Here is a 230,686-nt window from a genome sequence, read left to right on the forward strand (position 1 = left end):
ACCATCAGCAGCCCGTTGTAATTGGCGTTCATGATGATGAGCGCCGTAAAAACGAAGAGCCCCCAGAGAAAAAGGGAGGAGAGCGTCACGAAGGTGGGGATGATGCCTACTTCATAATCTTCTCCATAGACTTCGTGCAGCGTATTTTTCCCCAGGAATATCAGGTAGTTGAGAACAATGGCAATCAGGATGACCGTGATGACGCTGCTCCAGCTGAAAGTGAACAGATCCTTGATTTCCGTGGCGGCGAAAATTTTATTGATGATGAGGTCCCCCATGTCGAAGGTGGCGGCGGGCCAGATGAGGCTGAACAGGATGAGGAAGATGGTCAGGCAGGGAAGCGCCAGCTTGGAGACGAAAGGGCGGAACCACAGGATGACCCGCTTGTTCCGTTCCTTCCGGCGTTTTTCATAGTGGTGGAGCAGATCCCACAGGCCCACCAGCAACAGGATGCTGGTCATCAGCATAATCCAGGTCATCAGGACCAGAAAGGCCATGAAACTGAATCCAGTCCAGCACAGAACGCTGCCCAGGATAGTAAACACCAAAGATACGGTGGAGAAGAAACGGTCCAGCCGGGGCAGCTTGTGCCGCTGCCGCACCCAGGTCAGCAGGGAGAAGAGGGAAACCAGCGTGAACAGGATGGGCATGGAAATATCCACGATAATGTTGGGGGCCATGAACATGCGCAGAAGCATGAAGAATCCGCCCAGAAGAAGGTAGGGCATGTAGATGCGGATGCCGGAGTTAATGGTTCCGTAGGGGAGGCGCGTGACCAGGGAGAACAGGATGGCGCTGACCAGCAGAAGGAATTCCGCGCCCAGGGAAGCCGCGCTCTCCAGCAGGTAGTTCGGCGTGCGCAGTGAGGCAATGACGAGGATCAGCGCCACGATAAGAATGGTGGTGACGTTGGTGAACGCATGACGCTTGTTGTAGTTGCCCGTCTTTTTCAGCGTTTTTTTGAAGCCCAGGAAGACAATGAAGCGGGCAAGGCAGTAGGAGCACAGGATGATGCCCAGCAGGATAAGGCCGTAGTGTTTGAGCGTTTCCGAGTCTGATGGAAGCTGGAGCTTGCTGTCCGCGGATGTTTCCCATACGCTCATGCATATTTCATACGTCTTGAGCGGCTTGAGAAAGATATACCTGGCCGCATGGGACGGGGTGTAAAATATCCTGTTGAACAGGGAGGTGAACATTTGGGCGCTTTCATAGTTCAGCGTGTCTATCTTCCTGTTCAGATTATTGAAAAGTTCCTTAAGGTAAATGAACTGCTCCTTTTCTTCCTGAAGGGATTTTTCCAGTTCCTGGCAGGCATACAGAGCTTCGTCCCTTTGCACCAGGGATGGTTCCGACAGGTTGGCCGTGTCGACTTCCTCCAGGGATTCCGCCAGTTTTTTAATGCGTTCTATTTCCTTGCCTAGCCGCTCCTCCTGTTCCTGGAAGTCCGGTTTTTGGGCGTAATACATTTCCACCAGCCTGGTGGCTGCCTTGCAGTAAAAAGCCAGCGTAAAGATTTTTTGATCGTCCAGGGCGTAAAGCACGGCGGACATTTCATATACCCTGGTGTCAAAATAATTGTAGGTGGCGTCCGCGTTCTTCACGAGCACTTCCCGGACGGCCATCCTTTTTTCCTCATTCTTTTTCAGGATGGTGATTTCATGGCACAGGGCCATGATAACCGCATCCATTTCCGATTGGTCCGGCTGCGCCTGGGGCTGTTCCGTCCTGGCTTCCTCCACCTGTTCCGGGGCGGCGGAAGGAGGTTCCGCCTGCTGTGCGGACACAGAACCTGAGGCCAGAAACCCCGCCAGAAAAAAGGCGGCGCAGAGGCGGAAAAAGATCCGGTAATCAGGGATGCTCATGAATGGTCCCTGTTCTAGGGGCTGCGGGCATTACGGTCAAGGTTATATATTCTCCTGCTGACGGAGGGGAGCTTCACAAGGAGAAGCCCGTTTTTTCAGAGCAAGCCGTATGGAAAGGGCGGGGCATTTTCCGAATTTCCGGGGAATGCCCCTTTGTAAACAGGAAACGCTCCGGAAATCCTCCGGAGCGTTTGAAGAGAAAGCTGATTCCTGCGGGAATCAGTTCAGAGAAAAGGAGCGGATTCTCTTTATGGTTTCCTCCCGGCCCAGCAGGGAAAAGACGGAGGAAAGATCCGGGCCACCGCTTAACCCGGTGAGAGCCACCCGGGCAGGGAACATCACGGCTCCCATTTTGACGCCGTTTTCCTTGGCAAAGGCTTTCAGCACGCCGATGAGTTCATGCCCGTCCCATTCCGGTTCCTGTTCCAGCCTGTCCGCCAGTTTGGAAAGCAGTTCCAGCGCTTCCGGCTGAACCTTGGAGACAGCTTCCGGATCCATGTCCAGGTCAAAAAAGAAGCGGATTTTGTCCGGAACTTCTGCCAGGGTCTGCACTTTCGTTTGCACGGTGGCGATGGCGGCGTCCAGAATCGGGGAATCCGGCAAACCGGATTTCAGACAGAAAGGCCGTGCCCGGAGAGCGAATTCTTCCGCAGGCAGGGCGATGATATGTTGCTGGTTGACCCAGCGGCATTTGGTGATGTCAAATTTGGCTGCTGAGTGGTTGACGGCTTCCAGAGAGAAGCGTTCGATCAGCTCCTGCGGGGAGAAGATTTCCGTATCGTCCTTGGGGGACCAGCCCAGCAGGGCCAGGAAGTTCATGACGCCTTCCGGCAGAAAGCCTTCTTCCGGGTAAGTTCCCAGGGCGGCGCCCACGTCGCGCTTGGACATTTTGGAGCCGTCCTGGTTCAAAATCAGCGGCATGTGGGCGAAAACCGGGGGGGTGACGCCGAAAGCCTCAAACAGCTGGATGTGCTTGGGCGTGTTCATGATGTGGTCTTCCCCGCGGATGACGTGGGTCATTTTCATCTCAATATCGTCCACCACGTTGACAAAGTGGAAGATGTAGGAACCGTCCGCACGGCGGATAGCCATGTCCGGCGTGTTGGAAGCGTCCCGGTAGTCGATGGTGATGTCTCCGCAAATCAGGTCATGGAAAGTGACGGGTTTGGAGCGGTCAAAGCGGAAACGCCAGGCTCCGCCATCTTCGTACACGCGGCCGGCGTCCTGAAGCTTCTTGAAGTAGGCGTCGTAAATGTCGTTGCGCTGGCTTTGGAAATAGGGGCCGCAATCGCCGCCTTTCATGGGGCCCTCATCCCAGTCCAGCCCCAGCCATTCCATCCCGGTGAAGATTGCGCGGGTAGCCTCCTCCGTGTTGCGGGCGTTGTCCGTATCTTCAATGCGGAGGATGAAGGTCCCCCCCATCTTGCGGGCGAACAGCCAGTTGAACAGGGCGGTGCGGGCGCCCCCAATGTGAAGGTAGCCCGTGGGGGAAGGTGCGAATCTTGTTCTGACGTGACTCATGATGGGTAAGAGAGTAAGGGCCTGTCTGCCCGCGTCAAGCAGATACAGGGGGTGCATGCCAAAAAACGGGGGTGCGGAGGCAGTGGATTTTTTAGGACGTTGTCGGCCTTGCGGCTTGCCTGGAGAGGGTTTTTAGGCTTCATTTAACGCCGTGTTCTTTTTAAAACACATATTCCGTCTGCGGGAGAAGTGGCAGATTAAGAGGGAAGATGAGGAAAAACCCTTTCTGGAGCATCTGGACGACCTGCGGACCATGCTGCTGAGGATGGCGCTGTGCCTGACCGTCAGCACGATTCTGTGTGCCGGGTTTGCGTCCAATCTGATGGATATCCTGAGACGCCCCGTCAACCAGGTGTGGGATATGTTTGAGGAATCCCATCTTCCGGCAGGGATTGGCCTGGAGGCCTGGGGCAAGGCCAAGGAAATGGCAACGGCCATGACGGGCCTGGGAGCTTCCCAGCGGGAATTGTTTCTCCGCCAGGTTTCCCCGTCCCAGGCAGATTTGACGGAGGCGGCCTTGGTGCTTCGCGGCGCGCAGCCGCTGCCGGAGGACAGGAAACAGATTTTCATCAGGGAAGGAAGTCCTTCCGCGTCCGTGCGGGATCTGGCGGAAGCCCTGTATGCCCAAGGAGCCGTTCTGGCGGACGGAACGGGGCGGGGGGCCCTCAAGATGATGAGCGCGTTCCAGCCAGGGGAGGCATTCATGCTGACCATCAAGCTTTCCCTGTATGCCGGGGTGGTGATTTCTTTCCCCCTTCTGCTGTACTTCCTGCTTCAATTCATCATTCCGGGATTGCTGGAACATGAACGCCACCTGTTGTATAAGTGCATGGCTGTCGGTTTCGGCCTGTTCCTGGCCGGGACGCTGTTTTGTTATTTCATTGTACTTCCGCGGGTACTGACGTTTTTCTACACTTATTCCCTGGAATTCGGCATTTCCAATGAATGGCGCATCGGTTATTATCTGTCCTTTGCCACGCAGATGATTTTGATGTTCGGCCTGGCTTTTGAACTGCCTGTGGTGGTGATGCCCTTCGTCAAGCTGGGAGTGCTGACCTATGACATGATGAAGTCCACGAGACGCTATGCCATTGTGGCTATCGCTATCCTGGCTGCGATCATCACTCCTACGCCGGACGTGGCCACCATGATGCTGATGGCCGTTCCCATGTATGCGCTGTATGAAATATGCATCATTCTCGCCTGGATGCATGAACGCAAGGAGGCCGCGCGCACCCGGGAGGAAATCGCCCGGTTTGAAGAAGATTTCAACAACAACAATTCTCCCTACAACCAGTAACTACATCCAACACGCATCAACATTATGAATCTTCTGGAAATTATTATTCTGGGTATTGTGGAAGGCCTGACCGAATACTTGCCGGTCAGCTCCACGGGGCATCTGCTCCTGACGGAATCCCTGTTGAACATGTCTCAGAGCAAGGAAGCCCTGGACGCCCTGGCCGTCTGCATCCAGGGGGGAGCCATCCTGGCGGTGCTGAGCCTGTATTTTCCCCGGGTAAAAACCATGGCGCAGGGCGTGCGCGGCAAGAACCCCGCCGGGCTGAAACTGCTGGTCAACATTATTCTGGCCTTTCTTCCGGCCGCCGTGGTGGGCCTGTGCTGCGCCTCCCTGATCAAGGAGTATCTGTTCAATACGTACACGGTGGCTTATTCATGGATCGTAGGGGGAGGCGTTATTCTGGCGTATTGCGCCTGGCGCGCCAGGGAGGGCCGTTCCAATGAAGGGAACTCCGGCGCCTCCATTGAAAGCCTGACGCCGGCCAAAGCGCTGACGGTGGGCGCGCTCCAGTGCGTGGCCATGATCCCCGGCACCAGCCGGAGCCTGATGACCATGCTGGGAGGCATGTTCGTGGGGTTGAGCGTGGAGGCGGCCGTGGAGTTCAGCTTTTTGCTGGGATTGATAACCCTGGGCGCAGCCACGGTCCATGATGCGTATAAGGACGGTGCGCTGATGCTTGAATCCTTCGGCTGGGAAGCTTTGGCCGTGGGAACGGCGGTCAGCTGGCTTTCCGCATGGCTGGCTGTAAAATGGATGGTATCCTATTTGCAAAGGCACAGTTTTGCCATATTCGGCTGGTACCGTATCGCCATTGGCATTGTGACCCTGGTCCTTCTGTCTATGGGGCTGGTGCATTGAAAAACATTTTCCGGCGCTTGAATGCCGGAAAACGCTTCTTCCCAGGCAAGGCGCCTCCCCCCGCAACAGGAAACGGGTCTGGGACAATCCCGGAGAAGGATGACCGCTGTCTGGACAAAACCATGACGCAGGGCTGTCTTGCATCCCCGGAGCAACACAGCCCTGCAATGAATGGCAGTTCAGAAAAGCTTATCTTCTGTGCGTTCCGTGGGAATGCCCGGGATTGGAAGGTTTAGGAGAAGGAGACGGACGGGATGGCGCAGATGAAGGGCGGGAGGACGGCCTGCCAGGTGCGTTGACGGAATGGGGCGGGGAAGAAGGCCTGGAAACGGAAGAGGGCCTGCCGGGACGGTTGACGCCGGAATGTCCCGGATTGTGGGAGGAAGGCCTTGAAGCCGGCGGGGAGGAAGGTCGGCTGGGACGTCCGAAATCCGGTCTGGAGGGATGATTGACTTCCGGGCGGCTGATGCCGGGGCGATTCGAGCCGCCGGGACGGGAAGGATGATTGGCGGAAGGGCGCGAAGGCCGTCCGGGCTGGTTGATTCCCGTATGGTGTATCGGAGGCCGATGAGAATTGCCGGGTTTTCCGACGTTCGGCCGTTGATTGGGCCGTACGGGGTGTGGGGCCGGCCTGTTGTTTCCCGGACGGAAGTGGTCGGGCCTGAACTGGGGTTTCATCGGCGGTCTTGCCATGGGCCGGCAATGGTGGGGACGGACATAATGCCCGCGGTAATAAGGAGCCGGCCCCCACGTGGGGATATAATAATTCGGACGAATCAGGTTGATGGAGTAAATGGGGCTTCCGAACGTGTCATAGGCATAGATGGGCCTTCCTCCATAATATCCGTAAATAGGATAGCCGGAGCTGTCATACATGTACGATACGCTGGAACCGCCGCTGCTGTAGGAGCCTGACACGCTGAAATGGTCATAATAAGGATCGTAGCAGCTGGACAAAGCACAGCCGATAGCGGCCGCCAGCAGTGAGTTTTTTAAGATAACGTATGCTTTCATGATGACGAAACGGGGTGAATTATATTTTCCCTTCGCCTGAAAAGCGGCAAGGAAAAAGTACATTTGTTTAAAATTATTTTGCTTGGAAACGTGCTTCCTGTTGTCTTAGACTGCAAAAACGCTCTACGTGATGGGAATTCTCTTTCAAGATAAAACAGTCGGCCTGGCCCTGCTGTGTGATAACGCCCCTTATACGCTGGCCATGACTCTGGCTTCCTACGGCAGGTCCGGGCTGCTTGGCTATTTTGACAAAGCTTGCGCCGTTTTTCCGGAAAGCGCCGCCAAGGTGCGGGAGACGGCCCTTTCCCATGGACTTTCCGCGGTGGCCTCTCCGGTGGAAGGCGGTTTTATAGGGGCTCTCCATACGGCGGTCAACGCTCTTGATACGGATTACGTGCTGCTGGCGGAGGATGATTGCATGATCTGGGAGCATCTGCGCGGGGAAAATCTGGAAAAGCAGTTGAAACGGGCCTTGGAGCTGCTGATTTCCGGCCAGGCGGATATGGTGCGCCTGCGCCATGCATGGCGCGGTTGCACGCGTTACAAGGCCGCCTATACATATTCCTATTTTTATCCCGTGGAGCAGCTGGCTACCATGTGGGTGCATGCGGAAGGTTTGTCGGAAGCGCCTGACTGGATTAAAAGCATCCGGCGCTTTTTCCATCCTTTCCGCTCCAAGCGTTCGATAGGCCGTTGCGTTTATGTGGAGCAGAACCCGCATCTTCGCTTTCCCCAGTACATTACCAGGATTGATGAAGGCTATATCATTGACAGCGAGGTTTTCCAGTGGACCAATCAGCCTACGCTCATCGCGCGTTCCAGAATCAGGCAGATTCTGGCGGGGCTGGAGCAGGCTCCCGGTTCCATCGGGAAATTGCCGCAGGATTTTGAACATGCCGTCAATAGCCCGCGATGGAGGGATGCCCATATGAACATAGGCGTCATCAGCGGAATTTTCACTTAAATGCGTATGGAGGACGGAGGAAAAGCGGTGCGGTATGAATGCACCAGATGCGGCGCATGCTGCCGCTGGGCCGGGGATGTGTGCATTGAAGCGGATGAAATCCGCGAGATTTCCCGTTTCCTGCACATGGACGAACAGGTTTTTATTGACACATGCTGCCGGTTGAGAGCCAACCGGCGCGGATTGTCCATCAGGGACGCGGAGGACGGAGCCTGCATGATGCTGACGAAAGACGGCTGCCGGATCAATCCCGTTAAACCCCGCCAGTGCCGGGATTTTCCCAACAAATGGAATTTTCCCGGCTGGCGGGATTTATGCCGCGCCAGAGAAGTGGGGGAGGAAGGGAAAGTATAACGCTGCCGGAATGCCTCAAGATTCTTTTCCTGTTCCGGCATTACTCCATGAACAGGGTAAAATCCGGCTGGAATGTTGCGTTTTTTACAGGAACTGAGCCAGATCCCGTTCAAAACCGGGATAGGACGTATTGATGCATTCCGTATCCGTCACCACGGTTTCTCCCTGTGCGCTGAGCCCGGCCACCAGGAAACTCATGGCGATGCGGTGGTCCCCATAACTGGATAATTCCGTTCCTTTCAGTGGGGTGCCGCCGTGAACAACCATACCGTCGTCAAATTCTTCCACATCCACGCCCATGAGCCGGAGATTGGCTGCCGTGGTGGCGATGCGGTCCGTTTCCTTGACGCGCAATTCGCGGGCGTTTCGGACGATGAAGTCTCCCCGGCCCAGGGCTCCCGCTACGGCCAGGATGGGTATCTCGTCAATGAGATTGGGGATTTCTTCCGGGAGGAGGCTGGTGCCGTGCAGGGAATCCGAGCCATACACGGTAATATCTCCGTACGGTTCGCCGGCATCTGCCGGAGAAGTGGTCACAATGTCCATTCGTGCGCCCATCCTTTGCAGCGCGCTGATGACGGCGTTCCGCGTCTTGTTCAGCCCCACCTGGCGCAACGTCAGGCGGGAGCCTGGCCGGCCGGCGGCGGCCACCATCCAGAAAGCTGCGGAGGAAATATCTGCCGGGACTGTCAAATCATGGGCGACGGGGAGAGCCGGCCCGCAGGTTCCGACGGTCAGGCCGTCCACGGTGCAGGGAATGCCGAAATGACGGAACAGGCGTTCCGTGTGGTCGCGGGTAACGGCCGGCTGGCGCACGGTGGTGGCGCCGTCCGCAAACATGCCCGCCAGTAGAATGGCGCTTTTTACCTGGGCGCTTGCCATGGGAAGCGTGTAGGAAATCGGGTGCACCCGCCCGCCGTGAATGCTCAGCGGCGCACAGCCCGGTTTGGTCCCCCTGGACTCAATCCTCGCACCCATTTGTTCCAGCGGCTGCATGATGCGGCCCATGGGGCGGGAACACAGGGAGGCGTCCCCAAACATTTCCGAATCAAAAGGGCAGGCGGCCAGCATCCCGGCCAGCAGTCTCATGCCCGTGCCGGAATTGCCGCAGTCAATGGGCCGTTCAGGGGCCTTGGGGCTCATGGCGACGCCCGTTATCCGGAAGCGTACTGGGCCATATCCCTGCCGTTTTTCCAGCACATCCACTTGGGCGCCCAGCTGCTCCATGGCGCGCAGGGTATTCAGGCAATCTTCACTGCATAGGAAATTATCCACTTCCGTCACTCCTTTCGCCAGGCCACCCAGAATGGCGGCGCGGTGGGAAATGCTTTTGTCTCCGGGTACGGTCAGTACCCCTTGCAGGGAGGGAATGGAATGGGAATGAAGGTTCATGAGCGTCCGGAAGAACTACCCTGTATCGGCTGCCGAATCAAGCCAATTACGAGGCGGATGGCCGCATCAGGGGGCTTCCCAGAATGGAGTTGATTTTCCGGAACGGTGGCGTATATTCATGTGCGTTATCGGCTGCATCCCCCTGAAAAGAAGGAGAGAGCTTTTCAGGATCAATGGATCAAGCTGGTTTTCATAGGTAGTAAGTTGGAGCGGCCACGGGAGCAGTCCTGTGGCCGCTTTACCTTGTTCAGGAAAGAGGGCGCCTGTTGGCTTGAAGAAGGAAGAAAGAAACAAAATGTTCGCCATGCTCGCTTTGGGCTTTACCGCAAGCCGATGAAAGCGTATGTAGTCCCTGCCGATCAGGTTCGGGTGGTCGCTGTTCCGATCTTCAGACCGGAGTAGAGGAAAGTCCGGACATCACAAGGCAGCGTGTCCCGTGAAAGCGGGAGACGGGAATCTCCCAAGGGTTCCCGGACGGAAAGTGCCACAGAAAACAAACCGCCCGGATGGGGTTCTCCCCCGTGCCGGGCAAGGGTGAAAAGGGGAGGTAAGAGCTCACCGCTCCGAGGGCGACCAAGGAGGCATGGTAAACCCCGCGCGATGCAAGACAAACAGGGGAAGGGTCGCCTGCCCGCCGGATCCCCGGGTATTAGTCGCATCCGTTTCGTGAAAACGAACGGGCGCGCGGAACGCCTGACCGCAGTCCGCGTGAGAAAAATGACCGCACAGCCGGCTCTGGCCGGCGGACAAAATCTGGCTTACAGAACCTGGTCGGCTCCTGTTTTATTTATCGTGCTGTTTTCGTCCTCTCTTTTCCGGGGAAGAGAACTACTTGGAAATTGTCCCGTTCCGGGGTCTCTTTGGGGTTGCATGGGCGTGTCAAATGTGTAGAATCCGTCACTTAATTGCCACCCACTATGGAGAAGCTTGTCGTACATGGAGGTTTTACGCTTAGGGGAGCCGTCAATATCAGCGGTTCCAAAAATGCTTCCCTGCCTATTTTGGCCGCATCCCTGCTGACGGATGAGCCTGTAGTGGTGCGCCGTGTGCCGGATGTTTCCGATACCAATTTCATGGTGCAGATCATGGGCCAGCTGGGAGCCTCCGTGGAGCGGTCCAGCGGCAATGTGCGCGTGGAGGCCAGGAACCTGCATTCCGAAGCCGCTTATGAACAGGTGCGCAAGATGCGCGCCTCCATCTGCCTGATGGGGCCTTTGATGGCCCGCATGCAGCGGTGCGTGATTCCCCTGCCGGGCGGCTGTGTGATTGGCGACCGTCCTGTGGATTTGCATATCAGGGCCATCCAGGCATTGGGAGCGCAGGTGCAGATTGAACGCGGCAACCTGATTATTGAAGCTCCCGGGGGATTGAAAGGAGCTACGGTGGATTTGCGCGGAGACCACGGCCCCACCGTTCTGGGAACGGACAATTTAATGATGGCCGCCGTATTGGCGAAAGGCACCACCGTTATTGAATCCGCCGCCTCCGAGCCGGAAGTGGTGGATCTGGCGAACTTCCTGATTAAGATGGGCGCCAATATTCAGGGTGCGGGAACGCGCCGGATCGTCATTGAGGGAGTGGAAAAGCTCCGCGGCTGCAACCATACCGTTATCCCGGACCGCATTGAGGCCGGCACCTTTATGGTGGCGGCGGCCATGATGGGAGATGGCGTGACCCTGCGGCGCGTCTGCGAGGAACATATGACCGTGGTGACGGATTTGCTCCGGAAATGCGGCCACCACGTGGAATTCAACGAACGGGGGGATACGGTCACCATCATTGCCGGGAAAACTCCCAAATGCGGAGAAATCAAGACAGCCCCGTATCCCGGCTACCCCACGGACATGCAGGCTCAGATGACGGCTCTCTTCGCCACGACGCCGGGCATTTCCGTGGTGAAGGACACCATTTTCCCGCAGCGTTTCATGCACTGCTCCGAACTCAAGCGCATGGGGGCGGACATCAAGGTGGACAACGGCACTGCCGTCATCTCCGGGGTGGAAACGCTCAGCGGCGCCCCCGTCATGGCCTCCGACCTGCGGGCTTCCGCCGCCCTGGTGCTGGCAGCCCTGAAGGCGGAAGGCACCACGGAGATCCACCGCCTGTATCATATTGACCGGGGCTATGAAATGATTGATGAAAAACTCCTGGCAATCGGCGCCGCTGTGGAAAGATTGCCGGATGATGACAATTAACGCTGTTTTAAGTCCGGATTTTTCATCACACCACATTTTTTCTTTACTGTCAGAGTTCCATATGCTATTCACCGAAGTCCTATGAACAAGGCTCAACTGATTGAACTGATTCAAAGCAAGCTGGGTGCCGATACGACCAAGAAGCACGCTGAAGAAGCTCTGGCCGCTGTGCTGGAATCCATTAAGGAAGGCGTGAAAGAATCCGGCAAGGTGCAGATCATCGGCTTTGGTACGTTTGCTACCAAGACCCGTGAGGCCCGTACCGGCCGTAACCCGAAGACCGGCAACACGATCAATATCCCCGCCTCCAAGACGGTTGCTTTCAAGGCCTCTTCCGCCTTGAAGGACTAAGACGGCAATTGCTTTCTAAAGGAGCACTTTTCTTTCAGCACCCCGTCCTTTGCGGACCGGGGTGTTTTTTATGTCCCGCTGCGGATGCCGGCGGCTTGACCGGATGAACGCCTCCGTCTAGAATGCCGCCATGTCCAGCAGCTTTGGTCAGGTGTTCAAGATTTCTACCTGGGGTGAATCCCATGGAACCGGGGTAGGCGTGGTGATTGACGGCTGTCCGTCTCTCGTTCCGGTGACGGAAGAAGACATTCAGCGGGAGCTGGACCGGCGCAGGCCGGGGCAGAGCGACATCGTAACCCCCCGCAAGGAAGAGGACCGCGCGGAAATCCTTTCCGGAGTGCTGGACGGCAAAACCCTGGGAACGCCTATAGCCGTCAGTGTCCGGAACAAGGACCACCGCTCCTCCGCCTATGACGAGATGGCCAGCACGTACCGGCCCTCCCATGCGGATTATACATACGACGCTAAATACGGTATTCGCGCCTGGGCGGGCGGCGGCCGGGCCTCCGCACGGGAAACTATCGGCCGCGTCGCAGCCGGAGCCGTGGCAAAAGCCGTCTTGAAGCAGGCTTTTCCCGATATGGAGGTTCTGGCCTGGGTGGACCAGGTTCACCATGTGAGAGCTTCCGTGGACTGGGGAGCCGTGACGGCTTCAGCCATTGAAAGCAATATCGTCCGTACGGCGGATCCCTCTGCGGCGGAAGCCATGATCGCCGCCATCAAGGAAGCCCGTGATTCCGGCAATTCCTTGGGCGGCGTGGTCAAATGCATGGTGCGCGGCTGTCCTCCCGGCCTGGGGGATCCCGTCTTTGACAAGCTGGACGCTACGCTTGCCCACGCCATGATGAGCATTCCCGCCACCAAGGCTTTCGCCGTGGGTTCCGGTTTTGAAGCGGCGGACATGACCGGCCTGGAACATAATGACCCTTTTTACATGCAGGGCGGCCGGGTGCGTACCGCCACCAACCACTCCGGCGGTATTCAGGGCGGCATCTCCAACGGAGAGGACATTCTGATGCGCATCGGCTTCAAGCCTACGGCCACCTTGATGATCGACCAGCAAACGGTCAACAGGGATGGGGAAGATGCCCGGCTCAAGGGCAGGGGACGGCATGACGCCTGCGTGCTGCCGCGCGCCGTGCCCATTGTGGAAGCCATGGCCTGGCTTTGCCTGTGCGACCACTACCTGCGCCAACGCTGCCAGCGGGCGCTGTAACAAACCGGGTTCACGGCTTCTTTCCCGTTACTCATGGATTCCTCCCTCACATTTTACCTGGTTCTGGGCGCATTGCTGCTGGGCTTCATTGTGCTCGGCATGCTGAAGGGGATGATCAAGATGCTCCTGTTCGGCGCGGCAGTGCTCTCTTCCGTAGCCGCTTACTTCTGGTTATCCAAATATGGTTTCACCTATCTCTCTTTCATCACCAGCGATCCGCGGGAATGGATGGTCACCGTGCTGTCCGTCGGAGGCGCGGCGGCGGTCTTCTTTGTCTTTATGCACGGTCTCTTCTGGTTCAGCGACGTCTTTTCCTGGGGGAGGCGCATGGGTTTCGGCGGTGCCAAGGGAATCGTCACAACGGTACTGATGGCGGCAGTCGTATGCTGGGTGGGAGTCATGTGCATCTTCTTTTACGGCTCCATGGCGGAAATGACCCGCGCCCGTGAACTGGCCCTGTACCACATGGACCCCAACCGCACCATTTCCCTCCCTGCCATTTATTCCGTCAAGAAGTCCATCATGGACAATCCCCGCCTGAGCTGGCTGGAAAAAATATCTCCGGAGCACGATCCGGAACGGCTTTCCCTGGCAAAAATGATCGCCTATCTGGTGACGCTCCAGCCGGAGCTTTCTGACCAGCGGCGCGCTCAGCTGGACTGCTACATGCCCCGCTCCCGCATTACCAGCCGCGTGCTAAGCCTGAAAAGCCTGAGCGAAGACCCCGCCATCCGCCTTCTGGTGCAGAAGGGGGATATGCAGGGCCTTTACAACGATGTCAAGCTGACCCGCTTTCTGGAAGATCATGATGTCCGCTCCGTCCTGTCCCAACTGGATGTGGACCGTGTGCTGGGCTTCGTCACGGAAATTCGCCGGACGGCCCCAGCCGGGAATGAATACATTCCCGAAGCCACGCCAATTGAGGAATAAGCGCGGATTTTCTGTTCCGCAGGAATGAGTTTGTTCCTTTTATCCTCTTTTAACCCAAAATACAGGGAATTATCTTCCCTCCCGTGTCCGAACCGGAAAAAGAGAGTTCCGGCTTGTTTCTAGGAAAAAGCGCCTGTTCTGATGATTGGTCTGATAACGAAGCTTGATTAAACTAACTGCTCCGTCAACGCAAAACAGCTGGACGACAGTTGAATTTTTCTTCCTTCAGGGCAGCTGGTTTTCCGGGATTTTTCCCGATATCTACACTAATTTTTTCTGATTATCAATGTGTTCGGATGCTGCGGAAAGGTGAAGCACCAGCCGAAAAGACGTGCAAAACGGTAGTACAGTCCCTTGCAGCGGGCATTTTGGCTGGTCATGATATCGTAAAAAGCCAGGTCAATCTGGCTTCTGGAAATGGGCGCTCCGTTCATTTTGGCGTGCAGCATGGCGTCGTGGAACAGGGAAGGGAGGAGCATATCCGGAGGGGTGGAACTACACGTAACGCCGTCCCAGCCATAGCCGGGAGTAATGCAGAAACGACCGCCCTCCGCCTGAATGCGTATGGATGAGTCATATGCGCTGACGGCCGTCCAGCGGCCAAAATCCGCCTTTTTTCTTCCGCTGGTCCAGCTGATGGCGTTTTTAGTGATGTAGAAAGGCTTGTCTTCATAGAGGGTTCCTTCATACCAGCCGGCCACGGGTACCGGAGCCGCAGCCGGAGTGGAGCAGGATTCCAGAAACATGGCTGCGCACATTGATGTGAACAATATGTAAATATTATGTGAATAAGAGATAAAGGGCATGAGGGGACGGCGCGTTATCCGGATAGTTGTTTCTTATTGAATTTCCAGCACGATGATTTCCGGAGGGCAGCAAAAGCGCAGGGGAAGAACGCTGCATCCCAGACCGCGGGTAATGAGGAAGGGGGTTCCGTTCAGCTGGGACCAGGGATAGGAAAATTGGACCTTCTCTCGTGAGATGTTTGCCAGGGGCCTGCCTCCGGGAAGGCATATCTGGCCTCCGTGGGTATGCGCGCTGATGACGGCGTCCGCCACGCCGGGAGCCAGCAGGGGGAAAATATCGGGTACATGTGAAAGAAGGATATGCGGAATATCCGGAGAAAAACGCAGTGGCAATTCCTCCTGCCTGATTCTCTGGTGATAGTCGTCCCTGACGGAGGAGAGCTGCAGCTCCCGACCTCCGGGAAGGTGCAGCAGCAGGGAATCATTCCACATGGGCAGGATGCCCAGCCCGGCAAACATGTTGCGCCATAAGTCCCAGCCGTAATACTGGTCATGGTTGCCCTGCACGGCAAAAATGCCGAGAGGCGCTTTCAACATCTTGAAATATTCCCGGGCCGTTTCCGGGGCCATGCTGCTCTCCCGCGTGTGGCCGTTGGCGTAATCCCCCAGCAGGAAAATCATATCCGGCCGGGCTTCCATGATTGTTTCCATGTACCTGCGGGCCAGATCCCCGCCGTTTGGACGCAGATGAAAATCTCCGGCAATCACGATGCGGAGAGGCTGGCCTTCTTTTCCCTTCCACTGAGGCATCTCCATCGCAGTCGTGATGGTTTCCACACGACTGGGTTCCGCCTGCCATGCCCACATGAATAAGGAGAAGCCGATCATCAATACTGGGACAAGGATGATCGCCAATTTGTTGAGAAAGGGGCAGCGTGGGCGTGACTTCATGCAGGGCAGGACTCCTTACTGATTATGAGGCCTTTTACCCGCTTTTCAATCATTCGTGTTTGCTAATCGGGAATTTTGCTGGTATGATCCGTCCCGCTCAAGGTAGAGGCTGTCCGACGACTGCGGCTCTACTTCATATTAACATCCTAATACCATGCAGTTTACACACGAAATCGAACAAATGTGTTGCGTCAAGAAAGGCTGCAACCATGGTCCGGCCCCTATCCCGCAGGAAGGCAACTGGACGCAATCCAGGGAAATCACGGATATCTCCGGCCTGACCCACGGCGTGGGCTGGTGCGCTCCCCAGCAGGGCACTTGCAAACTGACGCTGAATGTCAAAAACGGCATTATTGAAGAAGCACTTGTGGAAACCAGCGGTTGCTCCGGCATGACCCACTCCGCCGCTATGGCTGCGGAAATCCTGCCCGGCAAGACCTTACTGGAAGCAATGAACACGGACCTCGTGTGCGACGCCATCAACACCGCCATGCGCGAACTGTTCCTGCAGATCGTGTACGGCCGCACCCAGAGCGCCTTCTCTGAAGGAGGACTTCCCATCGGCGCCGGTCTTGAAGACCTCGGCAAGGGGCTCCGCTCCCAGATCGGCACTCTGTACGGCACCCGCGCCAAGGGGCCCCGTTATCTGGAAATGGCTGAAGGCTACATTACCAAGCTTGCCCTGGATGAAGACGGTGAAATCATCGGCTACGAATTTGTGCGCATGGGGCCGATGATGGAAATGATCAAGAAGGGCGTGGACGCCAACGAAGCCGTCGCCAAATGCACGGGCAACTACGGTCGTTTCGACGAGGCCGCCAAGTACATCGATCCTCGTCACGAATGAGATTGAATTAAAAAGAGTATCTTAACTTCAAGCACTATTACTATTATGCCTCTTTTCGAATCCTACGACCGCCGCATCAAGCAGATCAATGAAGCCCTGGCCAAATACGGCATCAGCTCCATTGAAGAAGCGGAACAACTCTGCCTTTCCAAGGGAATCAACCCCCGTGAAATTGTGAACGGCATTCAGCCCATCGCGTTTGAAAACGCCGGCTGGGCCTATGTGGTGGGAGCCGCCATCGCCATTAAGAAGGGCTGCACGAAAGCCGCCGACGCCGCTGAAGCCATCGGAGAAGGTCTTCAGTCCTTCTGCATTCCCGGCTCCGTTGCGGATGAACGCAAGGTGGGCCTGGGCCACGGCAACCTGGCCGCCATGCTCCTGCGCGATGAAACGGAATGCTTCTGTTTCCTGGCCGGGCACGAATCCTTTGCCGCCGCTGAAGGCGCCATCGGCATTGCCAAGTCCGCCAACCGCGTCCGCAAGCAGGATCTCCGCGTCTGCCTGAACGGCCTCGGCAAGGATGCCGCGTACATCATCTCCCGCATCAACGGGTTTACATATGTGCAAACCAAGTTCGACTACGCCACGGGCAAGCTGAACATCATCCAGGAGAAAGCTTTCTCCAAGGGCCCCAAGGCCGCCGTGCGCGTGTATGGCTGCGATGATGTGCGCGAAGGCGTGGCTGTCATGTGGAATGAAGGCGTGGACGTTTCCATTACCGGGAACTCCACCAACCCCACCCGCTTCCAGCACCCGGTAGCCGGCACCTACAAGAAGGAATGCAATGAGAAGGGCAAAAAATACTTCTCCGTGGCTTCCGGCGGCGGTACGGGCCGTACCCTGCACCCGGACAACATGGCTGCCGGTCCCGCTTCCTACGGCATGACTGACACCATGGGCCGCATGCACTCCGACGCCCAGTTCGCCGGTTCTTCCTCCGTGCCCGCCCATGTGGAAATGATGGGCCTCATCGGCATGGGCAACAACCCGATGGTCGGCGCTTCCGTAGCGGTGGCCGTGGCTGTTGAAGAAGCCGCCAAGCAGAACGCCTGAGCGCGCAGCTGATCAAAAATCGCAGAGCCGCTTTCCCAAACCGGGAAAGCGGCTCTTTTAGCAGTTGAAAAAAGGAGATAGGCCTATTCCTGCCTTTTTGTTTCCGCATCAGCTTCCGATACGGAATCTGCTGGCCCGGTCTGTTCGGGGAGGAAGCCCGCGCGAAGGAACGGATCTTCTGGAAATGGATTCCGGCCTGGAAGCTGCCGGCTTGACGGAGCGGATTTCCGGACGGGAAGAAGAAGCGGGAGCAACCGTTTTTTCCGGTTGCGTTCCGTGGGAAGACGGGAGAACAGGAACGGTTCCGACAACCGTTTTTTGCCGTTCATGGGCCTTATAGGCGCGTTGCAGGGTGAAATCCCTTTGTTCTCCCGGTCTCAGAGAATAATCCGCCTTTTGGGGAGTTCCGGCTTTTTGCGCCAGAGGTTCCACGCGTCGCTGCAGCTGCGCGGCGGCATCCAGTTTGCCGTCCACCCATTCCGGATTCCATTCAGGCTCGGATGCTTTCAGGGACTGGAGCAACTGAGCCGCTTTCTTGCCGCTTTCCAGGGCGGCCTTATAATCTCCCTCCTTCTCCTGCCGTGCCGCGCGCATCAGGGAAAGGTTGGCTTCGTAAAAAGCGTCTCCGGGATCGCCAAGGGCCGTTGCTGCCGCCAGGAACATGCAGAGCAGGGAACAGGATAGAAGATGTCTTTTCATGATTGTTGGCACGATAACATGATTCTCCGTTTTGGAAAGGCCTTTCTTCCGGCATGTTTTGCGCAGGGCAGAACCCCGTTTCCCTTGCGGAGAAGAGGAAATGTTCTCCATTCCGAACCCCGGCACAACTTGACGGAAAGGCGGGAGTGCCGTATGATGGTTTAGACCTGCTATATGACCCGGAACGCGCCATCATCCCTTCCAGCTCCGCAGATGGAGGAAGATCCCAGATTCCTGACGGAACAAATTGTAACGTATCTGGGCAATAAGCGTTCCCTGCTTCATTTCCTGGGAACGGGATTGGAACAGGTGAAAAAACGCCTGGGTAAGGAACGGCTGAAAGCAGGGGATCTTTTTTCCGGCAGCGGCATCGTGGCGCGTTTTCTGAAACAGCATTCGGAAGAGTTGATCGTCAATGATCTGGAGGAATACAGCCGGATCGTCAATACCTGTTACCTGAGCAATGCGGAGGAAGTGGAGAATCTGGAGCTGGACAGGCATTACAGACGCCTGCTGCGGTATATGGAAACGCATGAATCCCCTGGCTTCATCACGGAACTGTACGCCCCCAGAAATCCGGACTGCATCACGGCGGATGACCGCGTTTTTTATACGCGCCGCAACGCCGTGTACCTGGATACGGCGAGGCAGACCATCAATTTGCTTCCGGCAGAAGTCAGGCCCTATTTTATCGCGCCTCTTCTGGCGGAAGCTTCCATTCACACAAACACGTCCGGCGTATTCAAAGGCTTTTACAAAGACAGGAACGGAATCGGCAAATTCGGGGGAACGGGAGGCAACGCCCTTTCCCGCATTCTGGGAGACATTTCGCTGCCGTTTCCCGTGTTTTCCCGGTTTGACTGCCGGTATTCCATCCATTGCCGCGATGCCAATGAATTGGCTGCCGAGCTGCCGGAAATGGATGTGGTGTATCTGGACCCTCCCTATAACCAGCATCCGTACGGGTCCAATTATTTCATGCTGAATTTGCTGTCTTCTTATGAAAAGCCGGAGGAAACCAGCCGGGTTTCCGGCATTCCCGCAGATTGGAAACGCTCCACGTACAACAGCCGCCAGCATGCTCCGGAGGCCCTGTTCCGTCTGTTGGAGGATTGTCCGTCCAAATTTATTTTACTTTCCTACAGTTCTGAGGGGTTTATTAACTATGAGGAAATGACCGGTTTCCTCGGACGACTGGGCCGTACCGTTACGCTGGAAACGCCGTACGCCGCATTCCGGGGCAGCCGGAATTTCAGAAACCGTCCTCAGAACGTGACGGAATTCCTGTTCCTGGTGGAACGGTTCTAACAGATGACAGGAAAGGCAAGCCTCCATGCAGACCCATTTGGAACGCTTCATCCGTTTTCTGGCCGCGGAGAAAGGCTTGAGTACCGCCTACCAGCTTTCCGTGAGGCAGACGCTGGAGGAATTCGCCCGGTTTCTGGAAACGGAAGATACTGGTCTTGCCCAAGCGGGCATCGATACGCTTTCGGCATTTCTGCGGCATTTGCAGGACCGGGGGATGGCCCGCAGCTCCATGCGGGTGGAAATGGTGCATTTGCGTATTTTTTTCCGGTGGCTGGCCGGAACGGGAATATTGGAAAAAGATCCTTCCGCATTTCTGGAAATGCCCCGGCAGGGGCTGTCGCTTCCCCATGTACTGGATCAGAAAACCGTCTCAAATCTTCTTGAAAGCATTGATGTTCAAGATATTCCTCTAGGGTGTAGAGACAGGGCCCTCCTGGAAATGATCTACGCTTGCGGGATGCGTGTTAGCGAAATAATCAACTGCAAATTAGAGAGTTTTGATAAAGATGAAGCTTTTGTCCGCGTGCTGGGGAAGGGGGATAAAACCCGGCTGGTGCCCATAGGGAGGTCCGCCTTGGATGCTTTGCAAATGTATTTGGAAAAAGGAAGACCCAAACTGGTCAGGACGGGAACGAAAAACCATATCTTCCTGACGGTACGCGGCCGTCCGTTGACGAGGGAGCGGGTCCGCCAAATTCTCCGGGAACGCGCCAGAGCCGCAGGACTGGAACAGCATGTTTTCCCGCACATCCTGCGTCATTCCTTTGCCACGCATCTTCTGGAAAACGGAGCGGATCTGCGCATTATTCAGGAGATGCTGGGTCATGCCGATATTTCCACCACCCAGATCTATACGCATTTGGAGCAGCAGCGGCTGAATTCGATTCATCACCGTTTTCATCCCAGAGGATAGGAACGCTATTTCTTCCTTATTTCCATGCCACGTTTTTTCGCATTCTTCCAATCACCTCATAATCATTTAACTATTAATGGCCGGAGAATTATTTTACCGGCATTATATTTTGCATTACATATATTATGCGAAGTATAAATACAGAGAGAAATATATGTCCCACTTGCTCCGTTTATGTGTGAAAGAAGAATCCCGTCTCCGGAAACTCCGTTTGACGCATCCCAAAAAAGATGGCAGAAAATAAGATTCCCTGCTTATCAAGGATGTTACCAGAGATTCATATTCCGAGGACTTTTTTTACTCGTAAATCCGGGCGTGGAACGAATGACCCGCTGCCTGTTCTGTTCTGAATGGAAATCATTCATCCATTACTCATTTTTGTTCCACTTCGGCCTATCCTTTTTTCTACTGAGGCGAATCTTTCCCTCCGCTTCTCTCTTGCCAGATCACCTTTCATCCTTCATAATAAAAAAAGCATGAATACTTTCGTTTCTCTTTGCCTGGTCGGGGGCCTCAGCCTGGGTTCCTTTTGTTATGCTCAGTACATGGATAACGATGCCAAGAAGAAGGTAATCAAGGATTTGGATAATCTGCTCGCTCTGAACAGGTCTGCGGAAACCAAAGTGATCAATGCCGCTATCAGCAAACTGAATTCCGCCGGCAGGGATCCCGGCGCCGCATATGACCTGCTGATCCAGTCCAAGAAATTTCTGATGGAAACAGAAAAGGAAAAGGACAGGAGCCAAGGAAAGAGCGCCAAAATCGCCTCCAATTCCATGAAGGACTGGATGGACCGTGAAGCGAAGAAGTACCAGGATAAAAATGCCCGTAAAGGATTAATGATTCAATATCAATGGGGTGTTCTCGTCCTCAAGGCGCGCCTTAAGGAAAATTTAATGAACGCCACTTCCCATTCCTCCGGCGGAACAGCGGAGGAAATCCTGGATGTTACGGAGTTCCAGAAGCCGGCTATGGATTTGCTGAATGCCTACCTGTCCGCCTGCTCCGACCCTGATTTTGTCGAACCTTCCTCTTCCAAAAACAACAATGGAGCAACCGGAAGAGCCGGCGCCCGTATTGCGGAACAATCCGTCCTTAATACGGAAGTGGGTGAGGCCCTGGGCATCAGCAGCATGTCTTCCAAGGCTTTCCCGGATTCCATGAAGAACCGGGATGAGATTTTTGACAAACTGTTCTTTACCGGATACCGGAAGACCCGCAACCTCCCTGCCCTCAGGCAGGCATGGAACAAGAGAATTTCCATGGAAGTGGCTCTGGGAAAAATCAGCCACGCCATTTCCTCCGGCAAGAAGTCCGGCATGCAGGGCCGCATCGCCAATGCGTCCGAAGACGAATTTGACGAGCAGGGAGCCGCCGTTCTGGATCGGCTGCGCTGGCGCTGCGAACTTGATTGCTTCGACTTGGGAGACCAGGCAAACGCTACGCGGAATATGATGGCGCTCATCCGGACGACGGTGGATCCCGTGCGCCGGGAACAGGGTATCCGCACCCTCCGGGATAAACTGGTTCAGAGCATGAAGAGCATGATTGATTCTCCGGAAGAAGGGAGCATGGCTGACGGTTCCGCTTCATCCCCTGCTCCGCGCCCTGCCGTGCGCGCGCCCAAAAGGAAGACGCCCTCCACCACGATCACGACCAGTCGTGAAATGGATGATCCCGGCGCCATTGGAACGGATGTGCCGTCACCGCCCAAACCGGATCCAACTCGGAGCGACGATTTTTTTGAAGACGTTTAACGTTCTTCAGACAAAGATGCTGCCCGAACGGCGGTTTCCCTGTTCATGGAATGCACAGAGCATCCTTGACGTCCGGAACCGCCGTTTTATACAGTAAGGGCATGTATCAGCCATTTCAATTTTTCATGCCCGCGCAAATCTTCTTCGGCGCGGGTTCTTTGGACAATCTTGGTTCCGCTCCCCTGCCCGGCGCCAAGGCCCTGATCGTCATCGGCGGCACGTCCGTCAAACGCCTCGGATATCTGGACCGCGTGCAGGCTCTTTTGAAAAGCCAGGGAGTGGAAAGCGTCGTTTTCGACAAGGTGCAGCCCAACCCCGTGGTGGAGCACGTGATGGAAGCCGCCTCCCTGGCCAGGGAAACGGGGTGTGATTTCGTCATCGGCCTAGGCGGAGGCAGCAGCATGGATTCCGCCAAGAGCATCGCCGTGATGGCAGCCAATCCCGGGAACTACTGGGATTACATCCAGGGCGGTTCCGGCAAGGGGCTTCCCATTCCCAACAAACCTCTTCCCATCGTCTGCATCACCACTACGGCGGGAACCGGAACGGAGGCGGATCCGTGGACCGTCATTACAAAGGAGGACACGCAGGAAAAAATCGGTTTCGGCTTCAGGGGTACTTTCCCCACCATGTCTATCGTCGATCCGGAGTTGATGCTTTCCGTACCTCCCAAATTAACGGCATACCAGGGATTTGACGCCCTGTTCCATGCCGTGGAGGGATATATGGCCACAATCGCCTCCCCCATGGGGGACATGTTCGCGCTCCAGGCCATTGAATACATTGCCAAATATCTTCCGCGCGCCGTGAATAACGGGGATGACCTGGAGGCTCGCGCCTATGTGGCTCTGGCCAATACCTATTCCGGATTTGTGGAAACCATTTCCTGCTGTACGTCGGAACATTCCATTGAACATGCCCTCAGCGCCTTCCATCCTTCCCTGCCCCACGGCGCGGGGTTAATCATGATTTCCTGGGCCTACCATGAAGCCTACGCGCCCTCCTGCCCGGAACGTTACGCAAGAGTTGCCGCGGCCATGGGGCAGGAAGCCTCGGTGGACGGTTTCCTGAACGGCTTGAACAAACTGAAGGAAGCCTGCGGCGTGGACAAGCTGAAGATGTCCGAGTTCGGCATTACCCCGGATTTATTTGACGAATACGCTAAAACGGCTTTTTCCACCATGGGCAACCTGTTTGAGCTGGACCGTTGCAAATTGACTCCGGCGGACGTGGTCAGCATCCTGGAAAAATCCTATTCCTAGAAACAAGCCGTCGAGGAAACGCAGGCCGGGCGGGTAGCTTTCTTGTATGGCAGCCCGTCCGGCAAAAGATTGTTGTCGTTCTGATGCGTTCAGGAATGCCAGCCATTTCCGTCATGCCGGGGCATTCCCTATAGAGAAGGAGCATGGTTCGGTTGGCTGTCCATTTTCCATTTCAGCAGTTCCCCTGTAACACAGCGCGGCTGGACATGTGCCGCGCCGGGTTTGCCATATTGTTCTCTTATCGGGCGGCCAGATAGCCCAGGCCAATGGCCAGGAGCCCCCCGGCAAAACTGATGAGGGTGTAAAGGAAGAAGGCGGAGAAGTTCCCTTCCTTCAACAGCAGGAAGGATTCATTCATCAGCGTGGAAAAGGTGGTGAAACCGCCGCACAGGCCTGCGGTAAGAAAGAGCCGCGTTTCCGTATGCGGCAGGTTCCGGTCGAACAAACCGTAGAGGGCGCCCAGGATAAAACATCCCAGCAGGTTGACTGCCGCCGTACCCCAGGGGAACGAACTTGCCGAATTGACCTGGACGAAACGGGCCAGCAGGAAACGCAATATGCCGCCCGCAAAGCTTCCCAGACCCACCATCATCAGCATTTTTATCATAGCGGCTTTTTCTATGTTTGAACGGGAGTAAAGTTTTGGAGCAGATGACGAAAATCCGCCGGGAAAGACGGGCGGCGAAAAAGGGGACTTTCTTGTTGATGAAAGAGCAACTGGCTGCGTTCCCGAAAACTGGTTTGGAAACGTTCGTGCCGCCTGGTGACACCCTTTGCCGGAAACAAGACTTTCTGCGGAAGCTGTCGGTCTGTATGCCGGCAGAACCCATTTCCTTTAACGTGTGCGGATAAAATACCCTGTTTTTTCCATATCGCCAGCCTTTTTGTTCTTGATTGCAGGGTAAAACCGTATTTCCTTTTTTCCATGTCCCTGCCCCTTCTCGTTACCGGAACCATCGGAATTGATACCATCCTTACTCCCAGCGGTAGGGCGGACGGCGTTCTGGGCGGTTCCGTCTCTTTTGCGGCCGTAGCCGCCCTTTTGTTTGCCGACCGCGTGGATGCCGTCAGCATCATCGGGGAGGATTTCCCCGCCCATTATGAAGCGGCTCTTGAGGCCAAAGGGGTGTGCATGAACGGTGTAGAACGCAAGAAAGGGCCTTCTTTTTCCTGGACCGGGGAATATTTTGACAATATGAACAAACGGAGGACCGTTTGCGCCAATGATTCCGTGATGCTGGAATGGGATGTGCACGTTCCGGAGCCTTTGAGGAACCATCCGGTTCTGGTTTGCTGCTGCATGGTTCCGGCCCAGCAGCTCAAGTGCATGGAACAATGCCCGGACGCGGCGCTGGTGCTTTCCGATTCCATGGACAAGTGGCTGCGCCGCCAGCCGAATTTGCTGGATGCCGTGATCAGCCGTTCCCATATCACCATGATGAATGAGGATGAGGCGAAGGAATATGCCCAGGCGTCCACCGTCATGGAAGCCGGGGAATTCCTGCTTTCCAAAGGCGCCGCGTACGCAGTGGTGAAACAGGGGGAATACGGGGCCACGCTTCTGGGCCGGGATGCCGGCGGGAATCTCCGGATGTTCCGTTGTCCCGCCTATCCTCTGAAAACATTGGTGGACCCCACCGGCGCAGGGGATACGTTCCTGGGGGCTCTGGCCGGCTATTTGTCCACCCTGCCTCCCGGCCTTCCTCCGTTTGAGGAAGTGAAGAAGGGGATTGTGTACGGAACGGTGGCGGCCTCCTTCACCTGCGAGTCCTTTTCGGCAGACGCCCTTCTTTCCATGACCAAAGAGACTTTTCGCCGCCGTCTTGAAGAGTACGCGGAGATGTGCCGCCTGCCTGATATCCGCCTCTTTTCCGCAAGTGACTGTTAAGACGGGATCAGATCCCCTGAAAAGGAGGAAATGCCTCCCTTGATGGTTCGTTTTCCGGTCTCCGTTTTTGCGGGATGTCCGGAATGTTCAGGTAAAAAAGGCCCGGATGCGGAACATGAAAAACCCCGGCTGTGCATGCCACGCCGGGGTTTTCGTAAAAACAGGGGATGCTGTCGGCGGAATCAAGCATCCTGAAGGCCGAATTTAAGCTCGGCTTCCGAAACTACCTGGCCGTTCACCAGGCAGCGTGCCGTCGCCTGGCCGATGTTTCCGCGCATCTTGGTCAGTTCCGCTTCAATGATGAGCGTATCGCCGGGAACCACGACGCGGCGGAATTTTACCTTGTCCGCGCTCATGAAGTAGCCGAGCTTGCTGGCATTGCCGGGCTGGCGCAGCATGACGATGGAGGCCACCTGGGCCATGGCTTCCACCTGGAGGACGCCCGGCATGACCGGATGGCCCGGGAAGTGGCCCTGGAAAAAGAGTTCGTTCATGGTCAGGTTCTTCAGACCCCGGCACTTGGTTTCTCCTTCAAAACCGATAATGCGGTCCACCATCAGGAAAGGATAGCGGTGCGGCAGAAGGCTCATTACTTCGTTAATGTCCAGCACGGCGTCTCCGTACGGCACGTTGACGGGATTGGGGGCCATCTGCTGGTTGCGGTGGTGTTCCTTCTTGAGCTTGGCCGTGAGTTCGGTGTTCGGGCCGTGGCCCGGCTTGATGGCGATGACGTGGCCCAGAATGGGTTTGCCGCACAGGGTCAGGTCTCCAATAAGGTCCATGGCCTTGTGGCGGGCGAACTCATTGATGAAACGCATGGGTTCCTTGCTCATGAGCTCCTCTCCGCGGATGACCACGGCGTTTTCCAGGCTGCCGCCCTTGATGAGGCCCTTTTCCAGCAGGGGCTTGATGTCTTCGTAGAACGTAAAGGTGCGGGCCGGGGCCAGTTCCTTTTCATACGTTTCCGGCGTGATGACCGCGTCAAAGTACTGGGTGATGCGGTTTTCCGGTCCCACGCAGGTGACGGAAACGCGGAATTGCTTGGAGGGGAGAATGGTCAGGATGGAACCGCCCTTGGTTTCAATGGTGACGGCCTCGCGCACTTCCAGATAGCGGCGCGGCACATCCAGTTCCACGATGCCGGCGCGCTTGATCAGTTCTACGTAGGGGGCCGAAGATCCGTCCCCGATGGGAGGTTCGTTGGCGTCCATTTCAATGACGGCGTTGTCAATGCCCATGCCCGTGAGGGCGGAGAGGATGTGTTCCACGGTATGCACCTTGACGGAACCTTCAGCCAGGCTGGTGGCGCGTTCCACAGTCTGCACCTTTTCCACATCCGCGCTGATGAAAGGCTGGTCCGGAATGTCCACCCGGCGGAATTTAATGCCGAAGTCGGCGGGAGCCGGTTTCAGGGTCAGGGTAACGGGCTGCCCCGTATGCAAAGAGGTACCGGCCAGGGAGGCCGGAGAGCCGACAGTTCTTTGGTTTCCACATGCCATGCGGGGATGCTAGTGAATGAGCTTCCGTTTGGAAAGCACGAAATCACGGATTTTCCTTTAAATTCGGGGAAGAGGCGGTATTCCGGCGTGTCATCCCGGACAGAAGTGGATAAAGGGCGCTTGAAAAAACGCCGCTCACCCGGTAGTGATGTTCCATGCACATCACGGCAGGCCTCCGCATTTCCCGTGCGTTTATTCTCGGCGCCGGGCTGGGTACCCGCCTGCGCCCTCTCACCGGCATTCTGCCCAAGCCGCTGATTCCCTTTTTCCATGAACCCCTTATTCTGCATTCCATGCGCCGATGCTACGATTGCGGCATACGGGAGTTCATCATCAATACCCACCATCTGGCGGCGGCCTGGGATAAGGTGTTCCCTGAACGCTCATGGAACGGCTGCCCCGTTCATTTCAGCCATGAACCCGTGCTGCTGGATTCCGGCGGCGGCGTCAAAAAGATAGAGTCCCTGGCTTCCCCGGAAGAACCGCTGCTGGTGGTGAACGGAGACATGGCGGCCACATTTGACCTGGGCCGCCTTCTGGAGGAGCATTTGAGCCGCCGCCCTCCCGTGACGCTGGCCCTCCGCACCTCCGGAGATAAGAAGAACGTGGGATTTGATTTTTCTTCCGGACTGGTGACGGATATGAGGCACGCCCTGGGCCGCGACCCCGGATCCTGCCAATTTACCGGCGCGTACTGCATGGAGCCGGAAGTATTCGGGCGCATCCCTTCCGGGGAGGCCGTTTCCATCATTCCCCTGTTTCTGGATTACATCCGGGAAGGGCGCCTGCGCGGCATTCTGGCGGACGACGGGTTGTGGATGGACATGGGAACGCCGGAGGCCTACCTTCAGGCTCATCTGGATTTCCCCTCCCCCGCTCCGCGCATCCACCCCCGGGCCCGGGTGTCCCCCCGCGCCTTTGCGGACGGTAATTGCGTGATAGGTCCCGGCGCAACGGTAGAGGACGGCTGCCGCCTGCAAGGCTGCGTTGTCTGGCCGGGCGTACGCGTGCCTTCAGGCACCTGCGCGGAACGCCGGATTTTCTACTGTTCCCCCAACGGCCATTGACCATGCTTTTGCTGCGCCTTCTTTCTCTGATGTTGTGCTTTTCCGGCCTGGTTCACGCGGAACACCGCGTTTTCACCAGGAAGGACGGCTTTTTGTCCATGCGGGACAAGCTGAACGTGTATTTTTTCCGTTCTGATACGCACCGTCTGCTGGTGAGGGACGAAGGAAGCGTCAAAACGCCCCGGTACGGCTCCCTGGACAAGGCCATGAGGAAAAGTCCCTGCGTGGCCGGCGTCAACGGAGGATTTTTCAGTGCGGACGCGGAGGGAACGCCCCTGGGCCTGGTCATTCAGGACGGCAAACGGCTTTCTCCGCTGGCTACGGGGTCTTTCGCCGTTTCCGGGGTCGTTTATGAAGGAGGCAGAAGCGGATTGACCCTGGTCCGCAGTTCCGTGCTGAAACGCATGAAAAAGCTTCCGGCCACGCAGGCAGCCATTCAGGGAGGACCCTTTCTGGTGGAGAACGGCTCCGCCGTAAAAGGGCTTAACGCACAGAAGTCCACTTACCGCACCTTCATTGCCACGGACGGAGGAAAAAGGTGGTGCATCGGCGTTTCCTCTTCCCTGACTTTGAAGGAACTGGCAGCCTGGCTGGCGACTCCTGGAGCATTGGGGAATTTCCGGGTGGAAACGGCCCTGAATCTGGACGGCGGCTCGTCTTCCGCCTTCTGGTGCCATGAAACAGGCATTTCCTACCCTGCGTTCAAACAGGTCAGGAATTATCTGGGCGTAGCCCCCGTGGAACGCCGGTAAACGCCGTCCTCCACGGGGCCGTGAACACGTTTCCCGGCGCCTATCCTGCGCAGCAACAGAACCGCGAACGCCAGGAAACAAACCAGAACGGCCCAGTCGCCCAGCATGGCGTACAGGGTTATTTCCGTACAGCCCACAGGCAATGTGGCAGTCATCACCCCTCTGGTAAACGGCGAACCGGAGGAATCCCTCAAATCCGCAATAACCGCGCCATTGGGGGCCAGAGCCACGCTTACGCCGGTATTGGCGGCACGGACCATGGAACGGCGCAGTTCAATACAGCGGAACGCCGCATTGCGCCAATGCTGTTCATTGGCGCAGGAACGGTTGAACCACCCGTCATTGGTCACGTTCACCATCAACTGGGGTTCCTGCCGGACGAAGCGGCGCACCCAGCTTCCCACCACATCCTCAAAGCAGACCAGCGGAATAACGCCCACCGTAGAGGAGCTTCCGGGACGGATAGGCACGGGAACGGGATTGAAGGAACACCCGGGCGTATAGTTCAGGCCCATGGCAGTTCCGGCGGAAGCCTCAAAGGCTTTTTCCAGAAACGGGAATGTTTCCCGCATAGGGATGTATTCTCCGAAGGGAACCAGCATGGCCTTGGCGTGCGGACGGGCTGTGGAATAATCCCCTTCAAAGACGGTAAGGCAGTTGTAAGCCCGCGCCACACGCCCTTCATCAGACAGGTAAATATCATCCGTGCCCGTCAGCAGGATAAAATTGCATATCCCGCTCCGAAGGGCCTGGACGTAATCCTCTTCCGCGCTCAGAAAGTTGACATTGTCCTGATTGGGGAAGCGTTCCCCAGTGGAATCACGGTAAAACGTGGAAATGGGGAAGGAACTTTCCGGCCAGATGACCCAGGCCGGCATATCCAGGGAGGCTTCCGCTCCGTCTTTGACCGCCTGTTCCAGAGCGCGGTTTTGAAGATCCAGCATTCCCTGTTCCGTCATGTCCAGCAAAGCCTGGTAAATGCTTTCCCGATTGGCCGGATCCCATTTTTCCTTCTGGCTCAGATTCAGCTGCACGGCCATGACGGGAACGGTAAGCCTGCCGTTTCCCGTAACCGCGGCAGACTGGGAGGAGTAACGAGCCGTCCAGAACACGCCGACGACAAACATGGTTAAAAGGACCGCCACCAGGATGAAAAAGTCCCAGGGAACGGTCCGCCTGCCTTCATGGACAATCATGGTTCCGGCACGGCGGCAAACACGCCAGAGCCAGACGGAAAAGACGGCCGGAATAAAGGCCAGCGCCGTCACGCCAAGGTATTCCGCCCATTGGGCCAGCGGATTTCCGTACAGGGCCACGCCCAGATTGTTCCAGCCGAAACCCGGTATCAGCCAGCCCCGCCCCCATTCCAGGCATACCCATAAAGCGGCGCCCGCCAGAGCGGCGGAAGCGCTGGGCAATATGTCGCCCATGGCCCAGGCTTTCCAGGCGGCCCGGCGTTCCTTTGCCGCCAGCTTCGCATCAGGCAGCGGCCGGCCGGCCGGCCGGAAGAACACTCCCATGACCAGAGCCCATAAGCAGGGAAACAGGCCTCCGTAAAAAATCATCAGGGGAATATAGCCCAGCGTGCTGACCTCATTGACCCACCAGAAGGAGATGCCGTAAAATACCACGCCAAAAACCCAGCCATACAGGGCGTACGCCAGAATTCCCCTTTTCCCCTCCCGTCTGCGGCCGTGCCACAGGGCTGTCAGCAAAGGCAGGAATCCTATCCATACGCACCCGCTCCAGTCCACCGGAATAAAGGCGCAGGCCATCAGAATTCCGGAAAAAGCGGCCAGCAGCAGCCCTGCCCACACGGGCAGGAGACGAGGGAGGGAAGCAGGTGGGGTATTCATCATGAAAAGCCTTTTATTCCGGGAACGGGAATGCCGCCATTGTCCCCCATGCTGACTCATTCCTGCAACAAAAAAGATTGCAAAATTTATTCAAATGCGGAAATAGTGGGTTCAGTTCATACAACCCATCATACACAATGGCAGATATCGACGAAAAAACACCTCTAAACGTCCCCGGCAAGTTTTACGTGGACAGTTCCTGCATTGACTGCGACCTTTGCCGCGAAACCGCTCCGGAAAACTTTGGACGGGATGACGACGAAGGAGTATCCTATGTCAAGAAGCAGCCGGAAAACGACGAAGAGCTGAGCGCATGCGAGGAAGCCATGGAAGGCTGCCCCGTGGAAGCGATTGGCGACGACGGCGAATAATATTTCTCCATATATTATTTTAACCGCCCGGGGCTGTTGGCATTCAACGCTCCGGGCTTTTATTTTCCATCCATGTCCTCCCCCTGGTCTCCCTACACGCCGGACAGGGACCGTCCGGATCCCTACGCCTCCCCAGTCCGGTATGATTATCTTTCCCGTGATGAGCAGGAGGTGAGGCAGGCGTTGGCGGACTGGTTCCAGATATCCCCCGCCGCCAGTGAAACACGCAACCTCCATACGGCGGAGTCCCTGCTGGGGGATATCCTGTCCAGGCTTCCCCTGGACGGCGACGGCATGGACCCCGAATTGCTCCGGGAAGGATGGCTGAAAGCTGCGGGGCCATTCCTGGGCCAGCAATCCAACCTTCTTTCCATTGTCAAGGGAGTAGCCACCATCCAGGTGCTTCAACCGGCCATGCGCTACCATCTTCAGCAGTGGCAGGGAGCCCTGCTGGGAAAACTGAAGGACCAGTTCGGCAAGGATGCCGTCCATTCCATCCGCATACGGATAGGATAATTTTGCCGCCGCACGGCATTTCTTCAAAATGCCTGATCCTCATTTCATGCATTATAACGGATGCGGAAAACCTTTCAGAATTTCTGATCCGCCGTCAAATGGATTTTCCTTTTTCTTAGGATCGTAAATTTTCTATCCTTCCCCATAATTTTCCCCCATATGAAAAGGAGGAAAAAGAAAAATTGTCAGTTTTTTTGCGATAGCGTTTTTTAGAGGCTTGGAAATTCTGTAATTACTATTCCAGATAAAGCGGAATTCCCTTCGTGACGGCTTGATTTCTATTTTCCAACCGGAGCGGAAGTCTGGATCTCCAGAAGAAAGAAAAAGGTGAGGAGATAGAAAAACAGTGTGCCGCGACATTAAAAATTTGACGAAAGAGAGTTTTTTATTTAAGTGTAATAGTTATCACATGCGATTTACTCTCCCTGCCCTTCTGCTGACGTCAAGCCTGACTCTTTGTTTTCCTTCTTCCTACGGAGATTGGACTTCCCCCCACTCCCTCCAGCAGGAAAAAGACGCGCCGGTTCCTCTCATTCCCTTTCCGTCCCAGGTGGACTGGAAAAGAGGGACATGCCCCAAAAAAGCACCCGTTTCCGTTAACAAGGACCCTGCCCTGGCCCAATCGCTGGGAAAAGAAGGCTATGAACTCCAGATTCGCCCCGGAGGGATCCTGATCAAGGCAGCTACGGATTCGGGCGTTTTCTATGCCCGCAGGACGCTGGATCAGCTGGGAGCCAAGGGAAATTACCCGTGCTGCGACATCAAGGACAGCCCGGCATTCGCCATTCGCGGCTTCATGCACGACGTAGGCCGCAATTTCCGGCCTATTGAAACGCTCAAGTCGGATATTGACGAAATGGCGCGGCTGAAACTGAATGCTTTCCACTGGCACCTGACGGACTATCCCGCATGGCGCATCCAGAGCAAAAAATATCCTGTCTTGAATGATCCCTCCAAGCGGATCAAGAACCGGGATGTCAATGACACCTACACCTACGAGCAGATCCGGGACCTGTTCCGCTATGCCAGGGCGCGTCACGTCCAGATCATCCCGGAAATTGATATGCCTGGACACAGCACTTATTTCAGAAACTGCTTCGGCTTTCCGATGCACGACCCCAGGGGCATGAAGATTCTGGAAGAACTGCTGGAAGAATTTTGCAGGGAAATTCCTGTGGAAATGTCTCCTTACCTGCACATTGGAGCTGATGAAATCCACATCCCCAACGGGAAGCAGTTTGCGGACCGGATGGCGGCCAAGGTCAAATCCCTGGGACGCCAGCCCATCCAATGGGCGGGCAACAATGACCTGCCTGTGTCCGGAGACAGTTATGCCCAGCTGTGGAATGACGAAAATTCCGTAGGTCTGCCGGATCCAGCCAGGCAGAAGAATCCCTATTTCGATTCCACAGCAGGGTACGTCAATTCCTTTGACCCCGGCATTCTGGTGCGCAGGAATTTCTTCCGCCAACCCTGCGGAACGGTGAAGAGCGACGAACATTCTTTGGGAGTCATTCAGTGCCTGTGGCCGGATACCCGGGTGGGGGACAAAAAGAATATTCCCATTCAGAGCCCTCAGTGGCCGGCCATGTTCGCCATGGCGGAACGCAGCTGGAAGGGGTTGCCGGCGGATGGTTCCCGCTTTGCCGGAAAACTGCCTGAAAAAGATACGGAGGCCTATCAGGCCTTTTCCCTGTTCGAGAAGCGTATGGAAGCCCTGGCCGGAAACAGGCCCTTCCCCTATTGGCGGGATTCTTTTGTGGAATGGACCGTATTCGGTCCCGTTCCGAAGGACAGGCAGGAAGAAGTAAGGAACGGCCTGCTGGCAGGGAAATCTCCCGCAGGGCTGAACCCCATCCGAGCCCGGGGAGGCAACTTGTATTTCCGTACCCGTGCAGGGGCGGAAGGCCTATTTTCCAAGACCAAGCCGGGAAATACAGCCTGGGCGGAAACGACTTTTTATGCGGCCAGGCCCGGGACCATGTACGCCATGACAGGATTTGACGCGCCGGCCCGTTCCACGCGACGCTGTTCCGGGGTTCCGTCCGCCGGGGAATGGTCCCAATGCGAAACCAGAATATGGGTGAACGGAAAAGAAGTGAACAATCCCCAGACCTGCAGGCTGGCGGGACAGAGGCGTTATGAAAAGCACACCTGGAATTCCCCTGCCAATGAAATACCCTTTGACAATGAAGAATTCTGGTGGGCGCGTCCTCCCGTTTCCTTTCAGGTAAAGGCCGGAGAAAACAAAATCCTGATTGAACAGCCGTATACGGGAGAATTCCAGTCATGGGGAGTCAGCTTCATTCCGGTGAAAAAAGCCGGAGACCGCTGGATTGCCGACCCAAGCTGCTATGCCAAACCCGGGAGAGAGAAACAGGATGACGTCTCTCTGGTGCCATCAAAGTAAATATGGAACTCTCTCCCCGCGGACCTTTTCATGTTCCGTCCCATCATTCCAGAGGTCATTTTCCCCCGGTCATCAGGACGAGAGAGCGGGGAAAATATCGCTTGAGAAACACGTAAACGCTCCGCGCCATCATATAAACCGCAGGCACCAGGCACCACCACAACCAGGCAGGCCATGGGGAGGGAAAACAGTTCTCTACGCCTATCAGGACGATCAGCACGAAAATGTGGGAACAATACACGAAGAAGCTGCCGGACGCCCACAGGGACAGCCTTTCCGACCAGCCGGGGCTGACGGCTTTCACAATAATCCCGAAGCTGAGAAAGGCCAGAACAAGCAATCCGGAATAAGAGCCGTCCGGAATCAGGAAAGAGTCTGCACAGCTTGCCCATACAAGGGCCGCAGAAGCTAAAAGAATGGAAGTGTGCACGGCAAGGGGCATGTTGCCCCAGCGGTTCAGACAGCCTGGGGCGGCGGACGCCAGCATAACGCCGAGCGTAAAATCCCCGAACATGTACGGGCTGGGCCACGCCAGAGAGTCATCCCACCGGTGCAGAAACAGGCAGAACAGGCCAAGGGCGTAAAGAGCTGGACGGAAACGGGAGAACAAAAAAGCAGCCAGGGTAAAAATCATCAAGTCTCTCAGAAACCACATCGGGGTCAGCATGGGACATGCTCCCAGCCCAAACACGGAAATGAGCGCATTGGGGTCAAGAGGCATGCCGACCGCCAGCCAATAGGCCGCGCACCAGAAAAGATAGGGCCGCAGCAAAACCATCAGGCGGCGTGCCGTCCACGTTCCGGAGCCCTGATCCCCAAGGCCGGAGGCGGAAAAATAACCCGCCAGCAGGAAAAACGTCGCCAGCGCAGGACCAATCAGCCATTGGTTGGGAGGAAACGCCACGGAAGGAACGTGCTGCATGATGACCACAAGCGTCGCCAGCAACCGAGCAATCTCCACCCAGGGCAAACGGGGGTGAATTTCTTTACCGGACGTGGGGGAGACGGTCATGACTGCCTCATTCTGGATGATTGTTCTGAAAAAGCACTATTTTTATTGGTTTTGTAGACGGAATATTTCCGAAAAACAGCTTATTAACCTTCGCAAGCCTCACTTAGAGAAAATACTTGAGAATGAATTAAATTAAGCATTTTTCCCATATTTGCATTTATTGCTTACAGGCCAAACAGCATTTCTTTCTGCACACATTCCGAGCGGAGAGGCTGTATCAAATACGCTCCTGCGTTGATAAATGGGGAAATACGTCCCGTCCTGTTGACCTTCTTCATACAATTTATCCCATACATTCATGGCTTTATCTTCCATTTATCCGAACGGATCGCATTTCTTAACTGCCGCCCGAATACCCGTCATTTCCGGGAAATATCATCTGCCGCATGTTTACCGCCGTTCCCGTCAGCGTAAAAACCGTATTTTTTCCCATGTCTATCTATGGGAAGCCTCTTTCAGAAATAGCGAAAAAGGCTGGATTCCATAGAGAATCCAGCCTTTCGGAAAGGAAAGGATACACGGTTCAGGAATAAAAACCGATATCCGGTTCCCGGTCCCGCCGCCTGCGTTTCAAATACGGATTGCGGTATCGGTGAATGCATTTGCCGGAACTCCCGGGGGTATAATGAAGAGGATCCGCCTCCTTGGCGGCTTCACGGCTCAATATCTCCACAAAATCTTTCAAGGACATTTCCATATCCGCATCGTGGCATGCCAGCGCGGCGGACAGACGCACCTTACCGTTGCCATAGTCCACATACATGGCGAACAGCGTGGTCTGGTACAGATGCCATGATTCCCCGCCCATTTTTCCGGACCGGTGTTGGCTGATGGCCTCCAATAGCCACGTCAGCGCATGTTCCAGTTCCAGATTGTCCAGAACATCCCGTATGAGAGATGTTTCACGACCGAAAACGGCCACGCTTTCCTGTTGTTTTACCCTGTTGATTTTCATGTCCTGGTTCTCCTTTCCGGTTTCCCTTGTTAAGCAGGGCGGCGGATAATTATGCGGCCCCAATTACTTTGGACACTTTTTCCAACAGGTTGTTCAACCTGAATTCTCAACTGTGTCAGCCATGACCACTTTCCCAATGTACGGGAGTTCCCGATGATGCCCGTCCAGATCCATTCCAAAACCCACCAGGAAGTCGTTTCCCTGCGTAAAGGCCACGTAATCAGCCTCAAAAGGTACTTTCCGACAACAACGCTTGTCCACAGCCACGGCGGTGCGGACTTCCTTCACCCCTCTTCTTTTTAATTCCCTGCAAACTTCATCCAGCGTGGCGCCCGTATCCAGAACGTCATCTACCACCAGAACGGGCACATCGGGCTGGAAATCACCGCAATCTCCCTCCCACGCCACGGAGCCGGAATTTTTCATCCCGGCATAACTGGAAATTTTGACGGCTTTCACCACGGGCCGGGATTTCAAATGCTTCTCCAACATCGCAGCGAAAGGAAGAGCTCCGTTCAGCAGCAGCAATAAAATATAGGGTTTCCCTGCCATGGCCCTGTCAATGGATGCGGCCAGTTCCCTGACGCGCGCGCAGATGGCATCCTCTGCAATCAAAGGGGTGATGGTGTAAGTCATGGAAATGAGGTATGATAATGTTTCCTGTAAGGAAAATCAATCCTTGAAGAAGAACGAACGGAAATGGAAAATTTCCGGCCCGGATTCAGTGATTTTTTCAAAAACAGAATAAATCTCCACAGGCAGGAGGCATCAACAAGCGCTCTCAAGAGATGTTTTCCTTGCCCCGGCCGGCAGAGAATGCGGAGGCGCATTTAACGGTGGCTTCCCGCCGGACCGCATGGTAAAGTAAGGCAGAGATGACTGATTCCCCTTCCAAGCGCCTTTTTATTCTGGATGGAATGGCCCTGGCTTACAGAGCCCACTTCGCCTTTTTCTCCAATCCCATCCGCAATTCCAAGGGAGTCAATACTTCCGCCGTGTACGGCTTCGCCAATACGCTGCTGGGCATTCTGGAACATGAACTCCCCACGCATATCGCGGCCTGTTTCGACACTTCCGTTCCTACGGCGCGCCATAAGCTTTACCCTGCCTATAAAGCCAACCGGGAATCCATGCCGGAAGAGTTGAGCTTTCAAATGCCCCTGATTTTCAGATTGCTGGAGGCCATGAATATTCCCATTCTGCGTTATGAGGGTTATGAGGCGGACGATACGATAGGCACGCTGGCGCGCATTGCGGACGGTACGGAGGGGTTCCAGACCTACATGGTTTCCCAGGACAAGGATCTGGGCCAGCTTATTTCCTCCACCTGCTTTCTGTGGAAACCCGGCAAAAGGGGCAATGACCACGAAGTGATTGACCTGGAAAAACTCAAGGAGCAATGGGGCATTGAACGTGCGGACCAGGTAGTTGATATTCTGGCCCTGATGGGGGACAGCTCCGACAATATTCCGGGTCTTCCCGGCGTGGGGGAAAAGACGGCCAAACTGTTGATCGGAGAGTTCGGCTCCGTGGAAAACCTGCTGTCTAATACGGATAAGCTGAAAGGGAAGCGCAGGCAGATTGTGGAGGAAAACGGAGCCATGGCAACTCTTTCCAAACAACTGGCCACCATTGACCGGAACGTTCCCCTGACGGTGACCCTGCCTGGCCTGGTTAAAAAAGAGCCCAGCCCGGAGGAACTGCTGTCCCTTCTCCAGGAATTGGAGTTTCGCTCCATGCAGGCCAAGCTGTTCGGGAAAAAAGCGCCGGAGGCCAGAAAATCCCCCCTCCCTGCGGACGATTTGTTTGCTCCCGCCCCGCAGACGGAACAGCCTCCGTTGGAGGCGCTCTCCGCCCCCGTTTCGGGAGCACGGCAGAGCAGTTCCGGCCAAATGGACTTGTTTGAGGAACGCCATTTGAAAACAGTAGATGATTTCAGGCACGAGTATATTATTGCGGACACGGCGGAAGCCCGTTCCGCCATGGTTGCCGAGCTGGAAAAGCATGATTCCTGGTGCTTCGACACGGAAACGACGGGCCTGAATCCCCTTACGGACAATCTGCTGGGCGTCGCCTTCTGTGCGGAACCGCACAAGGCATGGTACATGCCTGTCTCCGGCCCGGAGGATCTGGAAGCGGTTAAACCGCTTCTGGAAGGCCCCGCAGAGAAGATAGGGCATCACCTGAAATTTGACCTGGAGGTTTTGAGAGCCAACGGCATTCACGTCAAAGGCCCCTTTTTCGACACGTTGCTGGCTCATGCCCTGATCGCTCCGGGCATGAAGCACGGAATGGACATTCTGGCGGAAAATCTGCTGCAATATTCCACGATTAAACTGAAGGACATTGCCGCGCCGGGAGCCAGGAAGCGCGAACTGGACACCAGCGGCATTCCCGTGGAGGTCATGGGCAAATATTCGGCGGAGGATGCGGATATCACCCTCCAGCTTTCCTCCATCCTGAAAAGACAGGTCAAGGAAAGCGGCATGGAGAAACTGTTCCGCACTGTGGAACTGCCCTTGCTTCCCGTGCTGGCGGACATGGAGTTCACCGGCATCCGCGTGCTTCCGGAATCCCTGGAAAAGGCTTCCGTCAAGGTAGGAGCCATCATTGACGGCCTGCGGGAAAGAATTGAAGAAGCCGCAGGCCATCCCCTGAACCTGAATTCCCCCAAGCAGCTCGGAGATTTCCTGTTCGGAGAACTGGAGCTGGTGAAGAAGCCCAAGAAGACGAAGACGGGCCAGTTCGTGACGGATGAAGACACCCTTTCCGCTCTGGCTCCCCAGCATCCCATTGTAGCGGATATCCTGGCCTACCGGGAGAATATGAAGCTGAAGAGCACGTATCTGGATGCGCTGCCCAAATATATCTGCCCGCGTGACGGACGCATCCATACCCAATTCCACCAGATGCTGACCGCTACCGGGAGGCTCGCCTCCCAGGATCCCAATCTTCAGAATATTCCGGTAAGGACGGAACAGGGGCGCCTGATCCGCACCGCTTTTGTCCCCGCCTCAGAGGAATACACCATGCTGTCCGCAGATTATTCCCAGATTGAACTGCGCATCATGGCGGCGCTTTCCGGAGACCCCGCCATGTGCGGAGCATTCAAGGAAGGGCGGGACATCCATACGGAAACGGCCGCCCGTGTGTACGGCATTCCCCGCGACCAGGTGGACGCCGTTATGCGCCGCGCGGCCAAAACGGTGAACTTCGGCATTATTTACGGCATTTCCGCCTTCGGTCTTTCCCAGAGGCTGGGCTGCCCCCGCGGAGAAGCCGCCACTCTGATTGAAAACTATTTCACCCAGTTCCCCGTAGTTAAATCCTTCATGGAAGACCTGGTTCACAAAGCGGAACAAGCCGGTTACGCGGAAACGCTGCTGGGGCGCCGGAGAATGATTCCGGAAATCAACTCCGCCAACAAGACCATTAAGTCCGCCGCGGAACGCACTGCCATCAACACCCCCATCCAGGGCACGGCGGCGGATATGATTAAAATAGCCATGATCCATGTGGACAAATTGCTGAAAGGCACCAGATCCCGGCTTATCCTCCAAATTCATGATGAATTGCTGGTGGACCTGCACAGGGATGAATTGGATCTTATTCCCAAGATAGAGGAAGCCATGATCAGCGCGCTGCCCCTGCCCAACGGCGTTCCCATTCTGGTGGAAGCCAGGACGGGCGGCAACTGGCTGGAAGCTCATTAAAAACATTCTTTCAGCAAGCTCCCATGCTCCCGCATACCGGGATTCCCGAGCTTTCCCGATGCCTTACTTTTTCTTCCAGCAGCACCGGTTCCCAGTCTGTGGACGTGCTGTCCCGCCAACGGAAAGTTTTTGAAAAAAGATTCCCCAGCGGCAGGAAAAATGAGTAGGAAAGGATATCCCTTTGAAAAAATGAGTTAAAGAATCAGAGCGTCCCCAGCCTGGAATTCCGGCACAGTCACCAGAGCGCTGCCGTCTTTCAACGTCACTACATGCACCTTGCGCTCCTGCATTCCTGACGGCGTTTTTACCTGGATGGAGCTGCCGTCCCTGACGGCGGAAGCGGGAATCCACGCGGAAACGGGAACCTGCACGTTGATGGCCACTTGAAGGGCCATGTTGACGGGAGCCACCTGCCACTCGGAGACATGGGAGGCATTCGGCTCCAGAGAGGCAATCAGCACGGCGGAATTGCTTTCGGAATCCAGCGCCGCATCCACCGCCGTAACGCGGCCCAGCCATTGCAGCCGTTTTCCATTATTCAGCACGCAGGAGGCGGTCAGAGCCGTATTCACTTTGCCCTGCTCATCCCTGGGCAACGCGGAAAATTCTTCCAGAGGAACGGGAATCCGTATCATCCGTTCCTGAAGAGGAATTACTTTCCCCACCGGCTGCCCGGCGACTACGCGGGCACCGGCGCCCACAGAGCATTCCACCACCTGGCAGGTATAGGGAGCTTCCAGCACCGTATCCCGGAGGGCCTGTTCCGCTTCCGCCACATACGCCTCCGCGGCGTTCAGCCTCGCGTTTACGGCTCTTCTCTGCGGCACCCGGAGCACCAGTTCGGATTCCTCACCGCTTTTGGAGACGGAGCTGTATGTCTTTTTGATGGCTTTCAGGGCTTCCGCCTGCTCCGTAGAAACATCCAGACGGGCCTGTTCCAGTTCCGCCTGGGCATTTGCAAGACGGGCGCGGTATTCAAATTTTTCCAATTCCATCAGGGGGGTTCCCTTCAGGACAATTTCCCCCACGTTAAACAGGGGATGCACTTTGTCCACCTTTCCGGAAACGCTGGGAGAAAGCATCGTCAGGTAGGAGGCCCTTACAATGCCGGGCGCGGAAATGGAAAGGGTGTTCGTCTGCAGCCGGAGGGGTTTCTCCGTTCCTGCGGACGCGCACCCCCTGTTCCCGGAAGAGGAAAATGAGACGGAAGGATCCGTTACAATAGCCGTGCCTGTCAAAAGCGCCACAATCCCCAGGCCGATGCCTATGGACCAGAATGTTCCCTTTTTTTGAGGGGCCTCGCTCATCGACAGTTCCGGGGGAAACGCGTCCCGTTATTTGGGATATTCCGTCTCCATGATGTGGGAATAGGCCTCCGCCGTTTCCACAGCCACGGTTTCAATATTCTTCATCAACTGGGCAAACTGGGCTTCCGAGAGGTCCATGCCTTCCAGAACGAAGGACTGGCGGTAATAAACGTACCCGCTGTTGGGGTCCAGCTGAAAGGCGCCGGCAGTCTGGTCCGCATTCAGTTCGCTGAGGATAATGCTGACTTCCACACGGCGGGCTTCAGGGACCTTGGCGGCAAAAAGCACGTCAATGACCAGCGTCTCCGGACGTTCAATCATGGTGTACAGGAGGCTCACCGGGGTGAACGTATCACAGGGAACGAATGCGATGCCCGTCTTAATGTTGTGGTCATCAGCAGAAGTGATCCATTCCGTTTCTTCCCCTCTCTTTCTGAGAACGGTGTACACACGGTCCAAAAGGCTGAGATGCTGGTTTTCCATATTGAAAATTGTTTAACAGGGGGTTGCTTGCAAAGGCGCATGCAACGTACGCGCCCGTTTACTGAATCCAAGCTTACTGGCATCCTTCTGATTCGTCAAGCTCTCCTGACGTAAAGAAATTGAAAAAACATGTATGCAGCCGGCATAAAAAATACAGACGCCGTCCGAAGGGGCGGCGTCTGGAAAAAACGCGTGCGCCGGAAGTTCCGGCTTCTTTCCGAGGTTCTTTTTACAGGATATCCCCGGGCTGATAACCCGCTCCGTCCGGGAATCTGTCCGTCACTTCCTTCACCATGGAGCGGAATGCTTCCACCTGGGCGTCAGCCATGCCCGTAGCGGAGGAATTGGAATCAAAGATGCGCTGAAGATCCGCCCGGTCTATTCCCAGGCGCCCGTCTTCCGCCAGACGGTCCAGCAAATTGTTTTCCGTGATTTTTCCGGCCCGCAGGTCATTGGAGACGGCCACGGCATGTTCCTTGATCACCTCATGGGCGGTTTCCCGGCCAATGCCGCGCTTGACGGCCTCCATCAGGATGGTGGTTGTCATCAGGAAAGGAAGATAGCGGCGCAATTCCGCAGCCACCACGGCTTCATACACGCCCATCTGGTTCAGAACGGTCAGGAAGGTTTCAAATAGGCCATCCGCAGCGTAAAAGGAATCAGGCATGACTACGCGGCGCACCACGGAGCAGGAAACGTCCCCCTCATTCCACTGATCCCCGGCCAGCCCGGAAATCATCATCAGGAAACCCTTCAAGATGACATGGAAGCCGTTGACGCGCTCGCAGGAGCGGGCGTTCATCTTGTGCGGCATGGCGCTGGAGCCAGTCTGTCCCTTGGCGAACCCCTCCGTGGCCAGTTCATGGCCGGCCATCAGGCGCAGGGTCTTGGCAAAGGAGGAGCAGCCGGAGGTGAGTTCCACCAGTCCGGAAACTACGGAAAAGTCCAGAGAACGCGGATATACCTGCCCCACATTCATCCACTTGGCGGGAATGCCCAGGTGGGCGCACACGCGGTTTTCCAATTCCAGCACGCGGCCGGCATCCTGTCCGAAGAGGGAAAGCTGGTCAAGCTGGGTTCCAACGGCGCCCTTCAGCCCGCGTACGCTGTAACGATCCATGAGGGAAATCCATGTCCCCAGGCCGTGCACGATGTCTTCCCCGAACATGGCGACGCGCTTGCCCATGGTCGTGGTCTGTGCGGCTACATTGTGCGTGCGTCCGGCAATGGTCACGTGCTTCCATTGTTCGGCCAGGGCGCTCATGCGGTTCAACACGGCCACGGCCTTGTCCCGGATGATCTGCATGGATTTCCAGATCTGGAGCTGTTCCACATTTTCCGTCAGGTCCCGGGAGGTCATGCCCTTGTGGATATGCTCGCATCCGGCCAGTTCGCAGAATTCTTCTATGCGCGCCTTCACATCGTGGCGCGTCACGCGTTCACGCGCGTCAATGGAAGGAAGGTTTACCTGGTCTTTCACCCGTTCATAGGCCTCAATGACTCCGTCCGGAATATCCAGCCCCAGATCCTTCTGGGCTTTCATCACGGCAATCCAGAATTCGCGTTCCAGAATGATGCGGCCCTCTGCGGACCAGATGGATTTCATGGCGGCGGAGGCGTACCTTTCAGCCAGGACATTGGGAATCACGCTCATATCAAAATATGTCTATGCGGGGGGTTATCAACAACGGTAAGCCGCCATGATCATGACGGAAGGAAAAAAAGCAAGCACTTTCCCACAGCTTCACGGATTAGGGGCGCCGGGGAATTCAAAGCCATTCCTTTTATGAACTTGATTCAGTATTGCGCCTCCCTCCCAATAAAAGTTTCAGGAACAGGCAAAGATTTTTATTGCCGAATGCCGGAATCGCAACATTTCCGCTTATCGCCATGTTCCCTCACTCCCCCGGCGGCGGCTCCAGGCCGTACCGGGCATAACCGGAAACGATTTCCTGAAGGATGGCGGAAATTTTTTCCAGAGAACGGACAGGGACGTATTCATACTTTCCATGGAAGTTGTGGCCTCCGGCGCACAGGTTGGGACACGGCAGCCCCATGAAAGAGAGGCGTGCTCCGTCCGTGCCACCGCGCACAGGGATGATTTCCGGCCTCACTCCCACGGCTTCCATGGCCCTGCGGGCATGTTCCACCAGGTGCATGTGCGGGAGTATCTTCTCCTTCATGTTGTAATAGGAATCCGTAATTTCCACCTTTATTGTCCCCTCTCCGTATTTACGGTTCAGCAGGGCCGCGCATTCCTGCATGAACCCCTTCTTGCGCTCAAACGCCGCCCTGTCATGATCCCTGACGAGGTACTCCGCAACCGCCTGTTCCACGTCTCCCCGGAGAGAATCCAGATGATAAAAGCCCTCGTATCCTTCCGTGAAAGCGGGATTCTGGAACGCGGGCAGCATGCCCTGGAATTCCATGAGAACCAGGCAGGCATTCAACATCCTGCCCTTGGCGCTTCCGGGATGAATGGAAGAGCCCTGCACCGTCACCACCGCGGAAGCCGCATTGAAATTTTCGTATTCAATTTCCCCCAGGGCGCCTCCGTCCACGGTATAGGCGAAATCCGCGCCAAACCGCGCCACGTCAAAGGCATCCGTCCCGCGCCCTATTTCCTCATCCGGCGTGAAGGCAATCCGTATCTCGCCGTGAGGCCGTTCAGGGTTCAGCAGGAAGGAGGCGGCCATATCCATGATTTCCGCCACACCGGCCTTGTCGTCCGCGCCAAGCAGGGTAGTTCCGTCCGTCACGACCAGGTCCTGACCCAAATAATCCGCCAGCTCGGGAAAAACGGCGGGGGAAAGCACTATTCCCTGCTCCGGGTTGAGCTGGATGTCCCCGCCGTCGTACGAGCGTATGATGCGGGGGTTTACGCCGCTGCCGGAGACTCCCGGAGCCGTATCCACATGGGCCACCCAGCCGATGACGGGAACATTCCCTTCCACGTTGGAAGGAATGGAGGCGTAAACAATGCCGGAATCCTCATCCAGTTCCTCCTGCGCTCCCATGTCCTTCAGCTCCCCGGCCAACAGACGGGCCAGCTCCGTCTGGCCGGGGGTGGACGGCACGGTGGAGGAATCCGCGTCCGACTGGGAACCCACGGAGACATACTTCAAAAAACGGTCTAAAACGGAGATGTTCATGGGAAAAATCAAGGATTGGCAAGAGTCTAGCACCCGCCCCCGCGAACACAAGCACAAGACACGGTTTATTCTTGCGATTCAGGACGGTGTGCCGTATGTAAACAAAGCCTCTCCCCATGATGACACCTCTCCCCCTTGGCATTACCCTTGCTTTGTCCCTGACCAGCGTCTCCATGCCTCTTCTGGCCCAGGGGGTGTATATGCCCGGCCCCATGCCCGTCACCGCCGGAGCGAGGCAGGACCCAACGGATATGTATCTGGAGGCGTTGAAGCTGGTGACCCAAGCCGCGGGGCTGGTGGAAAAACGGGATTATATAGGAGCCATCCGCCTGACGCAGCAAGCGGAAGACAAGTTCGGACGCCTGGCCAAATCTTATCCCCAATGGCGGCCCAAACTGCTGCAAACGCGCCGCCAGCTCAACAGGGAAAATCTGGACCAGTGGCAGAAGCTGGCCCAGCAGCAGGCCGCCGCCTCTTCATCCAGCTCCGGCCTGGAGCTGGAACGCCCTGCCTCCGTGCCGAAGCGCCCCAGGCCCAAACCCAACATAGCCCTTCCTCCCGGCTACAAGGGCGTGGAATTCCCTACCCGGCCCGGAGAATCCCTAGTCAATACCATCCCGTCCCCCTCCGTTTCTCCCGGGGCGGCTCCGGAAGTGGTGGAAAGCAATTACGAACGCATTCGAAGACTGCTGGATAAAACCACCATGGAGAACAAGGCCCTGATCCAGGCTCTCAAGCGTACCCGCCGGGAGCAGGAGGAGGTTCTGGCGAAACTGGCCGTGGCATCCGCCGGAGAATCCGTTTACCGGGATGAATTGCTCAAGGTCAAAAAGCAGATGGAGGATGAGAGAAAGACCAGCAACAAGCTCATCCAGACCCTCACCAGGAGAGTGGAGGAACTGGAACAACATGTCACTTCCCTCAGCCAGGACAAGGCCCGTTACCTGGAGCAGGTCGCCGATCTTCAGCTGCAGCTCAAGGAGTACAAGGACAAACTGGACAAAGTGACGGATGAGAAAAACGCCCTCCAGAAAGACCGCGACCAGTTGGCGGCCCTGGTGGAGCTCAACAGTCCGGACAAAACAAAAAACCTGTTGGACCGCAACCTGACGCTGGCGGCCCAGCTCAAGGATGCCCAGGACAAAATCGCCGCTCTGGAAACGGCCAAGTCCGATTCCGAAGAACAGCGGAAAGCCAATCTGAAAGCGTTGGAAGAGGCGCGGGGGGAATCCGCAGACCTGAAACAGAAACTGATTGCCATCCGGGATGAAAACATCGGCTACCGCAAACGCATTACAGAGCTGAATACCAAGCTCATTAATGCGGATGTGGAACTGTCCAAGCTGGAGGCCAATCCGGAAAAAAGCCCGCTTCTTCTGGAAGAAAACCAGCTGCTGCGCTCCACCATCGCCAAGCAGCTCCGCATCCTTTCCGTGCAGGACCAGAGCCGCTCCCTGCTCATCAGCACCTATAAGCGGCTGCATCAGGAAAACCCGGATACAGCGGAAATAGCCTCCCTGATGGATAATGAAGAAGCCATCAGGCTCACCCCCGCGGAAAAACAAATTGTCAATGCCATTGCCAAGGATAACAATATCAATGTTCCCCTGACGGCTCAGCAAAAGGAAAAAATCAATAAGCTGGCTCAAGCCCTCTCTGCGGAACGCGGCAAGGCCGCCCAGCTTGCCCGGGATTTGGAACTGGCGCGCAGCCAGATGAAAACCAAAGCGGACAAATCCGCCAAAAACGACAAAAAACAGGCGGAAGCCCTGGCGCGGGCCCAGAAGGCCCTGGAACAGAAAAACATTCAGGTGGAAGAACTCACCCGGCAGATGGAAGAACTGAAAAGACGTTCCGCCGAACAGGCCCGCCTGGCCGCCATCTCCGCCGGGGCCATTACTCCGGACCAGGAAAAGGCGCTGAACCGGGGCATGGAAGCCACAGTGCGCCGGAAGCTGGAGGCGGAAGCCCTGGGACAAGGCGCCGCAGAAGCCTTCGCCAAAAAACGCTATGCCGCCGCAGAACAGCTGTACCGGACGTTGCTGGACTTCCAGCCGGCCCACGTTCCGGCCCTGGTCAATCTGGGGACTATTCTGCTTCAGCGCAACAAGGCGGAGGAAGCGATCAAATTTCTAAAAAAAGCCACGGAACTGGACGCATCATCCTCCCCTGCATGGTTCATGATGGGGGTGGCCCAATACCGCGCCGGGGAAGACCAGCGCGCCATCGCCTCCCTGACGGAAACGGTCAGGCTGGATCCGGCCAACGCCCTTGCCCTGCTTTACCTGGGCAACCTGGAAACCAGCGCCGGAAACTATGAAAAAGCGGTTATCCACTTTGAAAACGCCCTGAAAATCCAACCGGAATCACCGGACGCGCATTTCAACTTGGCCTGGACCTATTCCCGGCTGGGCCGCACGGCGCAGGCCCGCAAGAGCTATGACGCAGCCATCCGCAGCGGAGGCCTGCCGGATTCCGACCTGGAACTTGCCATTACCGGAACCACCACCCTGCCCCGCAAAAAGCAGGCTCCGAACCAGAATCCCTCATCCGCCGCAAAAGAGGGAGAAACCCGGCTGGCCGCGGCAATAAGCGATCCGTCTGTCATTCCCCACGAAGCCAATGAAGTGCCTGCTCATGTGGCGGAGGATCCGAATGCGCGGGAAAAGCCTTCCGCCGGTCCCAAACAGGTTGTCGTCAGCCACCGTCCGGAATCCGGGCAAGCCTCTCTGGCCTCCCAAATGAAGGAAACCGCCCCCGCGGCTACATCCGCACAACCTCCGGCAGAAGCCGCGACTGCCGCAACGGAAACGCCCAAGCCGGAAAAACAGGAACCTCCGCGCAGGAAAAGCCGTTTCCGAATCGGTTCCTGACGTCATTATCCTTTTCCCCACTGAATAAAAGCCATGCATCACGTTTCCATTTTAGGACTGGGCCTCATTGGCTCACGGATTGCACGCCATATGGCCGGGATGGGCGACACGGTCACCGTCTGGAACAGAACTCCGCGGGAGGATTTTCCAGAAGCGGTTCCTACCCCGGCGGATGCGGCCCGCGCTTCCAAAATTATTCAGCTCTACCTGAAAGACAGGAATGCCTGTCTGGAAGTGTTTGAACAAATGAGGGAGGCCCTGACACCGGAGCATATCATTCTGAACCACTCGACTATTGACCTGGCGACTGTCGGAAAACTCTCCCTGATGAGTTCCTCCATCGGCTGCACGTATGTGGATTGCCCGTTCACCGGCTCCCGTTTGCCCGCAGAAAAAGGGGAACTGGTTTACTACGTTGGAACGGATTCCACCACTCTGGACCGCATACGCCCCGTGCTGGAGCACAGTTCCCGGGACATCCTGCATCTGGGAGGCATTGGAGCCGGCACCGTCGTCAAACTGGTCACCAACATGGTCTCCGCCACCATGGTGCAGAGTTTGAGCGAAGCCCTGGCCATCTCCCAGGCGTACGGCATTTCCCCGGAAATGCTGGGCCAGGCCATTTCCCGGAACGTCATCGCCTCCCCTCTGGCCGCATTGAAGCTGCCCCTGATGGCAAAGCGCGACTTTTCCACTCATTTCTCCCTGGACAACATGAGGAAAGATAGTATTTACGCTCAGGAACTTGCCGCAGAAAAAGGAATCCACCCTCCTGTTGCCTCCCTGGTTTCCTCCATCATGGGTAAGCTGTGCCGGGAAGGTCATGCGGAAGAGGATTTCAGCTGTCTGGCGGAACAATTCGACTAACTTTTTCCGCGGATGAAATTCAGGGGAACATGCGTCTTTCTGTTGACGGCTCTTCTTCTGCCCCCTGCTGTCCGGGGGCAGGAACAGAAAGGGGCTGGCGATGTTTCTTCCGCGGAAGTGCGGCCGCCGGAAGAAGAAGCAATATCCGTCCAGGATGCGGCTTTTATTGATGACGCCTCGGACCGTCCTGTATTGCAGGGCAATTCCAATGTGAGTCCCGTTGTCCCCCCTTCGCCTCCGGCAAAAGCCGCCGCCGGAACGGAGGAACAGCCTGCCAGACGGCAGCCGTTCACCAGCGTTTCCACTTCCAGGCAATTTCATGTCACCGGGATGGACTCCCTGCTGGCCGGGGCCATCGCCACCCGGGCGGATGCCATACGCACCGCGCTGCTCAAGGTCCTCAAGCAGCCTGACGAATGGAAAAACGGCATCAACATCCGCCTGGTAGGAGAACCGGGAAGCCCCGTTCCGGCCAACCCCGTCCGCATGCAAACCGTCATTGTGGGCAACACCCTCTCCTATAACATTTTCATTCACCTGGGCCACGGCATCAACCAAGACAGTCTGCGCCGCGCCATCGTCTCCACCCTGCTTTATGAAATGATGCTGCGCACGGTGGATCCGGAAGGCCTGCCGGATAACGTCACGCTGCCCCCCTGGCTGATTGCCGGGCTGGAACAGGCTGTTCTGTGGCACAATAATGAAGCTGACCGCGCCATGTATTCCACCCTGTTCCAGCAGTCCGGCATTATGACTCCGGAAGAAATTCTGAATTGCCGGGAACCGGAAAAGGAACTGGATGCGACCTCTTACGCGGCCTATCAAACTTCCTGCGGAGCCCTGGCGCTTTGCCTGCTGAACCAGGAAAACGGCCCGGAAGGCATGAAACAGCTTCTGGACCAGGCTATTCTGGGCAATGACGATCCCGGAAACCTCATCAAACGCCATTTTCCGCAGCTCAGCCTGACTCCCACTTCCCTCCATAAATGGTGGACGCTTCAGCTTTCCCGCATGGCGACGCCTCCCCTGACGGAAACTCTCACGATTACGGAAACGGAACGGCACCTTCAGGAAGCACTCACCCTGGTCAAGTATGATCCGGATACCCGCACCACCGTCACATTTCCCCTGGATGACCTGGAGCAGGCCCATTCCCTGCCGGATCTGAACAGGCAGCTTTCTAATGTGGCCGGCAGCCTGCTCAACCTCAGCAGGCGTTCCTTTCCTTCATACCGGCCCGTCATTGTAGAATATGCCAAGCTGGTGGCCCTGATGCAAACAGGGAAAGTCAACAGCCGGGAAGCCGGCCCCAAAATCAGCCAGCTCCGGGAAATCAGGAACCTTTCCATGAAAACCGCCCGCCGCGTCCGGGATTATATGGACTGGTATGAAATCAACACGCGGTCCGGAACCGGCAAGACATTCGCTTCCTACGCGGCAGCCGTGAAAATCCTCCGGGAACAGGAGCAGCCGGCCAATACACCTATTTCCCGCTATCTGGACGACATTGAAAAACTGTACACCCTCCCGGCCAGGACTCCTGTGCCCTCCCTGCATGGGAAGAATTGAGGGAAGGGAGTTTTGCCGTCCCCGGCAAAAGCACTGCACTTCCGGAAAAACGTTCTCCCATGCCGGCAATGTTACCTTCATGGCAACACAAAATGCCGATGGGTTCTCCCCGGAAACCGGAAGGAGCGGATATCTGGCGCTATGAAGCAAACTGGTTGCCGGGACAGGCCAAATCGCCGCATCACGTTATGAACCAATAGACCGTTCCCTCCAGCGTTTTGAAGAATTCTCTGCATCTGCGCTCACGCGCATTTTTTCATGTGGTCTTTTTTGATTCAGGAGGATTCAGGGATTGTCTTTCCCAAGATGATTTGCAATCATCGCCCCGAATTATTTTCATATCACTACACAATATGGACACGTCATTGAAACTCCACGGCCTGGTGGCCGCCGTACATACTCCGTTCAAGGCGGATGGTTCTCTGAATCCTTCCAGCGTTGACGCCCAGGCCAAGCTGCTTGCCTCCCAGGGCATCAAGCTTGCTTTCATTACCGGCAGTACCGGTGAATCCTCCTCCATGCAACTTGAAGAACGCAAGGAAATCTATTCCGCCTGGAAGGAAGCCTCCGCCAAGCATGGCGTGGAAGTTATCGCCCATACCGGTTCCAACAGCGTCTGGGACGCCCGGGAACTGGCCGCTTTTGCCCAGGAGTGCGGATTCGTGGCCACCAGTTCCCTTGCTCCCTCCTACTACAAGCCCGGCACTGTCCAGCGCCTGGTGGAATGCTGCGCTTTCGCCGCCTCCGGTGCACCCGACCTGCCCTATTATTACTATGATATCCCCGTGCTGACGGGCGTACGCTTCAACCCGGTGGAATTCATCAAGCTGGCCAAGGAACAGATTCCGAATTTCGCAGGCATCAAATTCACCAATCCGGATCTGGCCCTGTACCAGACCACGCTGAATTACGACGAAACCGTGGACATCCCCTGGGGTGTGGACGAATGGTTTACGGGCGCTCTTTCCGTAGGGGCCAAGGGCGCCGTGGGGAGCTCCTTCAACTTTGCTCCGGCCCTGTACCAGAAACTCATGAAAGCCTTTGCGGAAGGCGACGTGGAAACGGCGCGCGACTGCCAGTGGAAGTCCGTGCAGATGATCAATATCCTGGCCTCCAAAGGGTATATGGGCTGCGCCAAGGCTCTGATGGGCTGGCTGGGCGTTGATCTTGGACCCGCCCGACTTCCGCAGGGCAACCCGACCGCTGATCAGCTGAAGGAACTCCGTTCCGAACTGGAAGGCATCGGCTTCTTCCAGTGGGCTTTAAACTGAACCCCGGAATCTGACCGATATGGCTGCAACTCTTGATATGCCCTCCCTGGGCAAGTTCTACCGCCGCCAGCTTCTGGAAGACGTTCTGCCGTTCTGGTTCCCCCGTGCCTACGACGAAAAAAACGGTGGTCTTTACCACTGTTTTGACGCAGACGGCACACTGGTGGACTCCGACAAATCCGTCTGGGCCCAGGGCCGTATGGCATGGATGCTGCTGACGATGTACAACAGCATCGAAAAGAATCCGGACTGGCTCAAATGGGCGGAAAGCGCTCTGGAATTCCTGAAAACCAAGTGCGTTGACCCAACGGACGGCCGCATGTTCTTTCATGTAGCCGCCGACGGCACCCCCATCCGTAAACGCCGCTACGCCTACAGCGAATCTTTCGCCGCCATCGCCTTTGCAGCGCACGCCAGGGCGACCGGCAGCCGGGATTCCGCCCGTGAAGCCCGCCACTGGTTCGACATCTTCACGGACAACTGCTTCACTCCCGGCAAGATGGTTCCCAAGTTCACCGGGGAACGCCCCACGACCGGCCTCGGCACCCGCATGATTACGCTGAACACAGCTCAGGAAATGCGCAAGTACCTGGGAGATGACGACGGCTTCTATACCGGCTGGACAGACCGCTGCATCAACGATCTCCGCACCCTGTTCATGAAACCTGACATCCAGGCAGTCATGGAAGTGGTGGGAACGGACGGCTCCATCATCGACCACTTCGATGAACGCACCCTGAACCCCGGCCACACTACAGAGGGAGGATGGTTCGTGCTGGAAGAAGCCCGCCATCGCGGCAATGACCCCGAACTCATCAAGGTGGGCTGCGACATGATTGACTGGGCATTCGCCCGCGGCTGGGATAAGGAAAACGGCGGCATGCTGTACTACACGGACGTGTACAACAAGCCCGTCCAGGAATACTGGCACAACATGAAGTTCTGGTGGCCGCATGATGAAGCGCTCATCGCCATGACGCTCGCCTACAAGCTCACAGGGGAAGAACGCTATGCCATCCGCCACGACATGGTGCGCAACTGGGCTTTCTCCCACTTCCAGGACGCGCAGCACGGCGACTGGTTCGGCTATCTGAATAAGGACGGTTCCCGGGCCAACACCCTCAAGGGAAGCCTCTGGAAATCCTTCTTCCACCATCCCCGCGCCATGTGGTGCTGCGCCCACTACTGCGGAGCCATTTAAGAAGAAATCAAATGTTTCCTGCCGGGCGGCCATTCCGTATCTACGGAGTGGCCGCTTTTTATGCCCTCAACGCAGGATGATATCCTCCGTCCGCACCACCACATCTCCGGGATCCAGCATGGCGTTAATCAGGGAACAGAAACGGAATTTGCCTATATCTTCCGCTTTTACGGAACATTCCTGAATGTCTCCGCGGGACAACAGGAAGGCGCGCTTGGTTCCCGGAAGCAGAAAAGTTTCCGGAGTAACCCAGGAGGAACCGTCCCCGAACACCACGTTGCTGTACCGCGTATCCGCCACCATCCCGTTCCGGAGAATCAGAGCTTCTTCGTCACAGGCCAGTCCCGCCCCTGCCGCCAGAAGCTCTGTCCGATCCTCCCACTTGCATGAATAATCCAGGCCGGGCATTTCCACACACGTCAACGTCTTCACCTGCCGGGGACGGTAAGGTTCAAAAGAGGTGCGGATCACCTTTCCCCGCGTATCATACGTGATATGGCATTTGTAAACGCCGCGGCCCTCCGGGCCGGAACAGCCCGAAAGAACGGAGGCCAGATCGGGAACGGGGGCGCTTTTCGAGCCATGAACACTGATGGCGGCCTCCACCCTCCGCTGGTGCCAGGGAAGCAGGCAGGGAGCGCCATTCTCCCATTTGACGGTTTCAAAAATCAAACGGCACATAAACTTTGGCAACAGCTTCCCGGTATTCCTCTTCCATCCGGCTCATGACGGTAATTCCTCCACCGCTCTTGTATATCATTCCCCGTTCATCCTCCTCCATGAAGCGGATGGAGACGGCGGAATCCAAATCCCGCCCGTTGAAAAAGCCGAAAATTCCGGTATAAAACCCCCTTTCCATATTCTCCGCTTCCGCGATGGCCCGGCAGGTAGCTTCCTTGGGCGCGCCGGTCACGCTCCCGGCGGGAAGCAGCTTCAGAAGGATTTCCCCCAGGCGGGAACGCCAGTTTTCCGGCAACAGCCCTGAAATTTCGGAACTGCATTGAAGAATAGAACCTTTGGACGTTTCTACAGGGCTGATATAGCGGTAGCGTTTTACCCTCACGCCGGTTGCCACCATGGAAAGATCATTGCGCATCAGATCCACAATGGTGGCGGATTCCCTATTCTCCTTTTCATCCGTTTCCAGCCAGCGGCGCGCTTCCTGCGTAGCGGACGGCGCCGTTCCCTTCATGGGAAACGTGGAAATGGAGCACCCGCGCACCGTGACAAACGGTTCCGGAGAAAAGCAGACGCAGCCGCGGCCGTGCACTCCGGAAATCCGCGCGTCCGGCCCCAGCAGCATCCGGTAAGGCGCGCGGGCAAACCGGAACAGATGGCGCAACGTCAGGTTGGTTTCCACGGGGGTGGACACGCATAAATTCAGCAGGTAGGAATCCCCCCTCATCAGATGGTTCCGGACGGAAGCGAAGGATGCCGCATACCGGGACATGGGCTGGGGAGACGGAATGAACCGCAGCCGTTCCGGAAGCGGCGCTTCGCTGTCCTGACTTCCCATGGCGCCCAGCGGCAGGGAAAAAGCCGCCATGCGCTCCCTTTCCGTTTCCGAAGGTTCAAACAGCAGGTTATGGCCCATATCATGGGAGATGACAAAAAAGAACGGACATTCCGCACGGCCCAGGGCGTTCATGCGGCTGATGGTCTGCTCCCGTGTGTACATTGTCGGGAATTACTCTATCATGTGCGCGCCATGAGTCAACCGAACGTCTGGATCATCGACCACCGGGATTCCTTCACCTGGAACCTTGCAGAACTCGTCAGAAAGACGGGAATGGCCGTTCCGCGCGTGGTTTCCAATGAATCACCGGAACTGGAACAGGCGGTTCAGGCGGGGGAAAAGCTCATCCTGTCTCCCGGTCCGGGAACGGTGGAGGATGACTGCCACCGGGCCACCTTCCGCCTTCTGGAGCACCTGCCCCGTTTTACTCCGGTGCTGGGCGTATGCCTAGGGCATCAGATCCTGGGCGTGCGCTTCGGAGCCCGTCTGGAACACCTTTCCCGGCCCCTTCACGGAGCGCGGGAATTCATACGCAGAACGGAACAGTGTCCCATCCTGGAGGGATTGCCGGAACAATTTCCCGCCGCGCTTTACCATTCCTGGCGTCTTGCCTCCTTCCCCTGGCCGGCGGAGCTGATTGTCACGGCTAGGGATTCCGGAAAAAACGTGCAGGCCATCCGCCACAGGCATCTCCCTCTTTACGGCATTCAGTTCCATCCGGAATCCATCCTGACGCCGGACGGAGAAGCGCTGCTCCGGAACTTCCTGTCCCTTCCGGCAGGAAGCCGGGAAAAACGGCGCATCCAATGATTCCACCCCAGCCCCCGGCATCAGGAATGAACGGGACAAGACTGGAAGGTGTCTCACTCCCGTGCGGTTCCGGCTCCCATGCCCGGCCGCTTCAGAGATAACGTTTTTCCCCTTTATGAATGCACAGGACGAACTCAAGATCAGGGACATGGAAATCCTGTTCCAGCCTTTCCACTCACGCAAGCTCAACACTCCCACCCGCATCGTCCTCCCCGCCATGACCCGGGGATTTTCTCCCAACGGGGTTCCCACGGACCAGGTAGCCGCTTATTACAAAAGGCGGGCCGGGCATGAAGTAGGGCTCATCATCACGGAAGGCACGTTCATTGACGAGCCCAGCGCCTCACCTTCCTCCAACTATCCCAATTTCTTCGGGGGAGCCTCCCTGCGGGGATGGAAAAAGGTGCTGGAAGCCGTTCACGCTACGGATTGCAAAATAGCCCCGCAACTCTGGCATGTAGGCATGGCCCGGCCCTTCAAGGGAGAAGACCTGCCCCATCCGGAGCTGCCGCCCATCGGGCCTTCCGGAATTGACGTAAACACGCTGGAACAGACGGCTGAACCGATGAGCATCTCCAAAATTGAGGAGGTTATCAATGCTTTTGCGAAGGCGGCCGCAGACGCCAAACGGCTGGGTTTTGACGGTGTGGAACTGCACGGAGCGCACGGCTACCTGATTGACCAGTTTTTCTGGAAGGAGACCAACAGGCGCACGGACGAATACGGAGGCGACCTGACAGGCCGAACCCGTTTTGCCAGCCGCATCATCCATGCTGTCCGCAAGGCGGTGGGCAGCCGATTCCCCATCATCTTCCGCTTCTCCCAATGGAAAACGGGCCATTATGACGCCAAGCTGGCGTATACCCCCGAGGAATTGGAAGCTTTTCTGGCTCCGCTGACGGATGCGGGCGTGGATATCTTCGACTGTTCCACGCGCCGTTTTTGGGAACCGGAATTTGAAGGTTCCCGCCTCAACCTGGCCGGCTGGACCAGGAAACTTACCGGAAAACCCACGATTTCCGTCGGCTCTGTGGGGCTTAAGGGAGATTTTACTAATGCCTTTGACGGAGGGCCGGAAGCGGAGGCCGCCAGTGTGGAACCGCTGGTGGAACGGCTGAAAGCAGGGGAATTTGACCTGATTGCCGTAGGCCGCGCCCTGCTGGCGGATGCGGAATGGGCGGAAAAAATACGCCATGCGCGGGAAAAAGAAATCCACCTGTTTACGAAGGAAGACCTGAAAACGCTGAAATAACGGATCAGGCCTCTTCCCCCATTTCCGCAGTAATCATCATTCCCGCAGAAGAGACCTTTTTATTTCTTCCTGACGCGGACAGTCAGGTACAACAGCCGCAAAAGAACCAGGGCCGGAATCTGAAGCGTCAGCAAATACCACGGAACGGAACCGAAATATTCCAGAACAGTTCCAGCCGGGGCATACCGGGTAAAACCGTAATTCGTATCCAGCCAGATATTCACCGGAATAATCAAAACCAGGTAGGCGTCGCACAAACCCAGAGCCCGCATGTCGTCCCACGGCCGCGCGCGCCATTGCAGGACGGCGGGAAGGTAAAGGGCGGAAATCAATAAAAGCCCGTGCCCAACGAAAAAGGCGAAAAAGGCGGCGGAGGGAAAACCGTCATGAAGCATGGGTGTAATCAGTCCCTGGACGCTCGCCGTCAGCACGCCGAAATACGCCACGGCGCATGCCCAGGGCGTGCGGAACCACAGGGCAATAAAACAGACCAGCGTCATCAGACTGCAAAAATGCAGCGGAAGCCTGTCCTGCCAGGGTTCCCAATGTTCTCTGACGATGCGGCCGAATGTTTCCATCAGAAACGTCAACAGGAAAACCCCTCCCAGAATCTTTCCCACAAGCGAACGGCTCTCCATCCGGAGCCGCCGGCATCCCCACAGGAGCCCCCCTGCGGCCAGGGCCACGATGCCCAGGGCAGCCCAGTGCGGCAGGCTCCAACGGACAAACAGGGGCGCCATTTCTCCGGTCATAAAAAGATCCATCAACGGGAGGGAGGAGGTTCCGGGCACGCATGAAGTTTGGCGCTGATGGCCTCCACCTTAAGACGCAGAACACATACGGAACGGACCATGCCGGGGGTAAAATCCGCATCCCTGCCCGTCTGGTGCAGCATGATGCGGCGCAAGGCATGCATCTTTTCCTCATCCCCCCGGAGAAATTCGACGACGCCACGCCCCATGACGCAGCCGTAGGCGTAACTGTACCGGCACGGCATATCCCCCTCCAGCAACACATGATCCCCATCCATTTCAAAAGAAACCTCCGGACGGTTTTGCAGGATATCCAGCTTCCTTCCTTCCCTGGCGCAGTGGAAAAACAGGCTCAGGGAACCATTTTTTTCTTCATAACCGAAGTTGAGAGGAACTATATACACCTCCCTGCCGTCCCACAGCCCCAGGCGGCACACCTTAAACCGGGCGATCATTCCCAGCAAATCCCCATGCCGGGTTACTTCCCTGTCTTTTCTTCTCATAAGCCGGCGTCCTCCATCCGTTCATTCATCCAAAAAACGGCATGTTCGTCCGGCAGAAAGCCATTCCGCACGGAAGAACAGGGAGAACCTGCCTGAATGTGCAGCATTCGAAAGCCTCTGCCCCTGAAAAGAGACGCCGGCGTGCCGGAATCTTCCGAAATAGCATGGAGCGGAACCAGACAGGGAGGGAATGTAGAACGGCTACTCATGGCGACGGAAGATGAAACGCAGCAAAAAATACAGAGAAAAGACCTCCGGGAAAAGCTTTTTGCCCTCTTCTCTACGCATTTCCGGAACCGGGATGTCCATCATGAAACGGGAATATCCGCCACATCCGCAAAAATACCCTCCGCCGCGCGGCATAAATCCACAGGATTCAACTCAATCTGGCACCCCAGGCGTCCGCCGCTCACCACCATTTCCGGCAGGGCCTCCGCGCTGGCATCAATTACAGCAGGGTATTTCCTTTTCATCCCCAAAGCCGTGCAGCCGCCGCGCACATACCCCGTCACGGCAGTAATATCCTTCACCGGAAGCATGGAAAGAGCCTTCTCTCCCACGGTTCGGGCAGCCTTTTTCAAGGAAAGCTCCGCGCCTATGGGGATCACGAACACGTAATACTGCCGTGGAGCACCCTCCGTTACCAGCGTCTTGTACATCTTCTCCTCCGCCAGATTCAGTGCTTCCGCTGTATGCCGCGCATCCACAAACTCGCGGCATTCATAGGAATAATGCCTGTACGGGATATGCAGCGCATCCAGCAGGCGCATGGCATTTGTCTTTGCCTCCTTCTTTTTGGACATAAACTTGAAAAAGGAATGTCCCGGTAACATAGGGAAAAAGCCTTCCTTTGACAAGCCCGGGAGCCCCCGACGGCCTCTATGAAAAAGTGGAATGGAAAACGGGGCTTTCTCTGAAAGAACGGTAAGGACGGCAACGCCGTTCCTCCAGTGCCGCCTGTTCACAGCGGAAAATTTCAAAAACGGTGGACAGCGAAAAAGGAAAAACGCCTCATTTCCGCAGAACCCTTGACTTGACGCTGGCAGAAAAGATAACATCCGGCATCATGGAAGATTATCGTGTCCGGAGAAGCTTTGGAGAACATGTCCTGCGCTGCTCCGTCCTGATTGCAGCCCTCTTCATCATGTCTCTGGGCATCGCTCTGTCCGCCAAGGCAGACCTGGGGGTCTCCCCCATCTCCTGCACGCCCTATGTGCTCAGCCTGGCATTTCCGCTAACCATGGGAACCGTCACCATCCTCATGCATCTGAGTTTTGTAGCCGTGCAGGCGGCCCTGCTGAAAAGACAGTTCCGTCCGGCTCATCTGCTCCAGATTCCCATTGTTTTTATCTTCGGCATTCTGACGGATTTTTCCATGTGGCTCATGGCGCCTCTGGAACCGGACGGATACCTGTGGTCCGTTATTCTCTGCCTGTTCAGCTGCGTGGTCATCGGGTTCGGCGTCTTTCTTCAGGTTAAGGCGGATGCCGTTCTTCTGGCCGCGGAAGGAATGAGCCTGGCCTTCGTCAAACTCTTCAAATGGGAATTCGGCGCCGTAAAAACCGGGGTGGACTGCACGCTCGTCTGCATCGGCATGGCCTGTTCCCTCATCTTTCTGCCCGGATTGACGGGCATACGGGAAGGAACCGTGGTGGCCGCCGTCCTGGTGGGAATGATCGTCCGTTTTTTCAACAGACACGTCTTCTGGCCGGACAGGCTCCTGGAACGGCTGGCAAACCCTGGAGCCTCAGGCGAACTTCTTTCGCTGGCGCAAACAGCCGTTTATGCTCCGGACGCCCCTCTGGTCATTTCCATTGACCGGGAATACGGTTCCGGCGGCCATGCCATCGGGAAAATGCTGGCGGAAAAGCTGGGCATCCGATTTTACGACTCGGAACTGGTGTACCTCACGGCCTCCCAGAGCGGCCTCACTCCGGACTACATCCGCAAGCACGAACAACAGCTTTCCAGTCGCTTCCTGCATGAACTCTACGCCCAGAACTACGCCTACACAGCGGAGGAACTGCCTCCGGAAGACGCCGCCTTCCTGGCCCAGAGCAAAGTTATCCGGGACATTACGGTCGGTCAGGCGTGCGTCATCGTGGGCCGCTGCGCCAACTTCATCCTGAAAGGGAGGCCCAACCTGTTCAGTGTTTTCCTTCATGCGGACAGGAACACGCGCATGCAGCGCGTTATTGAAAACTACGGGGTAAAACCTGGCGGCGCAGCCCGGGCCATGGATATCATGGACGCCCGCCGCCGCACCCACTGCCTGCACTACACCGGGCAGGAACTGGGCAATGCACGCCTCTACAACTTGTGCGTCAACACGTCCGACTATGGCCTGGAGCGCACGGTGGAACTGATTCTGGAAGCCATCAACACCAGAACCGAACAATCTTCCTCTGTAGAAACGGTTCCCGTCCGCTCCGCATCTTTTCCCGAACCGGAGGCCGGCAGCATTCCCGGAGAAATATCCCTGGCCTGATCGGGGCAAATGTCTCAAACAGGCAATACTTATGTAAAAACTGCCTGACCGGTAAATAAAAAACCCGGCAGGAAAGCAGATGGCTCTTTCCCTATAAAAGCAGCCCCATCCCTCCAAACTTCCCCGGCTTTTTTCCGGCTGCGCAATTCAAAGCAACAAGATACGGCCTTTCTGAGTCCAAAAAGCATGAGACTCTGGTCACTCCACCCCTCTTACCTGGATGCTGTCGGCCTGGTTGCCCTGTGGAGAGAAGGCCTCCTGGCACGCAAAGTTTTGCAGGGGCAGACAAAAGGCTATATCCATCATCCCCAGCTCTTCCGCTTCCGGGAGACGGGAAACCCCATTCATGTCCTGGATTTCTACCTGAAAACCGTCCATGACGAATCCATCCGCAGAGGCTACCATTTTGATTTAAGCAAAATTTCTCCCTGTGAAGTCCGGCCTCCTTCCCTTCTACTTCCGGATAAACAGCTCGAATACGAATTCCTTCATCTTCTGGACAAGCTCAAGGAAAGGTCTCCGCGGCAATATTCCCTGTTGCGGCAAACGGCCTCCATTCTTCCTCACCCCATTTTCCAAGTAGAACCCGGAGATATTTGCTGCTGGGAGAAAAGGCTTTTTTATAATTAAAACGACCGCATTTCCCACTCCGACAACGGTTTTAGCCCTTTGTTTTTTTAAAGCCCATGCGGTGAGGGAAAAGGCTCATGGCCTCTGAAGGATCGGCAGCCTTAAAATTAATTTGAGAAAGAATAGCACGGGGCATACACACTGACAAAATGGTCTGTTGCACCATATGCCCAGTAGCCTGGTCCAATACATCCGTTTGAACATGCACTGCTACCCTTGAAAGCGGCAAGAATGAAAATAATTCACGGGCAATTCTTAAAGCACATCCACATACGTAGTCTTGATACAGCTCACAGAATCTGGTCCGGGACATATTTTTCACGCTTAACTTGCCCCTGACAGTAAGGGTCTTAATCTGTTTGGGAACAACAACCTCTCCATCTATCGTCAAATAAATAACAGCAGTATCAGAATCAGGAATTGCAAAATGAATCTCGCATCCTATTTCCTGAATTTCATTCAAAGGGTTAATTTCCAAAATAGCCTGCTGATAGGCTAAAGTATCTCCCCGATTAATAGATAACGCCAGTTCATGAAGCGCCGACCACTGGCTGAATTTAAGCTCATAACACTCAATGGACTTTTGATAATTATACTCATCCACTTGCTTCGCATGAACGACTTTTTGTTCAAGATCGGATCTGATTTTTTCAACTTTTCCGCACATGCGGTGGAAAAACTTAGGCCTGTACATTCTAAGTTTTTGCATAGCAATACGTTCTTCCTTATCGTTTTTTACTGGATACGCCGGAGGGGGCTGATTAACTATTTCCTCCCAGTCAAACGAATCGCCTACTTCATGATGAATTGTGGTTAATTGGCTGATACGCTCCTCAAATTTTTCGACTTCCATTTGCGCTCTCACTAATTCATCATGTTTTTGCTGAAGAGCCAATTCCCTTAGGGCCAGTTTTTCCTGCCTTGCGGCCTCACGGGCCGCTCTTCTGCTCGCTGCTTCGAGTTCTCTTAAAAGTCTGCTGATAGTTGCCATATTCTTAAAACAGGAACTGTTTTACCTAATTTGTACAGACTATAAAGATAATCTTTCCGGTATAGATCAATTCCTCATGAGCATGCACTTTAATCCATGCCTGGCAAAATGGAAAAGGCCTCAAAGCGTTTGTGCTTTAAGGCCTTTATTTGGTGGAGCATAGCGGGTTCGAACCGCTGACCTCTTCAATGCCATTGAAGCGCTCTACCAACTGAGCTAATACCCCTTTGACTTTCGTCTTGGTGCGTCCTGCAGAGGACGGGGAGAAATTATCATTTCCAAAGCGGGCATGCAAGCTTTTTCTACAAAAAAATTGTTCCGAGATGATTTTTCCGGAAAATACTGAATCTGGGAAGGGGTGCAAATCCCATGCAGACGAAAACACGGACAGTCTGAACAAATGTGTTTGAATAAGACTCATTCCTGTTTTACCATTCCATAAATGATGAAACGCCCTCTTTTTACTCATCGCATGATATTCGCCTGCGCTCTGGCAATTTTGTTTCTGGCCGGTTCCGTTCATGCCCAGGAGACTTCTGCTGCAGGAAGGCCGCCGGCCCAGACGGAGGACAGCGGCATCTCCACACCCCGCAGAGTCGCCGGACTGGGCGTTCTGGCGTTCCTGATCGGCTGGATGATTTGGAGAAGCAGTTCCAGCCGCCAAAAGGACAGAGACCATGAACAGGAGACTCCCCGGGAATGACACCGTTTTTGAAAGGTTGCCCTGCTTCCTGGCGTAGTCGTTGCAGGAAAGTGTCTCCGGCCATGAACATGATTCTACCCATCCTGAGCTTTCTGTGCGGCGTCATGCTGACGGAAGCGGCTTCCGGCTCTTCCGGGGAGGGAAAGCCTTCTCCCGGCGTAGTGCAGGAATTATGGTTCGGCATTCCGGGAGCATCCGTAAAGGATTTGACCCACAGGAAGATTTTTGAAACGGCGGCCCCGGATGTCCGCACGATCAGCAATCTGGATGTGGAAAACCAGGGGGACAGGTACGGGGCCCGTTACACAGCCCTTCTGAAAGTCCCGGCAAGCGGGAAGTACCGCCTTTACCTGTCTTCCGATGATTCCGCAGAATTATGGCTGGGCAAGGATGCTACCCAGAAGGACATGACCTGCATCGCCACCGTCAAAGGATATTCCGACATCCATAATTGGGGCAATCAGCCCAACCAGGCTTCCGAACCTATCCAACTGGAGGCGGACCGGTTTTATTTCCTTCAGGTGGTTCACAAGGAGGATGGAGGCCCGGACCACATGTCCGTAGCCTGGTCCGGGCCGGGCATCCCCTCTCCCGTCATCATCCCTGCCACGGCGCTGTTCATACCTCCCGGTATCCTGCCGGAAGAAAAAAAGCAATCCCCGGCCAAAGCGGACTGAAAAGCCCTTTGATTACCTTCCCTCCGGCCCTTCCCTGCTTTCAGGAGATAGTATCAATTTGCCGATGAAAAAATGAATATTTTTCATCAAACTCTATCCATCAATTATTTCCAATACGAAAAAACCGGACCTCCCCCCTATGGGAGAAGTCCGGTCTTTTCTCGTCATTTATCATGTAGTTAATTGAAGCGGCCTGACACAGAAAAATGCCAAAACACCTTCTGAATCCAAATCTAACGGATTTAGAATCCGCAGTCAAGTTCCTACCTTGAAAGGAAAAGATTTGAGAAAAATCCCGATGTTCTTCGAGGATATCCATCTTGGATACAAAAAACTCTCAGCTTTTCATGTGAAGGATAAAATTTCAAGAGAAGGAAGAAGGCATTTTTGTGATTCATATCTTTTTTTAAATCCAAGAATCATTTATTTTCAATAATCTATCTTTCTTGCCGTCCATAAGGAACGGACATTGCCGTTCAGAAAAAATGCTTCTCCCCTCCTGAAATTTTTTATCATTAATGAAACTGCGGATTCTAAATCCGTGTTACGAGGAGAATACCTGAATGAGTGATTTCGAATAAAACGCCACCTGTCCCAAAGAGCCAAGAGATAAGCGTTTTCACGTGAAAAGAGCCGCACGACAACTCCTTTTTTCAGAAGAAAGCAAGTTTGAAATCATTTTTCAGTACGATTAAAAAATAAGAAATGATGTAGAATAGTCCTGCCGCGAGATTCTCAAAAGATTCCATCTGTTGATATTCAGCAAATTCATTCTATAAAAAACATAGAAAATCAATAAAATATTCTGAAAGGAAGGGGGAATATATTCAGTATCTCGTAACCCTCTGACCGTATAAATGATGTTGAATATACGGAAAAAAATACGGGAACGCGGGAAAGTTTCAACAGACGGAAGAAGCAGCGCTTTTAATAGACTAGGGCTGCTGGAGAGAAGCAGCAGCGTTTGCCACCTTTCCAGATGTTGCCGGGGGAGGTAAAAACAAGCAGACATTAATGTCTGCGGCGCCTTGCCAGAAGGCCTCCCAGTCCCAGGAACGCCAGAGAGGATGTCGCCGGTTCCGGAATCTGGCTGATGGAAAGGGAACCGATGGTCATGGAACAGCCGTTGCCGGATGTGCTGGCCCAGCCTCCCAAGGTGAGACCGTTCAAATAGAGAACTGACTTTTCATAGTTGATTTCCGTTTTATTGACTAATGCCATGTCTCCAAGGAATGCCTCCACATAGGTAGAGCCGTCTTCCGCCAGGAAATTGACGGTGAGCGTGCCGGAATAGATGTCGGAAACGGAGCCGCTTTCCCCGGAAACATTCATGTTATTTCCATTATTGGAAAAAGCCCAGGTATTGGTGGTGGTGGAAAAACCGAAGGCCGTCGTTTGCGTGTTGTATGCTCCAAAGCCCAGGGAGAACACGGGGCCATTTCCAAGCTGGAGGCCGGAAACGTCCATTACAAAGGAATAGGAAGCCTTGGACAGGGAAATATATAAGGAAGATATATCAATCCATGCCCTTTGAGAGGAATCTGCCAGAATCAGGGACCCGTTTTCAATAGAGGGGCCTGTCCCGAATTTGTCAAGTTCTACGAAGAGTCCGCCTGTGGTGGAAGCGCCGCTTTCCGTGAATGCATCCCAAGAGGCAAGGAGCAGGGAAGCCTGCGAACAAGAAATTCCCCACAGCGCAAGAGCCAGAAATATAGTCTTTTTCATAAAAGAGATAATTTGATAATATTAAGAATATATGGATTTTTAATCAGACAGTCAAATCTAACATTATTTCACAGGTTGTTAGAAAAAAATAAGAATATTCCATTCGGAAGGGATGTCATAACCAAAGATTCTTCATCCGAAATTCAGAGGTCTGATATTCAGTCTGTTTTGATTTTTATCCATGATCTCCAATCTCAGGCGGATTGCACAATCCGTTCTTCATTTTTGAGGGGATTTTTATTCATCAAGTGTAGCTAAGAACGCCTGCCAACAAATCATTTTACTGGAAAAGTACACTTTCATCCCCTGCTCCGCTATCCGGCATGAATGACTTTCCCGTTATTGGAATAGCAACGGCCGTCCAGTTATACACCTGTTATTATCATTTTATTCACACCTCTTCCCTCTTTTTTCAGAACCCGCATTCTTTTTTCTCAGGAAAAACATGAAACAGGAAAGACTGCATGGAAGGGGAAGAAAACAGGGAATGCTCCTTATGCCATCGAAAAATCCAGAACGAAACATACGATTTTTCACAGGCGTTTTTTACTTTCCGTAAATCATCCCCATGTCTTTTCCACCCCCTTGAAACCATTTCCCCGGAACGGAACGAGGAAAACGTGACGACAATTGTCCTTGTTCCAATGACGGGCGGGCGGTAGATTTTCCGCGCCATATGAGCAGATCATCCAGAACAGAACGCCTTGATTACCTGAAAGACCAGTTACGTAAAAGGGTTGTCATCCTGGATGGCGCCATGGGCACCAATATCCAAAAATTCAGACTGGAAGAGAAGGATTACCGCGGAGAACGTTTCGCGGATGCGGCACGCTATCCCAACGATTTAAAGAATAATAACGACCTTCTGGTTCTGACCAGGCCGGATATTATTCTGGATATTCACCGCCGCTTTCTGGACACGGGACGGGCGGATATTCTGGAAACCTGCACATTCGGAGCCACCAGCATCGGCCAGCATGATTATTTCTGGCGCCGTCCGGAAGAAGGCAGCCACAAGAACCAGCAGTATTTCCAGGAGGTGGTGGACGCCCCTGAACTAAAAACCCTTGTCCGGGAATTGAACCTGTCTGCTGCCGCGCTCGCCCGGCAGGCGTGCGATGACGCGGAAGCCGCAGACGGCAACCCTCGTCTGGTGGCCGGCTCCATCGGTCCCATGCCCGTCACCTGTTCCCTGTCTCCCGATGTGAATGATCCCGGCTTCCGCGCCGTGAATTTCCGCCAGCTCAGGCAGGCGTACCGGGATCAGGCGTTGGCTTTGCTGGAAGGGGGAGTGGACATGCTGCTGGTGGAGACGATTTTCGACACGCTGAACGCCAAGGCTGCCCTGTTCGCCATTGAAGAAATTTTTGAGGAACAACCGGAAAGCTCTGTTCCGGTCATGGTGTCCGTCACGCTGACGGACAAAGCCGGACGCACGCTGTCCGGCCAGACGATTGAAGCATTCTGGAATTCCATCCGCCACGTGCGCCCCTTCTCCGTAGGCATCAATTGCGCCCTGGGGCCGGACCTGATGCGCCCCTTTGCGGAAGAACTGTCCGGACTGGCGGATTGCCACATGTCCGTTTACGCGAATGCCGGGCTTCCCAACCCGCTCAGCCCTACCGGCTACGACCTTCTGCCGGCGGACATGGCCCGGTTCATGAAGGAATACGCGGACCAGGGCCTGCTGAACATCGTGGGCGGCTGCTGCGGAACCACTCCGGAGCACATCGGCGCCATTGCGGCTGCCGTGGAAGGAATGCCTCCGCGCGTTCCGGTTCCCCAAACGCCTGCGCTTCGCCTGTCCGGATATGAAGCGTATAACCACACGCGGGAAAAAAACACCCTCTTTGTCGGGGAACGCTGCAACGTGGCGGGCTCTCCCAAATTCGCCCGCCTGATTCGTGAAGGAAACTACGAGGAAGCGGTATCCATTGCCCGGCAGCAGGTGGAAAATGGCGCGCTGGTTTTGGATTTCTGTTTTGACGACGGCCTGATCGACGGGCCTCAGGCCATGATCCGCTTCCTGAACCTTGTTTCCGCAGAGCCGGATATCGCCCGCGTTCCTTTCATGGTGGATTCCTCCAAATGGGAAGTGCTGGAAGCGGGGCTCCAATGCATGCAGGGCAAGGGAATCGTGAATTCCATCTCCCTGAAGGAGGGGGAAGCAGAATTCCTGAAGAAAGCGGCGCTGATTAAGAAGTACGGCGCGGCGGTCGTGGTCATGGCGTTTGACGAACATGGACAGGCCGCCAATTACGAGGACCGCGTCCGCATCTCCAGACGAGCCTATGACTTGCTGGTAAACCGGGTGCAGTTTCCTCCGGAAGACATCATTTTTGACCCGAACGTCCTGACCGTAGGCACTGGCATTGCGGAACACGCCGATTACGCTCTTGATTTCTTCAAGGCCGCAGGCTGGATTTCCCGGAACCTGCCGCATGCCCACATTTCCGGCGGCATTTCCAATGTCTCCTTTGCCTTCCGCGGCAACAACCCGGTGCGGGAAGCCATGCATTCCGCTTTCCTGTACCACGCTACGCAGCAGGGGCTGGACATGTGCATCGTGAACGCCGGGATGCTGGAGGTGTACGACAATATTCCCAAGGACAGGCTGGAGCTGATTGAAGACGTTCTGCTGAACCGGAGGACGGACGCCACGGAACGCCTGACGGACTACGCGGAAAAACTGGCTGCGGAAAAAACCGGAGACGGAAAGGAGAAAAAAACCGTACTGGCCTGGAGGGAGCAGGACGTCTCCAAACGCCTGGAATATTCTCTTATCAAGGGCATTACCGAATTTGTTGACGCGGATACGGAGGAGGCTTTTCAGGAGATGGGTTCCCCGCTGAACGTGATTGAAGGCCCTCTGATGGCCGGCATGAAGGTTGTGGGGCAACTGTTTGGGGACGGCAAAATGTTCCTTCCGCAGGTGGTAAAAAGCGCCCGCGTCATGAAACAGGCTGTAGCCTGGCTCACCCCCTATATAGAAGCGGACAGCAAAGGTGCCGCCAAGGCGGGAAAAGCCGTGATCGCAACCGTGAAGGGGGACGTGCATGACATCGGCAAGAATATCGTCGGCGTGGTGTTGGGCTGCAACGGTTTTGAAATGATTGACCTGGGCGTCATGGTGCATTGCGATACCATTCTGGACCGGGCGGAAGCGGAACAGGCGGACCTGGTGATGCTTTCCGGGCTGATCACCCCTTCCCTGGAGGAAATGTCCCATGTAGCCGCGGAAATGGAACGCCGGGGGATGACCATTCCCCTGATGGTGGGGGGAGCTACGACGTCAGCCCTGCACACGGCCCTGAAAATAGCCCCCCATTACCAAGGAGCCGTGGTGCATACGGAGGATGCCTCCCAGGTGGTGCCCGCAGCCGCCTCCCTGGTGGGAGAAAAAAAGGATTCCTACATTGCCGCCGTGAAAGCCCGGCAGGAGGAATTGCGCAACAATCATGAAAACAAACCAGTCCGAGACCTCCTGCCCCTGGAGAAAGCCAGGGAATTGCGGTGGAAGGGGGCGGAAGGCGGCTATCTCCCCCCCGTTCCCGCCCGTCTGGGCCCGGTTTCCATCGGCAGCCTGCACAGCTCCGTAAGCTGCGGCTGCTGCAGTGACGATCCGCGTTATTACGTAACTGTTCAGGAGCTTATCGAGCGCATGGACTGGACGCCTTTTTTCCACGCCTGGGAGCTGCACGGCACATGGGACCGCGTCCGCCGGGAGTTCCGCACCAAGGACCCGTCCAAGGCTGAGGCGGCCGCGGCTCTGTACCAGGACGCCCTCCGCCTGCTGGAACAGGCCGTGAAGGAAAACCGCTACCAGGCGCGCGGCGTCATAGGCATTTTCCCAGCCAATTCAACGGCCAGCCATGACGACATCACCGTCTGGGCGGATGAATCCAGAACCATTCCCCTGGCTACGCTGCTGACGCAGCGCCAGCAACTGGACAAACAGGAGAAACCCCGGCTGGCGCTGGCGGACTTCATCGCTCCCGAAGGCGTCAGGGATTACGTGGGGGCCATGGCGGTCAGCATCCACGGCTCCCGCCGCTGGGCAAAGGAATGGGAAGCCAGAAACGACTCCTACCGCGCCCTGCTGGTCAGTTCTCTGGCGGACCGCCTGGTGGAAGCTTTCGCGGCTATCGCCCATGACAAGCTGCGCCTTTTGTGGAATATTCCGGAAGGGTCCGGCGTGCGTCCCGCCTGCGGGTACCCCAGCCAACCGGACCACCAGGAAAAGGAAACCGTCTTCACCCTGCTCCACGCCCGGGAGGAAGCGGGCATGAGCCTGACGGAAACATGGATGATGCAGCCCGTTTCTTCCGTCTGCGCCCTCGTCTTCTCCCATCCGGAAAGCACTTATTTCTCCGTGGGCGTCACTGGGGAAGACCAGCAGGAGGATTACGCCTCCAGAAAGCGGGCCTCCCGGCCCTGACCTCCCCTTTCCCTTTGATGCAGCATACCGACCAGATACAGGCCCTTTCGGAATTCCTGCTGGAATACGCCACCACCCTCATGGGCGCGGGAGTGCATACCAACCGCGCCGTGCGCAATATTTCCCGCATTGCCGCCGCGTATGGATACAGCGCGGACATGACCATTTTCCAGCGCAATATCACCATGAGCCTGATCTGCAAGGATGACGAGACGCTGCGCCGCACCTCCGTCCGGAAACTGAAACCTCTGGCGTTCAACCTGAACCTGATCCAGCAGCTCAGTGAATTGAGCTGGCTCCCGGTGGACAACAACGTCAGCATTGCGGAAATGGAACAGGCATTCCGCTCCATGGTGCGCACCAAAAGATTTTCCCGCTGGACGGACCTGCTCCTGGTCAGCGTGGGCAACGCCGCCTTCTGCCGCCTGTTTAACGGAGACCTGTGGGCCATGCTGACCGTGTTCGCCGCCACCATGCTGGGCTTTCTGGCCAAGCAGCAGCTTACCCGGCTGAAATACAATCCGCTGGGGGTCATCATCCTTTCCGCCTTCACCGCTTCCATGGCGGCCGCGTGCGCCGTCCTTTTCCAGATAGGCTCCACACCGCAGATCGCCCTGGCAACCAGCGTCCTGTTCCTGGTGCCCGGCGTCCAGATGATCAACTCCATTATGGACCTGATGCACGGCCACATCCTGATGGGCATTTCCCGTGGCGTCCACTCCATCATGATGATCGTCTGCATCGCCATCGGCCTTTCCGCAACCATGCTCATCGTCGGGGTAAACAGCTTATGAATCCGGATTTTATTTCATCCATCCTTCTGGACGGGCTGATGGCCGCCATCGCCGCCACGGGATTTGCCGTCATCTCCAATCCGCCCAAGCGCGCCATTGCCGTTTCCGCCGTTCTGGCGGCCGTCGGCCACGCTTTCCGCTTTTACATGCAGCATTCCTGGACCATTGACATTTCCAACGCCACCTTCATTGCCGCCTTCACCATAGGCATGCTGGGCGTCATGACGGCCAAGCTGGTAAAATGCCCGGCGGAAATATTTGCTTTCCCTTCCCTGCTTCCCATGATTCCCGGCGTGTACGCCTATAAGACCATTCTGGCCCTGATGCAGTTCATGCAGGAGAACCAGGACGCGGCCGTCATGAACCGGCTGATCGTGGACATCTGCAAAAACGGCATCACCGCCTTCTTCATCATCTTTTCCCTGGTCATCGGCGTAGCCATACCCATGCTGATGTTCAAACGGTTGAGCTATACACGCGTCATCAAGCCGGGGCATTGACCTTCAAACAAGGGAGACAGGGCATTTTTCTCTTGCCAGACTGCGCCCCGTGTGGTTTACTACGCCCCGCAACGGCAGAAATGCCTGAGCAGACAGCCCCATAGTGTAATTGGTAACACACCTGATTTTGGTTCAGTATTTCTAGGTTCGAGTCCTGGTGGGGCTGCCAATCCAACCCTCCTTGAAGGAGGGTTTTTTGTTGCCTTTTTCAGGATTCATCCTCTCCCGGAGCGCGCTTGAACGCCATTTCCCATCATCTGCGCAAAATTCTTGAAAATCCAACAGCCGTACTGCCGCGCATGAAGCATGCGGTGGTGAAGGAGAAGGCCGAAAAGAGAGGTACTCCATGAACGGCTCGCATACGGCATTCCGGGACGGTAAAAGCTCTTGCGTTACAGGGATTTTTTTGCATAATCCCCCGGCAGGAATGACGGAAAAACCTATACAACTGGGGCTTGCCGGGCTGGGAACGGTCGGTTCCGGCGTTTATGAAACGCTGTGCCGCAATCACGCCCTTCTGGAAGCCCGGAGCAAGATTCCTTTCAGGCTCAAGCGCATCGCCGTGCGCAACCTGGAAAAGCCCAGGGAAACCGTCGTTCCCCGGGAACTTCTGACGGACGATTGGCAGGATTTGGTCAATGACCCGGAAATAGACATCATTATTGAGCTGATTGGAGGGACGCGCCAGGCTTACGACCTGGTGACGCTGGCCCTCCGGGCCGGCAAGCCCGTCGTTACGGGGAACAAAGCTCTTCTGGCCGAGTACGGAGCGGAGATTTTCAAGCTCTCCGCGGAAATGGGCACCCCCATTTATTTCGAAGCGTCTGCCGGCGGCGGCATCCCCATTATCCAGAGCTTGCAGAATTCCCTGATTTGCAACCACATCAATTCCATTGTGGGCATTATTAACGGAACGTCCAACTATATTCTTTCCGCCATGGGGGAACACGGGGCCGATTACGCGGACGCCCTGGCCCAGGCCCAGAAGCTGGGCTTCGCGGAAGAAGACCCCTCCTTGGACGTCAATGGCTGGGATGCCGCCCACAAGGCGCTCATCCTGACGATGCTGGCTTACGGGACAACCATTTCCCCGGATAAAATTTACGTCAGAGGCATTGAGAATATCACCAGCCGGGATTTCGAGTTTGCCAAAAAACTGGGCTATACCATCAAGCTCCTTGTCGTCATCCGGTATCATGAGGGGCAGGAAGACGCCCTGGAACTGCGCGTCCAGCCCTGTTTTGTCCATGACTGGCACATCCTGGCTTCCGTGAACGGCGTGTTCAACGCCATTTCCGTCAACGGGGATATTGTGGGGGAAACGCTGTTTTACGGCCGCGGAGCGGGCAAGAACCCCACAGCCTCCGCCGTCATCAGCGACGTCATCACCGCCATGCGGGAAAGCCGCTATCCGGAATACCATACGGGCTTCAATCCCTATGCCAAGGCCTGCGGGATCATGCACATTAATGATACGGTCACTCCGTATTACGTCCGCTTCCAGGTGGTGGACCAGCCGGGCGTCATTGCGGAAATAGCCCGCATTCTGGCCACCTTCGGCATCGGCATTTCCGCCACCTCTTCCCTCCCCAGCCATATTGATGAGGGCGGAGCCCCCTGGAACGACCTCGTTTTCATCCTCCACTCCTGCCCGTGGGGCCAGCTTCAGAAGGCGCTGGAGGAAATAACCCGCATTTCCTGCGTGGCGGCGGAACCCCGCGTCCTGCGCATAGAACATCTTCTTCCTCAATCCTAACCTACATATCATCCTGTTACATGGCTCTTATCGTTCAAAAATTCGGGGGCAGCTCCGTCGGCACCATTGACCGCATCCGCAATGTAGCGCGCCGCATCCATGAAACCGCCAGGGAAGGCAACCAGGTGGTCGCCGTCGTTTCCGCCATGAGCGGCGTGACGGACAAGCTGATTGGCCTTGCCAGGGAATTGTCTGAAACCCCTTGCGAACGCGAACTTGACGTGCTGATGGCCACCGGCGAACAGCAGTCCATCGCCCTGCTCTGCATGGCTCTGCATGAACTGGGGGAAAAAGCCGTGTCCTTCACGGGGGCGCAGGCCGGGATCACCACCTTCGGCAGCCACACGCGGGGGCGCATCCACAATATTGACCCAACGCTGATGAACAAGTACCTGCTGGAAGGCAACATCCTGATCTGCGCCGGCTTCCAGGGGGTTACGGAAGAAGGAATGGTCCAGACGCTGGGCCGCGGCGGTTCCGATCTCTCCGCCATCGCCATCGCGGCCGCCCTGAAAGCGGACGTGTGCCAGATTTTCACAGATGTGGACGGCGTCTATACCTGTGACCCCCGCGTGGTCAAGGACGCCAAGAAAATACAAACCCTTTCATATGACGAAATGCTGGAAATGGCTTCCAACGGGTCCAAGGTGATGCAGTCGCGTTCCGTGGAATTCGCCAAAAAATTCGGTGTCGTCTTTGAAGTTCGCAACTCCATGAACAACAACCCCGGTACAATCGTGCAAGAAGAAACCCCCTCCATGGAAGCCGTCGTCATCCGCGGCATTTCCATTGACCGCAACCAGGCCCGCGTTACCATTACCGGCATTCCGGACCAGATCGGCTACACGGCCCAGATACTGGGCGCCCTGGCAGAAGCGGAAATCAATCTGGATATGATTCTGGCCAATACTGCCCATGACGGCTATGTCCGCCAGTCCTTTACGATGCCCTCCAACGAACTGGGCCGCGCCCAGGCCGCCCTCAAACCGGTCATGGCCGCCCTCGGCTCCACCGTCAAGGTGGAAACGGAAGCTGGACTGGCCAAGCTTTCCCTAGTCGGCATCGGCATGCGTTCCCATTCCGGCGTAGGAGCCACCGCTTTCAAGGCCCTGGCGGACGCCAACATCAAGATCGGCATGATTTCCACCTCGGAAATCAAGATTGCCGTGATGGTGGACGAATCCGATATTGAGGAAGCGGCCCGGGTAGTGCATAAGGCGTTCAACCTGGGAGCCTGATTTTTTCAGTATTTATCAACTCTTTTTTCCGCGCCGGTTCACGTTCCCGTGAACCGGCTTTTTCATGCGGCAAGAAAAGCAGCCCTTTCCCGGAAGAGGAACGCCATTCCCCGTTTCCTTCCAAATTCCGAATGAAGGAAGGGCCGTCTCTCTTCACATACTGTGGCGGGCGGAACGGCCGTCATAGAAACACAGGAAAATGACGCCGTCCTTTCCCTGTTCCGGTTTTACCGGCTTGCCGCCCAGGTTTTTCAGCGTTCACCTAAAATCCATGCCTCCTGGCAACGGAATTCTCCGGGGGAAAGGGAAGTCTTTACAGGTACGGAGCAAAAAAGCACAACAAACAGAAGGTTCATCTACAGGGAATCCACCGTCCTCCGCACCGCGCAGAGGCTGCCGCAGTCAATCCCTGTTATTGCACCCGTATCGTCTGCTCAATCAGTTCGTTCAGGCGCGGCGCAGTAATGCCGCCAACCATATCCTTCAGCTTCATTCCTTCCAGATACAGAACCGTTAGAGGAACGGCTTCCAGGCCATATTTGCGGGCTATGTCCGGATAGGCGTCCGCATCAATCAGCACGGCAAACGCCTTGCCGTCCTGCGATTCGGCATAAGATTTTACCGCCTGGACGTAATCCATGGCCGGACGGCTCCATGAAGCGTAAAAAACAAGGAGTACCTTGCGGCCGGAAAGTTCCGTAAGCTGCCGCATGTCCTCTCCCTTGTAATCCATCCATACGGGGGCCTTTTTCTTGGGTTTTGCGGGCGGGAGGACTTTTTTGGGAGGGTCAAACGTCCTTTCCAGAGGACGCGGAGCGGGCTTTTTTTCCGCATAACGGGCGCGGCGTTCACTGGAATCGTCGCACCCGGTCAGACCGGCCGCCAGCAAACCGCAGACCAATATGAACAAGCCCTGTTTCATCCGCAGGCAAGTATGCCCGGAGAAGGCGAATTTGCAAGTCTGAAACCCATCCCGCTTTTCTGCGTTGCCCTCTCCCCCCTCTTTCTGTTATGGTGAAGGTTGCATGAATGGCGTCCCTCCACTGGAATTCGCAGGTGTTTCCCACTGGGCGGCCCTGGCCGCACTCCTGGCGGCGGGAACCTGCATCCTGGAGCTGGGGCAGTCCTACAAGAAAACCGTCAGAAACCGCACTACCTTCTGGCTGGGGGCGGCCTGCCTGTTCAGCCTGGTTCCCGACCTGGCCGCCATGCTGGCCGATGAACCGGAGAAGAACTGGACATGGATGCTTCCCCTGCATTTCTGCTCCGTCATGCAGGTGGTGTGCGCCCTGAGCCTGTGGATACCCTCCCGGCGGCTGCGCTCCGTGGCCTATTACTGCGTGCTGTGCGCCACCCTCCAGGGGCTGGTGACTCCTTCCGTGGCCCATGATTTCCCCTCATGGACGTATGTTGCCTTTTTCCTGTCCCACGGCGTGACAGTCATCACGGCGCTCTACCTGCCTCTGGCGCTGAAATGGAAACCGGCGCGATGGGACTTCCTGTGGGCTTTTTTGCTGGCGAACGCGTATCTGGCCGCTATCCATCCCGTCAACATGCTCCTGGGAACCAATTACGGGTTTACCGTGGCCACGCCCGCCGGAGGTTCCGTGCTGGACTTTCTCGGGCCATGGCCCTGGTACCTGCTGTGGATGCAGGTTCCTGCGCTGGCGCTGATGTACCTGCTCACGCTTCCCTTCCGCCGTTATCCCAGGGGCCGCACGGGCAGTTCCCTGCTCCGCCACTGAAATGGGATTTTTCCCCCTGTTCCGTCTGAATTCCCGCGAAAACGTCCCTCCCGTTTCCCAAAAAAGAGCCCGGACAGGCCTTTACTGTACAATCGGCTTAAGGATGCCGATGTAGGTGTCCGATGTCCCGGTTCCGCGATAAATGGAATTCATCCTGATTTTGATGGTGTGCACAGGCTGCCTGTAGTACGGAGGCACAACGATCTGCGGAGTCCAGTCATCCCGCAGCGTGGCGTCAAAAGTATAATTTCCATTCAGCGTCACCTGGATGCTTTTGGGGCGGCTGAACATGGAATAGGCAATATTCGGGTGCCTCCGGGCTTCCGAATCCTTTTCCGGGTTGGTTACCGGGGAAATGCCGGTCTCCAGCATGATGCCCAGCAGCCGGCCGGGTTTCCTGAGCCTGATTTCCAGTGTTTCCCCCTGGCCGTCTCCGGAAACGCTTTCCGCCCAATAGCCGGAACTTTTCTTCAGATTCTCCGGGGAACATAGTGCCCCGTAAGGATCCCTGTCCAGAGTGGAACTGGCCGTCACATCGTACTGGTCCGTCAAAACGCCTTTTTCTCCGCGGACGGTAATCCTCCCATCCTTGTCCAGCACCCAACCGGGGCCCGGAGTCAGCACCACGGATGGAGCATAGGGCCTGCCGTCTCCCCCCAGCAGAGACCAGGTATAAACGCCTTTGGGCGTCGTCACGATGGATTTGGCATCCGCAGAGGGATCCAGCTTGACGGACTGGTTGGTCATCTCCGAGCTGTACACATTGACCACCGCCCTTGGAGTGCCCCCTGTCCAGGTCATTACCGGAGAGGCAAGCAGCGTCAGGCGCGGTTCCCCCATGTGGACCTTTGGTTCCGGCGTAATGGTAACATCCTGCGTATAAGGAACGGCGAACTGGAAGGTAAGAACATGGATTCCTGCCTTATTGGGAACCTGGGCCACCAGCCAGTGAGTTATTCCGGCAATGGGGAACATGGAGGGAGCGTCCGCCTGAAAATGCCTCCCCTCCACCAGGGAATAATCACATTTCAAATCATCCACGGACGTCAAGACATCCTGAACCGCTTTCGTAAAAGGGATGCTGCGTATGGGTTCCTGACTGGCGGCATTGGCCTGTTCATCAGGCGGCTCATACTGGAACGGCACGCCTACGGAAATGGTCTTGCCCTTTACTCCCCTGGGGATATCCAGCGCGCAGGTGTAAATCAGGAAAGCCTGGTGCTGCTTCAGGGAAACAGTAACGTCCAGGGCGTTCAGCCGGATTCCGTCCGCCTGCGTCAAATCCATGGGAACGGGCAAGCCGGGGACCGGAGCAATGCATTGAAGGGATATCTCCTGCTGACGGGGCTGCGTGGCTTTTTCCGCGGCGGTCTGTTCCTTACGCTGGGGTTCGGCGGCCATGCCCGGCACGCAGCAAGCAATGCCGGCCAGCCAGATCAGGATAGCCAATCTCATGGCCGTTAGAGTAACGCGCTGCAGTCCGTTCATCAAGTCCATTTAGGGGAGGGAGGACAGGCCCTTTCCGTACCCGCCCTTTCCCCTGAACAACAAAGGGCAGCCTTCAGCCCTCCCTTTAACCAGCAACGTCCACGGCAGGAAACATTCGTTCCAAACTCCGAAACGCACGCCTCATGCCCTATGCAAACCGCCGAGTTGATGCCGGGACATCCTTCTACCGGAGAATCGTAAACATGGTTCCAGGTACAACCAGGTAAAAACACACCAAGGAGCATTGGAGGGTTTTCACGTCATAATACAACACAATTCACTCATTGGCAACAGTTAGACCCCATTGTTGCGTATTTGCAAGAAGACCGTATTTTTTCGCCCACCAGACGCTGTTAACGCGCTCTTATTACCAGCTTTTTATGAACCGCCCGCCTGCCGGAAGAGCCCCCAAACGCCCTGCGATATCATGCGCCAAACAAAAAAAGGAAGCGTGCAAAGAACAGAAAAAAATCACGCAAGACAGGAGAATTTTTTCTAGAAAACAGGACAAACAACACAATATATAGCGTATATAAAAAAATACTGTACAATATTTCCTTTTCATCAGGATTATTTTTCAGTAGATAATGCACACGCTACGCGCCGCCGCCCCACGACGAAGCGCAAGCCTTACGGGATTGTTCCCAAATCTTTCTACTTCGCAAGCCAATGACCACAGACAACTCGCAAACCATACTCAAACTGCGCACAGGCCAGGAAATCCTCCTCCCCCAGAGGAAAGACCTGCTGGGCGGTTTGAAATTCACCAGAAGATTTTCACACAATGAAGTCCACCCCTATGATGAAGTGGACTGGACGCGCCGCGACGTCCGCATTATGGATTGGAAAACCGGCAAGACCATTTACGAGCGTCTGGGTCTGGAAGCTCCGGCCCATTGGGATGACAACGCCGTCAAAATCACGGCGGACAAGTACCTTTTCGGCAGCGAACCCGGCTCCCTGGAATATGAAGACAGCTTCCGCAATATTTACGACCGCATTTCCAATACTTACACCGTATGGGGATGGGAGGAAGGCTACTTCGCCACGCTGGAAGACGCGGAAATTTTCAATGAGGAAATCAAGGCCATGCTGGTGCAGCAGGTATGGGCGCCCAATTCCCCCGTCTGGTTCAACATCGGTCACTGGGAGCAGTGGCGCTGGGGACGCCCGGACCTGAGGGAAAGCTATACAGGCCACGGCAACAAGGCCTACCATACCAAGGGGACCAAGAACAATCTGAAAACCTTCACGGTCCAGTCCACGTATGAATATCCCCAGTGTTCCGCCTGTTTCCTGACGGAAGTGGGAGACAGCATGGAGGATATTCTGGACCACCTGACGACGGAAGGCCGTATTTTCGCGTCCGGTTCCGGCGTGGGCATCAACCTGTCCACCCTCCGGTCCTCCAAGGAACCCATCAGCGGCAAGGGCCGGTCCTCCGGTCCCATCTCCTTCGACCGCGGCTGGGACCGCATGGCCGGAGCCATCAAATCCGGAGGAAAGACGCGCCGCGCCGCACGCATGGTCCTGATGTTCAGCGACCACCCGGATATTTTCGAATTCATCAATACGAAGAACCGCCAGGAAGACATCGCCAAGGTTATCCTGCGCGAACACAACGTGCATGTGGAGCTCAAGCAGATTGCGGAAACCAAGCTGGTTGCCGGCACTCCGGCGGAAAAGGCCGCCGCACGCGTCATTCTTTCCCTGCCCCTGGCTACGCGGAACAGTTTTGACCCGCACATGGACGCCCTGCTGTACGGGGAAACGCTCTCCCACCAGAACGCGAACCATTCCGTCTCCCTGAAGGGGGATTTCTGGCAGGCGCTCGCCAATAACGGCAACACCTATACGCGCTGGGTCACGAATCCGGCCCACATCGAACAGACGTTCCGCGCCCAGGAACTTCTGGAAGCCATGGCCCAGTCCATCTGGGACAACGGGGAACCCGGCGTGCACAATAACGATGTGATCAACCTGTGGAACCCCGTCAAGTCCATCGGCACCATCACTACGTCCAATCCCTGCTCGGAATACGTCTTCCTGAACAATACGAGCTGCAACCTTTCCTCCTTCAACGCCTACCGCTTCCTGACCAGGGGAGAGGACGGCAAGCCCGTTTTCGATGCGGACGCCCTGACCCACGCCGCCCGCCTGGCCATGGTCTGCGCGGACCTGAATGTGGAACGCGGCGGCTTCCCGATTGAAGAAATCGCGGAAGGCACTTACAAGTACCGCACCACGGGCATCGGATTCGCCAACGTGGGCGGCTCCCTGATGGCCCTGGGCGTGCCTTACGATTCCGACGAAGGCCGCTGGATTGCCTCCCAGCTTTGCAGCGCCCTGACGGCGGCCTGCTGGACGGCCTCCGCGGAAATGGGCGCGGAACTGGGTTCCTATGTGGAATACCCCGCCAGCAAGAAAGACCTGCTCGCCGTGCTGCGCCTGCACAACGCAGCCCAGAAACTGGCAAGCGCCCTGCCCTCCCAGAAGGATTCCAAGACGCTGGACGACCTGATTGAGAACATCATCGCCAATGCCGGAGGGATCCTGCCGGAAGCGCAGGGGCTCACCGCTTCCTATGCCCTGCATGCCTATCTCAAGAGCTTCAAGGCCCCCACCATGATGAACAGGGAGCGCATCGCCCCCGCGGCCAAGCTGGCGGAAGCCGCTTCCGACATGTGGGCGAAGGTGATCAAGGCCACGGCGCACCGCAACGCGTTTGTTTCCGTAATGGCCCCTACGGGCACCATTTCCGCCCCGCTGGGCTGCTATGACGAAGGCACCACTTCCATTGAACCGGACTACACGCTGGTGAAATGGAAGCAACTGGCGGGCGGCGGCTCCCTGAAGATGTTCAACCGCCTGGCCCTGGAAGGCCTCCGCGCCCTGGGTTACCCGGAAGACTTCGTCAATGAAGCCGCTCTGGAAGTGGCGGGTCTGGACGGCCTGATTTCCGCGTTCCAGGGGAATATGGATTCCGTCGTGAACCAGCTCATTGTGGACCCCTGCAATGACCAGGCCGGCCCCGTGCGCCTCGCTTGGCGCCGCCTGCTCTCCGGCACGGAATCCCGCAGTGAAATTCAGGAAAAAGTGGCCTATATCAGCAACCCTGCCAACATGGCCGTGCTGACGGTGGACGAACTCGCCGTAGTGAACGGGGCCGCCCATATTGAATCCATTCCGTGGCTGAATAAGAAGGACCTGCCGGTCTTTGACTGCGCCGCCACCAACGGCAACGGCATCCGCGCCATTTCCCCCGCCGGCCATGTGCTGATGCTGGGCGCCCTCCAGCCCTTCATCTCCGGCGCGTGCTCCAAGACGGTCAATATGCCCGTCTCCGCCGGCGTGCAGGATATTTACGACTCCCTCATCATGTCCCACGAATTGGGCGTGAAGTGCATCGCCATCTTCCGCGCCGGCTCCAAGGCGAATGCCGTTTACGTGGTGGATACCCCGGAAACGCGCATGTTCAAGGCCAACCACGTCTGGGAACAGCTGGTGAATGCCGGCTCAGACGCCATTGACGAAATCATCGCGGAGGCATCCAAGCCGCGCCAGCGCAAGCTGCCCGGCCGCCGCCTGGGCCAGACCGTCAAATTCTCCGTGGGAGGCCAGCTGACGGGCTACCTGACGGTAGGCGTCTATGCGGACGGCACCTGCGGGGAAGTTTTCGGACGCCTGGGACAAGTCGGTTCCTTCGCTTCCGGCATGTTTGAAGCTTACTGCAAGCTCCTCTCCACCGCCCTTCAGTTCGGCGTGCCTCTCAAGGAAGTGGTTAAGGGATTCCGCAATTACTCCTTCGAGCCCTCCGGGTTCTGCCGCGTGGGGGATGATACGGAGGCGGATACCTGTACGGAAATCCGCTCCTGCGCTTCCGTGGTGGATTTGATTGCCAAGATTCTGGCGTGGCTTTTCCCTGAAAGCAACGGCTACCGCCTGCGGGACGTGTTCTCCATCCCCAGCGTCAGCCTTCCGGGCCAGGCTCCGGATACGACGGTAAGCGTGCTGCCCCCCCGCATCATCACCGCTCCGGCGCATCCCGCTACTCCGGCCCTTCCGGAAATTCCCGTCGGAAAGGTTCCGGAAGGAACAATGCTCAACGGAGCCTCCCTCTGCCCGCAGTGCCACTCCCTGGCCTATGTCCAGGACGGCAAATGCAAATCCTGCCGCTCCTGCGGATACAAGGACGGCGGCTGCGGGGAATAAATCATTCCATACCCACTCTTTCCGGGCGGAATCCGGTTGCTGCCGGGTTCCGCCTGGTGAATTTACGGAAAAGGTATTTTTTCCGGGAGAGACGATTTTCCGGCCTTCCCGGCCCCCGTCCAGCATGGACTTTCCGGAAAAAGCGAACGGAAACCGCCGCGCGGGGAAAAGGAATGATAGGCGTTTGCCTTGAAATCCGGCAGCATTTCATTCATAGTCCGCCGCATACGCCTGAAGCCGCACCTTTATCTTCCATGAAACCCTACTATACCCTGGCTGACCTTCTGGATGAAGGACATCCGTTTGACGCCGGGGAATCCGTTCCCGCCAGGCTGGCCGTGATCGGGTTTCCCATTGCCCATTCCAAATCTCCCGCCATGCAGCAGGCTGCGCTGGACGCGGCGGGCATTCGCGCCCGTTATATCCGTATACAGGCTTCTCCGGAAGAATTCGGGGAGGTGGTGCGGCTCCTCAGGGAAAGGGGATTCACGGGGGCCAACGTGACGGTGCCCCACAAGCAGGCTGCCTGTTCCCTGTGCAGTGACACGGACGCTCTTTCCCGCGTCACTGGTTCCGTCAATACGCTCGTCTTTCAAAAGGACGGTTCCGTCTCCGGCTTCAACACGGACGGCCCGGGTTTCGCCCGCGCCATCCGGGAAGAATTTTCCGTGGATTTGCGCGATTTGAAAGTGGCCCTTCTGGGTTCCTGCGGCGGAGCCGGGCTAGCCTTGGCCTACACCTGCGCCATGCAGCGCTGTGAACGGCTGACGCTGGCCGGAAGATCGGAAGAAAAGCTTCAGGAGCTTAAAAACAGGCTGAGTTCCTTCTTCATTGACGAACACAGGCTGGAAGGAGCCTCCGACCGCCTGGCGGCCCACCAGAACAATACTCCCCGTTTCAATGCCGCTGTGGAGGATGCGGACCTGATCGTCAACGCCACCTCCCTCGGCCTGAAGCCTACGGACCCTTCCCCCGTGCCCCCCGCACTGCTTTCCGCCCACCATCTGGTTTACGATTTACAGACGCATGACGATGCCTTCCAGATGGAAGCCCGCTTTCAGGGCGCCAGAGTTTCCAACGGCCTTTCCATGCTGGTTCACCAGGGGGCCCTCTCCTTTGAACGCTGGTTCGGCGTCAAACCGGATATTTCCTCCATGCGCCGGGCCCTTGAACAAAAACATGACTGACGCCACCTCCCATTTTAACGTCCATGCTTTCCGGAACGCGCTGATAGAATGGTTCAGGCGCGAAGGGAAAGACTACCCGTGGAGGCGGACAACGGATCCGTGGCACATCCTGGTTTCCGAGCTGATGCTGCAGCAGACGACCATTCCCACCGTTCTGGGAAGATATGACAGGTGGATGCGCCAGTTCCCCACCCCGGGCCATCTGGCCGCCGTGGATGAGCAGACGGCCCTGCGCTCTTGGGAAGGACTGGGCTATTACCGCCGCGTGCGCTCCCTCCAGGCCATCGCCAGGGAAATCGTCAACAAGTTCGGAGGACGGTTCCCGGACAACGCGGAAGGGTTGAAACGCCTGCCGGGCATCGGCCCCTATACGTCGGGAGCGCTCCTCTCCTTCGCCTTCAACAAGGCGGCTCCCATCGTAGACGCCAATGTGGCGCGCGTCCTGGCCCGCATTGACAATTATTCCGTTCCCGTGGATTCCACGGAAGGCCAAAAATACCTGTGGAGCCGCGCGGAAAGCCTGGTGGACCCGGAACATGCCCGTGAATTCAATTCAGCCATCATGGAACTGGGGCAAACCTGCTGCAGCATCAGTTCCCCGAACTGCCTGCTGTGCCCCGTGCGCCCCTTCTGCTCCGCGGAACGGCCGGAAACGCTTCCCGTCAAAAATCCCAAGCCGCAAGTCACCCGGGTGGAGCATCACGACATTCTTTACATCCGCGGCAAATCCGTCCTGCTGGCCAAATGCCCGGAGGGCAAACGCCATGCCGGCATGTACCGCTTCCCCCAGAGGGAGGACGAGCACACCCTTTCCCTGCCCCATGTCCTGAAACAGACCTACAGCATTACCCGCTACAGGGTGACCCGCTACATCCACCATGTGACGGATACGCCTCTCCTCAGGGAAGGAGAGGAATTCGTGCCGCTGGATAAAATCCACGGTCTGCCTATGGCCTCTCCGGACCGCAAGGCGCTGAACTCCCCTGCCCTGGGCAAACTGCTGGACCACATCAGATGAATGACAGATTAACGCCGGAACTTGTCCTCTCCGCCTATTGCCAGGGATGTTTTCCCATGGCGGACCCGGAAACGGGAGAAATCTCCTTTTACGAACCGGACCCGCGCGCCCTGATTCCCCTGGACGACCGCTTTCACATCCCCCACGGCCTCAAACGGGCTTTGAATAAAAAACCTTTTGAACTCCGGATGGACACCGCTTTCCCGGAGGTGATCCATGCCTGCGCCCGGACGGACCAGCCGGAAGAACAATGGATAGACGGACAGATTGAAGAAGCATACGGCAAGCTTCACGAGATGGGCTTTGCCCACAGTGTGGAATGCTGGGACGAGGAAGGGCTGCAGGGAGGCCTGTACGGAGTAGCCCTGGGAAAAGCTTTTTTCGGGGAAAGCATGTTTCACCGGAAAACGGACGCCAGCAAGATTGCCCTGGTGGCCCTGGTGCAATACCTGCGGGCGCACCAGTTCCTTTTCCTGGATACCCAGTGGACAACGCCGCATCTGCTGAAATTCGGCGCCTATGAAGTGCCGGCGGAAGAATACCGGAAAATGCTGAAGCGAGCGTTGGCAGGATAATAAACCATGTTTTCATTATCCGGAATAAACTGTTGGTCATTTTTCTTCAGCCTTTACCATCAATACTTGAATCATCAAGCCGAACCCTATGCTCGAATATCCAGAAAGCATGGTTCCGGCATAAAAAACGCCGGAATTGAAATTGGCGGCCTCCGGGAAAGGCGAGAACTATGAAGGTATGTCCACCCGCGCGCATGAGACAATCGGCCCGCAGATTCAAGCCATATTCGCCAAGGCTATTCCATCCGCTAAAAAGCCCGTGGTTCCGGAGAACCACGGGCTTGTCTATTAACCCTTAACAAAAAGGTTTATTCCTGTTCCAGAGCCGCCTGGGCCGCGGCCAGACGGGCGGTCGGGACGCGGTAGGGAGAGCAGCTCACGTAAGTCAGGCCCAGCGTGTTGCAGAACTTGACGGAAGCGGGGTCGCCGCCGTGTTCGCCGCAGATGCCCAGCTTGATGTCCGGGCGGGTGGAGCGGCCGAGTTCCACGGCAATCTTCATCAGCTTGCCGACGCCGTTCTGGTCAATGGAAGCGAAGACGTTCTTCTTGATGATTTCCAGTTCCTGGTACTGCGGCAGGAAGGAGCCGGAGTCGTCGCGGCTCATGCCCAGGCCCGTCTGGGTCAGGTCATTGGTGCCGAAGGAGAAGAACTGGGCGGTTTCCGCGATTTCGTCAGCCGTGACGGCGGCGCGCGGGATTTCAATCATGGTGCCGACGAGGTAGTCCACTTTGGCGCCTTTTTCCTCAAATACCTGCTGGGCCACCTTGTCAATGATGGCTTTCTGGATGTCCAGCTCCTTCTTGAAGGCCACCAGGGGAACCATGATTTCAGGCACCACGGCAAAGCCTTCTTCCTGGGAGACTTCCACAGCGGCTTCAAAGATAGCGCGGGCCTGCATTTCCGTGATTTCCGGATAGGCGATGCCGAGACGGCAGCCGCGGTGGCCGAGCATCGGGTTGAACTCATGGAGTTCAGACACGCGGCGCATGATGACTTCCACAGGCATGCCGATTTTCTGGGCCAGGTCAAGCTGCTGTTCCTTCGTCTGGGGAAGGAATTCGTGCAGGGGCGGGTCCAGAAGGCGGATGGTGCCCGGCAGGCCCTTGAGCGCCTTGAAGATGCCCTTGAAGTCCCCCTTCTGATAGGGAAGGAGCTTGGAAACGGCGGCTACGCGGTCGCTCTTCTTGGTGGAGAGGATCATTTCACGGACGAAGTCGATCCGGTCCCCTTCAAAGAACATGTGTTCCGTGCGGCAGAGGCCGATGCCGGTGGCGCCGAAGGCGATAGCGGTTTCCGTCTGCTTGGGAGAGTCCGCGTTGGTGCGCACTTTCATTTTGGTGCAGTCGTCGCACCACTGCATGAGCTTGGCGAAGTTCTGGTAGGTGCGGCTGTCTTCCGGCTTCATGGTCTTGGAGATCAGAACCTGGATGATTTCAGAGGGGGAAGTTTCCACCTTGCCGGCGTATACCAGGCCGCTCGTTCCGTCAATGGAGAGGTAGTCACCTTCGCTGATGGTTACGTCGCCAACGGAAACGGTGCGGTTGTTGTAGTCCACAATGATTTCATCCGCGCCGCAAACGCAGACTTTGCCCATCTGGCGGGCAACGAGGGCGGCATGGGAGGAAACGCCGCCGCGGGCGGTCAGGATGCCTTCAGCGGCAATCATGCCGCGCAGGTCTTCCGGAGAGGTTTCCAGACGGACCAGCAGAACCTTTTCACCTCTGTCCGCGGCTTCCACGCAACGTTCCGCGTTCAGGTAGATGCGTCCGGTGGCGGCGCCGGGACCGGCGGGAAGACCGCGGGTCAGAACCTTGGCGCTCTTGATGGCTTCACGGTCAAAAATGGGGGTCAGCAGCTGGTCCACCTGATCCGCAGGAATGCGGCGCACGGCGGTCTTCCAGTCAATCAGGCCCTGTTCCACCATTTCGCAGGCAATGCGGAAAGCGGCCACGCCGGTACGCTTCCCGTTGCGGGTCTGGAGCATGTAAACGGTGCGGTCCTGAATGGTGAATTCGAAGTCCTGCATGTCGTGGAAGTGGTTTTCCAGCACTTCGCGAATGCGCACCAGTTCATTGAAGGCGGCGGGCATCACTTCATGAAGGGCAGCAACAGGGGCGGGCGTACGCACGCCGGCCACGACGTCTTCACCCTGGGCATTCATCAGGAATTCGCCATAGAATTCGTTTTCGCCGGAGGCGGGGTTACGGGTGAACGCCACGCCGGAACCGGATTCCTCGCCCGTGTTGCCGAAGACCATGGCCTGCACGTTGACGGCGGTGCCCCATTCGGACGGGATGCCGTATTTCTGGCGGTACACGATGGCGCGGTCATTGTTCCAGGAACCGAACACGGCGCCAATGGCTCCCTGAAGCTGTTCCCAGGGGCATTCCGGGAATTCATGGCCGGTGCGTTCCAGCACCAGCGCCTTGAAGCGGGAGACCAGTTCTTTCAGGTCGTCGGCGGAAAGCTTGGTGTCTTCCACGTCCTCGCTGCCGAAGCGTTCTTTCTTGATGGCGGCGATGGCGGTTTCAAAAGGTTCGTGGTCTTCATCCGGGGTTTTCTGCACGCCCAGCACCACGTCGCCGTACATCTGTACAAAACGGCGGTAGCAGTCCCAGGCGAAGCGGGGGTTGTTCGTAGCCTTCACCATGGCTTCCACGGATTTTTCATTCAGGCCGAGGTTCAAAATCGTGTCCATCATGCCGGGCATGGATTCACGGGCGCCGGAACGCACGGCCACCAGCAGGGGCATAGCTTCCGTATCGCCGAACTTGCGCCCCAGGATCTGCTCCATTTTGGCAATGCCTTCCTTGACCTGCGCGTCAAGCTGGGCGGGATAAGTGCAGCCGTGATCGTAGTAGTAAGTGCAAACCTCCGTCGTGATGGTGAATCCGGGAGGGACAGGAAGGCCGATGCGGGCCATTTCCGCAAGGTTGGCGCCCTTGCCGCCCAAAAGATTTTTCATGCTGCCATTACCGTCAGCGGACCCTCCGCCGAAAGAATAGACGAATTTGTCAGTAGATGCGCTGCACGCGCAGGAATTGGTGGACATATCGATTATTGTAGTCGAATTAATGATTCTGCCCAAACATCGACCAAAGGAGCCAACAGAAGACCCAATAGCGAGTTAGGGTCGAATGAGGATGCCTTCAGCCCCTTGCTTTGTCAATCCGAAATTGTACGGAAAACAAAAATATTTTTCAGAGTTTTCGGGAGAAAGAAAGCATGCCGAAACCCTGCTTTTCCAGCCTGTCCCGTCCGGGGGGCCTTCTTCCTCCGGACAATGCCGTTTCCTGTTTTCCAGCAGTCCCGGAATTACCCGGGAAGAGAAGCGCAGCAGGTTTCTTTTCACGGTTGACCGGAAAAGAAAAACGGACGCTTATCAACCGGATAAGCGTCCGCCGGAAATAATATGCCCTGTTTTTTACGCCTTGCAGAAGGTGTCTTCATCCGCGCAGTCAGCCTGCACCCACTTGACGGAGGAATCACCGGAGGCTATGTGCACGAGGCAATGGTACACGGCTTCCTGATCCGCATCCAGCCGGGCAGCCATCTGGGCGGCTGTTTCCGGGGCGGTTCCCAGAGCGCTCCTCACCCTGCCCAGCAGGGCCAGGAAGGAACCCGCCGCTTTCTTGCCGGCTTCCACGCCCGGCTGATGATAGGCGTTGATATTGACCAGAGAAGCATAGAAGGAGACGGCGCGCTCAAACAGGGCGATCAGCATGCCGAGCGTTTTGGCGTTCACCTCCGGGATGGAGATGGTAATGGAGGAACGGCCGGATTCCGCAAGCGCCTGGCGGGTGCCGCGCAGGAAGCCCTGGAGGAAGTCTCCGCAGGTGGCGCCCGCTTCCACTTCCACCGCATCCGCGGAACATTCGCGCACTTCAATGAAAGTGGCGAAGAAGTTGTTCACGCCGTCACGGAGCTGCTGCACATAGGCATGCTGGTCCGTGGAACCCTTGTTGCCGTACACGGAGATGCCCTGGCAGACTTCGTTGCCCTCCAGATCCAGCCGCTTGCCGAGGGATTCCATAATGAGCTGCTGGAGGTATTTGGAGAAGAGCACCAGGGCATCCTTGTAGGGAAGAACCACCATGTCCTTTTCCCCCTTGCCGCCGGTAGCCTTGTACCAGGCCAGCGCCAGTTTCATGGAGGCGTTGCATTTTACGCAGTCCCGGCGCGTCTTTTCGTCCATCAGGCGCGCGCCTTCCAGCAGTTCATCCACGTTCACGCCCTGAAGCACGGCGGGAACCAGCCCCACCACGGACATGACGGAGGTGCGGCCGCCCACCCAGTCTTCCATCGGGAAACGCTTGAGCCAGCCTTCCGCCTCAGCCGTTTTGTCCAGCCGGGAGCCTGCTCCCGTGACGGCAACCGCCTGGGGAGCGAATTCCAGCCCGTTCTTCCTGAAGAAATCCTGGGCCACCAGCATGCCGTTGCGGGTTTCCGGCGTGCCGCCGGATTTGGAAATAACGACGACAAGCGTTTCTTCCAGAGGGAGGGATTCCAGCACCCGGTACATGCCGTCCGGGTCCGTGTTGTCCAGAAAGAACATGTCCAGCCCCGCCGCAGGAATGGCGTCCGCCACCAGCTCCGGGCCAAGAGCGGAACCGCCGATGCCAATGACGAGGGCCGCGGAATATTGTTCCGCGCGGGGAGGCGTTATTTTGCCGTCCAGAACGTCCCGTCCGAAGGCTTTGACGTCCGCCAGGGGACCATCAATGGCAGCCTTCAATTCCGGCGTGGGAGCCAGGGAGGAATTGCGCAGCCAGTAGTGCCCCACCATGCGTTTTTCATCAGGATTGGCAATGGCGCCGGATTCCAGCGCCTTCATGTCGGCAAACGCCTTGTCTATCCGCCCCTGCATGGAAGACAGGAACGCATCGTCCAGCGGAAGTTTGGAAAAATCAAGGGAGATGCCCAGTTCTGGGTAGCGAACGAGTTGTTGTGCGTATAAGCTCATGATGGTCATGGGTTGGAAAAAGAATTACCGGAGTTTTTTCAGGACGCTTTTAGCCTGCACGTCTCCCTGGTCCGCCGCTTTCTGGAACCATTCCCGGGCTTTGGCCATGTCCTTGGGCAGGCCGAAACCGGTCTGATACATCACGCCCAGGTTATATTGTTCCGAGGCATAGCCTTCCACAGCCGCCCGGCGGCGCGTGCGGGCCTGTTCCCTGGCTTCCGCAGCGGTTAGTCCCAGAACCCGCGCCGCATCCGGCCACGCTGCTCCGAATCTGGAGGCGGAAGGGGCATAGCCGGCAGCTCCGGCCTTGCGGTGCATTTCCTCCGCTTTTTTCTTATCCCTCTTCACGCCGTATTTGCCCTGGTCATACAGGAACGCCATGCCCCAGTAGCCACGGGGGCAGCCCAGTTCCGCCGCCTGCTGGAAGCATTCAAAGGCATCTTTATACTTTTTGGAACCCATGGCGAGCACGGCGTCGGAAATGTGGAGTTCCGCCTCCTTCAAGCCGGGAAATTCCGGGATGGCCGCCCATTCCCTTTTCAGTTCCTCCCTGTCCCTTTTGGACTTGGGAGGCATGCCGGAGGGGCCGGAAAAACGGAAAAGGGGGAAGTAGCCCTCCATGGCTCCCATGTTGCCCAGGCCGGACATGAGGAAAACGCCGGGAGATACCTTCCACATGTGCATGTACTGGATGCGGCCTTCCTGAAGAGATTCCCTGGCCACCCATTCCGGCATGTTCACCGGTTCCCCGAACTGTTCCGTCAGGCCCACCAGAAGGGCCTTATAGGCGGATTTCAGTTTGGTTTCATATTCGGAACCGCGGTGCTTGCTCCGGGAATAGAAGACAACGGCCCTCAAGCCGCCGGAGGGGTCATAGTCAAAGTTCAGGGCAAAGGTCTGGCCGCCTATGGCCTGCCTGGTTTTAAACACGCCGTTGAGTCCGGTGCGTGCGAGGAGGGCATCCGTGGGCGGACCTTCAAGCTGCTTGCTTCGCCTCAGGGTTTTCAGCACCTGATCCTTGTCCATTCCCACCTCCAGCCCCTCATAGAGAGCGGCAAGGAGAGGGGCACACGTGAGAGCGAAGAGCCCAGCAACATAGGCTAGTTTTTTCATAGAAAAAAGTAATTGGACGGCTTTCTATCAAAGCGGAAGCATTTTCAAAAGGATAAAATGCGTCAGCCACAGAGAGGAAAATTTTTCATAAAATATTTATTTCCAATCTATCCACAATCTTTTCAAATAATCCTCCCCGGAGAAATCCGGAGGCATGGGGTCACGGGTCAGGCGGAAACCGGGAACGGCCTGGGCCACCATCCTGCGGAAGTCCTCGTGGCCCAGCTTGCGGCAGTTGCTGGTGCACAGCATCCAGCCGCCCGGTTCCAGACATTCGCGCGCCAGGGCCACCAGCTCCCCGTAGTGGGATTCCACCCGGAACACCTTCCCGCGGTCATCCCGGGAAAATGTGGGAGGGTCCAGGATAATGCCGTGAAAGGTTCGGCCCTGCCTGGCGAACCGTTCCAGCCAGCGGCGCGCGTCCCCCTTGCAAAAATATTGAGCGGAAGGGTCAATGCCGTTCAGGATGAAATTTTCCCTGGCCCAGTCCAGACACGGCTGCGCCAGGTCCAGCGTGGTTGTCTGCGCCCCCCCCAGGGCGGCGTAAACGGAAAAGGCTCCCGTATAGGCAAAGGTATTCAGCACCCTCATGCCCGGAGCGCTTCTTTCCCTTACCCGGCGGCGGTGGTCGCGCTGATCCAGAAAAATTCCCTGGGAATACCCGGCGGCCATGTCTATTTTGAAACGCACTCCCTGCTCCATGGCCGTAAATTGCAGGGGGAGGGCCGGGCCGGCAATTTGGAAAGGCGCTTCTTTCTGGTTTTGTTCCAGCTTCTTGTGGAATACAGGCATGCCCGTACTCCGAAGTTCGCTTTCCAAGTCCACAGGAATGGAACAGCCGCGCGTGGAAACGAGAATACGGTCCGCCATCTGATCCACAAAGACACCGGGGATTCCATCCCCTGCCCCGTCCATGACCCGGAATATATCCGTATCCGGCGGAATCAATTCCCTGTTGCGTTCCACGCAATGATGATAATTTCTTTCCACGGCAGAGCAAAGAGTAACGGATGAAAAACGTTCCCGCAATGTCAAAGAATCTGGAACCTCATTTACGCAGGAACAAGAATCTCCCAGAGAAAAACGGTCTTCCGGCCGGCCCGGTGTTCTCAAACAGGACGATTATAAAAAATTGCCTGCAAGATAAATCCTGCAGGCAACAATATTTTTAACTGCCGGAAAAACGGTCCTCAAGCTCTTCGGCGGCGAGCCATCAGAGCCATCAGCCCCAGCAGGCTCAGGGATGCCGTAGCCGGTTCCGGCACGCTGGCCGTTTCTCCGGAAATAGCCAGAGCATTAAACGTAGGCGTATGGGCTGAACCCGGCGTATTTACCGTCAGAGTGATTTCCCCATTTTCATTGGCGATAACGTTGCTGAGGGTGTATCCCGTAGGAGTCCGGGCCTGAATTGTCTGAGAGTTCGCACCTATGGAAGGAGTCGCGCTGGCGTAGGTATTGGAAGTTACCAGGGAATTCCAAGCGCCGGCGCCTTCAAACGGACACCCGGTAACAAGGGCAATCTGGTAGGAGGCGCCAGCCACCAGACCGGAAATAGTCAGAGAGAGCGCAGATCCTTTAGGGCCGGAGATGAAGGTCTGCCAAGAGTCCCCGAAAGAGACCTTGTTTTCCATGAAAGAATCCAATCCCTGCGTATCAAAAGAAGTTCCTGAGGAAACCCAGTCTCCGGAGGCCGCGGAAGAGGTAGAACTCAGATTCGCGGAAGAGGACGCCGTAGCCAAGGTTGCAACAAAACCGGAACCGGAATCCGTTACAGAAACAGTCTTGGCAGGAGGTTCCGGAAGCAGGGAACTGTTAAAATCAAACAATACAGTAGCGGCGCTCGCGGAAAGAGCGGATACCACAGCCAACATGGAAATAGAGGCGATTTTTCTCATAAGTACAGATAAACAGCAACTGATTTCAGTCAGTAACGGATTGACTATCCGATGAAGAAATTCTGGCATTGAAAATATCTTGAAGCATCAACGTATAAATATTTTAAATTGTTGACAATAAATGATTTATTCTTTTCAAAACAGATTGCGGAAGTCAAATTCGATGAAATATATTTGAAATATTTTTAATTCATTTTGTTTTTTCAATCCATCTTTTCATCTGCGCCATCTGCGTAAATTCCTTGTTTTTAAAAAAATAATTTGACATCGGATAGTCAATCCGCTCGCAAAAAAAGAGGCCGGATTCTTCATCCGGCCTCTCACAGGTTATTAACTGATCAACAAAAACTTACGTTTAGTCAGCATACTGTTCATTAAGAGCTTCCATGATTTCCCTGGAAGCTTCCGGAATGTTGGTGCCCGGGCCGAAGATGGCCACAGCGCCGTGTTCCTTCAGGAAGTCATAGTCCTGGGCGGGAATAACGCCGCCGCAGAAGACCAGGATATCCGGACGGCCCTGCTTGGCAAGTTCCTCCACCAGGGCGGGAAGCAGCACCTTGTGGCCGGCGGCCAGAGAGCTCATGCCGATCATGTGCACGTCGTTTTCAATCGCCATTTTGGCAGTTTCCTCCGGCGTCTGGAAGAGCGGACCCACGTCCACGTCAAAGCCGAGGTCGGCATAGGCGGAGGAGACCACCTTGGCGCCGCGGTCATGGCCGTCCTGGCCCATTTTAGCGACGAGGATGCGGGGACGACGCCCCGTGCGTTCGGCGAAGTCATCCGTCATCTTGCGGACTTCCTCCACCAGCGGATCTTGACCATAGGATTGAGCGTACACGCCGGTAATGAGTTTGATTGGTGCTTTATGACGCCCGAAGTGTTTTTCCAGGGCGGAGGAGATTTCACCCAGGGAGGCGCGGGCCTTGGCTGCCTTAATGGCAAGGTCAAGGAGATTGCCTTCCCCCGTGCGGGCGCATTCGGACAGGGCTTCCAGCGCGGCTTCGCACGCGGCGGAGTCCCGTTCCGCGCGCAGTTTTTGCAGACGGGCGATCTGGGCTTCCCGGACGGTGGTGTTGTCCACTTCCAGAATGTCGATCTGGGCTTCCTGCTCCAGGCGGTATTTGTTGACGCCGATGATGGGTTCCTTTCCAGAGTCAATGGCGGCCTGGCGGCGCGCCGCGGCTTCTTCAATGCGCATCTTGGGCAGCCCGGTTTCAATGGCTTTGGCCATGCCGCCGAGTTTTTCCACTTCCTGAAGGTGGGCCCAGCCCTTGCGGATGAGCTCATTGGTCAGGTATTCCACGTAGTAGGAGCCGCCCCACGGGTCGATCACCTTGCAGATGGAGGTTTCATCCTGAAGCTGGAGCTGGGTGTTGCGGGCGATGCGGGCGGAGAAGTCCGTCGGCAGGGCGATCGCTTCATCCAGGGAGTTCGTGTGGAGGGACTGCGTGTGGCCGCAGGCGGCGGCCAGGGCCTCAATGCAGGTGCGGGTAACGTTGTTGAACGGGTCCTGCTCCGTGAGGGACCAGCCGGAAGTCTGGGAGTGCGTGCGCAGAGCCAGGGACTTCGGGTTCTTGGGATTGAACTGCTTGATGAGCTTGGCCCACAGCACGCGGGCGGCGCGCATTTTGGCCACTTCCATGAAGTAGTTCTTGCCCTGGGCCCAGAAGAAGGAGAGGCGCGGAGCAAAGGCGTCAATGTCAATGCCGGCCTTGATACCTGTGCGGACATATTCCAGGCCGTCCGCAAGCGTGTAGGCCATTTCCAGGTCCGCCGTGGCGCCGGCTTCCTGCATGTGGTAGCCGGAGATGGAAATGGAGTTGAACTTGGGCATGTACTTGGAGGTGAACTCAAAGATATCCGCAATAATCCTCATAGAGGGATCAGGCGGGTAAATGTAGGTGTTGCGCACCATGTACTCCTTGAGAATGTCGTTCTGGATCGTGCCGGAAAGCTGGTCCAGCGTGCAGCCCTGTTCCTGGGCGGCGACGATGTAGAAAGCCAGCACGGGGAGCACGGCGCCGTTCATGGTCATGGAAACGGACATCTTGTCCAAGGGAATGCCCTTGAAGAGGATTTCCATGTCCAGAATGGAGTCCACGGCCACGCCGGCCTTGCCCACGTCACCTACCACGCGGGGGTGGTCGGAGTCATAGCCGCGGTGTGTGGCCAGGTCAAAGGCAATGGAAAGGCCCTTCTGGCCCGCCGCCAGGTTGCGGCGGTAAAAGGCGTTGGATTCCTCTGCCGTGGAGAAGCCGGCGTACTGGCGCACCGTCCAGGGGCGCGCCACGTACATGGTGGCATACGGCCCGCGGAGGTTGGGAGCTACACCGGCCGTAAAGTCCAGGTGCAGGCAGTCGTCGTACACGCTTTCCGAGTAGGTGGGCGGTACGGGAATTTGTTCATTGGTCATCCAGGTTTCCGTTTCGGAAGCCGGGGTTGCGGCACCAGCCTTGATTTCAGGATAGGAGGCGGATGCAAAATCAGGAATATTGCTCATTGGATGAAATAGGTTGGTGGTTGTTAGAGGCCGATCTTGTTCTGAATAGCTTCAACGGTGTTGTAGCAGTTGGCCTTGACGTGGATGAAGATGTCCACGCCGGCTTCCTTGAACGCTTCCACATGGTCGGCCGGATAACCGGCGAGGGCCACCATCATGTCCGGCCTGATTTCCTTGAGCGCCTTGCAGAAGGCGGGGACGATTTCCGGATAAGTGTCATCCGTGGAGCAGATGACGCATACGGCGCAGCCGCTTTCCGCAGCCGCCCTGGCCGCGTCTTCCGGAGTTTGGAAGCCGGACGGATAAACCACATCCAGACCGCCGGCGCGCAGGAAGTCGCGGGAGAAGTCCGCACGGGCCTTGTGCTGGCGAAGCGGCCCCATGTTGGCGAAGAAGACCATCGGCCGGGAACCCTTTTCTTCCACCCAGGCGTCAGCCTTGGCGAGCAGGGATTCAAAACGTTCCGCCAGGCGGCGCTTCGGCAGGGCTTCCATTTCCAGAGGTTCGCCGCACTTGCAGTCAACCCCGGCCACCAGGGCCTTGTTGATGAGACAGGTGGAAAAGCCTTCTCCGGCGGCTTTGCAGGCGGAGTCCACGCTCATTTCCACTTCCGGGAGCTGGATATCCGCATTCTTGCAGCAGCCGTGCCCCTTGTGGGCGGAGCAGCAGGAGCCTTCCGGCGCCTCCAGCTTCTTCTCTGCCAGGTTGACATACTGGTTGACGCCCACGATGGACTGCCGGCGCTGGTCCGCCAGTTCGTAACGTTTGGCGGCGGTGGCGTTCACCTTCTTCTGAATGGTGCCGGCTTTGAGAGCCTTGACGATGCCGCCTTCCTTCTCGATGCTCTGGAAGAACTCCCATATCTTCCGGGAGGTTTCATCCGTCAGGTTTTCCAGGTACCAGGAACCGCCGGCGGGGTCAACAACCTTGTCCAGATTGCATTCGCCCAGCAGAATCAGCGGGCAGTTGCGGGCAATGCGGCGGGAGAATTCGTCCGGCATGCGCACGGCAGCGTCAAAGGGCAGAACGTCAATACTGTCCACGCCGCCCATGATGGCGGAGAACGCCTGGGCGGAACCGCGCAGCAGGTTGACCCAGGGATCCACCTTGGAGAGGGTCCAGAAGGAGGTGCGGGCATGGAGCCTGATCTTGGCAGCTTCCTCGCTTCCTCCGCATTCTTTGACGATGATGGCCCAGAGTTCGCGCAAGGCGCGGATTTTGGCGATTTCCAAGAACAGGTTGGCGCCGATGGAGACCGTAAAGCGCATGTGCGCCGCAGTTTCATCCACGGAGAGGCCGCGTTCCTCCATGGCGCGCAGATAGGCCACGGCAGTGGACAGCATGGCGCCCACTTCTTCAAAGGCGGAAGCGCCGGAATCCGCGTAAGGCAGCCCGCTGACGCCGATAGTCTGGAAGCCGGGAGCGTTGGCGACGGCCCATTTGGTCATTACGGCCATCTGGTCATAGTAGGCGCAGATGCCTTTTCCCCCGCAGAGAGATCCCTTCATCACGGCTTTCCCCACCGGGTCATACAGAACGCCGCCCCTGAGATCCGCCGTCTTGACGCCGGCGGCCTTGCAGGTGTTCAGGAACATGGAGAGGGTTCCCAGACCGCAGGAACCGGGAGTGACATATACGGGAAGCCCGTCCAGCCGGACGCCCTTGAGAGCCGTATCCCAGTCAGCCTGCTTGCGCAGTTTCAGTCCGCATTTGCAGTTGAGCTGGATGTTTACGGCGGTCAGGCCGCGGCCCAAGTCATGCAGAAGCTTGGCGTTGAAGTCCTCCGGAGAGGAAGCGGGAATGCTCTGGGCGATTTCGCAGGGCTTTTCCATATAGCCCAGGGCGCGCGTTCCGCGGCGGTACGGAAATTGCCCGGCAGGCATCACCGGGGAATGTTCATCCCACTTATTATAGATAGGATGCAGGGTAATTCCCTCCACAAGCTTGGTAAAAAGCTTCTTGTCAAAATCAGCCCCTTTCAGGGCAGCGACTGCTGCCTCGCGCCATTCGGCGTATGTGGCTGGTGCGAATTCTCCGAAATCAATTTCCGGAGCCGTTGTTTTATTTCCCTGTTGCATGGCGAAGTCAATGGGTAAGGCCTAATATGTTGGTTTTTAACTACGCGCAAACCAGGCCAAGTTTAAAGCGCAACATTATTTTAGAAAATCAAACTGTAAAGTCCAGCGAGAAAAATACTCCCGCCCGCCCGAGAATGCGAATTTGTTTCATCACGCGAGGCAAACTTGCAAAAACAATGTCAATGGAGTAAATACGGGCATAAGCATGCCCCCTTCCACTACCGTTAAACTTCCTGCCCAGCTGGTCAGGCAGCTTCGAACTTTCCGCCGCCGCCTCAGAACGGTGAAGATGCTGGAAGCCATATGCCTTGCAGGCATTGCCGTCATTCTTTCCTACGCGCTCCTGTACCTTTCCGACAGGTTGTGGGAGACGCCCCCGCCGTCGGCTGGTTCCTGTTCTTCATTGCCGTGGCCGGTCTGGCGGTGTTTATCCCCTGGTGGAGTTTCCGGTGGGTGTGGCAGAGGCGCACGGAAGCCCAGCTGGCGCGGCTGATTTCCCGGACGGACGCGGCCCTGGGAGACCGCCTCCTGGGCGTCATTGAACTGGATGCCGAAAAGGGCGGCCTCCAATACAGTTCCGAAAAGCTGAAAGAAGCTGCCATGGAGCAGGTAGCCCGCGAAGTGTCCACCCGGGACCTGGCGGTGAACATCCCCCGGCCCAGCCACAGGAAGCTGTTCGTCCTGCTGGCGGTTCTCGCCGCAGGCACGGCGGCCGTATGCGCGGTAAGCCCGGAAGCGGCGGGGAATGCCCTGAAACGCTGGGTCCGCCCGTTCAACCCTCCGGAACGCTACACGTTCACCCAGCTGGACTCCACCCCGGATTCCCTGGTTATTCCCCTGGGAGAGAGCTTCCTGTATGAGATCCGGCTTGCGGAGGGCACCAAAGCCAGTCCGCAGACGGCAGAATATTTTTTCCGCAACAGGGTGAGCCAGCAAGCGCCCCTTACGGACGGCGCATACAAAATCCATATTCCCCCCATGCAGCAGGCGGACTGCCTGGAGTTTTTTGCAGGGGATGCCGTGCGACGGCTGAAAATCATCCCGAAGAGCCGCCCCTCCCTGCTGGGCGCCGAAGCCGTCGTGGCCTATCCTGCCTATATGGCGCGCGCCAAGGGCCGGGAAGCCATGCGAGCAGGAGTCATTTCCGCCCCGGAAGGCTCTACGCTGACGCTGAAGGTGTCCGCCTCCCAACGCCTGCAGTCTGCGGAGAACGCGCAGGGGCAACCGCTCCGTGTGGAAGGAAACAGCGTTATCATTCCAAATATTCTCTTGGAGAAAGAGCCCAGGGAAATAGAGTTTGGCTGGATGGACAGCGATGGGCTGACGGCTGCCCGGCCCGTGAAGATACGCCTGGAACCCGTTGAGGACAAGCAGCCTTCCATTTACCTGAGAGGCGGAGAAAACGACCGCTATGTGCTGGAGGATAGCAGCATAGAGCTGGAGGTAGAGGCGGCGGACGATTTCGGCCTCCGGGAAATAGGGGTGGAATGGCAGGGTGAGAAATCTTTTTACGACGACGGGAATAAGGATGGAAACGGAGCTTCTGCGCCACAACCGGACGGCGCGGACAAACCGGCGCCCGGACTTCGCGGGGAGAAAATTCTGGCGGCCGGCCAGCCCACGCAGACCGGCCTGAAAGGAACATTCCTGTTCCAGGCCAGGGCGCTGAAGTTATCTCCCCAGCGCGTCGTCGTCCGCGGGTTTACGCAGGATTACAAACCGGGAGGCAAGCGCGTTTATTCGGAACCCATGATTATCTTCGTCCTTTCCAAGTCCGAGCACGCCCAGATGATCCGCAATGAACTGGAACGCATCACCAGCGAGCTGGAAGGCATGATCCGGCGCATGGACGCCATGGCGGACGAGGCAAAACGGCTGAAAGGAATGGAAAGCGGCAAATTGAAAGATGCGGAGTCCCTGGAACGCCTGCACGCCCTGGCCGATGAAGAACAGGCAGGGAGGCGTGAGTTGGGCGACTTGCTTAACCGCTCGGAAAACCTGTTTAAGGAAGCCTCCCGCAATTCCCAGATAGACCCGGCCGGCATGAAGGAATTCATGAAAGGAATTTCCATGCTCAAACCCATTCCTGACGGGCCCATGAAGAAGGCCCAGAAACAGTTCCGGGATTCCGCCTCCGAGGGCCGCTCCGAGCAGGAAAGCAGGAAAGACCTGAACGACGGGGAGAATTCCCATTCCGAAGCCACACAGGCGCTGAAAGACGCCATGAACCAGCTCTCCAAGTCCGCGCAGGACATGGAGGCCAGCACCTTCGTGGCACGGCTCAGGCAAGCCGCATCCAAGGAGGATTCCATCGCCCATGCGCTGGCCGGTCAGATCAACGCTATTGCGGGCATGACCATGGAGGAGCTTGACCCGTCCAGCAGGCGGGAAATGGAAACCATCGCCACCCTTCAAAACGCCTCCACACAAGACATAGGCTGGATTCTGGAAGATCTCAGCTATTACAAGTCACGCACCGGGGAACGGATTTACAGCGACCTGTACAACCAGATGAACGCTTTCTCCCTCCGCGAGAAGCTGGACCTGGTGCACGGCAACATTCTGAATGCAATCACGGCCCGCTCCATTGACGAGTCCCGCCTGTACGCCTCCACCCTGCGCCATTGGGCCAAATTGATAGACGACTATAAGAAGAGCCGCCGCGGCAGCGGGGGAGGAGGCGGAGGCGGGGGAGAAGGCCAATCCTCCATTTCCGACGCCGAGTTTGAATTCATGCTGAAAGTCATCCGCATGATCCAGCAGGAACAGGATATCCGCATGCGCACCCGCGCCGCCGAACAGGAATACCGAAAACAACTTACTCCCCCTGCCCCATGAATACCGCCCATTTTTCAGCCATGGTTCTGGCGCTTTCCCTGCCCTGCGCCGCCGATCCAAAACCCGCTCCGGAATATTCCGCCAGGCACAAGGAAACGGCATCCAAACTGGCGGTACAGCAGGACGAGCTCCAGGCGGACACTTCCGACCTCATCCTGGGAGAAACCAATGAGGAGGTAGTGGACCTGCTGAAAAAATGCCGCCATGCCATGAATGACGCCGTGGACCTGCTGGAGGTTTACAATACCGGCGGCCAGACGCTGGCCGCGCAGTCGGATGTGATTGAATTGATTTACCAGGCAGCCAAAGCCAAGATGACCGGAGCCGACGGCCAGCCCAAACCGGGAGGGAAGGCTCTTATGGACATGCTGCGCCAGCTGCTCGGCATGGATAGTGATGCCCAGTCCGCAGAACAGCAGGAAGGTAATGAAAAGGGACAGGGAGGTTCCCAGAGCGGCAGCGGCAACAATCCCGGAAGCAAAGCGGATGGGAAATCCAATATGGCCTCCGCCCAGGATAAAGGCGTTTCCAATCCGGACATGACGGCGGAAACGCGTTCCGTTCCCAAATCCACCGGCATATCCGCAGACGACATGCCTTCCGAATTCCGCAAGGCGCTGGACGCCTATAACAAGACCCTGCAAAAATAAGACGCGCCTTCCCGGACACCCCCGTCACGCATGAACAACAGCTTCCCGTTTCCATGAAAAATTTCCGCCGCCTCCTGACCGTTTTTTTAGCCTGCTGCATGACGGCCGCGCCGCAAAACGCAGCGGCCCAATCCCCCCTGAAAACGTCTTCTTCCGTTCCTCCCCAGGTGGAGCTGATGTACGTGAAGGGGCTGCGCTATCTTCAGAATGCCCAGAAACCGGATGGCACCTATGATGGGACTTACGGGAGGGAACCCGGCATTATCGGCTTTTGCCTCATGTCCGTGCTGGCCCACGGAGACGATCCGAACGCGGGGCCGTACGCCACCATGGTGCGCCGCTGCGTAGATTACATCCTGTCCAAACAGAACAAGGGGTCCGGCTATATTGGGGATTCCATGTACAACCACGGCTTCGCCACTCTCGCCCTGGCGGAAGCGTACGGCATGGTGCGGGACGACCGCATAGGCCCCGCCCTCCGCAAGGCCGTGGCCCTGACACTGACCGCCCAGAAAAAAAATAAATCGGGAGGCTGGCGCTATTCTCCGGATGCCACGGACGCGGACAGCACGGTGACCGGCTGCCAGCTCGTCTCCCTGTTCGCGGCGCGCAACGCGGGCATTCCCGTGCCGGACGCGGCCTTTGAACGCGGCCTCAAGTACATGGCCTCCTGCCGCAACAAGAAAGGCGCCTACGGCTATACCGGCCCGGAGGGGCCCCGCGTTACCCTCACGGCCATCGGTTCCCTGACGCTGTCCCTGGCGCGCCTTAAAACGGACCCGTCCTTCAGGGATTCCCTGGCCTACCTGAAAAAGCACCTGAATTACCGGGATTCCACTCACCCGTTTTATTTTGAATATTACATGTCACAGGCCCTGTTCCATGCGGATCCGGAAGCGTGGAAGGAATGGAATTACAAGAATATGCGCTACCTGGGAGCCTCCCAGGCGCCCAACGGGTCCTGGCTTTCCGACCATTCCGCAGCATATTCCACTTCCGCCGCCCTGCTCTCCCTTGCGCTTAATTATAGATTTTTACCCATCTATGAACAATAGAATCCGCCTTTCCCTGATGCTGGCCCCGGCCTGTCTGCTGGGCGCCTGGGCCAATTCCGTCATCGACGTGGTTACGGACAACAATTACCGCCTCCGCGGGGAAATCGTTTCTTACGGAAAACAGGGAATCGCCATCAAGCACCCGGCCATGCGCCAAAATGCCGTCATTATTCCGTCGGAAATCCGCGCTCTTTACTTTACGGGAACCGCATCTCCGGATCTTCGCGCCAGAGACAAAATTTTCATGGCTACGGGGCACCGGGATATTATTCCGTGCAACATCATTTCCGTCACGCAGGACAAAGTGCAGTACCGGGATATGCTCGGCCATGAACGCTCCGTGCCGCGCAGCCAGGTGGCCGGGTTCCGTCTGAATACTTTGCAGGAAAAGGGTTTCTGGCAGGAACCTCTGGTTTTTGACAACAGCTGGGTTTATTCCGGCAACCGGGAGGAAGACTACCGCACCCAGGCGGGAAGAAGACTGATGAATGCCCTGAAGCCGAAAATCCAGGGGGATAAGTACCAGTACCGGCTGGGCAACAAAGATTACCCCACCTGGATACCCCTGTACAAAAATATCGGCCTGGATCCTTCCTCCTTCATTTTCCGCACCACCATCACCATGAACGGCAACAATGACCGCTCCGGCATTGTCTTCTGTTTCGGCGGGAATGAGAACATTCCTTTCCGGTCCAATTCCGGCAGCAGCCTGAACAGGCTCATGCTCAGCATTTGCCCCGGAAGATGCATTCTGCTCCGGGAACAGAAGTCCGGCATCCTCCTGCTGGGAGAAGCGGCTATTCCGGCCCCCGCCCTGACAGAGGGCGTGGATATTAAATTGACGGCTTCCCGCCAGGAAGGAAATAAACAGGTTTACGAACTGTTGATAGGAGACCTGCCGCCCATACTGACGACAGACCCCAGCCCGCCGGAACAGCCATTGCAGGGAGACGCCTTCGGCCTCCAGATGGAAGGGCACGTCTCCCTGACCATCAGCAAACTGGCTCTTTCCTCCATCACCCTGAGCGCCAAATCCGCGGCCAAAAACGGAAATGCAGAGACAGACCTGGTCCTGACAAAGGAAGAAGACACCATTCCAGGCTCCATCAGCGGTTACGATAGTAAAACCGGAATGTTGACGCTTTCCACGGACAAGGATTATCCGGGAATTCCCCGCGATTTTTCCATCCCGGCCAAGTATCTGGATACCGTCTTTTTTGCGGAACAGAACAGAAAGGACGGTTCCCGACCCACGGCCCGCCACGGTCTCCTGATGAAGGACGGTTCCCGTCTGCACGGAGATATCCTGAGCATGGATTCCCTGAACATCATCCTGCGGCATCCGCAGCTGGGGCAAATTTCCCTGCCGCTGAAAAACATCACCCGCGTGGAATTCCTGAATCCCGCCCGTCCTTCCCGTTCCACTCCCTGATTGATCCCGCCATGAAACAAGCAATGACGCTTTTCCTGTGGGCCTGCGTCCTGCCGGCCGCCTTCCTCCAGCCCAACGCACATGCGGAAGGGGTTATTACGCTTAAATCCGGGGAAAAACTGCCGGGCAGCATGGATACGATGAACCGCCCTTATCTGAAGGTCCGTTCCAGCATTCTTTCCAGCCCCGTGGATGTCCATATGAAGGAGCTTGACGAGCTGGTTTCTTCCCGTCCGCTGGAGATACCGGAACAGTTTTCCATCATCAGGCTGGCCAATGGGGACGAGGTTTACGGCACCCTGAAGGCGCTGGATACGGAAAGCCTTCAACTCCAGACCTCCTGGGGAGGCCTGCTCCAGGTGAACCGCAAATATGTGCGCCACATCGGGTTCGACTCCCAGAAAGCCTACCTGCGCAACGCTACGGAGTCCCTGCAGGGCTGGAAATCCTCCGCCAACAGCATGCTGCCCGAATGCCGCGACGGCTACTGGTTCATGCGCGGCTCCAACAATACGGAACTGCAAACATCCTTCTCCATGCCACCCCGCCTCCATGTGCAGTTCTCCCTTTACCATACCAATACATTCCGGCTTAACCTTGCCCTCTGGCAGGATTCCGGCACCGGAAACAGCATCAACCTGGATCTCACCCTGGAAAAAGCGGAACTTTCCAAGAACAGTTCCGGCCAGTACCAAACGCTCGGCAGGGTGAAAAGAAACACGGAGCAGAACTGGTATGCCGACAAAAGCGTCAAGCGTTCCGATATTCATTTTTACGCCGATACGGAAAAGGGCAATTATTACCTGTACGTCAACGGAGAACAGGCAGCCCGGTGGGAGGAAGTCAAAGAAATGGACACTATCTTTGAAAACGAAAGCGAAGACGATGAAGGGGAAGATGGAAAAAGCGCCGGGAAAAGAGAATTCAAACCGGGAAACACTCTTGCTCTGGCAGGTTATGACAGCCTGAACATGGCTGTATTCCATTTGAATGTATTTGACTGGAATGGAGCCGTTCCCCATCTGGAGGAAGATCAGGACATCATTTCCCGCTACGATCCGGATGCCCCCAGGGATAAAGCCCTGCTGGTGAACGGAGACGTGCTCAGGGGAGCCATTACCCTCCAGGAGGAGGGAGCCATCCGCATCAAGTCTGACCACTATGACGTCACCATTCCCACCGCCAGGGTACGCGTGCTGGACCAAAAAGGCCATGAAGAGAAGAACCTTCCGGAAGACAACTCTGACACCCGCGTTTTCCTGACGGATCAGAGCGTCCTCTGCCTGGCCCTGGAAACTATCCGGAGCGGGTTCATGGAAGGGCGTTCCTCCGCCGTCGGCAAGGTCCGGATTCCGCTTCAATCCGTCAGAAAGGTTCTGTTCAACCTGCAAAACCCGGAATTGCGGAAGCAAAGGGAAACGCCGTTCCGGCGCAAATAAAGGATTTTCCGCCCGGCCGTCTTTTCCGGAGAAAACCGGCCCCGGGAAAATCTGGAGAAGCATCCGTCACTGGCGCTCCATTTCCTCAGCTCGCCGCACGGCGCTTTTCACCGCCTGAATCCAGGCATTGCGGAAGCCGCATTCATCCAGCGCATTCAGAGCGGCAATCGTGGTCCCTCCGGGGGAAGTGACCTCATCCCGGAGTTCCATGGGATGCTTCCCGGTCCGTTCCAGCATCAGGGAGGCCCCACGCATGGTTTCCGCAGCCAGCTCCAAAGCGGTTTTCCTGGGCAATCCCATGGCTACCCCCGCGTCTGCAAGCGCATCCAGAGCCGTAAACATGTAGGCGGGGCCGCAACCGGAAATGGCAGAAACGGCATTCATCCCGAATTCCTCCACCTTGCAGACGGAGCCGCAGCCGGAAAGCAGCATCCGGGCCGCCTCTTCATCTTCATCTTTTACGCCGGTTCCCGTACTGTAGGCGATGACGCCGGCCAGCACCATGCACGGGGTATTGGGCATGGCGCGTATAATGCGCGTTCCGTCGCTGGCGCAGGCTTCCATGTCATTCAGGGAAACGGCGGCAGCGATGGAAATCAGAAGGGGAAGCTCCGCCCCCCGTTCGGAAAGAGAGGAAATGAGCGGAAGAATGCCGCGCGGCTTCACGGCCAGAATCAGTACTTCCACTGCGTCCGCCGCATCTGCCTCCGAGGCCGCTTCATGAACTCCGGGGTATTCCTCCCTCAGAGCCTGCACGTTCTCATGGTGATGATCGTATACCCAAACTTCCTCCGGAGCCGCTGCTCCCGCTTTCAGCACGCCCCGCAGCAGGGCGCCTCCCATTTTTCCGAGTCCGATGATACCTGTTTTCATGGTTGATGATTTTTCTCAGTCAACATATAAGCAATTTATAGAAAATAGAAATGCCAATGAAGCCCCATAGCTATGAACGCGAACGCTTCATTTCCGCATTTGTTCCCTCCGGCTCCCTGTTCTTAACAGCACAGGCTGGCTGGTCATGCGGTTGGGATTTTGAGCACTGAGCCGCTTTGCAGAAACAGCCCTCAATATGGTCGTTGACAAACCCGGTTGCCTGGAAAAACGCATAACAGATCGTCGGACCGAAAAACCTGAATCCCCGCCTTTTCATGTCCCTGCTCATGGCTTCCGACTCCGGAGAAACAGCGGGAATTTGCGCCAGAGCGCTGAAATGGTTAACAACGGGCTGATGATCGGGAAAAAACGACAAGACGTACCGGTAAAAACTGCCGAATTCTTTCTGAACGTCCATAAACAGCTTCGCATTATTGATGGCGCTGTTGATTTTCAAACGGTTTTTGACAATTTCATCAAAGCTCATCAATCGTTCCACATCCTCCGCCGTCATCCGCGCCACTTTCTCCACATCAAAGCCATGGAAGGCTCTCCGGTATCCTTCGCGCTTCCGGAGGACGGTAAGCCAGGATAATCCCGCCTGGGCGCTCTCCAGCACCAGAAACTCAAACAGGGTTTTATCATCGGAAACGGGCCTGCCCCATTCTTCGTCATGGTACTTTATATACAGTTCGTCCGTTCCGGCCCAGCCGCAACGCGCATTGATGATGTCTTCCATACCCGTCCCCGTTAAAATTCCTTTTTCCTGAACAGCCACGCCGCCAGCGTCATGTGAAAGACGAAGTACCCCAGCGTCATCAGGGCCAGGCTTCCGAACAGGGAGAGGGGAATGAGCCGGCCGTTCAGGGCGGAATCCGTCACGGAATAAATCTGGAAATTCGGAAAAATCAGGGAAAAGAGCCTGCTGCCCGCCACTTCCCACCAGGAAAGGCCATCCGTGCCGGACCCCACCCACAGGGAAAGCGCCTGCGTCTGGAACAGCCCCGCCAGATAGACCATGAACGTCAGAAGCGCGCTGATGATGGTGCCGTTCGTCACACAGGACATTAACAGCGTGAGGGAGGAGAGAACGACAAACTCGCACATCATGACTCCCAGCCCCGTCTGCACGTTCCAGGTAGCTCCCTGGAGGCGGATCCTGTCCAGGTACGGCTGCATTTCCTCCACCGTATAGCGGCCTTTCAGGGAGGCTATCTGCTCCGCCACCACCGTATCCGTCCGCATCCACAGCACCAGCGTCATCACGGCATCCATCAGGAGCACGGCGACCAGGGTCAGAGCCAACACCCCCAGCACCTTCCCCATCAGATAGTCAATGCGCGGCACCGGTTTGCAAAGGATAGTGTACAGAATACGGTCTTCCGCATCCTTGGGGATAATCAGGGCCGTAGCCGCCACGCAGAAAAAGAGGCCGAACACCCGCATGGCGCCGTAGGCGGAATTTTTCAGCAGCACGAGTTCATTGATTCCCCCGGTTTCCGGCCCCAGCACCGCGCTCAGGCGGAAGGAACTCAGAGCCAGCAGCGCCACGGCGAAGAGCCCCAGAAAAAGGAACACCTTCATGCGCACCAGCTGCGTAAAGGTGGTACCGGCGATTACGGCCATGCGCCCGGGCGAAGGTATATAACCGGAGGTAATCCATGCCATGCAGCTTATCTTGCCGTATTCCGGAGCAAATAAAAGAGCTTTTTATTTCATGTGCTGAACTCCTTCCGCCTTGAAGAAGCGCTTCTCCCGTGTTCTCATGGAGCGCGTATGAGTTTACGATCCCAGCTGGAAGAACTGCTCCCGGAACTTTTGCCTTCCGATCCGGCCCAGGCCATTAAGGGAACTGAACTCATCCGCCTGGTGCGCCTGAGACTGGGGGAGGAATATTCGGACGCATCCCTGCGCTACCATTTTTCTTTCATGGCTTCCGAGCCTGACTCGGAAATCGCCAAGGTGGAACGCGGCCAGGGCTATTACAGACGCACGCGGGAAAGGGACGGGCAGCGCGCTCCCAGAGGGCTTTTGCCCCTGTTCCTTGGGGAAAACGAACCGGATGCCCTGAACTGCCGCGCCAAGGCGCTGGCCCTGGCCGTGCGCCAGTACGATACCACGGGCCGCGGCGTCTTCGTGTTCAGTACCAGTGAAACAGGAACTTCCTGGATAAAGCCGGATCTGGCCGTCGTGGAATGGCCGGAGGGGGAATGGGAAGAAAACGCTCTCGTTTTTGATAAAAGCGCACTTCAGCGCCGTCGCATGATCGGAGCCCCCATGATGGGCATCCGCAGCATCTGCGTCGCCCGCATGCCCGGCGGAGAAGACGGCAGAAGGGAATTTTTCAGAACGCTGGCTACGTCCCGCTGGGCGCAGTGCGGAGAACTGGTCATCGTGGGGGAACTGCCGGATGATTCCGAATGCGCCGCCCTCCGCGGGCTGGCCGCCGAGTTCGGCGTAGGGGTGCTTTGCCTGGAAATTGCGGACGAACGCCTGGGAGAACTGCCCGGAGCGGAGGAAATTTTCAAAGCCGGAGATGAGGAATGCGCCGCCCTGCTGGCGGAACTCACGCCCGTACGGCTGGCCGCAGGAAGGCAGAAGACGCTGGAGGCGGATACGGGGGAAACCCTGGGCGGGGAATTCGGCGCCCTGTTCGACTGGCTGGCCGCCTGCCTGGAACGCGGCAGCGTGGAAGAATATGAATTCCGCGTCTCCTGTTATTGAATGCGGCGGAGAGATTCTTGACAGAACTTGCGTATTCAATTAAAGATCTTCCCGTTTCCAACCCGCCCTTCCCCCTGACATGGAACAAGAAACCCTGGTTTATCCGCTTGCGAACAATACCGTTCTGCAAGACAAATATACGATATTGAACGTGCTGAACGCCGGCGGCTTCGGCATCACGTACCTGGCTCTGGACAACCCCGGTTCCCGGTATGTCGTCATCAAGGAATGCATGCCGGACGCCTACGCCTGCCGGGATATGGAAACCGGGTTCGTCCGTCCCCGGGACGAACAGGCCGCCGTCAATTTCGCCCAGAGCGTTTCCAATTCCCGGCAGGAGGCTTCCATCCTGTCCCAGCTCAACCATCCCGGCATTGTCCAGGTATTTGACATGTTTGACGCCAACGGCACCTGCTATTACGTCATGGAGAATATTCAGGGACAAACCCTGTTTGACCTGATGACCGCCATGCACGCCGCCGGGCAAACCATGGAACCGGCCCAGGCTACGGATCTTCTGTTCCGCCTGCTGGACATCCTGCACTACCTTCACTCCATGGGAGTGTACCATTGCGACATCAAGCCGAGCAACATCTTCATCCAGCCGGACGGAACGCCCAAGCTCATCGACTTCGGCGCCGTGCGCACCAAGACCCTCCAGCATCAGGGGCTCGTCCAGATCACGCCCGGCTATACCCCGCCGGAATTCTACCCCGGACGCCGGAGCGAAATAGGCCCCTGGTGCGATATGTACGAACTGGGCGCCACGTTTTACGAATTGCTCACGGGCCAGGTTCCCCATCCGGCGGACCAGCGTTCCGTAGTGGACCGCAACCCGAAAGTGACCGGTTACGCGACCCTGCGGAAAACCTATCCCATGAACTTCCTTTCCGGCATTGACAAAGCCCTGTCTCCGGATGAACGCAACCGATTCCATTCCGCCAAGGCATGGAACGACTATATCAACGCCATGGCGGCGGCAGGCACCCTGCAGGCAGGCGGAGTATCGAGGAAGGCCCTTCCCCAGGCCAGAAAAAAATCTTCCGCAGGCACAGCTTTCATCATTATCCTGCTCATTGCGGCGGCGGCCGTTTGGATATGCTGGGAGCAGGGATTGTTCCATTTCTGATTCCTGCCCCTCCGGCCATGGTTGAATACCGCAAGGCGGTTGATGTCTGTTTACACGCAGATATTTTTCCATTCCCGGTTCCTTTTTAACTGCTATGGCGGAAGAGCGGCTTGCGGCCGGAAGAAGGAACAGCAAACCAAAGATAAAATTTTTCCGGCATTTAGTCAGGAATCTGCCTGAATATTAAGGTTTCGGGAGAAAGAAATCATGAAAACAATCAGCATTGAAGACAGAAATCCAATATTGGTGGAACAGCTTGTGAAGGTCTGGAAAGGTTCCGTGAAAGAAACCCACACTTTTTTGTCAGATGAGGAAATAAATCACATTCAGGAGTATGTTCCCCAGGCGTTAAGGGAAGTGCCCCATCTGATGATCATAGAGGATGACCACGGATTTCCATGCGCATTCATGGGAATTCATGAACAGAAACTTGAAATGCTGTTTGTTTCTCCGGAAGCGCGCGGCCGCGGACTGGGGAAAAAATTAATTGAAACCGGCATCAGGGAATATTCCGTCAATGAATTGGGAGTTAACGAACAAAATCCCCAGGCGAAAGCGTTTTACGAACATATGGGATTTCATGTCTACAGAAGAGCGGAGACCGATGAACAGGGCAAGCCTTACCCCGTTTTATACATGAGGCTGTCGCCATCCGTTTATCCCGGAAGGGATTGATCCCCCGTTGCAGTTTGCCTTCAAGGCCGCGCCGCTTCAACGCAACAAGGGCTGAACCATCCGGTTCAGCCCTTGCAGGATAAAGATGCGGACGGGAAGCCGCGCTTACAGGCTTTCCCCGAAGTCCTGACGGTATTTGGCCGCCAGTTTTTCAGGCCAGTCGCTCTTGGCGCGGAGCTTGCCCATGAAGAAGCGCAGAACGGGCGGTTCCTCCACGAATTCCAGGCCGCCGATCAGATCGCGGTTGTCGTAGAGCCACTTCATGCGGTCCGCTACGTATTTAACCTGGGACAGCGTAAATACGCGGCGCGGGAAGGCCAAGCGGAGCAGTTCCACATCCGCCAGGATGTCCTTGCCGTTTTCGTCACGGACGCTGGAGAGCGTGCCGCGTTCCATGCCGCGCACGCCGGAGGCGATGAAGAAAGCCGCCGCGAGGGCCCCGGCGGGATAGTCCTCCTGCGGGATGTGGGGCAGGAAGCGCCCGGCGTCAATATGGGCGCCCAGGCCGCCAGCGGGGGTCACGCAGGGAATGCCCATGTCCACCATCTGGCCGATGAAATATTCAATGAAGGAGGGGCTCTGGGAAATCACGGTCAAATCCGTCGTTTCATACAGGCCCACGGCCATGGCCTCAATTTCCCGCACGGAGATGCCGCCATAAGTCAGGAAGCCTTCAAAGAGAGGAACCAGGTGCTCCATTTTCTTGGCGATGGAGCGGTCGTTCGTGCAGATGCCGCCGCCGCGGGAAGAGGAAACCTTGCGGGCGGAGAAATACACCAGGTCCGCCAGGCCGCACATGGTTTTCAGGATGTCCGCGCAGGATGAATCCTTGAACTCGTCTTCACGCATCTTGATGAAATAGGCGTTTTCCCCGATCAGGGAGGCGTCCAGCACCAGCATGATGCCGAATTCATCGCAAATGCCGCGGATTTCCCGCATGTTGGCAATGGAGAAGGGCTGGCCGCCAATCAGGTTGGTGGAGGCTTCCATGCGCACGAAGGGGATTTTGTCCGCCCCGTGCCGGGCGATGCAGTCCCGCAGCTTGGCGGGGTCCAGATTACCCTTGAAAGGATTGGTGCTGACCGGGTTGACGGCTTCGTCAGCCACCAGTTCCTCAATCTTCCCGCCGTTCAGGTCAATGTGGGCGTGCGTGGTGGTGAAATGGTAGTTCATGGGAACCACGTCACCGGGCTTCACGAAAGTGCGGGCGATGATGTTTTCACAGGCGCGCCCCTGGTGGGCGGGCAGCAGGTATTCCTTGCCGAAGACATCCCGGACGGCCTGTTTCAGGCGGTCAAAGCTCTGGGAACCGGCATAGGCGTCATCCGCCCGGAACATGGCGGCGATCTGGTTGTCGCTCATGGCGTTGACGCCGGAATCCGTCAGCATGTCCAGATAGACGTCGTTCGTGCTGAGCTGGAAGGTGTTGAACCCGGCTTCCCGCGCGGCTTCCAGGCGGCGTTCCACGGGGACAAGATGCAGCTTCTGCACCACGCGGACTTTATGCAGTTCCAGGGGAATCTGTTCCCCATTGTAAAATTTGACAACGTTGGATGGTTCTGAATTCATAAAATAAAAGGTAAGCGGGAGTTTAGCAGAATGGATCTTTTCCGCAACATAAAAGGGCAGACGGCTTTTTGCCTCCCGCCGGAAAGGCAGGAATGACGCTGGAAGGAAAAATGTGGAACTTTCCATAGGGAGCTTTTAGCGTGGCTCCCTATGACAAAATACTGGAAATTGATTCAACAGCGCCTGGGCGTGGATGCGGACGGCATCCCCGGCCCCAAGACGGCGCTGGCCCTGATGGATAAGCTGGACATCCGGCAGCCGGAACATTCCTGGCCCAGCCAGGAGGAAGTGCGCTCCGGAAAATCCGTCTTCGGCCGTGCGGGGGACGAAAGCAACATGACCAGCATCAGGCTGCCCTATGTCATGCGGCTGGCGTGGGAAACAAACACGACCGTTTCCACCATGCGCTGCCACAAGCTGGTGGCGGAACCGCTCGTCCGCATCTTCCAGGCAACTCTGGACCATTACGGCATGGAGAAAATCAGGGAACTGGGGCTGGACCTGTACGGCGGCTGCTTCAACAACCGCTCCATCATCGGCGGAAAGGCCACATCCATGCATGCCTGGGGCATCGCCGTGGACATGGACCCGGACAGAAACGGCCTGAACATCCCCGCGCCGAAAGCGGTACTGTCCGGACCGGAATACGCCGCTTTCTGGCAATTCGTGGAAGCGGAAGGGGCCGTATCCCTGGGACGCGCCCGCGACTACGACTGGATGCACTTCCAGTTCGCAGCTCTTTGACCGGAGCGGACGCAAACGTCCGCCAGCCCTCCTCACAGCGGCGGCGGAGGGCTGGCCAGTCCGCGCCGTTCCCTCCAAGCCCCGGAAAAGAGCGTTTTTTCAAAAAAAGGCCGCGCGCTCCAGCTCATGGAACGCGCGGCCCGTTAACGGAAGTTACCTGAAGGAAAGGCCCTTCACTTTATCCGTCAGGGCTTTCAGCACGCGCTGGTGCGCGGCGTCCACTTCCGCGGCCGTGAGGGTCTTGGCCGGATCCCTGTACAGGAAGGTGTAGGCGATGGATTTGCGGTCCGCCGGGAGTTTTTCACCGGAGGGGTCCGTGAACACGTCAAAGCAGGAATAGCTGACAAGCAGTTTTTCCCGGGCGGATTCCACGGCCTTGACAATGTCCGCATTGGGCGTGGAGAGGGGCAGTTCCATGGCCGCATCGCGGGAAGAGCCGGGGAATTGGGGCAATTCCGCAGCCTTCACGGGCGCGGTGAGGATTTCCTGCATTTTGCGCAGGTCCAGTTCCGCCACGTACACGGGCTGGCCCAGGCCCAGCTCCCGGCAGCGCGCCAGGGACAGGCGGGCGAAATAGCCGCAGGCTTTCCCGTCCAGCTGCACATCCGCCCCCAGGGCGGCCTGTTCGCGCGGTTTGGCAGGCGTAAGCGTAAAGCGGTGGCCCGGCGCCAGAGCAGCCATCACGGCCAGAAGGTCCTCAAAGGAGGCCTGCTCCGGCCTGGGGTCTGCCCAGGAGCGCGCCGTGCGGTCCCCGGAAACAAGAATGCCCAGGGTATCCGTTTCAATGTCCCTGCCCTTGCCGCCGCCCGTATTGCGGAAGACGCGGCCAAGTTCAAAGAAGCGCAGGCCGGACACGCCCTGGTTGCTGTTGCGCACGGCGGCGGCAATCAGGCCGGGCGTATGGGCGGGACGCAGCACGGAGTGATCCTCGCTGAGCGGCAGGGACACGCGGATGAGGTCTCCGTCCTGAAGGGGGCGCAGGGGCAACGCGTCCTTCACCTGGGCAATGGCGCCGTCCGCGGATTCAGAGGCAATGAGCTTGATGGTCTGGGTTTCATAGAATCCCAGGGCCGCCAGCTTGCGGCGCAGCTCCATCTGGAAATTGTAGGCCGCATCCACCGGGGATTCCGCCACGAAGGGGCCGGAGAAGCGGGACGGTATGCCGTCCAGGCCGAAGACGCGCACGATTTCCTCCAGCAGGTCGCACGGACGCGTGAGATCCAGGCGGTGGGGGGGGATCAGCCAGCATTCGGGAGACTCCGGAACCTGCTTCAGGCCCAGCGCCGTCAGGATGCGAGCCCCTTCCTCATGGGAAATGGAACCGCCGGACATCTGATCCAGCGCCTTCCAGGGAAGTTCCACGAAGCCCAGTTCATTAGTCACCGTGGCGCCCTTCCCCTGCTTCAGGGAAGCGGGCACGGAAACGGGGCCGTCCGCCCCCCCGCAGGAAGGCATGGAAGCATGCGCCGGATTAGGAACGGGAGAACCGGCCACATACGTCGGGGAAGTCGTTCCGCCCGCCAGCTGGAGAATCAGTTCCACGGCGCGCACGGAACCGCGCAGGACATTCCAGGCGGAAGTGCCGCGTTCAAAGCGGTAGGAGGAGTCGGAGGACAGGGCCAGCCTGCGGGACGTGGCGCGCACGGAGGAGGGCTTGAACCAGGCGGACTCCAGAATGATATCCGTGGTGGCGTCCGTCACGCCGCTTTCCTCCCCACCCATCACGCCGCCGATGGCGAGCGCCTTGCCGGATTGGTCCGCGACAACCAGGTCCGTGCAGTTAAGCGTGTATTCCTGGCCGTCCAGAGCCTTGAAAGTTTCCCCTTCATAAGCGGTGCGGGTAACGATGCCGCCCTGCACTTTCGCTGCGTCAAAGGCATGGAGGGGCGTTCCCAGTTCATGCAGGACGAAGTTGGTAATATCCACAATGTTGTTGATGGGGCGCAGACCGACGGCTACCAGGCGTTCCTTCAGCCATTCCGGGCTTTCCTGCACGTTCACGCCGCTGACTTTTACAGCGGTGTAGTACGGGTTCAGCTCCGGCTGGTCCAGCCGCACGAAGTCTCCGGCGGGTTCCAGTTCCACCCCGGCGTCGTCAATGGAAACGGGCCTGTACTCCCGGCCGGAAATAGCGGCCAGTTCATACGCCATGCCGTTGTGGGAAAGCAGGTCCGGCCGGTTGGGCGTCACTTCCACTTCCACCAGGGTATCCGCCTTGACAACCTGGGAAATAGGCGTGCCGGGTTCCAGTTCCTGGGGGAGAATCCAGAGACCGTGCTCCTTGTCGGGAAGCCCCAGCTCGGAGGCGGAACAGAGCATGCCGCGGGACTCCACGCCGCGCAGCTTGCCCACCTTGATTTCAAAGTTGCCGGGAAGCACTGCTCCCGGCAGGGCGCAGGGCACCTTGTCCCCCACTTTGTAATTCTGCGCGCCGCATACGATCTGGTGCAGCGTGCCGTCGCCCACGTCCACCTGGCAGACCTTCAGCCGGTCCGCCTGGGGATGCTGTTCCGCGGCGGCCACGCGGGCCACCACCACGTATGGGGAATCCACGCCCTGCTGGCGGATGTCTTCCACCTCAATGCCGGCAAAAGTCAGCATGTCAGACATTTCATCCACGCTCAGGCCGGACAGGTCAATGTACTGGGAAAGCCAGTTAAGGGAAATCTTCATAACGGGAAAACAGATAAGGATTATTGGAATTGGGCAAGGAAGCGCACATCGTTCTCGATCAGGGCGCGTATATCCCTGATGCCCCAGCGGATCATCGCCAGGCGGTCCAGACCGATGCCGAAGGCAAAGCCGGTCAGCCCCGTGTAGCGGGCCTGTGAGCGGGGATCCAGCCCCAGTTCACGGTCCACGGCTTCAAAAACATTGGGATCCACCATGCCGCAGCCGGCAATCTCCACCCAGCGGGGGGCCTGGCCGTCCACCTTCAGCTTGACGTCAATTTCAAAACTGGGTTCCGTGAACGGGAAGAAATGGGGGCGGAAGCGCACCTCCGTGCCGGAGCCGAAAAGGGCGCGCAGAAAATATTCCAGCGTTCCTTTCAGGTCGCCCACGGAAACGTCCGTATCCACATACAGGCCTTCAAGCTGATTGAAGGCGGAAAGGTGCGTGGCGTCAATTTCGTCGCGGCGGTAGGCGGAACCGGGAGCGATGACGCGCACGGGAGGCATCTGCTTTTCCATGGAACGGATTTGCACGGAAGACGTGTGCGTACGCAGAAGCTTGCCGGAATCAAAGTAAAACGTATCCTTCTCATTGCGCGCCGGATGATCCTCCGGCGTATTCAGCGCGTCAAAGCAGTGGAACTCGTCCTCAATCTCCGGGCCGTCCGCAAGGGCAAAGCCCATGTGGCGCAGAATGCGGACGGCTTCATCCCGCACGATGGTGAGGGGGTGCAGCCCGCCAGACGGCAGGGAGCGGGCCGGCAGCGTCAGGTCCACCCCGGCCACGGCGGCCTTGTCCGCCAGGGCCTGCACTTCCTCCAGCTTGGCGTCCAGGGCTTCCGTAATGGCCTTGCGGGCCTCGTTAAGCAACTGGCCGACGGCGGGTTTTTCCTCCCTGGGAACGTCCTTCATGCCCGTCTGGGCCAGGGTCAGTTCCCCTTTTTTGCCGAGGATGGCCACGCGCGCGTCTTCCACGCCGCGCCTGTCAGACGCCTGGGCGATGCGCTCCAGAGCGTCCCGTTGGATGCGTACAATCTCTTCCTTCATAAAATTTGACGGGCAAGAGCTTACCCGCCCCCCCCGCCAGCGTCAAGCCCTTCGGGCCGGCGGAACGTCACTCAAGAGAAAATGGCGGAATACGGAAAAGAGGGAAAGAACAATGACCCCCTCTCCCTAATCACTAATACTTAATCATGAATATCTCCCCAGAAAATTACACGTATCCCGGCCGGGCGGACATGCGGCCGGAAACCATGCCGAGCACGCAGAAAAAGGTATAAACCAGGCAGAACGGCAGGAAGGAGCCTCCCTGATGCAGGAAGGAGGTGAACAGCAGGCTCAACAGGGCGCCCATGGTGAAGCCGATTCCCTGGGACATGCCGGAAAGCCTGATTGATTCGGAAGGCGTCCGGGCCCGTTCCACCATCAGCGCCATTCCGCGGCTGAATACGGTTCCCGTCGCCAGGCCGAACAGAACAGCCATCCAGACGGCCCAGTCCAGCGGAAGATACAGGATGCCCCAGCAGGAAAGGGCCGCCAACGCCATGGCCATCACGATGAGGAGTCCCCGGCCGCCCGTAGCCTTTTCCAGCACGTGAGCGGAGAGCGTAGCGGGCAGCTGGGCGAACATGGCCACGGAAAGGATGAAACCGGCGTCCTCATAGCTCATGCCCCGCTGCCGCAGAAAGATGGGAATCCAGGTATAAAAGAAATAGGCAGCCCCAACGCGGCTCAAATAAAAAACGGTAACCTGCCATGCCTTGCCGCTGCGCAGCAGGCTGCGTCCGGATGCCGCCGGATCGTTTTGAAACACGCCGTCCGGATGCCTGAGAAAATAAGCGCCCCATACCAGCATCCCCAGCAGGATGGGAATAATCCAGATCCCCAGGCCGAAACGCCAGCCTCCCAGCATATTGGAAAGGGGAACGGACAAGCCGGAAGCCGCAGCGCTGCCCACGCCGATCATGGCGCTGTAAACGCCCATCATGGCGGAAGCGCGGTCAGGAAACTGGTGTTTGATCAGTCCGGGAATGGCCGCTCCGGCAATTCCCATGCCCAGCCCCATCAGAACCATGCCGCCGTATAACCCCGCCACGCCGTCCCAGCTGCGCCACAAAATTCCGGCTACCGCCAGAAGCTGGAACCAGAAAATGATTTTCCACGGCGTCATCCGGCGCGCCACGCGCGGAGAAATGGGAGCCGCCACCCCCAGCACAAAGACGGGCAGCAGGGCGAACAGCCCTGAATTTTCCAGGGAAAGCCCCATATCCCTTTCAATCGTTCCCAGCAGCGGATCGGGAGAATCAAACCCGGTACGCAGATTAAAGCACACGATTAAAAAGGCGGCAAACAACAGCATCTTTCCCCTGATGCCTCTGGAAGTTCCTGCCTTATCCATCCCATGTTATACAGCCTCTCCTCCGCCCCTGTTCAAAAGCGACAGTCTTCCGGCTGTCAGCAGTCCGGAAGATACGGTATGGAGAAAAGACCATCAAGGGGGATCAATCCCCTTGCGGCTTTCCATCCCCCCCCTGCCATGAAAAAGCGCCGCCGTCCCGGAGGACGGCGGCGCCCGAACACGCTAACCTCTTAAGCTTTCATTTGGAAGGGCGTTTGCCGTACACCAGCGTACGCCTGCCGTCCCAGGAAACGGCCTCAATCCGCGTAGAGCCTTCCGGATAGGGAACCGTGGTGGAGGAATTATCCCTGGAATCCGTCCCCGCCATGGTGATGCGGACCATCTCCCTGTCTTTGTAGGTTTCAAAGACGACGGCGTTTTTCCACACGTCATGGGAAATAATGCGACGATTGCCCTGCTCCGTAACGCCCTGGTTGTAGACGCCGCGGACAGGGAGGCGGTTCTTGTATGCTTCCGCGCTATTGACGGAAATATAATAAATGACGGGGCTTTCCGGTTTTTTGTACTTCCTGGCGTAGGCAATCAGGTCCTTGCAGTCGGCCTCCGTGATGGTCATGCGGGCGCAGGTGTAGTCGTCCAGTTCCTGGTCAATGGGTTTGAGCATGCCCGTTTTCCGGAAAAAATCCGTCAGGTCCTGCCTGGCGGCGTCGCAGGCGTTCTTCATGAACGCAAGCTGGAGCTCGCCGTCCTTCTTGCCCCTGGTATCCATCTTAATGGCCTTATAAAAGATGTCCGGATAAAAGTCGGGATTGCCCTTCCCGGCTACCTTGAAGTACAGCTCCAGCTGCCACAGGGGAGCCAGCTTGACAAAATGGTCGTGCACCATCGGACGGTTATCCCCGCCGGAACGCTTGTCCGGCCCGCTCTGGACAAGCCAGTTTTCCCCCTTCAAAATGCCGTTGTTCAAGTAGGCGTTGAAACGTCCGCCGATCATGTTGCCGTCCCCGCCATTGATGCGTTCATGCTCCAAGCGCATGCTGGAGGGATTCAGCATGTAATTCACGTAAGCGGAGTAAATGTTATTGGTTACTTCTCCGGTGGATACCCATTTCATGGCGGGGCGCACCTGGTTGACGTGGCCGAACTCATGGGCAATCCCCCAGGCGCTGCCGGGAATCTTGTCCGGATTGCCGACCTCCTTCATGGTGCCGTTATGGAACGCGGCTCCCGTACCGTCCGCATGCATGAACCCGTTCCAGATCACACGGCCGAACATCCGGTTTTTGGGCAGCATCCTGTACTTGTACAGACCCATGATCCGCTGCTCCATGCCGATAATCCTGTCGTACAGGGCAATGAGCTCCTCCCCCTTGTCCGGGCAGAATTGTTTAAGTTCCTCCACCGGATACACCAGATGCACGCGGTTGCCCACGATGTCCACAACTTCCGTGGGGGAGTTTTCCAGCATCCTCTTCCAGTCGCTGTTTTTGCTGACGCCTCCCACGAAAACTCCATTCACCTTGCCGGACAGAATGGACAAATGCACCTTGGGCGCCTTCTTGTAATTGGGAGTGAAATACTCAATGTAGCCAAGCCCCTTGTTCTTCGCCCTGATGATGTTGACCCCCTCTTTCAGCGGATAGGAGCTGTGGCCTCCGTCCCGCCCGAAATTGTGGATAACCAGATTCAGTTTTTCACCTTTGGAATCCCCCATGACCAGCAATACGTCCTCACCCTCTTCAAAAAAGATGCCGGTGGGATTTTCAAATTTGCTGTACTGGCTGGTGCGCAGGCGTTCCGCCAGATCCTTGACCGGTTCATACGGCTCCGCCGTCAGGGCGCGGGCCTTGCGGTCAAATTTCTTCTCCGCCATCTGCTCGGCGAGCCCACGCACAAAGGGATCCTTGATTCTGGCGATGCGGTCGCGCGTGACATTGGGCTTCAACGCAAGCATGTATTCATTGGCGAACACATTGGAATCCAATGTCTTCAACCCCTCCTCCGTAATCGGCGGGCCTCCTGTTTCCTGGGCGGAAAGAACGCCGCCGCCCAACACGCCGCAGAGGGCCAATAAAAGAATCCCCTTTTTCAACAATGGTGAGAAAATCATTTGTTAAATAATACTGTTCGGTTTCCGGAATTGTTTCAAGGAAAAACGCCCGGCCTCCATGCCCGGGAAAAAGCCCCTTTGTGTGACATGGGACGCCCGGGCCCAGGGAGAAAAACTGTCCATCCCCCTTGACGGGGGCCGTATAATGACGCTCGCAAAACATTTTTCCATATGAATACAGAAACACATCAATTTCAGGCGGAAGTCCGGCAGCTGCTGGACATTGTCATCAACGCCCTTTACAGCGACCGTGAAATCTTTGTCCGCGAGCTTGTTTCCAACGCTTCCGACGCCCTGGAAAAACTGCGTCTGAAGCAGTTGACGGATTCTAATATTTACCAGCCGGACAAGCCCCTGGAAATCACCGTCACCACGGATAAGGAAAACAAAACCATCACCATTGCGGACACCGGCATCGGGATGACGGAAGCGGACCTGGTGGAAAACCTGGGAACCATCGCCCACTCCGGCACCAAAAAATTCATGGAGGCCCTCAAGCAGAAGCAGGAAGGCGGAGCGGACCTGATTGGCCAGTTCGGCGTGGGCTTCTACAGCTCGTTTATGGTAGCGGACCGGGTGGAAGTGTTCACCCATTCCTATGAACCGGAAGCCGCCTCCCTGCGCTGGTCTTCCGACGGACGGGAAGGCTACAGCATCGAAACGCTGGCGGAACCGCTGGACCGGGGCACCCGCATCGTCATCCGCCTGAAAGACGAATATGAAGAGTTCTCCCAGGAATACCGCGTGAAGGAGCTCCTGCGCCGCTACTCCAACTTCGTGGGGTTCCCCCTCAACTTCAACGGAGAGCACGTCAATACCGTCCAGGCCATCTGGTCCAAGTCCAAATCCGACGTGAAACCGGAGGAATATGATGAATTTTACCAGTTCATTGCCCACACGGATGAAAAGCCCCTGTCCTACATGCACTTCAGCGCGGACGCCCCTATTGCCCTGAATGCCCTGCTTTTCATCCCCAGACGCAATCCGGAAATGTTCGGATTCGGCCGCGTGGACGCCAACGTGGCCCTGTACTGCAAGCGCGTGCTGATTGACGCCAAGCCGGAAGGCCTGCTGCCGGAATGGCTCCGCTTCCTGAACGGCGTGGTGGACAGCGAAGACCTGCCCCTGAACATTTCCCGCGAAATGCTTCAGGACAACTCCCTGGTGCGCAAAATCAGCGACATCATCACCAAACGCTTCATCAAGCATCTGGAAAAACTGGCGAAGGACGATCAGGAAACCTACAGGGAATTCTACGCGCAATTCTCCCGCTACCTGAAAGAAGGCGTCGTCACCTCCTGGCCGAACAAGGAATCTCTGGGCAAGCTGCTCCGTTTTGAATCCACGGCCACGGAACCGGGGGAAACGACCTCATTTGAAGACTACGTCACCCGCATGAAGGAAGGGCAGACGGCCATTTACGCGCTTACCGGCCCCTCCCGTTCCCATCTGGAAAACAGCCCGTACCTGGAAGCCTTTAAGGCCCGCGGCTATGAAGTGGCCTTCTTCACGGACCACGGGGACGAATTCGTGCTGGACTCCCTGTCCAGCGTGGACGGCAAGCCCGTCACGATGATCGACCGCGCCGACGTGGAACTCCCCGCCCTGGAAGAGGAACAGAAGGACGCCCTGCCCCAGGAGGAAGCCGCGGCCCTGGAAGAATGGCTGAAAGGGCTGTATCCGGACAAATTCTCCAAAGTCACCCTGGGCAAGCGCCTGGTCAGCGGAGCCGCCGTAGCCCTGCAAAGCGGCAATGACATGGGGCCGGAAATGAGGGCGTACATGAAAGCCATGGGGCAGGAAGTGCCGGAAAGCCACCCGCAGCTGGAACTGAACCCCTCCAACCCGCTGGTGAAAAAGCTTTCCGCCCTGCGGACGGAAAACCCGGAACTGGCGCAAATGGTGGCGGACCAGATCGCGAATACCGCCCTGCTCCGCGCCGGCATGCTGGACGATCCCGCCGTGCTGGCCCAGTCCTCCCAGGCCCTGATGGAACAGCTCCTGCTGAAGTAAGGGGCCCGGAGGAAACAGCCTCTCTCCCCAAGCCGCTCCCTGCCCACCCCGCCGGGGGCGGCTTTTTCATTTCTCTTCCCGCCATGAACGCGTTACGCCGCATGCCCCGCCACATTCTGTTCCTGAGGCTGGCCTATCAAGCGGGCATGTGCCTGCTGGCCCTGGTCGCCGTAACGCTGACCGCCATTGACCTGACCACGGAAGCGGCGGAATGGGAAGTCACGGCGGACCGCGTCATCTACTGGATTTTTGTGCTGGATTATGTGATCCGCTTCTCCATCAGCCGGTCCAAATGGCTCTTCGTTAAGGAACACCCCTGGGATTTACTGGCCATTATACCCTTTGACGCCCTGTTCCGCCTGTTCAGGTTCGCCTCGCTGGGGGAAATTTTAAGGCTCGCCAGGTATCTGGACCTGTTTTCCTATGCCATGAGGTTCACCACGCGCATCCGGCGTTTCTTCAACACGAACGGATTCAAGTATATCTGCATCGCCGCCCTGGTCATCATCCTGCTGGGGGCCGTAGGCATCCATCTGGCGGAAGGCATGAGCCTGCCCAACGGCATCTGGTGGTCCTTCGTCACGGCTACCACGGTAGGCTACGGGGATACCTATCCGGTCACCACTTCAGGCAAATTCCTGGCTGTATTCCTGATGCTCACGGGCATTGGATTCGTGGGAACGCTCACCAGCACCATCACTTCCTTCTTTCTGAGTCCCCACGGCGGAGAAGCACTGCCGTACCGGGAGGAGGAAATTGAGGCCATCAAAAAGAAACTGGACGACCTTTCCTCCATGACGGATGAAGACATAGACACCATGGCGGCCCTGCTGAAGACCCTTCGGGACGCTCCCCATTCCCCTACTGAAGCAGAAAAGAAAACATCACCGCCCGGCTCTTCCACAACCTGACGACAGGGCTTCCTCAGAGGCGCGGACAAATCTGCGGAATTACAAAAAGTCTCCTATTCCCTCCTTCGGCGCCACAACGCCGCCGTAATCCCCAGCAGGGATAACCCCGCCGCGCCAGGCTCAGGCACCTGGGAACCAAGATGGTTATAATATATGGAAACCATGCCATTGCCATATTCCTCCGCTTCAACGTGTGGATTCTTCCAATTCACCACGTGAAGCACTGACGCAACTGTTGATTTTGTAGTTGTAAACAGCAGGTAACGTCCCGGCTTCAAATCGGCAGAAGCCGTTATATCCCATTTAATTTCCTGCCATTCCATAAGTACCGTATACTGTCCAAAAAAATTAAAAGATAAAACAGCTTCACTCAAATTTCGCTCTCCCAGCTCCGCATGCAAAGTTAAATTAACTAAAGATAAACGAGGGTGATAGCCGGAGGTACCATTATAATGATTCCCCAAATATATAGTATTGCATCCTTTCAAATACCAATCAGAATCATTATTCATTACCGTCCCATCAATATCCTCATAAACAGCCTGATCATCATTCCAGATACTTTTCTCTATGTAAATTTCACTTGCCCGGCAAACTCCTCCCAAAAAACCAAAGTGAAGAAAAACACTTAGAAGAGCCGTTTTCGCCATTTTCCCTAATAAATTTTTGAAATATTGTTCCATGGGCAGAGGTATAACGGATTCCCAATCCGTACACACTTCTTCAAGGATTTAGAACAAAATCCAACATATTCGCCCTTATACTCTGCTGTAATCATTGCCCTAGATATTTTCGTTCTTGTCTGATTTTCATATTTATCCTCATCACATTTCAAGCTTGCATACGGATTGGGAATCCTCTGCTACAACGTTCTTCATGAACATACCGACTTCCTCTTTCCCCACCAACACGGATCAGACAGGAATCCTCCTCATCCGTTCCCTGGGCATTCCTCCCATGGACGCTTTCCTTCTTCTAAAGGACCTCCTGGACACCAGCCGCGGAAGAGGCGACAGAATAACCCGGGCCAAACGATGCATACGGCTGGGAGGAGAGGCTCTTGCCGACAGGGAAACAAGCGTGCCGTTTTCCCAGGCTGTCCGCGCCAGCCTGGAAGCAAGAAAACACCGCCGGCCCCGCACCCTGCAGGAAATCCGCTATATGGCTGCCCGGATGATGAAAAAATGCCCGGAACTGGCAAGAAAACAGGTCCGTTCCATCACGCCGGAAGATTGCGAGCGTTATCTCCGCAAAAGCTTTTCCACTCCCCGCCAGCGGCACAAGGGGCGGCTGATCCTGAGCGGCATCCTGAATTTTTCCCTGAAGCGCGGGTGGTGCCGCAGAAACGCGGCCTTTCTGGTTCCTCCCCCCATCCTCAGGGAAAAACGCATCAGGGCCCTTTCCCTGTACGAGGCAAAACGGCTTCTCCACACCGCGGAACAGTTGTTCCACGGGGCATGCCTGCCGGCCTGCGCCCTGATGCTGTACGCGGGCATACGCCCCCACGAAGTCAAAAGGCTGACCTGGAAGCACATCAACCTGAAATCCGGCCTGGTTTCACTGGCGCCCAGCCATACCAAAACAGGCGGGAGCCGCCATGTTTCCATCCTTCCCGTGCTGGGCGCCATCCTCAGCCGGACGTCTTCCGCCGGTTCCCCCTCCCGTCCCGTTTGCCCGCCCAACTGGGAAAAGAAATGGAGGGAAGTAAGGCGCCGATCCGGCATCCTGAAAAAAAGCGGATGGGTGCAGGACGTGCTGAGGCATACCTACGCCTCCTACCACCTGGCCCATTTCTGCAATCAAAACCTTCTTCAGAAGGAGATGGGGCACTCCTCCCCCTCCCTGCTTTTGGCCCGCTATCTTAACATGGACGGAATCACCTCCGCAACCGGCGCCATGTTCTGGACGCACAGCTTCATTCCTCCCGCTCCGTTAAAAAAAGACTGACAAAAATCCGTCTGGAATTGCGCGGCCAAAGACGGACAATCCCCCTGCGTCATCAAACAGGAGGCGTATTTATTTTGTCTTGAATCCAAAATAAGGCACAGTACAGTAGACGCGAGCCGGGAAAGAAGCCGGGATTCGTTTTGCCTTGAATCCAAAATAAGGCACAGTACAGTCCACAAACCGGCACCCAATACGGTTATCGCGTTTTGCCTTGAATCCAAAATAAGGCACAGTACAGTATACCCCGACGTACAATGAGGACCCTCTCAGTTTTGCCTTGAATCCAAAATAAGGCACAGTACAGTGCCCCCAGCAGCCATGCGCAGAGGTTAGCTGTTTTGCCTTGAATCCAAAATAAGGCACAGTACAGTCGTCCTCCATTTCGCTGAATTTGATGATTGGTTTTGCCTTGAATCCAAAATAAGGCACAGTACAGTAGATACTGTGCCTTATTTTTATGTTCAGCGACTTATAGAGGAATACAGCGTCCGATATTGTTACCAGAAGAGCATCTGCTGAGGCATGGAAACATCCTGCCGGGGACAAGACCTGCCATGAAAAACAAACATCTTATCCCACTGGATATTTGTGACGAAAAGACACCGGACAGAGCCGTCAGGCGGTATCATTTTCTGGATTCTGCGGGAGTGGGTAGCCATTCTTTCCTGAGTAACGCACGCACGGGCATAGACGCTATACTGAATCATCGTATAGCCGTCTTCCAAAAGAGCCTTACGGAAATACTGATAGTTTTTTTTATCTTCCGGCGTGGTTGTGGGAAGATCAAAGAACACAACTAGCCATCCCATTTTATAGTTGTCATAACCCATGGTTCATACGGTCCGGATTGCCCGGCAAGAACTGCTTTGCGGAAACTGCGGCAGACGGCCTCTACCGCCGCCTTCAACGGCAACTGTTTATCCTGATACATAACAGCAGCCTGCAAGGTGGCTGTAATATGTTGCCTGTACTCACGATTGATCTCTCCTGTTTCCTCTTCTGTTTTTCCTTCCCGCAGGCACAAATGAATCCAACGGGCCACATTGGCATCAAAGGCTGGTCTGAAGGGTTCCATCAGATCATAAGCCAAAGGCGCTGCATGTTCCCGGGATTGATGAAAAATGCCGAAGCAGGGATCCAGCCCCAGAGCAAAGAGATATTGCAATACGCAAGATAACAGAATAGCGTACGCATAGTTGAAGAGGTCATTAAACCCCTCCTCATGACGTCCCCTGCGAAAATCGGAGTTTGCCCATGTATCCGCAAATACGCTCCAGAACAGGCGGGCGCACTCCGCTTCCCTCGCCGTCTTTTCCGTCACGGCCATTCTCTTCAGCTCTGCAATGGCGGGATGATGCGGATTCCATGCCTGAGCCAGCGCCGTCTGATTTCCACACTTGGCATCCAAAGTCTTTTGCCAAAGACGGTTCCGCAAGCGGGCCGGCATATCCGCCAAATGTCTTAACAGACCGGTATCCGTAGCCCGATCCGCCGGCAGGAGCAGCACGGCAGGCCTGTAGCTTTCACACAGCACGAAACCTATTCTCTTCCTGGCCAGCTCTATCAGCAAATTGCTCGTGAGCGTCGCCTTAAACGAACTGAGTACAACAGCCCCCACATCCTCCAGCGGAATCGTCCGGGGAGAATTCTCTCCATCCACGCATCTGAGCTGGCCCTTGTCGCAGCTCAGATGGCATGTATAAGCATCTATACTCAGAATATGGTATGACATGGGAAATGCCTTATCGTGGAGTCCCCGTATAAGAAGTGGGATATATTTTCATTTGGTATTTTTTTAATAAAGAAATGAGATCTACTTCACGCCAATTACATTCATGCTTTTTGTTAGTAGGTGCAGCGCAATGCGCTCTTTGAAGATCTAATTTTACGCCAACTTTTCCATCCTTGATGGATGCAATTCTCCATACACCTGTACGCCTGGGATCTTTGGACGAGGTTAAATGAACCAGCATGCCGTTTCTCAGAATACGCACCGGCTTGCCGCCGTTCTGTTCTTTCAAGGACATGATTTGCTTAAACACCTTAATATGCCTAATCACCACCGGCTTGGGATCTAACGCCACTCCATAATTACCTTCAATTTCTATGGCTGCCTTAAGAGCCTTCAATTTTGAAGCGCCTTCTGGAAACACTCCGACCAATTTACTTGCTTTTACCTGATTTTTTTCCTTCTTCCCATCTTTCTTTTTGGAGAGAGAAACCATGGCATCCTCCCCATTTCCCTGAACAGAAAGCACCCTCTGCATGGTTTCCTTGAGTAAAGCGCCGCCCATGTCTGCGGGGATATGCTTAACAACTCTCTGCTCCATCAATTTTTCACGAATATTTTCTTTAAGAGAAATAGAAAGATCGCGCAATATCATGCGGCCATCATCATTCAGGACATAATGACGCTGATTCGCAACAGGTCTGACTTGAGGTATCAGCTTTTCCGGGATCCGGCGCATGGCAAGAACACGTCTCAGCAAACCATTATGATGAGCAGGGATGATATCAGGAATAAGCCCCAGTACACAGGCATCCAAGGCATGATGCAGATGAGTGAGAGAACGCAGGTTTTCCTTAAGAATCTTGCCGGAGACCGGGTCTGCAGCCTCCGGACACAATTCTTTGAAAACACCCAAAACATCCCACGACTTACGGACTTCAGCAGTAACGGCGCCAGGAATCAGGTCGATGCGAGCATCCGGAAGAACGTTACCTATAGATTTGCAGGCCAGTTTCATCAGGTGGGAACTCTGCGTCATCATGCCTTCCGTCATGCCTATTTCCTTCATGGCATCGTGATTTTGTAATTGATGTTTATGAGACAATCCCCTCACCATCAGTAAGGCTTTGCGCTTCTTTTTGCGCTTGCGGTCATCTTCATGCCCCTTCTTGTCATCCAACTTTTCAACCAATTCCCTGTAATTATTCAGGGAACAAATATGCAGGTTGGGTTTATCCGGCACAGGATTCTCCTGCTCCTGCTCCACAAAGTCGTACCCGGTGCGCTGACCTTTCATCCTGTTGACTCCCGGCCAGGTAAGAACCAGAGAAGAAAGTGCGTTAGACTGCCTGAAAGAATGGGGCACGATATGTTCCAGTTCCAGATTTTCCAGCTCATGCGTGCCATACGTTGCGCCGGTGAACGGGCATGTCCAGTTCATGTCCATGGCAATGCGGCACTTGCGTATCAGGTTGGCAGAAAGCGCTTTCCCCGGCAAATCCCGTTTTAATCTATTGACGGCTTCCGTATGGCTTTTCTGACGCAGATTCAGTTCTGTCTGAATTTTTTTGCTGTCCATGCCGGAAAACGCCGTCAGTTCTTTACCGACTTCCACACAAATGCGGGAAATTCTGTCTTTTTGGCCGCCGGCGAAATCCTGAATCAGATCCTTCAGCAAGCGATCCAGAATCAACATACGGTGACGCACAAGGTGGTTGTTGGTCATCGTATCAAGACGGCGCTCTTTCTGGTGTTGATTCACGGAAGAATCTGTATCAAGGAGGCAATACAGACAACCGTCATGCGCTTTCAGTTCCCCATCCGGATGCGCTTCTCCCCGGGCAGGACGCGTCGGGTCTTCCCCGTCAAGGGTTTCTTCCACAACTTTTTTCAAGACGGGGCGGGCATACGGCGCTCGTCCCGTCGCATACCTGGGTTTTAACGGCGTGGCGGCATAATCCGGATCTGTCTTCTTGGCTTTCTTTCGATTGGCCTGTTGATGGCGTTCTTTCTCTATTTTCTTTTCCAACGCCTCGACAGATTCCCCACGGGACTTAAGCAAATTCAACAAATAATTCGGGGTAACGGACTTCCCGCGACGCAGACGATTGGCGGCAAGCCGGCAAACAGATGGAGAAAGAGTTTCCCCGATGCCGCTTCTTTTCAGAACTTCCACGGCAGGATCCAGGTAAAGAGCCTCTTCGCTGTCAGGATGCAAAGTAAAATAGTTGGCTACATTAGTCTCTGTCTCTCCCAGACGAGAAGAGATGGCCTTCTCCAGAGACGCTTTGGTCAACTTTCCTTCCTGTCGGGCCTGATTCATCAATTCTCTGCGTATCTCTGCAGAAAGAGGCTCTCCGTCCGCACGAATGTTACATAAAATCCGGGCCATGCGGTATTCATAAAATTCCGGGCAATTCGCCGTCGGAACCTTGGATAGTTTTTCTGCCCGTTCACGGGCATTTTGCTCAGAATTTCCTTTCTTTAGCTCAGCTTCATACACCTGAGCCCACGAGACAGGGCAACGGCTGATGATGCGGTTATCAAAACGGGGGATTAACTGACCGAACAAAAGACTCCCACGATAACGCCGGGCCAATTTTATCCCGTAATGAATCAACACGCCGCGTTGTTTCGTTGTCAGGGGATGATGCTGGGCAATCAACTCCATGATTTCCGAAGTCAGCCCCGGAATCAGAGGCGCGGAAAGCTCCAATATACGCCGTACTTCCTTTTCCACGGTTAAACGGGGAAAAGCGGTATTGAGATTTTTATAAGCCGGCGTTGAAACATTCATCGGAGCATCCGCTTTGCCCTCTTCCAGTTTCAATTCCCGGCAAATGGTTTCCGCCATAGTCGCCGTCCCATGTTTATCCATCAAATCTTTAGCATGCTGCACTCTCTCGGTATCTTCCTTGTTCCCTCCATCTTCTGAAAAGCCGCCAGACCATGAGACATTATTGTCGTACCCCCGGTTATGAGCATACCAGCGGAGGACATGCCAAAGTTCAATCGGGGCAAGATTCCTATGTCCTTTTAATGCTTCTGACGCCAAATAAAAGGGAGCGGGATGCCCGGGAGTTTCCTTCATTTCCTGCGTGATGATTTGAGCCTGAACCAGCAATCTGCCAATACGCTCGATACGAACGCGCCGAGACCGGATATTGCGTCTCAAACGCCTGTATTCACGCCTTTTAAATGCCTGACAATCATCTTTCGGAAACACAACTGCACCGCAACCGCAAACAGAGGGATCCGCATCATCATGAGAAGCGGAAGCAATGACAGCCCACCCAATGGAGGCGTAACCAATATCGAACGAAAAAGTAAGAGAACGCGACATCACAAAAAACTGCTTTTATTCATGTTATATGCCAATATTGCATTTTATCAAGTATTTTATAAAAATTATTCAATTCAAAAAAACAGTTGACAAAACATCTGAACATCACTTTAATTTCCAACGGATTCAAGACAAAATTTGAAATGCAAACCGATTTTCCTGACTGCCAGCCAGTCACACCGGTAACAAAAGCATTTTTATCAAACCGCCATGCGTTTCAGCGCAAGGCGGTTTTTATTATCCTTTGAAAGTTCAAAAGACTGACAAAAATCCGTCTGGAATTGCGCGGCCAAAGACGGACAATCCCCTGCGCCGGGAGCATCCGGCGCCCCTCTTTTTCCAACCTTTCCGCCATTTTCCAACCATGCCAGCAACCAGCCCTCCCCGCGCCTGGGCCGAAATCGACCTCGGGGCCATCCGCCATAACCTGAATGTCGTCAAGCAGGCGGCCAAAGGGGAATATTACATGCCCGTCGTGAAGGCAGGCGCCTACGGCCACGGGCTGGAACAGGTTTGCCGCACGCTGGATTCGGAAGGCATCGCTTTCTTCGGGGTGGCCAATGTGGGGGAAGCCCGGCGCATCAGCCAGGCGGGTTGCCGCACCCGCCCTTACATCCTGGGCCCCGCGTTCCCGGAGGAACGGGAGGAAATCGTGCTGAACGGCTGGCGCTCCTTCATTTCCACCATGGAGGAAGCAGAGCATTACAATTCCCTGGCGCGGCTGTACGGAAAGACGCTGCCCATCCACCTTTCCGTGGATACGGGAATGGGCCGCGGAGGATTCCTGCCGGACCAGCTTGAAGAACTGCTTTCCCGCCTGGGAGAACTGGACAGCCTGCATCTGGAAGGCCTGGGAGCACACCTGCCCTGTGCGGACGAGGACCGGGAAATCACGCTCAGGCAAATCGCCCTCTTTGAACGGATGGCCGCCCGCATCCGGGAGAAACTGCCCTTGAAGTATTGCCACCTGGCCAACAGCGCCGCCTCCCTGGATTATGAAATCCCCTCCAACAACATGTGCCGCCCCGGGCTGGTGCTGTACGGGTTTTCCCCCATTGACTCCCCATGGGCCTCTCAATTAAGGCCGGCCATGGCTCTTTTTTCCCGCCTGACGGTGGTGCGCACGCTGCCGGAAGGCCACGGCATTTCCTACGGGGGCACCTATGTGACGGACCATCCCACCAGGGTGGCGACCGTGGGCATAGGCTACGCGGACGGCTACCTGCGTTCCCTGGCCCATAAGGGCGCCCGCGTCATGGTGGACGGGGTTTCCTGCCCCCTTCTCGGGCGCGTGACGATGGATCAGATCATCGTGGACGTCAGCCGGGCGCCTCACGCGGAACCGGGCATGACCGCAGAGATCATGGGGCCGAATATTCCCGTGACGGAACTGGCTGAAAAGGCCGGCACCATTTCCTGGGAAATTTTTACCGGAATAGGCCCCCGGGTTCCTCGCCATTACAATTATTAGACTTTCAACCGGGGAAGAAGCTCGCCACTCCGCGTGGAACCTTCATTCCCTATTGACGGGCATCCGGAAATATCGTTTATTTAACCGATATGATGAAGGTTTCCACCAGAGGACGTTACGCATTGCGCCTGATGATTGATCTCGCCCACCACCGCAACGAAGGCTACGTTTCCCTGAAGGAGATTTCCGCCAGGCAGGACATTACCGTACGTTATCTGGAACAGATTATCGCCATCCTCCTGAAAGCGGGATTTGTCCAGAGCTTCCGGGGAAAGGCGGGAGGATACCGCCTTTCCAGACATCCGCGCGAATACACCACGGAAGAAATCCTGAAACTGACGGAAGGCTCCCTTCTGCCTATTTCCTGCACGGCTCCCCACGAAAATCCGTGCCCGCGGGCGGCAGGATGCGCCACGCTGCCTTTCTGGCGCGGGCTCCAGCAAGTCATTGAGAATTATTTGCGCCGCGTAACGCTGGAAGATCTGGCCGAGCAGCAGAAGGAAATCGGCTGCGACTACGGAGCCGGCATTTAAGCAGCGGCCGCGGGCCTGAACATTTCTCCACCTTTTCCCATTCCGGCCCATGTCCCGTTTTTTTTACCCGGAGCTTGACATGGGCTTTTCTTTTCGTTATCTATTTCCTAGTTTTCCGATAGGAATATAAAAATATGAGCAAGAACCATCGATTTGAAACACGCCAGATCCACGTGGGTCAGGAAAGTCCGGACCCGGCCACCGATGCGCGCGCCGTACCTATTTACGCCACCACTTCCTATGTCTTCAAAGACTCGGAACAGGCGGCGGCCCGTTTTGCCCTGGCGGAGCCGGGCAATATTTATAACCGCCTGATGAACCCAACCGCAGATGTTTTTGAACAACGCATCGCCTCCCTGGAAGGAGGGGCGGCCGCGCTGGCCGTATCCACCGGGGCCGCCGCAGTCACGTATGCCATCCAGAACATCGCCCGGGCCGGGGACCACATTGTTTCTTCCTCCACCGTATATGGCGGAACGTACAATCTTTTCGCCAATACGCTGGCGGATGCCGGCATAGAAACCACTTTCGTGGACGCGAGGGACGTTCAGAATTTTTCCAGGGCCATCCGGAACAATACCAAGGCCCTGTACGTGGAAAGCCTGGGCAACCCGAATTGCGACATTGTGGATATGGAAGCGCTGGCGGAAGTGGCGCACGCCCACGGCATCCCGCTCATTGTGGACAGCACGTTCGCCACGCCCTTCCTGTTCCGCCCCTTGGAACACGGAGCTGACATCGTGGTGCACTCCGCTACCAAATTCATCGGCGGCCACGGCACGGTGATGGGCGGCGTGATTGTGGACGGCGGCAAATTCGACTGGACGCAGAACGACAAGTTCCCAGGCATCAGCAAGCCCAACCCCAATTACCACGGAGCCGTGTTCGCGGAGGTATGCGGCAATCTGGCCTATATCGTCAAAATCCGGGCCACCCTGCTGCGGGACACGGGAGCCACCATCAGCCCGTTCAATTCCTTCCTGCTTCTCCAGGGGCTGGAAACACTTTCCCTGCGGGTGGAACGCCATGTGCAGAACGCTCTGCGCGTAGCGGGCTATCTGGCCGCCCATCCCCAGGTGGAAAAAGTGAACCATCCCTCCCTGCCGGACCATCCGGACCACGACCTTTACAAGAGATACTACCCGAACGGGGGCGGCTCCATTTTCACCTTTGAAATCAAGGGTGGCGCGGAAAAAGCTCGCAAGTTCTGCGAAAGCCTGGAACTATTCTCCCTGCTCGCGAACGTGGCGGACGTCAAGTCCCTGGTGATTCACCCCGCCTCCACCACCCACTCCCAGATGACGGAGGAAGAACTGAAGGCGGGGGGCATTACGCCATCCACCGTGCGACTCTCCATCGGGACGGAACATATCGACGATATTCTGGAAGATCTGGAACAGGGCTTCCGCGCCATTCTCTAACGATTTGACGGCAGCAACGCTCTTTCCCTACAAGCCATGAAAATTTACAAAAACATTACGGAACTGATCGGCGGCACCCCGTTGCTGGAACTGACCAATTACGAACGCAGGAACGGCCTGAACGCCACCATCCTGGCCAAGCTGGAATACCTGAACCCCGCCGGCAGCGTGAAAGACCGCATTGCCCAGGCCATGATTGACGCGGCGGAAGCCGCCGGAGAGCTGAAGCCGGATTCCGTCATCATTGAGCCCACCAGCGGAAACACGGGCATCGGCCTGGCGGCGGTGGCCGCTTCACGCGGGTACCGGATTATACTGACCATGCCGGAGACGATGAGCGTGGAACGCCGCAACCTCCTGAAAGCCTACGGCGCGGAACTGGTGCTGACGGACGGCGCGCTGGGCATGAAAGGAGCCATCGCCAAGGCGGAGGAACTGGCCGCGGGACTGCCCAACAGCTTTATCCCCGGCCAGTTCGCCAACCCGGCCAACCCGGAAGCTCATTTCCGCACCACAGGCCCGGAAATCTGGAATGATACAGAAGGCAAAGCGGATATTTTTGTGGCGGGCGTGGGTACCGGAGGAACGATCACAGGCGTGGGCAAATACCTTAAATCCCGTAATCCGGACATCCGGGTCGTGGCTGTGGAGCCGTTCTCCTCCCCCGTGCTGACCCAGGGCACGGCCGGCCCCCACAAGATTCAGGGCATTGGCGCGGGATTCGTTCCGGAAACGCTGGACACCTCCGTGTACAATGAAGTCATCACCGTCACCAATGAAGACGCTTTCGCCACAGGGAAGGAGCTGGCGCGCACGGACGGCGTGCTGGCGGGCATTTCCTCCGGCGCCGCTCTATGGGCCGCCACACAGGTGGCGCGGCGCCCGGAGAATGAAGGCAAGACCATCGTCGTCCTGCTGCCGGACACGGGGGACCGCTATCTTTCCACCCCTCTGTTTACGGACTGATTCTTTCCATTCCTTTGTCATGAAAAAATTCAACCTCCATCTCTACCTGGTTACGGATGAACCGTCCAAATGCCGCTACAGCCTTCTGGAAACCGTCCGGAAAGCGGCGGACGGGGGAATTACCATCGTGCAGTACCGCTCCACCAACCCGGATGCGGGAACCTGTTACCGGGAAGCCCTGCCCATACGGGATTTCCTGGCCTCCCGCGGTATTCCCTTCATTGTCAATAACCGCATTGACCTGGCCCTGGCGCTGGAAGCAGACGGCGTCCACATCGGCCAGAGGGATCTTCCGGTTCCATCCGTCAGAGCCATGATCGGCCCGGATAAAATCCTGGGGCTGTCCGTCTCCAATGAGAACCAGCTCCGCGCCGTGGATGCCGCCCTGGTGGACTACCTGGGCATGGGCCCCGTCTTTCCCACCATTTCCAAGCTGAACGCCCCGCCCGTGCTGGGCGTGGAAGGCTTCTCCGCTCTGGCTTCACAGTCACCGCTGCCCGTTGTCGCCATCGGCGGTCTGGACGCGGAACGGGCCCGGCAGGTGCGCGCCACGGGAACAGCCTCCGGAATTGCCGTTGTCTCCGCCATTTGCGGAGCGGAGAACCCGGAAGCCGCCGCACGGGCTCTGGCCTGACGGGCGGACCGCGGGAAATGCCGGACACCATCATTTTTTAACGCCATGCTTTCATCAACAAACCTTGTTCAAGCCGTTGCCGCCGATCTGGGAAAAATCCGGGAAACGGCCCCGCTGGTTCTTTCCCTGACCAATTCCGTCGTCCAGCCGCTGACGGCTAATCTTCTGCTGGCCATAGGCGCTGTGCCCGCGATGCTCAACGACGCGGAAGAAGCGGCGGACATGCTCCGCAACGGAACAGGCGCCCTGCTGGTCAACCTGGGCACCGTGACGCGCGAACAGGGGGCCGCCATGCAAACGGCGGTGCGGGAAGCCAACCGGCTGAATATCCCCTGGGTGATGGATCCTGTGGCCGTAGGGGCGCTCTCCCTGCGCACGCGGCTGGCGGGGCAATTAAAGGAACAGTCTCCCCGCATCATCCGCGGAAACGCTTCTGAAATCATGGCCCTGGCCGGCTATTCCTCCGTCATGAAAGGGCCGGAAAGCACCAGTTCCAGCGCAGACGCCCTGCATGCGGCCAGGGAACTGGCCCTGCACACGGGGGCGGCCGTGCTTGTTACGGGGCGTACGGACTATTCCACGGACGGCCGCCAGGTAATCGCCACGGAAAACGGACACGCCATGATGTCCCGCGTCACGGGCGTGGGCTGTTCCATGGGGGCATTATCCGCCGCCTGCGCCGCCGTTTCCCCCACTCCCCTGCAGGCGGCCGTTTCCACAGCCGTACTCATGGGCATTGCCGGAGAAATGGCCTTTGAACAGAGCCCCGCCCCCGGTTCCTTTGCCGTATCATTGCTGGACAGCCTTTACTCCCTTTCTCCGGAAGACGTTGTCCGTAGAGCGCGCTTTCTTTCCCTTTAACCGTCTCCCTCCCCTCCGGAAGGTTACGCCGCATTCATACGGCCTGATCCTGCCGGCTCCGGAGGAGGCAGGCGCCTCAGCTGAGGCTATCCGGGAGAAAGAAAGCTCCGGGGCCCGCCCCGCTGGAAAACCTGCGCCATGCTTTCAGGCGTTACGCCCACGGAGCAGGAAACAGCATCCCGGGGACCTGCCGGATCCCGCCACAGCCGTTTGCCTATCCCGACCGCCGAGCGCTGGGACTGCAAGCGGATTTAGTGTTGAGAAATACCTGCGGCTCCCTATAATAAAAAGCAATCCATTTCAGCATGGCAAACTCCACTACCACGCAAAAACTCTGCAACTGGTTCATTCAGCAGTCGAACGCCAGGGGGCACGTCCTGACGCCCGTCAAACTGAACCATCTGGTCATTCTGGCGGACTGGTGGCATCTGCACCGAACAGGCGGTTTTCTGATCAATGAACGGGTGGAAGCATGGCCTTCCGGTCCGGTACTCCCTTCCATTTATCATGAATACAAGGATCAGCCGCCCTACTCTTCCATAGAACATCCCAGCCGCCGCCAGCCCCCTTTGGAGGAGGAAACGGACATCATTCCCTTTCTGGAACATATCTGGAACTTCTATGGCAAATATACGGCCCAGCAGCTCGGACGCATCAACACCGCCCCTTCCTCCCCATGGCGGCAGGCCCAGGGCAGGCACGAACAGGCGCACCGCCAGCAAATCACAGAGGAACATGTGCAGGCGTACTTTCAAAGCCTGGCCGGATAATTCCGGAAAAAACAGCCTGCCGCTTCCCTGCACAGCCTTTTTCCAATCAAAACATATCTTTGAGTAAAAAAAAACTTGCAAAAAACGGCCGGTTCCGCTTTAATGCGCCCGCGCTTTCAAAGCGTCCGTTACATAGCCCTATAGTGTAATCGGTAACACAGCGGATTCTGGTTCCGTATTTTGGGGTTCGAGTCCTCATAGGGCTACCACTTCTAATAAAAGAGCCGTTTCTCCGGAGACGGCTCTTTTATTTTCTTTTTATTCCCGCTTCCACCGCCCCTTCCCACAAACCGGACAACAAGGAGACGGTAAAAAATCTGGAAGCAAAAGATGATTCTTTGACAGAACCTGTTTCCTCCCCGTTTATATTGGAAATATGGCACGTCTTTTATTCCTTCTCGGCGGCATTCTGCTCTCCTTCTCCCCTCCGGCAGAAGCGGCAGCCCAATACAGCATTATCCCTGAGCCGTCCAGAACGGAACTCAAGCAAGAAACAGCAACAACTTTACAGCTTCTTTCCGACCGGGAAGCTCCGTCCCTGAGAACGGACGCCTACCGGCTCACGGTCACCCCGCAGGGAGCGCACCTCGCTTCCGGAGGAAAGGAGGGCAGAATTTACGGGCTGGCAACCCTCCGCCAGCTTCGGGACCAGTTGGCGGAGCAGCCGGAGGGCATCCCCTGCGGCATTATTACGGACGAGCCGCGCTACCCCTGGCGCGGCCTCATGGTGGACCCCGCGCGGCATTTTATCCCCGTCAAGGACCTGGAAAAATTCGTGAACCTCATGGCCTACTACAAATTCAACAAGCTGCACCTGCATCTGACGGACAACCAGGGCTGGAGGCTGCCCGTGCCCGGTTACCCCAAATTGAAAAGCGTCGCCTCCAGGCGGGCGGAAAGCTTCGGAGACGGAATCCCCCACGAGGGGATGTACACCAAACAGGAATTGAAAGGCCTGGTGGAGTACTGCGCCAAGCGGGGGATTGAAGTCATCCCTGAAATAGACATGCCGGGCCACAACCAGGCGCTCCATGCCGCCTACCCGGAATTTTTCTGCTTCCCCAAACCGGACATAAACGTGCGGACGACAGCGGGAAACAGCAGGGAACTGGTCTGCCCCCAAAAGCCGGAAGTCTGGGAATTTTATGCCGCCGTTTTCAAGGAACTCAAAGATATTTTCCCGTCCGGCACGGTTCATCTGGGCGGGGATGAGGCCCCTACGGAACTCTGGGGAAAATGCCCTCTGTGCCGGGAAGCCCGGACTAAAGCAGGCATGAAAGACGAACAGGAACAAATGAGAGCCTTTTTTGCGAAAACGACAGCCCTGCTTGCCAAAAACGGACAAAAACCGCAATTCTGGTATGAGGGGAATGCCGGCATTTACCATCCGGGGGAAACGGTTTACGCCTGGCGGCAAAACCAGGCATGCCAGTCTATAGAGAAGGCCAGAAAGGCGAAATTGGACCTGATTATGGCATCCAACGAATACTGTTACCTGGATTTTCCCCAGATTCAGGGGCAGCACAACTGGGGATGGATGAAAACCACCACCCTGCAAAAATGTTATGAACTGGATCCCGCTTTTGGAAAACCGGAGAACGAGGCAGGCCATATCCGGGGCGTTCATGCCCCCATATGGGCGGAACGCCTGCCGGACCTGGACCACTTGCTTTACCGCGCCTATCCGCGCGCCTGCGCCATTGCGGAAGCCGGCTGGTCCCCGATGAACGCGCGTTCCTGGGAAAACTTCCGGCGCAAGCTGGCCGACCACCGTCAATTCATCCTCAAACGCTTCAATTATGATATGGAGCGCACCAGGGAGAATGAACCCGCCTTCCCGTGGAAAAACAAAAAGTAATTCCCGCCGTTTTTCCTTATCACGCCTCCTTCACCATGATAGAGTCTTTTCCGAAACAACTTACCGTGATGTTCAAACTGCCCTCCATCCTGGCCTGCGCCATTTTTTCCGCACACACGGCATGTGCCGCCGCAGCGGAAAAATACAGCGTTATCCCGGAGCCGGAAAAAACGGAGCTGCAGCAAAACAGTACCAGAACCCTGAAACTTCTTTCCGACCGGGAATCCCCGTCCCTGGGAAAGGCCGCCTACCGGCTCTCGGTCACTCCTCAGGGGGCGCACATCGCTTCCGGAGGAAGGGAGGGCAGAATTTACGGGCTGGCAACCCTCCGCCAGCTCCGGGACCAGTTGGCGGAGCAGCCGGAGGGCATCCCCTGCGGCGTCATTACGGACGAGCCGCGCTACCCCTGGCGCGGCCTCATGGTGGACCCCGCGCGGCATTTCATCCCCGTCAAGGACCTGGAAAAATTCGTGGACCTTATGGCCTACTACAAATTCAACAAGCTCCAGATCCACTTGACGGACGACCAGGGGTGGCGTCTTCCGGTGCCCGGCTACCCCAAACTCAAAAGCATCTCTTCCAAACGGAAAGAAAGCATGCGCAACGGAACTCCTCATGAGGGGATGTACACCAAACAGGAACTGAAGGATCTGGTGGAGTACTGCGCGGCGCGCGGCATTGAGGTCATCCCTGAAATAGACGTGCCGGGCCACAATCAGGCCCTGGCGGCAGCCTATCCTGAATTCTTCTGCTTCCCGAACCCGGATACGAAAGTAAAGACCGATGAAGGCGTCACTCTCCACCTCATCTGCCCGCACAAGCCGGAAGTATGGGAATTTTATGCCGCTGTTTTCAAGGAACTCAAAGACATCTTCCCGTCCGGCATCGTCCATCTGGGCGGGGATGAAGCCCCCCTGGAAAAAACCTGGGCCCAATGCCCCCTCAGCATCCGGTACCGGGAGCAAAAAGGCATGAAGGACGTCCATGAGGAATTGAAGGAATTCATCAAAAAAATGTCCTCCATGCTGGCTGTTCACGGCAAGCGCATCCAGCTATGGTATGAAAAACCGTGGGCCAAAGCCAACATTTACAGCAAAGGAGACGCCGTCTTCACCTGGCGCATGGGCCAGACTCCGTCCACCATCACAGAAACAAAAAAACAGGGACTCTCCCTGATCATTGCTGCCGGAGAACACTGCTACCTGGACTATCCGCAAATTCCAGGGCAAAACAACCGGGGATGGATGCCCACCACCACGCTGGAACAAAGCTATAAGCTGGATCCCGCTTTTGGAAAACCGGAAAAGGAAGCGAACCACATCATCGGCGTTCAGGGCACCGTGTGGGGAGAGCATCTCCCTGCCCTGGATCATATTCTCTACCGCACCTATCCGCGCGCCTGCGCCATTGCGGAAGCCGGCTGGTCCCCGATGAACGCGCGTTCCTGGGAGAACTTCCGGCGCAAGCTGGCCGACCACCGTCAATTCATCCTCAAACGCTTCAATTATGATATGGAGCGCACTAAAGAAAACGAACCGCCTTTCAAATAATCCGCATTCTTTTTCCATGAGCAACATGAAATTTGCACGTCCGCACCGCCCCTCCGTAGAAGAACTGGCCCAGGGAGTACTGGCCGGAAACCGCGCCCTGCTGGGAAGGGCCATTACACTGATAGAAAGCAATGCCGTCCGGGATCAGGAATCTTCCCGCGCCCTCATCTCCAGGCTCCTGCCCCATTCGGGCAACGCCGTCCGCATCGGCATCACGGGCGTTCCTGGCGCCGGAAAATCCTCCTTCATTGAAGCCTTCGGCACCTACCTTTGCAAAAAAGGCTTCAAGGTGGCCGTGCTGGCTATTGACCCGTCTTCTTCAGTCTCCCGCGGTTCCATTATGGGAGACAAAACACGCATGGAGGAACTCTCCGGAGAGGAAAACGCCTTCATCCGCCCTTCCCCCTCCGGCGGCTCTTTGGGCGGCGTAGCCCGGAAAACGCGTGAAACCATGATTGCATGCGAAGCCGCGGGCTTTGACATTATTCTCATTGAAACCGTGGGGGTCGGCCAGTCGGAAACTACGGTGCGCTCCATGGTGGACATATTCATGCTCCTGCTCATCACCGGAGCCGGAGACGATCTCCAGGGAATCAAGCGGGGCATTATGGAACTCGCGGATATCCTGGTAGTTACCAAGGATGACGGCGACAACCGCCAACGCGCCGCAGCCCACTGCCAGGAACTGAAAATGGTGCTTCACTACCTGCAAAGCCCCACTCCCGGCTGGACGCCCTCCGTCCTCACCTGTTCCTCCCTGGAGGGACGCGGTCTGGACACCATTGAAGAAACGCTCTTCCGCTTCCGGGACAGCATGAAGGAATCCGGATTCTGGTACAACCGCCGCCGGAGCCAGTCCCTCTCATGGGTGCAGGCCCTGGTGCATGAAGCCCTGCTCACCGCCTTTGAACAGCACCCCGCCGTAGCGTCCCGCATGCCTATTCTGGAAAACATGGTGGCGGGGGACAAGATGGACCCCGTTTCCGCCGCACACGACCTGCTGAGCCACTTCACTTATCCAGCGCCCGGACATTAAAGAAATCTTCAAGCACCCTGGCGTAAACTTCCTTTTTAAACTCCGGCAGCCACTCCAGCTTAAATTCGGCCGGGGTTATCCATTGATAGGCGCAAAACTCCCGATTGTCCAGGTCGGGGGCCGGAGCGTCCGCATGCAGCCGGCACAGGAAATATTCCTGCTCCTGCCCCACAAAAGGCTGCCGCCGCTTTTCACGGACATACTCCAGCACCTCCGGCGGATAATCGTAACGATACCCTTTCCGGGATTCCACAATATCATACTGGGTCGGTAAAAACCCCACTTCCTCTCTAATCTCGCGCCGCACGGCATCCAAAGCCGTTTCCCCCGGGTCAATCCCGCCCTGGGGAAACTGCCAGGCCCCTTTCTGCCCGGAACGCTCGCAAATCAATAATTTCCCGTCCTGCCGGACCATCATCCCCGCAACATTCGGACGATACAATCTTTCCATGCCTTGTTCATTAACATAACCTTTTCCGCATTTCCAGCCATGTTCTTCCATAAGCCTGTTGAAAACGGGCAAAAAATCCTTTTACAGATTTTTTCCCCCTCCTTCCAGGCGGCCCGGACATCATCCACCTTCCATCAGAAAAATAAAGACGGAAAATGTTCCGTTTGCAGCGGGAATGCCGTCCAATCAGCTAAAAATTTTAGTAATCAGATATTAACATCCTCCCTTTTTTCGAACATTGTTCTTTATTGGCAAGTCTATTGTTTTCACATAGTAAACTCCGGGAAGCAGGCCTCCCTTTTATTTTTCGCGCATTCCATTAATAAAGCTCCGATATGATCATAAAAATAAACTGTTTGGCCACCGCGCTTCTGGCAATGTCCGTATGGGGAGGCGGAGTGTACGGAGCAAACAAAAATGACCCTCACAGCACGCAAGATGCGGAACAAGGCCCCAAAGACAAACCGGATGCGCGGAGCATTTCCCGTTCCAATGCCAGAAGAGCGCTGTTTGAAGTCACGAAAGGAATTTACCAGATTCACGGGAACGGTTTTCCGAACATAACTATTATGGAGGGACAGGAAGGCATCATGATCATTACCCCTTTCGTCCCGGAAGAAATTATGACCGAAAGTCTTAACCTTTACTACCGGAAAGCGGGAAAACGGATTGTCAAAGCCATCGTCCATACACACCCCCATATCGACCATTTTGCCCATGCCAGAAGAGTGACATCCGGGCAGAACATCAATTCCAAAGGAACGCAGATACCGATACAGGGAAACTCTCCGCAAAAAGCCATCCCGGAAAAGGCTCATGCGGGCAATACCATGAAAAAAAATTCTGCCCGCAGGGAGGCCGCTCCTTTTGATAAAACGGTAAAAAGCGCCCTGCATTCCGGCAGGGGCGCCGCTGATTCCGGTAAAATCATTACAGCGTTCCCGCCTGCCGGGACTACCGCCAAGACAGGTGGAACAGTAAGGATAGACGGCATAGAAGTGGAATTCATGACGGTTCCCGGAATGGGAGCCTCTCCTGCCGCACTAATGTATTTTCCACAATTCAAGGCGCTTTTTTATGGAGAAGACACGGCAAGGGCCATGCATGATATTTGCACTCTGGGAGTATCCAAAATAAGGGACGCAAAAAACCGGTGGAAAGCTCTTGATCAAGCCATTCAGCGTTATGAAGACAAAATAGAAATTTTATTCGCGCAACATCATCGGCCCAGAATGGGAAAAGAAAATATTAAACGGTTCCTGGCCAGGGAATGCCGCAGCTGCAAATACATGCATGACCGGATATTGAATCTGGTCAGCAAAGGGTATTCTCCCGCAGAGATTGCGGAAAAAATCAATCCGATGCCGGAAGACGGCAGAATCAAGATTAGCTCTCCGGAAATCACCGGGCAAAAGGACTATCGTCAAGACGCCGAGGCATCAAGGCACGTTATGTTTGCCAATCTAAAAAGCGGCAACATAAGGAATCTTGCAGGAAATATGTTGAAACAATTCGGTTATCAAACGGAGTCCTTATTCCGAAACAATGAACTTCTCGTCAATGCCGGGGAACCGGGAAGCGGTCTGCTTAAAAATTCCCGCGAACTCGTCTTGACGGACACGTTATCTGCCCTGACTCCTGAACTGCTGTTCGACTACCTGGGCGTCAGCCTGAATAGCGAAAAGACCAAAGGGAAAAAGCTGGCTTTCAACTGGATTGCCCAAAATGGAAAACCATACGGTTTCTGGATTGAAAACGAAGTACTGATGTACCGCGAAGGAAAACCGGTCAAACACCCCGACGCAGTCATTACCGGAGACAAACTCCACTTTGCCCTGGTTGCCACGCGCGCAATGCCCTTAAAGACGGCGCTGGACAAAGGCATGATTAAAATTGAAGGCAATACGGATAAATTCAGGGAACTGCTCGGATGCATGGATAAGTTCCATGGGAACTTCCATATCATAGTTCCCTGAGCTCATTACCTCTTGAAGAGTACCGGCATTATTTTTCTCAACATCATTAACCGTATCAGCAAATATTGTTCAAACGGCCATGCCTTCCGGCGCAGGAAAGCAATTGAAACAAGGAATGACTATTTCTCAAGGGCTAAACATATTCTCTCCCCGCAACATTCAACGATTTTTCTTCCCATAGGGTAAGGGCTAATATTAAATGGAAATCATGAAACGTTTTTTCCTTCCTGTTTTAGCGCTACTTATTTGTGCAGCCGCACCTCTTTCCGCCCAGGCCAGGAAAGGAGCCGCCACCCCTTCCACGGACGACTACAACCAGAGCCAGTTCTGGATAGGCAATTTTCCGGAGGGGCAGTATGTGGTGCATCTCAGCCGGATTGTAGCGGTGGCGCAGCATAAGTATATTCTGGACAATGCCTGCATGGTGTATGAAGTGACGCTGATTACTCTGGGGAATACGCCCACCAAGTTTTATTATCTGGAAACGCTGGGGCAACATTCCGGCATCAACGCCATCAAGAATGTGACTGACCGGGCGAAGGAACTAGGGGCCGGCGCCGTCAACCGGGCGACGGGAGGAAGCATTGACCCGGATACAACCGTCGCAAAGATTTACCCGAATACGAATACCGTGGAATTCCGTGTAGCTACCCTGGAACAGCTCAATAAAATGTATGCCTCTCTGCTCAAGGCGTGGCAGGACGGGAAAGGGAGGACGTTCAAACCCTGAAGGCCTGAATCAGTGATTAAAGCGTAGCTAAGCATGGTCTGATTTCAATCCGCGGCAAGTACGGATTTTTTAATCATCTTTCCTCACTGCTAAATATATTTCCTCTCCATCATGCGGGCCTTCAGAGGATCCGCAGAATAGAGGTGGGTAAGGCCGATCGCCAGAGCGTCGGCGGCATCGGATTCCGGCGTTTCCCGGAGTTCCAAAAGAGCCCGCACCATAAAGGCGACCTGCGTTTTTTGAGCGGCTCCGCGCCCCACGACGGAAAGTTTCACGCTTTTGGGGGAGTACTCCATGATACGCAGCCCGGCTTCCGCCGCGGCAATGACCACGGCCGCCTTGGCCGCGCCCATCGTGATGGCCGTCTGATGAGACTGGACATAGATGATGCGCTCCACCGCCATTTCATCCGGGTTCCATTTGTCAATGAGGTTGCCCAAATGCTGCTTGATGGCAAGCAGACAGCCGGACTGGGACACGCTCCGGGGAATGGAGAGCGTTCCATAGTCCAGCGCGCGCGCCCGTCGGTAGTCGCCCTCCACCACGGCATAACCCGTGTTGCGGATGGCCGGGTCTATGGCAAGAATGCGCATGGGATGATCTTCATTCCATCAGAGAGAAACATCATGTTTCCCCCTCCTTAGCGCCTGCGGCGCTTGGGGCCCGCGGGTTTGGGCTTGCGGACGGATTTGACGGGCTTGTCTTCCAACAGGGCGGTGTACGTGTAATTGAACCCGTCCAGTTTTTTGCGCTCAATGGGTTTCCCGATGAAATTTTCCACAGCCGTGGCAAAGTCCAGTTCATCCGCAGTCATGATCGTGAACGCATCCCCTGAAGCTTCCGCGCGGCCGGTACGGCCGATGCGGTGCACATAGTCTTCCGCATTTTCCGGAACGCGGTAGTTGATGACGTGGGTCACGCCGCTGATGTCAATGCCGCGCGCCGCCACATCCGTAGCCACCAGAATATCGTATTTTCCGCTCTTGAATCCCTTAAGCGCCTCCATGCGCTCTTTCTGGGGAATGTCGGAGTGCATGACGGCCACTTCCCCGCGGTAACCATGATGCTTGAGCATGCCGCATACCGCGTCCGCCTCCTTGCGGGTGCGGGTAAAGATCATGACGGAACGGAAATCCGTTCCCTTGAGCAGGGCCAGCAGCAGCTCATCCCGCTGATCCAGAGCCACCGGATAAAAGGCGTGGCTGATGGTGGCGGCCACTTCACGCCGGGCGATGGTGACTTCCGCGGGGTCCGTCAGGCACCATTTGGCAAATCCCGCGATGACCGGAGGCATGGTAGCGGAGAAGAAGAGGGTTTGCCTTCCTTCCCACGGGCAGAGGTTGACGATTTTACGGACAATGGGCAGGAACCCCATGTCCAGCATTCGGTCCACTTCATCCAGAACCAGGGCCTTGACTTCACCGAAGCGCATGGTGCAGCGGTAGAAGTGGTCCACCAGACGGCCGGGGGTGGCCACGACGATGTCCGCTCCTTCTTTCAGGTCTTCCGTCTGCTTTCCGTATCCCACTCCGCCGTACAGCAACGCTACTTTCAATCCAGTGAACTCACCGTATTCGGCAAAGGCTTCCGCTACCTGGTCGGCCAGTTCACGGGTGGGTTCCAGCACCAGTATCTGAGGTTTGCCGATGGGTTGAAGCTTCGTCAGCAGAGGAAGGGCAAAAGCGGCGGTTTTCCCCGTTCCCGTTTGGGAGGCCCCAATGAGGTCCCTGCCTTCCAGAATGATGGGAATGGCCTGCTCCTGAATGGGGGTGGGATGTTCATAACCGCATTTCTCCACCGCCTTCAAGACGGGTTCCGATAAACCTAATTCTGAAAATAACATTGATCTTGTATGCTTGCTAAAGAGTAGAACACGATTCCGCACAGAGGCGCAGGAACCGCGGTCAGGAGATGAACGGATTGGTCAGCAGTTCGTTCTTTACGGTGGTATAAGGCCCGTGTCCCGGGAAAATCATAGTCGTGGCGGGCTGGTTGAGCACTTTCTTTTCAATGCCCTGTTTCAGCAGGCGCAGGTTTCCTCCCGGGAGGTCCGTCCGCCCGATGGAGCCGGCAAAAATGACGTCACCAGTAAACATGATTCCTTCATCCGGCAAATCGTAAACAATGCTGTCCGGAGAATGGCCGGGCACCTGGTGGAGATGCCACAACAGGCCGCCCCAGTTCGCCGTGTGAATGTCCGGAGTGAGTACTTCATCCACCACAAACGGCTGGACGTTGAGGGGAAGCCCCCAGGCGTCGCGGGCCATTTTTTCCAGCGTCAGGCTTTCATTGTAGGGCTGCCCGGCATGAATGCGGCAGTCGAAAATCTGGCGCATGCGGCAGGCGTCCTCCACATGGTCAAAATGCTGGTGGGTAATGAGAAGGTCCGTGATGATGATATCGGGCTTTTTGGAATAGATCCAGTCCGCGAAACCGGACGGAGCATCCACAGCCACGTAAGTGTTATCCCTCGTTTTGAAGAGGTAACCATTACAGGAAGCCACTCCACCCGTATAAACGCGAATCCGATCCATGGACAGGGATTGTAGTGAGATCGCCCGGAATATCCAGTATAAAGACGATTCCCTTAAATCGCTTTCTGTCATCTTCCCCTGGAAAAGCCCCTCACATCAGTCTCCAGGGAATGGTGCGTCCGGCATCCATCGGCACCACTTTCTGTCCATGCCCTTCGTAAACGTCCGGCACCGGCATTTCACGCCGCTGCAAACGGACCGTCCTGGCAGGCGGGTTCAGACCGTACAGAGCGCAGGCATGGCCGGAAACAAAGCCCTGCAGCCGGTCCAGGGCTCCGTGTTCGTCAAACAGAGCCGCCAGACGCGGAAGGGCGATGGGAGCCGTGAATACGCCGGCGGCGCATCCGCACGCTTCCTTGGCATGGATGGGATGAGGGGCGGAGTCACTGCCGAACATGAGGCGGGGATGCCCGGCAAGGGCAGCCTGCAGCAGGGCTTCCCGGTCTTCCGGCCTTTTGGCGATCGGCTTGCAGAACAGATGCGGCCTCAGCATGCCTCCGGCCACATCGTCCAAAGTAATCAGAAGGTGCTGGAGGGTTACCGTGGCGGCCAGGTTTTCAAATTCATCCAGCAACCGCACGGCGGCGGCCGTGGTAATGTGTTCCATGCAGATAGTCAGCCGGGGGAAGCGCGTGGCCAAATCACGGTAAACATTCAGGAATTCGGCCTCCCGGTCCATCACGAAGCCGTGGCTTTCTCCATGCACCAGCAGGGGAATATCCATTTCCTGCATGATGGACAGGGTGGCTTCCGCATCCTTCATGGCTTTCACGCCGCCCTCGCTGTTCGTCGTAGCCCCTGCCGGGTACAGCTTGATGCCGAACACCAGTTCCTTGAGCCGGGACAATTCCTTCTCGGAATAGGAACGGAAAAATGCCGTCATGTACGGCTGGAACACATCGCCTCCGCAAGCGTCCAGAACCCGCTGCCGGTAAGCCTGCACCGCATCCGCATCAGCCACCGGAGGCACCAGGTTGGGCATGATGACCGCTCCGGCAAAGGAGGCGGAACTTAACGGGGCGACCAGCTTCAGCATATCTCCGTCCCTCAGGTGAAGATGCATGTCCAGCGGGGAGTGCAGTTCCAGAATCATGCCGATATCATGAGGGAAGATTGCGCCTAAATCAAGCACGCTCCCCCGCCCCGCAGGAAAGCAATTCTCCAACGGGGGGAGAAAAACGGGCATTTCCCCGTAAACCGGAAGGGACGCGGTACGCTTCGCGCTGTTGAGATGAAGTCAAATTCCGCTCCATGCCTCAGAATCCGGGGGCCATCCCGGACGATTTTCCTGAAACGGCAAGCGGAATACGGGAACAGCAACAATCCGGGCACAAAAAAGCCGCCCGGAGGCGGCTGTTTCTTCTGAACAAGGTGGCGAAGCGGACGGGGCTCGAACCCGCGACCTCCAGCGTGACAGGCTGGCGCTCTAACCGAACTGAGCTACCGCTCCATAACCTTGGATGCCGTCCCTGCCTGATGGCGGGGACGTGGAGGCTTATACACGCCTTCATACCCCGGTGACAAGAAAAAAAGACTTTTTTTGCAACTTCTGCAACCGCCGGCGGTTTGTACGGTGAAGAAACCGTAACTTTTCAATTTCCTGATTTATTTCAATACAACAACAAATTCTCAACCTTATTTGTTTTAGTTTGACAACAATTAACCGGTTTTGACATAACACCCCCATGCTTCAGACTGCCACGGATATCACTGCCTCCGTTCACCAATTTGAGACGATTCTTTATCAGTTCAAAAGAGATAACCTGAATGAGGTGGACCAGAATCATTACCAGAAAATCATGGGGCTTTCCGTCCGGCAGATGAACGCCCTGGGCGCCCTGAACCGCCTGATGACCAACCGCCAGGAAGGCATTCCCCTGAAAACGCTCGCCCATTATCTCCGCATGAGCATTCCCTCCACCTCCCTGCTGGTGGACAGCATGGTGAAGAAAGGGCTGTTCGACCGCAAGGAGAATCCCCGCGACAGGCGTTCCCTGTGCATCCGCCTTTCCGAGGAAGGCGAATCCAGGTTCCAGATGCTTTTCAACGGCATGAAGGAAAAACTGGACACCCTGTTCAGCATTCTGTCGCAAGAGGACAAGGAAAATTTCTGCCGCATTGTGGATACCCTCTACAACCACGTTTACAATAAATAATACCACATGAAAAAACACACGCATCATCGGAAGGCGCCCCTCCGCCTGCTGGCCGGCTCCGGCCTGCTTTTTTCTCTGTTTGTTCCGGGTTATTCCCAGGGAGCGCCGGGAAGGGCTGCGGCCAAGCCCAGCACCGTACTCGTCCAGAAAGCCGCCGCTATTGACAGCGCGGTGAACAAAAAGTACATCGGCCAGGTGGAAGCCATTGACCGGGTGGCTGTGCAGCCCCGCGTCTCCGGCAACATCGTAGCCACCCGCTTCCAGGAAGGAAAGGTCGTGAAGAAGGGGGATCTCCTGTTTGAGATTGAGGACACGCGTTACAGGGCGGCTGTGGAGGAAGCGGTAGCCAAAAAGGCCCAGCTTGAAGCCAAACTTCTTTACGCCAAGAATAGTTTTGAACGCTACAACAGGCTGCTGGCCTCCAAATCCGTCTCCATGGACACGGTGGAAAACGCCAAGAGCACCATGCATGCCCTGGAAGCGGAAATCCAGTCCGCAAACGCCGCCATTACGGTAGCGAAGGATAATCTTAATTACACCAGGCTCACGGCCCCCATCACGGGCCGCACGGGCCGCGTCACTTTTTCCACGGGCAATTACATCACCCCCACCTCCGGTTCCCTGGTGACCATTACGGGCATTGATGAGGTATATGTGAAGTTCCCCATCAGCGAACGCGACTTCCTTTCCCTGTTCGGCACCCAGGAACAGATGAAGAAAGATGCCCTGGTGTCCGTCAACCTCGCCAACGGCAAGGCATACGACCAGCCGGGCAGAATTTTCATGACGGACAATACCGTCCAGACGACCACGGACACCCTGAATGTCTGGGCCAAATTCCCCAATCCGGAAGATGAGCTGACGCCCGGCGGCGTAGTCACGGTTAATCTTTCCAAGAAAAACGTGGACCGCTTCCCGGCAGCCAACATCTCTTCCGTGATGCATGATGCGTACAAGAGCTACGTTTACATCGTCAACGACCAGGGCGTCGTGGAACGCCGGGACGTTACGCTGGGCAACACGGTCAATAACGAACAGTGTTTCAGTTCCGGCGTCAAGGAAGGGGAAGTCGTCATCATCGACGGCATGCACAAGGTGCGTCCCGGCGCCAAAGTGAATCCGGTCTATTCCGTCCAAAACTGAGCTACCCATGATTGCGGACCTGTTTATCAAACGCCCCAAATTCGCCATCGTCATCGCCATCCTGATGATGCTGGCGGGCGGCATCTGCCTGAACCAGCTCCCCATTGCGGAGTATCCGGAAATCGCCCCCACCAGCATCAATGTGCAGGCCACCTATACGGGCGCCAGCGCCCAGGTGGTGATGGAGACGCTGGCCTCCCCCATTGAGGAAGAACTCAACGGGCTGGAAAACCTGCTCTATTTCTCCTCCAAGTCGGATAACACCGGCGGCTATTCCCTGTCCCTGACGTTCAAAAGCGGCACGGATTCGGACATCAACATGGTGAACGTTCAAAACGCCTTGAAACGGGTGGAATACAAACTTCCCAGGGAGGTGACGGACCAGGGCATCAAGATCAAGAAACGCTCCTCCGACATCCTGGGCTTCTTCGCCTTCCGGTCCACCAGCATGAGTTCCCTGGAGCTGAACAACTTCGTCAAGACCAGGGTGAAGGATGAGGTCGCCCGCGTACCGGGAATCTCCGCCGTCAACCTGATGCCGGAAAAAAACTACAGCATGCGCATCTGGCTGGACGCCCTGCGCATGTCCGCCCTGAATATCACGCCGGAGGACGTTTCCAACGCCATCAAGGCGCAGAACGTCCAGGCCGCGGCCGGCTCCATCGGCTCGGAAGGGGAAAACAACTTCATCCAATACAAGGTGAACGTCACCGGACGGCTGCAAACCGTGGAGGAATTCAGCAAGATCATCGTCCGCACGGGCCAGGACGGCCACGTTACCCGGCTGGATGACATTGCCCGCATTGAGCTGGGCGCGGAAACCTACACGGGCAGCAGCCGCAACAACGGGGAAGACTCCGTGAACATGGCCGTGTACCGCCTGGACGACGCCAACGCCCTGGAAGCCATGAACGGCGTGAAAAACACGCTGGAGGAACTGGCAAAACGTTTTCCGGAAGGCGTGAGCTACGTCGTGAGCTACGACCCCACGCAATACATTTCCGCCACCATGGCGGAAATCGTGGAAACGCTTGTCATCGCCCTGATTCTGGTGGTGGGCATCACGTACCTGTTCCTGCAGAACTGGCGCGCCACGCTCATTCCGGCGCTCGCCATTCCCGTCTCCCTGATAGGCACCTTCGCCATCCTGCTGCCCCTGGGCTTTTCCATCAATGTGCTGACCATGTTCGGCCTTATTCTGGTAATCGGCTCCCTGGTGGACGACGGCATCATCGTGGTAGAAAATACGATGCGCATTCTGGAGACGGAGAATCTCTCTCCGGAAGAAGCCACCAGGAAGAGCATGCACCAGATTACAGGCGCCATCATCGCCACCACGCTGGTAACGGTAGCCATTTACGTGCCCATCGCCTTCTTCGGCGGCATGGTGGGGAACATTTATATGCAATTCTCCGTAACCATGTGCGTGGCCCTCTGCCTTTCCACCGTCAATTCCCTGACGCTCAGCCCCGCCCTGTGCGTGCTGCTGCTGAAAAGGAAGCAAAGGAAACAGAGCAGGTTCAGCCTCTTCCGCCCCTTCAACGTCTCTCTGGAATGGGCGCGCAAAAGCTATATCAAATGCGCCGGCATCATGGTGCGCCGCGCGTGGCTGACGCTGATTCTGCTGGCCGCCGTCCTGGCCGGCAACTGGAAACTGTTTGAGACCGTTCCCAAGTCCTTCCTTCCCCCGGAAGACAAGGGCACCGTTTTCTGCGATATCCAGCTGGCCCCGGGCGCCACGCTGGGCCGGACGGAACAGGCCATGCGCAGTGCGGAACAGAAGCTGATGAGCATCCCAGGCGTGCGCCAGGTATCCTCCACCTCCGGATTCAGCTTCATGGGCGGCAACGGGGAAAACCTGGGCATGTGCATCGCTCAGCTTGACCCCTGGGACAAGCGCAAGACGCCGGAGCTCTCCCTGGATTCCATCATGCAGAAAGCTTCCACCCTGTGTGATGAAATTCCGGCGGCCAAGGCCACCGTGTTCAGCCCGCCCGCCATCATGGGGCTGGGCCTGACGGGCGGCGTCTCCTTCATGCTCCAGGCCAGCGGGGAGGAAACGCCCAAGGACCTGGAACGCGTGACGAACGACCTTCTGGACAAAATCAACAAACTGCCGGGAACCATGTATGCCCGCAGCGCGTATGAGGCGAACACCCCCCAGCTTTTCCTGAACATCGACCGTGAAAAGGCGCAGAGCATGCACGTGCCCGTCAGCCGCATCTTCACGACGCTTCAAAGCAAGCTGGCCTCCATGTACATCAATGATTTCAACCTGATCGGCTATACGTTCAAGGTGAAGATGCAGTCTGCGGCAGAAAACCGCACCACCATCAATGACATCATGAACACCTACATTCAGAACGATCAGGGCCAGATGGTTCCGCTCAGCTCCGTAGCCACCCTGTCCTACATGGTAGGGCCGCGGCAGATATCCCGCTTCAACCAGCTCATGTCCGCGGAAGTGACCGCCCAGGCAAACCCCGGCGTCAGCAGCGGCGAGCTGATGAACCAGATTGAGGCTATTCCGCTGCCGGAAAACTACTCCATCACCTGGACGGACATGAGCTATCAGGAACGGCAGAACGACGGAAAAATCGTCCTGCTGATGGGGATGGCCCTGCTCTTTGGTTATCTGTTCCTGGTGGCGCAATATGAAAGCTGGACGGTCCCCATTTCCGTCATTGTTTCCGTCTCCGTGGCCCTGCTGGGAGCTTTGCTCGGCCTGATTATCTGCAACACGCCTCTGAGCATTTACGCTCAGCTCGGTCTGGTGATGCTGGTAGGCCTGGCCGGGAAAAACGCCATTCTGATGGTGGAATTCTCCAAGATGGAGCGGGAGCGCGGCGTTCCTATCCAGGAAGCCGCCCTGGAAGGGGCCCGGCAGCGCTTCCGCGCCGTGATGATGACGGCCATATCCTTCATCATCGGGGTATTCCCCATGGTCATCGCCTCCGGAGCGGGCGCGGCAAGCCGCAAAGCCATTGGCATCTCTACCTTCTACGGCATGATCCTCGCTACTTTGGTGGGCATTCTGTTCATTCCGGCCCTGTACGCCATGTTCCAGCGTTACCGCGAATGGGTGAAAGGCCTGTTTGCCGGAAAGGCGGAATAGATGTAAAGAAAAACTTGCTCCATGCCAGACGGGGCGGCCCTGCCGCTCCGTCTTTTTTATGCCTTCAGCGCCTGAGCGCAGAGTTACGGACAAGAACGGCTATTTGACCTGCTCGTACAAATACAGGTCAAAATCTTCAAACCGTTCCTTCAGGACGGCATGCGCCAGCCGGTCCTCAAACGGAGGAAGAAAAGTGTCCGCCGGATATTCCCCCTTTACTTTGGAAACCCACATGCGGGACATGGCCGGCATCATCAGGGAAAAAATCTCCGCCCCCCCGATAACCATGACTTCCGGGTCCATCAATTCCAGACGTTCCAACTCCCCTGCGGAATGAATCACCTGAACGCCTTCCGCCGTCCACGCCGGATCGCGGGTCAGCACGATATTCTGCCTGCCGGGAAGGGGCCTGCCTATGCTCTCATACGTTTTCCGGCCCATCAGCACGGGGTGCCCCGTCGTAATGCGCTTGAACGTTTTGAGGTCGTCCGGCAGATGCCAGGGGAGCGCTCCCCGGTAACCAATGCCGCGGTCGGAAGCCATGGCGACCACTCCTGTATAAGTAACGGGCTGTGACATGATGGGTTAAGGGATAAATGCGCTAAACGGAGATGGGAGCCTTGATGTGCGGCAGGGGATCATACCCCACGAGCTCAAAGTCTTCATAATGGAACCCGTCAATGGTGTTCACCTCCGGGTTGAGCTTCATGACCGGCAGAGGACGGGGCGTGCGGGAAAGCTGTTCCCTCGCCTGGTCCAGATGGTTCCGGTACAGGTGCAGATCCCCGAACGTATGGATGAATTCCCGGGCTTCATACCCGCATACCTGGGCGGTCATAAGCAGCAGCAGCGCATAGGAAGCTATATTGAAGGGAACCCCCAGAAAAAGATCCGCGCTGCGCTGGTAAAGCTGGAGGGAAAGGCCGTGTTTTTCTTCTCCCGGCTGGGCGGGAATCACGCAAAACTGGAACAGGGAATGGCACGGAGGGAGGGCCATATCGTCCACCAGGGCCACATTCCACGCGCTGACGATGTGCCTCCGGGACCAGGGATTATGTTTCAGGCCGTCAATCAGTCTGGCAATCTGGTCAATGGGTTTTCCGTCGTTTCCCGGCCAGCAGCGCCACTGCGCGCCGTACACGGGCCCCAGATCCCCGTTTTCGTCGGCCCATTCATCCCAGATGCTGACGCCGTTGTCTTTCAAAAACCTGATATTGGTATCCCCTTTCAGGAACCAGAGCAGTTCATAAATGATGGAGCGCAAATGAAGTTTCTTGGTCGTCAGGCACGGAAAACCGTCGCGCAGGTCATACCTGCTCTGCCGCCCGAACACGCCGATGGTGCCCGTTCCGGTACGGTCCTCCCGCCCCGCCCCATTAGTCAGAACATCCTCCAAAAGTGCCAAATACTGCTTCATTCCCTTAAATTACGCTTTTCTAATCCCTGAACCCGTGATAATACGAGCATGCACCACCTTAGTATCATCTCCTGCTTCAAAAGCCAGCCTTTTCACTTCTCCCCGCCGTTTTCCTCCCCCCGCATCTTTTCCGGTTTTCCGTTCCATGATCATTCCTGAAGAGCCATATTTGGGATTTGCCGCCTTTTGCCACATTGCAGGCGCCTTCTGCCTGATTCCGGCCCTGCTCCACACGCGCACGCCTCAGGGAACAATCGCGTGGCTCATTTCCCTGCTGGCGTTTCCATATATCGCCGTCCCCTTCTACCTGATCTTGGGACGCCGGAGATTCAGCGGATATGTGGAAACGCGCCGCCGCCAGACGGACCCCGAATCCGCATGGGGGGAACTGACGGATAAAATCACAGACTGCATGGTTCCGTATGCCATACAGTCATCAGACACGGCGGGAAAAATCATGCGCACGCTTTCCAACATCGTGCGGCTGCCCGTCTGCCGCGGCAATTCCTGCCGCCTGCTTATTGACGCGATCAATGCTTTCCCGCGCATTTACGACGCCATCAAGAACGCAGAGCATTACATCCTGATTGAATTCTTCATCATCAAAAATGATTCCGTGGGGCAGAACCTGAAGGACCTGCTGATTGAACGGGCCAGGGCCGGCATCCGCATCTACATGCTGTATGATGAAATCGGCTCCCACAAGCTCCCGCCCGGTTACATTTCCGCCCTGCGGAAGGCAGGAGTGAACATTGAGCCTTTCAACGGGAAACGCCATTTCCTGAGCAACATCCTGCGGCTGAACTTCCGCAACCACCGGAAACTGGTAGTGGTGGACGGCTCCACCGCCTTTATCGGAGGCATGAATATAGGAAGGGAATACCTGGGCAAAGGCGCTCTGGGCTACTGGCGCGACACGTTTGTTCAGCTTGAGGGGCCTTCCGTCCAGCAAACGCAAATCAGCTTTCTGGAGGACTGGAACTGGGCCATGCTGAAATGCGGCCCCTCTTCCCTTCCCCGCCTCCGCTGGGAAATCACGCCCCAGCCGGAGGATGAAACCCTGCTCATCCTGCCCTCCGGTCCCGCAGACGTCATTCCCGCCTGGAAAACCGCTCTCATCGCCCTGGCGAACAGCGCCACCCGCCGGCTCTGGATCGCCACGCCCTACTTCGTCCCGGACGAGGGAGTCATGGCCGCCCTGCAGGCGGCGGCCCTGCGGAATGTGGACGTGCGCATCCTGCGCCCCGAACGGGCGGACCATATTCTGGTGAAACTGTCCTCCTTTACTTTCCTTCGGGACCTGGACACATACGGCATCCAGCTCTGGGCCTATCAAAAGGGGTTCCTGCATCAGAAAGTGGTTCTGATGGACGATGACATAGCCACCGTGGGAACCGCCAATCTGGACAACCGTTCCCTGGCCCTGAACTTTGAAATCACCGCCGTTATCCATTCCCCCTCCGCCTGCGCGGAGGTGAAAGCCATGCTGGAGCGGGATTTTTCCTCATCCAAAAGGGAATCCCTGGCGGATTACAACAACAAATCCCTGGGCTTCAAAATGCTCTGCAACCTGGCGCGCCTGACGGCCCCCGTCCAGTAGTTCTTCCGGGGAATCCGCTCTTGTATGCTTGACCTGCAAGGGAGGCTGTGAGAAAATCATTCTCCAGAAGCCACCTCTTCAATTTTTAACAACAGTTAACTAAATAATGAATCCTGTTACATTCAACTGCACCGTTCTGCGCGACGGGCATCAATCCCTGGCGGCAACCCGCATGAAGACGGCAGACATGCTGCCCATTGCCCCCATTCTGGACTCCATGGGCTTCAGCGCCCTGGAAACCTGGGGCGGCGCCACCATCGACGCCGGGTTGCGCTTCTTGAAAGAATGGCCTTTCGACCGGCTGGACGCCCTGAAAAAAGCGGCTCCCAAGACGCCGCACATGATGCTGTTGCGCGGCCAGAATATCGTGGGCTACACCAACTATGCGGACGACGTGGTGGAAGCCTTTGTCGCCATGAGCGCCAAGCACGGCATGAACATCTTCCGCATTTTCGACTGCGTGAACGACCCGCGCAACATGGAAACCTCCATCCGCGCCGCCAAGAAAGCCGGAGCGCAGGCCCACGGCACCATCTGCTACACGACTTCTCCCGTGCACACCACGCAGACTTTTGTGGACATGGGGCGGGAACTGGCGGACATGGGGGCGGACGCCATCGTCATCAAGGATATGGCCGGCCTCATTCCTCCGTATGTCACCCAGGAACTCGTCAGCGCCCTGAAAAAGGACCTGAACATCCCCGTCTGGATCCACACGCATGACACCGCCGGCCTCGGCGCCTCCACCTACCTCAGCGCCATTGATGCCGGAGTGGACGCGTGCGATGTCTCCATCTCCCCCTTCGCCAACGGCACGGGCCAGCCGGACTGCCTGCGCATGCTTGCCCTGCTGAACGGCAATCCCCGCAAGCCGGATTACGACGCGGACAAGCTCATTGAAGTTTCCGAAATGCTCAAACCCGTCTATGACAGTCTGGGCAAATTCGCCTCCCACCGCAATGAAGTGGTGGACTCTGACACGCTCCGCTACCAGGTGCCCGGCGGCATGCTTTCCAACTTCCGCACCCAGCTCAAGGAACAGGGCATGGAAGACAAGTTTGAGGAAGTATTCGCGGAAATTCCGGTAGTCCGCAAGGCCCTGGGCTGGATTCCGCTGGTGACCCCCACCTCCCAGATCGTAGGCGTGCAGGCGATGCTGAACGTCAAATTCGGCCGCTGGAAAAACATCACCCCCCAGGCGGCGGACATTGCCCTGGGCTACTACGGCCGCACCTCGGCCCCCGTGGACCCGGAAGTGCAGAAACTCTGCGCGGAAAAGATGGGCAAGGAACCGATCACCTGCCGCCCGGCGGACCTGATCAAGCCCGGCATGGAAGACCTGCGCAGGAAGCTTGCGGAAAAGGGGCTCCCCACGGACGACGAACACTGCGTCATCTACGCCATGTTCCCGCAGCAGGTGGAAGACTTCTACAAAAAGCCGGAACCTAAGGAAGAAGCCCCCGTGCAGGTGAACACCGCTCCCGCCGCGGCTCCGGCGGCCGCGCCGTCCATGACCGTCATTGACAACGGCATCACCGCCCGGGTAAGCGGCCCCTCCGGTTCCCGTGACCTGACCATCGTCATCAACGGCCAGTCCCACTCCGTGAAAGTGGAACGCATCGGCTAAAATCTCCGGTGCGCCGGCTTAAACCGCTTGCGGGCGGTCCCTTCCATGAGAGGGACCGCCCGCTTTGGCGTTCATTGCTTCCCTGAGAAACGGCAGTTCCGCCACAGGGAACGATCATTTGGTAAAGATCAGCATTTTCCCGGCCAGTGTCTGGCTGAGAAGCGCCGCGGGAATCTGTTTGACGGAACCGGGCTTGAGCTGGTGGGTTCCCCACCAGGCGTCAACGGCCGTCGTGCTCTCTTCCGAGTCGCAGGAATAATAATCCAGCCCCGTACTATCCTTATCCTTTCCCCACCAGGACGCGGCTACATCCTGAATGGATTGATTGCTGGCCCGCAAAATATTCAGGTCAAACACGAATTTTCTGCCCCAGTGGTAAGCGTCCGCCAATTTTCGGGACGCGCAGTCCACATTCTTCTGTATGACGCACCAGTGGGCACGAATACCTGAAGTATCAGGATTTCCCCCGGCATCTACGCAGAAGGGAACCATGCAAAGGCCTCCGGCATCCAGAATGCCCACAATGGAGGAAACTTCACAGGTGGCAGACTGACACTTGATTTTGGAAGATTCCAGACTCCTGATATAATCCGCCATGACGGGAGTGGAGTCATATAATTCTCCAATAATGGTTTTCCCGTCTCTTTTGAATTTTCTCCTCAGGGATTCTCCCTTCTTGTCTCCGTCCGATGTGGCAGGAATTTTAATATTGTAGAGATAATCCAGAACAAAAGACAAGGAGTAAAGACCGCAAGTCGGTCCCCGCTGGTCCTTGAATTCAATGTTCCGTCCTTCCGGATTGGTAATTGTAATAGACATAATTCAATAATGATGGCGTGGGGATTCATTCCCGCACGCCGTCATTACATCGTGAAAGCACAGTGGACGCACGTTCCGCCATGCTTCCTGCCATGTTCACCTTCTGAAACGCCGCATTTATCCCGCGGAAAGAAAGTGTTCCGGAAGCTCAACTCTCCCTTAATCCCGCCTGTCTCATCAGGGCGAATTCCCGCCTGGCGGTGCACCTTACGCGCCAGAGCAGCAGCACGGCCGCGACGGACAGGCCGATGATGAATCCCGTCCAGATGCCGCGCGCTCCCATGGCCGGGACAATCCAGTCCGTACGGGCGAAGATGTAGCACGCCGGAAATCCTACTATCCAATAAGAGAAGAACGTAATGAAGGTAATGGACGCCGTGTCCCGGAATCCTCTCAGAACCCCGGCGGAAAGCACCTGCAAACAGTCCGGAAGCTGGTAGGCCGCCGCCAGAATCAGCAGGACGGAAGCCGTGCTGACTATCAGCTCCGAGTCATTGTACAGGAGCACAATCTGCTCGCGGAACAGGGTGATGCCTCCAAAGGTGCACAGGCAGATGGTGAGCACCAGCACGTAGGAAGACAGAATGGCGGATCTGGCGCCTGCCAGATCATTCCGGCCGTGATGGTACGCCACGCGGATGGAAGCCGCCAGCCCTACGGAGAGCGGGAGCATGAACACCAGGGCGCCCACATTCCCGGCAATTTGGTGGCTCGCCACCTGCGTCTCTCCCAGAGGCGCCAGCACCAGAGCCGCCGCGCAGAAGAGCATCACCTCGCACAGCTGGGAAACGCCTATCGGCACGCCCAGCCGCACAAGATGCGTGATGACGGATGGCGTGGGCCGCCGCCAGGAAATGATGTGCCTGCGGTACGGCCTGTGCTTGGGATTAAAGTAAACCAGCAGGAACATCAGCAGGAATTCAATGTAGAAAATGACTGCCGTGGCCGCGCCGCACCCCGCTCCGCCCATGCGGGGAAAACCGTACATGCCGAAGACGAACATGTAGTTCAGGGGAATGTTGAGCAGCAGGCCGCACAATCCCACGTACATGGCGGGCCGCGTCATGTTGGAGCCTTCGTTCAGGCTCTTCAGGGCCACGAATCCCAGGTTGGCGGGAAGCCCCCACATAATGGCGGACATGTAGGCGGAAGCCATTTGACACATGGCGGCGTCATCGGAAATCCAGCCGAACACGTTTCTCAGCGCATCAATGACCGGCATGGAAACCAGGCTGAGCAACAACGCCAGCCACAGGCCGTGGTTGGTCATGTAACCCACGCGGCTTTCATGGCTTTTCCCCCGCATATTGGCAATCACGGGGCCGATGATCATCAGCACGCCGCAGGCGAACAGAGCCACGGGCAGGTACACGGAAGACCCCAGGGCCACGGCGGCCATGTCCGTCACGCCGGCGCTCCCGGCCACAATCGCGTCCACCGCACCCATGCCCACAATGGAGAGGTTGACCACCAGCACCGGGAAAGCCAGCGGTATCAGCTTTTTCATCTCCTTCAAATTCCACGTCTTATTCATTTTCTTATTTCCTTCCATGCCTTTCCTCATTCCAAGAGCCGGAACCATTCCCGGCAAACAAGCCGGACTGGAGCGGCAAGCTCCAATCTGGCTTTAAAGTTAAGGGTTGTCCACCGTGCCGGGGCATCCTGCCCCGTCGGTCATTCAACGGTTAAGCACCACGCGGGCGCACTGTTCCGCAACCTGGCGGAACGCGGCGGAAACCGGGTTCTGCCCGGGATCTTCCAAAGCCACGGGGCGGCCTTCGTCCCCGCCGGAGCGGGTGGAAATATCCAGCGGAATCTTGCCGAGCAGGGGCACTCCCAGCTTGGCCGCTTCCCGTTCGCCGCCGCCTTCGCCAAAGATATGGTAAATCTTTCCGTCGGAGGGGCACTGGAAATAACTCATGTTTTCAATCACGCCCAGAATGGGGGTCTTCACCCGTTCAAAAAGGCCGATTGCCTTGCGCGCGTCAATCAGCGCCACTTCCTGCGGCGTGGTCACCACCACTACGCCGTCCAGTTCCGCCGTCTGAACAATGGTCAGCTGAATGTCTCCGGTGCCGGGCGGCAGGTCCAGAATCAGGAAGTCCACATCCCCCCACGCCACGTTGCGCAGGAACTGCTGGACGTAGCGTGTCGCCAGAGGGCCGCGCACCGCTACAGGATCGGACTCGTTAATCAGCAGCCCCATGGAAAGGAGCTTCACGCCATGAGCCGTCACCGGGAGAAATTCGTCATTCTCATTGGCTCCGGGGCGTTCCTTGGTGCCGAACATCAGGGACATGGACGGGCCGTAGATGTCCAGGTCCACCAGGCCGACGGAATAGCCCAGCTTGCTCAGGGCCACCGCCAGGTTCGCGGAAACGGTGGATTTGCCCACGCCGCCCTTGCCGGAAGCCACGGCAATGACATGCTTGGCGCCGGGAACGGAGGATTTCCAGGTAGAGGGGTCGTCATTAATTCCCTTTTTGGCTTCCGGAGCCTTATGCTCAATATTGACGTCGCAGTGTTTCACGCCGGGCAAATGCTTCATCACGCCGTGAACGCCTTCAAAAATGTAACGGGGAATATCCGCATTCTTGCTCTCAATCACCAAATCAATCGTGACGTTGTTTTCAGCGTCAATGTCGATCTTTTTCACCAGCCCGAAAGATACGATGTCCCGGCTGAACCCCGGAAATTTAACCGTGGTCAGCGCAGCCCGTATCAACTCCGGAGTCAATTCCTGTTGTGTCGTCATATCTCTGAAATATTCGTGGTTGCATCAACATTGCGGCCCCGCGCCTCCGGAATGCGGAATACTCCGGAATAGGAAAAAAGGGGACGTCAAAACCGGGAAGCAAAGATACTCCCTTTTTTATTTTTGACAACGCCTAATTCAGACAAAACGACTTTTTGACCGCCGGATTTCAATGACCCGGACACCAAGAAACGGCGGGACGGCCGCAGCCCCGCTATCGGTCTTCAAGAAAAACGGGAGGGAGGGGGAACTTATTCCCCCTGCTGCTTCAGCGTCTCCCGGATATCCTGGAGAGCGGCGATGAAATCGTCCAGAATTTCCGCGGGCACCATAATCCGGTCCCGGTTGGAACTCACCTTTTCCGTAATACGCACCACTTTGCCGCGCGCATTCTGTTTGAGATCAAGAAAGAACGTCTTGCGTTCCGCAATGATTTTTTCTGTGCAAATAATATCGTCCTCCACGGCTGTAATCTACCTCTGGTTGAATGAGGCTTTCAGGATAAATCTTCCCCGCTGGCGGGTCAATATTTTATTTGCCCCCCCGGCAGATGCGGACGTGAGGCAAAAGCCGTGGAAAAACCGTTATTTGCCCGGCAGGGTTTCCGCATCCGTTTTCTGGGCAACACTTGGTTGAAAACCGGCGCTCCGCGCGTTAACCGCGGCAACGTGACCGGCCAAAAAGAATGAGGCACAGGAAAACATAACCCGGCTCAAAAAAACAGCCGCCGTCCGGGCCTGTTCACAGCACTCGTTGATCATTTCCCTTCCCATCCTGGACCAGCCAACCGGCAGGGGGGATTTTGCTCTTCAGCTGTCGCCCTCCCACGCAGAGGAACGGGAAGAAAAGGAAAAGCCATAAGGGCCGCCCATGCCTCCCGGAAAGGAGCGCCGCCCGTCAGCATTCCGCACGCCATCTGGCCTGCTCCGTCTTATAGAGCTTGTACGTGACGGCATCCGCCAGGGCTTCCAGGCTGGCCTCAATAATGTTGTAGGAAACGCCCACGGTCGTCCAGGTGGCGACGCCGTCCGAGGACTCAATAAGCACGCGGACATTGGAGCCGGTGCCGTTTTCATCCTCCGCATCCGGGATGTTCGTCCGGGTAGGGGAAAGCACGCGCACCTTGTAGTCGATGAGGTGCATCTGCTCCAATTCCGGATACCAGCGCGTCAGGGCGCGGCGCAGGGCCCTGTCCAGCGCATGCACGGGGCCAAAGCCCCCGGCGGCGGTGTGCTCCACCTTTCCGTGGACGTCCAGCTTGAGGGAGGCTTCCACCATCATGTCCGGGTCCATTTCATGGCGGGAGGTCAGCACCACGGTGCGCAGGATGTTGAAATACGGTTTCAGGGCGCTGTCCGGCATGTGCCGCAGGAAGAGCAGCTCCGCGCTGGCCGGGGCGGCCACGTAGTCATACCCCAGCGCGGCATTCTTCTTCACGGCGGCGGAAAGCACGTCCAGAAGGGGGTCTCCCTTTTCCAGTTCAAAGCCCAGGGTGCGGGACAGGGAAAGAATGTTGCTTCTGCCGCCCTGCTCCGTCATCAGCACGCGCTGGGCGTTCCCCACCAGGGAAGGGTCGATGTGCTCGTACAGAGCGGACTCCTTCATGATCGCGCTGACATGCACCCCGCCCTTGTGGGCGAACGCGGCGTTCCCCACGAAAGGCTGCCGCCGGAAGGGCGCCAGGTTGGATACTTCCGAGACAAAGGCGGCAGTGGATTTGAGCCGCGTCAGGGAGGCTCCGCTGAGGCAGGAAAAGCCTTTCATCTTCACCTGGAGGTTGGGAATGACGGAACAAAGATTGGCGTTTCCGCAACGCTCCCCGATGCCGTTGACGGTCCCCTGCACCTGGATGGCTCCGCTGTTTACCGCGGCCAGGCTGTTGGCGACGGCCAGTTCGCAGTCATTGTGGGCGTGGATGCCCAGGGGGGCGAAAGGCAGGCGTTCCCTGACCGTCCGGATAATGGAGCTGATTTCCTCCGGCATGGTGCCTCCGTTGGTATCGCACAGCACCAGGCAGTCCGCGCCATGTTCCCGGGCCGTACAGAGCACAGCCAGGGCGTATTCCGGATCCCGCTTGAAGCCGTCAAAAAAGTGTTCCGCGTCAAAAAAGGCTTCTTCCATATTTTTTTTAAGGAAGGAGATGGAATTGCCGATGATTTCCAGATTGCGTTCCCGGGAAATGCCCAGGGCCACTTCCACATGGCGGGGGCAGGATTTCCCAAAGACCGCGGCTACCCGCGCGCCGCTGGATACCAGGGCATTCAGCGTGGGATCCGTCTCCGGGGTATGGGAAGGATGGTGCGTGCTTCCAAAGGCGGCCAGTTTTGCATTCCTTAGTTCGACGCCTCTCATGGCGTTGAAAAATTCCGTTTCCACCGGATTGGCGCCGGGCCAGCCGCCCTCAATGTAGTCCATGCCCAGATAATCCAGCTGGCGGGCGATGCGGACCTTGTCCGTCGCGCTCAGGTTGACGTCTTCACTCTGCGCGCCGTCCCGCAGCGTGGTATCATAGAGAAAGATTTTGGTGGACATTCCTCTGGTTCATACATGCAAACCGGGAACCGTTCAAGACCGGGGCCCGGCTTTTCCGCGGATGCAGACACGAAAAGCGCAAGGCTTGAAGAGAAAAACGGCTTCCGGTAGGATGGCCGCCATGCGTTTACCCAGGCAGTATTTCTACCTCCTTTTCCTCTTTTTCTCCATGGCCCTCCCCTCCCCGGCGGCCTCTTCCGCCCACCCTTTCCTGGACAAGGGGCGTCCCATCCGCTGGAGCCGGCTGACTCCGGACAAGCTGGAACCGGATATTCAGGAAGCCATGCGCCGCACCCGGGCCTCCGTAGAGGAAATCAGCCGCCTCCGTCCGGAGGAAATGACGTATGAAAATACGTTCGGAGCGCTGGAGAAAAGCAATGACCTCCTTACGGAAGGCATGTGCAAGGCCTATGTCCTGAAAAGCCTGTGCGACAGCGCGGAACTGCGCAAGGCCATGGATTCCGTGGCTCCCCGCGTGTCCGCCTTCCTTTCCTCCGTCACGAAAGACCAGGCCCTGTGGAAAGTCCTGAAAACCGCGGAGGAACGCCTGCGGCAGACTCATCTGAGCCCCGAACAGAAACGGTATATGGAACTAAGCATGCAGAGCTTCCGGGACAACGGCGCGGATCTGCCGCCGGACAAGCGCGCACGGCTTGAGGCCATTGACAGGGAACTGACGCTCGCCTCCCAGCGTTTCAACAATTTGTACATGGACGCCAGGAAATCCTGGACCTGGACGGTGCGGAACGCCGCCCTTCTGGAGGGAATAGACGGAGGCGCCCTGCAACAGGCGCGTGAGGAGTTCCTGAGGCGTCATCCCGGCCAGTCCGATCCGGGCTGGACGTTTACGCTGGATTCCGCGGCTTCCGCCCGGGTCATGGAAAAAGCCCGGAGGGAAGAATGCCGGAAGGATTTATGGGAACACCACCAGTCTCTGGCCACGGGAGCATGCGACACGGAACCCGTCATCAGGAAAATCCTTTCCCTGCGCCGTGAAAAGGCGCATTTATGCGGATATAAGGCGTACCCGGATTACGCCCTGCGCGAGAGCATGGCGGGAAACGGGGAACATGCCATGAAGTTCGTCAATGAGCTGCTGGACAAGATCAGGGCCCCCTTTTTCCGTGAAATGGAAACTCTCCGCCGCCTGAAGGCCCGGCGCACGGGGCAGGAAAAAGCCCGCCTGAATCCCTGGGACGTGGCCTATTACGCCAATCTCCAGGCGGAAGAACGTTTCCGGCTGGACCAGGAGGAGCTGCGCCGCTACTTTCCCCTTCCCCGCGTTCTGGACGGCCTGTTTTCCCTGGCGGAACGGTTGTACGGCATCCGCGTAGCGGAAGTTCCGGCACGGCAGGCCTTATCCGGCATCCCGGCAGACAAATCCGCCGGAGCCGTAGAGGTCTGGCATCCGGACGTGCGCTTTTTCACGATTGACGACGGCAACGGCAACCGCCTGGGCTCCTTTTATCTGGATCTTTTCTCCCGTAACAATAAACGGGCCGGAGCGTGGATGAATACCCTGGACACGGGCAGCCCGTCCACGCCGGAGACCCCGGGAAAGCCGCGCCTGGGCATGGTCTGTCTCAATATTCACCCGCCCGCGGCAGGACACGCGGTGACGCTGACCCACCGGGAAGTCAGGACTTTATTCCATGAATTCGGTCATTTGCTGCACCTGATGTTTACCAGGGTTGCCATCTCCTCCCTGGCGGGAACCAGCGTGCCGCGGGATTTTGTGGAAGTCCCCTCCCAGTTCATGGAAAACTGGTGCTGGCGTCCGGACGTGCTGAAAAGCTTCGCCCGGCATGAACAAACGGGCCTCCCCATTCCGGAGGAGATGCTGCGCTCTCTGGACGCCTCCCGAGGCAATACGCCAGCCCTCGCGCTGGCCGGGCAGCTCCTGTACGCCAAGATGGACCTGGCCGTCCATGCGGCACCGGAACGTTTCTCCTCCGGTTCTCTAGATGATGTGGATTCCGCCGTAGCGGGAGACATGGACTATTTCAAAAATTTCAAAAGAGCCGGCAAGCTGCGCACGGCGCGCCATTTGTTTTCCTCCCCTTCGGGCTATGCCTCCTTTTACTTCTCCTACCAATGGGCTGAAGTTCTGGACAAGGATATTTTCGAAGCCTTTGAACGGGCCGGAGGACCGGACAGGGAAACGGCAGGAAAATTCCGGGAAACCATTCTGGAAAAAGGATACGCGGTGCCGCCCATGCGGCAGTTCATGGATTTCATGGGCAGAAAACCGCGCATGGACGCCATGCTCCGCAAGAGGCGGCTGGCATCCTGAAATCAAAAAAGCCTCAGGCCGCCGCTTCCGGACGGCACAGGCGCAAGCCACATATTATACATTTGTTTAATTAAATTATCCTTTCATTATGCAAAGGTTACAGACATTTTGCAAAATTCAGAACACATCTTTGCGTTGACTTTGTAAGAAAAAGAAGAGAAAATTCTTCCGCTTTGCCGCACCTTCCGGCACCAGCCGCAACCAACCGCATTCATTTATGTACAACAAGCCTTTGACGTTTGCCGCAACAACCCTGCTCCTTTGCTCCCCGGTGATCATGCTAACTTCCTGTGACGGGGAAAAGGATTCCGCCGCCCAGGCGCCGGCGCTCGTTCCCGAAGTGCAGGTGACCAAACTGGTCACGAAGGATGTTCCCATCAGGCAGGAATGGGTGGGCACCCTGCGCGGCACGGAAGATGCCGAAATCCGCTCCCAGGTGACGGGATACCTTCTTTCCAAGGATTACCGGGACGGAGCTTATGTCAAGAAGGGCCAGGTGCTTTTCCAGATTGATCCCCGCCCGTTCCAGGCAACGCTGGACCAGGCCCAGGGAAGATTGGAACAATATGAAGCCACGCTGAAAAAATACAAACTGGACGTGGAACGCTACACCCCGCTGGTGAAGACCGGCTCCGTCAGCCGCAAACAGCTGGACGACGCCCTGCAGCAGGTCCAGGAGACGGAAGCCGCCATCGCCACGGCAAAGGCCCAGGTGGACGAAGCCAGGATCAATCTTAAATTCACCACCATTACAGCCCCCATTTCCGGCCTGGCCGGCCTGGCCACCCCTTCCATCGGCAACCTGCTGACGCCCTCCAGCCCCACGCCGCTGACCACCATTTCCTCCATTGACCCCATCCGGGTGGATTTCTCCGTGAGCGAACGGGACTTCCTGAACTCCATGGACAATAATCTGGCCAGTCAGAAGCACATCAAGTTTGACGTGATTCTGGCCAACGGCACGGAATACCCCATGCAGGGCGAACCCGTAGCCATTGACAGGAATGTGGATGCCCAGACCGGCACCATCAACATCGTCGGGCACATTCCCAATCCGAACCTGACGCTGCGGCCCGGCATGTTCGTCCGCGTCCGCGCCACGGTGAAAACGCTGGAAAACGCCGCGCTGGTGCCTCCGCGCGCCATTCTGTCCGCCCAGAGCGCCAAATTCATCATTTATCTGGATGACAAGAACATTCCCCACATGCAGGTCGTCAACCTCGGCCCCGTCGTTGACGGCATGCAGGTAATCAACGTCATTCCCATGCCGCATTCCACCTTCACGAAGGACAGCCCCATCGTGGTGGAGGGAATCATGCAGGCGGCCAAGGTTCAGGGGCACGCCCCCGTCAAGCCGCTTCCCTACAAGCCCGTAGTTTCCCAGCCCGTCATGCCCTCCATAGGGGCCCAGTCCTTTGAAAAGGCCAAAACGCCGGAAGGCATGAAGGATGGAGAAGCCCAGCCTTCCGCCAAATAACCTCCCTTCTCCGGAGACCCGGCATCTTCCCTTTTTCCCCGCGCATTTTCATGATTTAACGCCATGTCCAGCTTCTTCATCAAACACCCGACCATCGCCATCGTCATCTCGATCGTGATGATCCTGCTCGGCGGCCTGTCCCTGATGGGGCTCCCCATTGAGCAGTATCCCAACATCGTCCCGCCCACCATCAAGATGCAGGCGACCTACCCGGGCGCGAATGCGGAGACGGTGGCCAATTCCGTAGCCTCCCCCATTGAGCAGTCCATTTCCGGCGTCGTGGGGATGGATTACATGACTTCCACCAACGCCAACAACGGCATCTGCTCCCTGAGCATCGTCTTTGAAGTCGGCACGGACCCCAACATGGACCAGACGCTGGCCTACATGCGCTACGGGCAGGCCACCGCCCAGATTCCCGCGGAAGTCTCTCAGATGGGCATCACCATCACGCAGTCCACGGGCAGCCCGCTGGCCGTGGTCAACCTGTATTCTCCGGACGACAGCCTGAACGCCATCTTCCTGAGCAACTACGCCTACGTGAGCCTGGTGGACCCCGTGAAACGCGTTCCCGGCGTGGGCGACGTGCAGGTGTTCGGCGCGGGCCGCTACGCCATGCGCATCTGGCTGGACACCACCAAAATGGCCGCCCAGAACATCTCCGTGGGAGAAGTCCAGTCCGCCATCCAGGCGCAGAACACCGTGATTCCCGGCGGCCAGATCGGCGCGGAGCCGGCCCCTCCCGGAACGGAATTCACCTACAGCATCCAGACCAAGGGGCGCCTTCAGACGGCTGAGGAATTCGGCAACATCATCATCCGTGCGGAGGGGAACAAGCTCCTTTACCTGAAAGACATCGCCAAGGTGGAGCTGGGCTCCCAGACTTACAACGTATCCAGCAAATACAACGGCAGGGATTCCGGCGCCATCGCCGTGTATGCCGCTCCCGGCTCCAACGCCATCAACACGGTGGACGCTCTGGTCAAGCTTTTTGAGGACCGCTCCCGCAGCTTCCCCGCCGGAATGGAGTACAACCTGACGCTGGACACCACGCTGGCCGTGCGCGCCTCCATTGAGGAAATCGAGCACACGCTGGTGGAAGCCCTCCTGCTGGTGGTTCTGGTGGTGTTCGTCTTCCTGCAAGGCTGGCGCGCCACGCTGATTCCGGCCATCGCCGTTCCGGTTTCCATCATCGCCACCTTCGCGCTGTTCCCTCTTCTGGGCTTCACGTTGAACACCATCTGCCTCATGGGCATGGTGCTGGCCATCGGCCTGGTGGTGGATGACGCCATCGTGGTGGTGGAAGCCGTGGAATCCCACATGGAGCGCGGCCTTACGCCCCGCCAGGCGGCCTTCGCCGCCATGGAGGAAGTATCCGGGCCCGTCATCGCCATCGCCCTGGTGCTGGCGGCGGTGTTCCTGCCCTCCCTGCTGCTGCCGGGCATTACGGGCACGCTGTTCCAGCAGTTTGCCGTGACCATCGCCATTTCCATGCTCATTTCCGCGTTCAACGCGCTGACGCTCTCCCCGGCTCTGTCCGCCATTCTGCTCAAACCCAAGGACCCGTCCAAGGGAGGCCCGCTGAAATTCTTCTACCGCATTTTCAACCGCGGTTATGACGCCACGGCCAGCGGCTACACCAAAGTGTGCCACTTCCTGACCCGCAAGCTCATCATCTCCATTCCGCTGCTGGCCCTGATCGCCTACGCGATTGTCCCCGTAGCCAAGAAAATCCCCAATGGCTTCCTGCCGGATGAAGACCAGGGCTACCTGTTCGCGGCCCTGATTATGCCGGAGGCCCGCTCCCTCCAGCTGACCACGGCCGCCGCGGACAAGGTCTCCGAACTCATCCGCCAGAATCCGAACGTGAAAGACGTGATTGCCATTTCCGGCTTCAGCCTGCTGACGGGCGTGCAGAGCACGAACAACGCTTTCTTCTTCGTCATGCTCAAGCCCTGGGAGGAACGCCCTAATCCGGACCAGAGCGCCCTGGCGGTCACCGCCCAGCTGAACGCCCTGCTGACCACGAAAATTTCCGAAGGGGTCACCATGTGCTTCCAGCCTCCGGCCATTGCGGGGGTAGGTTCCGCCAACGGCGTCACCTTCATGCTGGAAGACCGCGACGGCAAGGGCACGGAATACCTGGCGGAACAGACGGACATCTTTGTGAAGGAAGCGAACAAGCTTCCGATATTCGACCCGAACAACAACGGCGGCGTGCGCAGCGTGATGTCCTTCGCCGTGGAACAGAAGGATGTGCGGCTGGATGAAGAAAAATGCGCCACACTGGGCGTCAGCATCAGTGAAGCCAACAGCCTGCTCCAGGCCTACATGGGGTCCCTGTTCATCAACTACATCACCCTTTACGGCCAGCAGTGGCAGGTGTACATCCAGGCTCAGGGCAGCGACCGCACGGGAACGGACATGCTCAAGAACTTCTACGTGAAGAATAACACGGGCAGTTCCGTCCCCCTCTCCACCCTCGTGAAAATCACGGATATCACGGGGCCGGAATTCCTGCTGCGCCAGAACCTGTATAATTCCTCCAAACTCATGGTCACGCCCGCCCGGGGCTACTCCAACTCCCAGGCCATGGAGGCGCTGGAAAAAACCTTTGAAGCCAGCATGCCTTCCGACATGGGCTACAGCTACGCGGACATGAGCTATCAGGAAGAAAAAATCCAGAACGGCATCGGCATCGTGCAGATTTTCCTGCTCTCCTCCGTCTTCGTTTTCCTGATCCTGGCGGCCCTGTATGAACGGTGGTCCCTGCCCCTCAGCATTTTCATGACGGTGCCCATCGCGGCCCTCGGCGCGTTCCTGGGCCTGTACTGGTTCGGTTATGAATTGAACCTGTACGCGCAAATCGGCCTGGTGATGCTCATCGGCCTGGCGGCCAAGAATGCCATTCTGATCGTGGAATTCGCCGTCATTGAAATGGAACGCGGCAAAACGCTGATGGAAGCCACGCTTTCCGCCGCCAGAATCCGCCTGCGCCCCATCCTGATGACTTCCTTCGCTTTCATTCTGGGCTGCGTCCCGCTGGCGCTGGCCTCCGGTTCCGGCGCTTATTCCCGCAATATCATCGGAATCGTGGTCATTGCCGGGATGACAATGGCGACGGTCGTGGGCATTTTCCTGATTCCGTGCTCCTTCTATTTCATCATGAAACTCTTCCGCGTCCGCGTCGCCCGTAAGACGGTGGAAACGGAAGACCCGGATGAAATCATCGCCCGCAAGCATCTGTTCCACGAAGCCCATGAATCATTAAAAGGGTAACCCCCTTTGCAACCATCTGAAAACAGACTCAACGCATATGCGAAGAAACCCATACATCACACGCGCCATCCTTCTGGGAACGGCTTTTGCCGCTTCCTCCTGCATGATGGGCCCCGACTTCAAACCGGTGGACATGCCCATGCCCGCGGCATTCAGGGGAGCCCCCGCGGCGACGGAATCCATTGCGGACCTGCCCTGGTGGAAAGTCTTCAAAAACAAGGACCTTCAGGACCTCCTGACGGACACCTACAACAATAACCGCGACTTGAAAGCCGCCATGGCGCGCGTGGAAAAGGCACGCCAGTACATCACCATTACGGAGGCCCCGCTCTTCCCGTGGGCGGATTATTCCGGCTCCGTCAGCAAAGGCTCCAACTATACCGGAGGCGGCATCGTCCAGACTACCGGAAACACACTGACGCCAGGGGCGATTGACGCCGGCATTTCCTGGGAACTGGATATCTGGGGCAAAACGCGCCGGATGACGGAAGCTGCCCGCGCAGACTACCTGGCTTCCGAAGAAGGACAGCGCGCGCTTATGCTTTCCCTGCTCCGCCAGGTGGCGGACTCCTACCTCCAGCTCCTCCAGCTGGACGAACAGCTTGCCATCGTGCAGAAATCCGTGGAATCCTATTCCGAAAGCCTGCGCCTGTTTGACGAACAGCTCGAAGGCCAGGTGGGCGACAGGCTCCAGGTGGCTTCCGCCAAGGCGGCCCTGGCTTCCTCCCAGGCCCAGATTCCCGCCATTCAGGTGCAAATCGCCAATTTGGAAAACGCGGTCTCCGTCCTGGCCGGACGCGCTCCCGGCCATATCCGCCGTTCCGGCAGCACCCGGGACATCGCCTATAACGTTAAGGTTCCCGCCGGCATTCCGGCCTACATCCTTTCCAGAAGGCCCGACGTCCGCCAGAGCGAATACAAGCTGCGCGCCGCCAATGCCGAGGTGGGCGTAGCCATTGCCAACTACTTCCCGACCATCTCCCTGACGGCGGCGGGCGGTCTCGCCTCCGCAGACCTGCGCCACGTGCAGGGACGCCGCGGCGGCTGGGGCCTGGGAACCAATCTGACCGGCCCCCTCTTCCAGGCGGGCAAGCTGACGGCCTCCGAAAAAGCGGCCAAGGCGGAATTCCTGGCGGCCAGCAACGACTATGAGCAAACGGTTCTCAACGCCCTGGCGGAAGTCTCCAGCACGCTCATCCAGAGGGACAAGCTGCGGAGCATCACCGCCACCCAGTCCGAGGCCGTGGAAGCCTACCACACGGCGGTAAAACTCTCCTTTGAGCGCTACCGCACAGGCCTTTCCAACTACATTGAAGTCCTGTACGCCCAGCAGAACCTCTACCCCGCGCAGATTCAGCTTTCCCAGTACTATTACCAGCACGCCAGCACGCTGGTTTCCCTGTACACGGCCCTGGGCGGCGGCTGGAACATGAGCCACAAGGCTATCATGGATGGCCCTTCCGGGCGATAAAGGCGCTTCCCCTGACAACAGGCAATATACCTGACTGTTTTTTCTCCCTCCGGCAAGCACAGCTTGCCGGAGGGTTTGTTTTCCGTCCCGGGAAAAACGGCGGCTCTTCAACCGCCTTCTCCGTCCCGGTTGCAGGAACCACGGGACGGGAATTCCCAACAGAGGAGCTCTTTTCCTGTTCCGCCCCGCATCCGGAAAGCGCAAGGCCCTCAACCGCTCCTTCTCCTTTTTCCCCGTGGAAACGGAGGCCATGTTGAAATTGACCCGATTCCCGTTCATTCTCGGTCAACGGGCCGCAGAACAATTCCATCGCGTTGTTCAGGAATTAATGGTCGTTGATTCCGATATTCTGCCGTTTACAATAAGACAAGCCATCTCCTGTTTTGACAGTTGATGTTCCACCTCCCGCCGGATTTCTAATCCGCCAACAATTAAAAATATTGACGATCAATGTGTTATTTGATATAATGCATTGATTTTCAGTGTGGTTTTGTGGTTCTGGTCTTTTCCTGGTTCATTTCTTTTGCCATGATTTTTCGAACTTTACCTCTGTTGGAAAGATCGGACGCCGCAAACGGATTAGAAATCCGATAAAAAACGGAAGTTTCTTACGCGGAAACATTTTTAGCAACTGTTGTAATCACTCACATGAAGACTAAATATCTTGCTCTCCTGATCGCCGCCATAGGAGGCAGCCTGTCCTTCGGGGCTTCCATCGACGGTCTGGACGCGGCTTATTCAAAAGCAACCACCGTTTATAACGGAACCTCCGGCGATACACTGTCTGTGTCATCCCCCACAACTATTAGCTTAAACAACGCATACAGCTGGACGATGGCATTCACCATTTCCGGGCTGGGAGCCACTTCAAATTCAGATGTAGGGTTGCTGTTTACCTACAACACCGGCTCTTACAAAAATCTGGAAGGTCTGGGATTTCAGCTTACGGAGTCCGGCAATCTCACTCTTTGCGCCGGAGGTTTTGCTTATGGCGGAAATCCAGCTGCCTCCTCCCCCTGGAAAACGCAAACGTTTTCCGGTTATTCCGCCAGCACCCCCCTGACCCTGTTTTACACATTCAACAGGGGAAATGTTTCCATCTCCGCCATGCTGGGGGACGACACGTCCACACTGACCACGCTGGGAGACCTCAGCAGCTCAGCCGCTTTCAGCAACCAGAACATGACTCAGATCAATTTCTCCGCCAAAGACACCACCGGAAACACATGGTCCGTCCCGAATGGAATCACGGGGGAATATACCCTGAACAATTTTGATCTGTACACGGCGGTTTTGACAGAAGAGCAGATGAAGGCATACGCCCTGAGCGCCGTTCCGGAACCGGCTGCGGCCTCTCTCGGCCTGCTGGGCCTGGGCATCCTGCTGATGCGCCGCCGCAGGGCTTAAACTTTCGTCCGCCCGCCAGACGGGCCGCGCGATTATTCCCGAAGAACGCGCTTTCCCCGGAGCCGGCCTGTCTGGATGCATTCAGGAGCGGCACGGAAAAAATATTTCATCAACGGCCCTTCGTTTTCTTCAGGCCCTGATGGAACAAAGAAGCCCCGCGGCATAACGCCTGCGGGGGCTTTTCTATTAAAGAAAAAACGGTAACGCCGCTCAAGGAGCGTTTTTTCAGTCTTCCCTTCTTTTAAACAATTCCAACGCAAGCTGGGACCAGGTCTCCAGTTTCTCAAACATTTCCCCGGACAGTTCCTCCGGAGACACGAAACGGAGATTGGCCAGGGCCGCTTCATTCGCGCGCACACGGTCCGTATCCAGCTCAAACAGGTGGACAATGCCCAGATGCACGGCCCCCACCTCATTGGTATCGTCATTAATCACGCCGAGCACCCGCTGGGTGCAGCTCCCGTCAATAACCAGTTCCTCGCGGATTTCGCGCTCCACTCCGGCCAGATAGGTGGACACGTCGTCATGGCCGGATTGGCGGTCCACCGGATTGATATGGCCTCCGATGCCGATGGACCCCTTGTCATGCAGGCGGGCCTCGCCGCCGGAACCTCCGCGCGTGTAATGCAGAATGCGGCCCCTGTGGCAGAAAATGGCATAGGCGATGATCTGCTTGTGGGAAGGATCGTTTTCCGCGGCCTCCCGGTCCATGAAGGAGGCGACGCCCGGCTTCATGAACGCATTCAGATAATGATCCCCGCCTTTCCGGTGTCCCTGGAAATAGCCCGCCTCCTCAAAGGCGGCGCGGGGAACCACCAGAACCTGTTCTCCATGGTAACGTGACATGGAGACACCCTACCCGTTTTCCTCCCGCGCTCAACAAAAAAGGCGCTGAAACGGCAAATTCGCCCTTTCCTTCCAGGAACGCGCAGGCCGCCCCTCCGCATCAGGAAATATCCCGCACTTCCACGCCATGGTTCCGGAACCTGCGCATGATGCTTTCCAGCTGTTCCGCATTCATGAGATGGAGCGGCAGCCACAGCACCAGCTTCTTGCCGAACAGGAACAGCAGCGCGTGGCGCGTCCTGCACAACGTGGAAAAACGGTCGTAGGGAATATTCATGGGATCTACGCCCTTGCTGGAGAACGTCAGGTAGTCCTCATGGAAAACGTAATCCTTTTCCTGATGGTACATGGGCACTTTTTTGTTGGCGGCCAGAGCGGCCTTTGCCAGGAAGGGAACGTAAAACCAGGACAGGATAATCGCCATCAGCGCCCCGGCCAGGGACAGCCAGGCGAATAAGGGCAGAGGCCGCAGGGAAAAGGAATACAGCGTCATCAACATAAAAAAGGCCGTAATGGCCAGATCCAGAGGCTTCTTCCACCTGGAACGCACCGCATGGTACCATGCCACCAGCACCTGCGTTGCCAGGCGGTCGGAAGGTACGGGCTTGACGAGTTTGATGACCTCTGAATCCTGCATCATGGCGGCAGGGTAGCTTTATTCCCGCCGGAGAAAAAGCCTAAAAGAGGGTTCTTCCGCCGCTATTGTGTCAAAAAAGCCCCTCCGGAAAGGTTTCCGGCCCCTTTTTCCCGCCTCCGTTCACGGGGGAAAGCCTCCTTCCCCGCATGCAGGCCAGAATTTCCTTGATAATCATAGTTCCCTTCATAGAATGAGAAACCAAAAGCTTTCTGAAGACCCGGTGGCAGACAATCTTCAAATTCACGTACGCACGTTCCAGCCCTCAACCACTCAGGCACAGGCTCTGGAAGCCCTGACGGATTCCATGTCGGAAGTCCTTGACGACCGACAGCTAAGGCACATCAGGAATGCGGTTCTTCTGCGCGAGGAAACGCAGACCACTTATCTGGACCACGGCCTGGCCGTCCCTCACGGACGCACCAGCGCGCTGGATTCCATGCAGGTCACCGTAGGCATCAGCCCTGAGGGCGTCCTCTGGCCGGACGATTCCCGCAGCGCGCACCTCATTGTGATGCTGGGCGTTCCCGCCTCCATGGTGACCGGCTACCTGACCACCATGCAGAAATTGTTGCGGTGGCATAAAAACGCCCCCCTGGGCCCCAACGGGGAATGGACGGGAGATGAAGCCGGCCTCCTGGCGTCCCTTCAACAAGCCCTGCAATGACGGACAAGAAAAACCAGCCTGCGGAGAAGACGCATCTTTCCTGGTCATGGCTGCGCATGGCGCTGAGCCTGCGTGAAAAAGTCAAGCTGGGAGACAAGCAGGTCATCTTCATCTGGGCGGTCGTCGTCGGCGCGCTGGGCGCCCTGATGGCCCTTGTCTTTGAAATGGGCGTGGAACTGGTGCAGGACGTCCTGACGGGGCGGACCAGCTACAGGCAAATTCAGGTCTTTCAGGAAATGGCCGGCCAGGACCCGGCCTGGTGCATCTTCGTCCCGGCGGCGGGCGGCCTTTTAGCGGGTCTTACGCTCCTTTTCACCCACCGTTTTGTGCCGGCCAAGGCAACGGAATACATGGAAGCCGTGGCGCTGGGCAACGGATACGTGCCTCCCAAGCCCAGCCTTCTGCGTTCCCTGTCCGCTGTTTTCTCCGTAGGTTCCGGCGCCTCCATCGGCCGTGAAGGCCCGCTGGTGCAGGCTGCCGCCGTAGCGGGTTCCGCCCTGGGGCGTTTCTTTCACCTCTCCGCGCCCCGCCTGCGCCTGGTGGTGGCCTGCGCCGCCGCCTCCGGCATGTCCTCCGCCTTCCATACGCCCCTGGCGGGCGGCCTGTTCGTAAGTGAAATCGTTCTGGGCGCGCTGACCATTGATTTTCTGGCTCCCCTGCTCGTGGCCAGCTGCGCGGGCTATTTCACCATGGGCCTGTTCCATGAACCCGCCCCCATCTACCAGCTCCAGCAGGAAGTCTCCCTGGCGGGCAACCAGCATGTGCTCTGGTGCGTGCTGCTGGGAGCCCTGGCCTCGCTGGTCGCCAGTTTCTGGCTCCTCATCCTCAAAAAATCGCGCCAATACCTGAACGGCAAGCGCCAGTGGCTGCCCGTGCGCCTGACGGCGGCGGGCGTGCTGGTGGGCGTCATCGCCATCTTTTACCCGGAAATCGTAGGGAACGGCAAAAATATCATCACTTCCCTCATTAATTATGAATTTGACGCCGCGAGAGCCGCTGTCCTGCTGTTCCTGAAAATATTCACCGTCGCCATCGTTTTCGGCGTGGGAACCGTGGGGGGCGCCCTGACGCCCAGCCTGACTATCGGGAGCGTCTGCGGCTTCCTGTTCAGCGCGGCTCTTACCCAGCTGGGCGTGCCCGGTGACCATGCCATCGCCTATTCCCTGGTGGGCATGGCCGCCTTTTTCACGACAGCCGCCAATGCCCCGATCACCTCTCTGGTGCTGGTGGTGGAATTCACCATGGCCGGGCAGATGATGTTCCCCCTCATTATCGGCGTGCTGGTTTCCTACGGAATGGCCAGGCTCACCAGGGCCCAGTCCATGTACCATGATTCCCTGGCCTTCGGCCCCAGAAGCACCTTTGACAAACCCCTGGCCCAGGTGCAGCTTCAGGATGTAGCGCGCAAGAACCCGCCCGTGGTGCATCCCCTGGACAAATTCGGCACCATTGCCGCCATGCTCATCAAAAATCCGGCCCAGCCCATCTTCGTCACATCCCCGGCCGGCAAATACCTGGGCAGCGTGGTGGCGGAAGACGTGGCGGCCTTTGCCCGCAACAAGGAGCTGGCCCAGGCCGTACTGGCCATGGATGTGCTGCGCAGCGACATGCCTACGCTTCCTGCGGACATGCACCTTCCGGAAGCGCTGGGCATTTTCTCCCGCCCCCACTGCGCGGAATCCCTGGCCCTCGTGAACCCGAACAACGACCTTCTGCTGGGCGTGGTCAACAAGACGGACCTCTATCTGGTGCTCTCCGAGATCATGCGCAGGGAAAAGCTGCAATAAGGGGGGCGGCCTTTCTACATTATATCCGTTGAAATACTGGAAAAAACGCCGCTCCTTCCCTCAAATTACGGGAAATGCCTGTTCAAGCCCCCCTGCCCGGTCAAAAGATATTTCCCCTTTCTCCAACTCCGGCGGCGTCCCGCTTTCCTTTCACGCCTTATCCGGGCATGGCATCCGGGGAACGGCGTATTTGGGGTTCCCTTCATGAAAAACACGGGGCAGAGGCATGATTTCTCCGGCACAAGCGCCCTGCCGCCATTGCGAAAAGTGAATCCGGCTTCTTCCGAGGGCCTCTGCCCGGAGCCCCTCCGGCAAAATTTGCTTCCTCCGGAAAACGCGGACGAGCCGGGAAGAGCATTTTTTTCCTCCTCTTTTTTTACAATAGGGGTCAGGTTAAAAATAACAACAAACTTGCATTTCAGACCTTTTCCGGTACGCTTCCGGCATGAGCCGTACCCTGAGAATAGAATACCCCGGAGCAGTCTATCACGTGCAGAGCGAGGGCAACCGCGGAGACGCCATTTACCTGGATGACGAAGACAGGGAAATTTTTCTGCGGACTTTTCAGGAGGCGTCCCGCAGAAGCGGATGGACCGTGTACGCCTACGCCCTGATGGCCAATCACTACCACATTCTTTTCCAAACCGCGCGCGCCAATCTGGTGGATGGCATGAAATGGCTCCAGACCGCTTATACCCAGCGTTTTAACGCGCGCCACCGAATGCGTGGGCATCTGTTCGCGGGCAGATACCACGCCATGGTGGTGGAAGCGGATAACGCTCACTATTTTTCAACCATCATTGACTACATCCACCTGAACCCGGCCCGGTCCGGCCTGGCGCGCCGCCACACGTTCCTTTCCGGCTGCAAATGGACGAGCCTGCCCGCATGGCTGGACTCTCCCGCCAAAAGGCCCAAATGGATTCATCCGGAACGCGGCCTCGTCTGCTTCGGCTGCGACGACACGGAAGACGGCCGCCAAAAGTACCTCAACCATCTGATGGGCCGTTTTGAAGCGGAACGCATGGATGAACGCTCCCTGCTGCCCGCCGGCCATGTAGGCCCCGGCACCGTCCAGCGGGGCTGGTGCTACGGCTCCAGCGCCTTCCGTGCCAGGCTGGTGGGGGAACTTCCCCGGCTGGCGCGCAGAAAGCCCGTCACGACAGGGATGCGCGCGTCGGAGATCGGGGAATACCAGGCGGAAATCATCGTCAAAAACGGGCTGAAAGCATTCGGCCTGTCGGAGGAGGAGCTGCTGGCCACGCCCTACAGCCACCCGTCCAAACTCATCATCGCCCTGGCCGTCAGGCAAAGCACGCTGGTACCGTATGCATGGATCAGCAACCGGCTGCACATGGGCATTCCCAAATCCATGGGAACTTTGCTCCACCGGGCAAAAAAAATGGCGGAAACGGATTTGAAAACGCGGGCATGGATCGAGCGCCTGAGCTCCTGACCGCCATTCCTCCCACGGAATAAACCTGGAAAAAACTTCCTCCTGCCACAAGAACCCGGCTGGCATGAAACCGTCGATCCGCGGCAGGAAGAAAACAGCGGGAAGCAATCAAGGCGCGCCCCCTTCTCCGGCACATCATCATGCAGGCCAGCCCAAGCAATTCCTGGGATGCCGCAGCCGGTCCCGGAACTACGGAAAACGGCCATGGCGGCAATCCCGGCTTACCCCCCTCCCAATGAGGGAAACAAGAACCTCCGCCGTGGCCTTCCCCGTCCACTTGACCAGGGTTAGCCTGTTGTTGGGAAAATTCCATATCTGCCGCCTTGGCGGTTTTTGACCACTTCTTCTTTTTCATTCGTTCTTTATCCAAACCATATTCAAAATCCGCCCCGCGGAAACAGGAACCCGAATGACCGAGGACAAACTCCGTGTTTCAGCATCCGGAACACGTAATGCGGAAAGGCGTCAGTCGGCAAAAATGGGGTCAGTTTACAAATCACAACATATGAACATATTTTCTATTTTCCTGCTGACCCCTAAAGACCGTCAGAAAAAAAATAATTGCCAGTCCGCTCTACGGAATGATAAACGGAAAGCGCATGCGCAACACTGCGCGTGAAGCGTCAACCCAAATACAACAACAGAAAAGATGGCACAGACATATTCCCAGCGCGTGCTCGACTTGGTCAAGGCCAAGCATAGCCACGAAAAAGAATTCATCCAGGCCGTTCAGGAAGTGCTCAGCACGATTGAACCGGTTTTGGCCGCGAATTCCAAGTATGAAGACCACGCGATTCTGGAACGGATCGTGGAACCGGAAAGAACCATTCTGTTCCGCGTGCCGTGGATCGATGACCAGGGCAAGGTTCAGGTGAACCGCGGGTACCGTGTGGAATTCAACAGCGCCATCGGGCCGTACAAGGGCGGTCTCCGCTTCCACCCCAGCGTCAACCTCGGCATCCTGAAGTTCCTGGGTTTTGAACAGGTTTTCAAAAATTCCCTCACCACCCTCCCCATGGGCGGCGGCAAGGGCGGTTCCGACTTCGACCCCAAGGGTAAGAGCGATAATGAAGTGATGCGCTTCTGCCAGAGCTTCATGACGGAGCTTCAGCGCCACATCGGCGCGGATACGGACGTTCCCGCGGGGGACATCGGCGTGGGCGGCCGCGAAATCGGCTACCTGTTCGGACAGTACAAGAGAATCCGCAACGAATTCACCGGCGTTCTCACCGGCAAGAGCCTGAACTGGGGCGGTTCCCTCATCCGTCCGGAAGCCACCGGCTACGGCTGCGTGTACTTCGCCCAGAACATGCTTGCCACCCGCAACGACGACCTGCAGGGCAAGGTCTGCCTGGTGTCCGGTTCCGGCAATGTAGCCCAGTACACGGTGGAAAAACTTAACGAACTGGGCGCGAAGGCGGTCACGATGTCCGACTCCAACGGCTATGTTTACGATCCGGACGGCATTTCTCCGGAAAAACTGGCCTGGGTCATGGAACTCAAGAACAAGCGCCGCGGACGCATCGCGGAATACGTGAAGCAGTTCCCGAAGGCCCAGTACTTTGAAGGCCAGCGCCCCTGGAGCGTTCCGTGCGACTGCGCCTTCCCCTCCGCCACGCAGAATGAAATCAACGGGGAAGACGCCCGCACCCTCATCAAGAACGGCTGCACCCTGGTGGCGGAAGGCGCCAACATGCCTACGGACCTGGAAGGCATTGAAACTTACCTGGCCGCCAAGATCCTGTACGGGCCGGCCAAGGCCGCCAACGCCGGCGGGGTGGCCACCTCCGGGCTGGAAATGTCCCAGAACAGCCAGCGTCTCTCCTGGACGCGTGAAGAAGTGGACCACAAGCTGAAGACCATCATGGCCAACATCCACGCAAACGCCGTGGCCCACGCCCAGGAATACTCCTCCGACAAATCCTTCACCAACTACGTCACCGGCGCCAACATCGCCGGCTTCGTGAAAGTGGCGGATTCCATGATCGACCAGGGGGTAGTCTGATCCCTGGCCGACATACTTGCTGCCAATGTAAAACACACCAGAAGCGCCGGGTTCGCCCGGCGCTTCTCTTTTCTACGGAAACGTCTCCATGCCGGAAGTTCCTTTTTCCCGTATGGCCAAACATGACGGCGGAAGAACTTCAAAGGCCTCCCGGCATGGGGAACAACCACCCTCAGGAGCTTTTCCCGGCTGCTGGGACGTTGCCTGCTGCATCACGGCAGCGCCGGGATATCTACAATTCAGGGCTGGGGCGGCCGGACAAAAATGCGTTACATGCCCTGTTCCCGAAATTGGAGGGCCAATTCTCTTCCCCTGCCCCATTTTCCCGCATCAAGGGCCGGAACGGCGCTTTCCCGGCCCCAATGCATCATTGGAGCTCCTGAATTATTCCTTCAACAGGCGGCAGACGGCCTGGGCCGCATGTTCCGCAGCCCCTCCCTGCCCCAGTTTGTCGGAGGCCTGTTTCATTTCCTCCAGCAGGGCGTCCCTGTTTTCCGGAACCAGCAGGCGTTCTATTTCATCAATCACCTTGTCCGGCGTAAAATCAAACTGAACCAGCTCCTTCACCACGGGTTTCTGCGCCAGGATATTCACCATGCCGATGAAGCGTATCTTGATGAGCATGCGGGCCATCCAGTACGTCAGCAGGGGAACCTTGTACACCAGCGTGTACGGCAGGCGGTGCAAGGCGGCCTCCATGGTGGCGGTGCCGGAAGCCACCACCCCCACGGCGGCGCGGTCCATCAGCTCATGATATCCCCCCACCGTAATGTGGAACAGCTCCGGCGGCATGCCGGCCTTCCGCGCCATGCCGCGCATTCTTTCCGCCAGAGCCTCCGTGGAAGCGGCGGTTTCAAAGGACAGTTCCGGCCGTTCCCGGGAAAGACGGCTCACTACCTCTATAAATACCGGGAAATGCCTGTCAATTTCACGGTTCCGGCTGCCGGGAAACAGACCGACCAGTGACGGCTCCCGGACGCCCTCCTTACGGATGGAAGCAATTTCATCCACCAGGGGATGCCCCACAAACTCCGTTCTCAGGCCGGCTTCCTGGAACAAGGGGGCCTCAAAGGGGAAGATGCACATCATCAAGTCCAGCATGCGCACCATCTTGGGAATGCGCCCACGGTGCCACGCCCAAACCTGCGGGGAAATAAAATAAACGATTTTGGTGCGGGGGCAGCACTTGCGGACCCTCTCCGCCAGCCGCAGGTTAAACCCCGGATAATCAATCAAAACCAGGCAATCCGGCTGGTCCTGCCGTATCCTCTCCAGAATGGAGAGAAAACGCCTTCTGAACCATCCGTATTTTTTGAGCACCTCCACCACGCCGATAACGGCGGCTTCATCCGCCCAGTCCTCCACGCCGGGGCATAACGCGTGCATGCCATGGCCTCCCAGCCCCGAGACCTCCATGCCGGGCATCAGGCGCAGCAGATTTTTCAACAACAGGGAACCATGAATGTCCCCGCTCTTTTCGCCTGCTATGATATAAAGCTTCATCATTTTCTGCAACGGCGCGCGCCGGATGCTTTCTTATCTTACCAGCCCCGTTCCCGGGACGCAATAAAAGACTTTCCTTTCAAGGATTTTGATGCAAGATACGCGCCGTTATGCATGAGTTGATCTCACTTTGGATGTCCTGGGTGCAGGACTGGGGATATGCGGGCGTCATTGTCCTGATGGCCATGGAAAGCTCCATCTTCCCCGTTCCCAGCGAAGTGGTCATCCCGCCCGCGGCCATCCTGTCCGCCCAGGCAGGAGCATCCATGAGCTTCTGGGGAGTGGTGGCCGCCGGAACGTTCGGCTCCTGGCTGGGTTCCGCCATTACCTACGCCGTGGCCCGGACCGTGGGCCGCCCGGTCGTCATGCGCTGGGGCAAATTCTTTTTCATGCCGCCCCACAAGGTGGAAAAGGCGGAAATCTTCCTTCAGCGGTACGAAGTTTCCGGCGTCTTCTTCGCCCGCCTTCTGCCCGTCATCCGCCATCTCATTTCCATTCCCGCCGGCATTGTCCGCATGGGCTTCGGCATTTTCTCCCTGGTCACCGTGCTCGGCTCGGTTGCCTGGTGCACGGTGCTCGCCTGGTACGGGCACCGCATCGGGGAACGGCATCCGGAACTGCTCAAATCTCCGGAGGAGCTGATCCGCACCGTCAAGAGCGAAAGCCTTCCTCTTATTCTGGCCGTGCTGGTGCTGGCCGTCTGCTACATACTCATGCTTCGTCTGACGGATCGCAACAAGCCGGAAAAAGCCGCAGCGGACACGCCCGCAGAAAAAAAGCAGTAAAAGAAACCCTTTTTCCTATGATCCCTTCCAAGGAAGACCGGACTGCCCGGGCTCTGGATTATTTCCACCAGGGATATAATTGTTCCCAATCCGTCTTTGCCGCTTTTGCAGATGTCTGCGGACTGACGGAAGAAACGGCCCTGAAGCTGTCCTCCCCCCTGGGGGCAGGCATTGGACGCATGCGGGAAGTATGCGGCGCTTTTTGCGGACTGAGCATGCTGGCAGGGAGCCTGTACGGAAACAGTTCCCCGGAAACCGGAGAAAAGGAGAAAATCTTTTCTCTGGTTCAATCCCTGGCCGCCTCCTTTAAACAGGAATTCGGCACGCTTTACTGCCGGGAACTGCTGGGGCTGTCCCCTGAGCGCCTGGCTGCGGAAACGGCGCGCCCCGGAGAAAGAACGGCAGCTTATTACGCCTCCCGCCCCTGTGAACGCTGCATTGCCTTCTGCGCCCGCCACGCGGCCGAGCTGGAAGCAAAAGCCCGGCGTCATGAAAACGCCCGGCCCCCTTTACAGGGAAACCGGGCGCTTTAACTACAGACGGAAGGCACCGTCAATGGGCGGCGGAACTGTTGCATGCGCCGTCCGGACAGGACGCCTTCAACTTGTCAATTTTTTCATTGGTTTCACCCATCCCCTCGTCATAAAAGCCCTGTTCGTCCGGGGCCAGCACCTGGAGGAGGCGGAGAAATTCGCCCGCGTGTTCCTTTTCCTCATTGGAAATATCCAGCAGGACTTCCTGGGCCAGTTTATGGTCGATGGATTCTGCAAGCTGGGTATAAAGCTGGATGGCTTCATATTCCGCTGCGATCATGAACCGGATGGCCCTCACCAATTCGCCATGAGTGAGTTTCCGGTTTTCCTTTAATCCGCTAAATGCATTTGTAAATTCAGGCATGCAGATGAGACCTGATACAGAAAGCCTTCATTCAATATGCTTTGTCATAACTTTTATACGACTGCAGCCTTGAAAACAGTACAGCGAATAAATGACCAGCATCTTTTGCCGGAACAAGAAAGGAGCGCCGGGTTTTCTGCCGGCGCTCCTGTTAATCAAATTTTTCCGGAACAACAGCCTTACTTGGCTTCCGCAGCCTTGGGCGCGTATTTCTTGAAGAATTCAACGTACTGGGCGGGAGTACGGCCGGGAACATAACCCGTGCGGCCCAGCTCCTTGCCTTCCGCATCCACTACCACCATGACCGGCACGCCGGTAATTTTATACGTCTTGGCTTCCTTGGATTTGCTGAAATCCGAACTGCCGAATTCAAATTTGACGCCGATAGCCACGCCGTCCATGCCTTGCTTGAAGTCCTTTTTGGAAAGTATTTCCTTCTCCAGCTTAATACAAAAGCCGCACCAGGACGTTCCCGTGAAAAGAAGAACAATAGGAAGGCCGGTTTCCGCCGCCTGCTTCTGAGCGCTCTTCAGGCTCTTACCCCAGCGGAATTTCACTTTCGCCGCCTTGGCGGCCTTGGCGGCGGCTTCCTTGTCCACGGGAACGCCTTGAGCCATGGAAACGCCGGAAACGCTGAATCCCAACACCGTACACAACGCAAAAATAAAATGTCTGTTCATCATACTCGGTAAAACGTTTTTTTCAGATTAGCAAAAATACTTTGTATAGGAAGAGAAATCAGCGTCTTCTTACCGAAGAAACGCTTCCGTCACCCTTCACAAAACGAAGCGCCCTCAAAAAAAGTATTGCTCTTTCCTCCTTAATCGGGTAATAATCCGCCCGCACTTACAAACGCGCGGTTAGCTCAGTGGTAGAGCAACACCTTGACATGGTGGAGGTCGTAGGTTCAAATCCTATACCGCGTACCATCTTCAACAAAAAGACTGCCTCCGGCGAGGCAGTCTTTTTTATTCTACCTATTGAATATCAAAAGGATTACAGCGTTTTTACCTGTCTGCACATTCCGTCCGTTTACTGGGGGAACGCTAAGATGCGTTGACGTTTTGTGTAAAAAATTGTGCAGATAAATCGTAATTCATTTATGATAAATAATAACGTACAATATAACGAATGTCATTCTCCTTAAAACCCCATTCCTTTCTAAAGCGCTCAATGCAAAAGACTAATTTGCGAGAATAAGAGAAAATACGGGAGATAGCTACCTTCTTACTCACTTACGGTGAACGATATGATGAATATTTCACCTCATGCGTTTCCCATGCGGGGAAAATGTTTTTCCAACTTTTTTTGAACACAAGCCCCTTCCCGGGACGCTAATGATAGGAAGGCAGTCTAAGGCCCCAGCCCTTACCCCTCCTTCCCTGATGAAACAATGACCATTAAAAGCCCGGCGGAAGATACTCCGCCGGGCTTGCTTCTTATTATGAAATTCCGCTGGTTAAAGCGTCCGGGAAATTAACGGGTGGTCAAACGGTCATATAACTCATTGGCATATTTATGATTGGGATGATTCACATTCATATACGCCTCATAAAGAGGGTGGGATGGATCCGATTCCATCCGCATGGCTTCCTGCGCGGGAGAAGGCGCCGCATTTCCTGCATGATGGAGAGGAGCCTCATCAAGCAGGCGTGACGCCTGGTACAACAGGCGGATCGCATCCGGATTGGAACCGAGCCCTGGATTATCCAGCAAAGCGTCCGCGTCCACCCCTGTTTCAGAGGCAAGCCGCCGGAGAACGGCGGCAGCCCTGCCCATGTTGCGTTCATAATTGGAACCCCATTCCTGCTGAAGGGACTGTTCCGCCTGCATTTCCATCTCCATCCGGGCATCTTCCATGTGCTCGCGGGCCTCATCATATGCCTGGGCCATCGTCTCCTGAAGAGCGTTCATTGCCTCCGGCGGCACTCCGTAACGATAGGCCGTGCGGGCCATGCGTTCTGCCAGGTCGGCATTCCATTCGCTTTCCGGCGTGGATTCAGGACGTTCCAGGCGGTATTCCTCCTCCGACTCCGGCAATCCGGCCAGCCGGCGGAACCGCGCCATCTGTTCTTCATTCTCCACGCCGGGATAACGTCGCAGGCGTTCCAGCTCCGCGTAACTCTTCGCCAGGGCCTCCGGCGTCTTAAACTTGGAAAGGGATTTCTCCATCCCTTTCAGCTCATCAAACCGGGCGTACCAATCCGGAGCAAAACCTCCGTCCTCCCCCAGAAGGGGAGGAAAAGGTTCAGTTGGAACCGCGGCTCCGGCCAACGCTTCCGTCTCCGGGGAAACGGCCCCGGAACCCTCCGCATCCCTGAAAGGAGCGGCCATGCTGTTATTAGTGGAATCAATCATTTTTTTCTTCTTCTGTAGTTTCTTTAATGGCTAATTGGAGCTGGCGGCGGATGTACAGAAATATCTCCCTGTAGGCATCCCTCCTCATGGCGTCCAGAGGGTCGTAATTCCCCGGACTGCCTTGAAAAACGGGCAAATCAGTCTGGAAGCGGGCTTCCAGAAAGGAAAGCGCCTCACGCCCGTCCGGAGTGTCAAACACCCGGAGAAGCTGGCGCCTTTTGAGACGGGCCTCCCGGACGGAGGCCTCCTGCTGCAATGTCGTATCCTGGTTCATTTTTGAATCGCGGTTAACTGGTCAAGCAAAGGATTGAGGGAAGCGTAAGGATCCTCTTCCGCCGGAGCCGGGGAGGTTCCCTGCCGGAGGTCCGCCCGTTCCTTCCGCATGGCGCGGACATCGGCCCAGGGCCTCAGCATGCTCTCCGGGGCTCCGTCCACCCGGGCGGACAGGCGGAAACAGTGGTCCCAGTCCACATGATCCGCCAAATCCGGGGCAGCCTGCATCATCATGTTCAGCCGCTGAAGGCTGCGGTCCATCCCTTCGCTCTGCAAGCGCCTGAGCACCAGGGCAATCTTTGACTGATAGACAACCCTGGGTTCTCCCACGGCAACGAAGCCGTCCCTCCCCTCCCTCAATACCGCACGGGGGGGCCTGGGAAACTTGCCCATACGGAACAGCAGGGAAAAAATGCGTGTCATTGTGGAATACAAATCACTCACAAACAGCGTAAAGGAAGGAGAAAACATCAAGACGCGCTCATTCTCCCGCGCCATGACCTCCGTGGCGGTCATATTGCCGTGGCGCCCGCTCCATAGCTCCAGCATGGGCAGATAATAGGCGCGTCGTATCGCATCCTGCTTCTGCGCCAGACGGTCCATCCCGACATCATACCTGCCCTGCGTGGCCCACTCCCGGGGAAGATGAAGGGAAGCGGCCTCCGGGGTAATGACGGTCCTGCCGCCGGCTCGCAAATCCACCTCCCCAATCTGGTTGGCAAGCTCCAGAATGCGGGGAAAGGCGGCCACCTCGCCAAGAGTGTCCAGAATACGGTTCAGGAACTGCACCTGCTGGATGGCGGGAAACACCAGCCTGCCGGGAGCCAGGCCGTACGGGCCGCTGCCCCACTTCAAAAAGCGGGTTACCAGATAAGGGAACTCCATATATCCCCCCTCCTCCACGATCACCTGGTCATCCAGAGACAGGTAAACGCTTTCAAACGGCATGTGGGAAGCCTGCTCCCTGCGGCGGCTGCGCCGGGTGCGCGGACGCACCACATGCAGAAACCTCAAAGTCGTGGCATACGGATTGCCTCCGCGCTCCAAAACTTCCCGGGCCCTGGGCCCCAGAGCTTTCACCCCGAACATGGAGCGCGCCTGATGGGCCGTGTAGGAAAACTCCCTGACGTAGGTATCCACCCGGCCTTCCGCATTCTCCGCACAGGCGAACTGGCCGCACGGAATATTGGTGAACAACAGCCTTCCGTCTGAGGAAGTGCCCGTAAACAGGCTTCCGGTCCCCAAAGCCACCCGGTCCAGAAAACACTCATGGATCTCCGTGTAAAAATTGGAAACGGACAATTCTTTTAGGGCAATTTCCGAACACTGGTTATACCAGGCCTCCGCCTCGTCGCCTCCCCGGTCGTCCGGAGCCGACCACTTGAACCATACGTCATGGCTGGGCGTAATATAGGACATATGGCCGCTGGCCAGCTTCTGGCATGCCTCCACGGCAGTAGTATCCGTCATGCGGTCCATGGCGTCCCTGTTGGGCAGGGAAACCTCCCCTTCCCGGTTCAGGCGGCGAGGCAGCACGTAATCCCTCAGACGGTCCCACCACGTCTCCCATGGCGCGCGCTGGACGGCCAGGGACTTGTACACGGAATTCAACTCCGCAACTCTTTCTTCCATGGCAGCGCCTATCCCAGAGTTTTCCTAAGCAGAGTCCGCGGATTGACCTCCCCCTGCCCTTCGGAAGAATGACGGCGCGCGAGAATGGTGGAAATCATTCCCTGCCTCTGCCGTTCCCGGGCCTGATAATCTTTCCCTACTTCTTGTTCCACGCTCTCCGCCTTGACCGGGATGGTCTGCTCCGGAGCAGAAGCGGAAGGAGTGGACGGTTTCATGAATCCCATAATTTCTTTTGCTTTCTATTCATGGTTGATATTGATTCCCCTTCCCGTCTGCCGGATAAAGGCTCCAGAGGATGATGCCCGCCTCACAGACAATCCATGCGGCGGGAGCGTTCTTTTCCCATGGAAGGAAAGGGCGCTTACCCCACCTGCCCGGGCAATCCGGGCAGGTGCTTGCATTTATCAAATAAACGAATCGGCAAAAAATGCACCTGAGGAAAAACCGGACGCATACATGCCACTGGTGGCATTAAAGAGGGCGCCACCAAACGTGATGCATTCCGCATCCGTTTCCTCCAAAACATAGGGCGCTATGATCAATGAATCCTTACTTCAGCCGGATACTCCATCCGCGCTGGACATCTGCAACGCAGCCCTCTCAAAAATAGGGGAGGCACCTCTGGACGCGCTGATTGCCAATGAATCCACGGCATCCCGCCTTTGCGTTCTTCATTACCATCCGGCCCGCAGGGAAACTCTCTGCATGGCGCGCTGGACCTTCGCCGCCACGCAAACCACGCTGGACTCCGTTTCCGCACAGGCGCCCAATTCCCTGACTCCCTATCAATTCACCCTGCCCGCAGACTGCCTGCGCGTGCTGGATGTGGAATGCTCGGAATGGAAAATGCAGGGACGCCGCATTCACGCTTCCTGCGCCCCGCTGCCCCTAAGCTACATTGCCGATATTGAAGACGCCGATCAATTCGATCCCCTCTTCATGGACGCGCTGGCCACCCGGCTGGCGGAAAAACTGGCCATGCCCCTGACGGGCAACCAAAGCCTGCGCCAGAATCTTAACCAGGAATTCCATAAAATCATTCTTCCGCAGGCGGCAACCGTCAATGCGGTGCAGTGCTTTTCCAATGATTCCCACCCGCTGCTGGATCTGCTGAGAAAAATCAAATCTCCCTCTTGCCCGGAAGAATGTGAATAACATGATAATAATAAGCAAACAACATAACAATAAGTTGTGAATACATGCTCATGAAAGCCCTGGATTTCATACAGATATTTGCCGCCAACGTCCGCAGGCTGGACTTCCGCCTCAGTAGTGCCCAGGTCATCCTGGCCGTCATTGCCGGGTACAGGCGCCACAGCACTATTACGGAAGCCACACGCCTGCACCCTAATACCGTTACCAATATCCTGCAGGATCTCATTGCGCAGGGATACGTCAACCGTATTGGAGAAGGTCGCCCTTATGTTTACCGGCCCACCGCAGATGGAGAGCAGCTTGCCGGAAATCTGCTGGACAAAAACACATTCCCCGGCAAATGAACAATCCCCTGCTCAGTACGGAAGAAAAACGCCGCTGGCTGGCCCGCGTTTTCCGGGACGAGGACGGAGAATACTCCCAGGCGGACAAATTCAAGGCGCTGGTGGAAGACACCAAACTGGCGGCCCTTCAGCAGGAAGAGGAGGAATTCAACCGCCAGCGGGAAACGGGAGGCGCGGCGCAGGACCCCGTCCTGGCCCTGCTCCAGGCCATTCCTCCTGCGGAGCTCAACCTGCATCAGCACCCTCTTTCTGAAAAATAAATAGAGGAACTAAACCAACAAGCTTTTCAATTCAATAAACCAGGAAAGCTTTTTTCAGAGGGGAATCACGCACTCCGCAAGAAGTACTCCTTAAGGAAAAATTTAATTATTATTATTCAAACTTATAACGTTACTTTGGATCAGCAACACAAAAAATTCCGCCCTGTTCTCTTTCTGCTATCCAGAACTATGGGCGCTTCTTCCCGAAAAGCTTCCTGCCCTTAATGCCGCAAAATAAAAGATAACCTGCAAATTAATACTACCTGAGGTATCTTTCGGAAAATATCTGCGGTTTACATGATACCTTTGCGCGTCCACCTGTTCAGGCTCAACAGCCATACCAACGCCACGGAGACAGCGGAGGCCAGACAGGCCATCAACGGAATTTTCACGGCGGAGGGCAAACCTCCCAGCCCGATGAAATTCACGAAGTCATAGGAGCACTGGACAAAGAAGAAGTGGCACAAATACACGCCGAAAGTAAGCGCCGCCGCCTTGCTTAGCCTCGGATCTTCCTTGATTTTTAGCCGGCTGACAATGACAAAGATGGCAAAGGTCATCAGGAATACATTGATTCCGGAGAAATACCAGAGCACTTCCAACTTGGAGTACTGGCCGGGGAAGTGCTTCTGCGTTTCCAGAAAGCCGAAGAACGTAACGGCAAAACCAATCAAAAAGAGGGGAATCGTAATGGCCAGCGTTTTTTTCCAGCTCCAGGCCAGCGGGTATTTGGTCAGGTAATGCGCCAGCACCATGTATCCTAGGAATCCGGAAAAGTTATAAAACATACCGTACGGATTCCAATCGCAAACACCCAGAATGCCCATATTGCCGTAATTGCCCTCATAACCCAGCGCCGGAGCAAGCATCTGGATGTAGGGAAGAGTCATGCTGAATATCCAGATGCCCAGAAAGATTTTCACGTCCCGCCTTTTGGCTTGCGTCAGCCACGCGCTCATGATGGGCATGAAGAGGTACAGGCCCACCAGCATGTATACGTACCACAGGGGCGTGGTATCATAGTTGAAGTTGAAGAAGAAGGTGTACAGCTTGCCGACGGTGGCGCTCCAGGTGTAAGTGTCCATCACGATATTGGGACTGACCGTTTGAACGCCTGCGGCAAAGTATCCGAAGTAGAGCAAGGGAAGCGCCAATGACCAGACAATGAGCGGAACCAGTACCCTTTTGAGGCGCCTGGAGTAAAAAACGCCCATTTCCAAGGTGACCGGAAAGAGCAATACTCCGGAGATCATGGCGAACAGAGGCACGCACGGCCGTACCAGACTGCCCCAGAAGACAGCGGATTTAAAGTTGAAGGAACCGTCAAAACTTCCTACGAACGGATCACAGCAATGGGCCAGGACAACGAGGAAACAGGCCAGAATACGCAGAAAGTCCACCCAGGCAATGTGTCTGCCGCAAGAATTCGGTGATTGGTTGATGTTCATGGTTACGTGGGAGAAAAAGGCGCCGCGTTATCGCAAACGTGTCTGATAATATACCCGTTTCCCGGAAACGTTCTATCATCAAATGGGAAAAAGAAATAAATTCGGAGAAGTTTATCTCTCATTCAACAGGACACACCGCTTCCTTCCCTGCAAGGGAAATTTTTCCGCCGTATTCCGATGAAGAACTATTCTGAAACAGAAGGGGAGCCCCATCCAAACGCCCATGTTTTCCTTTTGAATTTGCAGGGGGGATTTTCATTCATGCTCATGGCTAAGATTCCCGGAAACCGGAATTCAGGCCCTCTCCCTCCTTCACACGCTGTCCGTCTTAAAACTGCCCGGCGGCGGGATGAGATTGCCGTAGCGGTGAACGGTTTCGGAAACAGACTGTTCCCGGAAATATCCCAGCAGTTCCAGCCGCCCATTGGAAAACACGGGACGGTCCAGCACTTCCGCATCACATGCACGGGCGGCATTGGCCAGAGCCTCGGAAACATCTGTTCCACGCAGGAATCGCACACCTTGAATCGCTTCCGGCATCCGTCCGATCAATTCCGTTTCCGTTTCCACCGTCAGGGAAGCATAGTAGCCATTCATTTTCCGAATCCAGGGGCGCTCTTCCCCTACGCTCAGATGCAGGAGCACCCCGCACAGTTTCGCCCCCAGCAGCAGAATGGCGACGTCATCGTCGGACATGTTTTCCACACGGGCCAGAATCCCCTTCACAGGGATATAGCGGAAGGTATTATTTTCTCCGTAAATATGGGAGGGATCATGCTCCACGCCGAATTCCTCCATCCACCACTTGGCCTGGGAACCGGCCGCGGAACGGATGCGCTTGGCGCAGTCCGGCAACTCGGAGCACAGTTTTTCCACCAGGCCGGAGATACGCTCACCCGGCGTGCGCAGCTTTTGGGGCAGCGCCTTTTCCTCCCAGCTTCCCAGCATGGTAAGGTAGTTGGGACCTCCGGCTTTGGCGCCAGGCCCCATGGAGGAATGGTTCCACCCGCCGAACGGCTGGCGGCGGACGATGGCGCCGGTGATGACACGGTTGATGTACGCGTTGCCCACCTGCACTTTAGTTTTCCACAAGGCAATTTCCCGTTCATCCAGAGACTGAAGGCCGCCGGTAAGGCCAAATTCGGAGTCGTTCTGGATGTCAATGGCTTCCTCCAGGTTTTCCGCACGGATGATGCCCAACACCGGACCGAAGCATTCCGTCTGGTGGAACCAGCTTCCCGGTTTCACGCCCAGCCGGATCCCGGGCGACCAGAGGCAAGGGTTGTCTTCCGAGGGTTCCGGCTTGAGCAGCCATTCCTCTCCGGGTTCCAGCTGCGTCAGCGCACGGAGCAGATTTCCTTCCGGCTCCCTGATGAGCGGCGTCACCACGGAGTTTACTTCCCAAGAACTGCCTACCTTCAGGCTGGCGGCGGCATCCTTCAACTGACGCAGAAAAGCAGGATTGTCATAAACGGAAGCCTCCACAATAGCCACACTGGCGGCGGAACACTTCTGTCCGGAATGGCCGAAAGCGCTTTTCACCAAATCCTTCACAGCCTGGTCCGGGTCCGCCGTAGCGGTAATGATCATGGCATCCTTTCCGCTGGTTTCAGCCAGCACGTGCAGGTCAGGCCGCAGTTCGCGCAGCATTTTTCCGGTGCGGTAGGATCCCGTCATGATCACGCCGTTCAACCGGCGATCCATCAAAAACTTGCGGGAAATTTCATTGCGCGGCATCGGCACGAATTGAAGGACGTTTTTAGGAACACCGGCGCGCCAGAACGCCTGGGCAATCTGCCAAGCCGTATAAACGGCCAGTTCGGACGGTTTGAACACCACGGCATTTCCCGCCATCAGGGCGGCAGCTACTCCGCCCGTCGGAATGGCGAAGGGGAAATTCCAGGGAGACATCACGCAAATGGTACCCAGCGGGGACATTTCCACGCCGTCGTTCATTCCGTCGCGGTCCAGGCCTTCCGCGTAATAGCGGCAGAAGTCTATGGCCTCGCTCACCTCCACATCAGCCTCCGTGGGCGCCTTTCCGGCATCCCTCACCATGGCAGCAATAGCTTTCCCTCTGATTCTGGACAGCTCCTGCGCCGCCCGGTGCAGGATTTCAGCGCGCTCGCCAATGCTCTTGGACGCCCAGGAGGAACGGGCCCTGTCCGCCGTGTCCAAGGCATGTTCAACCTGCTCAAAGTCCGCATAAGCGAATTTATAGGAAACTTCATTATGACGGGACGGATCGCGCCCCACGCCCCATAGATTAGTCGTAATTTCCTCACCATCTATAACCAGAGGGATTTCCTCGCCGGATTTTTCCTTCTCCGCGGCAATCAGCCCATTGATCCATTCCGCATTCTGCCTCAGAGACCAGTCCGTATCCCGCTCGTTGGCAAAGGCGTCCCGGTAATGTGAGGGCTGGATGGGGTCCGCAGCGCGGTTCTGCATGCGGTTGGGGCCGTACTTCACCTCATCCTTTTCCTGACAGGCCTTCAAAAACCTCTTTTTCTGGACCTCCCAGCTCCGGGACCCCGGCGTCATGCCGAAGAGATCATGCAGGAAGTTTTCCTCACTGGTATTTTCATCCAGCCTCCGCACCAGGTAGGCAATGGCGCTGTGAAAGTCTTCCTTCAGAACCACGGGGGCATAAAGGAGCAGACCGTCCGCCACCTGGCGGATGACCCGCGCCTGATGGTTCGCCATCCCTTCCAGCATTTCGAATTCCACCTGGTCACGCACGCCTTCCCGCTCACGCAGCAGCATGGCATAACATAAATCAAACAGATTGTGGGAAGCCACGCCGAACTGCACATATCTGGCATTATCCGGCATGCAGCCGTAATGGAGCATTCTCTTGTAATTGGCATCCACCTGGGCTTTCGTGCCATACGGGGCCTGCGCCCAGCCATGCATGGAGGCCTCCACCTTCTCCATCGCCAGGTTGGCGCCTTTCACCAGGCGTATTTTGATGCGCGCCCCCCCCTGCTCCACGCGTTCCTTCGCCCAGGCGCACAGCTTCATTTGCTCCTCCCAGGAATCCGGCAAATAGGCCTGGAGCACAATTCCCGCCTCCAGATGCATGAATTCATCCTCCATCAACGTACGTTTGAACGCTTCCGCCGTCAGATGAAGATCACGGTATTCCTCCATATCCAAATTCACGAACTTGGGCTTTCTGGAACCGTCCGGCAACGTTACCGCATTGGTAATGGCCGCCCGGTACAGGATGCGCAGGCGCTCCTGAATCAATTTGACGGTTTCTTCAAAGGCTACCAGATGAATCTGGCTGAAAATGGCTGAAATCTTGACGGAAATATAGTCACAGTCCTTGTCCGTCAGCCGGTCCACGACCTGCTGAAGACGGTGGTGCGCCTCGCTTTCACCCAGAATGGCCTCTCCCAGCTGGTTGATGTTCATCCGGATGCCGGCCTTGCGCCTGCGGCGCAGGTGGGGGCGCAGTTTTCCATCCTCAGCAGGAAGAATGACATTGGAGCTCTCCTTTCTCAACTGGCTGGTAATCATGGGCATGACCACACCCGGAAATTGATCGGAAAATCTCCCCCCCATCTTCATGGCGAAACGGTCCGCCGCAGACAAATAACGGGGAACGCCATATCCGTCCAGAAGATAGCGGAACAACTCCGCGCCCCGCGCCGGAGAAGAAGGACGGAACACCCGATCCGCCAGCGCCAGCGTAAACGCCTTGCCCGCAGGATCATTCATCATCCGCTCCATTTGCTGCGCCTGCCTCTTCTCCGTCCCTCTCATCCCGGAATTCGACTGCCTTAAAATGGATTCCGCCAGTTCCACAGCCTTGGCTGCCAGCTGCTGGTCAGTCCATTGGCCTCGGCGAGCCTCCGCCATCATGTCCGGGATGGATGAATCTGTCATAACGGTTCGAAGACTAGCCCCGGACATGGGCAAAATCAAGCCAATTTGCCCGGTCCTTCCTGTGGAAAGAGGAATCACGGAGGGAAACGCATCCTTTGATTCCGTGGCGGAAGCAGGGGTGCTTCCTGTCCATTTCCGGCAACTCAGGAAAGACGCATCAATCATACCGCGCAGCCGCCAGACGGGCTCTCCTCAGCTCTTCCCTGAGCTGGTGCGCCCGTCTGCCGCAAACGCTGGAACGGTTCATGTCCCGAACCTCTTCCAAAACCGCAACCGCATGGTTGAAGGCATCCTCGCTTTCCGGAGTATGGGCTTCCCGGTACAGAACCTCCTCCAGCCGCACCCAGAGGGGATGCACCATGGAGAGCAGAATTAACTGGCGCTCCTCCACGGATAACGAGGGATCATCCGCGCAGGCACGCCACGCTTCCAGGCATGTTCGTATGGAAGAAGCTTTACTGGCCCGGAAAGACTCGCCAAGCAATTCAGCCGTTTTCCTGTTTTTCTCCAGACGAAGGGCCGCCTCCCGGGCATTCAGAAAAGCCGGAGCCGTACAGTTCAATTTTTCCAGACGCTTCATGGTGCCCGGATAATCCCGGAACCAGGCTTCCGGAGGCACCTGTTCCAGCTCCCGGCAAATAGCGGAAGCCTCTGCCGCAGGATCCCCGCCCTTGGGAATATCATTCACCCGCGTCACCGGCCGCACGCGTTGCGCTTTTTCCGCAAGCAGGGCCACCTTTTCCCGCAGGGAAGCTACAGAAGCCCCTCCCTCCACCAGGTCGAACACGCGTCCCTTGGAATCAAGAAAAACCACGGAAGGCAGCACGCGCACACCATGCATCGCCGCACGGGAAAGGCTGCCGCCTTCTTCCCAATCTTTCACGGCAGGATGTCTGGGAATCGTGACAAACTGCACGTCACGCACATATTCATCCAGCGCGCGGCGTTCTTCCGAGCCCGGCTGGAGCGCTTTCAACCAACGGGCTTCCGCTGAACCGGCTTCCGCTGAACCGTACACGACCAGAACAGGGAATGGAAGTGAAGAAGACGCAGAACAGGAGACGGCAAGAGCATCCGTTTCCGCATGTCCCGGAAACGCCAGCGCCAAAAATGCAATGGCCGCCAAAGTCCTCATGAATAAACTGCAAGCCATCAGCCCCTCCTGATGGTAATGCGCTTGTAACGGCTGTCTCCGTCTTCGGACTCCGTCACAATTCCTTCCATGGACTGAAGGGCATTATGCACCAGGCGGCGGTGGTAGGCATTCAACGGCGGCATCTTCATCGGCCTGCCGCTCTCCTGGACGCGTTCGGCCAGGGAACGGGCCTTTTCCAGCAGGCGGGCTTCGTTGCGCTCCCGGTAATGGTCGCAATCCACCTTCACGCGGGGAGCATTCTCCATCTTGCGCTGGATCATGCGGTTGACCAGGTACTGAAGGTCATCCAGCCTGTCCCCGTCCCCCCCAATGATGTACTGTGAATCCGGAGAAGCAATATTCAGGCACACGATGCCGTCCGTCTCCGTTACTTCGATATCCGCGGAAAACCCCAGCGAAGCCAGAAGGTTCTTCAAACTCTGTTCAGCTATTTCTTGCACCGTCATTACTTTAAATTAACAGGAAAAAGGTTCCATACCGGAAAAACCGTCTCGCGCCGGACGGCGCGGGCCTTGTCTCCAATACCCGATTGACATAAAAATCATAACCTATTTATTCCCCTCGTCTATGAAAATTTGTGGAAGCTCCGTTCCATTTCATGTACGCAAAGCCGTCCCTGCCCTGCCGTTTCGGCAACGCGGTTCCGTTTCTCCCTTCGGCGGGCGCCAGATGCAGGAAACACTGCTCAGAAAGGAAATCAACTGTTTTCTGCCAGCCCGCGGCCATATCCCGGTTATCTCCGCTTCTCCCTACCGACAATGAAACATGGGATACAGGCATCACAGCCATGCCAATCAAAAAGTCCTCTCCACACAGCCCGTTCTTTATCCCATAAAATATTAAATACCAATTTCTATAAAAAATTTTTCATCAGCTCCGGGGAAATACTGATGACAAAACAGGGCGGAACATCCCCGGAAAAAGAGAAGTCGAACTAATACCCACATAGAAAAATTCGGTCCCTCATGAACAAGCCAATGAAAAAAAAGAAGCCGCCCATGGAAAACAACATCGCCCCTTTTCCCAACGGAAAAGAAGCCGCTCCCCATTATACGGATACGATTGATCCGGAGCTCATCGAACCCACTCCGAAACCTACGCCGCCCAATGCGGAACCTTCCGCGCCCGGTTCCATGAAAATGCCGGATAACGCTACGGAAAAAATCAGGGCGTTGGATGCCATGCGCTCCAACGGCATGGGGCAGGCCCTCACAAGCAACCTGGGAATTAAAATATCCGATGATCAAAACACACTTAAAGCAGGGAGCAGAGGCCCATCTCTGCTTGAAGACTTCCACTTTCTGGAGAAAATGGCTCATTTTGACCAGGAGCGGATACCGGAACGCGTGGTTCACGCAAGAGGTTCCGGGGCACATGGTTATTTTCAGGTGTACAAATCCCTTTCCAAGTACACCAAAGCGGCTTTTTTGCAGGATCCGGGAGAAAAAACCCCGGTCTTTGTGCGTTTTTCCACCGTGCAGGGCTTCAGAGGATCTCCGGATACAGTAAGGGATATCCGCGGTTGGGCTACCAAATTCTATACCAAGGAAGGCAACTATGATCTGGTAGGCAATAACACGCCCGTCTTCTTCATTCAGGATGCCATCAAATTTCCGGATTTCGTCCATGCCGTCAAACCGGAACCCCACAATGAAATGCCCCAGGGGCAGACGGCCCATGATTCTTTCTGGGACTACGTCTCCCTGCAGCCGGAAACTCTGCATAACGTCATGTGGGCCATGTCGGACCGTGGCATCCCCAGAAGCTTCCGTACGATGGAAGGGTTCGGCATTCATACGTACAAGCTGGTCAATGAAGAAGGAAAAAGCACTTTCGTCCGTTTCCACTGGAAACCGCTGTACGGGAAAAAATCCCTGGTGTGGGATGAAGCCCAGGTATTAACAGGACGCGATCCTGACTTCCACCGCAAGGATCTCTGGCAATCCATTGAAGCCGGAGATTATCCGGAATACGAGCTGGGGCTGCAGCTCATCCCGGAAGAGGACGCAGACCAATTCGACTTCGATATTCTGGACCCTACCAAGCTCATTCCTGAAGCACTGGTTCCCGTGGAAATCGTCGGGAAAATGGTGCTGAACCGCAACCCGGACAACTTCTTTGCGGAAACGGAACAGGCAGCCTTCTGCCCCGCCAATATCGTGCCGGGCATTGACTTTTCCGACGATCCTCTGCTCCAGGGCCGTATTTTCTCTTACAGCGATACCCAGCGGCACCGGCTGGGAGGAGCCAATTTCACGGAAATTCCCATCAACCGCCCCATTTGCCCCTTCCACAACAACCAGAGGGACGGCTTTCACCGTATGCAGATAGACGCCTCTCCGGCCAACTATGATCCCAATTCCATCGGGAACAACTGGCCGAGAGAAACTCCCCCGGAGAAAGGCGGCTTCACCACCAGCCCCCAGACGGTAAGCGGTGTCAAGGAACGTCTGCGGAGCCCCTCCTTCGCGGAATACTATTCCCACCCCCGGCTGTTCTGGATGAGTCAAACTCCCGTGGAACAGGAGCATATCATCAACGCGTTCAGTTTTGAGCTGGGGAAGGTGACGCGCCCCTATATCCGGGAACGCGTGGTGGACCTTCTGACGCGCATTGATCCGGACCTGGCAAGCGGAGTGGCCCGCAACCTGGGAATTGAACTCACCAGGGAACAACTCGGCAGGGAACTGCCCAGGCCCGTCTGCGGACTGGAAAAAGATCCGTCATTGAGCCTGTACGCCCATACGGACGGCAACCTTAAAGGCCTCCGCGTCTCTTTACTGGCAGCGGACGGCGTCAGCCTGAAATCCGTGAAAGAAATCTGCGACGCCCTGCATGAAGAAGGTATCCATCCCCAAATCATTGCCCCGCACATGGGAAGCGTAACAACGGAAGAAGGGGAAAGTCTGCCGGTTAACGGGACCCTGTCCGGCACTCCTTCCGTCCTGTTTGACTCCGTCATCGTCCCGGAAGGGGAACAAAGCATCGCAGCGCTCCTGAAAGACGGAGATGCCAAGTACCATTTGCGCCAGGCCTACAGGCACCTGAAAGCCATCGGACTGCCAGGCAACGCCAAAGCCATGCTTGAGGCAGTCTCCCTGCCCCAGGATATGGATGACGCCGGGCTGCTCATGCCGAAGGACACCAAATCCCTGATGCCCTCCTTCATCACGGCCATGAAACAGCACCGCGTCTGGAGCCGCGAGCCCAAAACCCTTGATTTCGGCGCCTAAATTCGTTCCTTATTCAGGAACCGCTTCCCAATACAGGCTGCCCCGTCGAAAGGCGCGGCAGCCGTTTTTATTAAAAAATCCGAGGAGTTATAGCATCATAACCAACATCAAAAAGCAACTATTCATATCCCGTCATACCCTGTCACCTAACAAACTATTTATTAATTAACCCTCTAAAAAACAACGAAAAAGCCCGCACTTTCATTGTGCGGGCTTTTTATTCAAAAAGAAAGCTTTTGGTACACGGAGAACTATATTTCTATTTAATAATAAGTATATTATGAAATAATAGCATTATAAATAGCATTACCTGCCATATCACTTCCACTTCACTCCCTTCTCCTTCATCTCAGTCACAAACTCCTCATACTCTACGTCACTCATCGTCCCCTTCAACTTCTCTACCAGCTCTTTCCTCTTATCTTTCTTTACCCGGCTCACAGCCTTCACAACCTCGGAAGCTCCATCCATCTTCACCCGGTTTTCCATCAACTTCCTCTCTTCTTTATCCAGTCCGACATCCTGATACACTTTCATCCGGCTTGAATAATCCAAACCTTTCACTCGCGCCATCAATTCCTTCCTCTCTTCCATTTTTGCTTTCCGTTCTTCCTTCTCTTCTTTTTTGGTCGCTTGGATCAATCTCTGCTGCTCTCTGGCTTTAGCCATCTCATTATCCCACAGATGCCCCCATGTTCCGGCCATACTCTTCGTCTCTTTCACAATACGCCCCATCACCTGCACCGCGGCTCCAATCTCCGGCCTTCCTGCCGCCGCAAACAATCCCATACCATTCAACCCTCTTCCCAACTGATTCATTACCTTCCCATACTCCTCTTCCTCACCGTTATACATCCTCACTACACCTTCTCCTCCTCTCCATAACGCCTCAGCATGATCGACCATCGTATTACTAAACTTCATGTACTTTTCGCCAGCCAGTTTTGAATAGATGAACTCTATTACCTCAGCCAATCCAAAAATACCGGAAAACGCCCCCATCGCTCCACTCACCGCAAACCCTTTCCACCTATCCCACAAATCCAACTCTTCCTCATCGTCACCTTGCCCCATCACCCACTTAAGAAACTCCACAATCACCTGATTCATGATCCCATACACTACCCACGCCTGACCAAACCGCCACGCAGCCTCTCCCACACCAATCTCTCCCCTCTTCCACTTCGCAATCGCCATATAACTCAACGCTATCTGCTTGCGCGGATCAGAGCGGAACATCATAAACATACGCCCCAGCGCGTTCGCATGAATCTCCCAAGGGCTCTTCTGCTCTGTCTCAATAGGTTGAGCCGTCCTCCGCACCGCCTTGTCCAGCGCGGCCAACGCCCTCTGCTCCACAACCTCATTACTCAATCCCTCTTTCATGGCTTTCTTCTTGGCCGCCATATACGCAATACCTCCGGAAAACGTTGTAAATGCCGCATCAGTCAATCCAATCGGCAACATCCCGGCTTCCACGGCATCCCCCAGCATGCTCACCTTCATCCTGTTCGCCGTCAAAGCCTGCCTCATTTCAGGACTCACGCCCTGCATCAGCCTTTGTTGTATCGTCGGACTCATCCAAACCTCCGCCAACTGTCCCGGATTCGCCAATGCCCCAATAAACCCTTTCATGGCATCTGAGGGGGACATATCCGCCATGCTGGAAAACATGGCCGGGAGCTGCTTCAGACACGTCTTCAGGTTATATGAAAGCGCACCCTGAGCCATCGCCCCCAACACCCGGCTCACTACTTGCTGAGCTTGTCCGGCTCCGCCCGAATCCTGCGAACCGTCAAATTCTAAATCCTTCACCCACTTGGTCAAATGTGTCCTTGCCTGCGCCCCATGCACCGCATCAATCTTGTTCCCCAGCTCTCCATTCAGCAACACGGCCTTCATATCCCTCATAATCTCCGCAAAACTCGCCCAGTGATCCATCTGCATACTGTGCGCCCAATACGCATTCACACAACTCACCACACGCGGCAGCGCATAATGCTTCCGACGCATCTTGATGCTCCCCACACTCAGCCATCCGCTCCCTCTGGACTCCATCGGATCAACGGCTTCAGCGGCATTATCCGTCACGAAAAACCCCGGAGCATAATTCTGCACTTTAGGCATATCACACCCAAACAACCTCCTGTACACCTCATTATACTCCTTATATCCCCGCTCATACTCCTCCCCTAAATACTCCGCCACCCGCAACGCCCGCACATCAATATGATCCCTCACCTTCCCAATCGCAGCCTCGTCAAAACCCAACGCCTCCAGATTATCCTCATACTCCGGCATCGCGGACATCTGGAGCAAATACGCCGCCTCCAAATCGCTCATCTCCATCTCCACCAGCTCCGCGCCCTGCTCCAGCCATGAAAACTTCACAAACTCCTTCCTGCTCTTCGCCGGAATCTCGCTCAACGCCATCTTCAGGGCATCCATCGCCTTCTGATTCTTCGCCCACTTCGGCATCTGCTCTGCTTCCATCTTACCCTCCGCAACCGCCCGCGCCTCTTCAATCCGCACCCGCTCACTCCTGAACTCGCCTGGCATCTTCACCTCAATCCCCCAAGTCCGATTCTCGCTTAAATCCTTCAACATACCATCCACCACACGCCTCACGCCCAGCTTCACCTGACCATCCACCTTTCTGTCAGCCCTCTTCAAAAACTCCTCCGGCCTCGCAATCCGGTACAAGGCACCGTAATACCGCAACACTCGCCTCTGTCGCACATCATTAAACTCCAGCCGCGCCTTCCTGATGCCCTCTGCAAAATACTCCGTCACCTTCCCCTCTCCAAACAAATCCTCCATCAAATTCTCAAAACTCACAAACCCCCGCACCAAATTCCGCATCCCCTTACCCACACCCACATCATGCTTCGCCGCTCCGGTGCGCTCATTCACGCTCACCGGCTGCTCACGCCCCAGCCCCTTCCCGGCCTCATCCAGCAAATCCGCAATACGCTCACGCCGATCCTCCCAAAACGCCTCATTCGCCAGCCTCCCGGCAGCATACATCTCCTTCAGGGCATCCAGCGCGGCCTGCACTCTTTCCAAATCAGCCGTCAGCCTCCCGTGCATATTGCGCTCATACAAACCTCCAAACGCATCCAGCGCACGTACCCACTCCACCGCCTCATCATACTCAGCCCCGCCAATCAATGCCTTCTCCTCCACCACCTGCTCAGCCGTATTCTTCGCCGTTTCCAGCTCATCCGCATCCAACTCTAACACTCTCTCCACCATATCCAGCCGCTTCTGAATCTCCGCATTCATCTTCCCACGCCGCACCCGGTTCTCGCCCACACTTGCCGCCGCCCATTTTCTAAACCGTTCAAACTCCTTAAATCGGCTCTTCTTCCCTTCATTCACAATATGCCAATCCACATACTTCACCATACGCATCAGCGCATTCATCCGCCCTCTCCACGTCTTCTTCGCCATCACCTCCTCCCGGTAGGAAGCAACAACCTCCGGCCTGATCCCCCCGCGCACATCCCTCGGCAGCTCCGTCACCACGGCATCACATACGGCCATCACGGCCAGCATCCGCTCCCTCACAGCCTCATCATCTCTTCCCTGCTCATCCTTATACACTCCATCCCTTGTAAACCCGTTCGCCTGCAACGCGCTCTCCAGCCGTTTCTGCATTGCTTCATACAACCTTGCTTCCTGCTCAAAAGCATGCCCCTGCACCCCAGCCAGATAATCCCACACACTCTGCCCACCTCGCATCATCCGCATGGCAAACGACACCACAGGATCATCAACCAAAGACTCCATCACCCTAACCCTGCCCTCTGCCGTTCCATCGTGATACAACGGCTTAATCCCATGCCTCCTCAACAGGGAAGTCACCTCCCGATTCTTCTTCAACTCCTCCGGCATTACCGCATACACCCACTCATCCAACCCGACAGCCCTTTGAGGCACCGCTTCCAGATAATCCTCCAACTCCGCCCTCAAGCTCTTCAGGGCATCCACCCCTTTCTCTAAAACATCCTCCCTCATCAACAGCTTATTCAAACGCGCCCCTCTGGGAAAAACCTTCTTCAACGCCGTCATCACCTTGCCAGTCGTCGGGTTCCCCGGCACCTTGCTCAACGCCTCCATCGCCGCAGACTGAATTTCCACGCTACTGCTGTAACCAAACACATCCCCGCCCGTAAACACATCAGACACAACCTCACGGAACTCCCGCAACAGCTCATCAGTCATCTTCTTGGATGTACCGCTCACGGCGGAATCAGACAACCGCTCACGCATCGCCTTCACCTCATCCATGCTCCCCAGACGCTCCGCCTGAGCAGCCCTCACCTTCCCGGAACCAAACACAAGTTGTTGTTCCCTATTGCGCCCCTTGCGGCTCAGCATCCACTTCGTCAAACTCTCCAGCGTCGCCTCCGTGCCCGTCCCCTCAATATACCGCTCTTCGCTGAACCACCCTGCCAACTTCTCCTGAACCCACTTCTCATAAGCTCTCTTATGATTATCAGCATATCTCGCCAGCATCTTACTGTTGGCATTCAAATCCGGCACACGTTTCCCCATCCTGCGGGCATCCTGCAACACCTCTCTCAACCCCTGCTTGTCGCTCAAGAAAAGACTGTTTAAGAGCGTCTTCCGCCTGTTTTCCCGCATCTTGGTCACAATCTTCGGCTTCCTCTTTTCCAATTCCGCATGCAGCCCGCCCACATACTCATCAATAGCCGCTTCCGCCTTCTGCCGCACCTCTCCCGCCCTGCTTTCATACTCTTCTTCACTCAGCGTCTCATAAGCGGCCAGCTCATCCCTCAATGCCCTCGTCATCCACTCATGCTTCATCGCCGCGTTCCTCATCTTCGGACGCGGACGATAACCACTCTGCCACGCAAACAATGCCTTGCCATCCTCATCGCGCAAACAACGCTCAACATCCTCCCGTGAAGTCTTATCACCGGCGGAATCCAAAGCTATATAATAGCGTAGGCCATGCAACCAACTGCTATCCTCCCTGCTTTGATACACATCCTCCATCTTGAACAAATCAGCTACCGTTTGTTCCCGGCTCTCCCGCCCCACCGCCTTATGAACCAAATACGGCATCTTTCCTGTCCACGCGTCGCGGCTGTACACATCCGCGCCTCCTTTTGGGTCGATCATCCCCGGACGGCCTATCAGATAAATACTATTATCCCCACCCCATGAATACGGTTGATCCAGCCTTGTCACCGCCACGCTCGGCACGGGCATCCCTCCCAGTTTCTCCGCTTCCATCAACTTCTCTGGGGAAATACTGTGCACAGCACCAAGATTCTGTACCGCCCTCACGGAAAACGTAATATCCGGATTCTTCGGATCAAACGTCCCGCGGTTATCCGTGGCGGACTTGATCTGATTCGGCTCAAAGGCAATGTACTCCGTCCATTTACCCAGTACAACCATGAGTCCATCATGTCCTCTTTCTTGAGCGCTGTCGGCTATCTGGGCCGCTCCTGCCGCATACGGCCGGAATATTCCAAACCTGTCATCTTCATGAAAATTCCCATCCCAGATATTTAAATAATCGCCTATCTCTTCAGCAGACTTGTAATCATTAAAAATAAACGGATTCCTGATATTCAGAAACAGAGCCAGCTTCTTGTTCCCGTACGGAGTATTCTCCATATTGGTAAAATAAAATCCTCTACCCCATATACCATAATCAGTAGCAGATCCAATCATGGCCTTGTCAAACACAGTGAAATCACCGTATGTCCCATGATACACCACCCTCGGCTCCCCGTTCTCGTCCACCACCTTGGAAGCATTCTGCGGATCCTTCTCCCAATCGCCAAACCAATTCTTAAACGCCGCCGTGCGCACGGAAAGCCACTGGTCTTCCGTCAGATTCGTATCTTTCCCGTTCGGGGCCTTCATGAACGTGTCCGCAGCCACAGCTTCCTTCTTGATTGCCTCTTTTTCCAGAGATAGGGAAAACGTTCCCGCTTCCTTCGCAGCCTCCACAATTCGCCCCCTTTGATCGCTAGCGGAAAAAGTAACATCTGCCTCATTTTGTCCAGCTAAATCTCTGTCAACATAATTGACAAACTCCTTCAACAACGCTACCCTTCCCTTGTGGGGTACTCCATCCCCTGCCTCGCCCGTGTTTGGGACGCGGGGTCGTTGCAGGGTGGCGGAAGTACCCTTCATGCTATCTACGTCCTCCACCGTGGAAGCATCCAGATCATAAAACAACTCCCCATTCTTCCCCTCTGCCACGGCAATATTCACATAGGCCAAATCAGCACTCCCATCATCGGAAGCCCCCTTGAAATCCGCTTTCGTCAAATAATAATGAAATCTGGCTATATTAGGCTTACGTTTCAAATCTGAATTCTCGCCGGAATAAATAAACTCAGCCCGCCCGGCCAACTCCGGCAGCACGGCTAACGCAGCTAAAACCCGTCTATCGGCTGCATGCTGTTTCACTTCCCTCCACCCCTTGCCTCCCACCTGCACCCGCTTCCCGTCCCCCATCACCAGCGCATACCCCTGTTCCTGAGTCTCCTTCTGCAACACTCTATACCGTTCCCGAATATCCCCCAGCGCATCCTTCAAATCAGAAGCATACGCTGCCGGCACATCCGCAGCAACAGGCTCCATCCCCTCCACCCGGTGGAACGCATCAGCCACACGCCGGGCCTCCGCCATCGGTACGCGCCTTACCCTGTCCCCCATGCTGAAACTCACCTCCTGCCCTTCCCCTCGCGCCGCATACCGCTTATACCCATACACCACGCTATCATACACCGCGCTCAACAACTCCCCGGAATCGGCAAAATCAAACCCGGCCTCATTCGCCGCCTCCAGCACATCGGACACACGCCCTTCCCGGCTGAAAAACTGCTCTGCACGCGCCACCACCCGTTGCTCAAAACTCTTCCCCAGCGTACCATCCTTCCTGCGTCTGCCCTTGGCCGTCCGCGTCGTCGTCAGGGCATCATAAATCCGTTGCAGCTCTCCGGTTAAATCGGAACCGGCCTCAGCCGCCGTCTTCGGGTGCGGCAGCCTCCCGGCCACCCACTCTCCAATCTCCGGCACATCCCCCATCGCCTCCGCCTCAATCTGCGCCTGTTCCTCCCTCCTCGCGCGCTCCGCAATCGCCGCCTCGTCAAACCCGGCAAAATCATTCAACAGGCGGCGAAACTTCTCGCTCATCTTCCCCTGTACGTCCGCGCCCAGCATCTTCTTCGCCAGCATCACATCCTGTGCAAACTCAAAATACTTGGCAAACAACAAAGCGAACATCTTGAACCACCGCCGCAACTTATCCGGCAGCCTCTCATCGGAAATGTGCCCCATCAAATGTGCTCGCGCCGCCTTGCTCACCCCTTCGCAAACCGCCTGTAACCTGTCCACCCCTTCCCCGGTCGCCAAAAACGTCTCACCCGTTGCACCCTCCAGCCGCTTCAGTTCATCCTCAAACTCCGCCACCGTCCACTCATTATCCTTAATCAACACCTTCGTCATCCCCTCCGTCCACTCCTCATAAACGTCAAACGGATTAGCCCCCCGGTACAATCTGCTCACCACCTCATACCGTCCGTTCGCAAACTCCTGCGCCACATTGGCTCCGTACACCCGCAACCGGGCAGCATCCACCCCGGCCTCCACTCCCATCTGCGCCGCATAAATCCTCTCCCGGCCTTCGGCAGACTTACGCATAAAATCACCCTGTGTCTTCAACTGCGCCAACGTCATCGGCACACTCAACTTGCTCCGGTCAAAACTCATCCGCCCATCCTGCCCCACATCGCTCAAATGCTGCATCATCTCCTCATTCGCTTCATCCTGCACCCTCCCAACATACCCCTCATCCTTATCCCGGTACTGCCGCAAGCTGCTCTTCAGCCCGGCCACCACCTCATCCTCCCGTTCCTCCAAATGCCGCAGCACGGCCTCATACGCATCATCATACGTATCATAAAACTCCGGCCTGTCCCCCAGCTCCACCACATACTGCATCTCCTCCGTAAACTCATTCATCTTCTCGCGGATCGGACTCGCCACGAACTCCCGCAACTGCTCATTCACAGCCTCCACATACTGCTTCATCGCCTCCTTCTCATCCACTTGCCTTCCACCCTTGCGCTCCGGCACAGGCCCATGCTCAAAACTCAGCACAGGCCCGCTCCCCACCTCGCTCACGCCGCCGCTCTCCGGCCCCTTCACACCCACCACAGCACCCTTCCCCTCCTGCACCTCCGCTCCATCCACACGCACCTCATCCACCCCTCGCGCCGTCTCCGCCGCATGCGCTTCAGCGGCGGCCACCACATCCATCGTCCTCACCCCGCCGCGGGCAGCCAGCTTCCTCATCCCGTCCGCGTCACCCAGCCCCACCTTCACGCCGTCCACCTCCTTCCCATAATTTTGGCGCATAAAATCCTGAATCCCATCCTGCATCATCGCATACCGCGCCACGTCACTCTCCTCCGCCCGCATCCGGGCAAGCAGGGAATCGCTAAAACCAAACGTCCGCTTCAGCTTCCCATACTCCCGGCTCAACTGCCGCTGCATCCCGGCCTCAGCCGTAAACCGCGCCCCGGCCCCCACCAGCGCAAACGCCAGCACGGAACCAAACAACTCCATATTCTGGTCACGGTTCGTAAAATCCTTCCAAAACCGCTCCCAATCAATCCCCGGAGCCTCCCCGGCCATCACGGAAGCCAAACTCTGCATTACCGGATCGGCCAAATCCTGCAACTTCTCCGTCGTCATCTCCTCGCCCAGCACCATTCCCCCAGCCACGCCGGAACGCGCCCCTGCCCGCAGGGCGGAACTCTTCAGCCGCATCGCCTGACGGCTCAGACTCAACTTGCTCATCCACTTATCCACAAACGCGCTCCCGGATCTCAACCCCATCACTCCCTTTGCCACGATCGCCCCGGCCCGATCCAACGCCCCTTGAACCGCGCCGCTCGCCGCCGCGCCTCCCAGCCTCGCCAGCCTTCCGCCATCCGGCCGCTCCTGCACGGCCTTACTGTAACTATCCCCGGCATAAGACATCGCCGCCACTCCGGCCCCCACGCCGGAAAAACTCAACGCCGTAATCGGCACAGACCGCACCGCGCTCAGCACCCCATTCCCAAACCACCCATACTCCGGCTTGTTAATCGGCCTGTACGTCCCCTGCGCCATCGCCAGAAAAGCATCCAGCCTCCGGCCATACTCATCCGCCGCCTTCGCGTCAGCCTTCAGGGCAGACCCGTCCCCGCCAAACAACTCCTTCACTCCCCCCGCCACATCCAACTGTGCGGCAATCCCGCCGCGCAGCAACGACCTGATCCCGTTACCTAAATCCTCCCAGCCACGGTTCCCGGCCTTCCATACATTCGCCATATAACTCCTCTCATTCCCGCCCTTGCGCTGCACAATCTCCGCCAGCGCATCCATCTGGGCATCCGTAAGGCCATCCATCGCCTTCAGGGCTTGGTGGATTGAAGCCATCCCCTCCGGCTGAAAAATCCGGTTCGCCGTCCCGTCAGCATACTTCACGGCCCACTCCAGCCCCTCCATCACGCGCGGCAATACCGGCTCCAGCCCTCGCCTTGTCCTCTCCGCATCCGCCTTCACCCATCGCAATGTATTCCCCACCTTCTTATACATATCCTCTCCCATTTGTCCCCTCTGCTCCCACAACGCCTGTCTTCCGTCCCCGCCCGTCAGCACAGCCTGCCTCACGCTCTCGGCAGCCCCCTTCAGCAACTCGTCAGCTTGTGCGTCCTTCTGAGCCTGACGACTCAAAAACATGTATACTGTTTGCCCAGGCTTATTAAAATCAACCTGTTCTCCCTGTTCCTTCAAACGGATGCACATCTGCTCCAGAACAGGCACTCCATTTCCAGCTTCCACCTGCCACTTTGCATAACCACCCTCATTCAAAGCCCAACCAAACACTATAGAGCGATAACGCATCTCATCTCCAATCTCTCCATCCGGTAGCTTCCGCTCTGCAAACCGCTTCTTCAAACCTTCCGGAATCTTTTTTAGATCACCGCAAAACACACTCCGGTGCCAAACCTCCTTATCCTTTCGCCGCTCCGCGGCAGCATCCTCATTCACACCGGCCTGAAAACGCAGCACATCCGTAAAAAACGGCAATCCACGCCGCTTCCTCGCCACAAAATAATTCTTCAACCTCTCCCTCTCCTCGCCCAACACCCTCATCTTCTCCGCCCTCAATGGATCATCCCCTCCTTTCCTCAAATCAGCGGCCAGCATCTTCCCCCTCTGATAACTATTCCAAGCGTCAGCCTGCCAGCCCTCCCCCTTCTGCCGCAAATACCGATCCATTGCCGGATCAATCTCCACAGGGAACAACTGCCTGCCCTCTCCGTCATCATAAACCGCATTCGCGCTCTCTTCCGCAAACTTATCCCTCTTCCCGCTACGTTCAAACTCCTTCGCCTGAGCCGCTACCTGTGAAATATCATTTCCAAACATAAAAACTTTTAACTATTAAACATTAACAAGAAACATCACTTCTCCCCATTCTCCCACGCCCATTTGGCCTCCACCATCCGCTTCAACTCACTCAACTCTGCTGCCGAACTCGTTTTAATCACATGGACAGCGGCCTGATAACACCGTTGCAAATCATAACCCTTCATATCCACCTTGCTCAACACCCTCCTCCACTCATTCCGCCCCTGAACTTCATACCCCCAATTTCCATCCAACGGAGGCAATAACGCAGCATTCCCCGCAACATTCACATCTATGCCAAGCTCATCCATTGCCTCGCCTTCTTCAACATCCCTGCGAGGGACAACAACCGGTTCAGAAGCGGCAACTCCGGAAAATTTCACATTCTCACTCCACTCCGGTACAACTTTTCCACCGTTCACCGCCAACCTCATCGCCTGAGCCCGAATCTCCTCACGGCTTGCCCCCGGATTCTCACGCACCCACTTATCCAACCCTTGTTGTACTTGATATGCCATCCCCATCACACTCTCATGCACTTTGAAATCAACTAAACCATCATCATCCTTCCATTTCCCAAAACTACCGCTATCCACCAAACTCTTCACAACACTCGCCGCCTCCTTGGCCGCCCCCCGGAACCGTGCGGGCACATTCCCCACGGCCAGATCCTTCAGCTCCGCCATCATCCTCTCCTTCGTCGTCTTGGAAAGCATGGACGTGGCAATCTCCCTCTCCACCTCCGCCTGCATCGTCCCGTCAACATCCAAATCAGGCTCATACCCCCGCAACAAACCATCCACCCGCATAAAATCCTCCGGACTCGTGTACAACTCCGCCTCCTCCTTCCCCATCTTCTCCACAGCCTTCCTCCGCCGCTCTTCCGCCGCCAGCAAACTCATCGCGTCATCCACGGCCACGCGCCCCGCTTCCACATCCTTCTTCAAATCATTTCCCCGGAACTCCCGGCCCTCAAACGCATCCATCACATACCCCTGAGCCACTCCGGCCTGAGCCTTGCGCCTTGCCGCCTCCGCCTGTTTCCGGAACCCCTCAATCACATCCGGCCTACCCTTCACCGCATCCAGCCCTCCCGACTTCTCCAGCGCATCCAACCCATGAAAAGGATCTCTCTGAATCGCCGTCTGCACCCTGCTCTCCGTCTCCTTGAAACTCACATCCTGAAACATCAACTGCTGCTCATCCGGCTCCATCACCCCCTCCGCGCCAGCCGTCTGCACCGCTTCCCTCGCGCCATAATAATCCCCACCCCTCAGGCAAAAATCATACCTCGCCTTGAAAGACTTGGCAGCCCTCTCCTTACTCGCCAGCAACTCCCTGCGCCCGGCATCAATACGGCCCGTTGACGTAAACGCATCATACCACAGCCGCGCCCGCTCCTTCACCTCCGGCGTCTTAAACTTAACCTTGCGGAACATAGGCCCCAGCCTCTTGCTCACCAGCGCATTCCAGCGGGCCTCCCTCCCCGGCTTATTCCCCGCCGCCAGCTCGGCATTATCCCATACCCCCCTCTCCTCCTCCATCAACCTCTTCACATCCTCAAAACTCCCCGCATCGGCCATCCTGTCCGCCTTCTCCTGCAACCGCGCCCTCTCCTCATCCTCCCGCGCCAGCAACCTCGTCCCGGCCCCCATCTCCCCGGCCACCTCCGCCGCCGCGCGCGCCGGAGCCGTTGCGGCCCCCGTATCAGCCAGCACAGGCTCATGATACCCGCTCAACAAAGAAAACTTATCCATATCTACTTGAAAGCATTAAAAGCCGTTGCGCCGCCCTGCACCACGCCGCTCAGCAAACTCCCGAATCCGGACACCTTGCCGGCCCGCTCCGCCTGCCTCCCCTTCCACCTCTCCATCTGGGCCTGCTCCCTCATGGCGGAAGACCGCTGCAAACTGCGCGCCGCCAAATCATTCACCTCCTGCTCAAACCGCGTCGCAACCTTCATCTCCCTCCCCAGCGCGCTCCCGCTCCGTTCCACGCCGCTCGCCGCTGTCTGCGCGGCGGCCTGCCCTGTGGCCACCCCCTGCATTGCCCGCATCCTCATCTGATTCTCCGCGCTCTCCGCATCCAGCGCATCCGCCTCCCTGTCCAGCGCGGACGCATTATAATAAGCCGTCTGCCGCGCCTGCCGCCCGGCTTCCCTCTCGGCGCGTCCCCGGAACGCGCCGGCCAGCCCCTGAAGACCGGCCATACCTAACTGAAACCATTCCATAATATAATATCTATCAATAAACTACTTTGAAAACTGCACATCAAACCCCAGCAAACGCACATCGCCATCCCCGGCGCACCGCAACTCAAACACCAGCTCATCACTCCACACCCCCGGCACCGTCAAATCCTGCCAGCCGTCCAGCACATCGCCCCGGCTCCTGCTCAACTCCGTCAACCGCCCGCAAAACCCTGCACGCACCCCATCCGCCGCGCTCGCGACAAACCGCGCACGCACGCTCACACTCCCTGACTTTACCCCCGCACCCTGCTCAAACGCAAGCCCATTTGTAACCAGTACGGACTCATACGGCGCCCCGGCATCTCCCCCACGGCTCCATCCGTCCCGGAACACGCCGCACCCCTCCACCAGCCGCTCCAGACTAACCCGGCCATCACGCTCCACAGCCAGCCACACCTCATCGGCATCCTGCCCATCCATCACGGCCACGCTCAACGCCCTGCCGCCCCCTCCCAGCACATGCCTCGTCCACGCGCACACCCGCTGCTCGGCATTATACGTCAGAACAGCCAGCCCGCCATCAGCCCTCACCCCCCAAATCCTCACCTCCGGCACGCGCTGCACGGCCAGCCCCACAAACCCTCCCGGCCCGCCTGCATGCTCGGCAAACGTCGTCGTATCGGCGGCCCTGTACCCGTCCGCCTCAAAACTGTACCCCAGCTCCTTCACCCTCATCCCCCCTCTCTGGACAAACACGCATCCTCCATCCGTCGCCTCCGCATCCACCCGGCTGCACCCCACCCTCAACTGCACGGCAGCGCGGCAAAAATCAGGAGTCACCACGCCGCCCTCGCCTCCGCTCAGCCGCCAAACCTGGGCCGTGGAACCAATCAACAAATCATTCACGCTCTCCATCCACACAATCCGGTGGCAATCCTTGGCCGCCAGCGTCACCTGAATCGCATCCTCATCGCTGTCCCCAATCTGGAAATTGGCAAAATCATCCACCACGCTCCCCCACACCGTCTGTGGATTCGCCGCCGTCCCGGCCAGCCACAACCTCCCTTGGTGCATCGCCACAGCACTCGGCCACCCGCACCCTCCCCCAAACATCCCCCTGCTCCACACATCCGTCACCGCCCTCTCATACGGCAATCCGGCTCCCCCAAACGTCTTATAACTCAACCTCAGCACCCTCCACTTCATCCCACCCATCTCTGCCGCCGTCCAAACCTGAACAATGCCTCTCCCCACGGCACCGGACAAAAAATTCACCATATCCATCCCCCCGCTGCGCCACCCGCACCACTTCCACTTCCTCGGCCAAAACCCATTCACCGTCGCCTTGCTCTCGATCGTCGTGCCATCCTCCAAATCCCATACAGACTCGCACCAACCGCCAAAACCAAAATACAACAACACCACACGCCCATCCTCCCTCTCCACACACCCGGCCAGCCCCAAAAAGGAACCCATCTTCTCAACCACCTTCCCATCCTCATACAAACACACACTCCCCATGGCAGCCTCCCCATCCGCCACATCCCCAGCACTCTCTCCGCACAACAACACAGCCCGGCCATCCCGCAACGGCATCACATGCCAGACAGCCTTCTTGCTCCCGGTCACCGTGCAGGCAGTCAAACTCTGCGCCACAGGATCATACACCGCGCATGCAACGCCATTCTTGCAGGGGCAAAGCAACACCCTCCCGCCATCCACCACAGCGGCCCTCCGGTAACTCCCGCTTGTAACTGCCAGCCCGGAATGCGCCACCTCCGCCAAACTTCCATCCGCAGGATCATACACATAAAAAGCCGTCGCCATATACGGAGTCAGCAGCACCCGCCCATCATCCAGCAACACCGCCTCGCCAAAAAAACCATCCCCAACCCCTTCCAACAGCACCTCACTCTCCTCCCCGCTCTCCATATCCAGCACACAACACCTTGCCCCACCGCTGGTCAAAAACGCCCGGCCATCCTTCAACACACATCCCCCTACCCATCCGCAGCCATCATCCCGTTCCTCGCCAACCTTGCGGCCCCCTCCGTTCACCCGGTCAAACACATAACAGCAGGCATGGGCCTTCCCTGCCAGCAGCAGCCTCCCCCCATCCAGCTCCAGCACCGTCCCCCACACCTCCTCCCCGGAATCGCCAACCCCGGCAACCAGCCCCTCCGCCTCATAATCCCACGCATTCAGCCTCAACTCATGCCTGCCCCAGTTAGTCGCCGCGGGCTTATACTTCATCACCCGCAACTGCAAACGTGTAGGACGTTCACACGTGCCGCTGAACTCAAAATTCCGCCAATCCCCGTCCCATGACCAAAACCTGTGCAGCACCTCAAACTTATGAGGGCTCAAACTCTCATCCTCCGCATCCGCACCCATCAACTGAAACTCGCCCTGCCACCGCTGATCCTCATTCCCGTAAGTCTTCAGCGTCCACGCCCCCTCATGGCACACGAACGCCCTCTGCGGCCCATCGCTGGAAGCCCACCACTCCCGCATGCTGTTAAACCCGCTCCCAAATCGGCTCACCACCCATCCGGGAAAGAAAAACTCCGGATAATCAGCCAAACTCTTGCTCCCCTTATAATCCGTCCTCCCGTAATACTGCTTATAACATGTCCATGTAACACGCACATCGCCGCTCACCGTCCACAACTCCTGCCCCGCCAAAACAATCGTACCCGCAGCGGACAAATCAGGAACGGCCTCGGGCGGATTACTCGTACCGGTCAACTCCGCGTAAGTCTGCGCCACCACCACTCGCTCCGCCATATGCTGAGTATAAAGAACACTCGTGCCAAACTCCTCTGAGCGGAACACATGGCGGTCAGCACCAAACGTCAACCCACCCGCATCACGCTCAACCCATGCCTCCCCATCCTTGGAAATCGCAAACTCCCTCGGACTCCGGTCAAACTCCATCACCGCCAGCCTCCAATCATCATCGCCATGCCTCTCCAGCCTCTGCGGAGCCACCCTCCCGCACACCACCCACACCACGTCATTGCACTGCACCCACCGCAGCTCCGGCAAATCCTGCTCCGTCCACGGACTCTCCAGCCGGGCGGCCAAACTCCCATCCAGCCGGAACACCTCCACAAACCCCGCTCCAAACACCACCATATACCGCCGCTCATCACTCACATCCATCCCCATCAGCCGCACCCGCCCGCAAGCGGCCCCTCCATCCACCGCACACATCCTCTCCGCGCCGGGCCGCCGCATCAGCCCGCCGAAAGTATGAACAAGAAAATTCACAATCGTCTGCGCGCTCCGGCCATACCCATCCACATCATACCTTATCGCCCCCATGCGGTTCCACTCACCTCCGGTAAACGCCACCCTCATCCCGCTCATACAATCCCCCTCCTCCCCCACGGAGACACCGTTTCATCTCTCCCTCCCCGTCCCATATCCTGCAACCGCGCCCGGTACTGCGCCCTCATCTCCAGCCGCCTCACATCCGCTTGCAGCCGTCCCTCCAAATCCCCGCGCCCGGTAACGGTCAATGCGCACAGGCACGCCAGCTTGGCGGCCAGCAGCTCTCCATCCGCACAACACCACTCATGGGCGGCATCATCCGGCCTCACTAAATACACCACGCGCACCTCCCTCCCTTCCCCTGTCCAAAACAACCTCCCGTCAAACACGCACCACCCGGCCCCATCCACATCCACCACATCCACACAACCCTCCGGCAACGCCTCGCTCCGCACAAAACCGGGCAGCCGCAAATCCTCTTCACCCTCCAACTGCGCCACCCTCTTCGCCCACACAGGCTTCACCTCCTGCACAACATACTCCACTGCGCTCGGCCACATGGCTCGCAACACAGCCCCCACCTCCTCATCATCCAGCCCCGTCACAGGAGCCTTTCCCAACTTGGCAAGGGCAAAATTAACCACATCCAACTGCTTCATAACATCATCAAAAAACTAAGCTGAAAACGGAGGGCGGCCCGCAGACCGCCCCCCGCCGCTCCACGGCAACAAACATTGCCCGGAAACAACTCCTTACTGTGCGCACAGCACCTTAACAAACCCCTTCTCCTCCAGACGCGTCGCCCCGCAGGCAAACTTCGCGCGGATCTGCAACGCCTCATCCAAATCATCCCGCACGGAAATCTTCACCTTAAAATCATTCCACAGCCCGAACTGGGCGCGGCTCTTCACCCATGCAAGGCACTCCCTCACCCCCTCGGACTTGGGCAGACGCTCCGTGCGGACAAACTTGAACCCCATAAACGTATCAACCTTCCCATCCACCAGAGCCTTCACGCTATTATAATCATAAGAAGTCACCTCCGTCGTGCTCAGCAAATTAAGAATCTGCGCGGAAGAACACGCAAACACAAGCTGATCCCCGGCGGCGGAACTATCCTCCGTCCACGCATCCGCCTCCTGAAACATCTGCAACGTCCGGCGCAGCTTAGCCAGCGTCAGGCCGCTTGCGGCCTTCGTGCCGGACTCCACATAATCCTTGGCAACAACTTGGTCAGCAGGAAACTCCACAGCCTTCGTCCCGTCCTCGCCCACAAAATTCTGCCCTAGAAACGAGGCAATCATCACATCATCCATCGTCCGGTTCGCCGCCATCCTCAACCCCTCCAGCGTCTTGCTCACCGGTAAATCCAAATCGCCAAGCTTCGTCGCGTCAAACTCGTCAAACCCTACCGCCTTGGTGAAAATGCGCGGACGCATGGAACGCCTCAACGTAGGAGCCTCATCAAGCGCAGTGCTCCCCATGCGCGTCGTCTTCTCCTTAAAATCAAGCACCCCGTACTGGTCGATAAACTTCACCTTCCCCTTGCAATCCCTGTCCACCGTCACCAGCTTCTCCAATGCGCTCACCTTCTGCTGCAACAGCACCCCCCACTTATTCGTGTACTTGACCTGATAATTATCGCTAATTGTAACTGCCATAATAATATAATAACTAACTGTTAATAACTCTTGTCCTTACTCGCTCTCCATGACCCTAAAACCCCATCAGGCGGTTATACTGCTCGTCGGCATACCTGTGATTGGCATGGTTCGGATTCATAAACGCCTCATGTAAAGGGTGGCTCGGATCATTCATCATCCTCTCCGCCTCCGCCTTCCCCCCGGCAGCCGCGCCCCCGGGCATATTAAGCCCCTTGGCAGGCTCATCCTGCATCATCGCCCCCATCTGCGCCAGCAACCGGATCATCACCGGATTCGTGCCAATCACCGGATCATCCACCACGGCACGCACCTCCTCACCACTCACCCCGGTCATCTTGGCCAGCATCTCCAGCGCACTCACCGCACTCCTCACATGCGCCCCATAGCCATCTCCCCACAACCCCTCCAGCTCAGCCTTCACAGCGGCCACGCGCTCAGCCTCGGCGGCATCCGCCGCCCTCTGAGCCTCTGCGCTCCGGGTGGCAAACTCATGCACAATCCCCTCAAACGCCTCCTTCGGCACCCCCAGCTCCCAAGCCTTGCGGCCCAGCACCTCCACCGCCTCCGCATCCCACACCCCCTCCGGCAGCCCCTCCGGGGCAGCGGGCAAAAACTCATCGCCCGCAAACTCCTTATTCATCCCAAGAGCCTCCCTCCATGCCGTCATCGCCGCCTCATCCCCCAAATCATACCGCAGCACGGCGCCCGCTCCGGGCGCACCGCTTCCGCCATCTCCACTACTGCTGCCGCCGTCTCCTTCTCCTCCATCCCCGTCACCGTTTCCGGCCCCATCTCCACCAGCATTATTTCCGGCACCAGCCATCAGGCTCACCGGGCCACCGCCGCCATTTGCGCCCCCGTCACCAGCCTCCTCGCGCAAAAAACCATTCGCAACCAATTTACCAATAAACATAATAATTAATCTCTAGTCTTTAATACTTAATAAATCCACCAACGCCACCTCACGCATCCCCCTGTCTCGCTCCCGCCCGCCACGCTCAAACCTCACCCGTTCCACCCCCTGCGCCTGCTCGCCCAGACAACCCCGTGCCAGCTCCACCAACTCATGAACACTCCCCCACGCCAAATGCACATAAAACACGCGCCCCCCGTCCACCAGCCACCCCAGCAACACAACCTCCCCGCTCATCGCCGCCACACCTCCCGCATCCAGTACCCGTCTGCACTCCTCCCACAAACGCTCATGGCCGCCCGCATACCTCACCGCCCACTCATACCCGCTCATCCTTGGTAAAAAACCTGAAAAACTCCACGGCGGCGGGTTCCATGATCACAAAAGCCGGGTAGTCGCGGGAAGTAAACACCCTGCGCCCGCCCTGCGGATTGACGGCCTCCACGGTCAAATCTACGGTTTCCGCCGTCCGCATCGGGTCATCCTCCTCCGGAGCGTAAAACTCTTTCAGCCTTGCCCAAACCTGCACCGCCTGCCACGGTTCCGCCAGTCCAACCAGCGCGGCAACGACGGCCTGCATGGCCAGGGCCTGATCCGCTGGAATATCGTCCGCTGTATAGCGGGCCGGAGGTCGATAACCGCCCTTGTCCTGATAAATGGCCGTCAGGGTGAATTCTCCCCACTCGCCGGGCCGGGGAAACTGTATCTGTATCTCTGAATTATTCATGCTCAATCTTCGGTAGTCGTTTCGGCTTCCGGATCAACAAAATCCTCCACCGCCTCGGAGACAATGATATTGCTCTCCATGGAGGAAAACCCGTAATATGCCGGATTGACGTTATTGCAATGCAAGTGCATCGTCGCAGGAAGGAACGCTCCGGCCAACGCCCAGCTGTTGGTATTCTCCATATCAAGATAATATCCGGAAAAGGGATAAATACTCTCAAAGCAATGGACTCCCTTCACCGTGGCGATTTTGACGCAGCCGCGGGAGGAATTCCCGCCATGCAGCAGCCACAGCGCTCCCCTGTCTTCGGTGTCGTATCCTCCGTCCTGGTATTGCTCGTAAACCACCGCGTACACGCAGACGGGATAACCGTTATTGGAAGACGTCTCCGGCGCGAGGGCCTGCGTCGTCTTCATCTTCCATTTCTGCTCGGCATTGGAATAATAAATCTCCCGGACACGAATATGATACCCTCCCGCGTCCGCGTCCCGGACATGATCAAACGTAATATCGATAATCTCCCCAATCCTGTAGCCGCCCGCCGCCTGATCCGGCACCAGCGTAAACGCGTCCCTGTCCCTTCCCATGCGCGCGACCGTTGTCATCTGTCCGAACCTGGCCGTGAATTTCGTGCTGACAGCCGGCAGGCGCAGCGGGGCCACCCACCCCCGGATGCTGGAATAATTGTGCATGGGCCTCGCGTTGGTCACGAGGCCGCATTTCACGGTAAAAGAGGAATTGGGAGGGACATTGAAATAAAGGGAATTGGGTTCCATGTCTGTTTTGAAAACCGTCCCGTTGGAAGACGAGCAATTCGCCGGGCGCGGATAACACCTGACGGAAAAAGCATCAGTTACGGCAGCCAGCCCGGCGGCGTACAGGCGGTTGACGCCGGATTCACTGGTCGGCGAGCCCACGGCCAGCGGGATGTTGACGCCGCCGTTGGCGTTGACGGTCCCTGTAAAAGTCCCGGACTCCGCCAGCAAACTCTTCAACGTGGCATCATCCCCCGGCTGAATGCCGTCCCGGGCAGACAATCCCGGGACGGCCCCCTTAAAAGTCTGAGTAACCAGCGCATGCTCATCGGACACCTCCACAGCATCCGTAGGAGCTACAAAACCGTATTGCCCCTCTTCGCCCGCTTCCAAAACAAGCAAGGGAGAAGCCCCATCAAAAACGGCATGAACGGTACAGGCCGTCGTACACGTCAGCACATACGCACAACCTTTAACGGTATCAACAATCATACAGCCCCCTCCTTGAAATACTTATCAATCGCCCCGGCAATCGCCACGCAAAGCGCGTCAACCCGTTCTTCCAGCCTGTCGCAATCCGTCACGTGTGAGGACGCAAACGCAGGCTCCAGCATCAACGCCGGCATGCGCGTTTCTCTGAAATAATAATAACCTCTGTCACTCTTACACTTGATCGGCTTCAAACCGCGATCAGGGAGCCTCAGCACATCACACATCGCCGCCTGTATCAGTTCAGCCGCTTTCTTCCCGTTCTTGGAGGCGTACCAATACAAAGTTTCTGTGCCTCCAATTCCTGTATCTGCACCATTGAAGTGAAACTCCACGGCCAAATCCGCTCCCACCGCATTACACCTCCGGGCCGCGTAAATCGGTGTCGTTCCCCCAGCCTCAGACCGATTGCACACCACAGCCTCATAACCCAGCCGCTCCAACTCATCCTTCACCTTGCCAATATGGGCCGTCCAGAAAGAAAACTCTGAATGCTTCCGGTTCGTCATCACAGCCCCTCCATCCTGCGGGCTATGCCCGATGCTCAATGCTACTTTCATCTATTTATTCTTGCTTATAAACTGTTCATTCGCCTCTACTACAAACTGACACGAACTGCACTTATGCTCGGCCACCCGACGCGCCTCCCGCTCCTTCTCCAACTCCGCCTGCAACTTCTCATTCTTCTTCGTCTCCCTCCAAAGGAAAATCGACATCACGCTCACCACACTCGCCGGAGTCATCAAACTATCAATCGTCGGGGTAGAAGTAACGGCATTCGCCACCGTCAGCATCGCCGCGCCAAGAACGGAACAGCTCGTCAGGGAACCGGTCATCTTACTTATCCTGTTTAACTACGGGAGAAACATCACTCACGGGCTGAACCTGTGAAAAACTCACACGCCCCGGCTCCAGCACCAGACAGGCCCCATCCTTGCACACCTCAGCCCGGTCTGGCGTCACATTCACGGAATGCCCACAACCGGACAGAGACATTCCCAAGCCGCCAAGGATAGCCCCGGCAATAACTGCTCCGGCGGCATACAGGGCCTTTTCCCACCAGCTAGACTTGCCGGCAGCCTTAATACCGAGATAGGCCCGAACATCTTCCAGCGCATGCTTACCGATGATCGGGAGGGCAGTATTTGCTACGGCAATCCATCCTTGTTGATCGTTTTCCGTCAGGTCTGCCCAGTGAGGGATTGGAGTGTTGGACTCATTGTGTGCCTGGGCTGCATAGTACATGTGCATTTCTCTGGCGATAGCCTCGGCATGATTGCATTCTTTATCATTAATCATATCACTTCTTCTATCTTCAATCTGTTGAGCTCCGCCTTCTGCCACCTCCGCCACGGCAGGCCGTTTCGGCCCCTTCCCCGTACTCTTGCCAATCCCTCTCCTGTACCGTCTCTTCATTACTCGCCCTCCTCTCTACCCTTATCCTTCGGCAGCATCTCCAGCCACAACACCACCTCCCGGTGAGCATCCCGCCTCATCGCATCCAAAGGATCAAACAACCTCTCCCCATCCTGCTTCTGAAAACACGGCAAATCTGTCTGAAAAAACTCCTTCATCCACTCCAGCACCACCTTCCACTCCTCGCTCCGCAACAACAACCTCTTGGCCTTCCACCTCCGCGCAAACAAATCTAACAACTCCTTCTCTTTATCTACATTATAACTAATCATAAAACGTACTGCTCATAAATCAACTACGCCGCTCCACCCTGAGCCTCCGCCGCCATCTTGGCAGCCGCAGCCTCATCCTTCATCACAGCCGCGCCCGCCTGACGCAGCCTCAACTCATCCTCATCCATCACCGCCGCACTCTTCCGCCGCCTCATGTCCTCCACCTCAATATTCCCCCTGATACTATCCTCAGACACGCCAAGAGACCGCAGCCGCGCTCTCATGCCACGATCCACATCCAAATGATCCAGCAAACCGGGTACCGCCTCACCCAACTCCACCGCCTCCCTCAACGCGGCAGCAAAAGCATCGCTCTCAATCCGCTTCAGCACCAACGCCACCTTATTATTATACGTCACCCCCGGATTCTTCAGCGCAGTCCCCACAACAGCCCCATTCCTAATCACATCCTCTCTCACGCAATCAGGCGGATCTGGAAAAACCCCGGCCCTGTACAGTACCATAAACACCCTGTCCAGCGTCGGCTGCACATCATAGGCAAACTGCACGAAAGACGGAAAAAACTGCAACAAATACTGATTCTCGCGCGCCATCACCTCCGTCGCCGTGGGAAACCCCTTCTTACCCTCATCATACGCAAACAGCTCCAGCATCGGCACCAAAAACGCATCCTTAATCCGCTGCTCCTTATCCGCAAGCTGCTTATAAGAAAGACTCACATCCCCCACAGCCGCCCACTCCTTCGGCAACAACACTCCGCCATCCTGCAACAAATCCGGATCAACCAACGTCTTCCCGCCAGCCCGCAAATCAACCTCTCCCACCAGCTTTGCCGCCGTCAAAATCCGGGGATCTATCGCCACACGCCGCGCCTTCTCCAAATCCTTCTCAATCTCCTCCACCCCCCTCACCTCGCCCTCCACATCCTGCCACGGAGCAAACCCGAAAAAACTTGTCCCATTCATCTTCCAGCGCGTCGCCATATACGGCATCTCCCACTCCATCTCCCGCCGCATCACCCTCTTCCCCTGCTGATCCACATAAAAACTCTCCCAGCCGCGGCCCATCTTCGGCTTCTTCGCCCGCCGCACCACATGCAGCACCACCCACTTCTTCTCATACATACCGGCCCCTCCCTGATGATAATCCGCCGCCATCCCCTCACTCAAAGCCGCCTTGCCAAACAAATCCGCCACATCATAAGCAGACAACAGCATCTCCCTCACAAACACCACCACCCGGCCCTCGTCATCCACCTCCCCGCAAACCTGTTCCGGGGAAATCGCCTTAAACAACAACCTCACGCTCCTGCCCGGCCCGCAATACAAACTCCCCGTCCCCATGCCGACACGATCAAGAAAACACTCGTAAATCTCGGAATAAAAATTGCTCCGCGTCAGCTCCATCAAAGCAATATCGGAACACTTGCCATACCATGCGTTAGCCTCCTCCACATCCTCCTCCGCTACATCTCCGGGCCTCGCGATCCACTTGAACCACGGCTCATGGCTCGTCACAATATGGCTCATATGCGCTCCGGCCAGCCGGGCACAGGCCATCCTGGCCGCCCCATTCCGCACCCTGCCCACAAAATCGGACGGACGAAACCTTAAATCATCCACCCTGTTCGGCAGCAAATACCAGCGGGCAAACTGCCACGTCTTTGCAAGCTCATCCCGTTGCTTCCTCAACCCGTTATACAGGCGCACCAGCTCATCCGCCTCATCCTGACGGCTCATCCCAACGTCTCCCGTTTACCACTAGCCGCGCCTCCATGCTGCCTCTCTACCTCACTCGCAAGCAGGGTTGATGCCCTGCCTCGCCGTCTGCGTTGCTCCTCCAGTAAACTGCGCTTCGCCGCATGTTCGCTCTCCCCGGCACTCACCGTCTCCACCTTCGGAGCCTGAACGGGAGGAGCTTCACCCTTCATATTCTTCTTGAAACCCATACCCCACTCATACCACGGAAAAACAAAAACGCATCTAATCATTCAATTAGATACCCACACAACACGCAAACCATCAACAACAAACACACAAAAAAATCAATCCATCCTCGCCAATCCTCCGCTCCTGTTCCCTCCGCCCCAATCATCATCCTCATCCAGCCATCCGCCAGACTCCTCACGGCTAACAAAACCGCTCGCCCGTGACACCAGCCCCTTCTTCAACGCCTCGCCCAGCGTCCTCAACGCATCAGCCCCATGAGACGCCTCGTTATGCTCCGGCACATCATGGCTCACCCCATCCTCCAGCACCGTCTTCTTGCGGTAAGCGGCAATGCAATCCACCCCGCTCAACAACTTCACATCACCCTCACCCCGGCACTCCTTAAGGCAATCCTCATGAAACACCGCATTCTTCAACATCGTCCTCACGGCATCAATCCCCATCCACACGCGCGGAATCCTCGGCACCCTCACCAGCCGCCCTCCAATCCCGGTATTCCGAAAAAGAGACATAGGATCACCGCCCCAATTCCTCCGGTTACCGTCATGCGGAAACAAATGCTCATCAAAACTCATCCCCAACTCGCGCTCCCACAAACGAATCACCTCGGCATACTCCGTCATCCCCAACCCGCTGGACTGGTAAAACTTCAGCAGCCGCACCTCATACCCTACCACCTGCGCCGCCCAAATAGCCGTACTATCGTTCAACCCTAAATCCCATGCGGAAACTAACGGAAACCCCGGCTCCACGGCAAACGCCGCCCCCACGCGCCCCTGCGCCCGCAACCTGTGCATCACGGCACCATAAATCGCCCCCGACACATGCGGCCACAACGCCTCCTCCGGCGTACTCGGGTACTCCTGCTTCATCAACTCTCCCTGCGTCTGCTTCATGTGGCTGTACCACACCATCTGCTCCTGACTCAGGCTGATACCCTTCTCCCTCAACTCGTCAAAATACGCCCTGTCCTCATCCAGCACATCATACCCCTCTCCGGCCAGCGTATAACCGGCATCCTCAAACCACGGGAAAAAGAAAAACTTCCACTGCACATTAGAAAGCCTCTTCCCCGTCAAATCCAGCGCCCCCTTCATAATCTCATAATTCAGCCCGGTTCTGCCCCCTTCATGCGTTGACTCGTTAAACAAAAACCCGTCGCTCGGCACCGTATTAAACGCCCCGGACAATATTTCCGCAGCCTTGGCTGGAAAATGGCACGCCGTACTCCCAAACTCCGTCAGCCAAAGCAAATCCAATGTGCCGCCGCGCAAACTGGCCCCGGAATAAATATCGCTCCCATTGGCAAACCTCAGCTCACGGTCATTAGCATACACCGGCACCAGCCCTTTGCTCTTCACCAGCTTGCCAGTCCTCTCCTTAATCATCCGGCCCAGCCTCGCCAGCCACAAATCCTCATCAGTCGCATGTGCAGGCACATAATCCAGCCTGTCCCATGCAAACCTGATCTTGCCCAGCTTATTCTCGGCATCCGGCAAAGACTTATCCACAATCCCGGCATGGAACCCATCAACAAACAACATGCAATCCAACGCCAGCATCGCAAGATAAGTGCTGATCCCCATCTGGCGGCTCTTCAAAATAGCATTGCGGTGATGCAGCCCCCGGTGCAACTTGCGCTGTACCCTGTTCATGCGGAACCGCACCACCTTATCCCCACCCTTCACCATCTTGCTCTCCACCCAATACAAATGATTAAGCCGCCACTCCCTGTCTCCAAGCACCTCCGCAAACCTGCCCAACACGGCATCATCCATACCATTAATGGGAGGGAAAAAACCTCTACTCGCCATCTGTCACCGTCTCACTATTGCCGCCCACCTTCAAACTCTGATCACCCAACAACCCGAAAATAGCCTCCGCCAACGTAGGGCCCCCAACATGCACCTCAGACGGCGCATTATGCCCGGCCATCTCATTATCAATCTTAATCGCAGTCATCACCTCCTGCACAGTAGGGACGGAATCAAACAGCCCCAAATCCACGCCCACCTCCCCGCGCACCAGCTTCGCCAAAAACCTCCTCTTCTCCTTTGCGCTCAGGGCATACCCATCATCAAGCTCTGCTCTCAACCTCTTCAGCTCCTCCTGAATGTGCGGCTCCCTCATCTTGCGGCTCGCTCCTGCGCTCGCGCTCGCATCATCACCGGGATTCCACACAACCGCATAAGCCGCGCGGGGAGTAAAACTCTCCCACACAACCATCTTGCAAAACTCATCTTCCTTATCGCTTAACTTCTTCATCTTGCATCCTTAACCTTAATCTTGCAAACCTGCCCTCTATCACCCTCCTCCCCTCCGCGCTCGCCGCATACGTCACGCAGGGCCTCTGCCCCTTGACCTCCAGCAGCCCCATCCTCCGCAACCTTGCCAGCGCATTGGAAACAGACTGGCTATTCCGCGCCCGGCACCACGCCACTACCCCTCTGCACTCAACCTCTCCCAGCTCCCCCACCGCCATCAGAACCAGAAAATCCAGCGGCGTCATCTCCAGCTCCCCAAAACACACCGCTCTCACCGTCGCCGCCACCAAACGATACATCTTCATCGCCGTTGTGGCAACGGCCTGAACGGGCGGCCCTCCACATGGCCGCATCCTCCTCCGTTCAAACCATCACATACGCATTAACGCTTCAACCGCCCGCCGCTTCAGGCAACCTCAACCTCCACCCCGAACACCCCGGCCACAATCGTCTTGTACCGGTCAATGCCCGTCTCCGTAGGCTGAACCTGAATATATCCGTTATCAGACTTCACATACTCCAGCAAGCCCAAATCAATCAGAGCATGCGCATCACGGATAAACAGCGTATTCCACGGCTGACGGAACAAACACCACTTCTCGCACACCTCCACCAGCAGCTTCAGCCGTTCCCCGTGGTACTTCTTGCCCTGCCGTGCCTGTCTCCGTCCAACACGTCCCATACCCGGCGCGCTAATAACCCCGCGCAGGGCGGCATCATCACCACAACACGCCTCATCAGGCTCACAGCACGGCTCACAAACCATGCTATCGCCATACATGCGCACAACATCCTCCTGTGTTGCCTTCATGTCCTCACTCTTCCCCACCTTGCTCTTATTTACTGTCTTTTTAGTCATAATATATTTATATTATTATGTTTATTTCTGTTTTTCCGGAACACCCGTTCCGGGAAATCTGTCACGCACGCCGGAAACTCCGCCAATCGCACCACCTGACCCCTCCGCGATTCTCGCTCCTCCGCTGGATCACACGATCCTTCACGCTATCCGGCATGTACCTATTGAAATCATCCGTCGTCCAATTAGCCACAATCACAGTATCTAACTCCGCGTTATATCGTGCATTCACCACCTCCTCAAAAAAATCCAGACTCAAATCCCTGCCTTCCCCCTTGTACCCAATACCACGCTGAAACTCATCCAGCACCAGCAAACTCTTGCGCCGATGCCCTATCTGTACGGCAAAATCACGCTCAAAACTGCCTCCCAGCCCAATCTTCGCCAGCCTCTCCCGGTACAGGCCATCCCCGCTGAAATACCATGCCCTCTCATACCCGCAATCCCGCGCCAGCTTGCAGGCGGACAACGTCTTGCCCGTACCTCTCAGGCCAAGCACCACGGCCAGCATCCCCTTCCCGGCCATCCCCAGCAGCCAAGCCCTCAACATCCCGGCCTTGCGTTCCGCATCCACGTCCTCCACGGATGCAAACGGAAGCTTCAGCTTGCAATACTGTTCCGGCCAGCCCCACATCTTCAGCCGCTTCAACTTGCGGGAAAACACCACATCGGCATCATCAAACATCGTCGGCTCCGCCTCTGCCACATCGTTCTCCACATGCAGCGCAATCCGGGACAACACATCATCTAAATCATCATTCATCATTAAAACCCTTCTGCATCAATCACAATATCCTCTCTCACTCCCTGACCTGCGGCCCGGCCACGGCCCTTCTGTTCCTCCCGCAACCGCTCCTTCTGCCACTTCCGCGCATTCTCTTGCAGCCAAACCTTCGCCTTATACCTCCAATTCTTCAGCAACCCGCCTCCCGCAGTCCTCCCGTCCTTGTAATGCTCGTAAAAATCCGTCGCCAGCATCCTCACACGCTCATCTTCCCGTTCTGAGTAATGCAAACCATTCCTCATCTCGGCCAGCACCTCCTCCACACTCCCCGGCACGTCGAAAGCATACACGCCCGCACACCGCTTCGGCCTTTTTGGCACTACCCCGGCCACCTCCTCCTTAAACGGCAAATCACTAGCTCTGAAAACATTAACACTATTTAACAAACCGGCTATCACACCGCCGCGAGAATCTGAAACACCTCCTGATTCGTCAGAATCAGGCACTTGCGGAGGCGCAGCCTCACCATGATTCACCCCGGAATTCTCCAAATCACCGCCCAAATGGCCCTCCCCCGCACGCGCGCGGCCACGCGCGGATAGGTGCGGGGGTGTGGGGGAAGAATGGGGGGGCGTGGGGGGGAAAGAGGGGGAGAGGGGGGATGTCTGACAACTGTCTGACATATGTCCGACAACTGACTGACGCTTGTCTGACAACTGACTGACAGCTGACGGACAACCGTCTGACACGGCATCTCCGAGCCTCGCAACCCTCACAGGAGGAGCCGGAAACTTAGGCTCGCTCCTCTGTCTCACGCCCCACTCCGTAATCGCCAGATACCGTCCACCCTCTACCTCATACCTCACGACCATCCCGGCAGCCTCCAACTCACACAGGGCCTGTTCCACCTCATCCACGGACAAATGCACCCGGCAGGAAAAACACTTGCTCAGCACCCACTCAGCGTCCCCGTAAAACCTCCCTGCGCTATCCGCAGCCATCCTCAGCCGGACATACACACGTTCCCCGGTAGAGCTTAACTCATCCATCTCCACCTCTTGGCACCAGTCTCTTATTTCCCTGCGCGGCATCGTCAAAAAAGCGTTAATTGTGGGTTGTAGTTAAGCCACAGGCATTCAATCTTCTTGCCGCCCTGCGTGTCGTGAGAGACCTTGCATTCCTTCCGCCAGCCGGAAAGATGCCTGGAATAAAGGTCGGAATCATAGCCAGACAGAACAACCTTGCCTTTCAAGGTCTTCAAAAAGACAAGAAGCCGCTCATGGTCCTGTTGGTCGTACTCGTGTTCGTATCGTACCTGGTTGCCGCGGGTAGATTGCACATAGGGAGGATCCACGTAATGCAGCGTATCCGGTGAGTCATAGCGAGCCATGACCTGCAGGGCGTCCATGTTGTTGATCTCGATATTCCGGCTTCGCAGCTCGGCGGCACATTCCCGAACGATTTCGGGATATTCCCTCCATGTTTGAGGATAGGGAGTTGTGCGGAGTAAGCCGTTGCGCTTGAACCCCGGCTTGTGGATTCCTCCGCCGTAGCTCATCATACTATTGACGGCAAAGCGGAGGGCATCTTCCACGGGGTCTTCCGCAATCTCAAATGACCGGGCATAGGCCGTTTGAGCGTAGGGCGTCAATTCCAACAAACTGGCCAGCCGTTCGGATTTCTCCGGGTTCCGCAATACCTCGAAGAAATTCACCACCCGGTCATAAAGGTCGTTATAGACCTCCATCCAGGCGGGCTGTTTATTCAGCAACACCGCACCGGAACCACCAAAGGGTTCAACGTAGATTTTATGAGGCGGGAAAAAGCTGATAATCCAAGGGGCAATGCGGTTTTTGCCTCCAAGATACCGGGCCAGAGCCCTTTTCCGTGGTGCTCTAGTGTTCATTCCCCCTCCTTTCCTTCTTGGAATCTGCCAAGCAAAACCCGGAATGCAGTTGCCGCCACTGCAGGAACTTGGCCGTTGCCAATGGCTTTAAGGCGGTCCACTCTAGCGGCCACCCCATGAGCCACTCGACCCACGTCGGGTTCAGCTGACCACCACTCCCCGCAGTCATTTGTTTCCGCTCGTCCGGCGTGATAATTCCCTTGGCTTCCAGGTCTTTCATTTTCCGAAAACTCCCCGTCCCCCCGCACATCCCCTTGGTGCGGGGCGTTGGAAACTGTGAAACCACAGTTATCAATTTCTTCCCTGTTGCCCGGTTGATTTCCTTGCCGCCGCAACTGGCGGTTGGAGTAGGAAACATCCGGACAAATTCGGACAATCCCTGTTGCCTGCTGTTCGGGCCACGTCTCTTGTGATCCGAGGAAAGGGGACTTGGAAACATCTCCACAAACTCGTGTGGATTTGGCAGCTTGTTGCCCTCCCGAAACTTCTCGCTTCTCTTCTTCCCGGAGGCAGTTGGCGTTCCGATCCATACCAAGTATCCAGATGCGCTTTCTGACGTGCGGGGCTCCCACATCGTCCGCTCCCAGCACAAGCCATTCCGCATCGTACCCGATTTCGGCAAGATCACCGAGGACTCTGGCAAGTCCTCGTCCCACAAGCAGAGGTGAGTTTTCCAGGAATGCGAATTCCGGTCGTACCTCATTGATAATTCGGTGCATTTCCCGCCAGAGACCGGAGCGGGCGCCGTCAATGCCGGCGCCTTTTCCTGCGGCTGAAATGTCCTGGCACGGGAAGCCTCCAGATACCACGTCAACAAGGCCGCGCCACGGTCGTCCGTCAAAGGTGCGTACGTCATCCCAAACCGGGAAAGGCGGGAGTAAGCCGTCATTCTGTCGGGCGAGCAGTACGCTTGCGGGATAGGGTTCGAGTTCGACGGCGCAAACGGTGCGGAATCCGAGCAGCGAGCTGCCAAGTATGCCTCCACCAGCGCCCGCGAAAAGATGTAGCTCATTCACTCTCCCTCCTTTCTCGGCTTCCAGTAAACAGGCCATCCCATAGCGGCGCACCCTACACAGCACTTGTACTGTTTTGGGTCGTGCTCACAATTCGAGCATCTCCGTCGCATAGGATGCACCCACGCCCTGCACGCGGACCTCTTCTGCCAAGCGTTAAGCACAAGCTCATGTTGATGAGTCTCGTTTCTGGCTTGCCTTAAAAGTTTTTGGCGAGTTTTCCCGGGCAACGCTTTGACGGTCGATCTGATACCCTTGTGAGTTAAAACAACCTGTTCCCAAGCTCCGCCGTACTCAAAAAAAGCTTTCTGTTCAGGCGTCATCTTCTTCCTCCTGTTCTATTTCTTCTGGTTTGAAATCGTCACAGGCCGGATGATCCGAGGGCATTTCTTCCCACAAGTGACCGGATGCGAGAGACATGCAACAACCGTCCCAGCCGCTCCACAACTGGCATTCAACACACATCTTTGAAGTCAATGACGCTGCCTTTTCCAAAATAACCGCCTGCTCCGGGCTGATGTACTGCCACGACAGCGGCGGGCGGGTCAGGCCGATGACAGAGAGCGGCACGGCGGCGGGAAGTTTCACGGGGGCCGTGACTTTCCAGACGCAACAAGGCAGGTAATTCCGCAGGTGCTCTTCCGTCACGCAAGCATTCTTAATGGCCAATTCTAAAATCCCCTTTGGAGGGTATAGATAAAGTGAAGCAGTGACAACTAAACGACACTTGCCGATGATGGCCCGTTTTCCGTCTTTCCCGGACTCGTAGAGCCACAGTGTGACGGAGTCGCCTTTGTTGAGGCGTGGCGCATTTTTACGCAGTTCCCATTTCTTTTCGCCGGACAGAATTTTCCCGGAGAAAGGCCGCCTGACGGATAAGAGGATGTTAATCATTGCTGGCCTCCTTTCTGATCAAGCTCCCACGGCCATTGATCCACGTCATCCGGCGTGGCTATCTCTGTATTTCCATTGCAATCCTCAAGATAGATTTTACAGCGGTCGGTATCTTTGCCAATGACGGTTAAAATATCATCATCAAAATCCAGTTTGAGATTGTCTCCCTGATGTACCCTTAGGAAAGGCGGGAATTTGGAAACGAATTCTTCGGCGGCTTTCCAAGCTCGATGCGACGACGCTAAAAAAGTTACCCATTCGCAGGATGAGCATCCAACACGGCCCAGCTCTCCAAATTTAAGTTCGTAGAAAAATTGCAAAAGTGTTCCGCATAGCGGGCATTTAATATCTTTCATTTCAATTCTCCGTTAATCGTTAAAACCTTGAACTTAATAACCCATACCCACGGATTCATTTTAGATGATCCGGCTCCCTTTAATTTATCCCACAGGGAAAAGTAAGACGTCCGGGCAAAAATGTACCCATTGGATTTCCCTGAATAATCCTTCCATAAACAGACATCCGTTTCTTCGTCGTGCCAGACGCTTTCAATGCCCTCCATCCGGGCATCCTGCGGTGTAATGTCTAACAGCCGCTCAATTCTTACTTCTGTAATTTCCAACAAAATCCGCGCCGCTTTCCGGGGCATCTGGCCGTTTTCTTTTACCCACAGTCGATCACCCGCTTTCCCGTAGGGGCATCTTACCCACGGATTAAAATCA

The 230,686-nt window shown here is 56.5% G+C and carries 183 protein-coding genes, 5 tRNA genes, 1 other RNA gene and 1 CRISPR repeat array (2 of these 190 running past the window's edge); of the genes, 92 read left to right on the forward strand and 97 right to left on the reverse strand.

Annotation, left to right across the window (positions count from 1 at the left end; all coding sequences use genetic code 11):
• Together O4G22_RS09795 and gltX are read right to left on the reverse strand one after the other, a co-directional pair.
• Nucleotides 1-1,862, reverse strand: the 5' portion of a protein-coding gene (locus O4G22_RS09795) for a mechanosensitive ion channel domain-containing protein (protein WP_306713879.1). Its footprint begins 595 nt before the window's first position; 1,862 of the gene's 2,457 nt are visible here — the first part of the coding sequence; its start codon is at nucleotides 1,860-1,862; its stop codon lies off the left edge, out of view.
• A 219-nt stretch (nucleotides 1,863-2,081) separates the two neighbouring features.
• Nucleotides 2,082-3,383 carry a glutamate--tRNA ligase gene (gltX, locus tag O4G22_RS09800; protein WP_306701670.1) on the reverse strand — a complete coding sequence of 434 codons (1,302 nt, stop codon included), beginning with the start codon at nucleotides 3,381-3,383 and terminating at the stop codon, nucleotides 2,082-2,084.
• 151 nt (nucleotides 3,384-3,534) lie between these two features.
• On the opposite strand from gltX, the gene tatC reads away from it, so the two are divergent.
• A complete protein-coding gene (gene tatC / locus O4G22_RS09805) occupies nucleotides 3,535-4,683 on the forward strand; it encodes a twin-arginine translocase subunit TatC (RefSeq protein ID WP_306701671.1) in 1,149 nt (382 codons plus the stop codon).
• Between the two features lie 24 nt (nucleotides 4,684-4,707).
• A complete protein-coding gene (locus O4G22_RS09810; protein WP_297546409.1) occupies nucleotides 4,708-5,544 on the forward strand; it encodes an undecaprenyl-diphosphate phosphatase in 837 nt (278 codons plus the stop codon).
• 189 nt (nucleotides 5,545-5,733) lie between these two features.
• Here the strand turns inward: O4G22_RS09810 and O4G22_RS09815 are convergent, their stop codons facing one another.
• Complete coding sequence (locus O4G22_RS09815; RefSeq protein ID WP_297546407.1) at nucleotides 5,734-6,558, reverse strand: hypothetical protein; 825 nt, start codon at nucleotides 6,556-6,558, stop codon at nucleotides 5,734-5,736.
• Between the two features lie 127 nt (nucleotides 6,559-6,685).
• Between O4G22_RS09815 and O4G22_RS09820 the strand changes: the two genes are divergently transcribed.
• Complete coding sequence (locus O4G22_RS09820) at nucleotides 6,686-7,522, forward strand: hypothetical protein (RefSeq protein ID WP_143245698.1); 837 nt, start codon at nucleotides 6,686-6,688, stop codon at nucleotides 7,520-7,522.
• Complete coding sequence (locus O4G22_RS09825; RefSeq protein WP_094137065.1) at nucleotides 7,523-7,876, forward strand: YkgJ family cysteine cluster protein; 354 nt, start codon at nucleotides 7,523-7,525, stop codon at nucleotides 7,874-7,876. It abuts the gene before it with no gap.
• A gap of 84 nt (nucleotides 7,877-7,960) precedes the next feature.
• Here the strand turns inward: O4G22_RS09825 and aroA are convergent, their stop codons facing one another.
• Entirely contained in the window at nucleotides 7,961-9,268 is a 1,308-nt protein-coding gene (gene aroA, locus O4G22_RS09830; RefSeq protein WP_306701672.1) for a 3-phosphoshikimate 1-carboxyvinyltransferase, read from the reverse strand.
• A 357-nt stretch (nucleotides 9,269-9,625) separates the two neighbouring features.
• Between aroA and rnpB the strand changes: the two genes are divergently transcribed.
• From rnpB to O4G22_RS09855, 5 genes are all read left to right on the forward strand, one after another.
• An RNA gene (gene rnpB, locus O4G22_RS09835) (RNase P RNA component class A) lies at nucleotides 9,626-10,045 on the forward strand.
• A 140-nt stretch (nucleotides 10,046-10,185) separates the two neighbouring features.
• Nucleotides 10,186-11,463 carry a UDP-N-acetylglucosamine 1-carboxyvinyltransferase gene (murA, locus tag O4G22_RS09840; protein ID WP_094137063.1) on the forward strand — a complete coding sequence of 426 codons (1,278 nt, stop codon included), beginning with the start codon at nucleotides 10,186-10,188 and terminating at the stop codon, nucleotides 11,461-11,463.
• 81 nt (nucleotides 11,464-11,544) lie between these two features.
• On the forward strand, nucleotides 11,545-11,814 hold the full coding sequence (locus tag O4G22_RS09845) for an HU family DNA-binding protein (RefSeq protein WP_012420924.1): 270 nt from the start codon (nucleotides 11,545-11,547) through the stop codon (nucleotides 11,812-11,814).
• Between the two features lie 130 nt (nucleotides 11,815-11,944).
• Nucleotides 11,945-13,030 (forward strand): chorismate synthase, encoded by a 1,086-nt coding sequence (aroC, locus tag O4G22_RS09850; protein WP_297406357.1) that lies wholly within the window; start codon nucleotides 11,945-11,947, stop codon nucleotides 13,028-13,030.
• Nucleotides 13,031-13,063: 33 nt separating this feature from the next.
• Nucleotides 13,064-13,960 carry a hypothetical protein gene (locus O4G22_RS09855; protein WP_094137061.1) on the forward strand — a complete coding sequence of 299 codons (897 nt, stop codon included), beginning with the start codon at nucleotides 13,064-13,066 and terminating at the stop codon, nucleotides 13,958-13,960.
• A 266-nt stretch (nucleotides 13,961-14,226) separates the two neighbouring features.
• Here O4G22_RS09855 and O4G22_RS09860 read toward each other — a convergent pair whose 3' ends face one another.
• The gene (locus O4G22_RS09860; protein ID WP_306701673.1) at nucleotides 14,227-14,706 is read right to left on the reverse strand and encodes a hypothetical protein; all 480 of its coding nucleotides are present in this window, start codon (nucleotides 14,704-14,706) and stop codon (nucleotides 14,227-14,229) included.
• Between the two features lie 93 nt (nucleotides 14,707-14,799).
• A complete protein-coding gene (locus tag O4G22_RS09865) occupies nucleotides 14,800-15,657 on the reverse strand; it encodes a metallophosphoesterase (protein WP_306701674.1) in 858 nt (285 codons plus the stop codon).
• 154 nt (nucleotides 15,658-15,811) lie between these two features.
• On the opposite strand from O4G22_RS09865, the gene O4G22_RS09870 reads away from it, so the two are divergent.
• Nucleotides 15,812-16,504 (forward strand): iron-sulfur cluster assembly scaffold protein, encoded by a 693-nt coding sequence (locus O4G22_RS09870; RefSeq protein WP_094137058.1) that lies wholly within the window; start codon nucleotides 15,812-15,814, stop codon nucleotides 16,502-16,504.
• Nucleotides 16,505-16,549: 45 nt separating this feature from the next.
• Nucleotides 16,550-17,557 (forward strand): GGGtGRT protein, encoded by a 1,008-nt coding sequence (locus O4G22_RS09875; RefSeq protein ID WP_094137057.1) that lies wholly within the window; start codon nucleotides 16,550-16,552, stop codon nucleotides 17,555-17,557.
• Nucleotides 17,558-17,665: 108 nt separating this feature from the next.
• On the opposite strand, the gene O4G22_RS09880 is transcribed toward O4G22_RS09875, so the two are convergent.
• Complete coding sequence (locus tag O4G22_RS09880) at nucleotides 17,666-18,256, reverse strand: hypothetical protein (protein ID WP_290488679.1); 591 nt, start codon at nucleotides 18,254-18,256, stop codon at nucleotides 17,666-17,668.
• 213 nt (nucleotides 18,257-18,469) lie between these two features.
• On the opposite strand from O4G22_RS09880, the gene O4G22_RS09885 reads away from it, so the two are divergent.
• From O4G22_RS09885 to O4G22_RS09900, 4 genes are all read left to right on the forward strand, one after another.
• The gene (locus O4G22_RS09885) at nucleotides 18,470-19,564 is read left to right on the forward strand and encodes a DNA adenine methylase (RefSeq protein WP_094137055.1); all 1,095 of its coding nucleotides are present in this window, start codon (nucleotides 18,470-18,472) and stop codon (nucleotides 19,562-19,564) included.
• Between the two features lie 25 nt (nucleotides 19,565-19,589).
• A complete protein-coding gene (locus O4G22_RS09890) occupies nucleotides 19,590-20,477 on the forward strand; it encodes a tyrosine recombinase (RefSeq protein ID WP_306701675.1) in 888 nt (295 codons plus the stop codon).
• Nucleotides 20,478-20,953: 476 nt separating this feature from the next.
• A complete protein-coding gene (locus tag O4G22_RS09895; protein WP_306701676.1) occupies nucleotides 20,954-22,234 on the forward strand; it encodes a hypothetical protein in 1,281 nt (426 codons plus the stop codon).
• Nucleotides 22,235-22,335: 101 nt separating this feature from the next.
• On the forward strand, nucleotides 22,336-23,496 hold the full coding sequence (locus O4G22_RS09900; RefSeq protein ID WP_306713880.1) for an iron-containing alcohol dehydrogenase: 1,161 nt from the start codon (nucleotides 22,336-22,338) through the stop codon (nucleotides 23,494-23,496).
• A gap of 238 nt (nucleotides 23,497-23,734) precedes the next feature.
• On the opposite strand, the gene crcB is transcribed toward O4G22_RS09900, so the two are convergent.
• Nucleotides 23,735-24,103: a fluoride efflux transporter CrcB gene (gene crcB / locus O4G22_RS09905; protein ID WP_295978436.1), complete on the reverse strand. Its 369-nt coding sequence runs from the start codon at nucleotides 24,101-24,103 to the stop codon at nucleotides 23,735-23,737.
• A gap of 318 nt (nucleotides 24,104-24,421) precedes the next feature.
• On the opposite strand from crcB, the gene O4G22_RS09910 reads away from it, so the two are divergent.
• The gene (locus O4G22_RS09910; protein ID WP_306701677.1) at nucleotides 24,422-25,384 is read left to right on the forward strand and encodes a PfkB family carbohydrate kinase; all 963 of its coding nucleotides are present in this window, start codon (nucleotides 24,422-24,424) and stop codon (nucleotides 25,382-25,384) included.
• Nucleotides 25,385-25,566: 182 nt separating this feature from the next.
• Here the strand turns inward: O4G22_RS09910 and O4G22_RS09915 are convergent, their stop codons facing one another.
• Nucleotides 25,567-26,883 carry a bifunctional UDP-3-O-[3-hydroxymyristoyl] N-acetylglucosamine deacetylase/3-hydroxyacyl-ACP dehydratase gene (locus O4G22_RS09915; RefSeq protein WP_094137046.1) on the reverse strand — a complete coding sequence of 439 codons (1,317 nt, stop codon included), beginning with the start codon at nucleotides 26,881-26,883 and terminating at the stop codon, nucleotides 25,567-25,569.
• A gap of 155 nt (nucleotides 26,884-27,038) precedes the next feature.
• Here O4G22_RS09915 and O4G22_RS09920 point away from each other — a divergent pair, with 155 nt between their 5' ends.
• The gene (locus O4G22_RS09920; RefSeq protein ID WP_306701678.1) at nucleotides 27,039-27,950 is read left to right on the forward strand and encodes a sugar phosphate nucleotidyltransferase; all 912 of its coding nucleotides are present in this window, start codon (nucleotides 27,039-27,041) and stop codon (nucleotides 27,948-27,950) included.
• 2 nt (nucleotides 27,951-27,952) lie between these two features.
• Entirely contained in the window at nucleotides 27,953-28,702 is a 750-nt protein-coding gene (locus O4G22_RS09925; protein WP_295978439.1) for a phosphodiester glycosidase family protein, read from the forward strand.
• Here the strand turns inward: O4G22_RS09925 and lnt are convergent.
• On the reverse strand, nucleotides 28,669-30,561 hold the full coding sequence (gene lnt, locus O4G22_RS09930; protein ID WP_306701679.1) for an apolipoprotein N-acyltransferase: 1,893 nt from the start codon (nucleotides 30,559-30,561) through the stop codon (nucleotides 28,669-28,671). The genes O4G22_RS09925 and lnt overlap by 34 nt on opposite strands.
• A 134-nt stretch (nucleotides 30,562-30,695) precedes the next feature.
• On the opposite strand from lnt, the gene O4G22_RS09935 reads away from it, so the two are divergent.
• The 3 genes from O4G22_RS09935 (at nucleotide 30,696) to O4G22_RS09945 (ending at nucleotide 33,855) form a co-directional block, all read left to right on the forward strand.
• On the forward strand, nucleotides 30,696-30,929 hold the full coding sequence (locus tag O4G22_RS09935; RefSeq protein ID WP_094137042.1) for a ferredoxin: 234 nt from the start codon (nucleotides 30,696-30,698) through the stop codon (nucleotides 30,927-30,929).
• Nucleotides 30,930-31,001: 72 nt separating this feature from the next.
• Nucleotides 31,002-31,445, forward strand: coding sequence for a DciA family protein (locus O4G22_RS09940; protein ID WP_143245695.1), 444 nt, complete (start codon nucleotides 31,002-31,004; stop codon nucleotides 31,443-31,445).
• 409 nt (nucleotides 31,446-31,854) lie between these two features.
• Nucleotides 31,855-33,855: a family 20 glycosylhydrolase gene (locus O4G22_RS09945; RefSeq protein ID WP_094137040.1), complete on the forward strand. Its 2,001-nt coding sequence runs from the start codon at nucleotides 31,855-31,857 to the stop codon at nucleotides 33,853-33,855.
• A 55-nt stretch (nucleotides 33,856-33,910) separates the two neighbouring features.
• Here the strand turns inward: O4G22_RS09945 and O4G22_RS09950 are convergent, their stop codons facing one another.
• Nucleotides 33,911-34,867, reverse strand: a complete 957-nt coding sequence (locus tag O4G22_RS09950; RefSeq protein ID WP_094137039.1) for an acyltransferase family protein — start codon at nucleotides 34,865-34,867, stop codon at nucleotides 33,911-33,913.
• A 298-nt stretch (nucleotides 34,868-35,165) separates the two neighbouring features.
• Between O4G22_RS09950 and O4G22_RS09955 the strand changes: the two genes are divergently transcribed.
• Nucleotides 35,166-35,354, forward strand: a complete 189-nt coding sequence (locus O4G22_RS09955; RefSeq protein ID WP_143247146.1) for a hypothetical protein — start codon at nucleotides 35,166-35,168, stop codon at nucleotides 35,352-35,354.
• A 36-nt stretch (nucleotides 35,355-35,390) separates the two neighbouring features.
• Here the strand turns inward: O4G22_RS09955 and O4G22_RS09960 are convergent, their stop codons facing one another.
• Together O4G22_RS09960 and O4G22_RS09965 are read right to left on the reverse strand one after the other, a co-directional pair.
• Nucleotides 35,391-35,822, reverse strand: coding sequence for a hypothetical protein (locus O4G22_RS09960; RefSeq protein ID WP_297404214.1), 432 nt, complete (start codon nucleotides 35,820-35,822; stop codon nucleotides 35,391-35,393).
• A 93-nt stretch (nucleotides 35,823-35,915) separates the two neighbouring features.
• Complete coding sequence (locus tag O4G22_RS09965; RefSeq protein WP_094137036.1) at nucleotides 35,916-36,458, reverse strand: phosphoribosyltransferase; 543 nt, start codon at nucleotides 36,456-36,458, stop codon at nucleotides 35,916-35,918.
• A 239-nt stretch (nucleotides 36,459-36,697) separates the two neighbouring features.
• Here O4G22_RS09965 and polA point away from each other — a divergent pair, with 239 nt between their 5' ends.
• Nucleotides 36,698-39,535, forward strand: a complete 2,838-nt coding sequence (gene polA / locus O4G22_RS09970; protein WP_094137035.1) for a DNA polymerase I — start codon at nucleotides 36,698-36,700, stop codon at nucleotides 39,533-39,535.
• A gap of 194 nt (nucleotides 39,536-39,729) precedes the next feature.
• Here polA and O4G22_RS09975 read toward each other — a convergent pair whose 3' ends face one another.
• The 4 genes from O4G22_RS09975 to pepT all read right to left on the reverse strand — a co-directional run bounded on the left by O4G22_RS09975 (nucleotide 39,730) and on the right by pepT (nucleotide 44,477).
• Nucleotides 39,730-40,842 carry an efflux RND transporter periplasmic adaptor subunit gene (locus tag O4G22_RS09975; protein WP_094137034.1) on the reverse strand — a complete coding sequence of 371 codons (1,113 nt, stop codon included), beginning with the start codon at nucleotides 40,840-40,842 and terminating at the stop codon, nucleotides 39,730-39,732.
• A 27-nt stretch (nucleotides 40,843-40,869) separates the two neighbouring features.
• Nucleotides 40,870-41,325 (reverse strand): YbjN domain-containing protein, encoded by a 456-nt coding sequence (locus tag O4G22_RS09980; protein ID WP_094137033.1) that lies wholly within the window; start codon nucleotides 41,323-41,325, stop codon nucleotides 40,870-40,872.
• A 229-nt stretch (nucleotides 41,326-41,554) separates the two neighbouring features.
• On the reverse strand, nucleotides 41,555-42,979 hold the full coding sequence (gene purB / locus O4G22_RS09985; RefSeq protein WP_094137032.1) for an adenylosuccinate lyase: 1,425 nt from the start codon (nucleotides 42,977-42,979) through the stop codon (nucleotides 41,555-41,557).
• A 244-nt stretch (nucleotides 42,980-43,223) separates the two neighbouring features.
• A complete protein-coding gene (pepT, locus tag O4G22_RS09990) occupies nucleotides 43,224-44,477 on the reverse strand; it encodes a peptidase T (RefSeq protein ID WP_094137125.1) in 1,254 nt (417 codons plus the stop codon).
• Nucleotides 44,478-44,593: 116 nt separating this feature from the next.
• Here pepT and O4G22_RS09995 point away from each other — a divergent pair, with 116 nt between their 5' ends.
• From O4G22_RS09995 to O4G22_RS10015, 5 genes are all read left to right on the forward strand, one after another.
• Nucleotides 44,594-47,350, forward strand: coding sequence for a tetratricopeptide repeat protein (locus tag O4G22_RS09995; RefSeq protein ID WP_306701680.1), 2,757 nt, complete (start codon nucleotides 44,594-44,596; stop codon nucleotides 47,348-47,350).
• A 33-nt stretch (nucleotides 47,351-47,383) separates the two neighbouring features.
• Complete coding sequence (locus O4G22_RS10000) at nucleotides 47,384-48,217, forward strand: NAD(P)-dependent oxidoreductase (RefSeq protein ID WP_094137030.1); 834 nt, start codon at nucleotides 47,384-47,386, stop codon at nucleotides 48,215-48,217.
• A gap of 12 nt (nucleotides 48,218-48,229) precedes the next feature.
• A complete protein-coding gene (locus O4G22_RS10005) occupies nucleotides 48,230-49,786 on the forward strand; it encodes a hypothetical protein (RefSeq protein ID WP_094137029.1) in 1,557 nt (518 codons plus the stop codon).
• A 353-nt stretch (nucleotides 49,787-50,139) separates the two neighbouring features.
• Nucleotides 50,140-51,057 (forward strand): dihydrodipicolinate synthase family protein, encoded by a 918-nt coding sequence (locus tag O4G22_RS10010; protein WP_094137027.1) that lies wholly within the window; start codon nucleotides 50,140-50,142, stop codon nucleotides 51,055-51,057.
• Nucleotides 51,058-51,076: 19 nt separating this feature from the next.
• Nucleotides 51,077-52,258, forward strand: coding sequence for an AGE family epimerase/isomerase (locus O4G22_RS10015; RefSeq protein ID WP_094137026.1), 1,182 nt, complete (start codon nucleotides 51,077-51,079; stop codon nucleotides 52,256-52,258).
• A gap of 66 nt (nucleotides 52,259-52,324) precedes the next feature.
• Here the strand turns inward: O4G22_RS10015 and O4G22_RS10020 are convergent, their stop codons facing one another.
• Nucleotides 52,325-52,939, reverse strand: a complete 615-nt coding sequence (locus O4G22_RS10020; RefSeq protein WP_094137025.1) for an aminotransferase class IV — start codon at nucleotides 52,937-52,939, stop codon at nucleotides 52,325-52,327.
• Nucleotides 52,920-53,936: an aminodeoxychorismate synthase component I gene (locus tag O4G22_RS10025; RefSeq protein WP_306701681.1), complete on the reverse strand. Its 1,017-nt coding sequence runs from the start codon at nucleotides 53,934-53,936 to the stop codon at nucleotides 52,920-52,922. The genes O4G22_RS10020 and O4G22_RS10025 overlap by 20 nt, the downstream gene beginning before the upstream one ends.
• A 30-nt stretch (nucleotides 53,937-53,966) precedes the next feature.
• Between O4G22_RS10025 and O4G22_RS10030 the strand changes: the two genes are divergently transcribed.
• The gene (locus tag O4G22_RS10030) at nucleotides 53,967-54,584 is read left to right on the forward strand and encodes an anthranilate synthase component II (protein WP_179218510.1); all 618 of its coding nucleotides are present in this window, start codon (nucleotides 53,967-53,969) and stop codon (nucleotides 54,582-54,584) included.
• Nucleotides 54,585-54,699: 115 nt separating this feature from the next.
• Nucleotides 54,700-55,836, forward strand: coding sequence for an NADH:flavin oxidoreductase (locus tag O4G22_RS10035; RefSeq protein WP_094137023.1), 1,137 nt, complete (start codon nucleotides 54,700-54,702; stop codon nucleotides 55,834-55,836).
• A 59-nt stretch (nucleotides 55,837-55,895) separates the two neighbouring features.
• Here the strand turns inward: O4G22_RS10035 and O4G22_RS10040 are convergent, their stop codons facing one another.
• The 3 genes from O4G22_RS10040 to ybaK form a co-directional block, all read right to left on the reverse strand.
• Nucleotides 55,896-56,600, reverse strand: a complete 705-nt coding sequence (locus O4G22_RS10040) for a TIGR02206 family membrane protein (RefSeq protein ID WP_094137022.1) — start codon at nucleotides 56,598-56,600, stop codon at nucleotides 55,896-55,898.
• The gene (locus tag O4G22_RS10045; RefSeq protein WP_306701707.1) at nucleotides 56,600-57,091 is read right to left on the reverse strand and encodes a pyridoxamine 5'-phosphate oxidase family protein; all 492 of its coding nucleotides are present in this window, start codon (nucleotides 57,089-57,091) and stop codon (nucleotides 56,600-56,602) included. The genes O4G22_RS10040 and O4G22_RS10045 overlap by 1 nt, the downstream gene beginning before the upstream one ends.
• 308 nt (nucleotides 57,092-57,399) lie before the next feature.
• A complete protein-coding gene (gene ybaK / locus O4G22_RS10050) occupies nucleotides 57,400-57,894 on the reverse strand; it encodes a Cys-tRNA(Pro) deacylase (protein WP_182916153.1) in 495 nt (164 codons plus the stop codon).
• A gap of 263 nt (nucleotides 57,895-58,157) precedes the next feature.
• On the opposite strand from ybaK, the gene O4G22_RS10055 reads away from it, so the two are divergent.
• Both O4G22_RS10055 and O4G22_RS10060 read left to right on the forward strand, forming a co-directional pair.
• Nucleotides 58,158-59,579: a cytidylate kinase family protein gene (locus O4G22_RS10055; protein WP_306701708.1), complete on the forward strand. Its 1,422-nt coding sequence runs from the start codon at nucleotides 58,158-58,160 to the stop codon at nucleotides 59,577-59,579.
• 186 nt (nucleotides 59,580-59,765) lie between these two features.
• Entirely contained in the window at nucleotides 59,766-60,209 is a 444-nt protein-coding gene (locus tag O4G22_RS10060) for a pyrimidine dimer DNA glycosylase/endonuclease V (RefSeq protein ID WP_290488656.1), read from the forward strand.
• A 31-nt stretch (nucleotides 60,210-60,240) separates the two neighbouring features.
• Here the strand turns inward: O4G22_RS10060 and O4G22_RS10065 are convergent, their stop codons facing one another.
• Together O4G22_RS10065 and O4G22_RS10070 are read right to left on the reverse strand one after the other, a co-directional pair.
• Nucleotides 60,241-61,200, reverse strand: coding sequence for a hypothetical protein (locus O4G22_RS10065; RefSeq protein WP_306701709.1), 960 nt, complete (start codon nucleotides 61,198-61,200; stop codon nucleotides 60,241-60,243).
• Between the two features lie 150 nt (nucleotides 61,201-61,350).
• A tRNA-Ala gene (locus O4G22_RS10070) sits at nucleotides 61,351-61,426 on the reverse strand.
• A gap of 246 nt (nucleotides 61,427-61,672) precedes the next feature.
• Here O4G22_RS10070 and O4G22_RS10075 point away from each other — a divergent pair.
• A complete protein-coding gene (locus tag O4G22_RS10075; RefSeq protein WP_290488654.1) occupies nucleotides 61,673-61,903 on the forward strand; it encodes a hypothetical protein in 231 nt (76 codons plus the stop codon).
• Nucleotides 61,904-61,965: 62 nt separating this feature from the next.
• Nucleotides 61,966-62,580 (forward strand): PA14 domain-containing protein, encoded by a 615-nt coding sequence (locus O4G22_RS10080; RefSeq protein ID WP_290488653.1) that lies wholly within the window; start codon nucleotides 61,966-61,968, stop codon nucleotides 62,578-62,580.
• A gap of 1,011 nt (nucleotides 62,581-63,591) precedes the next feature.
• On the opposite strand, the gene O4G22_RS10085 is transcribed toward O4G22_RS10080, so the two are convergent.
• Entirely contained in the window at nucleotides 63,592-64,305 is a 714-nt protein-coding gene (locus O4G22_RS10085; protein ID WP_306701710.1) for a PEP-CTERM sorting domain-containing protein, read from the reverse strand.
• 676 nt (nucleotides 64,306-64,981) lie between these two features.
• On the opposite strand from O4G22_RS10085, the gene metH reads away from it, so the two are divergent.
• From metH to O4G22_RS10115, 6 genes are all read left to right on the forward strand, one after another.
• Complete coding sequence (metH, locus tag O4G22_RS10090) at nucleotides 64,982-68,743, forward strand: methionine synthase (protein ID WP_306713881.1); 3,762 nt, start codon at nucleotides 64,982-64,984, stop codon at nucleotides 68,741-68,743.
• Nucleotides 68,744-68,760: 17 nt separating this feature from the next.
• Nucleotides 68,761-69,537 (forward strand): threonine/serine ThrE exporter family protein, encoded by a 777-nt coding sequence (locus O4G22_RS10095; protein WP_094137119.1) that lies wholly within the window; start codon nucleotides 68,761-68,763, stop codon nucleotides 69,535-69,537.
• Nucleotides 69,534-70,037, forward strand: coding sequence for a threonine/serine exporter family protein (locus tag O4G22_RS10100; protein WP_306701713.1), 504 nt, complete (start codon nucleotides 69,534-69,536; stop codon nucleotides 70,035-70,037). Before O4G22_RS10095 ends, O4G22_RS10100 begins: the two co-directional genes overlap by 4 nt.
• 94 nt (nucleotides 70,038-70,131) lie before the next feature.
• Nucleotides 70,132-70,206 (forward strand) — tRNA-Gln (locus O4G22_RS10105).
• A gap of 258 nt (nucleotides 70,207-70,464) precedes the next feature.
• Nucleotides 70,465-71,793, forward strand: coding sequence for a homoserine dehydrogenase (locus tag O4G22_RS10110; protein ID WP_290488650.1), 1,329 nt, complete (start codon nucleotides 70,465-70,467; stop codon nucleotides 71,791-71,793).
• 20 nt (nucleotides 71,794-71,813) lie between these two features.
• Entirely contained in the window at nucleotides 71,814-73,031 is a 1,218-nt protein-coding gene (locus O4G22_RS10115; protein WP_022196953.1) for an aspartate kinase, read from the forward strand.
• Between the two features lie 412 nt (nucleotides 73,032-73,443).
• On the opposite strand, the gene O4G22_RS10120 is transcribed toward O4G22_RS10115, so the two are convergent.
• The gene (locus O4G22_RS10120) at nucleotides 73,444-73,953 is read right to left on the reverse strand and encodes a thioredoxin family protein (protein ID WP_022196954.1); all 510 of its coding nucleotides are present in this window, start codon (nucleotides 73,951-73,953) and stop codon (nucleotides 73,444-73,446) included.
• A gap of 103 nt (nucleotides 73,954-74,056) precedes the next feature.
• On the opposite strand from O4G22_RS10120, the gene O4G22_RS10125 reads away from it, so the two are divergent.
• Nucleotides 74,057-74,776 (forward strand): TIGR02206 family membrane protein, encoded by a 720-nt coding sequence (locus O4G22_RS10125; RefSeq protein WP_094139563.1) that lies wholly within the window; start codon nucleotides 74,057-74,059, stop codon nucleotides 74,774-74,776.
• A gap of 81 nt (nucleotides 74,777-74,857) precedes the next feature.
• Here O4G22_RS10125 and O4G22_RS10130 read toward each other — a convergent pair whose 3' ends face one another.
• Nucleotides 74,858-76,231, reverse strand: coding sequence for an NADase-type glycan-binding domain-containing protein (locus O4G22_RS10130; protein ID WP_306701714.1), 1,374 nt, complete (start codon nucleotides 76,229-76,231; stop codon nucleotides 74,858-74,860).
• 702 nt (nucleotides 76,232-76,933) lie between these two features.
• Here O4G22_RS10130 and O4G22_RS10135 point away from each other — a divergent pair.
• From O4G22_RS10135 to aat, 4 genes are all read left to right on the forward strand, one after another.
• Complete coding sequence (locus O4G22_RS10135) at nucleotides 76,934-80,476, forward strand: adenosylcobalamin-dependent ribonucleoside-diphosphate reductase (RefSeq protein WP_306701715.1); 3,543 nt, start codon at nucleotides 76,934-76,936, stop codon at nucleotides 80,474-80,476.
• Nucleotides 80,477-80,730: 254 nt separating this feature from the next.
• Complete coding sequence (locus O4G22_RS10140) at nucleotides 80,731-81,663, forward strand: shikimate dehydrogenase family protein (protein ID WP_306701716.1); 933 nt, start codon at nucleotides 80,731-80,733, stop codon at nucleotides 81,661-81,663.
• Nucleotides 81,656-82,681, forward strand: coding sequence for an A/G-specific adenine glycosylase (locus O4G22_RS10145; RefSeq protein WP_306701717.1), 1,026 nt, complete (start codon nucleotides 81,656-81,658; stop codon nucleotides 82,679-82,681). Before O4G22_RS10140 ends, O4G22_RS10145 begins: the two co-directional genes overlap by 8 nt.
• On the forward strand, nucleotides 82,678-83,256 hold the full coding sequence (gene aat / locus O4G22_RS10150) for a leucyl/phenylalanyl-tRNA--protein transferase (RefSeq protein WP_306701718.1): 579 nt from the start codon (nucleotides 82,678-82,680) through the stop codon (nucleotides 83,254-83,256). The genes O4G22_RS10145 and aat overlap by 4 nt, the downstream gene beginning before the upstream one ends.
• 308 nt (nucleotides 83,257-83,564) lie before the next feature.
• Here aat and ppdK read toward each other — a convergent pair whose 3' ends face one another.
• The 7 genes from ppdK to O4G22_RS10185 form a co-directional block, all read right to left on the reverse strand.
• Nucleotides 83,565-86,309, reverse strand: a complete 2,745-nt coding sequence (gene ppdK, locus O4G22_RS10155) for a pyruvate, phosphate dikinase (protein WP_065529236.1) — start codon at nucleotides 86,307-86,309, stop codon at nucleotides 83,565-83,567.
• Nucleotides 86,310-86,681: 372 nt separating this feature from the next.
• Nucleotides 86,682-88,229 (reverse strand): glucose-6-phosphate isomerase, encoded by a 1,548-nt coding sequence (locus O4G22_RS10160; protein WP_345784508.1) that lies wholly within the window; start codon nucleotides 88,227-88,229, stop codon nucleotides 86,682-86,684.
• Between the two features lie 15 nt (nucleotides 88,230-88,244).
• Nucleotides 88,245-89,333: a tetratricopeptide repeat protein gene (locus O4G22_RS10165; protein WP_022197391.1), complete on the reverse strand. Its 1,089-nt coding sequence runs from the start codon at nucleotides 89,331-89,333 to the stop codon at nucleotides 88,245-88,247.
• A gap of 96 nt (nucleotides 89,334-89,429) precedes the next feature.
• A complete protein-coding gene (locus O4G22_RS10170; protein ID WP_306701720.1) occupies nucleotides 89,430-90,323 on the reverse strand; it encodes a class I SAM-dependent methyltransferase in 894 nt (297 codons plus the stop codon).
• A gap of 200 nt (nucleotides 90,324-90,523) precedes the next feature.
• A complete protein-coding gene (locus tag O4G22_RS10175; RefSeq protein ID WP_179218504.1) occupies nucleotides 90,524-91,228 on the reverse strand; it encodes a PEP-CTERM sorting domain-containing protein in 705 nt (234 codons plus the stop codon).
• Between the two features lie 355 nt (nucleotides 91,229-91,583).
• Complete coding sequence (scpA, locus tag O4G22_RS10180; RefSeq protein ID WP_094137001.1) at nucleotides 91,584-93,728, reverse strand: methylmalonyl-CoA mutase; 2,145 nt, start codon at nucleotides 93,726-93,728, stop codon at nucleotides 91,584-91,586.
• Between the two features lie 23 nt (nucleotides 93,729-93,751).
• The gene (locus O4G22_RS10185) at nucleotides 93,752-95,806 is read right to left on the reverse strand and encodes a methylmalonyl-CoA mutase family protein (protein WP_306701721.1); all 2,055 of its coding nucleotides are present in this window, start codon (nucleotides 95,804-95,806) and stop codon (nucleotides 93,752-93,754) included.
• 363 nt (nucleotides 95,807-96,169) lie between these two features.
• Here O4G22_RS10185 and O4G22_RS10190 point away from each other — a divergent pair, with 363 nt between their 5' ends.
• From O4G22_RS10190 to O4G22_RS10210, 5 genes are read left to right on the forward strand one after another with little or no spacing between them, the layout of a single operon-like run.
• Nucleotides 96,170-98,644: a hypothetical protein gene (locus O4G22_RS10190; protein WP_306713882.1), complete on the forward strand. Its 2,475-nt coding sequence runs from the start codon at nucleotides 96,170-96,172 to the stop codon at nucleotides 98,642-98,644.
• Nucleotides 98,641-99,294, forward strand: a complete 654-nt coding sequence (locus O4G22_RS10195) for a hypothetical protein (RefSeq protein WP_306701723.1) — start codon at nucleotides 98,641-98,643, stop codon at nucleotides 99,292-99,294. Before O4G22_RS10190 ends, O4G22_RS10195 begins: the two co-directional genes overlap by 4 nt.
• A gap of 53 nt (nucleotides 99,295-99,347) precedes the next feature.
• Complete coding sequence (locus O4G22_RS10200) at nucleotides 99,348-100,349, forward strand: prenyltransferase/squalene oxidase repeat-containing protein (protein ID WP_290488641.1); 1,002 nt, start codon at nucleotides 99,348-99,350, stop codon at nucleotides 100,347-100,349.
• Nucleotides 100,339-101,781: a hypothetical protein gene (locus O4G22_RS10205; protein ID WP_306701724.1), complete on the forward strand. Its 1,443-nt coding sequence runs from the start codon at nucleotides 100,339-100,341 to the stop codon at nucleotides 101,779-101,781. Before O4G22_RS10200 ends, O4G22_RS10205 begins: the two co-directional genes overlap by 11 nt.
• Nucleotides 101,782-101,792: 11 nt before the next feature.
• Entirely contained in the window at nucleotides 101,793-103,220 is a 1,428-nt protein-coding gene (locus O4G22_RS10210) for a hypothetical protein (protein ID WP_306701725.1), read from the forward strand.
• Between the two features lie 66 nt (nucleotides 103,221-103,286).
• Here the strand turns inward: O4G22_RS10210 and proC are convergent, their stop codons facing one another.
• From proC to O4G22_RS10225, 3 genes are all read right to left on the reverse strand, one after another.
• Entirely contained in the window at nucleotides 103,287-104,093 is an 807-nt protein-coding gene (proC, locus tag O4G22_RS10215) for a pyrroline-5-carboxylate reductase (protein ID WP_306701726.1), read from the reverse strand.
• 70 nt (nucleotides 104,094-104,163) lie between these two features.
• Nucleotides 104,164-104,832, reverse strand: coding sequence for a DNA-3-methyladenine glycosylase I (locus tag O4G22_RS10220; RefSeq protein WP_295978570.1), 669 nt, complete (start codon nucleotides 104,830-104,832; stop codon nucleotides 104,164-104,166).
• A gap of 11 nt (nucleotides 104,833-104,843) precedes the next feature.
• The gene (locus O4G22_RS10225; protein ID WP_094135945.1) at nucleotides 104,844-105,761 is read right to left on the reverse strand and encodes a hypothetical protein; all 918 of its coding nucleotides are present in this window, start codon (nucleotides 105,759-105,761) and stop codon (nucleotides 104,844-104,846) included.
• Between the two features lie 108 nt (nucleotides 105,762-105,869).
• Here O4G22_RS10225 and O4G22_RS10230 point away from each other — a divergent pair, with 108 nt between their 5' ends.
• From O4G22_RS10230 to O4G22_RS10240, 3 genes are all read left to right on the forward strand, one after another.
• Entirely contained in the window at nucleotides 105,870-106,817 is a 948-nt protein-coding gene (locus tag O4G22_RS10230) for a hypothetical protein (RefSeq protein WP_306701727.1), read from the forward strand.
• Nucleotides 106,818-106,896: 79 nt separating this feature from the next.
• Nucleotides 106,897-107,946 carry a serine/threonine protein kinase gene (locus O4G22_RS10235; RefSeq protein ID WP_290488635.1) on the forward strand — a complete coding sequence of 350 codons (1,050 nt, stop codon included), beginning with the start codon at nucleotides 106,897-106,899 and terminating at the stop codon, nucleotides 107,944-107,946.
• Nucleotides 107,947-108,153: 207 nt separating this feature from the next.
• The gene (locus O4G22_RS10240; RefSeq protein ID WP_295978574.1) at nucleotides 108,154-108,621 is read left to right on the forward strand and encodes a GNAT family N-acetyltransferase; all 468 of its coding nucleotides are present in this window, start codon (nucleotides 108,154-108,156) and stop codon (nucleotides 108,619-108,621) included.
• Between the two features lie 105 nt (nucleotides 108,622-108,726).
• Here the strand turns inward: O4G22_RS10240 and O4G22_RS10245 are convergent, their stop codons facing one another.
• A complete protein-coding gene (locus O4G22_RS10245; RefSeq protein ID WP_094135949.1) occupies nucleotides 108,727-110,190 on the reverse strand; it encodes a tryptophanase in 1,464 nt (487 codons plus the stop codon).
• 150 nt (nucleotides 110,191-110,340) lie between these two features.
• Here O4G22_RS10245 and O4G22_RS10250 point away from each other — a divergent pair, with 150 nt between their 5' ends.
• On the forward strand, nucleotides 110,341-110,934 hold the full coding sequence (locus O4G22_RS10250; RefSeq protein WP_290488633.1) for a hypothetical protein: 594 nt from the start codon (nucleotides 110,341-110,343) through the stop codon (nucleotides 110,932-110,934).
• A gap of 153 nt (nucleotides 110,935-111,087) precedes the next feature.
• Here the strand turns inward: O4G22_RS10250 and pheT are convergent, their stop codons facing one another.
• The 4 genes from pheT to O4G22_RS10270 all read right to left on the reverse strand — a co-directional run bounded on the left by pheT (nucleotide 111,088) and on the right by O4G22_RS10270 (nucleotide 118,075).
• Entirely contained in the window at nucleotides 111,088-113,607 is a 2,520-nt protein-coding gene (pheT, locus tag O4G22_RS10255; protein WP_306701728.1) for a phenylalanine--tRNA ligase subunit beta, read from the reverse strand.
• 20 nt (nucleotides 113,608-113,627) lie between these two features.
• Nucleotides 113,628-114,653 (reverse strand): phenylalanine--tRNA ligase subunit alpha, encoded by a 1,026-nt coding sequence (gene pheS / locus O4G22_RS10260; protein WP_022197410.1) that lies wholly within the window; start codon nucleotides 114,651-114,653, stop codon nucleotides 113,628-113,630.
• Between the two features lie 166 nt (nucleotides 114,654-114,819).
• Entirely contained in the window at nucleotides 114,820-116,004 is a 1,185-nt protein-coding gene (locus tag O4G22_RS10265; RefSeq protein ID WP_094135953.1) for a CynX/NimT family MFS transporter, read from the reverse strand.
• Nucleotides 116,005-116,203: 199 nt separating this feature from the next.
• Entirely contained in the window at nucleotides 116,204-118,075 is a 1,872-nt protein-coding gene (locus O4G22_RS10270) for a M60 family metallopeptidase (protein WP_306701729.1), read from the reverse strand.
• A gap of 171 nt (nucleotides 118,076-118,246) precedes the next feature.
• Between O4G22_RS10270 and htpG the strand changes: the two genes are divergently transcribed.
• Together htpG and O4G22_RS10280 are read left to right on the forward strand one after the other, a co-directional pair.
• Nucleotides 118,247-120,088 carry a molecular chaperone HtpG gene (htpG, locus tag O4G22_RS10275; RefSeq protein ID WP_022197413.1) on the forward strand — a complete coding sequence of 614 codons (1,842 nt, stop codon included), beginning with the start codon at nucleotides 118,247-118,249 and terminating at the stop codon, nucleotides 120,086-120,088.
• A gap of 83 nt (nucleotides 120,089-120,171) precedes the next feature.
• Complete coding sequence (locus O4G22_RS10280) at nucleotides 120,172-120,999, forward strand: potassium channel family protein (protein ID WP_306701730.1); 828 nt, start codon at nucleotides 120,172-120,174, stop codon at nucleotides 120,997-120,999.
• A 53-nt stretch (nucleotides 121,000-121,052) separates the two neighbouring features.
• Here O4G22_RS10280 and O4G22_RS10285 read toward each other — a convergent pair whose 3' ends face one another.
• Nucleotides 121,053-121,682, reverse strand: a complete 630-nt coding sequence (locus O4G22_RS10285) for a PEP-CTERM sorting domain-containing protein (protein WP_306701731.1) — start codon at nucleotides 121,680-121,682, stop codon at nucleotides 121,053-121,055.
• 193 nt (nucleotides 121,683-121,875) lie between these two features.
• Here O4G22_RS10285 and O4G22_RS10290 point away from each other — a divergent pair, with 193 nt between their 5' ends.
• On the forward strand, nucleotides 121,876-122,946 hold the full coding sequence (locus O4G22_RS10290; protein WP_306701732.1) for a tyrosine-type recombinase/integrase: 1,071 nt from the start codon (nucleotides 121,876-121,878) through the stop codon (nucleotides 122,944-122,946).
• 71 nt (nucleotides 122,947-123,017) lie between these two features.
• Nucleotides 123,018-123,383: direct repeats of the CRISPR family, unit length 36 nt; unit sequence GTTTTGCCTTGAATCCAAAATAAGGCACAGTACAGT.
• A 60-nt stretch (nucleotides 123,384-123,443) separates the two neighbouring features.
• Here O4G22_RS10290 and cas2 read toward each other — a convergent pair.
• From cas2 to O4G22_RS10305, 3 genes are read right to left on the reverse strand one after another with little or no spacing between them, the layout of a single operon-like run.
• Nucleotides 123,444-123,776, reverse strand: a complete 333-nt coding sequence (cas2, locus tag O4G22_RS10295; protein ID WP_300779917.1) for a CRISPR-associated endonuclease Cas2 — start codon at nucleotides 123,774-123,776, stop codon at nucleotides 123,444-123,446.
• On the reverse strand, nucleotides 123,743-124,678 hold the full coding sequence (cas1, locus tag O4G22_RS10300; protein ID WP_306701733.1) for a type II CRISPR-associated endonuclease Cas1: 936 nt from the start codon (nucleotides 124,676-124,678) through the stop codon (nucleotides 123,743-123,745). The genes cas2 and cas1 overlap by 34 nt, the downstream gene beginning before the upstream one ends.
• A 10-nt stretch (nucleotides 124,679-124,688) precedes the next feature.
• Nucleotides 124,689-128,018: an HNH endonuclease domain-containing protein gene (locus O4G22_RS10305; RefSeq protein WP_306713883.1), complete on the reverse strand. Its 3,330-nt coding sequence runs from the start codon at nucleotides 128,016-128,018 to the stop codon at nucleotides 124,689-124,691.
• A gap of 364 nt (nucleotides 128,019-128,382) precedes the next feature.
• On the opposite strand from O4G22_RS10305, the gene alr reads away from it, so the two are divergent.
• The 11 genes from alr (at nucleotide 128,383) to meaB (ending at nucleotide 139,118) form a co-directional block, all read left to right on the forward strand.
• Nucleotides 128,383-129,489, forward strand: a complete 1,107-nt coding sequence (gene alr, locus O4G22_RS10310) for an alanine racemase (RefSeq protein ID WP_297406459.1) — start codon at nucleotides 128,383-128,385, stop codon at nucleotides 129,487-129,489.
• A gap of 92 nt (nucleotides 129,490-129,581) precedes the next feature.
• Nucleotides 129,582-130,022 (forward strand): RrF2 family transcriptional regulator, encoded by a 441-nt coding sequence (locus O4G22_RS10315; RefSeq protein WP_094137189.1) that lies wholly within the window; start codon nucleotides 129,582-129,584, stop codon nucleotides 130,020-130,022.
• 134 nt (nucleotides 130,023-130,156) lie between these two features.
• The gene (locus O4G22_RS10320) at nucleotides 130,157-131,443 is read left to right on the forward strand and encodes an O-acetylhomoserine aminocarboxypropyltransferase/cysteine synthase family protein (RefSeq protein WP_215490245.1); all 1,287 of its coding nucleotides are present in this window, start codon (nucleotides 130,157-130,159) and stop codon (nucleotides 131,441-131,443) included.
• Between the two features lie 36 nt (nucleotides 131,444-131,479).
• Nucleotides 131,480-132,409 (forward strand): cysteine synthase A, encoded by a 930-nt coding sequence (gene cysK, locus O4G22_RS10325; protein WP_297666954.1) that lies wholly within the window; start codon nucleotides 131,480-131,482, stop codon nucleotides 132,407-132,409.
• Between the two features lie 19 nt (nucleotides 132,410-132,428).
• Complete coding sequence (gene thiE, locus O4G22_RS10330) at nucleotides 132,429-133,043, forward strand: thiamine phosphate synthase (protein ID WP_094137139.1); 615 nt, start codon at nucleotides 132,429-132,431, stop codon at nucleotides 133,041-133,043.
• A gap of 45 nt (nucleotides 133,044-133,088) precedes the next feature.
• Entirely contained in the window at nucleotides 133,089-133,904 is an 816-nt protein-coding gene (gene thiM / locus O4G22_RS10335; RefSeq protein ID WP_297666952.1) for a hydroxyethylthiazole kinase, read from the forward strand.
• A 305-nt stretch (nucleotides 133,905-134,209) separates the two neighbouring features.
• Complete coding sequence (locus tag O4G22_RS10340; RefSeq protein WP_022196939.1) at nucleotides 134,210-134,674, forward strand: Panacea domain-containing protein; 465 nt, start codon at nucleotides 134,210-134,212, stop codon at nucleotides 134,672-134,674.
• Nucleotides 134,675-134,808: 134 nt separating this feature from the next.
• Nucleotides 134,809-134,883: transfer RNA gene (locus O4G22_RS10345), tRNA-Gln, on the forward strand.
• 167 nt (nucleotides 134,884-135,050) lie between these two features.
• Nucleotides 135,051-136,532, forward strand: a complete 1,482-nt coding sequence (locus tag O4G22_RS10350; RefSeq protein ID WP_297666950.1) for a beta-N-acetylhexosaminidase — start codon at nucleotides 135,051-135,053, stop codon at nucleotides 136,530-136,532.
• A 35-nt stretch (nucleotides 136,533-136,567) separates the two neighbouring features.
• Nucleotides 136,568-138,082, forward strand: a complete 1,515-nt coding sequence (locus tag O4G22_RS10355; RefSeq protein WP_297666948.1) for a beta-N-acetylhexosaminidase — start codon at nucleotides 136,568-136,570, stop codon at nucleotides 138,080-138,082.
• A 25-nt stretch (nucleotides 138,083-138,107) separates the two neighbouring features.
• Nucleotides 138,108-139,118, forward strand: a complete 1,011-nt coding sequence (meaB, locus tag O4G22_RS10360) for a methylmalonyl Co-A mutase-associated GTPase MeaB (RefSeq protein ID WP_233465488.1) — start codon at nucleotides 138,108-138,110, stop codon at nucleotides 139,116-139,118.
• On the opposite strand, the gene O4G22_RS10365 is transcribed toward meaB, so the two are convergent.
• Nucleotides 139,093-139,569, reverse strand: a complete 477-nt coding sequence (locus O4G22_RS10365) for an NUDIX domain-containing protein (RefSeq protein WP_179218532.1) — start codon at nucleotides 139,567-139,569, stop codon at nucleotides 139,093-139,095. The two genes, meaB and O4G22_RS10365, sit on opposite strands and share 26 nt — an antisense overlap.
• A gap of 335 nt (nucleotides 139,570-139,904) precedes the next feature.
• Here O4G22_RS10365 and O4G22_RS10370 point away from each other — a divergent pair, with 335 nt between their 5' ends.
• Together O4G22_RS10370 and O4G22_RS10375 are read left to right on the forward strand one after the other, a co-directional pair.
• Nucleotides 139,905-141,545: an alkyl sulfatase C-terminal domain-containing protein gene (locus tag O4G22_RS10370; protein WP_297666946.1), complete on the forward strand. Its 1,641-nt coding sequence runs from the start codon at nucleotides 139,905-139,907 to the stop codon at nucleotides 141,543-141,545.
• A gap of 208 nt (nucleotides 141,546-141,753) precedes the next feature.
• Nucleotides 141,754-142,275 carry a hypothetical protein gene (locus O4G22_RS10375; RefSeq protein ID WP_306701736.1) on the forward strand — a complete coding sequence of 174 codons (522 nt, stop codon included), beginning with the start codon at nucleotides 141,754-141,756 and terminating at the stop codon, nucleotides 142,273-142,275.
• A gap of 89 nt (nucleotides 142,276-142,364) precedes the next feature.
• Here the strand turns inward: O4G22_RS10375 and ruvC are convergent, their stop codons facing one another.
• From ruvC to O4G22_RS10400, 5 genes are all read right to left on the reverse strand, one after another.
• On the reverse strand, nucleotides 142,365-142,868 hold the full coding sequence (gene ruvC / locus O4G22_RS10380; protein WP_297666944.1) for a crossover junction endodeoxyribonuclease RuvC: 504 nt from the start codon (nucleotides 142,866-142,868) through the stop codon (nucleotides 142,365-142,367).
• 47 nt (nucleotides 142,869-142,915) lie between these two features.
• A complete protein-coding gene (locus O4G22_RS10385) occupies nucleotides 142,916-144,118 on the reverse strand; it encodes a DEAD/DEAH box helicase (RefSeq protein WP_297851869.1) in 1,203 nt (400 codons plus the stop codon).
• Nucleotides 144,119-144,179: 61 nt separating this feature from the next.
• Nucleotides 144,180-144,809: an MBL fold metallo-hydrolase gene (locus O4G22_RS10390; RefSeq protein ID WP_179218534.1), complete on the reverse strand. Its 630-nt coding sequence runs from the start codon at nucleotides 144,807-144,809 to the stop codon at nucleotides 144,180-144,182.
• Nucleotides 144,810-144,900: 91 nt separating this feature from the next.
• A complete protein-coding gene (gene pyrC, locus O4G22_RS10395) occupies nucleotides 144,901-145,902 on the reverse strand; it encodes a dihydroorotase (protein WP_297666943.1) in 1,002 nt (333 codons plus the stop codon).
• A 279-nt stretch (nucleotides 145,903-146,181) separates the two neighbouring features.
• Nucleotides 146,182-146,259: transfer RNA gene (locus O4G22_RS10400), tRNA-Asp, on the reverse strand.
• Nucleotides 146,260-146,494: 235 nt separating this feature from the next.
• Here O4G22_RS10400 and O4G22_RS10405 point away from each other — a divergent pair.
• Genes O4G22_RS10405 through O4G22_RS10415 form a run of 3 tightly spaced genes read left to right on the forward strand, consistent with a single transcriptional unit; the run spans nucleotide 146,495 to nucleotide 151,223 of the window.
• Nucleotides 146,495-146,965 carry a MarR family winged helix-turn-helix transcriptional regulator gene (locus O4G22_RS10405; RefSeq protein ID WP_297666942.1) on the forward strand — a complete coding sequence of 157 codons (471 nt, stop codon included), beginning with the start codon at nucleotides 146,495-146,497 and terminating at the stop codon, nucleotides 146,963-146,965.
• 6 nt (nucleotides 146,966-146,971) lie between these two features.
• Entirely contained in the window at nucleotides 146,972-148,108 is a 1,137-nt protein-coding gene (locus tag O4G22_RS10410; RefSeq protein WP_290488771.1) for an efflux RND transporter periplasmic adaptor subunit, read from the forward strand.
• Between the two features lie 7 nt (nucleotides 148,109-148,115).
• Nucleotides 148,116-151,223 (forward strand): efflux RND transporter permease subunit, encoded by a 3,108-nt coding sequence (locus tag O4G22_RS10415; protein WP_306701744.1) that lies wholly within the window; start codon nucleotides 148,116-148,118, stop codon nucleotides 151,221-151,223.
• 99 nt (nucleotides 151,224-151,322) lie between these two features.
• Here the strand turns inward: O4G22_RS10415 and O4G22_RS10420 are convergent, their stop codons facing one another.
• On the reverse strand, nucleotides 151,323-151,802 hold the full coding sequence (locus O4G22_RS10420; protein ID WP_306701745.1) for a dihydrofolate reductase: 480 nt from the start codon (nucleotides 151,800-151,802) through the stop codon (nucleotides 151,323-151,325).
• A gap of 22 nt (nucleotides 151,803-151,824) precedes the next feature.
• The gene (locus O4G22_RS10425; protein WP_094137153.1) at nucleotides 151,825-152,640 is read right to left on the reverse strand and encodes a thymidylate synthase; all 816 of its coding nucleotides are present in this window, start codon (nucleotides 152,638-152,640) and stop codon (nucleotides 151,825-151,827) included.
• 145 nt (nucleotides 152,641-152,785) lie between these two features.
• On the opposite strand from O4G22_RS10425, the gene cls reads away from it, so the two are divergent.
• Both cls and O4G22_RS10435 read left to right on the forward strand, forming a co-directional pair.
• A complete protein-coding gene (cls, locus tag O4G22_RS10430; RefSeq protein WP_306701746.1) occupies nucleotides 152,786-154,240 on the forward strand; it encodes a cardiolipin synthase in 1,455 nt (484 codons plus the stop codon).
• Nucleotides 154,241-154,346: 106 nt separating this feature from the next.
• Complete coding sequence (locus O4G22_RS10435) at nucleotides 154,347-155,867, forward strand: pyruvate carboxylase subunit B (RefSeq protein ID WP_102738551.1); 1,521 nt, start codon at nucleotides 154,347-154,349, stop codon at nucleotides 155,865-155,867.
• A 114-nt stretch (nucleotides 155,868-155,981) separates the two neighbouring features.
• Here O4G22_RS10435 and O4G22_RS10440 read toward each other — a convergent pair whose 3' ends face one another.
• The 5 genes from O4G22_RS10440 to cimA form a co-directional block, all read right to left on the reverse strand.
• A complete protein-coding gene (locus O4G22_RS10440) occupies nucleotides 155,982-156,686 on the reverse strand; it encodes a hypothetical protein (RefSeq protein WP_306701747.1) in 705 nt (234 codons plus the stop codon).
• 148 nt (nucleotides 156,687-156,834) lie between these two features.
• The gene (locus tag O4G22_RS10445) at nucleotides 156,835-158,220 is read right to left on the reverse strand and encodes an MATE family efflux transporter (RefSeq protein WP_306701748.1); all 1,386 of its coding nucleotides are present in this window, start codon (nucleotides 158,218-158,220) and stop codon (nucleotides 156,835-156,837) included.
• Between the two features lie 144 nt (nucleotides 158,221-158,364).
• Nucleotides 158,365-159,441: a P-loop NTPase gene (locus O4G22_RS10450; protein WP_094137161.1), complete on the reverse strand. Its 1,077-nt coding sequence runs from the start codon at nucleotides 159,439-159,441 to the stop codon at nucleotides 158,365-158,367.
• 251 nt (nucleotides 159,442-159,692) lie between these two features.
• Nucleotides 159,693-159,905: a DNA/RNA-binding protein gene (locus O4G22_RS10455; RefSeq protein WP_012421062.1), complete on the reverse strand. Its 213-nt coding sequence runs from the start codon at nucleotides 159,903-159,905 to the stop codon at nucleotides 159,693-159,695.
• Between the two features lie 433 nt (nucleotides 159,906-160,338).
• Nucleotides 160,339-161,973 carry a citramalate synthase gene (gene cimA, locus O4G22_RS10460; protein ID WP_306701749.1) on the reverse strand — a complete coding sequence of 545 codons (1,635 nt, stop codon included), beginning with the start codon at nucleotides 161,971-161,973 and terminating at the stop codon, nucleotides 160,339-160,341.
• A gap of 121 nt (nucleotides 161,974-162,094) precedes the next feature.
• Here cimA and O4G22_RS10465 point away from each other — a divergent pair, with 121 nt between their 5' ends.
• The 5 genes from O4G22_RS10465 to O4G22_RS10485 all read left to right on the forward strand — a co-directional run bounded on the left by O4G22_RS10465 (nucleotide 162,095) and on the right by O4G22_RS10485 (nucleotide 171,900).
• Nucleotides 162,095-164,266, forward strand: a complete 2,172-nt coding sequence (locus O4G22_RS10465) for a M3 family metallopeptidase (RefSeq protein ID WP_306701750.1) — start codon at nucleotides 162,095-162,097, stop codon at nucleotides 164,264-164,266.
• A 217-nt stretch (nucleotides 164,267-164,483) separates the two neighbouring features.
• On the forward strand, nucleotides 164,484-165,743 hold the full coding sequence (locus O4G22_RS10470; protein WP_094137164.1) for an efflux RND transporter periplasmic adaptor subunit: 1,260 nt from the start codon (nucleotides 164,484-164,486) through the stop codon (nucleotides 165,741-165,743).
• 63 nt (nucleotides 165,744-165,806) lie between these two features.
• The gene (locus O4G22_RS10475) at nucleotides 165,807-169,022 is read left to right on the forward strand and encodes an efflux RND transporter permease subunit (protein ID WP_094137165.1); all 3,216 of its coding nucleotides are present in this window, start codon (nucleotides 165,807-165,809) and stop codon (nucleotides 169,020-169,022) included.
• A gap of 37 nt (nucleotides 169,023-169,059) precedes the next feature.
• Nucleotides 169,060-170,493 (forward strand): efflux transporter outer membrane subunit, encoded by a 1,434-nt coding sequence (locus O4G22_RS10480; protein WP_094137166.1) that lies wholly within the window; start codon nucleotides 169,060-169,062, stop codon nucleotides 170,491-170,493.
• A 648-nt stretch (nucleotides 170,494-171,141) separates the two neighbouring features.
• Nucleotides 171,142-171,900 (forward strand): PEP-CTERM sorting domain-containing protein, encoded by a 759-nt coding sequence (locus O4G22_RS10485; protein ID WP_300771245.1) that lies wholly within the window; start codon nucleotides 171,142-171,144, stop codon nucleotides 171,898-171,900.
• Nucleotides 171,901-172,125: 225 nt separating this feature from the next.
• Here the strand turns inward: O4G22_RS10485 and O4G22_RS10490 are convergent, their stop codons facing one another.
• Nucleotides 172,126-172,746, reverse strand: a complete 621-nt coding sequence (locus O4G22_RS10490; RefSeq protein WP_094137169.1) for a hypothetical protein — start codon at nucleotides 172,744-172,746, stop codon at nucleotides 172,126-172,128.
• 100 nt (nucleotides 172,747-172,846) lie between these two features.
• The gene (locus O4G22_RS10495; protein ID WP_306701751.1) at nucleotides 172,847-173,386 is read right to left on the reverse strand and encodes a hypothetical protein; all 540 of its coding nucleotides are present in this window, start codon (nucleotides 173,384-173,386) and stop codon (nucleotides 172,847-172,849) included.
• Nucleotides 173,387-173,573: 187 nt separating this feature from the next.
• On the opposite strand from O4G22_RS10495, the gene O4G22_RS10500 reads away from it, so the two are divergent.
• The 4 genes from O4G22_RS10500 to gdhA all read left to right on the forward strand — a co-directional run bounded on the left by O4G22_RS10500 (nucleotide 173,574) and on the right by gdhA (nucleotide 179,295).
• Nucleotides 173,574-174,047, forward strand: coding sequence for a PTS sugar transporter subunit IIA (locus tag O4G22_RS10500; protein WP_094137171.1), 474 nt, complete (start codon nucleotides 173,574-173,576; stop codon nucleotides 174,045-174,047).
• Nucleotides 174,044-175,834, forward strand: a complete 1,791-nt coding sequence (locus O4G22_RS10505) for a chloride channel protein (RefSeq protein WP_094137172.1) — start codon at nucleotides 174,044-174,046, stop codon at nucleotides 175,832-175,834. Before O4G22_RS10500 ends, O4G22_RS10505 begins: the two co-directional genes overlap by 4 nt.
• Nucleotides 175,835-176,279: 445 nt before the next feature.
• Complete coding sequence (locus tag O4G22_RS10510) at nucleotides 176,280-177,290, forward strand: transposase (RefSeq protein WP_102737417.1); 1,011 nt, start codon at nucleotides 176,280-176,282, stop codon at nucleotides 177,288-177,290.
• A gap of 649 nt (nucleotides 177,291-177,939) precedes the next feature.
• Nucleotides 177,940-179,295: an NADP-specific glutamate dehydrogenase gene (gdhA, locus tag O4G22_RS10515; RefSeq protein ID WP_094137174.1), complete on the forward strand. Its 1,356-nt coding sequence runs from the start codon at nucleotides 177,940-177,942 to the stop codon at nucleotides 179,293-179,295.
• 384 nt (nucleotides 179,296-179,679) lie between these two features.
• Here the strand turns inward: gdhA and lpxB are convergent, their stop codons facing one another.
• Nucleotides 179,680-180,801, reverse strand: a complete 1,122-nt coding sequence (lpxB, locus tag O4G22_RS10520; RefSeq protein WP_094137176.1) for a lipid-A-disaccharide synthase — start codon at nucleotides 180,799-180,801, stop codon at nucleotides 179,680-179,682.
• Nucleotides 180,802-180,908: 107 nt separating this feature from the next.
• Between lpxB and O4G22_RS10525 the strand changes: the two genes are divergently transcribed.
• Entirely contained in the window at nucleotides 180,909-181,583 is a 675-nt protein-coding gene (locus O4G22_RS10525) for a DedA family protein (RefSeq protein ID WP_256943594.1), read from the forward strand.
• Between the two features lie 17 nt (nucleotides 181,584-181,600).
• Nucleotides 181,601-182,116 (forward strand): C-GCAxxG-C-C family protein, encoded by a 516-nt coding sequence (locus tag O4G22_RS10530; RefSeq protein WP_094137178.1) that lies wholly within the window; start codon nucleotides 181,601-181,603, stop codon nucleotides 182,114-182,116.
• Nucleotides 182,117-182,135: 19 nt separating this feature from the next.
• On the opposite strand, the gene O4G22_RS10535 is transcribed toward O4G22_RS10530, so the two are convergent.
• Both O4G22_RS10535 and O4G22_RS10540 read right to left on the reverse strand, forming a co-directional pair.
• A complete protein-coding gene (locus tag O4G22_RS10535) occupies nucleotides 182,136-182,480 on the reverse strand; it encodes a ferritin family protein (protein WP_094137179.1) in 345 nt (114 codons plus the stop codon).
• A gap of 179 nt (nucleotides 182,481-182,659) precedes the next feature.
• On the reverse strand, nucleotides 182,660-183,163 hold the full coding sequence (locus tag O4G22_RS10540) for a thioredoxin family protein (RefSeq protein WP_094137180.1): 504 nt from the start codon (nucleotides 183,161-183,163) through the stop codon (nucleotides 182,660-182,662).
• Nucleotides 183,164-183,334: 171 nt separating this feature from the next.
• On the opposite strand from O4G22_RS10540, the gene O4G22_RS10545 reads away from it, so the two are divergent.
• Nucleotides 183,335-183,409 (forward strand) — tRNA-Val (locus tag O4G22_RS10545).
• A 547-nt stretch (nucleotides 183,410-183,956) separates the two neighbouring features.
• On the opposite strand, the gene O4G22_RS10550 is transcribed toward O4G22_RS10545, so the two are convergent.
• Genes O4G22_RS10550 through O4G22_RS10565 form a run of 4 tightly spaced genes read right to left on the reverse strand, consistent with a single transcriptional unit; the run spans nucleotide 183,957 to nucleotide 186,958 of the window.
• Complete coding sequence (locus O4G22_RS10550) at nucleotides 183,957-184,838, reverse strand: hypothetical protein (RefSeq protein ID WP_297674133.1); 882 nt, start codon at nucleotides 184,836-184,838, stop codon at nucleotides 183,957-183,959.
• Nucleotides 184,831-185,112, reverse strand: a complete 282-nt coding sequence (locus O4G22_RS10555) for a hypothetical protein (RefSeq protein ID WP_290488182.1) — start codon at nucleotides 185,110-185,112, stop codon at nucleotides 184,831-184,833. Before O4G22_RS10555 ends, O4G22_RS10550 begins: the two co-directional genes overlap by 8 nt.
• A complete protein-coding gene (locus tag O4G22_RS10560) occupies nucleotides 185,109-186,743 on the reverse strand; it encodes a portal protein (protein WP_306701752.1) in 1,635 nt (544 codons plus the stop codon). Before O4G22_RS10560 ends, O4G22_RS10555 begins: the two co-directional genes overlap by 4 nt.
• 8 nt (nucleotides 186,744-186,751) lie before the next feature.
• Nucleotides 186,752-186,958, reverse strand: a complete 207-nt coding sequence (locus tag O4G22_RS10565) for a hypothetical protein (RefSeq protein ID WP_306701753.1) — start codon at nucleotides 186,956-186,958, stop codon at nucleotides 186,752-186,754.
• Nucleotides 186,959-187,277: 319 nt separating this feature from the next.
• Between O4G22_RS10565 and O4G22_RS10570 the strand changes: the two genes are divergently transcribed.
• Genes O4G22_RS10570 through O4G22_RS10580 form a run of 3 tightly spaced genes read left to right on the forward strand, consistent with a single transcriptional unit; the run spans nucleotide 187,278 to nucleotide 188,502 of the window.
• Complete coding sequence (locus O4G22_RS10570) at nucleotides 187,278-187,898, forward strand: hypothetical protein (RefSeq protein ID WP_290488180.1); 621 nt, start codon at nucleotides 187,278-187,280, stop codon at nucleotides 187,896-187,898.
• A 44-nt stretch (nucleotides 187,899-187,942) separates the two neighbouring features.
• Nucleotides 187,943-188,242: a BlaI/MecI/CopY family transcriptional regulator gene (locus O4G22_RS10575; protein WP_094137186.1), complete on the forward strand. Its 300-nt coding sequence runs from the start codon at nucleotides 187,943-187,945 to the stop codon at nucleotides 188,240-188,242.
• Nucleotides 188,239-188,502, forward strand: a complete 264-nt coding sequence (locus O4G22_RS10580; RefSeq protein WP_094137187.1) for a hypothetical protein — start codon at nucleotides 188,239-188,241, stop codon at nucleotides 188,500-188,502. Before O4G22_RS10575 ends, O4G22_RS10580 begins: the two co-directional genes overlap by 4 nt.
• 293 nt (nucleotides 188,503-188,795) lie before the next feature.
• Here the strand turns inward: O4G22_RS10580 and O4G22_RS10585 are convergent, their stop codons facing one another.
• The 4 genes from O4G22_RS10585 to O4G22_RS10600 form a co-directional block, all read right to left on the reverse strand.
• On the reverse strand, nucleotides 188,796-189,950 hold the full coding sequence (locus O4G22_RS10585; RefSeq protein ID WP_306701754.1) for an acyltransferase: 1,155 nt from the start codon (nucleotides 189,948-189,950) through the stop codon (nucleotides 188,796-188,798).
• 312 nt (nucleotides 189,951-190,262) lie between these two features.
• Nucleotides 190,263-193,844 (reverse strand): bifunctional proline dehydrogenase/L-glutamate gamma-semialdehyde dehydrogenase, encoded by a 3,582-nt coding sequence (locus tag O4G22_RS10590; protein ID WP_306701755.1) that lies wholly within the window; start codon nucleotides 193,842-193,844, stop codon nucleotides 190,263-190,265.
• Nucleotides 193,845-194,001: 157 nt separating this feature from the next.
• Complete coding sequence (locus tag O4G22_RS10595; RefSeq protein ID WP_306701756.1) at nucleotides 194,002-194,979, reverse strand: TlpA family protein disulfide reductase; 978 nt, start codon at nucleotides 194,977-194,979, stop codon at nucleotides 194,002-194,004.
• Nucleotides 194,980-194,996: 17 nt separating this feature from the next.
• The gene (locus O4G22_RS10600) at nucleotides 194,997-195,446 is read right to left on the reverse strand and encodes a protein jag (protein WP_094136136.1); all 450 of its coding nucleotides are present in this window, start codon (nucleotides 195,444-195,446) and stop codon (nucleotides 194,997-194,999) included.
• Nucleotides 195,447-195,977: 531 nt separating this feature from the next.
• Here O4G22_RS10600 and katE point away from each other — a divergent pair.
• Entirely contained in the window at nucleotides 195,978-198,233 is a 2,256-nt protein-coding gene (gene katE, locus O4G22_RS10605) for a catalase HPII (RefSeq protein WP_430538345.1), read from the forward strand.
• 318 nt (nucleotides 198,234-198,551) lie between these two features.
• Here the strand turns inward: katE and O4G22_RS10610 are convergent, their stop codons facing one another.
• The 17 genes from O4G22_RS10610 to O4G22_RS10690 all read right to left on the reverse strand — a co-directional run bounded on the left by O4G22_RS10610 (nucleotide 198,552) and on the right by O4G22_RS10690 (nucleotide 224,569).
• Nucleotides 198,552-208,709, reverse strand: a complete 10,158-nt coding sequence (locus O4G22_RS10610; RefSeq protein ID WP_306701758.1) for a hypothetical protein — start codon at nucleotides 208,707-208,709, stop codon at nucleotides 198,552-198,554.
• A 35-nt stretch (nucleotides 208,710-208,744) separates the two neighbouring features.
• Entirely contained in the window at nucleotides 208,745-210,448 is a 1,704-nt protein-coding gene (locus O4G22_RS10615; RefSeq protein WP_306701759.1) for a hypothetical protein, read from the reverse strand.
• Nucleotides 210,449-210,450: 2 nt separating this feature from the next.
• The gene (locus tag O4G22_RS10620) at nucleotides 210,451-210,921 is read right to left on the reverse strand and encodes a hypothetical protein (RefSeq protein ID WP_094153260.1); all 471 of its coding nucleotides are present in this window, start codon (nucleotides 210,919-210,921) and stop codon (nucleotides 210,451-210,453) included.
• A gap of 21 nt (nucleotides 210,922-210,942) precedes the next feature.
• The gene (locus tag O4G22_RS10625; protein WP_215452938.1) at nucleotides 210,943-214,254 is read right to left on the reverse strand and encodes a hypothetical protein; all 3,312 of its coding nucleotides are present in this window, start codon (nucleotides 214,252-214,254) and stop codon (nucleotides 210,943-210,945) included.
• Nucleotides 214,251-214,817: a hypothetical protein gene (locus O4G22_RS10630; RefSeq protein ID WP_046434916.1), complete on the reverse strand. Its 567-nt coding sequence runs from the start codon at nucleotides 214,815-214,817 to the stop codon at nucleotides 214,251-214,253. Before O4G22_RS10630 ends, O4G22_RS10625 begins: the two co-directional genes overlap by 4 nt.
• Nucleotides 214,818-214,910: 93 nt before the next feature.
• A complete protein-coding gene (locus tag O4G22_RS10635) occupies nucleotides 214,911-215,819 on the reverse strand; it encodes a phage capsid protein (protein ID WP_215452937.1) in 909 nt (302 codons plus the stop codon).
• Nucleotides 215,820-215,874: 55 nt separating this feature from the next.
• Complete coding sequence (locus O4G22_RS10640) at nucleotides 215,875-216,735, reverse strand: hypothetical protein (RefSeq protein ID WP_215452935.1); 861 nt, start codon at nucleotides 216,733-216,735, stop codon at nucleotides 215,875-215,877.
• 12 nt (nucleotides 216,736-216,747) lie between these two features.
• Entirely contained in the window at nucleotides 216,748-217,068 is a 321-nt protein-coding gene (locus O4G22_RS10645) for a hypothetical protein (protein ID WP_128252714.1), read from the reverse strand.
• Nucleotides 217,055-217,462 carry a hypothetical protein gene (locus O4G22_RS10650; protein ID WP_215452933.1) on the reverse strand — a complete coding sequence of 136 codons (408 nt, stop codon included), beginning with the start codon at nucleotides 217,460-217,462 and terminating at the stop codon, nucleotides 217,055-217,057. The genes O4G22_RS10645 and O4G22_RS10650 overlap by 14 nt, the downstream gene beginning before the upstream one ends.
• 2 nt (nucleotides 217,463-217,464) lie before the next feature.
• Nucleotides 217,465-218,709 carry a hypothetical protein gene (locus O4G22_RS10655; RefSeq protein WP_306701760.1) on the reverse strand — a complete coding sequence of 415 codons (1,245 nt, stop codon included), beginning with the start codon at nucleotides 218,707-218,709 and terminating at the stop codon, nucleotides 217,465-217,467.
• Nucleotides 218,706-219,266 (reverse strand): N-acetylmuramoyl-L-alanine amidase, encoded by a 561-nt coding sequence (locus O4G22_RS10660; protein ID WP_215452929.1) that lies wholly within the window; start codon nucleotides 219,264-219,266, stop codon nucleotides 218,706-218,708. Before O4G22_RS10660 ends, O4G22_RS10655 begins: the two co-directional genes overlap by 4 nt.
• On the reverse strand, nucleotides 219,267-219,542 hold the full coding sequence (locus O4G22_RS10665) for a hypothetical protein (protein ID WP_102747095.1): 276 nt from the start codon (nucleotides 219,540-219,542) through the stop codon (nucleotides 219,267-219,269). It abuts the gene before it with no gap.
• 1 nt (nucleotide 219,543) lies between these two features.
• Nucleotides 219,544-220,005, reverse strand: a complete 462-nt coding sequence (locus tag O4G22_RS10670; RefSeq protein ID WP_306701762.1) for a hypothetical protein — start codon at nucleotides 220,003-220,005, stop codon at nucleotides 219,544-219,546.
• 116 nt (nucleotides 220,006-220,121) lie between these two features.
• Nucleotides 220,122-220,394, reverse strand: a complete 273-nt coding sequence (locus O4G22_RS10675) for a hypothetical protein (protein WP_046437307.1) — start codon at nucleotides 220,392-220,394, stop codon at nucleotides 220,122-220,124.
• 23 nt (nucleotides 220,395-220,417) lie between these two features.
• Nucleotides 220,418-222,094: a portal protein gene (locus tag O4G22_RS10680; protein WP_205572990.1), complete on the reverse strand. Its 1,677-nt coding sequence runs from the start codon at nucleotides 222,092-222,094 to the stop codon at nucleotides 220,418-220,420.
• Between the two features lie 305 nt (nucleotides 222,095-222,399).
• Entirely contained in the window at nucleotides 222,400-224,082 is a 1,683-nt protein-coding gene (locus tag O4G22_RS10685; RefSeq protein WP_128252709.1) for a hypothetical protein, read from the reverse strand.
• Nucleotides 224,083-224,107: 25 nt separating this feature from the next.
• On the reverse strand, nucleotides 224,108-224,569 hold the full coding sequence (locus O4G22_RS10690) for a hypothetical protein (RefSeq protein WP_046437321.1): 462 nt from the start codon (nucleotides 224,567-224,569) through the stop codon (nucleotides 224,108-224,110).
• A gap of 92 nt (nucleotides 224,570-224,661) precedes the next feature.
• Here O4G22_RS10690 and O4G22_RS10695 point away from each other — a divergent pair, with 92 nt between their 5' ends.
• On the forward strand, nucleotides 224,662-224,895 hold the full coding sequence (locus tag O4G22_RS10695) for a hypothetical protein (protein ID WP_128252707.1): 234 nt from the start codon (nucleotides 224,662-224,664) through the stop codon (nucleotides 224,893-224,895).
• Between the two features lie 79 nt (nucleotides 224,896-224,974).
• Here O4G22_RS10695 and O4G22_RS10700 read toward each other — a convergent pair whose 3' ends face one another.
• The 8 genes from O4G22_RS10700 to O4G22_RS10735 form a co-directional block, all read right to left on the reverse strand.
• Nucleotides 224,975-225,427 (reverse strand): hypothetical protein, encoded by a 453-nt coding sequence (locus O4G22_RS10700; RefSeq protein WP_215452918.1) that lies wholly within the window; start codon nucleotides 225,425-225,427, stop codon nucleotides 224,975-224,977.
• 61 nt (nucleotides 225,428-225,488) lie between these two features.
• On the reverse strand, nucleotides 225,489-226,190 hold the full coding sequence (locus tag O4G22_RS10705) for a hypothetical protein (protein ID WP_215452916.1): 702 nt from the start codon (nucleotides 226,188-226,190) through the stop codon (nucleotides 225,489-225,491).
• A gap of 2 nt (nucleotides 226,191-226,192) precedes the next feature.
• The gene (locus O4G22_RS10710) at nucleotides 226,193-226,657 is read right to left on the reverse strand and encodes a hypothetical protein (protein WP_306701763.1); all 465 of its coding nucleotides are present in this window, start codon (nucleotides 226,655-226,657) and stop codon (nucleotides 226,193-226,195) included.
• A gap of 587 nt (nucleotides 226,658-227,244) precedes the next feature.
• Nucleotides 227,245-228,057 carry a DNA adenine methylase gene (locus O4G22_RS10715; RefSeq protein ID WP_306701764.1) on the reverse strand — a complete coding sequence of 271 codons (813 nt, stop codon included), beginning with the start codon at nucleotides 228,055-228,057 and terminating at the stop codon, nucleotides 227,245-227,247.
• Complete coding sequence (locus tag O4G22_RS10720) at nucleotides 228,054-229,073, reverse strand: DNA cytosine methyltransferase (protein ID WP_345784521.1); 1,020 nt, start codon at nucleotides 229,071-229,073, stop codon at nucleotides 228,054-228,056. The genes O4G22_RS10715 and O4G22_RS10720 overlap by 4 nt, the downstream gene beginning before the upstream one ends.
• A 309-nt stretch (nucleotides 229,074-229,382) precedes the next feature.
• Nucleotides 229,383-229,964: an ASCH domain-containing protein gene (locus tag O4G22_RS10725; RefSeq protein WP_215452909.1), complete on the reverse strand. Its 582-nt coding sequence runs from the start codon at nucleotides 229,962-229,964 to the stop codon at nucleotides 229,383-229,385.
• Nucleotides 229,961-230,320, reverse strand: coding sequence for a hypothetical protein (locus tag O4G22_RS10730; RefSeq protein ID WP_215452907.1), 360 nt, complete (start codon nucleotides 230,318-230,320; stop codon nucleotides 229,961-229,963). The genes O4G22_RS10725 and O4G22_RS10730 overlap by 4 nt, the downstream gene beginning before the upstream one ends.
• Nucleotides 230,317-230,686, reverse strand: the 3' portion of a protein-coding gene (locus O4G22_RS10735; RefSeq protein WP_306701766.1) for a hypothetical protein. The gene runs 245 nt beyond the window's last position; only the last 370 of its 615 coding nucleotides appear in the window; its start codon lies beyond the right edge, outside the window — the gene reads right to left on this strand; the stop codon is at nucleotides 230,317-230,319. Before O4G22_RS10735 ends, O4G22_RS10730 begins: the two co-directional genes overlap by 4 nt.

Source organism: Akkermansia muciniphila (genome assembly GCF_030848305.1).
Lineage (GTDB): Bacteria > Verrucomicrobiota > Verrucomicrobiia > Verrucomicrobiales > Akkermansiaceae > Akkermansia > Akkermansia muciniphila_A.

Coding starts and splice junctions, on each gene's coding strand:
- gltX (WP_306701670.1), bottom strand. CDS start 3,383: ATGAGTCACGTCAGAACAAGATTCGCACCTTCCCCCACGGGCTACCTT.
- O4G22_RS09810 (WP_297546409.1), top strand. CDS start 4,708: ATGAATCTTCTGGAAATTATTATTCTGGGTATTGTGGAAGGCCTGACC.
- O4G22_RS09815 (WP_297546407.1), bottom strand. CDS start 6,558: ATGAAAGCATACGTTATCTTAAAAAACTCACTGCTGGCGGCCGCTATC.
- O4G22_RS09825 (WP_094137065.1), top strand. CDS start 7,523: ATGCGTATGGAGGACGGAGGAAAAGCGGTGCGGTATGAATGCACCAGA.
- aroA (WP_306701672.1), bottom strand. CDS start 9,268: ATGAACCTTCATTCCCATTCCATTCCCTCCCTGCAAGGGGTACTGACC.
- murA (WP_094137063.1), top strand. CDS start 10,186: ATGGAGAAGCTTGTCGTACATGGAGGTTTTACGCTTAGGGGAGCCGTC.
- O4G22_RS09845 (WP_012420924.1), top strand. CDS start 11,545: ATGAACAAGGCTCAACTGATTGAACTGATTCAAAGCAAGCTGGGTGCC.
- aroC (WP_297406357.1), top strand. CDS start 11,945: ATGTCCAGCAGCTTTGGTCAGGTGTTCAAGATTTCTACCTGGGGTGAA.
- O4G22_RS09855 (WP_094137061.1), top strand. CDS start 13,064: ATGGATTCCTCCCTCACATTTTACCTGGTTCTGGGCGCATTGCTGCTG.
- O4G22_RS09860 (WP_306701673.1), bottom strand. CDS start 14,706: ATGTTTCTGGAATCCTGCTCCACTCCGGCTGCGGCTCCGGTACCCGTG.
- O4G22_RS09865 (WP_306701674.1), bottom strand. CDS start 15,657: ATGAAGTCACGCCCACGCTGCCCCTTTCTCAACAAATTGGCGATCATC.
- O4G22_RS09870 (WP_094137058.1), top strand. CDS start 15,812: ATGCAGTTTACACACGAAATCGAACAAATGTGTTGCGTCAAGAAAGGC.
- O4G22_RS09875 (WP_094137057.1), top strand. CDS start 16,550: ATGCCTCTTTTCGAATCCTACGACCGCCGCATCAAGCAGATCAATGAA.
- O4G22_RS09880 (WP_290488679.1), bottom strand. CDS start 18,256: ATGAAAAGACATCTTCTATCCTGTTCCCTGCTCTGCATGTTCCTGGCG.
- O4G22_RS09885 (WP_094137055.1), top strand. CDS start 18,470: ATGGAGGAAGATCCCAGATTCCTGACGGAACAAATTGTAACGTATCTG.
- O4G22_RS09890 (WP_306701675.1), top strand. CDS start 19,590: ATGCAGACCCATTTGGAACGCTTCATCCGTTTTCTGGCCGCGGAGAAA.
- O4G22_RS09895 (WP_306701676.1), top strand. CDS start 20,954: ATGAATACTTTCGTTTCTCTTTGCCTGGTCGGGGGCCTCAGCCTGGGT.
- O4G22_RS09900 (WP_306713880.1), top strand. CDS start 22,336: ATGTATCAGCCATTTCAATTTTTCATGCCCGCGCAAATCTTCTTCGGC.
- crcB (WP_295978436.1), bottom strand. CDS start 24,103: ATGATAAAAATGCTGATGATGGTGGGTCTGGGAAGCTTTGCGGGCGGC.
- O4G22_RS09910 (WP_306701677.1), top strand. CDS start 24,422: ATGTCCCTGCCCCTTCTCGTTACCGGAACCATCGGAATTGATACCATC.
- O4G22_RS09915 (WP_094137046.1), bottom strand. CDS start 26,883: ATGGCATGTGGAAACCAAAGAACTGTCGGCTCTCCGGCCTCCCTGGCC.
- O4G22_RS09920 (WP_306701678.1), top strand. CDS start 27,039: ATGCACATCACGGCAGGCCTCCGCATTTCCCGTGCGTTTATTCTCGGC.
- O4G22_RS09925 (WP_295978439.1), top strand. CDS start 27,953: ATGCTTTTGCTGCGCCTTCTTTCTCTGATGTTGTGCTTTTCCGGCCTG.
- lnt (WP_306701679.1), bottom strand. CDS start 30,561: ATGATGAATACCCCACCTGCTTCCCTCCCTCGTCTCCTGCCCGTGTGG.
- O4G22_RS09935 (WP_094137042.1), top strand. CDS start 30,696: ATGGCAGATATCGACGAAAAAACACCTCTAAACGTCCCCGGCAAGTTT.
- O4G22_RS09940 (WP_143245695.1), top strand. CDS start 31,002: ATGTCCTCCCCCTGGTCTCCCTACACGCCGGACAGGGACCGTCCGGAT.
- O4G22_RS09945 (WP_094137040.1), top strand. CDS start 31,855: ATGCGATTTACTCTCCCTGCCCTTCTGCTGACGTCAAGCCTGACTCTT.
- O4G22_RS09950 (WP_094137039.1), bottom strand. CDS start 34,867: ATGACCGTCTCCCCCACGTCCGGTAAAGAAATTCACCCCCGTTTGCCC.
- O4G22_RS09955 (WP_143247146.1), top strand. CDS start 35,166: ATGGCTTTATCTTCCATTTATCCGAACGGATCGCATTTCTTAACTGCC.
- O4G22_RS09960 (WP_297404214.1), bottom strand. CDS start 35,822: ATGAAAATCAACAGGGTAAAACAACAGGAAAGCGTGGCCGTTTTCGGT.
- O4G22_RS09965 (WP_094137036.1), bottom strand. CDS start 36,458: ATGACTTACACCATCACCCCTTTGATTGCAGAGGATGCCATCTGCGCG.
- polA (WP_094137035.1), top strand. CDS start 36,698: ATGACTGATTCCCCTTCCAAGCGCCTTTTTATTCTGGATGGAATGGCC.
- O4G22_RS09975 (WP_094137034.1), bottom strand. CDS start 40,842: ATGAGCGAGGCCCCTCAAAAAAAGGGAACATTCTGGTCCATAGGCATC.
- O4G22_RS09980 (WP_094137033.1), bottom strand. CDS start 41,325: ATGGAAAACCAGCATCTCAGCCTTTTGGACCGTGTGTACACCGTTCTC.
- purB (WP_094137032.1), bottom strand. CDS start 42,979: ATGAGCGTGATTCCCAATGTCCTGGCTGAAAGGTACGCCTCCGCCGCC.
- pepT (WP_094137125.1), bottom strand. CDS start 44,477: ATGAACATCTCCGTTTTAGACCGTTTTTTGAAGTATGTCTCCGTGGGT.
- O4G22_RS09995 (WP_306701680.1), top strand. CDS start 44,594: ATGATGACACCTCTCCCCCTTGGCATTACCCTTGCTTTGTCCCTGACC.
- O4G22_RS10000 (WP_094137030.1), top strand. CDS start 47,384: ATGCATCACGTTTCCATTTTAGGACTGGGCCTCATTGGCTCACGGATT.
- O4G22_RS10005 (WP_094137029.1), top strand. CDS start 48,230: ATGAAATTCAGGGGAACATGCGTCTTTCTGTTGACGGCTCTTCTTCTG.
- O4G22_RS10010 (WP_094137027.1), top strand. CDS start 50,140: ATGGACACGTCATTGAAACTCCACGGCCTGGTGGCCGCCGTACATACT.
- O4G22_RS10015 (WP_094137026.1), top strand. CDS start 51,077: ATGGCTGCAACTCTTGATATGCCCTCCCTGGGCAAGTTCTACCGCCGC.
- O4G22_RS10020 (WP_094137025.1), bottom strand. CDS start 52,939: ATGTGCCGTTTGATTTTTGAAACCGTCAAATGGGAGAATGGCGCTCCC.
- O4G22_RS10025 (WP_306701681.1), bottom strand. CDS start 53,936: ATGTACACACGGGAGCAGACCATCAGCCGCATGAACGCCCTGGGCCGT.
- O4G22_RS10030 (WP_179218510.1), top strand. CDS start 53,967: ATGAGTCAACCGAACGTCTGGATCATCGACCACCGGGATTCCTTCACC.
- O4G22_RS10035 (WP_094137023.1), top strand. CDS start 54,700: ATGAATGCACAGGACGAACTCAAGATCAGGGACATGGAAATCCTGTTC.
- O4G22_RS10040 (WP_094137022.1), bottom strand. CDS start 56,600: ATGGATCTTTTTATGACCGGAGAAATGGCGCCCCTGTTTGTCCGTTGG.
- O4G22_RS10045 (WP_306701707.1), bottom strand. CDS start 57,091: ATGAGAAGAAAAGACAGGGAAGTAACCCGGCATGGGGATTTGCTGGGA.
- ybaK (WP_182916153.1), bottom strand. CDS start 57,894: ATGTCCAAAAAGAAGGAGGCAAAGACAAATGCCATGCGCCTGCTGGAT.
- O4G22_RS10055 (WP_306701708.1), top strand. CDS start 58,158: ATGGAAGATTATCGTGTCCGGAGAAGCTTTGGAGAACATGTCCTGCGC.
- O4G22_RS10060 (WP_290488656.1), top strand. CDS start 59,766: ATGAGACTCTGGTCACTCCACCCCTCTTACCTGGATGCTGTCGGCCTG.
- O4G22_RS10065 (WP_306701709.1), bottom strand. CDS start 61,200: ATGGCAACTATCAGCAGACTTTTAAGAGAACTCGAAGCAGCGAGCAGA.
- O4G22_RS10075 (WP_290488654.1), top strand. CDS start 61,673: ATGATATTCGCCTGCGCTCTGGCAATTTTGTTTCTGGCCGGTTCCGTT.
- O4G22_RS10080 (WP_290488653.1), top strand. CDS start 61,966: ATGAACATGATTCTACCCATCCTGAGCTTTCTGTGCGGCGTCATGCTG.
- O4G22_RS10085 (WP_306701710.1), bottom strand. CDS start 64,305: ATGAAAAAGACTATATTTCTGGCTCTTGCGCTGTGGGGAATTTCTTGT.
- metH (WP_306713881.1), top strand. CDS start 64,982: ATGAGCAGATCATCCAGAACAGAACGCCTTGATTACCTGAAAGACCAG.
- O4G22_RS10095 (WP_094137119.1), top strand. CDS start 68,761: ATGCAGCATACCGACCAGATACAGGCCCTTTCGGAATTCCTGCTGGAA.
- O4G22_RS10100 (WP_306701713.1), top strand. CDS start 69,534: ATGAATCCGGATTTTATTTCATCCATCCTTCTGGACGGGCTGATGGCC.
- O4G22_RS10110 (WP_290488650.1), top strand. CDS start 70,465: ATGACGGAAAAACCTATACAACTGGGGCTTGCCGGGCTGGGAACGGTC.
- O4G22_RS10115 (WP_022196953.1), top strand. CDS start 71,814: ATGGCTCTTATCGTTCAAAAATTCGGGGGCAGCTCCGTCGGCACCATT.
- O4G22_RS10120 (WP_022196954.1), bottom strand. CDS start 73,953: ATGAAACAGGGCTTGTTCATATTGGTCTGCGGTTTGCTGGCGGCCGGT.
- O4G22_RS10125 (WP_094139563.1), top strand. CDS start 74,057: ATGAATGGCGTCCCTCCACTGGAATTCGCAGGTGTTTCCCACTGGGCG.
- O4G22_RS10130 (WP_306701714.1), bottom strand. CDS start 76,231: ATGAGATTGGCTATCCTGATCTGGCTGGCCGGCATTGCTTGCTGCGTG.
- O4G22_RS10135 (WP_306701715.1), top strand. CDS start 76,934: ATGACCACAGACAACTCGCAAACCATACTCAAACTGCGCACAGGCCAG.
- O4G22_RS10140 (WP_306701716.1), top strand. CDS start 80,731: ATGAAACCCTACTATACCCTGGCTGACCTTCTGGATGAAGGACATCCG.
- O4G22_RS10145 (WP_306701717.1), top strand. CDS start 81,656: ATGACTGACGCCACCTCCCATTTTAACGTCCATGCTTTCCGGAACGCG.
- aat (WP_306701718.1), top strand. CDS start 82,678: ATGAATGACAGATTAACGCCGGAACTTGTCCTCTCCGCCTATTGCCAG.
- ppdK (WP_065529236.1), bottom strand. CDS start 86,309: ATGTCCACCAATTCCTGCGCGTGCAGCGCATCTACTGACAAATTCGTC.
- O4G22_RS10160 (WP_345784508.1), bottom strand. CDS start 88,229: ATGACCATCATGAGCTTATACGCACAACAACTCGTTCGCTACCCAGAA.
- O4G22_RS10165 (WP_022197391.1), bottom strand. CDS start 89,333: ATGAAAAAACTAGCCTATGTTGCTGGGCTCTTCGCTCTCACGTGTGCC.
- O4G22_RS10175 (WP_179218504.1), bottom strand. CDS start 91,228: ATGAGAAAAATCGCCTCTATTTCCATGTTGGCTGTGGTATCCGCTCTT.
- scpA (WP_094137001.1), bottom strand. CDS start 93,728: ATGAGCAATATTCCTGATTTTGCATCCGCCTCCTATCCTGAAATCAAG.
- O4G22_RS10185 (WP_306701721.1), bottom strand. CDS start 95,806: ATGCAACAGGGAAATAAAACAACGGCTCCGGAAATTGATTTCGGAGAA.
- O4G22_RS10195 (WP_306701723.1), top strand. CDS start 98,641: ATGAATACCGCCCATTTTTCAGCCATGGTTCTGGCGCTTTCCCTGCCC.
- O4G22_RS10200 (WP_290488641.1), top strand. CDS start 99,348: ATGAAAAATTTCCGCCGCCTCCTGACCGTTTTTTTAGCCTGCTGCATG.
- O4G22_RS10205 (WP_306701724.1), top strand. CDS start 100,339: ATGAACAATAGAATCCGCCTTTCCCTGATGCTGGCCCCGGCCTGTCTG.
- O4G22_RS10210 (WP_306701725.1), top strand. CDS start 101,793: ATGAAACAAGCAATGACGCTTTTCCTGTGGGCCTGCGTCCTGCCGGCC.
- proC (WP_306701726.1), bottom strand. CDS start 104,093: ATGAAAACAGGTATCATCGGACTCGGAAAAATGGGAGGCGCCCTGCTG.
- O4G22_RS10220 (WP_295978570.1), bottom strand. CDS start 104,832: ATGGAAGACATCATCAATGCGCGTTGCGGCTGGGCCGGAACGGACGAA.
- O4G22_RS10225 (WP_094135945.1), bottom strand. CDS start 105,761: ATGGCATGGATTACCTCCGGTTATATACCTTCGCCCGGGCGCATGGCC.
- O4G22_RS10230 (WP_306701727.1), top strand. CDS start 105,870: ATGAGTTTACGATCCCAGCTGGAAGAACTGCTCCCGGAACTTTTGCCT.
- O4G22_RS10235 (WP_290488635.1), top strand. CDS start 106,897: ATGGAACAAGAAACCCTGGTTTATCCGCTTGCGAACAATACCGTTCTG.
- O4G22_RS10240 (WP_295978574.1), top strand. CDS start 108,154: ATGAAAACAATCAGCATTGAAGACAGAAATCCAATATTGGTGGAACAG.
- O4G22_RS10245 (WP_094135949.1), bottom strand. CDS start 110,190: ATGAATTCAGAACCATCCAACGTTGTCAAATTTTACAATGGGGAACAG.
- O4G22_RS10250 (WP_290488633.1), top strand. CDS start 110,341: ATGACAAAATACTGGAAATTGATTCAACAGCGCCTGGGCGTGGATGCG.
- pheT (WP_306701728.1), bottom strand. CDS start 113,607: ATGAAGATTTCCCTTAACTGGCTTTCCCAGTACATTGACCTGTCCGGC.
- pheS (WP_022197410.1), bottom strand. CDS start 114,653: ATGAAGGAAGAGATTGTACGCATCCAACGGGACGCTCTGGAGCGCATC.
- O4G22_RS10265 (WP_094135953.1), bottom strand. CDS start 116,004: ATGGATAAGGCAGGAACTTCCAGAGGCATCAGGGGAAAGATGCTGTTG.
- O4G22_RS10270 (WP_306701729.1), bottom strand. CDS start 118,075: ATGATTTTCTCACCATTGTTGAAAAAGGGGATTCTTTTATTGGCCCTC.
- htpG (WP_022197413.1), top strand. CDS start 118,247: ATGAATACAGAAACACATCAATTTCAGGCGGAAGTCCGGCAGCTGCTG.
- O4G22_RS10280 (WP_306701730.1), top strand. CDS start 120,172: ATGAACGCGTTACGCCGCATGCCCCGCCACATTCTGTTCCTGAGGCTG.
- O4G22_RS10285 (WP_306701731.1), bottom strand. CDS start 121,682: ATGGAACAATATTTCAAAAATTTATTAGGGAAAATGGCGAAAACGGCT.
- O4G22_RS10290 (WP_306701732.1), top strand. CDS start 121,876: ATGAACATACCGACTTCCTCTTTCCCCACCAACACGGATCAGACAGGA.
- cas2 (WP_300779917.1), bottom strand. CDS start 123,776: ATGGGTTATGACAACTATAAAATGGGATGGCTAGTTGTGTTCTTTGAT.
- cas1 (WP_306701733.1), bottom strand. CDS start 124,678: ATGTCATACCATATTCTGAGTATAGATGCTTATACATGCCATCTGAGC.
- O4G22_RS10305 (WP_306713883.1), bottom strand. CDS start 128,018: ATGTCGCGTTCTCTTACTTTTTCGTTCGATATTGGTTACGCCTCCATT.
- alr (WP_297406459.1), top strand. CDS start 128,383: ATGCCAGCAACCAGCCCTCCCCGCGCCTGGGCCGAAATCGACCTCGGG.
- O4G22_RS10315 (WP_094137189.1), top strand. CDS start 129,582: ATGAAGGTTTCCACCAGAGGACGTTACGCATTGCGCCTGATGATTGAT.
- O4G22_RS10320 (WP_215490245.1), top strand. CDS start 130,157: ATGAGCAAGAACCATCGATTTGAAACACGCCAGATCCACGTGGGTCAG.
- cysK (WP_297666954.1), top strand. CDS start 131,480: ATGAAAATTTACAAAAACATTACGGAACTGATCGGCGGCACCCCGTTG.
- thiE (WP_094137139.1), top strand. CDS start 132,429: ATGAAAAAATTCAACCTCCATCTCTACCTGGTTACGGATGAACCGTCC.
- thiM (WP_297666952.1), top strand. CDS start 133,089: ATGCTTTCATCAACAAACCTTGTTCAAGCCGTTGCCGCCGATCTGGGA.
- O4G22_RS10340 (WP_022196939.1), top strand. CDS start 134,210: ATGGCAAACTCCACTACCACGCAAAAACTCTGCAACTGGTTCATTCAG.
- O4G22_RS10350 (WP_297666950.1), top strand. CDS start 135,051: ATGGCACGTCTTTTATTCCTTCTCGGCGGCATTCTGCTCTCCTTCTCC.
- O4G22_RS10355 (WP_297666948.1), top strand. CDS start 136,568: ATGATAGAGTCTTTTCCGAAACAACTTACCGTGATGTTCAAACTGCCC.
- meaB (WP_233465488.1), top strand. CDS start 138,108: ATGAAATTTGCACGTCCGCACCGCCCCTCCGTAGAAGAACTGGCCCAG.
- O4G22_RS10365 (WP_179218532.1), bottom strand. CDS start 139,569: ATGGAAAGATTGTATCGTCCGAATGTTGCGGGGATGATGGTCCGGCAG.
- O4G22_RS10370 (WP_297666946.1), top strand. CDS start 139,905: ATGATCATAAAAATAAACTGTTTGGCCACCGCGCTTCTGGCAATGTCC.
- O4G22_RS10375 (WP_306701736.1), top strand. CDS start 141,754: ATGAAACGTTTTTTCCTTCCTGTTTTAGCGCTACTTATTTGTGCAGCC.
- ruvC (WP_297666944.1), bottom strand. CDS start 142,868: ATGCGCATTCTTGCCATAGACCCGGCCATCCGCAACACGGGTTATGCC.
- O4G22_RS10385 (WP_297851869.1), bottom strand. CDS start 144,118: ATGTTATTTTCAGAATTAGGTTTATCGGAACCCGTCTTGAAGGCGGTG.
- O4G22_RS10390 (WP_179218534.1), bottom strand. CDS start 144,809: ATGGATCGGATTCGCGTTTATACGGGTGGAGTGGCTTCCTGTAATGGT.
- pyrC (WP_297666943.1), bottom strand. CDS start 145,902: ATGATTCTGGAACTGCACTCCCCGCTGGACATGCATCTTCACCTGAGG.
- O4G22_RS10405 (WP_297666942.1), top strand. CDS start 146,495: ATGCTTCAGACTGCCACGGATATCACTGCCTCCGTTCACCAATTTGAG.
- O4G22_RS10410 (WP_290488771.1), top strand. CDS start 146,972: ATGAAAAAACACACGCATCATCGGAAGGCGCCCCTCCGCCTGCTGGCC.
- O4G22_RS10415 (WP_306701744.1), top strand. CDS start 148,116: ATGATTGCGGACCTGTTTATCAAACGCCCCAAATTCGCCATCGTCATC.
- O4G22_RS10420 (WP_306701745.1), bottom strand. CDS start 151,802: ATGTCACAGCCCGTTACTTATACAGGAGTGGTCGCCATGGCTTCCGAC.
- O4G22_RS10425 (WP_094137153.1), bottom strand. CDS start 152,640: ATGAAGCAGTATTTGGCACTTTTGGAGGATGTTCTGACTAATGGGGCG.
- cls (WP_306701746.1), top strand. CDS start 152,786: ATGATCATTCCTGAAGAGCCATATTTGGGATTTGCCGCCTTTTGCCAC.
- O4G22_RS10435 (WP_102738551.1), top strand. CDS start 154,347: ATGAATCCTGTTACATTCAACTGCACCGTTCTGCGCGACGGGCATCAA.
- O4G22_RS10440 (WP_306701747.1), bottom strand. CDS start 156,686: ATGTCTATTACAATTACCAATCCGGAAGGACGGAACATTGAATTCAAG.
- O4G22_RS10445 (WP_306701748.1), bottom strand. CDS start 158,220: ATGAATAAGACGTGGAATTTGAAGGAGATGAAAAAGCTGATACCGCTG.
- O4G22_RS10450 (WP_094137161.1), bottom strand. CDS start 159,441: ATGACGACACAACAGGAATTGACTCCGGAGTTGATACGGGCTGCGCTG.
- cimA (WP_306701749.1), bottom strand. CDS start 161,973: ATGTCCACCAAAATCTTTCTCTATGATACCACGCTGCGGGACGGCGCG.
- O4G22_RS10465 (WP_306701750.1), top strand. CDS start 162,095: ATGCGTTTACCCAGGCAGTATTTCTACCTCCTTTTCCTCTTTTTCTCC.
- O4G22_RS10470 (WP_094137164.1), top strand. CDS start 164,484: ATGTACAACAAGCCTTTGACGTTTGCCGCAACAACCCTGCTCCTTTGC.
- O4G22_RS10475 (WP_094137165.1), top strand. CDS start 165,807: ATGTCCAGCTTCTTCATCAAACACCCGACCATCGCCATCGTCATCTCG.
- O4G22_RS10480 (WP_094137166.1), top strand. CDS start 169,060: ATGCGAAGAAACCCATACATCACACGCGCCATCCTTCTGGGAACGGCT.
- O4G22_RS10485 (WP_300771245.1), top strand. CDS start 171,142: ATGAAGACTAAATATCTTGCTCTCCTGATCGCCGCCATAGGAGGCAGC.
- O4G22_RS10490 (WP_094137169.1), bottom strand. CDS start 172,746: ATGTCACGTTACCATGGAGAACAGGTTCTGGTGGTTCCCCGCGCCGCC.
- O4G22_RS10495 (WP_306701751.1), bottom strand. CDS start 173,386: ATGATGCAGGATTCAGAGGTCATCAAACTCGTCAAGCCCGTACCTTCC.
- O4G22_RS10500 (WP_094137171.1), top strand. CDS start 173,574: ATGAGAAACCAAAAGCTTTCTGAAGACCCGGTGGCAGACAATCTTCAA.
- O4G22_RS10505 (WP_094137172.1), top strand. CDS start 174,044: ATGACGGACAAGAAAAACCAGCCTGCGGAGAAGACGCATCTTTCCTGG.
- O4G22_RS10510 (WP_102737417.1), top strand. CDS start 176,280: ATGAGCCGTACCCTGAGAATAGAATACCCCGGAGCAGTCTATCACGTG.
- gdhA (WP_094137174.1), top strand. CDS start 177,940: ATGGCACAGACATATTCCCAGCGCGTGCTCGACTTGGTCAAGGCCAAG.
- lpxB (WP_094137176.1), bottom strand. CDS start 180,801: ATGATGAAGCTTTATATCATAGCAGGCGAAAAGAGCGGGGACATTCAT.
- O4G22_RS10525 (WP_256943594.1), top strand. CDS start 180,909: ATGCATGAGTTGATCTCACTTTGGATGTCCTGGGTGCAGGACTGGGGA.
- O4G22_RS10530 (WP_094137178.1), top strand. CDS start 181,601: ATGATCCCTTCCAAGGAAGACCGGACTGCCCGGGCTCTGGATTATTTC.
- O4G22_RS10535 (WP_094137179.1), bottom strand. CDS start 182,480: ATGCCTGAATTTACAAATGCATTTAGCGGATTAAAGGAAAACCGGAAA.
- O4G22_RS10540 (WP_094137180.1), bottom strand. CDS start 183,163: ATGATGAACAGACATTTTATTTTTGCGTTGTGTACGGTGTTGGGATTC.
- O4G22_RS10550 (WP_297674133.1), bottom strand. CDS start 184,838: ATGATTGATTCCACTAATAACAGCATGGCCGCTCCTTTCAGGGATGCG.
- O4G22_RS10555 (WP_290488182.1), bottom strand. CDS start 185,112: ATGAACCAGGATACGACATTGCAGCAGGAGGCCTCCGTCCGGGAGGCC.
- O4G22_RS10560 (WP_306701752.1), bottom strand. CDS start 186,743: ATGGAAGAAAGAGTTGCGGAGTTGAATTCCGTGTACAAGTCCCTGGCC.
- O4G22_RS10565 (WP_306701753.1), bottom strand. CDS start 186,958: ATGAAACCGTCCACTCCTTCCGCTTCTGCTCCGGAGCAGACCATCCCG.
- O4G22_RS10570 (WP_290488180.1), top strand. CDS start 187,278: ATGATCAATGAATCCTTACTTCAGCCGGATACTCCATCCGCGCTGGAC.
- O4G22_RS10575 (WP_094137186.1), top strand. CDS start 187,943: ATGCTCATGAAAGCCCTGGATTTCATACAGATATTTGCCGCCAACGTC.
- O4G22_RS10580 (WP_094137187.1), top strand. CDS start 188,239: ATGAACAATCCCCTGCTCAGTACGGAAGAAAAACGCCGCTGGCTGGCC.
- O4G22_RS10585 (WP_306701754.1), bottom strand. CDS start 189,950: ATGAACATCAACCAATCACCGAATTCTTGCGGCAGACACATTGCCTGG.
- O4G22_RS10590 (WP_306701755.1), bottom strand. CDS start 193,844: ATGACAGATTCATCCATCCCGGACATGATGGCGGAGGCTCGCCGAGGC.
- O4G22_RS10595 (WP_306701756.1), bottom strand. CDS start 194,979: ATGAGGACTTTGGCGGCCATTGCATTTTTGGCGCTGGCGTTTCCGGGA.
- O4G22_RS10600 (WP_094136136.1), bottom strand. CDS start 195,446: ATGACGGTGCAAGAAATAGCTGAACAGAGTTTGAAGAACCTTCTGGCT.
- katE (WP_430538345.1), top strand. CDS start 195,978: ATGAAAAAAAAGAAGCCGCCCATGGAAAACAACATCGCCCCTTTTCCC.
- O4G22_RS10610 (WP_306701758.1), bottom strand. CDS start 208,709: ATGTTTGGAAATGATATTTCACAGGTAGCGGCTCAGGCGAAGGAGTTT.
- O4G22_RS10615 (WP_306701759.1), bottom strand. CDS start 210,448: ATGGATAAGTTTTCTTTGTTGAGCGGGTATCATGAGCCTGTGCTGGCT.
- O4G22_RS10620 (WP_094153260.1), bottom strand. CDS start 210,921: ATGGAATGGTTTCAGTTAGGTATGGCCGGTCTTCAGGGGCTGGCCGGC.
- O4G22_RS10625 (WP_215452938.1), bottom strand. CDS start 214,254: ATGAGCGGGATGAGGGTGGCGTTTACCGGAGGTGAGTGGAACCGCATG.
- O4G22_RS10630 (WP_046434916.1), bottom strand. CDS start 214,817: ATGAAGCAGTTGGATGTGGTTAATTTTGCCCTTGCCAAGTTGGGAAAG.
- O4G22_RS10635 (WP_215452937.1), bottom strand. CDS start 215,819: ATGGCAGTTACAATTAGCGATAATTATCAGGTCAAGTACACGAATAAG.
- O4G22_RS10640 (WP_215452935.1), bottom strand. CDS start 216,735: ATGTTTATTGGTAAATTGGTTGCGAATGGTTTTTTGCGCGAGGAGGCT.
- O4G22_RS10645 (WP_128252714.1), bottom strand. CDS start 217,068: ATGAGCGGGTATGAGTGGGCGGTGAGGTATGCGGGCGGCCATGAGCGT.
- O4G22_RS10650 (WP_215452933.1), bottom strand. CDS start 217,462: ATGAATAATTCAGAGATACAGATACAGTTTCCCCGGCCCGGCGAGTGG.
- O4G22_RS10655 (WP_306701760.1), bottom strand. CDS start 218,709: ATGATTGTTGATACCGTTAAAGGTTGTGCGTATGTGCTGACGTGTACG.
- O4G22_RS10660 (WP_215452929.1), bottom strand. CDS start 219,266: ATGAAAGTAGCATTGAGCATCGGGCATAGCCCGCAGGATGGAGGGGCT.
- O4G22_RS10665 (WP_102747095.1), bottom strand. CDS start 219,542: ATGACCGGTTCCCTGACGAGCTGTTCCGTTCTTGGCGCGGCGATGCTG.
- O4G22_RS10670 (WP_306701762.1), bottom strand. CDS start 220,005: ATGATTAATGATAAAGAATGCAATCATGCCGAGGCTATCGCCAGAGAA.
- O4G22_RS10675 (WP_046437307.1), bottom strand. CDS start 220,394: ATGATTAGTTATAATGTAGATAAAGAGAAGGAGTTGTTAGATTTGTTT.
- O4G22_RS10680 (WP_205572990.1), bottom strand. CDS start 222,094: ATGAGCCGTCAGGATGAGGCGGATGAGCTGGTGCGCCTGTATAACGGG.
- O4G22_RS10685 (WP_128252709.1), bottom strand. CDS start 224,082: ATGGATGATGCCGTGTTGGGCAGGTTTGCGGAGGTGCTTGGAGACAGG.
- O4G22_RS10690 (WP_046437321.1), bottom strand. CDS start 224,569: ATGAAGAAGTTAAGCGATAAGGAAGATGAGTTTTGCAAGATGGTTGTG.
- O4G22_RS10700 (WP_215452918.1), bottom strand. CDS start 225,427: ATGACTAAAAAGACAGTAAATAAGAGCAAGGTGGGGAAGAGTGAGGAC.
- O4G22_RS10705 (WP_215452916.1), bottom strand. CDS start 226,190: ATGAATGATGATTTAGATGATGTGTTGTCCCGGATTGCGCTGCATGTG.
- O4G22_RS10715 (WP_306701764.1), bottom strand. CDS start 228,057: ATGAACACTAGAGCACCACGGAAAAGGGCTCTGGCCCGGTATCTTGGA.
- O4G22_RS10725 (WP_215452909.1), bottom strand. CDS start 229,964: ATGATTAACATCCTCTTATCCGTCAGGCGGCCTTTCTCCGGGAAAATT.
- O4G22_RS10730 (WP_215452907.1), bottom strand. CDS start 230,320: ATGAAAGATATTAAATGCCCGCTATGCGGAACACTTTTGCAATTTTTC.